Annotated in this window: 213 protein-coding genes and 8 pseudogenes (2 of these 221 running past the window's edge); 130 read left to right on the plus strand and 91 right to left on the minus strand. The window is 60.9% G+C overall.

Going from position 1 to position 227493, the window contains the following annotated elements; genetic code table 11:
- The 7 genes from pstA to CKW35_RS02110 form a co-directional block, all read left to right on the plus strand.
- A protein-coding gene (gene pstA / locus CKW35_RS02080) for a phosphate ABC transporter permease PstA (RefSeq protein WP_016486166.1) crosses the window boundary here: on the plus strand, positions 1-86 show its final stretch. Its footprint begins 808 nt before the window's first position; the window shows 86 of its 894 coding nt (coding positions 809-894); its start codon lies off the left edge, out of view; it ends in the stop codon at positions 84-86.
- Positions 87-136: 50 nt separating this feature from the next.
- Positions 137-925, plus strand: a complete 789-nt coding sequence (gene pstB, locus CKW35_RS02085) for a phosphate ABC transporter ATP-binding protein PstB (protein WP_016486167.1) — start codon at positions 137-139, stop codon at positions 923-925.
- Positions 926-1018: 93 nt separating this feature from the next.
- Positions 1019-1717 carry a hypothetical protein gene (locus tag CKW35_RS02090; protein ID WP_016486168.1) on the plus strand — a complete coding sequence of 233 codons (699 nt, stop codon included), beginning with the start codon at positions 1019-1021 and terminating at the stop codon, positions 1715-1717.
- Positions 1717-2316 (plus strand): hypothetical protein, encoded by a 600-nt coding sequence (locus tag CKW35_RS02095; RefSeq protein ID WP_016486169.1) that lies wholly within the window; start codon positions 1717-1719, stop codon positions 2314-2316. The genes CKW35_RS02090 and CKW35_RS02095 overlap by 1 nt, the downstream gene beginning before the upstream one ends.
- Positions 2317-2564: 248 nt before the next feature.
- Positions 2565-3752: a porin gene (locus tag CKW35_RS02100; protein WP_095114903.1), complete on the plus strand. Its 1188-nt coding sequence runs from the start codon at positions 2565-2567 to the stop codon at positions 3750-3752.
- A 140-nt stretch (positions 3753-3892) separates the two neighbouring features.
- The gene (gene nosP, locus CKW35_RS02105; protein WP_016486171.1) at positions 3893-5056 is read left to right on the plus strand and encodes a nitric oxide-sensing protein NosP; all 1164 of its coding nucleotides are present in this window, start codon (positions 3893-3895) and stop codon (positions 5054-5056) included.
- Positions 5025-6923: a NahK/ErcS family hybrid sensor histidine kinase/response regulator gene (locus tag CKW35_RS02110; protein ID WP_095114904.1), complete on the plus strand. Its 1899-nt coding sequence runs from the start codon at positions 5025-5027 to the stop codon at positions 6921-6923. The genes nosP and CKW35_RS02110 overlap by 32 nt, the downstream gene beginning before the upstream one ends.
- A gap of 61 nt (positions 6924-6984) precedes the next feature.
- Here CKW35_RS02110 and CKW35_RS02115 read toward each other — a convergent pair whose 3' ends face one another.
- The 6 genes from CKW35_RS02115 to CKW35_RS02140 all read right to left on the minus strand — a co-directional run bounded on the left by CKW35_RS02115 (position 6985) and on the right by CKW35_RS02140 (position 12145).
- Positions 6985-7650 (minus strand): response regulator transcription factor, encoded by a 666-nt coding sequence (locus tag CKW35_RS02115; protein WP_060516772.1) that lies wholly within the window; start codon positions 7648-7650, stop codon positions 6985-6987.
- A 52-nt stretch (positions 7651-7702) separates the two neighbouring features.
- Entirely contained in the window at positions 7703-8251 is a 549-nt protein-coding gene (locus CKW35_RS02120) for a PQQ-dependent catabolism-associated CXXCW motif protein (protein WP_016486174.1), read from the minus strand.
- 161 nt (positions 8252-8412) lie between these two features.
- Positions 8413-9204, minus strand: coding sequence for an ABC transporter permease (locus CKW35_RS02125; protein WP_016486175.1), 792 nt, complete (start codon positions 9202-9204; stop codon positions 8413-8415).
- Positions 9201-9941 (minus strand): ABC transporter ATP-binding protein, encoded by a 741-nt coding sequence (locus CKW35_RS02130; RefSeq protein ID WP_016486176.1) that lies wholly within the window; start codon positions 9939-9941, stop codon positions 9201-9203. Before CKW35_RS02130 ends, CKW35_RS02125 begins: the two co-directional genes overlap by 4 nt.
- On the minus strand, positions 9938-10927 hold the full coding sequence (locus CKW35_RS02135; protein ID WP_095114905.1) for a YVTN family beta-propeller repeat protein: 990 nt from the start codon (positions 10925-10927) through the stop codon (positions 9938-9940). The genes CKW35_RS02130 and CKW35_RS02135 overlap by 4 nt, the downstream gene beginning before the upstream one ends.
- 30 nt (positions 10928-10957) lie before the next feature.
- Positions 10958-12145 (minus strand): ABC transporter substrate-binding protein, encoded by a 1188-nt coding sequence (locus tag CKW35_RS02140; RefSeq protein ID WP_016486178.1) that lies wholly within the window; start codon positions 12143-12145, stop codon positions 10958-10960.
- A 150-nt stretch (positions 12146-12295) separates the two neighbouring features.
- Between CKW35_RS02140 and CKW35_RS02145 the strand changes: the two genes are divergently transcribed.
- Complete coding sequence (locus CKW35_RS02145) at positions 12296-13570, plus strand: sensor histidine kinase (RefSeq protein WP_095114906.1); 1275 nt, start codon at positions 12296-12298, stop codon at positions 13568-13570.
- Positions 13570-14208, plus strand: coding sequence for a response regulator transcription factor (locus CKW35_RS02150; protein WP_023046938.1), 639 nt, complete (start codon positions 13570-13572; stop codon positions 14206-14208). Before CKW35_RS02145 ends, CKW35_RS02150 begins: the two co-directional genes overlap by 1 nt.
- Before the next feature lie 159 nt (positions 14209-14367).
- On the opposite strand, the gene CKW35_RS02155 is transcribed toward CKW35_RS02150, so the two are convergent.
- Both CKW35_RS02155 and exaA read right to left on the minus strand, forming a co-directional pair.
- Positions 14368-15027: a pentapeptide repeat-containing protein gene (locus CKW35_RS02155; protein WP_016486181.1), complete on the minus strand. Its 660-nt coding sequence runs from the start codon at positions 15025-15027 to the stop codon at positions 14368-14370.
- A gap of 109 nt (positions 15028-15136) precedes the next feature.
- The gene (exaA, locus tag CKW35_RS02160) at positions 15137-17032 is read right to left on the minus strand and encodes a quinoprotein ethanol dehydrogenase (protein WP_070086344.1); all 1896 of its coding nucleotides are present in this window, start codon (positions 17030-17032) and stop codon (positions 15137-15139) included.
- Between the two features lie 254 nt (positions 17033-17286).
- Here exaA and pedF point away from each other — a divergent pair, with 254 nt between their 5' ends.
- The 9 genes from pedF to CKW35_RS02210 all read left to right on the plus strand — a co-directional run bounded on the left by pedF (position 17287) and on the right by CKW35_RS02210 (position 27320).
- A complete protein-coding gene (pedF, locus tag CKW35_RS02165) occupies positions 17287-17748 on the plus strand; it encodes a cytochrome c-550 PedF (protein ID WP_016486183.1) in 462 nt (153 codons plus the stop codon).
- Positions 17749-17753: 5 nt separating this feature from the next.
- On the plus strand, positions 17754-18629 hold the full coding sequence (locus CKW35_RS02170; protein WP_095114907.1) for an ABC transporter substrate-binding protein: 876 nt from the start codon (positions 17754-17756) through the stop codon (positions 18627-18629).
- Positions 18630-18781: 152 nt separating this feature from the next.
- Complete coding sequence (locus CKW35_RS02180; RefSeq protein WP_095114908.1) at positions 18782-19543, plus strand: quinoprotein dehydrogenase-associated SoxYZ-like carrier; 762 nt, start codon at positions 18782-18784, stop codon at positions 19541-19543.
- 40 nt (positions 19544-19583) lie between these two features.
- Positions 19584-20516, plus strand: coding sequence for a quinoprotein relay system zinc metallohydrolase 1 (locus CKW35_RS02185; protein WP_016486186.1), 933 nt, complete (start codon positions 19584-19586; stop codon positions 20514-20516).
- Between the two features lie 163 nt (positions 20517-20679).
- Positions 20680-22467 (plus strand): PQQ-dependent alcohol dehydrogenase PedH, encoded by a 1788-nt coding sequence (gene pedH / locus CKW35_RS02190; protein WP_016486187.1) that lies wholly within the window; start codon positions 20680-20682, stop codon positions 22465-22467.
- Positions 22468-22607: 140 nt separating this feature from the next.
- Entirely contained in the window at positions 22608-24128 is a 1521-nt protein-coding gene (locus tag CKW35_RS02195; protein ID WP_016486188.1) for an aldehyde dehydrogenase family protein, read from the plus strand.
- Positions 24129-24296: 168 nt separating this feature from the next.
- Complete coding sequence (pqqA, locus tag CKW35_RS02200) at positions 24297-24368, plus strand: pyrroloquinoline quinone precursor peptide PqqA (RefSeq protein WP_010455123.1); 72 nt, start codon at positions 24297-24299, stop codon at positions 24366-24368.
- 140 nt (positions 24369-24508) lie between these two features.
- Complete coding sequence (gene ercA / locus CKW35_RS02205; protein ID WP_016486189.1) at positions 24509-25672, plus strand: alcohol dehydrogenase-like regulatory protein ErcA; 1164 nt, start codon at positions 24509-24511, stop codon at positions 25670-25672.
- Positions 25656-27320: a NahK/ErcS family hybrid sensor histidine kinase/response regulator gene (locus tag CKW35_RS02210; protein ID WP_016486190.1), complete on the plus strand. Its 1665-nt coding sequence runs from the start codon at positions 25656-25658 to the stop codon at positions 27318-27320. The genes ercA and CKW35_RS02210 overlap by 17 nt, the downstream gene beginning before the upstream one ends.
- Positions 27321-27390: 70 nt before the next feature.
- Here the strand turns inward: CKW35_RS02210 and dsdC are convergent, their stop codons facing one another.
- The 14 genes from dsdC to CKW35_RS02280 all read right to left on the minus strand — a co-directional run bounded on the left by dsdC (position 27391) and on the right by CKW35_RS02280 (position 43832).
- Complete coding sequence (gene dsdC / locus CKW35_RS02215) at positions 27391-28329, minus strand: DNA-binding transcriptional regulator DsdC (protein ID WP_016486191.1); 939 nt, start codon at positions 28327-28329, stop codon at positions 27391-27393.
- A gap of 35 nt (positions 28330-28364) precedes the next feature.
- Positions 28365-29714, minus strand: coding sequence for a D-serine ammonia-lyase (locus tag CKW35_RS02220; protein ID WP_060516754.1), 1350 nt, complete (start codon positions 29712-29714; stop codon positions 28365-28367).
- Between the two features lie 34 nt (positions 29715-29748).
- Entirely contained in the window at positions 29749-31092 is a 1344-nt protein-coding gene (locus CKW35_RS02225) for a gluconate:H+ symporter (protein WP_095114909.1), read from the minus strand.
- A 139-nt stretch (positions 31093-31231) separates the two neighbouring features.
- Positions 31232-32368, minus strand: coding sequence for an MFS transporter (locus CKW35_RS02230; protein WP_070086342.1), 1137 nt, complete (start codon positions 32366-32368; stop codon positions 31232-31234).
- A 219-nt stretch (positions 32369-32587) separates the two neighbouring features.
- Positions 32588-33310 carry a peptidase gene (locus tag CKW35_RS02235; protein ID WP_016486195.1) on the minus strand — a complete coding sequence of 241 codons (723 nt, stop codon included), beginning with the start codon at positions 33308-33310 and terminating at the stop codon, positions 32588-32590.
- 73 nt (positions 33311-33383) lie between these two features.
- The gene (locus CKW35_RS02240) at positions 33384-34163 is read right to left on the minus strand and encodes a transglutaminase family protein (RefSeq protein WP_095114910.1); all 780 of its coding nucleotides are present in this window, start codon (positions 34161-34163) and stop codon (positions 33384-33386) included.
- The gene (locus tag CKW35_RS02245) at positions 34160-35110 is read right to left on the minus strand and encodes an alpha-E domain-containing protein (RefSeq protein WP_016486197.1); all 951 of its coding nucleotides are present in this window, start codon (positions 35108-35110) and stop codon (positions 34160-34162) included. Before CKW35_RS02245 ends, CKW35_RS02240 begins: the two co-directional genes overlap by 4 nt.
- 3 nt (positions 35111-35113) lie before the next feature.
- Entirely contained in the window at positions 35114-36523 is a 1410-nt protein-coding gene (locus tag CKW35_RS02250; RefSeq protein WP_016486198.1) for a circularly permuted type 2 ATP-grasp protein, read from the minus strand.
- Positions 36524-36964: 441 nt separating this feature from the next.
- On the minus strand, positions 36965-37336 hold the full coding sequence (locus CKW35_RS02255; RefSeq protein ID WP_095114911.1) for a RidA family protein: 372 nt from the start codon (positions 37334-37336) through the stop codon (positions 36965-36967).
- A 28-nt stretch (positions 37337-37364) separates the two neighbouring features.
- A complete protein-coding gene (locus CKW35_RS02260; RefSeq protein WP_095114912.1) occupies positions 37365-38060 on the minus strand; it encodes a DUF3726 domain-containing protein in 696 nt (231 codons plus the stop codon).
- A 2-nt stretch (positions 38061-38062) separates the two neighbouring features.
- Positions 38063-39757, minus strand: coding sequence for a hypothetical protein (locus CKW35_RS02265; RefSeq protein ID WP_095114913.1), 1695 nt, complete (start codon positions 39755-39757; stop codon positions 38063-38065).
- Positions 39758-39783: 26 nt separating this feature from the next.
- Positions 39784-41334 carry a BCCT family transporter gene (locus CKW35_RS02270; protein ID WP_016486202.1) on the minus strand — a complete coding sequence of 517 codons (1551 nt, stop codon included), beginning with the start codon at positions 41332-41334 and terminating at the stop codon, positions 39784-39786.
- A gap of 55 nt (positions 41335-41389) precedes the next feature.
- The gene (locus CKW35_RS02275) at positions 41390-42376 is read right to left on the minus strand and encodes a dipeptidase (RefSeq protein ID WP_016486203.1); all 987 of its coding nucleotides are present in this window, start codon (positions 42374-42376) and stop codon (positions 41390-41392) included.
- A 13-nt stretch (positions 42377-42389) separates the two neighbouring features.
- Complete coding sequence (locus CKW35_RS02280) at positions 42390-43832, minus strand: aldehyde dehydrogenase family protein (protein WP_016486204.1); 1443 nt, start codon at positions 43830-43832, stop codon at positions 42390-42392.
- A 95-nt stretch (positions 43833-43927) separates the two neighbouring features.
- On the opposite strand from CKW35_RS02280, the gene CKW35_RS02285 reads away from it, so the two are divergent.
- On the plus strand, positions 43928-44815 hold the full coding sequence (locus CKW35_RS02285) for a LysR family transcriptional regulator (protein ID WP_095114914.1): 888 nt from the start codon (positions 43928-43930) through the stop codon (positions 44813-44815).
- Between the two features lie 9 nt (positions 44816-44824).
- Here CKW35_RS02285 and CKW35_RS02290 read toward each other — a convergent pair whose 3' ends face one another.
- Positions 44825-45739, minus strand: coding sequence for a LysR family transcriptional regulator (locus CKW35_RS02290; RefSeq protein ID WP_095114916.1), 915 nt, complete (start codon positions 45737-45739; stop codon positions 44825-44827).
- Between the two features lie 267 nt (positions 45740-46006).
- Here CKW35_RS02290 and speB point away from each other — a divergent pair, with 267 nt between their 5' ends.
- The 14 genes from speB to CKW35_RS02355 all read left to right on the plus strand — a co-directional run bounded on the left by speB (position 46007) and on the right by CKW35_RS02355 (position 63323).
- Positions 46007-46978, plus strand: a complete 972-nt coding sequence (speB, locus tag CKW35_RS02295) for an agmatinase (protein ID WP_016486208.1) — start codon at positions 46007-46009, stop codon at positions 46976-46978.
- A 15-nt stretch (positions 46979-46993) separates the two neighbouring features.
- On the plus strand, positions 46994-48502 hold the full coding sequence (locus CKW35_RS02300) for an aldehyde dehydrogenase (RefSeq protein ID WP_016486209.1): 1509 nt from the start codon (positions 46994-46996) through the stop codon (positions 48500-48502).
- Positions 48503-48598: 96 nt separating this feature from the next.
- Positions 48599-48778, plus strand: coding sequence for a hypothetical protein (locus tag CKW35_RS02305; protein WP_016500197.1), 180 nt, complete (start codon positions 48599-48601; stop codon positions 48776-48778).
- Positions 48775-50244: a cytosine permease gene (locus CKW35_RS02310; RefSeq protein ID WP_095114918.1), complete on the plus strand. Its 1470-nt coding sequence runs from the start codon at positions 48775-48777 to the stop codon at positions 50242-50244. Before CKW35_RS02305 ends, CKW35_RS02310 begins: the two co-directional genes overlap by 4 nt.
- Before the next feature lie 4 nt (positions 50245-50248).
- Entirely contained in the window at positions 50249-51937 is a 1689-nt protein-coding gene (betA, locus tag CKW35_RS02315; protein ID WP_070086341.1) for a choline dehydrogenase, read from the plus strand.
- 448 nt (positions 51938-52385) lie between these two features.
- Positions 52386-53810 (plus strand): D-serine/D-alanine/glycine transporter, encoded by a 1425-nt coding sequence (gene cycA / locus CKW35_RS02320; RefSeq protein ID WP_095114920.1) that lies wholly within the window; start codon positions 52386-52388, stop codon positions 53808-53810.
- 93 nt (positions 53811-53903) lie between these two features.
- A complete protein-coding gene (locus CKW35_RS02325; RefSeq protein ID WP_016486214.1) occupies positions 53904-55436 on the plus strand; it encodes a sigma-54-dependent transcriptional regulator in 1533 nt (510 codons plus the stop codon).
- A gap of 261 nt (positions 55437-55697) precedes the next feature.
- The gene (gcvH, locus tag CKW35_RS02330; protein ID WP_023047041.1) at positions 55698-56075 is read left to right on the plus strand and encodes a glycine cleavage system protein GcvH; all 378 of its coding nucleotides are present in this window, start codon (positions 55698-55700) and stop codon (positions 56073-56075) included.
- Positions 56076-56090: 15 nt separating this feature from the next.
- Positions 56091-58961 carry an aminomethyl-transferring glycine dehydrogenase gene (gene gcvP, locus CKW35_RS02335; protein WP_095115103.1) on the plus strand — a complete coding sequence of 957 codons (2871 nt, stop codon included), beginning with the start codon at positions 56091-56093 and terminating at the stop codon, positions 58959-58961.
- Between the two features lie 63 nt (positions 58962-59024).
- Complete coding sequence (gene glyA, locus CKW35_RS02340; RefSeq protein WP_095114922.1) at positions 59025-60278, plus strand: serine hydroxymethyltransferase; 1254 nt, start codon at positions 59025-59027, stop codon at positions 60276-60278.
- Between the two features lie 68 nt (positions 60279-60346).
- Entirely contained in the window at positions 60347-61315 is a 969-nt protein-coding gene (gene lipA, locus CKW35_RS02345) for a lipoyl synthase (protein ID WP_095114924.1), read from the plus strand.
- A gap of 251 nt (positions 61316-61566) precedes the next feature.
- Entirely contained in the window at positions 61567-61707 is a 141-nt protein-coding gene (locus CKW35_RS28315; RefSeq protein ID WP_016486219.1) for a hypothetical protein, read from the plus strand.
- Positions 61708-61795: 88 nt separating this feature from the next.
- Positions 61796-62302 (plus strand): peroxiredoxin, encoded by a 507-nt coding sequence (locus CKW35_RS02350; RefSeq protein WP_016486220.1) that lies wholly within the window; start codon positions 61796-61798, stop codon positions 62300-62302.
- Between the two features lie 82 nt (positions 62303-62384).
- Positions 62385-63323 carry a LysR family transcriptional regulator gene (locus CKW35_RS02355; protein ID WP_016486221.1) on the plus strand — a complete coding sequence of 313 codons (939 nt, stop codon included), beginning with the start codon at positions 62385-62387 and terminating at the stop codon, positions 63321-63323.
- Here the strand turns inward: CKW35_RS02355 and CKW35_RS02360 are convergent.
- Positions 63300-64430 carry a porin gene (locus tag CKW35_RS02360; protein WP_095114926.1) on the minus strand — a complete coding sequence of 377 codons (1131 nt, stop codon included), beginning with the start codon at positions 64428-64430 and terminating at the stop codon, positions 63300-63302. The genes CKW35_RS02355 and CKW35_RS02360 overlap by 24 nt on opposite strands.
- 372 nt (positions 64431-64802) lie before the next feature.
- Between CKW35_RS02360 and CKW35_RS02365 the strand changes: the two genes are divergently transcribed.
- The 4 genes from CKW35_RS02365 to xth all read left to right on the plus strand — a co-directional run bounded on the left by CKW35_RS02365 (position 64803) and on the right by xth (position 68671).
- Positions 64803-66104, plus strand: a complete 1302-nt coding sequence (locus tag CKW35_RS02365; protein WP_095114928.1) for an MFS transporter — start codon at positions 64803-64805, stop codon at positions 66102-66104.
- 1 nt (position 66105) lies between these two features.
- Entirely contained in the window at positions 66106-67305 is a 1200-nt protein-coding gene (locus tag CKW35_RS02370; protein WP_023047035.1) for an amidohydrolase, read from the plus strand.
- Between the two features lie 320 nt (positions 67306-67625).
- Positions 67626-67868 carry a hypothetical protein gene (locus CKW35_RS02375; protein WP_060516735.1) on the plus strand — a complete coding sequence of 81 codons (243 nt, stop codon included), beginning with the start codon at positions 67626-67628 and terminating at the stop codon, positions 67866-67868.
- Positions 67865-68671: an exodeoxyribonuclease III gene (gene xth, locus CKW35_RS02380; RefSeq protein ID WP_023047034.1), complete on the plus strand. Its 807-nt coding sequence runs from the start codon at positions 67865-67867 to the stop codon at positions 68669-68671. Before CKW35_RS02375 ends, xth begins: the two co-directional genes overlap by 4 nt.
- A 41-nt stretch (positions 68672-68712) precedes the next feature.
- Here the strand turns inward: xth and CKW35_RS02385 are convergent, their stop codons facing one another.
- The 3 genes from CKW35_RS02385 to CKW35_RS02395 form a co-directional block, all read right to left on the minus strand.
- Positions 68713-70500, minus strand: coding sequence for a thiamine pyrophosphate-requiring protein (locus CKW35_RS02385; protein WP_095114930.1), 1788 nt, complete (start codon positions 70498-70500; stop codon positions 68713-68715).
- Between the two features lie 159 nt (positions 70501-70659).
- Positions 70660-71124, minus strand: coding sequence for a hemerythrin domain-containing protein (locus tag CKW35_RS02390; protein ID WP_023047032.1), 465 nt, complete (start codon positions 71122-71124; stop codon positions 70660-70662).
- A 147-nt stretch (positions 71125-71271) separates the two neighbouring features.
- Positions 71272-72129: an SDR family oxidoreductase gene (locus tag CKW35_RS02395; protein ID WP_070086340.1), complete on the minus strand. Its 858-nt coding sequence runs from the start codon at positions 72127-72129 to the stop codon at positions 71272-71274.
- A 196-nt stretch (positions 72130-72325) separates the two neighbouring features.
- Between CKW35_RS02395 and CKW35_RS02400 the strand changes: the two genes are divergently transcribed.
- On the plus strand, positions 72326-72850 hold the full coding sequence (locus tag CKW35_RS02400) for a hypothetical protein (RefSeq protein ID WP_016486230.1): 525 nt from the start codon (positions 72326-72328) through the stop codon (positions 72848-72850).
- Positions 72851-72908: 58 nt separating this feature from the next.
- Here CKW35_RS02400 and CKW35_RS02405 read toward each other — a convergent pair whose 3' ends face one another.
- A complete protein-coding gene (locus tag CKW35_RS02405) occupies positions 72909-73448 on the minus strand; it encodes a type 1 glutamine amidotransferase domain-containing protein (protein ID WP_024717794.1) in 540 nt (179 codons plus the stop codon).
- 272 nt (positions 73449-73720) lie between these two features.
- Here CKW35_RS02405 and CKW35_RS02410 point away from each other — a divergent pair, with 272 nt between their 5' ends.
- The 7 genes from CKW35_RS02410 (at position 73721) to CKW35_RS02440 (ending at position 80795) form a co-directional block, all read left to right on the plus strand.
- Positions 73721-74572, plus strand: a complete 852-nt coding sequence (locus CKW35_RS02410) for an STAS domain-containing protein (protein ID WP_016486232.1) — start codon at positions 73721-73723, stop codon at positions 74570-74572.
- Positions 74573-74576: 4 nt separating this feature from the next.
- A complete protein-coding gene (locus CKW35_RS02415; RefSeq protein ID WP_016486233.1) occupies positions 74577-74939 on the plus strand; it encodes an STAS domain-containing protein in 363 nt (120 codons plus the stop codon).
- Entirely contained in the window at positions 74936-75340 is a 405-nt protein-coding gene (locus tag CKW35_RS02420; protein WP_016486234.1) for an anti-sigma regulatory factor, read from the plus strand. Before CKW35_RS02415 ends, CKW35_RS02420 begins: the two co-directional genes overlap by 4 nt.
- The gene (locus CKW35_RS02425; RefSeq protein ID WP_016486235.1) at positions 75331-76347 is read left to right on the plus strand and encodes an ATP-binding protein; all 1017 of its coding nucleotides are present in this window, start codon (positions 75331-75333) and stop codon (positions 76345-76347) included. Before CKW35_RS02420 ends, CKW35_RS02425 begins: the two co-directional genes overlap by 10 nt.
- Positions 76340-77215 (plus strand): sensor histidine kinase KdpD, encoded by an 876-nt coding sequence (locus CKW35_RS02430; RefSeq protein ID WP_016486236.1) that lies wholly within the window; start codon positions 76340-76342, stop codon positions 77213-77215. The genes CKW35_RS02425 and CKW35_RS02430 overlap by 8 nt, the downstream gene beginning before the upstream one ends.
- The gene (locus CKW35_RS02435; protein WP_016486237.1) at positions 77205-79151 is read left to right on the plus strand and encodes a response regulator; all 1947 of its coding nucleotides are present in this window, start codon (positions 77205-77207) and stop codon (positions 79149-79151) included. Before CKW35_RS02430 ends, CKW35_RS02435 begins: the two co-directional genes overlap by 11 nt.
- 300 nt (positions 79152-79451) lie before the next feature.
- Complete coding sequence (locus CKW35_RS02440) at positions 79452-80795, plus strand: sodium:proton antiporter (RefSeq protein WP_095114932.1); 1344 nt, start codon at positions 79452-79454, stop codon at positions 80793-80795.
- A gap of 29 nt (positions 80796-80824) precedes the next feature.
- Here CKW35_RS02440 and CKW35_RS02445 read toward each other — a convergent pair whose 3' ends face one another.
- The 6 genes and pseudogenes from CKW35_RS02445 to CKW35_RS02470 form a co-directional block, all read right to left on the minus strand.
- The gene (locus tag CKW35_RS02445) at positions 80825-82174 is read right to left on the minus strand and encodes an SDR family oxidoreductase (protein WP_095114934.1); all 1350 of its coding nucleotides are present in this window, start codon (positions 82172-82174) and stop codon (positions 80825-80827) included.
- Between the two features lie 213 nt (positions 82175-82387).
- A pseudogene (locus CKW35_RS02450) lies at positions 82388-82624 on the minus strand (DUF72 domain-containing protein); the annotation flags it as partial.
- A 64-nt stretch (positions 82625-82688) separates the two neighbouring features.
- Positions 82689-84887: a xanthine dehydrogenase family protein molybdopterin-binding subunit gene (locus CKW35_RS02455; protein ID WP_095114936.1), complete on the minus strand. Its 2199-nt coding sequence runs from the start codon at positions 84885-84887 to the stop codon at positions 82689-82691.
- Positions 84884-85885, minus strand: coding sequence for a xanthine dehydrogenase family protein subunit M (locus CKW35_RS02460; protein WP_016486242.1), 1002 nt, complete (start codon positions 85883-85885; stop codon positions 84884-84886). Before CKW35_RS02460 ends, CKW35_RS02455 begins: the two co-directional genes overlap by 4 nt.
- Complete coding sequence (locus tag CKW35_RS02465; RefSeq protein ID WP_060516717.1) at positions 85882-86409, minus strand: (2Fe-2S)-binding protein; 528 nt, start codon at positions 86407-86409, stop codon at positions 85882-85884. Before CKW35_RS02465 ends, CKW35_RS02460 begins: the two co-directional genes overlap by 4 nt.
- A 404-nt stretch (positions 86410-86813) precedes the next feature.
- Entirely contained in the window at positions 86814-87185 is a 372-nt protein-coding gene (locus CKW35_RS02470) for a hypothetical protein (RefSeq protein WP_016486244.1), read from the minus strand.
- Between the two features lie 361 nt (positions 87186-87546).
- On the opposite strand from CKW35_RS02470, the gene CKW35_RS02475 reads away from it, so the two are divergent.
- On the plus strand, positions 87547-87819 hold the full coding sequence (locus tag CKW35_RS02475; protein ID WP_016486245.1) for a PepSY domain-containing protein: 273 nt from the start codon (positions 87547-87549) through the stop codon (positions 87817-87819).
- Between the two features lie 79 nt (positions 87820-87898).
- On the opposite strand, the gene CKW35_RS02480 is transcribed toward CKW35_RS02475, so the two are convergent.
- Positions 87899-89032, minus strand: a complete 1134-nt coding sequence (locus tag CKW35_RS02480; RefSeq protein WP_095114938.1) for an aminotransferase class V-fold PLP-dependent enzyme — start codon at positions 89030-89032, stop codon at positions 87899-87901.
- 200 nt (positions 89033-89232) lie between these two features.
- Positions 89233-89742: a ProQ/FinO family protein gene (locus tag CKW35_RS02485; protein ID WP_016486247.1), complete on the minus strand. Its 510-nt coding sequence runs from the start codon at positions 89740-89742 to the stop codon at positions 89233-89235.
- Between the two features lie 295 nt (positions 89743-90037).
- Between CKW35_RS02485 and CKW35_RS02490 the strand changes: the two genes are divergently transcribed.
- Positions 90038-90346, plus strand: a complete 309-nt coding sequence (locus CKW35_RS02490) for a hypothetical protein (RefSeq protein ID WP_095114940.1) — start codon at positions 90038-90040, stop codon at positions 90344-90346.
- Positions 90347-90408: 62 nt separating this feature from the next.
- Here the strand turns inward: CKW35_RS02490 and arsH are convergent, their stop codons facing one another.
- The 3 genes from arsH to CKW35_RS02505 form a co-directional block, all read right to left on the minus strand.
- Positions 90409-91110 carry an arsenical resistance protein ArsH gene (gene arsH / locus CKW35_RS02495; RefSeq protein ID WP_060516711.1) on the minus strand — a complete coding sequence of 234 codons (702 nt, stop codon included), beginning with the start codon at positions 91108-91110 and terminating at the stop codon, positions 90409-90411.
- Between the two features lie 13 nt (positions 91111-91123).
- On the minus strand, positions 91124-91594 hold the full coding sequence (locus CKW35_RS02500) for an arsenate reductase ArsC (protein ID WP_095114943.1): 471 nt from the start codon (positions 91592-91594) through the stop codon (positions 91124-91126).
- Positions 91595-91662: 68 nt separating this feature from the next.
- Positions 91663-92010, minus strand: a complete 348-nt coding sequence (locus CKW35_RS02505; RefSeq protein WP_016486251.1) for a metalloregulator ArsR/SmtB family transcription factor — start codon at positions 92008-92010, stop codon at positions 91663-91665.
- A 275-nt stretch (positions 92011-92285) separates the two neighbouring features.
- Here CKW35_RS02505 and CKW35_RS02510 point away from each other — a divergent pair, with 275 nt between their 5' ends.
- The 3 genes from CKW35_RS02510 to CKW35_RS02520 are packed head-to-tail and all read left to right on the plus strand — an operon-like array spanning position 92286 to position 95321.
- Complete coding sequence (locus CKW35_RS02510) at positions 92286-93272, plus strand: DUF1852 domain-containing protein (protein WP_023049282.1); 987 nt, start codon at positions 92286-92288, stop codon at positions 93270-93272.
- A 27-nt stretch (positions 93273-93299) separates the two neighbouring features.
- Positions 93300-94349, plus strand: a complete 1050-nt coding sequence (locus CKW35_RS02515; RefSeq protein WP_031312561.1) for a methionine synthase — start codon at positions 93300-93302, stop codon at positions 94347-94349.
- A gap of 27 nt (positions 94350-94376) precedes the next feature.
- Positions 94377-95321, plus strand: coding sequence for a LysR family transcriptional regulator (locus tag CKW35_RS02520; protein ID WP_095114945.1), 945 nt, complete (start codon positions 94377-94379; stop codon positions 95319-95321).
- 7 nt (positions 95322-95328) lie between these two features.
- Here the strand turns inward: CKW35_RS02520 and CKW35_RS02525 are convergent, their stop codons facing one another.
- Positions 95329-96336: a zinc-binding alcohol dehydrogenase family protein gene (locus CKW35_RS02525; protein WP_095114947.1), complete on the minus strand. Its 1008-nt coding sequence runs from the start codon at positions 96334-96336 to the stop codon at positions 95329-95331.
- Between the two features lie 288 nt (positions 96337-96624).
- Between CKW35_RS02525 and CKW35_RS28755 the strand changes: the two genes are divergently transcribed.
- Positions 96625-96762 carry a PSPA7_2676 family Cys-rich small protein gene (locus CKW35_RS28755; protein ID WP_305728981.1) on the plus strand — a complete coding sequence of 46 codons (138 nt, stop codon included), beginning with the start codon at positions 96625-96627 and terminating at the stop codon, positions 96760-96762.
- Positions 96763-96771: 9 nt separating this feature from the next.
- Positions 96772-97608, plus strand: coding sequence for a Ku protein (locus tag CKW35_RS02530; protein WP_016486256.1), 837 nt, complete (start codon positions 96772-96774; stop codon positions 97606-97608).
- A 32-nt stretch (positions 97609-97640) separates the two neighbouring features.
- Here the strand turns inward: CKW35_RS02530 and CKW35_RS02535 are convergent, their stop codons facing one another.
- The 4 genes from CKW35_RS02535 to CKW35_RS02550 are packed head-to-tail and all read right to left on the minus strand — an operon-like array spanning position 97641 to position 100008.
- Positions 97641-98108, minus strand: coding sequence for a DoxX family protein (locus CKW35_RS02535; RefSeq protein WP_016486257.1), 468 nt, complete (start codon positions 98106-98108; stop codon positions 97641-97643).
- A 10-nt stretch (positions 98109-98118) separates the two neighbouring features.
- A complete protein-coding gene (locus CKW35_RS02540) occupies positions 98119-98874 on the minus strand; it encodes a DNA-binding domain-containing protein (RefSeq protein WP_095114949.1) in 756 nt (251 codons plus the stop codon).
- On the minus strand, positions 98871-99704 hold the full coding sequence (locus CKW35_RS02545) for a DUF692 domain-containing protein (protein ID WP_016486259.1): 834 nt from the start codon (positions 99702-99704) through the stop codon (positions 98871-98873). Before CKW35_RS02545 ends, CKW35_RS02540 begins: the two co-directional genes overlap by 4 nt.
- A 16-nt stretch (positions 99705-99720) precedes the next feature.
- Positions 99721-100008 (minus strand): DUF2282 domain-containing protein, encoded by a 288-nt coding sequence (locus tag CKW35_RS02550; RefSeq protein ID WP_016486260.1) that lies wholly within the window; start codon positions 100006-100008, stop codon positions 99721-99723.
- Between the two features lie 184 nt (positions 100009-100192).
- On the opposite strand from CKW35_RS02550, the gene CKW35_RS02555 reads away from it, so the two are divergent.
- Together CKW35_RS02555 and CKW35_RS02560 are read left to right on the plus strand one after the other, a co-directional pair.
- On the plus strand, positions 100193-100777 hold the full coding sequence (locus tag CKW35_RS02555; RefSeq protein ID WP_095114951.1) for a sigma-70 family RNA polymerase sigma factor: 585 nt from the start codon (positions 100193-100195) through the stop codon (positions 100775-100777).
- The gene (locus tag CKW35_RS02560; RefSeq protein WP_016486262.1) at positions 100767-101408 is read left to right on the plus strand and encodes a DUF1109 domain-containing protein; all 642 of its coding nucleotides are present in this window, start codon (positions 100767-100769) and stop codon (positions 101406-101408) included. Before CKW35_RS02555 ends, CKW35_RS02560 begins: the two co-directional genes overlap by 11 nt.
- 67 nt (positions 101409-101475) lie before the next feature.
- Here the strand turns inward: CKW35_RS02560 and CKW35_RS02565 are convergent, their stop codons facing one another.
- Together CKW35_RS02565 and CKW35_RS02570 are read right to left on the minus strand one after the other, a co-directional pair.
- Positions 101476-102294, minus strand: coding sequence for a helix-turn-helix domain-containing protein (locus CKW35_RS02565; RefSeq protein WP_023048292.1), 819 nt, complete (start codon positions 102292-102294; stop codon positions 101476-101478).
- Positions 102295-102450: 156 nt separating this feature from the next.
- Positions 102451-103302 (minus strand): annotated as a pseudogene (locus CKW35_RS02570) (zinc-binding dehydrogenase); the annotation flags it as partial.
- A gap of 199 nt (positions 103303-103501) precedes the next feature.
- Between CKW35_RS02570 and CKW35_RS02575 the strand changes: the two are divergent.
- Entirely contained in the window at positions 103502-104428 is a 927-nt protein-coding gene (locus tag CKW35_RS02575; RefSeq protein ID WP_060516701.1) for a universal stress protein, read from the plus strand.
- A 26-nt stretch (positions 104429-104454) separates the two neighbouring features.
- Here CKW35_RS02575 and CKW35_RS02580 read toward each other — a convergent pair whose 3' ends face one another.
- Both CKW35_RS02580 and CKW35_RS02585 read right to left on the minus strand, forming a co-directional pair.
- A complete protein-coding gene (locus CKW35_RS02580) occupies positions 104455-105003 on the minus strand; it encodes a GNAT family N-acetyltransferase (protein ID WP_095114953.1) in 549 nt (182 codons plus the stop codon).
- A 483-nt stretch (positions 105004-105486) separates the two neighbouring features.
- Complete coding sequence (locus CKW35_RS02585; RefSeq protein ID WP_016486268.1) at positions 105487-106056, minus strand: GNAT family N-acetyltransferase; 570 nt, start codon at positions 106054-106056, stop codon at positions 105487-105489.
- A 349-nt stretch (positions 106057-106405) separates the two neighbouring features.
- On the opposite strand from CKW35_RS02585, the gene CKW35_RS02590 reads away from it, so the two are divergent.
- The 8 genes from CKW35_RS02590 (at position 106406) to CKW35_RS02625 (ending at position 113387) form a co-directional block, all read left to right on the plus strand.
- Complete coding sequence (locus CKW35_RS02590; RefSeq protein WP_016486269.1) at positions 106406-107083, plus strand: thermostable hemolysin; 678 nt, start codon at positions 106406-106408, stop codon at positions 107081-107083.
- On the plus strand, positions 107073-108536 hold the full coding sequence (locus CKW35_RS02595; RefSeq protein ID WP_095114955.1) for an AMP-binding protein: 1464 nt from the start codon (positions 107073-107075) through the stop codon (positions 108534-108536). The genes CKW35_RS02590 and CKW35_RS02595 overlap by 11 nt, the downstream gene beginning before the upstream one ends.
- 8 nt (positions 108537-108544) lie before the next feature.
- Complete coding sequence (locus CKW35_RS02600; protein ID WP_095114957.1) at positions 108545-109225, plus strand: TenA family transcriptional regulator; 681 nt, start codon at positions 108545-108547, stop codon at positions 109223-109225.
- Positions 109212-110018, plus strand: a complete 807-nt coding sequence (locus CKW35_RS02605; RefSeq protein ID WP_016486272.1) for an SDR family oxidoreductase — start codon at positions 109212-109214, stop codon at positions 110016-110018. The genes CKW35_RS02600 and CKW35_RS02605 overlap by 14 nt, the downstream gene beginning before the upstream one ends.
- A complete protein-coding gene (locus CKW35_RS02610) occupies positions 110015-110656 on the plus strand; it encodes a hypothetical protein (protein ID WP_095114959.1) in 642 nt (213 codons plus the stop codon). Before CKW35_RS02605 ends, CKW35_RS02610 begins: the two co-directional genes overlap by 4 nt.
- A 2-nt stretch (positions 110657-110658) precedes the next feature.
- The gene (locus tag CKW35_RS02615; RefSeq protein ID WP_016486274.1) at positions 110659-111321 is read left to right on the plus strand and encodes a response regulator; all 663 of its coding nucleotides are present in this window, start codon (positions 110659-110661) and stop codon (positions 111319-111321) included.
- Positions 111318-112682 (plus strand): ATP-binding protein, encoded by a 1365-nt coding sequence (locus CKW35_RS02620; RefSeq protein WP_095114961.1) that lies wholly within the window; start codon positions 111318-111320, stop codon positions 112680-112682. The genes CKW35_RS02615 and CKW35_RS02620 overlap by 4 nt, the downstream gene beginning before the upstream one ends.
- Positions 112683-112844: 162 nt before the next feature.
- Positions 112845-113387 (plus strand): cytochrome b, encoded by a 543-nt coding sequence (locus CKW35_RS02625; RefSeq protein WP_016486276.1) that lies wholly within the window; start codon positions 112845-112847, stop codon positions 113385-113387.
- Positions 113388-113453: 66 nt separating this feature from the next.
- Here the strand turns inward: CKW35_RS02625 and chrA are convergent, their stop codons facing one another.
- A complete protein-coding gene (chrA, locus tag CKW35_RS02630; RefSeq protein WP_095114963.1) occupies positions 113454-114671 on the minus strand; it encodes a chromate efflux transporter in 1218 nt (405 codons plus the stop codon).
- Positions 114672-114883: 212 nt separating this feature from the next.
- Between chrA and CKW35_RS02635 the strand changes: the two genes are divergently transcribed.
- The 6 genes from CKW35_RS02635 (at position 114884) to CKW35_RS02660 (ending at position 118632) form a co-directional block, all read left to right on the plus strand.
- Positions 114884-115444, plus strand: a complete 561-nt coding sequence (locus CKW35_RS02635; protein ID WP_016486278.1) for a hypothetical protein — start codon at positions 114884-114886, stop codon at positions 115442-115444.
- 99 nt (positions 115445-115543) lie between these two features.
- On the plus strand, positions 115544-116071 hold the full coding sequence (locus CKW35_RS02640) for a chalcone isomerase family protein (RefSeq protein ID WP_095114965.1): 528 nt from the start codon (positions 115544-115546) through the stop codon (positions 116069-116071).
- Positions 116072-116082: 11 nt separating this feature from the next.
- Positions 116083-116619, plus strand: a complete 537-nt coding sequence (locus CKW35_RS02645) for a DUF3833 domain-containing protein (protein WP_024717789.1) — start codon at positions 116083-116085, stop codon at positions 116617-116619.
- Entirely contained in the window at positions 116616-116921 is a 306-nt protein-coding gene (locus tag CKW35_RS02650) for a DUF6482 family protein (protein WP_016486281.1), read from the plus strand. Before CKW35_RS02645 ends, CKW35_RS02650 begins: the two co-directional genes overlap by 4 nt.
- An 8-nt stretch (positions 116922-116929) precedes the next feature.
- Positions 116930-118453, plus strand: a complete 1524-nt coding sequence (locus tag CKW35_RS02655) for a cryptochrome/photolyase family protein (protein WP_095114967.1) — start codon at positions 116930-116932, stop codon at positions 118451-118453.
- Positions 118450-118632 carry a DUF2256 domain-containing protein gene (locus tag CKW35_RS02660; RefSeq protein ID WP_080641014.1) on the plus strand — a complete coding sequence of 61 codons (183 nt, stop codon included), beginning with the start codon at positions 118450-118452 and terminating at the stop codon, positions 118630-118632. The genes CKW35_RS02655 and CKW35_RS02660 overlap by 4 nt, the downstream gene beginning before the upstream one ends.
- Here the strand turns inward: CKW35_RS02660 and CKW35_RS02665 are convergent.
- The 7 genes from CKW35_RS02665 to CKW35_RS02695 all read right to left on the minus strand — a co-directional run bounded on the left by CKW35_RS02665 (position 118570) and on the right by CKW35_RS02695 (position 124075).
- Positions 118570-119058: a DUF2878 domain-containing protein gene (locus CKW35_RS02665; protein ID WP_016486283.1), complete on the minus strand. Its 489-nt coding sequence runs from the start codon at positions 119056-119058 to the stop codon at positions 118570-118572. The genes CKW35_RS02660 and CKW35_RS02665 overlap by 63 nt on opposite strands.
- Complete coding sequence (locus CKW35_RS02670; RefSeq protein ID WP_024717788.1) at positions 119058-120320, minus strand: cyclopropane-fatty-acyl-phospholipid synthase family protein; 1263 nt, start codon at positions 120318-120320, stop codon at positions 119058-119060. The genes CKW35_RS02665 and CKW35_RS02670 overlap by 1 nt, the downstream gene beginning before the upstream one ends.
- Complete coding sequence (locus tag CKW35_RS02675) at positions 120295-121104, minus strand: DUF1365 domain-containing protein (RefSeq protein ID WP_016486284.1); 810 nt, start codon at positions 121102-121104, stop codon at positions 120295-120297. Before CKW35_RS02675 ends, CKW35_RS02670 begins: the two co-directional genes overlap by 26 nt.
- On the minus strand, positions 121101-122348 hold the full coding sequence (locus CKW35_RS02680; RefSeq protein ID WP_095114969.1) for an NAD(P)/FAD-dependent oxidoreductase: 1248 nt from the start codon (positions 122346-122348) through the stop codon (positions 121101-121103). The genes CKW35_RS02675 and CKW35_RS02680 overlap by 4 nt, the downstream gene beginning before the upstream one ends.
- Before the next feature lie 6 nt (positions 122349-122354).
- Positions 122355-123107 carry an SDR family oxidoreductase gene (locus tag CKW35_RS02685; RefSeq protein WP_016486286.1) on the minus strand — a complete coding sequence of 251 codons (753 nt, stop codon included), beginning with the start codon at positions 123105-123107 and terminating at the stop codon, positions 122355-122357.
- Positions 123104-123526 (minus strand): nuclear transport factor 2 family protein, encoded by a 423-nt coding sequence (locus CKW35_RS02690; RefSeq protein WP_095114970.1) that lies wholly within the window; start codon positions 123524-123526, stop codon positions 123104-123106. The genes CKW35_RS02685 and CKW35_RS02690 overlap by 4 nt, the downstream gene beginning before the upstream one ends.
- 102 nt (positions 123527-123628) lie before the next feature.
- Positions 123629-124075, minus strand: coding sequence for a PAS domain S-box protein (locus CKW35_RS02695; protein ID WP_016486288.1), 447 nt, complete (start codon positions 124073-124075; stop codon positions 123629-123631).
- A 154-nt stretch (positions 124076-124229) separates the two neighbouring features.
- Here CKW35_RS02695 and CKW35_RS02700 point away from each other — a divergent pair, with 154 nt between their 5' ends.
- Positions 124230-125117: a MerR family transcriptional regulator gene (locus tag CKW35_RS02700; RefSeq protein ID WP_095114972.1), complete on the plus strand. Its 888-nt coding sequence runs from the start codon at positions 124230-124232 to the stop codon at positions 125115-125117.
- A 70-nt stretch (positions 125118-125187) separates the two neighbouring features.
- Here the strand turns inward: CKW35_RS02700 and CKW35_RS02705 are convergent, their stop codons facing one another.
- The 5 genes and pseudogenes from CKW35_RS02705 to CKW35_RS02725 all read right to left on the minus strand — a co-directional run bounded on the left by CKW35_RS02705 (position 125188) and on the right by CKW35_RS02725 (position 130004).
- Entirely contained in the window at positions 125188-127029 is a 1842-nt protein-coding gene (locus tag CKW35_RS02705; RefSeq protein ID WP_049870375.1) for a potassium transporter Kup, read from the minus strand.
- Between the two features lie 227 nt (positions 127030-127256).
- Complete coding sequence (locus CKW35_RS02710) at positions 127257-127748, minus strand: DUF1543 domain-containing protein (protein WP_016486291.1); 492 nt, start codon at positions 127746-127748, stop codon at positions 127257-127259.
- A gap of 89 nt (positions 127749-127837) precedes the next feature.
- A pseudogene (locus CKW35_RS02715) lies at positions 127838-128159 on the minus strand (type II toxin-antitoxin system YhaV family toxin); the annotation flags it as partial.
- On the minus strand, positions 128159-128476 hold the full coding sequence (locus CKW35_RS02720) for a type II toxin-antitoxin system PrlF family antitoxin (protein ID WP_095114974.1): 318 nt from the start codon (positions 128474-128476) through the stop codon (positions 128159-128161). The gene CKW35_RS02720 and the pseudogene CKW35_RS02715, both read right to left, overlap by 1 nt.
- Before the next feature lie 184 nt (positions 128477-128660).
- Positions 128661-130004 carry an MFS transporter gene (locus CKW35_RS02725; RefSeq protein WP_232248835.1) on the minus strand — a complete coding sequence of 448 codons (1344 nt, stop codon included), beginning with the start codon at positions 130002-130004 and terminating at the stop codon, positions 128661-128663.
- Positions 130005-130243: 239 nt separating this feature from the next.
- Here CKW35_RS02725 and CKW35_RS02730 point away from each other — a divergent pair, with 239 nt between their 5' ends.
- From CKW35_RS02730 to CKW35_RS02745, 4 genes are all read left to right on the plus strand, one after another.
- Entirely contained in the window at positions 130244-131011 is a 768-nt protein-coding gene (locus tag CKW35_RS02730) for a 2-dehydro-3,6-dideoxy-6-sulfogluconate aldolase (protein WP_033731983.1), read from the plus strand.
- Positions 131012-131117: 106 nt separating this feature from the next.
- Entirely contained in the window at positions 131118-132515 is a 1398-nt protein-coding gene (locus CKW35_RS02735) for an MFS transporter (RefSeq protein ID WP_095114978.1), read from the plus strand.
- Positions 132508-133467, plus strand: coding sequence for a 2-hydroxyacid dehydrogenase (locus tag CKW35_RS02740; protein WP_016486297.1), 960 nt, complete (start codon positions 132508-132510; stop codon positions 133465-133467). The genes CKW35_RS02735 and CKW35_RS02740 overlap by 8 nt, the downstream gene beginning before the upstream one ends.
- Positions 133467-134219, plus strand: coding sequence for a TSUP family transporter (locus CKW35_RS02745; RefSeq protein ID WP_016486298.1), 753 nt, complete (start codon positions 133467-133469; stop codon positions 134217-134219). The genes CKW35_RS02740 and CKW35_RS02745 overlap by 1 nt, the downstream gene beginning before the upstream one ends.
- Before the next feature lie 27 nt (positions 134220-134246).
- Here CKW35_RS02745 and CKW35_RS02750 read toward each other — a convergent pair whose 3' ends face one another.
- A complete protein-coding gene (locus CKW35_RS02750; RefSeq protein WP_016486299.1) occupies positions 134247-135308 on the minus strand; it encodes a LacI family DNA-binding transcriptional regulator in 1062 nt (353 codons plus the stop codon).
- Between the two features lie 228 nt (positions 135309-135536).
- On the opposite strand from CKW35_RS02750, the gene CKW35_RS02755 reads away from it, so the two are divergent.
- The 11 genes from CKW35_RS02755 to CKW35_RS02805 all read left to right on the plus strand — a co-directional run bounded on the left by CKW35_RS02755 (position 135537) and on the right by CKW35_RS02805 (position 150371).
- Positions 135537-137291 (plus strand): solute:sodium symporter family transporter, encoded by a 1755-nt coding sequence (locus CKW35_RS02755; protein WP_016486300.1) that lies wholly within the window; start codon positions 135537-135539, stop codon positions 137289-137291.
- Positions 137288-139327, plus strand: coding sequence for an alpha-glucosidase (locus CKW35_RS02760; RefSeq protein ID WP_095114980.1), 2040 nt, complete (start codon positions 137288-137290; stop codon positions 139325-139327). Before CKW35_RS02755 ends, CKW35_RS02760 begins: the two co-directional genes overlap by 4 nt.
- 88 nt (positions 139328-139415) lie before the next feature.
- Complete coding sequence (locus CKW35_RS02765) at positions 139416-140516, plus strand: porin (protein ID WP_016486302.1); 1101 nt, start codon at positions 139416-139418, stop codon at positions 140514-140516.
- 12 nt (positions 140517-140528) lie between these two features.
- On the plus strand, positions 140529-141443 hold the full coding sequence (locus CKW35_RS02770) for an aldose 1-epimerase (protein WP_095114982.1): 915 nt from the start codon (positions 140529-140531) through the stop codon (positions 141441-141443).
- Positions 141440-142315, plus strand: coding sequence for a 6-deoxy-6-sulfogluconolactonase (locus CKW35_RS02775; RefSeq protein WP_016486304.1), 876 nt, complete (start codon positions 141440-141442; stop codon positions 142313-142315). Before CKW35_RS02770 ends, CKW35_RS02775 begins: the two co-directional genes overlap by 4 nt.
- A 31-nt stretch (positions 142316-142346) precedes the next feature.
- A complete protein-coding gene (locus tag CKW35_RS02780) occupies positions 142347-143129 on the plus strand; it encodes a sulfoquinovose 1-dehydrogenase (RefSeq protein ID WP_095114984.1) in 783 nt (260 codons plus the stop codon).
- A gap of 136 nt (positions 143130-143265) precedes the next feature.
- Entirely contained in the window at positions 143266-145005 is a 1740-nt protein-coding gene (locus CKW35_RS02785; protein ID WP_060516670.1) for a 6-deoxy-6-sulfo-D-gluconate dehydratase, read from the plus strand.
- A 22-nt stretch (positions 145006-145027) separates the two neighbouring features.
- Positions 145028-146488, plus strand: a complete 1461-nt coding sequence (locus CKW35_RS02790; protein ID WP_016486307.1) for a 3-sulfolactaldehyde dehydrogenase — start codon at positions 145028-145030, stop codon at positions 146486-146488.
- A 78-nt stretch (positions 146489-146566) separates the two neighbouring features.
- Complete coding sequence (locus tag CKW35_RS02795) at positions 146567-147289, plus strand: gluconate 2-dehydrogenase subunit 3 family protein (RefSeq protein ID WP_016486308.1); 723 nt, start codon at positions 146567-146569, stop codon at positions 147287-147289.
- Positions 147290-147291: 2 nt separating this feature from the next.
- Entirely contained in the window at positions 147292-149064 is a 1773-nt protein-coding gene (locus CKW35_RS02800) for a GMC family oxidoreductase (protein WP_016486309.1), read from the plus strand.
- Between the two features lie 11 nt (positions 149065-149075).
- On the plus strand, positions 149076-150371 hold the full coding sequence (locus tag CKW35_RS02805; protein ID WP_023047970.1) for a cytochrome c: 1296 nt from the start codon (positions 149076-149078) through the stop codon (positions 150369-150371).
- 40 nt (positions 150372-150411) lie between these two features.
- Here the strand turns inward: CKW35_RS02805 and CKW35_RS28795 are convergent.
- Positions 150412-150540 (minus strand): annotated as a pseudogene (locus CKW35_RS28795) (hypothetical protein); the annotation flags it as partial.
- On the opposite strand from CKW35_RS28795, the pseudogene CKW35_RS28800 reads away from it, so the two are divergent.
- Positions 150539-151066: pseudogene (locus CKW35_RS28800) on the plus strand (NAD-dependent epimerase/dehydratase family protein); the annotation flags it as partial. The pseudogenes CKW35_RS28795 and CKW35_RS28800 sit on opposite strands and share 2 nt — an antisense overlap.
- A pseudogene (locus CKW35_RS28805) lies at positions 151062-151250 on the plus strand (cyclase family protein); the annotation flags it as partial. The pseudogenes CKW35_RS28800 and CKW35_RS28805, both read left to right, overlap by 5 nt.
- A gap of 64 nt (positions 151251-151314) precedes the next feature.
- On the opposite strand, the gene CKW35_RS02820 reads toward CKW35_RS28805, so the two are convergent.
- A complete protein-coding gene (locus CKW35_RS02820; RefSeq protein WP_016486424.1) occupies positions 151315-152229 on the minus strand; it encodes a LysR family transcriptional regulator in 915 nt (304 codons plus the stop codon).
- Between the two features lie 206 nt (positions 152230-152435).
- Between CKW35_RS02820 and CKW35_RS02825 the strand changes: the two genes are divergently transcribed.
- From CKW35_RS02825 to CKW35_RS02840, 3 genes are all read left to right on the plus strand, one after another.
- Positions 152436-153458, plus strand: coding sequence for a zinc-dependent alcohol dehydrogenase family protein (locus CKW35_RS02825; RefSeq protein ID WP_016486425.1), 1023 nt, complete (start codon positions 152436-152438; stop codon positions 153456-153458).
- A gap of 516 nt (positions 153459-153974) precedes the next feature.
- The gene (locus CKW35_RS02835; protein ID WP_023047967.1) at positions 153975-155360 is read left to right on the plus strand and encodes a hypothetical protein; all 1386 of its coding nucleotides are present in this window, start codon (positions 153975-153977) and stop codon (positions 155358-155360) included.
- Positions 155357-156715, plus strand: coding sequence for an aminotransferase class I/II-fold pyridoxal phosphate-dependent enzyme (locus CKW35_RS02840; RefSeq protein ID WP_016486428.1), 1359 nt, complete (start codon positions 155357-155359; stop codon positions 156713-156715). The genes CKW35_RS02835 and CKW35_RS02840 overlap by 4 nt, the downstream gene beginning before the upstream one ends.
- Here the strand turns inward: CKW35_RS02840 and CKW35_RS02845 are convergent.
- Positions 156707-158017 (minus strand): MFS transporter, encoded by a 1311-nt coding sequence (locus tag CKW35_RS02845; protein WP_095114986.1) that lies wholly within the window; start codon positions 158015-158017, stop codon positions 156707-156709. The genes CKW35_RS02840 and CKW35_RS02845 overlap by 9 nt on opposite strands.
- A gap of 62 nt (positions 158018-158079) precedes the next feature.
- Positions 158080-159393 carry an L-fuconate dehydratase gene (locus tag CKW35_RS02850; RefSeq protein ID WP_023047965.1) on the minus strand — a complete coding sequence of 438 codons (1314 nt, stop codon included), beginning with the start codon at positions 159391-159393 and terminating at the stop codon, positions 158080-158082.
- A 101-nt stretch (positions 159394-159494) separates the two neighbouring features.
- Between CKW35_RS02850 and CKW35_RS02855 the strand changes: the two genes are divergently transcribed.
- From CKW35_RS02855 to ureG, 17 genes and pseudogenes are all read left to right on the plus strand, one after another.
- On the plus strand, positions 159495-160442 hold the full coding sequence (locus tag CKW35_RS02855; RefSeq protein WP_023047964.1) for a LysR substrate-binding domain-containing protein: 948 nt from the start codon (positions 159495-159497) through the stop codon (positions 160440-160442).
- Between the two features lie 34 nt (positions 160443-160476).
- Complete coding sequence (locus tag CKW35_RS02860; RefSeq protein ID WP_023047963.1) at positions 160477-161454, plus strand: LysR family transcriptional regulator; 978 nt, start codon at positions 160477-160479, stop codon at positions 161452-161454.
- Positions 161455-161658: 204 nt separating this feature from the next.
- A complete protein-coding gene (locus CKW35_RS02865; RefSeq protein WP_016486433.1) occupies positions 161659-163200 on the plus strand; it encodes a UxaA family hydrolase in 1542 nt (513 codons plus the stop codon).
- Positions 163201-163235: 35 nt separating this feature from the next.
- Positions 163236-163649 (plus strand): annotated as a pseudogene (locus CKW35_RS02870) (Ldh family oxidoreductase); the annotation flags it as partial.
- A gap of 109 nt (positions 163650-163758) precedes the next feature.
- Positions 163759-164976, plus strand: coding sequence for a fumarylacetoacetate hydrolase family protein (locus CKW35_RS02875; protein WP_016486435.1), 1218 nt, complete (start codon positions 163759-163761; stop codon positions 164974-164976).
- Positions 164977-165093: 117 nt separating this feature from the next.
- Positions 165094-165237, plus strand: a pseudogene (locus CKW35_RS28485) (MFS transporter); the annotation flags it as partial.
- Between the two features lie 116 nt (positions 165238-165353).
- Positions 165354-167003, plus strand: a complete 1650-nt coding sequence (locus tag CKW35_RS02885) for a VRR-NUC domain-containing protein (RefSeq protein WP_095114988.1) — start codon at positions 165354-165356, stop codon at positions 167001-167003.
- Positions 167000-169303 (plus strand): ATP-dependent DNA helicase, encoded by a 2304-nt coding sequence (locus CKW35_RS02890; protein ID WP_070086624.1) that lies wholly within the window; start codon positions 167000-167002, stop codon positions 169301-169303. Before CKW35_RS02885 ends, CKW35_RS02890 begins: the two co-directional genes overlap by 4 nt.
- Positions 169304-169476: 173 nt before the next feature.
- Positions 169477-170391, plus strand: coding sequence for a tyrosine recombinase XerC (xerC, locus tag CKW35_RS02895; RefSeq protein WP_016486438.1), 915 nt, complete (start codon positions 169477-169479; stop codon positions 170389-170391).
- Positions 170392-170696: 305 nt separating this feature from the next.
- A complete protein-coding gene (locus tag CKW35_RS02900) occupies positions 170697-171530 on the plus strand; it encodes an urease accessory protein UreD (RefSeq protein ID WP_023047955.1) in 834 nt (277 codons plus the stop codon).
- Between the two features lie 9 nt (positions 171531-171539).
- Entirely contained in the window at positions 171540-171842 is a 303-nt protein-coding gene (locus tag CKW35_RS02905; protein WP_016486440.1) for an urease subunit gamma, read from the plus strand.
- Between the two features lie 19 nt (positions 171843-171861).
- Positions 171862-172179: an urease subunit beta gene (locus tag CKW35_RS02910; RefSeq protein ID WP_016486441.1), complete on the plus strand. Its 318-nt coding sequence runs from the start codon at positions 171862-171864 to the stop codon at positions 172177-172179.
- The gene (gene ureC / locus CKW35_RS02915) at positions 172176-173879 is read left to right on the plus strand and encodes an urease subunit alpha (protein WP_070086625.1); all 1704 of its coding nucleotides are present in this window, start codon (positions 172176-172178) and stop codon (positions 173877-173879) included. Before CKW35_RS02910 ends, ureC begins: the two co-directional genes overlap by 4 nt.
- Positions 173880-173889: 10 nt before the next feature.
- Entirely contained in the window at positions 173890-174381 is a 492-nt protein-coding gene (gene ureE / locus CKW35_RS02920) for an urease accessory protein UreE (RefSeq protein ID WP_095114990.1), read from the plus strand.
- An 18-nt stretch (positions 174382-174399) separates the two neighbouring features.
- The gene (locus CKW35_RS02925; protein ID WP_095114992.1) at positions 174400-174945 is read left to right on the plus strand and encodes a HupE/UreJ family protein; all 546 of its coding nucleotides are present in this window, start codon (positions 174400-174402) and stop codon (positions 174943-174945) included.
- Positions 174945-175619, plus strand: a complete 675-nt coding sequence (locus CKW35_RS02930; protein WP_095114994.1) for an urease accessory protein UreF — start codon at positions 174945-174947, stop codon at positions 175617-175619. Before CKW35_RS02925 ends, CKW35_RS02930 begins: the two co-directional genes overlap by 1 nt.
- Positions 175620-175630: 11 nt before the next feature.
- Positions 175631-176254 carry an urease accessory protein UreG gene (ureG, locus tag CKW35_RS02935; protein WP_010953755.1) on the plus strand — a complete coding sequence of 208 codons (624 nt, stop codon included), beginning with the start codon at positions 175631-175633 and terminating at the stop codon, positions 176252-176254.
- A 163-nt stretch (positions 176255-176417) separates the two neighbouring features.
- Here ureG and CKW35_RS02945 read toward each other — a convergent pair whose 3' ends face one another.
- From CKW35_RS02945 to mcpP, 11 genes are all read right to left on the minus strand, one after another.
- Entirely contained in the window at positions 176418-177146 is a 729-nt protein-coding gene (locus tag CKW35_RS02945) for a thioredoxin family protein (RefSeq protein WP_016486446.1), read from the minus strand.
- A gap of 95 nt (positions 177147-177241) precedes the next feature.
- Positions 177242-179443 (minus strand): LTA synthase family protein, encoded by a 2202-nt coding sequence (locus tag CKW35_RS02950; protein ID WP_095114996.1) that lies wholly within the window; start codon positions 179441-179443, stop codon positions 177242-177244.
- Between the two features lie 138 nt (positions 179444-179581).
- Positions 179582-180862 carry a hypothetical protein gene (locus CKW35_RS02955; protein WP_016486448.1) on the minus strand — a complete coding sequence of 427 codons (1281 nt, stop codon included), beginning with the start codon at positions 180860-180862 and terminating at the stop codon, positions 179582-179584.
- A gap of 46 nt (positions 180863-180908) precedes the next feature.
- Positions 180909-181661, minus strand: coding sequence for a hypothetical protein (locus CKW35_RS02960; RefSeq protein WP_095114998.1), 753 nt, complete (start codon positions 181659-181661; stop codon positions 180909-180911).
- 45 nt (positions 181662-181706) lie between these two features.
- A complete protein-coding gene (locus tag CKW35_RS02965) occupies positions 181707-182387 on the minus strand; it encodes a C39 family peptidase (protein WP_016486450.1) in 681 nt (226 codons plus the stop codon).
- 61 nt (positions 182388-182448) lie between these two features.
- Positions 182449-183900: a hypothetical protein gene (locus CKW35_RS02970; RefSeq protein ID WP_016486451.1), complete on the minus strand. Its 1452-nt coding sequence runs from the start codon at positions 183898-183900 to the stop codon at positions 182449-182451.
- Positions 183901-183950: 50 nt separating this feature from the next.
- Positions 183951-184529 carry a hypothetical protein gene (locus CKW35_RS02975; protein WP_016486452.1) on the minus strand — a complete coding sequence of 193 codons (579 nt, stop codon included), beginning with the start codon at positions 184527-184529 and terminating at the stop codon, positions 183951-183953.
- Between the two features lies 1 nt (position 184530).
- A complete protein-coding gene (locus CKW35_RS02980) occupies positions 184531-184971 on the minus strand; it encodes a hypothetical protein (RefSeq protein WP_016486453.1) in 441 nt (146 codons plus the stop codon).
- Between the two features lie 297 nt (positions 184972-185268).
- Positions 185269-185838, minus strand: a complete 570-nt coding sequence (locus CKW35_RS02985) for an AAA family ATPase (RefSeq protein ID WP_016486454.1) — start codon at positions 185836-185838, stop codon at positions 185269-185271.
- On the minus strand, positions 185835-186401 hold the full coding sequence (gene pnuC / locus CKW35_RS02990; protein WP_016486455.1) for a nicotinamide riboside transporter PnuC: 567 nt from the start codon (positions 186399-186401) through the stop codon (positions 185835-185837). The genes CKW35_RS02985 and pnuC overlap by 4 nt, the downstream gene beginning before the upstream one ends.
- A 113-nt stretch (positions 186402-186514) precedes the next feature.
- A complete protein-coding gene (mcpP, locus tag CKW35_RS02995) occupies positions 186515-188149 on the minus strand; it encodes a methyl-accepting chemotaxis protein McpP (RefSeq protein ID WP_016486456.1) in 1635 nt (544 codons plus the stop codon).
- A 300-nt stretch (positions 188150-188449) separates the two neighbouring features.
- Here mcpP and CKW35_RS03000 point away from each other — a divergent pair, with 300 nt between their 5' ends.
- The gene (locus CKW35_RS03000) at positions 188450-189280 is read left to right on the plus strand and encodes an undecaprenyl-diphosphate phosphatase (protein WP_031312576.1); all 831 of its coding nucleotides are present in this window, start codon (positions 188450-188452) and stop codon (positions 189278-189280) included.
- Positions 189273-189686, plus strand: coding sequence for a DUF1294 domain-containing protein (locus CKW35_RS03005; protein ID WP_016486458.1), 414 nt, complete (start codon positions 189273-189275; stop codon positions 189684-189686). Before CKW35_RS03000 ends, CKW35_RS03005 begins: the two co-directional genes overlap by 8 nt.
- Before the next feature lie 58 nt (positions 189687-189744).
- Here CKW35_RS03005 and CKW35_RS03010 read toward each other — a convergent pair whose 3' ends face one another.
- From CKW35_RS03010 to CKW35_RS03020, 4 genes are all read right to left on the minus strand, one after another.
- A complete protein-coding gene (locus tag CKW35_RS03010) occupies positions 189745-190104 on the minus strand; it encodes an MmcQ/YjbR family DNA-binding protein (protein ID WP_016486459.1) in 360 nt (119 codons plus the stop codon).
- Positions 190097-191035, minus strand: coding sequence for a LysR substrate-binding domain-containing protein (locus CKW35_RS03015; RefSeq protein ID WP_095115000.1), 939 nt, complete (start codon positions 191033-191035; stop codon positions 190097-190099). Before CKW35_RS03015 ends, CKW35_RS03010 begins: the two co-directional genes overlap by 8 nt.
- A 160-nt stretch (positions 191036-191195) precedes the next feature.
- Positions 191196-191360 carry a hypothetical protein gene (locus tag CKW35_RS28235; RefSeq protein WP_159971655.1) on the minus strand — a complete coding sequence of 55 codons (165 nt, stop codon included), beginning with the start codon at positions 191358-191360 and terminating at the stop codon, positions 191196-191198.
- Between the two features lie 216 nt (positions 191361-191576).
- Positions 191577-191867, minus strand: coding sequence for a helix-turn-helix domain-containing protein (locus CKW35_RS03020; protein ID WP_095115002.1), 291 nt, complete (start codon positions 191865-191867; stop codon positions 191577-191579).
- A 187-nt stretch (positions 191868-192054) separates the two neighbouring features.
- On the opposite strand from CKW35_RS03020, the gene CKW35_RS03025 reads away from it, so the two are divergent.
- Entirely contained in the window at positions 192055-192459 is a 405-nt protein-coding gene (locus CKW35_RS03025) for a hypothetical protein (protein WP_095115004.1), read from the plus strand.
- Between the two features lie 33 nt (positions 192460-192492).
- Here CKW35_RS03025 and CKW35_RS28490 read toward each other — a convergent pair whose 3' ends face one another.
- Positions 192493-192786 carry a hypothetical protein gene (locus CKW35_RS28490; RefSeq protein ID WP_256583341.1) on the minus strand — a complete coding sequence of 98 codons (294 nt, stop codon included), beginning with the start codon at positions 192784-192786 and terminating at the stop codon, positions 192493-192495.
- 135 nt (positions 192787-192921) lie between these two features.
- On the opposite strand from CKW35_RS28490, the gene CKW35_RS28810 reads away from it, so the two are divergent.
- Together CKW35_RS28810 and CKW35_RS03035 are read left to right on the plus strand one after the other, a co-directional pair.
- Positions 192922-193050 carry an antitoxin Xre/MbcA/ParS toxin-binding domain-containing protein gene (locus tag CKW35_RS28810; RefSeq protein WP_371855217.1) on the plus strand — a complete coding sequence of 43 codons (129 nt, stop codon included), beginning with the start codon at positions 192922-192924 and terminating at the stop codon, positions 193048-193050.
- Positions 193047-193556: a hypothetical protein gene (locus tag CKW35_RS03035; RefSeq protein WP_095115008.1), complete on the plus strand. Its 510-nt coding sequence runs from the start codon at positions 193047-193049 to the stop codon at positions 193554-193556. The genes CKW35_RS28810 and CKW35_RS03035 overlap by 4 nt, the downstream gene beginning before the upstream one ends.
- Positions 193557-193860: 304 nt before the next feature.
- Here the strand turns inward: CKW35_RS03035 and CKW35_RS03040 are convergent, their stop codons facing one another.
- Positions 193861-197493: an SIR2 family protein gene (locus CKW35_RS03040; protein WP_256583342.1), complete on the minus strand. Its 3633-nt coding sequence runs from the start codon at positions 197491-197493 to the stop codon at positions 193861-193863.
- 316 nt (positions 197494-197809) lie between these two features.
- Between CKW35_RS03040 and CKW35_RS03045 the strand changes: the two genes are divergently transcribed.
- The gene (locus CKW35_RS03045; RefSeq protein ID WP_256583343.1) at positions 197810-201082 is read left to right on the plus strand and encodes an SNF2-related protein; all 3273 of its coding nucleotides are present in this window, start codon (positions 197810-197812) and stop codon (positions 201080-201082) included.
- A 163-nt stretch (positions 201083-201245) separates the two neighbouring features.
- Here the strand turns inward: CKW35_RS03045 and CKW35_RS03050 are convergent, their stop codons facing one another.
- Entirely contained in the window at positions 201246-201491 is a 246-nt protein-coding gene (locus CKW35_RS03050) for a helix-turn-helix domain-containing protein (protein ID WP_095115109.1), read from the minus strand.
- A gap of 183 nt (positions 201492-201674) precedes the next feature.
- Between CKW35_RS03050 and CKW35_RS03055 the strand changes: the two genes are divergently transcribed.
- The 4 genes from CKW35_RS03055 to CKW35_RS03065 all read left to right on the plus strand — a co-directional run bounded on the left by CKW35_RS03055 (position 201675) and on the right by CKW35_RS03065 (position 204291).
- On the plus strand, positions 201675-202580 hold the full coding sequence (locus CKW35_RS03055; RefSeq protein ID WP_095115010.1) for a hypothetical protein: 906 nt from the start codon (positions 201675-201677) through the stop codon (positions 202578-202580).
- A gap of 31 nt (positions 202581-202611) precedes the next feature.
- Positions 202612-203073, plus strand: a complete 462-nt coding sequence (locus CKW35_RS27695) for a hypothetical protein (RefSeq protein ID WP_143499719.1) — start codon at positions 202612-202614, stop codon at positions 203071-203073.
- Between the two features lie 278 nt (positions 203074-203351).
- Entirely contained in the window at positions 203352-203675 is a 324-nt protein-coding gene (locus CKW35_RS27700) for a hypothetical protein (RefSeq protein ID WP_143499721.1), read from the plus strand.
- Between the two features lie 250 nt (positions 203676-203925).
- Entirely contained in the window at positions 203926-204291 is a 366-nt protein-coding gene (locus CKW35_RS03065; RefSeq protein WP_095115014.1) for a histone-like nucleoid-structuring protein, MvaT/MvaU family, read from the plus strand.
- 212 nt (positions 204292-204503) lie between these two features.
- Here the strand turns inward: CKW35_RS03065 and CKW35_RS03070 are convergent, their stop codons facing one another.
- Positions 204504-205352 carry a hypothetical protein gene (locus CKW35_RS03070; RefSeq protein WP_177434955.1) on the minus strand — a complete coding sequence of 283 codons (849 nt, stop codon included), beginning with the start codon at positions 205350-205352 and terminating at the stop codon, positions 204504-204506.
- A 129-nt stretch (positions 205353-205481) separates the two neighbouring features.
- Positions 205482-205772, minus strand: coding sequence for a hypothetical protein (locus CKW35_RS03075; RefSeq protein WP_095115016.1), 291 nt, complete (start codon positions 205770-205772; stop codon positions 205482-205484).
- Positions 205773-205990: 218 nt separating this feature from the next.
- On the opposite strand from CKW35_RS03075, the gene dsr1 reads away from it, so the two are divergent.
- Both dsr1 and CKW35_RS27705 read left to right on the plus strand, forming a co-directional pair.
- Positions 205991-209809 (plus strand): anti-phage defense-associated sirtuin Dsr1, encoded by a 3819-nt coding sequence (dsr1, locus tag CKW35_RS03080; protein ID WP_095115018.1) that lies wholly within the window; start codon positions 205991-205993, stop codon positions 209807-209809.
- Positions 209810-210159: 350 nt separating this feature from the next.
- Entirely contained in the window at positions 210160-210969 is an 810-nt protein-coding gene (locus tag CKW35_RS27705) for a hypothetical protein (RefSeq protein WP_143499723.1), read from the plus strand.
- Between the two features lie 113 nt (positions 210970-211082).
- Here CKW35_RS27705 and CKW35_RS27710 read toward each other — a convergent pair whose 3' ends face one another.
- On the minus strand, positions 211083-211469 hold the full coding sequence (locus CKW35_RS27710) for a hypothetical protein (protein WP_143499725.1): 387 nt from the start codon (positions 211467-211469) through the stop codon (positions 211083-211085).
- 677 nt (positions 211470-212146) lie between these two features.
- On the opposite strand from CKW35_RS27710, the gene CKW35_RS03090 reads away from it, so the two are divergent.
- Positions 212147-212932 (plus strand): HNH endonuclease, encoded by a 786-nt coding sequence (locus CKW35_RS03090; protein WP_095115022.1) that lies wholly within the window; start codon positions 212147-212149, stop codon positions 212930-212932.
- A 198-nt stretch (positions 212933-213130) separates the two neighbouring features.
- On the opposite strand, the gene CKW35_RS03095 is transcribed toward CKW35_RS03090, so the two are convergent.
- Positions 213131-213856, minus strand: a complete 726-nt coding sequence (locus tag CKW35_RS03095; RefSeq protein WP_143499727.1) for a hypothetical protein — start codon at positions 213854-213856, stop codon at positions 213131-213133.
- 136 nt (positions 213857-213992) lie between these two features.
- Positions 213993-214196, minus strand: coding sequence for a DUF2513 domain-containing protein (locus tag CKW35_RS28495; protein WP_256583344.1), 204 nt, complete (start codon positions 214194-214196; stop codon positions 213993-213995).
- A gap of 657 nt (positions 214197-214853) precedes the next feature.
- Here CKW35_RS28495 and CKW35_RS03105 point away from each other — a divergent pair.
- Together CKW35_RS03105 and CKW35_RS03110 are read left to right on the plus strand one after the other, a co-directional pair.
- Positions 214854-216167 carry a phospholipase D family protein gene (locus CKW35_RS03105; protein WP_095115026.1) on the plus strand — a complete coding sequence of 438 codons (1314 nt, stop codon included), beginning with the start codon at positions 214854-214856 and terminating at the stop codon, positions 216165-216167.
- Between the two features lie 506 nt (positions 216168-216673).
- Positions 216674-216958, plus strand: coding sequence for a hypothetical protein (locus tag CKW35_RS03110; protein ID WP_095115028.1), 285 nt, complete (start codon positions 216674-216676; stop codon positions 216956-216958).
- Positions 216959-217083: 125 nt separating this feature from the next.
- On the opposite strand, the gene CKW35_RS03115 is transcribed toward CKW35_RS03110, so the two are convergent.
- Positions 217084-218172 carry a hypothetical protein gene (locus tag CKW35_RS03115; protein WP_143499729.1) on the minus strand — a complete coding sequence of 363 codons (1089 nt, stop codon included), beginning with the start codon at positions 218170-218172 and terminating at the stop codon, positions 217084-217086.
- Positions 218173-218553: 381 nt separating this feature from the next.
- A complete protein-coding gene (feaR, locus tag CKW35_RS03120) occupies positions 218554-219534 on the minus strand; it encodes a transcriptional regulator FeaR (protein WP_095115032.1) in 981 nt (326 codons plus the stop codon).
- Positions 219535-219722: 188 nt separating this feature from the next.
- Between feaR and CKW35_RS03125 the strand changes: the two genes are divergently transcribed.
- The 8 genes from CKW35_RS03125 to CKW35_RS03155 form a co-directional block, all read left to right on the plus strand.
- Positions 219723-220427, plus strand: coding sequence for a hypothetical protein (locus CKW35_RS03125; RefSeq protein ID WP_095115034.1), 705 nt, complete (start codon positions 219723-219725; stop codon positions 220425-220427).
- A 302-nt stretch (positions 220428-220729) separates the two neighbouring features.
- Positions 220730-221149 (plus strand): hypothetical protein, encoded by a 420-nt coding sequence (locus CKW35_RS03130; protein WP_095115036.1) that lies wholly within the window; start codon positions 220730-220732, stop codon positions 221147-221149.
- A 263-nt stretch (positions 221150-221412) separates the two neighbouring features.
- Positions 221413-221706: a hypothetical protein gene (locus CKW35_RS03135; RefSeq protein WP_095115038.1), complete on the plus strand. Its 294-nt coding sequence runs from the start codon at positions 221413-221415 to the stop codon at positions 221704-221706.
- Between the two features lie 151 nt (positions 221707-221857).
- On the plus strand, positions 221858-222823 hold the full coding sequence (locus tag CKW35_RS03140; protein WP_095115040.1) for a hypothetical protein: 966 nt from the start codon (positions 221858-221860) through the stop codon (positions 222821-222823).
- 259 nt (positions 222824-223082) lie between these two features.
- Entirely contained in the window at positions 223083-223739 is a 657-nt protein-coding gene (locus tag CKW35_RS03145) for a KilA-N domain-containing protein (protein WP_095115042.1), read from the plus strand.
- Between the two features lie 166 nt (positions 223740-223905).
- Positions 223906-224214, plus strand: a complete 309-nt coding sequence (locus CKW35_RS27715) for a hypothetical protein (protein ID WP_143499731.1) — start codon at positions 223906-223908, stop codon at positions 224212-224214.
- A 355-nt stretch (positions 224215-224569) separates the two neighbouring features.
- The gene (locus CKW35_RS03150; protein WP_218192381.1) at positions 224570-226738 is read left to right on the plus strand and encodes a hypothetical protein; all 2169 of its coding nucleotides are present in this window, start codon (positions 224570-224572) and stop codon (positions 226736-226738) included.
- Between the two features lie 178 nt (positions 226739-226916).
- A protein-coding gene (locus CKW35_RS03155) for a LysR substrate-binding domain-containing protein (RefSeq protein ID WP_095115044.1) crosses the window boundary here: on the plus strand, positions 226917-227493 show its 5' portion. Its footprint extends 368 nt past the window's final position; the window shows 577 of its 945 coding nt (coding positions 1-577); it begins with the start codon at positions 226917-226919; its stop codon lies beyond the right edge, outside the window.

The following is a 227493-nucleotide window of genomic DNA, read 5'->3' on the forward strand; positions in this document are numbered from 1 at the left end:
TCGCCTGGGCGGCCTCGCTGGTGCTGGTCATGATCGTGCTGGTCATCAACATTCTGAGCCGAGTCTTCGGCAAGCCCAAGTATTGAGAAAGGGAGCATCCAACTTGAACGTATCCACTGCGCAAAGAGCCGCTCCCATGGTCAATGAAGCCACCCCGATCGTCATGGACTGCAAGCTGGACAAGATTTTCTACGGCAACTTCATGGCCGTGCGTGACAGCCATGTGCCGATCAGGAAGAACGAGATCACCGGCTTTATCGGGCCGTCGGGCTGCGGCAAGAGTACCGTGCTGCGTAGCCTCAACCGCATGAACGACCTGGTGAAGGGCTTCCGGTTTGAAGGCCATGTGCACTTCCTGGGCCAGGATGTCTACGGCAAGGGTGTTGACCCGGTGGTCGTGCGCCGCTACATCGGCATGGTATTCCAGCAGCCCAACCCGTTCTCGATGAGCATCTTCGACAACGTCGCCTTCGGCCTGCGCCTGAACCGCTACAAGGGCGACCTGGGTGACCGCGTGAAGCACGCCTTGCAAGGCGCCGCGCTGTGGGACGAAGTGAAGGACAAGCTCAAGGTCAGCGGCCTGTCGCTGTCCGGCGGCCAGCAGCAGCGTCTATGCATTGCCCGGGCCATTGCCACCGAACCGGAAGTGCTGCTGCTGGACGAACCCTGCTCGGCACTCGACCCGATTGCCACCCGTCGCGTGGAAGAGCTGATGGTCGAGCTGAAGAAGGACTACACCATCGCCCTGGTCACCCACAACATGCAGCAGGCGATTCGTGTGGCGGACACCACGGCGTTCTTCTCGGTCGATATTTCCCAGGGCAGCCGCACCGGTTACCTGGTCGAGATGGGCCCTACGGCGCAGATTTTCCAGAACCCACGCGAGCAACTGACCAGCGACTACATCAGCGGCAAGTTCAGCTGAGTCAGGCACGCCAAGGTGGCCGGGTGTTGCAGCCAGGGAAGTTGCAGCAACCGGCCGCGTTACCTTCCGTTAAAGTGTTACCCGGGATTTCCAATGCGAGCAACGCGTCGTCTTGATCTTTCAGCGGTAGAGCGCGCACTGCGCGAGGTGCAAGGCCGCTTTGCCGAACTCAGCCGGCATTTCACCGAACCGCGGGATCCGTTTACCGACGAGGTGCTGCTGAACGTACTTGAAGGCTATGCACTGATTGACGACTATGTCGCTCGCGGTATCGACCTGTTCGACCTGCAGCAGCTGAACCTGATGCTGGAAATCAACGCCACTGTGCTGTGCGGCAGCGACCCGGCCCGTCGCCTGGAATATGCCCCGCACCTCGCCGCAACCGAGGCGCACTTTTTCAACAACGTCGAAGGTGGCATCAAGGACTTGTACAACTGGTACTGCTCGTACCGCAGCGATTCGATCTGGAAGCGGGCAGCCGGTGTTTATGTACGAATCCTCAGCAAGCCGCAGTTGTTCATCGAAGGCAACAACCGCACAGGTTCGCTCATTGTCAGCTACCTGCTGATGCGTGCCGGCTTGCCGCCTTTCGTGCTGTCGCTGGACAACGCCGAGGGTTACTTCAACCCGTCCTCGGTCATACGCAACTCCGCTAAACACGGTGTCAAGGCTTTGTACGAACTCCCCAAGATCAAGAAAAAGTACGCCGCTTTCCTCGAAGAGAAGGCGCCTGAGCCCGGCAAGTTCTTCCTGAGCGGCACGCCTGTGCCTGTCTGTGAGGGGCGCCGCTGATGCAACGTTACTCCATGTTCGCACGCGGGCGCCAAGCCCTTGAACGCAAGCTCAAGCGTGGCCAGGTACGCATTTCGTTCGATATCGACGACACGCTCGCCTGCCTGCCCGAACACGCTGCCGCCGAAGACAGCAAGCTGCCGAATTTCGTCCATCGCTGGTTGGGCGAGCCCCTGCGCAGTGGCACCCGCTCGCTGATCCGCGACCTGCGCCGCCAGGGCTGCAGCATCTGGATCTATACCTCGTCGGGGCGCACCCCGGCCTACATCCGGCGCTGGCTGATGCTTTATGGCATCCATGTCGATGGTGTGGTCAACAGTGACCGGCACCAGCATATCCTGGCCCAGAACGGCCTTGAGCATTCGCCTTCGAAGTTGCCATCGGCGTTCGATATCGATCTGCATGTCGATGATTCCGAAGGCGTGCGGCTTGAGGGCGTCGACCATGGTTTTCGCGTAGTGGTGGTGTGCCCGAAAGACGAAAACTGGGCCCAGAAGGTGATGGACGCGGCGGTCGACGTGCAAGCACGGCTGGCCTGGCAGCAACCGCACCGCTATGAGATGCCCGAGCGCCAGCGCTCGCAGGCGCTTGCTTCCTGAGGGCAGTGGTCAGCGCAACAACGGGGCCGCAGGGCGGCCCCAGTTCGTACAGATGTACTGATACCCGCCTGCTATTCATGCGTACACCCTAAGTCTTGCCTCCTGGCCAGACCTGGTACCGCGACCAAATCATCACGCCGCATTCGCCAGCCCAAGGCCGCTACCCGCTCGCCCGAAAGCAGCGTATCTGGCCATTTGGCCACTTCCGATAATCGCCTCCGACATCCTGTCCCCGTTTGGAGCGCGCCATGCACAACAACAATAAGCACCTGCCGCCTCGTTTCCTCGCAGCCGCCATCGCCAGCTTTTCTGCCCTGGGCCTGAGCGGCGTCGCCGAGGCCGAGATCATGCTGTACGACAAGGACCAGACAACGTTTTCCACCGACGGTTACATCAATGCTTTCTACGTCAACAGCAAGGTCGACCGTGAGGGCGAACAGTTCGACCGCCGCCAGTCGCGGGTGAAAATGGGCTTCTTGCCTAACTACCTGGGCTTCAACATGGGCAAGCAGGTGGATGACCTGAAGCTCGGCGCGCGTGCCTCGTTCTGGGTAACCATCAACGACAGTGGAACCAACGGCACCGACACCGCCATCGACGTGCGGCAGTTCTACGGCACCGTGGCCAACCCCGCGTGGGGCGAGGTGTTGATCGGCAAGGACTTCGGGCTGTTTGCCCGCTCCAACATCCTGCTGGACGAGCTGCTGGCAGGGTATGGCCAGGTCAGCGACACGCTGGGGCTGGTGGACGGCGGCGGGGTGTCGTTCGGCAACATCGGCAGTGGTTACCCGTACCCGTTCCCCACCTCGCAGATCACCTACCGCACCCCGGTGATGGACGGCCTGCGAGTAGCAGTGGGCATCATGGACCCGGTAGACACCAACGACAGCAGCCCGACCGGCAAGGCCTACCAGGAAAACCCGCGCACCGAAAGCGAGATCACCTACCAGTTCGACCTGGGCGGGGCGCAGATCTACAGCTGGGTCAACGGCAGCTACCAGACCTCGGACAATACCGATTCGACGGTGAAGTCCGTCACCTCCAAAGGTGTCGGCTATGGCGTGCAGGCCAAGATGGGGGGCTGGTCGCTGACCGGCTCGGGGTTCCAGGCAAAGGGTATCAACCCGTTCTTCACCAACAACGCTGGCGAACCGGTGTTGCGCAATGTCGACAGTGACGGCTACCTGCTGCAGGGCTCGTACACGTTCGGCAAGAACCGCGTGGCGCTGTCCTATGGCAAGACCAAGGACGATGGCAATGGCGCGGTGGGCAGCGGGGCAGACTATGAAACCCGCGGCGTGGCGCTGTTCCATGATGTGAACGACAACCTGAAGCTGGTGGCTGAGTACAACCAGTTTTCCATCGACGGGCATGACACCCGTGCGCAGAACGAAGACACCGATACCTTTGCGGTGGGTGCGGTGTTGACCTGGTGAATCCCTGGGGCCGCAAGGCGGCCCCAAATGATGCGGGCTATTACGCCCATGGAACCGCCCACCCGCTACCCAAGTAGCATTCGTCCCCCTTGCTCACCTTCGTACACTGACCCCTCAGCCACCCCGCGCCGGAGACCACGATGCAGCAGGCTCAAAACGACGGTGTGGTCCGCGCCATGTCCCAGGCTAACGACGCACGGCAGGCCGCCCAGGACCTGGCGCGCCAGTTGCTGCACCCGCACCTGGGTTTCGTGCTGTTCTTCTGTTCCGCCGAGTACGACTTGCAGGCCCTGGGCGAAGCATTGGAGCAGGATTTCGGCGGCATCCGCCTGGTCGGCTGCACCAGCGCTGGCGAAATCACCCCGCTGGGCTACGGCCGCAATTGCGTGACGGCGGTGGGCTTCGATCACCGGCACTTTTCGATTGCCACCGAATTGATCGATGAAATGGAGCACTTCAGCCTGATCGACGCGCAGCAGATGGTCGAGCGCCTGGTCGGCACCTGTCGCAGCAACACCCTGGCACCGATCAAGGGCCACAGCTTTGCCCTGACCCTGCTCGACGGCCTGTCCAGCCGGGAGGAGATGGTGCTGGCCGCCCTCAGCGCAGCCTTGGGGGACATCCCGCATTTTGGTGGTTCGGCAGGCGACGACAACTACCTGACCCGCACCCATGTGTACTTCGGTGGCGTGTTCCACAACGGTGCCGCTGTGGTGGTGCTGGTCAACACCTGGCTGGATTTCGAAGTGTTCACCACGCACCACATCCTCCCACGTGAGGAAAAACTGGTGGTAACCGGCGCCGACAGCGGCCAGCGTCGCGTCTTCGAGCTGAATGCCGAGCCTGCTGCGGAGGAGTACGCCCGCCACATCGGCGTGCCGGTGGCAGCGCTCGACTACCGGGTATTCGCTGCCCATCCGCTGGCCGTGCGCATTCATGATCAGTATTACGTGCGGGCGATCCAGCAGGTGCACCCGGACCTGAGCCTGAGTTTCTACTGCGCGGTGGAAAACGGCATCGTGCTTACCGCCATGACTCCAGGCCCGCTGTTGCCGAACCTGCACCAGCTGTTCGACGGCTTGCAGCAGCGCCTTGGCCCGCCGCTGCTGACCATCGGTTGCGATTGCTTTCTGCGACGCCTGGAGCTGGAAGACCGGCACGGCCTGGAGCCGGTCGGTGCGTTCTTGCGCGAGCAGCGGGTGATCGGCTTCAACACCTACGGAGAACAGTTCAATGGCATGCATATCAACCAGACCTTCACCGGGGTCGCCATTGCCCGCAACCGGCCTCCTGTCGGGCGCTGAACTGCAGGCCGAGGTCATCCGGCTGCAGCACGAAAACCACAAGTTGCAGCGAATCAACGGCGCGTTGATTGAACGCATCGAGTCGGGGGTAACGCGGGGTAACGACCCCTATGCGGCGTTCCAGCATTCGGTGGTGCTGGCCGAGCAGGTACGTGAACGCACTGACGCCCTGAACCAGGCCATGGCTGAGCTCAAGGCCGTCAACCGCCTGCTCAGCGAGGCCCGACAGCGGGCCGAGACCGCCCACCAGCACCAGATTCGCCTGATCACCGATAATGTCCCGGCGCTGATCGCTTACCTGAATGCCGATCTGGTCTACGAATTCACCAACAAGGTTTATGAAGAATGGTATTGCTGGCCGCACGGCGTGATGCTCGGCCAGAGCCTGCGAGAAGCCCACAGCGAGCAGCATTACCAGCGGCTGGAAGCCTACGTGGCGCGGGCGCTGGCGGGTGAAAGCGTCACCTTCGAATTTGCCGAAACCAACATCAATGGCCAGGAGCGCTACATGCTGCGCTCCTACGTACCGAACCGCCTGGCCAATGGCGAGGTGGTGGGCATTTTCGTGTTGATCCGCGACATTACCGAGCGCCGCAATACCGCTCAGGCGCTGCACCAGGCCTATCAGCACCTGGAGCAACGTGTGCGCGAACGCACCGCGGAACTGACCAGCCTCAACGACCAGCTACTGCGTGAGATCGAGGAGCGCAGCCGGGCCGAGTCGCGCCTGCGGGAGGCCAAGCGCGAGGCCGAACAGGCCAACCTGTCGAAAACCAAATTCCTCGCTGCGGTCAGCCACGACCTGCTGCAACCGCTGAACGCGGCGCGGCTGTTCACCAGCGCGTTGCTCGAGCGCCGCGAGCTGCAAGACAGTGCCCACCTGGTTCGAAATGTCAGCAACTCGCTGGAAGATGTAGAAAACCTGCTAGGCACCCTGGTGGACATTTCCAAGCTCGATGCCGGGGTGATCAAGGCCGATGTGGCCCCGTTCGCCCTCAGCGAGCTGATGGACAACCTTGCCGCCGAATACGCCCAAGTGGCGCGCAGCGAAGGGCTTGAACTGCATTTTGTAGGTTGTTCGGCGGTGGTGCGCAGTGACACCCAGCTGCTGGCGCGGATCCTGCGCAACCTGCTCAGCAATGCCATCCGCTACACCCGCAGCGGGCGCGTGGTGCTGGGCTGTCGGCGCCAACGTGGCGGCCTGCGGATCGAAGTGTGGGACAGCGGTATCGGCATTGCCGAAGAACACCTGGAAGACATGTTCCAGGAGTTCAAGCGCGGCGACGTCCAGCGGCCGGACCAGGACCGTGGCTTAGGCCTGGGCCTGGCGATCGTGGATAAGATCGCCGGCATCCTCGGCCACCGGATCCGGGTGCGCTCATGGCTCGGCAAGGGCTCGGTGTTCGCCGTCGAAGTGCCGCTGAGCGCCACCGCGCCCAAGCCCCAGCCAAGCCAGGTGATCTGCGAGCCGATGCTTGACCGCCTGGGTGGGGCGCGGGTGTGGGTGCTGGATAACGATGCGGCGATCTGCGCAGGCATGCGCACCTTGCTGGAGGGCTGGGGCTGCCAGGTGGTCACTGCGCTGTCGGAGGAAGACCTGGCGCGGCAGGTGGACAATTACCACGCCGAGGCCGACCTGCTGATCGCCGACTATCACCTGGACAACGACTGCAACGGTGTCGACGCCGTGGCGCGGATCAATGCCCGCCGCGCCCAGCCGCTACCGGCGCTGATGATCACCGCCAACTACAGCAACGACCTCAAGCAGCAGATCCGCGAGCTGGGGCACACCCTGATGCATAAACCGGTGCGGCCGATGAAGCTCAAGACGGCGATGAGCCACTTATTGGCCAGCAGCCTGACATAGCCGCTGGCCTTTTCGCAGGCTTCTGTGGGAGCGGGTTCACCCGCGAAGAGGCCGTTACAGGTCAACGCCTCAAGTAATCGGCAAAATCGATATCGCCGGCACTCAGGATCGCCTGCACCCGATTATGCACGTTCAACTTGCGCAAGATCGCCGAGACGTGCGCCTTGACCGTGGTTTCGGCGATATCCAGCGTGTAGGCGATCTGCTTGTTCGATTCGCCCTTGGTCATGCGCTCGAGCACCAGCAGCTGCTTGCGGGTCAGGGCCTGGAGCATTTCCGGCGGGAAGCTCGGGGTATCGTTGTGGCGCCGGCTGGTACTGCTTTTTTGCGCGCGGATGATGTCGGGTGGCAGGTAGACATTGCCATTGAGGATCTGCTCGATCGCTTCGATCATCTGCGAGCGCGGCGAAGACTTGGTGATGAAACCCACGGCACCGTAGGTGATGGCCTGCAGCACGATCTGCTTTTCCTGCTCGGCTGAAACGATCACGACCGGCGTGGTCGGCGCCTCGTTGCGCAGGGTGATCAGGCCGTTGAGGCCGTGCATGCCGGGCATGTTCAGGTCGAGCAGGATCAGGTCGAGGTCGTCGTGCGCCTGGGTCAATGCCAGGGCGCTGTCCAGGTCGGCCGTCTCCATGACCTCGCTGCCTTCAAAACCATCGCTGATGACGTTGTGGATGGCTTCGCGAAACAGCGGGTGATCGTCGGCAATCAGAATTTTGTACATGGCCTTTTCACCTTGTTTTTATTGGATGGGCACGCGTTCGCAGGCAAGTGATTCAGGGAAAGGGCACGGGTTGCGCCGGCTGCAGCGGCAAGTTGGCCTGTTGCCAGGCGTCCAGGCCGTCGCGGTACCAGTACAGGTTGTTATAGCCCAGGGCCTTGGCGCGTTTTACCGCGTTCCAGCTTAACCAGCAATCGGAGCGGCAGTAGAAGACCAGCGGTTGCTCTGGCTGCCCGGCGGTGGCTTTTTGCAGGTTACGCATGAAGTAGTCCTGCCAGGCCGGGCTCAGTTCACCGTCGCCGGTGTTGGCCAACCACAGGCTGCCGGGGAGGTTGCTGTGCGGCTCGTCTTCGATGAAGCGGCCTTGCAGCCATTGGCGGCGATAGACGTCCACCAGCACCGGCCTGGGGGCCTGGCCTAGCAGGCGTTGCAGCGTGGCGGTGTCGATGACCTGGCCACCTTCGACCTGTTGCGGGGTGGGGCTGCGGTAGAGCGTGGTGCGATAGCCTTCGGCGGAGAACAGTGGGGTGGTGTCGGCCTGGGCAATACCCAATGACAGACACAGCGAAAGGGCAGCCAGCAAGGGGCGCAGGGCACGTGGCATGGGGATTTTCCTTTTTGTTATAGGCCCATTACATGCCAGTGGCGGTGCTTTGTGAATGCGACGATTAGACAGCAAAGGCAGTACTAAAGTAGTAGCTTGCGGTTAAAAAGAGAGATGCCACTTCAGCCCTGACGCTCCTGCACAGAGCAAGCAACAGAAGCTCAGCGGGGCTTGCGCAGCGCCGCATGCTGGGGGTTGAAGGTGAGTACCGCCAGCAGGGTAAACAAGGCGGTCAACCCCAGGCACACCGCCAGCGCCAGCAGGTTCAACCGCTCATAAAGCGCAAACCTCACCAGTTCCACGGCATGGGTAAACGGGTTAACAGCACACAGCCAGTACAACCACTGGCTGGCCTCGCGCATCTTCCACAGCGGGTACAACGCCGACGACAGGAAAAACAGTGGAAAGATCACGAAATTCATCACCCCGGCAAAGTTCTCCAGCTGGCGGATCGCGTTCGACAGCAACAGGCCCAGGGCGCTGAGCATGAACGCCACCAGCAGCAATGCCGGCAGCGCCAGCAGCAAGCCCGCGGCAGGTGGCTGCACGCCGTAGAGCCAGGCGATGGCGAGAAAGGCATACACTTGCAGCAGGGAAATCAACGAGGTCGCCAACAGCTTGCTGCCCAGCAGGAACGGCCGCGGCAATGGGCTGGTCAGTAACACGCGCATGCTGCCCATCTCCCGGTCATAGACCATCGACAGCGAGCCCTGCATGCCGTTGAACAGCAGAATCATGCAGGCCAGTCCCGGAATGATGTACACCTCGTAAGGAATATAGGTGTCGTAAGGCTCGATGATGGCAATGCCCAGCGCCGCGCGAAACCCGGCGGCGAACACCAGCAACCACAGCAGCGGGCGCACCAGGGCACTGAGCAAGCGCGTGCGCTGCAACACGAAGCGCAGCCATTCGCGCAGCATGATGCCGTTGAAACATTGCCAGTAAGCGTTCATCGGGCGTCGGCTCCTGAGTGGGCGCTGGTCAGGCGGACAAAGGCGTTGTCGAGGTCGCCGCCGTGCTCCAGGCTCAGCGCATCGGCGGTACCACGGGCTACCAGGCGCCCGTGATGCAGAATCAGCAGGTCATCGGTGGGCTGCACTTCGTCCAGCAGGTGGGTGGTCCACAGCACACTGAGCTGTTGCTCGCGGCATAACCGGCGCAGGTGCTGGTTGAGCGCCAGGCGGCTGGCCGGATCGAGGCCGACGCTGGCTTCGTCGAGCAGCAGCACGCGGGGTTCATGCAGCAGTGCGCGGGCAATTTCCACCCGGCGGCGATGGCCGATGTTCAGCTCGCGCACACGATCGCGACGGCGTTCGCCAAGGCCCTGGCGGGCCAGTTCGGCTTCGACCCGTAGGTTGCTCTGGCGCCGCGACAGGCCATGCAGCGCGGCGTGGTAGCGCAGGTTCTGTTCAACGCTCAGGTCCAGGTCCAGGGTGCTTTGCTGAAACACCACGCCCAGCTGACGCAAAGCCGGGCGTGCAGCGTTGCGCAGCGAGCAGCCGCACACGCGGATGTCGCCGTGTTGCAGGTCGTACAGCCGGGTAAGCAGGGCGATCAAGGTGGACTTGCCGGCGCCATTGGGGCCCAGCAGCGCGGCGAAGCGCCCGGGCGCCAGGCTGAAAGCCACCTGTTTGAGCGCTTCGCGCTGGCCGTAGGCGAAGCTCACATCAATGACGTCGAGGGCATTCATGGTGTTACCACCACGCCCCAGGGGTAGCGCCCGACCTTCACCGACTTGAGTACCTTGAGGTTCTTCGCGTCGATCACCGAAACGTCGCCACTGACCCCGTTGGTGGCCAGCAACTGGCTCTGGTCCGGGGTGAACGCCAGCTGCCAGACCCGCCGCCCGACCAGCAGGTAATCGAGCACATCAAAGGTCGTGGCATCGACCACCGCCACATGGTTGGCCGGCCCCAGGGCGACGAACGCGTACTTGCCGTCGGCGCTGAGCTTGATGCCCACTGGTTGCACCTTGTCCGGGTGAACACCCTTGATCTGGAAATTCAGGGTTTTCAGCACCTGGCGCGTGGCCACGTCGAGAATGGTCACCGTGCCACCAATTTCCGCCGAGGCCCACAACCGCGAACCGTCCTTGTTGAACTCGACGAAACGCGGCCGCTGATCGACCAGGGTGCTGTCGGCCAAGGTCTGGGTGCTGGTGTCGATCCAGTGCAGCATGTTGGTGGTCTCACTGGTATTGACTGCCCACTTGCCGTCGGGGCTCACCGCCATGCCTTCGGGTTCGATACCGACGTCGATCTGCCCCAGCACCTTGTCGGTGACGGTGTCGATCACCGTCACCAGTGCGTCGTCCTCGTTGGACACATACAGCCAGCGGTCGTTGGGGTGCAGGGCAAACTGCTCGGGGTCCTTGCCGGAGGGCAGCTCCTTGATGATCTTGCGGGTGGCCACGTCCATCACCTGTACGCGGTCCGAGTCGCTGGCGCAGATGTACAGCAGCTTGTTGTCGTGTGACAGCAGCAGGCCGCGCGGGCGCTGGGCCACCGGCAGGGTCTCGGTGACTTCAAGGGTTTGCATGTCGATCAGGCTGAGGCTGTTGTCCTTCTCGTTGGACACCCAGGCAGTGGCGGCCATGGCCTGCCCGCTGGCCAGCGCCAGGGCGCCCGACAGCAGGCTGGGGTAAAGCAGGGCCCGGTGGAAGAGGGGGCGGCGCATGGCGAATTCCTTATTGTTGTGGTTATCGGGTCAGGGGTAGCTGCAGGTCACTTCGGGTTTGTCGTAGCCCAGGCTGTCCATTTCGTTGAAAGGGTGCAGGAAGCCCTCCTGCGGCGACGTGCTGACCAGGGCGCGCGGCTGCACCAGCGCGATTGGCTGGCGCAGTTCGCCGTTCCACGGGCGGTAGCTGAGCTTGCGGCCCTTGAAACCATCCAGTGGCAACTGTTCGCTGAGCAGCAGTTGTTGTAGCGCGCGGGGTTCGGCCTGGCGCAGCTTGCTGGCCGCGCTGGCAATGCTGCGCACGGCCATCCAGGCAGCAAAGTCACGGTCATTCATCCAGCGCCCGGCCTGGGCTTCGAAGCGTTTTTGCAGCTGCGCGGCGCCAAAGGTTTCCACGGTCTTGTGCCAGCCGGTGGGGGTGAGACCCTGGGTGCCGGCCACGGGGCGGGGGTACCAGGTCTGGTAGGGCAGGTACTCGCCAAAGTCGCCGCGCTCGTCGGCCACCAGTACAACGTCGTATTCGGCGGTTTGGGTGAACAGCGGCATGTCGGCCTGGGCGCTGCGGCGCTGGTCGTTGTCGAAAGTCCAGGTCTTTTCCGCGACCAGTTGCAGGCCAAAGCGTTTCATTGAGCGGCGCAGGGCTGCGGCGTAGGCCTGGTCGTCTTCGGTCTGGCCGGCCACCAGCAGCGCCCGCTGCCACTTGCGCAGCACCAGGAATTGCACCAGCGCATCGGCCAGCATGGCGCGCCCCGGCAAGCTGTGCAGCACATTGCCCAGGCACTGGCTGCTGCGCAGGCCGTCGTCGGGGCTGCCGGCGTTGAACAACAGGCTGTCGGGGAGGGCGGCAGACAACGCGCGCAGGCTGGCGGCCGGGGCATTCACCACGAACAGCCGCAGGCCTTGGTCGTGCTGCGCCCTGGCTGCCTGCAACAAGGCCTCCGGGCTGTCGACTGTGGCGGGGGTCAGCTGGAATTGCTGCTTCAGGAAGCGCCCGGTGCTGTTGCTGTCGACAACCGCCAGCTCGGCGCCCTGGCGCCCGGCATCGGCAGGCTCAGGAATGATGTTGGACAGCAGCGGGCCGGGATCGGGGCGATAGCCCAGGTAGCCGATGCGTACGTTTAGCGCGTCTGTGGGCTGAGCGGCGGGCGCCAGGGGCGCAGCCAAGGTCGCGGCCAGGGCCAGCAGGCAGGTCAGGGCAAGGTGGGCAGGCTGGCGCATAACACACTCCACGGCAGATGGCGCCAGCATAGGAAGCCCGCCGTGAGGGGGAAATATGCAGAAAGTAGCGCCAGGCCGGTACCAAGGTAGTAATTCGGCGCGGCTGTTGCGGTTTTACGATGGGCCACAACGCCCCGAGGAGAATCGCCTGTGCGCCTTGTCAACCTGTCGGCCCTGTGGCGGATCAACCTGTGGGTCACGTGCTGTTTCGCCCTGGTGACGCTGGCCTGTGCCGGCGCGCTGTTGCACCAGGCGGTGGCGGATGTCGAGCGTGAATTGCAGTCTGCCGAAGCGGTGGTGGCGTACCTCGGTGACACTGTCGAACGCGACCCGGCAAGCCTGCAACCCCGGCTGACCCAGAGCCTGCGCCATGTGCGGGTGCACTGGCTAGCGGCGGGTGAAGCGCTGCGGCTACCGGCGCGGAGTGGCCTGGATGCCTGGTTGGGCCGCCAGCTGTTTGACGAGCGCCACAGCAGCCGCCGGCTGCTGGACCTGAATGACGGGCGCCGGGTGTTGATTGCTGTCGATCCACGGGATGAGATCGATGAAGTCTGGGACTCCCTGCAGCAACTGCTGGGTTTGTGTGGCGTGGCCTGGCTGTTGAGCCTGCTGACCATCCGCTGGGCGGTACGGCGGGCCATGGGCCTGCTGGATGAACTGCTGTGCGCCTTGCGTCAGATTTCGGGCGGGCAGTTGACTGCGCGCTTGCGCGAGGCTGGCCTGCCGGAGGCACGCCAGCTGGCTACCTACTTCAACCACATGACCGCGACGCTGGAGCAGGCTCGGGCCGACAACGCCCGACTGACCCAGGCCCTGCTGGCGGCGCAGGAGCAAGAGCGCACCCAGCTGGCGCAGACCCTGCACGACGACCTTGGGCAATACCTGGCCGGTATTCGTGCCCAGCTCTGTCTGTTGCGTATGGTGGCTGAGCAGCCTGCGGTGGTGACACAGACGGCGCACGACCTCGAACTCAATTGCGAGCGCCTCCAGCAAGGCTTTCGCGCGCTGGTGCACAACCTGTACCCGGTGGCGCTGCACTACATGCCGCTGGCCGAGGCTTTCGGCCTGCTGGTGAGCCAGTGGCAGGCCAGCCAGGGTATCGAATGCCGGCTACGGGTTGGCGAGCACTTGCCGGCGCTCCCCGGGGCGAGCAGAACGCACTTGTACCGCTTGCTGCAAGAGGCACTGACCAACGTCGCTCGGCATGCCGGCGCGAGCCAGGTGCGGGTGCGCCTGCAGCGCAGTGCCAAGGGTTTGCGCCTGTTCATTCGCGACAATGGCCGCGGGGCGCACCCGCCCCAGCGCCCAGGGGTAGGCCTGCACTCGATGGCCGAACGCGCCCGTAGCCTTGGCGGGGAGCTGCGCATCTTGAGCCGGCCGGGTAGCGGCTGGGCATTGGCCCTGAACATTCCCAAGGAGGTGTGATGAATATCCTGTTGGTCGATGACCATGCCGTGGTCCGCCAGGGCTATGCCAGCCTGCTGCGGACGGTGTTGCCGGCGATGCAGGTACGAGAGGCGGCCAGTGGAGAAGAGGCCTTGACCCGTGTGCAGGAGCAAGTGCCGAACCTGGTGGTCATGGACTTCGGCCTGCCCGGTATCAGCGGCCTGGAAACCACCCGCCGCCTGCGCCAGCGCCTGCCTCAGCTGCGGGTGCTGTTTTTCAGCATGCACGACGAGCTGCCGCTGGTGCGCCAGGCGCTGGAGGCGGGGGCTTCGGGCTACCTGACCAAGAACTCGGCGCCCCAGGTGTTGATCGAGGCGGTGCAGCGGGTGTTGGCCGGGCATGCCTACATCGAACAGCCCTTGGCTACGCAGTTGGCGTGCACGTCACAGCAAGGCAGCAGTGACCCCCGCTTGCAGCGCATGACCCAGCGTGAACTGGAGATTTTCACGATGCTGGCCAAAGGTACGCCGATGCGGGTGATTGCCGAGCAGCTGTGCATCAGCGCCAAGACTGTGTCCAATCATTTGACCTTGCTCAAGAGCAAGTTGCAGGTCAGTTCGCATGCCGAGCTGGTGCACCTGGGCATCAACCTGGGGGTGGTGCGGGTGGCGGGGTGAGGTGTGTCAGCTGCGCTTGCTGGGGCTGCTTCGCAGCCCATCGCGACACAAGGCCGCTCCCACAATGACCGCGTACACACAGCAGTTGGTATATACGCGGTCATTGTGGGAGCGGCCTTGTGTCGCGATGGGCCGCAAAGCGGCCCCTGCTAACTGAACTCATTTGTCCCATGTATCCGGGCATCCCTTGCACCCCTCCATGTTGGCCTCCTGGAAGTTCCCGTAATGCTGCCGCGCCCCGCGCAAATCCGCACGCGCCAGGTTGCTCTGGCCAAACTTGGCCTCCTGCAGGTTGGCATCGCTGAGGTTGGCCCCTTGCAGATCAGCCTTGCTCAGCCAGGCCATCTCCAGGTCCGCCGCCTGCAAGTTGGCCTGCTGCAGCTTCGCCCCGGACAACCTGGCGAACTGCAAGAAGGCAGCACTGAGGTCGGCCTTTTCAAACTGTGCCCCTTGGGCGAACAAGCCCCAGCCCTGAATGGCCACCAGCTTGCTGTTGCTCAGGTCCGCCACACGCAGGTTGCTCTGTTGCAGGCTGGCACGGGTCAGGTTGGCGCCCTGCAGGCGGGCTTTTTCCAGGTTGGCCAGGTCGAGCCGGGCATGGCGCAGGTCGGCATCACGCAGGTCGGCGCCGGCCAGGTTCATCTTGCGCAGGTCCTGGTTGGCCAGGTTGGCACCGCGCAGGTTGGCCCCCGGGCATTGGCTGGCTTCGGCAATGACGCAGCCGTTGATGGTCAACGGGGCATCGTTGCCATCGTCGTCGGCGCTCACGGCCAAGGCAGGGGACAGTACCAACAGCAAGGCAAATGGCAGGTAGTTCATGGTGAAAGGCTCTCAGTTGGAACAGGGCAGTTGTGGGGCGGACCTGAATGCATTCGGGATAAGCGTTATGGGGCCGCAACGCGGCCCCATAACGCTTTACCTCAGGCAGTCAACGCTGCGCAGTCTTGTTGTCCCAGCTCGGGATCTTGAACACCCAGAACGAGCCGCCCTGAGCCACCGGCTTGGTCAGCTCGGCCATGTCGCCGCCCCACAGCGGCACCGCGCCGCCGTAGCCCACGGTCACGCCGATGTACTGCTCGCCGTCCTGCTCCCAGGTGATGGGCGGCGAGACGATGCCGCTGCCGGTCTGGAACTTCCACAGCTCCTTGCCCGTCTTGGCGTCGAAGGCCTTGAAGAAGCCGTCGCCAGTGCCGGTGAACACCAGGTTGCCCTTGGTTGCCAGTACGCCCGCCCACAGCGGCAGGTGCTCCTTGTGCTCCCACACCAGCTTGCCGGTGGTGGGGTCCATTGCCCGCAGGGTGCCGACATGGTCGTCGTACATGCGCTTGATACGGAAGCCCATGCCCAGATAAGCCGAGCCCTTCTTGTAGTTCACTTCCTCGGTCCAGTATTCCTCTTTCCACTGGTTGCCCGGGATGTAGAACAGGCCGGTGTCCTGGCTGTAGGCCATGGGGTTCCAGTTTTTGCCACCCAGGAACGGCGGCGAGACTTCCACCGGCTTGCCCTTGGTTTCACCGGGCAGCGGTTTGGCCGGGCGTTGGCCGGGGTTTTCCACCGGGCGCCCGGACTTCAGGTCGATATGGCTGGCCCAGGTGATGTTGTCGACGAAGGGGAAGGCGTTCTGTAGTTTGCCGTTGTTGCGGTCCACCACGTAGAAGAAGCCGTTGCGGTCGGCGTGCCCGGTGGCCTTGACCACCTTGCCGTCCTTGTCCTTGTAGTCGAACAGCACCAGCTCGTTGTTGCCGGAGAAGTCCCAGGCATCGTTTGGCGTGTGCTGGTAGAACCACTTCACCTCGCCGGTGCTGGGGTCGACACCGACCTGGCCTGAGGTGTAGAGGCTGTCGTAGTCGTGGGGGTTGCCATCCTTGGAGGTGCGCGCCCAGGTGTTCCAGGGGCCGGGGTTGCCAGCACCAACGATGATGGTGTTGGTCTCGGCATCAAAACTGGCGCTTTGCCAAGGGGCGCCGCCGCCGTGGCTCCAGGCTTCGACCTTGCCGGTTTCGGTGGTCGGGTCGTCTGGCCAGGACGGCGCCTTGACGTCGCCGGTCGGGGTGCTGTCCTTGCCGTTCAGGCGGCCCATGTGGCCTTCGACGAAGGGCCGCATCCATACCTCTTCGCCAGTGTCCGGGTCGCGGGCGAACAGCTGGCCGACCACGCCGAACTCATCGCCGGAGCTGCCGTGAATCAACAGCACCTTGCCGCTGGTCTTGTCTTTGATCAGCACCGGGGCGCCGGTCATGGTGTAGCCGGCGCTGTGGTCGCCGAACTTCTTGTTCCACACCACCTTGCCGGTATTTTTGTCGAGGGCGATGAGCCGCGCGTCCAGGGTGCCGAAGTAGATCTTGTCGCCGTAGATTGCCGCCCCGCGGTTGACCACGTCGCAGCACGGGCGAATGTTGTCGGGCAGGCGGTGGTTGTAGGTCCACAGGCGTTTGCCGGTCTTGGCATCGAGGGCAAATACCCGCGAGTACGAGCCCGTGACGTAGACCACGCCGTCGCTGACGATGGCCTGGGATTCCTGGCCGCGCTGCTTTTCGTCGCCGAAGGAATAAGACCAGGCCGGGGTCAGCTTGAACACGTTCTGGTCATTGACCTGGGCCAGCGGGCTCCAGCGCTGGGCATTGGTGCCCATGCCGTACTGCAGCACGTCCTGGGTGGTCAGGTGGTCGTTGGCGATGTCTTCCCAGGTGACGCTTTTGCCGGCAGGTGCAGCAGGTGCGGTGGCCGCTGTTGCCACATTGCCCAGGGCCAGGCTACCGGCCAGTAGCAGGACGCGCACGCTCAGGGCCAGGGGGGAAAGGGCGGGTAGCGATCTTATTGTCATGGTTGCAGTTCCCAGTGGAGGTTTTGGCCTGCACAGGGTGGGGCGGGGGCGCTGTCGCGGGATACGGAAAAAGTCCCGCCCTTGCCGGGAAGACTTCCCGAACGGCACCTCAATTGGCCCTTCGCCACAAGCCCTACTACCAAGGGAGTAAGGCCCGGCCACCAAAGCAGCATTCGAGCGTCCGCAGGCTGTTTCTAAGATGGCGGCACGGCCTCTGTGGTTGAGGCTTTGCGTGCAATGGTGAGGGCATAACAATGACAACAAAACGCAATGTGTTGCTTGCTGCAGGGCTGCTGGCCGCAGCGGTGCTGACCGGTACGGCCTGGGCTCATGGCAACGTGGTGCCACAGGCGGTGGAGACCAAAGGCCTGACCCCGATCAAGGACGCCGGCGTAAGCCTGGACGGCGACGGGTGGGCTGCAGTAAACCCTTACCGCAGCTCGCCCGAGCACGACAAGGCCGTGGAAATCGGCGCCTCGGCCTACAACCAGAACTGCGCTGCCTGCCATGGCCTGGAGGCCAAGTCCGGCGGTATTGCCCCAGACCTGCGCATGCTCGATGCCGGTGACGCCGGGGATGAATGGTTTGTCGAACGGGTACGCCATGGCGCGGTTCGCGATGGCCGTGTGTACATGCCGAAGATGGCCGACTACCTCAGCCAGGAAGCCCTGTGGGCGGTGCGCACCTACCTGGACAGCGTGCACGTCGAGGAGTGACGGCCATGCGTCTGTTTGCCGTGCTGTTTTGTAGCCTGCTGCTGTGGTGCGCGACGGCCCAGGCGCAGGTGCGCAACTACGACGCGATCATCGCCGCCGGTGAGCTGAAAGTGGCGGTGTACAAGGATTTCCCACCTTACAGTTTCGAAGACCACGGCAAGCCCCGCGGCGTCGATGTTGAACTGGCGCAGGCGTTGGCCTCGGCCTTGGGGGTACGTTTGCAACTGATCTGGGCACCGCCCGGGGAAAAGCTCGATGACGACCTGCGTGACTACATCTGGCGCGGCAGCCCGCTGCGCCACCAACAGCTGGCCGACCTGATGATGCGTGTGCCTTACGACCAGGCCTACGCGCAAAAGCGCAACGATCTGGGCGAGCTGGAAAACGCTCAGGTGGTGATGTTCGGCCCTTATCAGCAAGAGCGCTGGCAAGTTGCCTACGACCAGCGCCGCCTGACGGCGGTGGCCAGTGTGGCGGTGTTTCAGCAGCACCCGATCGGGGTCGAGGTGGACAGCGTGCCGTCGTTCTACCTCACTTCGGTGTTCAACGGCATGCTCAGTGCCAAAACCCACCACTACCCCGGCGTGCAGCAGGCGTTCAGCGCCATGCAGGCCGGCCAGGTGGACGCGGTGATGGCGATGCGCGGCGAAGTTGACTGGCAGTTGCACCAGGCCGCAGACCCGCAACTGGCCCTCGCGGAAAACGCCTACCCCAACCTGGGCAAGCAGGCCTGGGAAATCGGCATGGCCGTGCACGAAAGCAACCGGCAGTTGGCCTATGCCGTGGAGGAAGCCCTGGAGGCGATGATCCGCGATGGCCGGCTCAAGGCCATGTATGCCGCTTACGGCCTGCGCTACGAGGTCCCGGAGATGTATCAATAGCGGGGCACACACCTTCCCTGTGGGAGCGGGCATGCCCGCGAAGAATGCAACGCGGTGTCTGGCACCGGCTTCGCCGGTGTTCGCGGGCTTGCCCGCTCCCACAGGGCCTCGCTGAATCAGTGGCTTATGTGTTGTTCAATCAGGAGCAGGCCATGAACTGGCGAGCGACTTTCCTGCTGGCCTGCTGGATGCCTTGTGCAGCCCAAGCTGCCACCCCAGCCCCCCAGACGGACCCGGTGCCCTCGGTGATGTGGGACTTCTACCACAAGCAGCTGCTGGGCCAGGCCGCGTTCGTCTTCGATGAGCGCGTAAAGCTGCTGGCGCCGCCCTTTGCCGAGGACGCAAGGCAGGTGCCGCTGGAGATCGACGCCCGGGCATTCGCTGGCGAGGTGGTGCGGATAATTGCCTGGGCCGAACTCAACCCGCTGCCGCGCATTGTCGACTTTCAGCCCGGCGAGCGCGTGTTGCCCTGGTTGTCGATCCGTATCCGTATCGAACAGGCCACCCCGCTGCGCGCCGCCGTGCTGACACGCGATGGCCTGTGGCACGTCGGCTCAACCCTGATCGATGCCGCCGGTGGCGGATGTACCGCGCCCAGCGTGGTGCGCACCCAACCCGGTTGGGAAGACCACCTCGGAGAGGTGCTGGGCGGGCGCTACCCGCGTGGCGACAGCAGCCGCTTGCGCCTGCAGGTGGCCCACCCGATGGACAATGGCCTGGTCAGCGGTATTCCCGAGTTCTTCCTCAACCATGCCGAGTTGCTGGACGCGAACGGCCAGCGCCTGGCCAGCCTCGAGCTGTACCCGGCGGTCAGCGAAAACCCCAACCTGGGCTTCGATATCCAGGGTGCCGGGCCGACCCGGCTGCTGTTGCAGGACAACAGCGGCAACCAGTTCGAGGCGGCGGTGCCCTGACCGCGCTGCCGCACTTTACCCCTGACCAGAGGCGCCCTTCATGCGTTGGATGATGCTGTTGCTGCTATGCCTGGGGCTACCGGCCTGGGCAGACCTGGACTACCGTCTCACGCCTCGGCAGATCGCCGAGGGCACCTGGTTGCTGGAGGGCAGCACCGACAACTTCGCCAAGGCCAATGGCGGCAATATCGTCAATACCGCGTTCATCGTCACCGACAGCGGCGTGGTGGTGATCGACAGCGGGCCGTCCAAACGCTACGGCGAAGCGTTGCGCCAGGCCATTGCAGCCACCACCGATAAGCCGGTGCTTGAAGTGCTGCTGACTCATCATCACCCTGACCATGTACTGGGTAACCAGGCGTTTGCCGATGTACCTGTCGGCGCTTTGGCCGGTACCGGCGACTTGCTGCGTCAGCAGGGCGAGGCCATGGCCGAGAACATGTACCGGCTGGTCGGCGACTGGATGCGCGGCACCGAAGTGGTGCTGCCGACCCGGGTCCTGCAGCCTGGTATCCACGAGGTGGGCGGGCACCGCCTGCGGTTGCTGGAGTTGAGCGGGCATACCGGCGCCGACCTGGCCATTCTGGATGAGAAGACCGGCGTGCTGTTCGCGGGCGATCTGGTGTTCTACGAGCGTGCCCTGACCACCCCCAACAGCCCGGGGCTTCAGGTGTGGCAAAAGGACTTGGACACCCTGCAAGCCTTGCCCTGGAAGCAGCTCGTGCCCGGCCACGGGCCGCTGGCCAGCGATGCCCGGCCGTTTGCACAGATGCGTGATTACCTGGGCTGGCTGGATGGGTTGATGCGCGACGGCGCGGCGCGTGGCGACGACATGGCCGAGATGATCCGCAGCCCCATCCCCGAACGCTTTGCCGGGATCAACCTGACCCGTTATGAGCTGATCCGCAGTGTCAGCCATCTGTATCCCCGCTACGAACGCCAACAACTGCAGCGCGTCGACGCCAACCCCTGACGCATTCCCCTGCAGGAGCGCAAGTCGAGGGGATGCGGCCCCGTACCAAGGAACTAGAAAACTCCGCACTGCGGGTAATTGTTGGCAACCGGGTCGGGACCAAGAATTCCCGGCACACCGGGAAATTTTCCCGGGCACAACAAAAAAACCAAAGGTAGCCGTCATGACCCGATCCCCGCGTCGCCCCTTGTTTGCCGTGAGCCTGGTGCTCAGCGCCATGCTGCTTGCCGGCGCGGCTCACGCCGCTGTCAGCAATGAAGAAATCCTCCAGGACCCGAAGAACCCGCAGCAGATCGTGACCAATGGCCTGGGCGTCCAGGGCCAGCGCTACAGCCCGCTGGACATGCTCAATGCCAACAACGTCAAGGAGCTGCGGCCGGTCTGGGCATTCTCCTTCGGCGGTGAGAAGCAGCGCGGCCAGCAGGCACAGCCGCTGATCAAGGACGGGGTGATGTACCTGACCGGTTCCTACTCGCGGGTGTTCGCCGTGGATGCCCGCACTGGCAAAAAACTGTGGCAATACGATGCACGCCTGCCGGATGACATCCGCCCTTGCTGCGATGTGATCAACCGCGGCGTGGCGCTGTACGGTGACCTGGTGTTCTTCGGCACCCTGGACGCCAAACTGGTCGCCCTGAACAAGGACACCGGCAAGGTGGTGTGGAGCAAGAAGGTGGCCGACCACAAGGAAGGCTATTCCATCAGCGCCGCGCCCATGATCGTCAACGGCAAGCTGATCACCGGCGTTGCCGGTGGCGAGTTCGGCGTGGTGGGCAAGATCCAGGCCTACAACCCCGAGAACGGCGAGCTGCTGTGGATGCGCCCGACCGTCGAAGGGCACATGGGCTATGTGTACAAGGACGGCAAGGCAATCGAAAACGGTATTTCCGGCGGCGAGGCGGGCAAGACCTGGCCCGGCGATTTGTGGAAAACCGGCGGCGCTGCGCCCTGGCTGGGCGGTTACTACGACCCGGAAACCAACCTGATCCTGTTCGGCACCGGCAACCCGGCACCGTGGAACTCGCACCTGCGCCCCGGTGACAACCTGTATTCCTCGTCGCGCCTGGCGCTGAACCCTGACGACGGCACCATCAAGTGGCACTTCCAGAGCACGCCGCATGACGGCTGGGACTTCGACGGCGTCAACGAACTGATTTCGTTCAACTACAAGGACGGCGGCAAGGAGGTCAAGGCTGCCGCCACGGCCGACCGCAACGGTTTCTTCTACGTGCTGGACCGCACCAACGGCAAGTTCATTCGCGGCTTCCCCTTCGTCGACAAGATCACCTGGGCCACCGGCCTGGACAAGGATGGCCGGCCGATCTACAACGACGCCAGCCGCCCAGGCGCACCCGGCAGCGAAGCCAAGGGCAGTTCGGTGTTCGTCGCCCCGGCCTTCCTCGGCGCCAAGAACTGGATGCCGATGGCCTACAACAAGGACACCGGGCTGTTCTACGTGCCTTCCAACGAGTGGGGCATGGACATCTGGAACGAAGGCATTGCCTACAAGAAAGGCGCAGCGTTCCTCGGCGCCGGCTTCACCATCAAGCCGCTCAACGAAGACTATATCGGCGTACTGCGTGCCATCGACCCGATCAGTGGCAAGGAAGTGTGGCGGCACAAGAACTACGCGCCGCTGTGGGGCGGGGTGCTGACCACCAAGGGCAACCTGGTGTTCACCGGCACGCCGGAAGGCTTCCTGCAGGCCTTCAACGCCAAGACCGGCGACAAGGTCTGGGAATTCCAGACCGGCTCCGGCGTGCTCGGTTCGCCCGTGACCTGGGAAATGGACGGCGAGCAATACGTGTCGGTGGTCTCTGGCTGGGGGGGCGCGGTACCGCTGTGGGGGGGCGAAGTGGCCAAGCGGGTCAAGGACTTCAACCAAGGCGGCATGCTCTGGACCTTCAAGCTGCCCAGGCAGCTGCAGCAAACGGCAAGCGCCAAGCCGTAAAGCAGTGGCCTGAGGCAAGCGGCCCTACTACCAAATGACGAGAGCCCCGCTGCCAACGATGCATTCGCCTGGCACGCGGGGCTTTTTACCATCGGTCCATCGCCTGTCGTGGGACAGGCATCGACCCGCAGAGGCTCAGCATGATCTACGCACAACCCGGAACCCCAGGCGCCGTCGTGTCCTTCAAGCCACGTTATGGCAACTTCATCAATGGCGAGTTCGTGCAGCCGTTGGCTGGCCAGTACTTCACCAACAGCTCGCCGGTCAATGGCCAGCCGATTGCCGAGTTCCCGCGTTCCACTGCCCAGGACGTCGACCGCGCCCTGGACGCCGCGCACGCAGCCGCCGAAGCCTGGGGCAAGACCTCGGTGCAAGACCGCGCCCTGGTGCTGCTGAAGATTGCCGACCGTATCGAACAGAACCTGGAAGTGCTGGCCGTCACCGAAAGCTGGGACAACGGCAAGGCGGTGCGCGAAACGCTCAATGCCGACGTGCCGCTGGCAGCGGACCACTTCCGCTATTTTGCCGGTTGCATCCGAGCCCAGGAGGGCGGCGCGGCCGAAATCAACGAGGGCACCGTGGCTTATCACATCCATGAGCCGCTGGGCGTGGTCGGGCAGATCATCCCCTGGAACTTCCCGCTGCTGATGGCTGCCTGGAAGCTTGCCCCGGCCCTGGCCGCCGGCAACTGTGTGGTGCTCAAGCCGGCCGAGCAGACGCCTCTGTCGATCACCATTTTTGCCGAGCTGGTCGCCGACCTGCTGCCGGCGGGCGTGTTGAACATCGTCCAGGGCTTCGGCCGTGAGGCCGGCGAAGCGCTGGCCACCAGCAAGCGCATCGCCAAGATCGCCTTTACCGGCTCTACGCCTGTGGGGTCGCACATCATGAAGTGCGCGGCCGAGAACATCATCCCGTCCACCGTCGAACTGGGCGGCAAGTCGCCGAACATCTTCTTCGAAGACATCATGCAGGCCGAGCCCGCGTTCATCGAGAAGGCCGCCGAGGGCCTGGTGCTGGCGTTCTTCAACCAGGGCGAAGTATGCACCTGCCCGTCCCGGGCGCTGATCCAGGAATCGATCTACCAGCCATTCATGGCCGAGGTGATGAAGAAGATCGCCAAGATAACGCGGGGCAACCCGCTGGACACCGAAACCATGGTGGGTGCCCAGGCCTCGGAGCAGCAATACGACAAGATTCTGTCCTATCTGCAGATTGCCAAGGAGGAGGGCGCGCAGCTGCTCACCGGCGGCGGTGCCGAGCAGCTGCAGGGCGACCTGGGCAGCGGTTACTACATCCAGCCGACCCTGCTCAAAGGCAACAACAAGATGCGTGTGTTCCAGGAAGAAATCTTCGGCCCGGTGGTGGGCGTGACCACCTTCAAGGACGAAGCCGAAGCGCTGGCAATTGCCAACGACACCGAGTTTGGCCTGGGCGCCGGCCTGTGGACCCGCGACATCAACCGCGCCTACCGCATGGGGCGCGGCATCAAGGCCGGCCGCGTGTGGACCAACTGCTACCACCTGTACCCGGCGCATGCAGCGTTTGGCGGCTACAAGAAGTCTGGCGTGGGCCGTGAAACCCACAAGATGATGCTCGATCACTACCAGCAGACCAAGAACCTGTTGGTAAGCTACGACATCAACCCGCTGGGCTTTTTCTAGACCGCGTCGCGGCCTCTTCGCGGGGATGCCCGCGAAGAGGCCGGCACAGGAGACAAACTCCCCTACCAACGCACCCCGCAAGCTCCTTCCAAAGTAGCATTCGGCCCTGGCGCCCCCCGTGCATTAATGCATCTACCGGACTCCCCCGGCACAACAAGAGGACTGCCCATGTGGAATAAACCCGCCTTTACCGACCTGCGCATCGGCTTTGAAGTGACGATGTACTTCGCCAATCGCTGATGTGCCACCCGGCCACTACGGTGGCCGGTTCCTCTGACTGCCCGTGGCTGAGCCAGTGCTGCTCATTGGTCTGGTTGCTTTCGCTGCGGGATGCTTTACGCTGGCGGTTACCTTCCAGAACAATAAGAACAGGCTTGCCAATGAGCCAGAGTTTCAGCCCGCTTCGCAAGTTCGTATCGCCTGAAATCATCTTTGGTGCCGGCTGCCGGCATAACGTCGCCAATTACGCGAAAACCTTCGGTGCCCGCAAGGTGCTGGTGGTCAGTGACCCGGGCGTTATCGCCGCCGGCTGGGTGGCGGACGTGGAGGCCAGCTTGCAGGCCCAGGGCATTGATTACTGCCTGTATACCGCCGTGTCGCCCAACCCGCGGGTCGAAGAGGTGATGCTCGGCGCCGAGATCTACCGGCAGAACCACTGTGACGTGATCGTCGCCGTCGGCGGCGGCAGCCCGATGGATTGCGGCAAGGCCATCGGCATCGTGGTTGCCCACGGGCGCAGCATCCTCGAATTCGAAGGCGTGGACATGATTCGCGTGCCCAGCCCGCCGCTGATCCTGATCCCGACCACGGCCGGCACCTCGGCGGATGTGTCGCAGTTCGTGATCATCTCCAACCAGCAGGAGCGCATGAAGTTCTCCATCGTCAGCAAGGCGGTGGTGCCGGACGTCTCACTGATTGACCCGCAAACCACCCTGAGCATGGACCCGTTCCTGTCGGCCTGCACCGGTATCGATGCGCTGGTGCATGCCATCGAAGCCTTTGTTTCCACCGGCCACGGCCCGCTGACCGACCCCCACGCGCTGGAAGCCATGCGCCTGATCAATGGCAACCTGGTAGAGATGATCGCCAACCCGGCCGATATCGGCCTGCGCGAGAAGATCATGCTGGGCAGCATGCAGGCGGGGCTGGCGTTTTCCAACGCGATTCTGGGTGCGGTTCACGCCATGTCCCACAGCCTGGGCGGCTTCCTCGACTTGCCTCATGGCTTGTGCAACGCGGTGCTGGTGGAGCACGTGGTGGCGTTCAACTACAGCTCGGCGCCGGAGCGCTTCAAAGTGATTGCCGAGGTATTCGGCATTGATTGCCGCGGCCTTAACCACCGGCAGATCTGCGGGCGCCTGGTGGAGCACCTGATTGCGCTGAAACACGCCATCGGTTTCCATGAAACCCTGGGGCTGCACGGCGTGCGCACGGCGGACATTCCGTTCCTGTCGCAACATGCGATGGGCGACCCGTGCATCCTGACCAACCCCCGTGCGTCGAGCCAGCGTGATGTCGAGGTGGTTTATGGCGAGGCCCTCTGAAGAACAGCAGCGCGCGCTGGCCGGGCTGTTGGGGCTGGGTGACCATTCGGCACGCAAAAGCCATTACCCGGAGCTGGCGGCCCGCCTTGACGAACTGGAAGCCGAACGCAACCGTTACAAATGGCTGTTCGAAAACGCCGTGCACGGGATTTTCCAGGCCAGCCTGCAGGACGGTATGCGTGCCGCCAACCCGGCGCTGGCGCGTATGCTCGGTTACGACGACCCGCAAGCGGTGCTGTTTTCCCTGACCGACCTGGCCGCCAACCTGTTTGACGGCGGTGCCGAAGAGTTGCAGGCGATTACTGCGGTTCTCGCCCGTGAGCGCAGCCTGCACGGTTACGAAACACGCTTGCGGCGCAAGGACGGCAGCCACCTTGATGTGCTGATGAACCTGCTGCTCAAGCCTGGGCAGGAGGGCCTGGTGGAGGGTTTTGTCGCCGACATCACCGAACGCAAGCTGGCGCAGCAACGCCTGCAACAGCTCAATGACGAGCTGGAGCAACGGGTTGCTGCGCGTACCGATGAATTGCTGGAGGCCCGCGATGCTGCAGAAGCTGCCAACCGCAGCAAGGACAAATACCTCGCTGCCGCCAGCCATGACCTGCTGCAACCGCTGAACGCCGCCCGCCTGCTGATCTCCACGTTGCGCGAGCGGCCATTGCCAGAGGCCGAGCATGTGCTGGTGGAGCGTACCCACCAGGCTCTTGAGGGCGCCGAAGACTTGCTGACCGACCTGCTGGACATTTCCCGGCTCGACCAGGCAGCGGTGAAGCCGGACGTGGCCGTGTACCGCCTCGACGAGTTGTTCGCACCCCTGGTCTCGGAGTTCCGCTCGGTGGCCGATGCGCAAGGCCTCAAGCTGCATGCGCGCATCCCGGACTGCGCCATCAGCACTGACCTGCGGCTGATGACACGTATCCTGCGCAACTTCCTCAGTAACGCCTGCCGCTACACCGACGAAGGCCGGATCTTGCTGGGGGCAAGGCGCCGGGGTGGCCATTTGCGGCTGGAAGTGTGGGATACCGGGCGGGGTATTGCCGAAGACCGGTTACAGGCGATCTTCCTTGAGTTCAACCAACTGGACGTCGGCCGCGCAGCGGATCGCAAGGGCGTGGGGCTGGGGTTGGCCATCGTCGAGCGGATTGCCAAGATTCTCGGCTACCGGATTGAGGTACGTTCGTGGCCGGGGCGTGGCTCGGTGTTCAGCATCGAGGTCCCGCTGGGTAAAGAGGTGCCGCTGGCCGCTCACCAGGCTGTGCCGCTGCCAAGCGTCGGCAACCCGTTACCGGGCCGCCGCCTGTTGGTACTGGACAACGAAGTGAGCATCCTCGAGAGCATGGGCGCGCTGCTTGGGCAGTGGGGCTGCGAAGTGGTGACCGCGACCGACCAGGCCGGTGCCTTGCTGGCCTTGCAGGGGCAGGCCCCGGAACTGATCCTGGCCGACTACCACCTGGACCATGGCGTGGTGGGTTGCGAGGTGGTCAGGTATTTGCGTGAGCATTTTGCCACCGCCATACCTGCGGTGATCATCACCGCCGACCGCAGCGATCAATGCCGGCGGGGCTTGCAGAAACTGGGCGCGCCGCTTTTGAACAAACCGGTCAAGCCTGGGAAATTGCGCGCGGTATTGAGCCAGTTGCTGGGGTAAACCCATGCGGCATGGCACAGGCCTGCTTGGTGCTTTGCGGGAGCGGCCTTTTATTGCGACAGGGCCACGCCTAAAGTTCAGTGCATGCCTCTTTCACCAGCCAGTCGATCAATACCTGCAGGCGTCTGGGCATCGGGTCATGATGCGGGTAGACCAGGTAATAGCCATAGTGGGGGGTGTCGACGAACCCCCCGAACGGCAAGACCAGCTCACCTCGTGCAATGCGATCCTTGACCAGTTGTTCCCGGCCGATGGCGATGCCTACGTGATTCAGGGCGGCGAGCGTGCAGAGGTCGGAGCGATCGAATGTGAGGAACCGGCGCGCAAGGCTGACGCCAGCGCCTGTGGTGTTCGCCCAGAGTTGCCATTCTGCATCGAATGCAGCGTTGTCCCAGGCTGCTACGTCATGCAGGGTGGTGCAGTGATCCAGCGGTTGCAGGTCGCCGTTCAATGCATGGGTTTCTGCGTAACGGGGGGAGCACACCGGGGCGATCCGCTCGTTCATCAAGTGAATGCTCTGCAGGCCGGGATGATGGCCATCCGAATAACACAGGACCAGGTCGATCTTGCGTGTGCGGTAATCGATGCTCTCGTTGCCCACCCTGATATCCAGCTGAATATCAGGGTAGCGGGCGGTGAACTGCGCCAGCCGCGGCACCAGCCAGCACTGTGCTACTGAGGGGCGAACGTAAAACGTCAGCTGGCCGGCGATCTCGGCGTGAGCGCGTTCCTGCACGGCCTCGCTGAGCTCATCCATGGTCCGCTGCATGACCGCGAACAGGCGCTCGCCGTCTTCGCTAAGGCGGACCTTGCGCGGCATGCGGTGGAACAGCTTGAGCGCCAGCTCATCTTCCAGGCGATTGATGCGATGGCTGACGGCACTGGCCGTCAGGCATAGCTCATCGGCGGCGCGTGAGAAGCTCAAGTGCCGTGCGGCCACCAGAAAGACATGCAGGCTGCCCAGGTGCGAGCCATTGAGTTTCACGGCGCCGCCGCCGGGCTTTTTCATTGTTCAATCCTTCCTGCGCAGTTCACTGATTGCGGTTACAGGCTAGCCTGCGTGCTGCGCCCTTTCGCCAGATAAGCGTTGAATTCCTCCTCCGGCACCATGCTGCCACCCGTCCCCCAGACGAGGTGGGTAGCCTGCTGCAGCTGGGCTGGCGTGAAGCCCTGGCGAGCCAGGTACTCGCCTGCTTGCAGCACCCGTAGCATACCGGGTACGCCTGCCAGGGCAGAGGGTTCGAGTTTGACCTTGTCCTGCTCATGGGCAATTACCATCAAGCGGTACAGGGCTTCGTCAGTCACGGTGTAGTAACCATCGATAAGCCGCTGCATGGCTTTGCCGACAAACCCTGATGGGCGTCCGACCGCCAGGCCGTCGGCGGCGGTGATGTTGTCGATGCCGAAGTCCTGCACGCTGGTTTCATCATGCAGGCCGGTGTACACCCCCAGCAGCATGCAAGGGGAGTGGGTGGGTTCGGCAAAGACGCAGTGCACCGCATCGCCGAACACCAGCTTCAGGCCGAATGCGACACCGCCTGGGCCGCCCCCTACGCCGCACGGCAGGTACACGAACAACGGGTGATCTGCGTTCACCTGGATACCCGCCTGCTCGAATTGCCGTGCCAACCGTTCGGCGGCCACGGCATAGCCGAGAAACAGCTGCGGGGAGTTTTCGTCGTCGACAAAGTAACAGCTGGGGTCTGATGCCGCCTGCTGGCGGCCTTGCTCGACCGCCACGCTGTAGTCGCAGGCGTGTTCGACCACCGTGACGCCGTTGGCACGCAGCTTGTCCTTTTTCCATTGCCTGGCGTCAGACGACATGTGCACGCTCACCTGGAAGCCCAGTTTGGCGCTCATGATGCCAATCGATAGCCCCAGGTTGCCGGTCGATCCTACGGCGATCTTGTACTGGCTGAAGAATGCGCGGGCCTGGTCGCTTGCCAGTTTCGTGTAGTCATCCGCTGGCGTGATCAGGCCGGCAGCCAGGGCCAGGTCCTCGGCGTGCTTGAGCACTTCATGGATGCCGCCCCGGGCTTTGATCGAACCGGAGATCGGCAAGTCGCTGTCCGCCTTGAGCCACAGGCTGCCTGCGTTCTGCAGCGATCCTTCCTCGACAAGCAGCTGGCGCAGCTGTGGCAGCGGGGTAATGTGCGACTCGATGACCCCGCCGGCTGCTGCCGTCTCGGGGAACACGGTGGCCAGGTAAGGCGCGAACCGTTGCAGCCGCGCGCTGGTGGCTTGCACGTCGGCCGCTGTAAGGCCCACATCGTGCAGGGCTTCTGCTGCCTTGGCGATGCCAGGGTTGAACCAGCTGGTTTGTTTCAGGGCAACCAGCTCGGCGATGATCGGGTGGCTTTGTTGCCAGGCTTCCAGGGTTTTTCCGTGAATCATGATTTCACCTGTAGTGCGGTATGTGCAGAGTAGATCAGACAATCTTTGAAAGGAGCAGGGTCAGGCACAAGGCGACTACCGAGGCCAGCACTGTCGCGGCAGTGAATTTTTTCAATGCATCACTCAGGGAAAGGCCCAGGTATTCCTTCACCACCCAGAACGCCGAGTCGGTGATGTGGGTCCAGCCTATGGCGCCGGCACCGATGGCGATCACCAGGATTTCCCGGTTGTATTCCGGGTGCTGGCCAAGGATCGGCATGACCATGCCAGCCGCGCTGATCATCGCGACGGTGGCCGAGCCAACGGCAAAGTGCATGATCCCGGCGATCAACCAGGCGAGGATGATCGGGTTGAGCTGCGTCTGGTTGAGCACATCGGCCAGTGCCTTGCCGATGCCGCTGCCCACGAGCATGTCATTGAAGGCACCGCCTGCACCGATGATCAGCAGAATGCCGGCCAGGGGAGGGAAACAGCGCTGGGTCAGGCTCAGCAGGTCTGCCATATCAAGGCCGCGACGCAAGCCCAGGGCCCAGTAGGCAAACACCACTGACAACGTCAGGGCAATCAGTGGGCTGCCCAAAAAGGCCACCCACTCGTACAGTGCATCGCCCTTGTCCAGGACCGTGACGGCCAATGTTTTGCCCACCATCAACACCAGCGGCAGCAGTACGGTGGTGAGTGTGATGCCGAACGCGGGCATTGCCTGTTCTTCTGCTGGGGTCACCGTGCGTGCAGACAAAAAGGCCTGCTGGGAGTCGCTGGCTTCGCGTCTACAGGTAAAGCGAACCCACACCGGGCCCGCGATGATAGCGGTTGGAAGGCCAACGATCAGGCCGTACAGGATGACAGTACCGATATCCGCATTGAGCATGCCGGTGATGGCCGTGGCGGCCGGGTGTGGCGGGAGAATGCAGTGCACCACCATCAGCGAGGTGGCCAGCGGCACGCCGAGGTACAGCATGCTGATGCGGGTTTGCCGTGCGACCACGTAGATCAACGGAATCAGCAGGACAAAGCCAATCTCGAAGAACACCGGGATGCCGGCGATGAAGCCGACGAGCATCATTGCCCATGAAGCATTGCGTTCACCCAGCCTGTTCAATAGCGTGGTGGCGATGCGCCTGGCGCCTCCGGATTCCTCCAGCAATTTGCCGAGGATACTGCCCAGGCCGATGATGCCGGCAAGAAAACCCAGCGTGCTGCCCATGCCTTTCTCGAAGGCGGCCACGATTGCCGTGGGTGCCATGCCGGTGCCGACACCCACTACCAGGCTGGCGGCCATCAAGGCCAGAAAGGGGTGTACTTTAAGCTTGCTGATCATGACCACGATCAGGAGTATCGCAGTGCCCAGGACGAGTAATGAGAACGTTGGAGTCATCGTGTGGTTATCTCTATCGCTGATCGCTTCCGTGCGAGCTTCTTGTTGGTTTGCACCCATTAGATTTCAGCGATTTGATCGACTCAAACGATCACTCCTCACCCCATAGGTGAGCCCATGTCATGCATGGCGCAGGCACTCAATGCCGTGCCGACAAGCCACAATTCAACGCTGCCACCGCAACCGCCAGTGCCGCCCCGGCATAGGCCCAGATCGCCGGTACCTGGGGCAGCAATACCCCCGCAAGCATCGGCCCGAGCCCGGCGCCGATGTCGCGCCATATGGCATTGCCGGCCAAGGCCTGGATGCGTTGTTGCGGGTTGCGCAGGGCGACCAGTGTCATCACCAGCGGCAGTTGCAGGGCACGCAGCACCAGTACGAAGAAGGCGCCGATGAACAGCCAGTGGCTGCCAAACAGCAGCAGCGCCATCGACGTGGCCAGTGACAGCACTACCAGCATGCGCAGCGGCCCGAAGCGGTCGGCCAGGCGCCCACCGAAGGGGCTGAAGAGCATTTCGCTCAGGTAGCGCACCGCCATCAGCACACCCGCTGCCAGCACGCCGGACTCACCCAGATGGGTTTGTGCGTACAGCGAAAGGCCAAAAATGAACAGGCCGTCCAGGGTCACCCCTTCGATGAAGGACCAGGTGGCAATGCTGTCTGGCAGGCGCAGGCGTCGGCCACCCCGGCTGGCAACCGGGTGGCCGGTGCTGGGCAGGGCACGCGCACGCCACAGCCCGAACAGGGCACTGATGCAGAGCACGAAGAACACACTGCGCGGGCCATAGGCCTGAGCCATCAGTGCGCCTAGCGGCAAGGCCAGCATTGGCCCGATGGAAATGCTCGCCCGTGAACGCCCGGCACGCCGCGCCGCGCCTTGTGCTTCAGCGGTGGCGAGGGTCTGGGTGCTGAGGTTGAAGGTGGCAAAGCACAGGCCCCAGACCAGGCGCAGCACCAGCAGCGCGGCGAAACCGGTCAGCACCGCATTGCCCAATGCACACACGGCGGCGGCGAAGGCGGCAAGGCTGCACGCCGCGCGGTCACCATGGCGAGCGTAGAAGCGCACAACCCAGCCGTAGCCGATGATGCGCACCAGGCGGTTGGCCGCCAGCAGAATGCCAGCCTCGGCCAGGGTCACGCCGAAATCGGCTGCGTACATCGGCAGCAGCAGGTAGAGCAGAACGTCACTGGGCAGGCACAGGCTGAGCACCTGGGCGGCATTGCGGGAGTCTTGGTCGGCGCGGTGGGTTTGCACCGGTGTGGCAGCGGACGACATGACAGCCTCGTGACAGGGGTGAGGGGGGCAGGATAACCCACAGCGTCTCGAATATTGCACATTGGCTTCACTGACGTGTTGCCTGTAATGGCCTCTTCGCGGGCTTGCCCGCTCCCACAGGTACTGTGCAAATATTCAAGATTGTGATGATCCTGTGGGGGCGGGCGAGCCCGCGAAGAGGCCGGTACAGGCACCAGAGGATCTGAACAGTTTGCTCATTCAGCCATAAGGCGGCGCTGGCAGTTCGGCCAGCAGGTTTTTCAGACCGTCACTCCACTGCCTGCGAATCTGCTGGTAATAGGCATCGTCGCTGGTAATGCGCTTGGGCGTCATGCTTTCCAGGCTGTTAGTGCGGTACACCAGCAAGTCCAGCGGCATGCCCACCGACAGGTTGCTGCGGATGGTGGAGTCGAACGAAATCAGGCCGCAGCGCAGCGCTTCATCAAGCGGCGTGCGGTAATCCAGGTTACGGTCCAGTATTGGCCTGCCGTACTTGCTTTCACCCAGCTGCAGGAACGGCGTATCCGGCGTGGCCTGGAAGAAGTTGCCTTGCGCGTAGACGTTGTAGATGGCCATGGGCCCACCGGCTATCTGGCCGCCGACAATGAATGAGCTGCTCAGGTCGATGTCGGCCGTCAGCTTGCTGCGGTCTCGGCTGACCACTTCACGCAGGGTGTCGGCAACCAGCACCGTTGCATCGTACAGCGTGGCAACGTTCTGCAGGTGGGGGCCGCTGCCTTGGGTGCGCTGGCGCAGCAGGTTCACCACCGATTGCGAGGTTGCCAGGTTGCCGGCGGTCTGCAGCACGATCAGCCGCTCGCCCGGTACGCTGAAGATGAACAATTTGGCAAAGGTGGAGATCTGGTCGATGCCGGCATTGGTGCGTGAGTCGCTGATGAAGACAAGCCCGTCCTCCAGGTGCATGGCGACACAGTAAGTCATGGGGTTTCCCTTGTGTTGCGTGTGGGGTGATCTTGCCGCAAACGCGCGGCAAGATCGGCCTGCAGCAAACCCGTCACTGGCGGTGCACGTGGACGCTGGCCTGCATCGCTTCGGCGCCACCGCCGCGGCGTACGCCCCTGACCGGGCAGGCGTCCAGGTAGTCCAGGCCCACTGCCAGTTTCAGGTGACGTTCTGGGCGTGTCAGGCGGTTGGTGATGTCGAAGCTGTACCAGGCCTGGTCAACCCAGGCTTCGGCCCAGGCATGGCTGGCCAGGTGCTGTTCGTCCTCGGTGCACAGGTAACCAGACACATAGCGTGCCGGTACCCCAAGGCTGCGGGCGCAGGCCAGGAAGGCGTGGGTGTGATCCTGGCACACGCCGGCGCCACCGCTGAATGCTTCGATGGCCGTGGTGCCCACCGAAGTCGCCCCAGGGCTGTAGGGCATGTGCTCGGCCAGGCCTTGCATCAGCCCGATCAGCGCTGCCCGGTCGCGGTGGCTGCCGCATTGCCTGGCGGCAAATGCGATGAGCGCGCCATCGGCCTGGGTCAGGTGGCTGCCGCGCAGGAAGGGCAGGGGGGACTGCTCTTCGGCTTCGTGTTCGCAGTCCGGGTCGATCTCGACCTGGCCGCGGGCAGTCAGCGCCAGGTGGCCATGGGGTTTGTCCAGGGTCAGTACATGCAGGATGTTGCCATAGGGGTCGATCTGGCTCCTGACCTTGCAAGGCAGGTCCAGTTGCCAATCATTGATGCGCTGGCGTTCACTGCTACGCGGGGTCAGGCGCAGAAACTGAATGCTGTTGCTCACATCGCTGGCGTAGCTGTAGGTGGTGTCGTGGCGGATGGACAGTTTCATACGACCTCCAGGTAGGAGTGATGGACGGCCTGGCCCAACTGGTTGATGCGGCCGATGAAGTCGCTCAGCCAAGGGTGGAGGCCTGCGTCGAGTATTTCGTCGATGGCGGTGTAGCGCAGGCGCGCGTTCAGCTCGGCGGCCATGCGTTGGGCGGCGCGGCCGCTGCTGCCCGGCAGGCCGGCCAGGATCAGGTCCAGCTCCTCGATGCAGGCATGCAGTGAACGCGGCACGTCCACCCTCAGCAACAGCAGCTCGGACACCGGCCGGGCACTGGGCGCGGCGCGGTAGAGCTCGTTGAAGGCTTCGTACGAGGTCAGCGCGCGCAGCAAGGCGCTCCACTGGTAGTAGCCGCGGGCGGAGCTGTCGCTGACCTCTTCGGAGGCCTCGCCGAACATTTCGTAGCGCGCATCGAGCAGGCGCAGGGTGTTGTCCGCGCGCTCCAGGAAGGTGCCCAGGCGAATGAAGCTGTAGGCGTCGTTGCGCATGATGGTGCCGGATGTCGCGCCGCGGAACAGGTGCGAGCGTTCCTTGACCCAGTCGCAGAACTGGCTGATGCCGTAGCGGCCAAGCCCATTGCTGGCGATGTTGCGCATTTCGATCCAGGTGGCGTTGATGTTCTCCCACATGTCGGCGGTGATCCGGCCACGCACCGCATGGGCGTTGGTCCTGGCGGCCTGCAGGCAGCAATAGATGCTGCTGGGGTTGGTCGCATCCAGGGCGAAGAAGTGCAGCATGCGCTCGGTGTCGAGCTCGGTGTGGCGGCGGATGTAGTCGTCCAGCGTGCCAGAAGCCAGCAGCGACATCGCCAGCTCGGCATGGCCGTCGCTACGCCCGGCCTGGGGCATCAGTGACAGCGAATAACTGACCTCAAGCATGCGCGCGAGGTTTTCTGCACGTTCCAGGTAGCGGGACATCCAGTACAGGTCGGAAGCGGTTCGCGAAAGCATGGTTCAGTCCTCCACCACCCAGGTGTCCTTGGTGCCGCCGCCCTGCGACGAGTTGACCACCAGCGAGCCTTCCTGCAAGGCCACGCGGGTCAGCCCGCCGGGCACCAGGCGGGTTTCGCTGCCCGACAGCACGAACGGGCGCAGGTCGATGTGGCGCGGCGCGATGCCGCTGTCGACGAAGGTGGGGCAGGTCGACAGGCACAAGGTGGGTTGCGCGATATAGGCGTGCGGGCGGGCTTTGATCCGCGCGCGGAAATCCTCGATCTGGGCGCTGGTCGATGCTGGCCCCACCAACATGCCATAGCCGCCGGAGCCCTGGGTTTCCTTGACCACCAGCTCGGGCAGGTGGGCCAGCACATGGGACAGGTCTGCGGGTTTGCGGCACTGCCAGGTCGGCACGTTGTTGAGGATCGGCTCTTCGCTCAGGTAGAAACGGATCATGTCGTCCACATACGGGTAGATCGACTTGTCGTCGGCCACGCCCGTGCCGACGGCGTTGGCCAGCACCACATTGCCGGCGCGGTAAACCGAGATAAGGCCCGGTACGCCCAGCGTCGAGTCAGGGTTGAAGGACAGCGGGTCGAGGTAGTCGTCGTCCAGCCGGCGGTAGATCACGTCCACCTGCTGGGGGCCGGCCGTGGTGCGCATGTAGACATGCTCGTCACGCACGAACAGGTCTGCACCTTCGACCAGCTCGATGCCCATTTCCCGGGCCAGGAACGCATGCTCGAAGTAGGCGCTGTTGAAACGGCCGGGGGTGAGCAGTACGGCAGTGGGGTTGTCCAGCGGGCTGGCGCTCTTGAGCGTGTCCAGCAGCAGGTTGGGGTAGTGGTCGATGGGCGCGATACGCTGGGCGGCAAACAGTTCGGGGAACAGGCGCATCATCATCTTGCGGTCTTCGAGCATGTAGCTGACGCCGCTGGGGGTCCGCAGGTTGTCTTCCAGCACGAAATAGCTGCCATCGCCGTCACGCACCAGGTCGACACCGGCGATATGGGCATACAGCCCACGGTGCAGGTCCAGGCCCTGCATGGCGATCTGGTAGCCCTCGTTGGCCAGTACCTGCTCAGGCGGGATGATGCCGGCCTTGAGGATGCGCTGGTCGTGGTAGATGTCCTGCAGGAACAGGTTAAGGGCCTGCACTCGCTGGATACAGCCACGCTCGACCGTGCGCCACTCGCTGGCGCGGATGCTGCGCGGGATGATATCGAAGGGGATCAGGCGCTCGGTGTCCTGGCTATCGCCGTACAAAGTGAAGGTGATACCTGCACGGTGAAACAGCAGGTCGGCCTCGCGCCGGCGCTGTTCCAGCAGCTCCAGCGGGGTGTTGGCCAGCCAGCGGGCGAACTCCTGGTAATGCGGGCGGCAACTGCCGTTCGCTTCGTACATTTCATTGAAAAAAGCCCGGGACATACCCACTCCTTGCCGCCGTCGCCGGCAGCTCATTGCGTTTCTCTAGCGGTCTTCTGGGTGTGGCCTTGCTGGTTGATGGGCGCTGTGTCTCGTGTGAGCCTCTGTTGCGTTTGATTGCCTGTGCCTTGCGCACAAACAGCCTTTGCAATGACAGTGCCGAAAACGCTTGGCAGTGCCGGGAATGCGGGAAATGCGAGGGGCATTGCGGACCGGCGCTGTCGGGGGGCTCTGGCCGATGCATCAAAAAAGGGCGGTTTTGATCAGGGAGAGGGTTTTGAACCGAGATGGGGCACGGGCCGGTGCCTGGCGGGGAAAAAAGGAAGTGTTCCGGGTGCATGTCTTGGGGTTTATGTGATGCGTATATCGAGCGCCGCGCGGGCGGCGCTCGATCGCACAGGCGCTGAAAACCCCCAGGCGAGCGCCTCAAGGCCCTCAACGCCCTCAAAGGCAGGCGTAAACCACCAGTTCCACCAGCATTTCTTCGCGGGCCAACCCTGCCACCACGATCGCCGCGCGGTTAGGGTAGGGGGCCTGGAAATAGTCGGTATACAGGCTGTTGACGGTAGCCAGGTATTTACGGTCGGTCACGTAGATCAGCACCTGGGTCACGGCATCCAGCGAGCTACCGGCGGCTTCCAGGGTATGGCGCAGGTTGTCCAGTGTCTGGCGGGCCTGCGCCTCGATGCCGCCTTCCACGACTTGCCCCTGTGCATCGATGGGTATCTGGGCGGTGTAGAGCGTGCCATTGCCCACCACTGCCCATTCCAGAGGGGCTCTGGAGGCGAACAGCTCGGTCTTGATTGCATGTTTCATGGGGTGATTTCCTGAGTGTTTAACCGCTTCAGTCAGCATCGCTGCCGCCGCCTGCGCCATGGCGGCGCGAGGTATCGGTGCTTTCGACGAGGATGTTTTCGGCCAGCTGCTTGAGCCGTTGCCAGGTGTGTTCGTTGACTGTAAAGCCTTGCTGCAAGGTGCTCTGCGCAGGGGCGCACGCCGGTGCGGTCTGGCCAGGCCGGCTGAACAGCACCGTGACGCTTTGCTCGGCCGCATCCATGGCGCCGGGCCGGCCTTCGCTGCGCAGGTCCGGGCGCTGGACGCCGGCGGTAAAGTCGGCCATGTGGCACTGACGGGCGTCTTCCCAGCGGGCTTGCACGTGCAGCCCCAGCACCGCTGCCCGGCTCAGGTACCCCAGCAGCAGCAAGCGGTTGTGGCAGTGCCGGATGCGCAGTTCGGCCTGACCACAGCGCATGGCCTTGGCTGCCGCCAGCTCCACCACTGTCGCAGCGCAGCGCAGCACGCTCTGGCCTTTGGCGTCGATTACCAGCAGGGCGCTATCCTCATGGCACAGGGTGTACGGCTGGGCAGCTTCGGCTTGCAGGTAGAGCAGGGCTTTTTCCAGCGCACCAACGCCATCCAGACCCTGCAGTTGCAGCCAGCCCACCAGCTCGGCGGCATCCTCGCAGTCGCCAGCGGCAAAGCCCATGCCTTCGAATGCCTTGCGGCACATCACCTGTATTTCGTTCAGCGATACGCGCATGGTCAAAGCTCCCCTTGCGGCATGACCGCAAAATTCCAGTCGTCTGCGAACGGCTGGCCGATGTCACTCACCAACGGTGCGCCTTGGAACAGGGTAATACGTACCCAGCGGCTGGACTTGGGGTCGAACTTGCCCGCGCCGAAAAACGCCAGTTTGCAGCGCAACAGGTGAATCGGCAGCATGTCGCGGGCCAACAGGTTGGCGCGGATTTCACCGTAGGCAGTCTGTGCCATGCCTTGCAGGCGGCGCACTGTGCCTTTGAACGCCGGTTGCGCGATCAGGAAGTGCGCGGTCAACGCCTGAGGCTCTAGCAGCAGGTGTTGCAGCAGCGCGGCATGGCACTGCTGGAGATTGCGGGCAATGCCCAGCTGCATTTCTTTGTCGGCCCCCGGTTCCTCGGCGCGCATGCCCAGGCGCGGCTCCTCTTTTTCGGCCGAGCGGTACCAGAAGAAGTGCTCGGCATCCACCGCACCGAAGTCGTAGCCCAGCGCCCAGCCGTACTGCTGCTCTATCAGCTGGCGCAGTTGCTCAAGGGGCATTTGGGCATCCAGCTGCCAGCTTTCGTTGACACCCATGTGCTCGGCCAGGGGCGTGACCTGCGCCGGGTACAGCTCCAGCAGCAAGCTTGCCAGCAGCTCCTGGCAGCCCACCCCGGTGTGCGCCTGCGCCCAGGCCTGCAAACGCGGCCAAAGGCCCTCGCCGGCGGCTTGCGCGTCTAGCCAGGTGGCCACCAACGCAAGCTCGGTCACGGTTTGCCGGTTTTGCTCCTGCTGGCGCTGGTCTTCGGTCTGAGTCTGGATCACGTGCACGCGGGCCCGCGCCAGCAAGCCCTGCAGGCGCGCCAGCTGGTCAGGTTCGGCCGCCTGCGCCAACACCACGGCCAGTGCCGTTTCCCGCGTGTGGATCCAGCGTTCCACCAGTTGCGGGTGGTTGATCAGGAACGGTGCCATGCCCAGCCCGGTCGCGTTGCCGACCCCCAGGTAGCGTTGCAGGGCCGGCGCCAGTTGCACTGCCCGTTGTGGGTCGAGTGCCTGGGCCATGTGGTTGATCTGCTCGATGCTGAAGTGGCGCAGCAGGTAGACCGTGAACATCTGCGCGCTGAACGGCTGGTTGAAGTCCGGGTTGTCTTGCAGGCAGCCAAAGTCGGCGATGCCGAACTTGCCGTTGCCGTAAACCGCAGTGGTGCGATACAGGTAGCCGACTTCAGCCAGTTGCTGTGGGTCGGGCTGGCGGCCTTGCGCCAGCGCCGTCAGAAACCGGTCGAAATTGCGCAAGCTACGGTTGGCCCGTGACAGCACCAGCACGCGGGCATCGAAGCGGCCAGCCTCCTGCAGCGGCACGTTGCGCTGCAGGTCGGCCAGTTGCGCCGCATCGACATCGCCATTGACCAGCACGAAGGTGACGTCCCACTGGTCGGCGATCACCCGGTCGCTGCGCTTTTCTGGCGGCAGGTAGGCCGAGAAGATCACGCAGTGGTAATGGCCATTCGGCGTGTCGATGCGGTAGATCGCGGTGCCGAAGCCTTGGCCGTCAAGGTCGAAGCAACAGCGCTGGATGCGCCAGTGCTGCTGCATCATCCGGCGCATGCTGCTGCGCACGAAGCTCAGCGGGCTCTGGAAGTGGCTGCCCAGCCGGGCCAGATCCATGACCTGGCTGGCAGGGCGCAACACCGGTATTGCAGGCACGTTGGCGGACATTGTTGTTGTACCTGGATGGATCATGTTCAGACGCCTTGTTCGCGGGCCATGTGCCGGGCGATGCGCACTGCATCCCACAACGCTGGCAGGATCACCAGCGACACCGGCACTGCGGTAATGACAATGAAGGACTGCAGGGCCGTCACACCGCCTGCGCCGATGGTGATCAGTACCACCGCCGCCAGGCCCATGCCGATGGCCCAGAAACCGCACAGCCATTTCTTGGGTTTATCGTTGCTGGACATCGCCAGCGCCACGGTGAAGGCCATGGCGTCGCCATTGGTGGCCACCGAGATGAAGCTCAGGAACAGGAACAACGCGCTGATCAGGCCTCCCAGTGGCAGGTTCTGCGTCACCCCCAGCAGCAGGTCTTCGGGCTGGGCGCCATGGGCGGTGACGATGCCTGGCGTTTGCAGCTCCAGGCCGATACCGGTGCCGCCGACCACGGTGAACCAGAACATGGTCACCAGCGGCGCGATGATCGACAGTGTCATGATGATCTCGCGAATGGTGCGGCCGCGCGAGATACGCGCGACGTACAGTGCCACCATAGGTGCGTAGCCGATGAACCAGCCCCAGTAGAACACCGTCCACCAGTCCAGCCACTTGGGGTCGGCGCGGAACATTGCCATCGGCAGGAAGTGTTCCACATGCAGGGCAAAGGCCGCCGGGAAACCGCCGAGGATGAACAGCGTCGGCCCGAACACCACCATGAACAGCGCCAGGCCGATCATCAGCCAGACGTTGATCTCGCTGACAAAGCGGATGCCTTTGAGGCCCACCAGGCATGAGACGGTGTACATGGCCGTGACCAGCACAATGGTCAGCGACTGGGTGACGATATCGTTAGGCAAGCCCCACACCGCATGCATGGCGCTGCTGATCTGCAGGCCGAGAAAGCCGATCGGGCCGATGGTGCCGGCCACCACGGCGATGATCGAGCTGGCGTCGGCCAGGGTGCCGATCGGGCCTTTGAGCGCCCGCTCGCCGAACAGCGGGTAAAGCAGGGTGCGCGGCGCCAGCGGCAGGCCTTTGTCGTAGTGCAGGTGCATCAGCACGATCGCCAGCAGGCTGCCCAGCACGGCCCAGGCCAGAAAGCCCCAGTGCACGAACGATTGCGCCAGTGCCGCGGTCGCTGCAGCTTCGCTGTGCGGTTGCAGGCCGGCGAAGAAGGGCGGCGGGCTGGCAAAGTGCATCAAGGGTTCGGCAGCGGCCCAGAAGGCGCCGCCACCTGCCAGCAGGGCGCACATGATGACGGCGATCCAGTTGAAGGTGCTGATGTCGGGGCGTTGGGTAACGCCGCCCAGGCGTACGCGCCCGCTTCTGGAAAAGCCGATGAACAGGCTGACGGCGAAGGTTGCCAGCATCAGCACTTGCCAGTAGAGGCCAAAGAACCTGGTCGACCAGGCGAACAGCGTGTTGACCAGCGCCGACACGCTGTCGATGTCGATCAGCGCCGCCAGCAGGAAGGCGCCGAGGAAGCCGCCGCTGATCAGGAACAATGGCCAGTCGATGTCGCGTGCCATTGGCAGGCCCATGGCCTGGCCTTCAGCCTGCAGGGTGGTTGGGTTTTTCATGAAGCCTCCGGAACCTGCGATTGTTGTTATTGTTGATGCTGTCCGTGCAAGGGGCTCAGGCCTGTGCCGTGGTGGCGGTTTCCAGCAGGCGCAACCAGTTCAGCCCCATGATGTTGGCCACGTCCTGTTCGGCAAAGCCACGGGCGCGCAGGCCCTGGGCGATGTTGCCGAAATCGCGGCTGTCGCGGAACCACTGCAAGGGCGCAGGCCAGTTGGCGTTGTCCTTGGAGCCTTCGCCGTAGTCCTTGTCCTTGCTCCAGCGGCCGTTGCGCATCCATTCCAGCACGGCCAGCGGTTGCGCCTGGCACAAGTCGGTGCCGATGCCGATATGCGCCACGCCCATCAGGTCGGCGGTGCGCGCGACCATGTCGCAGAAGCTTTCCAGGCTGCACTGCGAAGCACCCTTGAGGTGGAACGGGTAGGTGCTGAAGCCCAGCAGCCCACCTGATGCTGCGATCCCGCGCAGCACCGCATCGGACTTGTTGCGTTTGGCGGCGTGGAAGCTGGCCGGGTTGGCGTGGGAGATGATCACCGGTCGGCTGGACAGCTCGATCGCCTCCAGGGTGCTGCGCTCGGCGCTGTGGGACATGTCGATGAGCATGCCGACCCGGTTCATTTCGGCGATCACCTGGCGGCCAAAGCGGCTGATGCCGTTGTCTTCGCGCTCATAGCAGCCGCTGGCCAGCAGGCTCTGGTTGTTGTAGGTCAGTTGCATGACAAACACCCCGAGCTGGCGGAAGACCTCCACCAGGGCGATGTCGTCCTCGATCGGCGAGCAGTTCTGGAAACCGAAGAAAATCCCCACCCGGCCTTCCTCGTGCGCCAGGCGGATGTCGCTGGCCGTGCGCACCGGGCGGATCAGCTCGGGCCAGGTCTCGAAGCGGCGGTTCCATTCACCCAGGCGTGACAGGGTTTCGCGGGCGTTTTCGTGGTAGGCGATGGTGGCGTGTACCGCACTCAGGCCACCGGCCTGCATCTGCTGGAAAATTTCCGGGCTCCAGTTGGAGTACTGCAGGCCGTCGATCATCAAAAGGTCATGCATGGCGTGTACTCCTTCAGGGCCGCAGGTAGGTGGTCTTGACCACGGTGTAGAAGTCACGGGCGTACTGGCCCTGCTCCCGTGGGCCGAAACTCGAAGCTTTGCGGCCGCCGAACGGCACGTGGTAGTCGGTACCGGCGGTCGGGAGATTGACCATCACGCAGCCGGTCTGGGCACGGCGCTTGAAGTGGCTGGCGTGGCGCAGCGACTGGGTGATGATGCCGGCGGTAAGGCCGTATTCGGTGTCGTTGAGCGTGGCCAGCGCCTCTTCGAAGTCACGTACGCGGATCACGCACGCGATGGGGCCGAACACCTCCTCGCGGTTGATGCGCATGTCGTTGCGGCTGTCGATGAACAGCGCCGGGCGCATGTAGTAGCCGTCGCTCTCCAGTTGCAGGCGTTCGCCACCTTCGATCAGGGTGGCGCCTTCGGCCTGCGCCAGCTGCAGATAGGCCAGGTTCTGTTCCAGCTGGCGCGCGTCGGCAACCGGGCCGATCTGCACGCCGGCCTCCAGGGCATGGCCGACCTTGAGCTGGCGCATGCGCTGGCGCAGGGCCTCGACGAAACGGTCGTGGATGGCGTCGCACACGATCAGCCGTGAAGACGCGGTGCACTTCTGCCCGGTGCCGAAGAAGGCGCCGTTGAGGGCGCATTCCACGGCCAGTTCGAGGTCGGCGTCATCCATGACCACCAAGGCATTCTTGCTGCCCATTTCCAGCTGGCAGCGCACCAGGTTACCTGCGGTGGCGACCGCCACGCGCCGGCCAGTCTGCAGCGAACCGGTGAACGTCAGGGCATCGATGTCAGCGGACTGCACCAGCGCCTCGCCGACGTCGGCGCCGCTGCCCATCACCAGGTTGAAGGTGCCGCTGGGCAGGCTCTGGCGGCTGATGATCTCGGTGAGTGCCCAGGCGCTGGCCGGCACCAGGTTGGCCGGCTTGAACACCACGGCGTTGCCGAAGGCCAGGGCCGGGGCGATTTTCCAGGCGGCGGTGGCCATGGGGAAGTTCCACGGGGTAATGATGCCCACCACACCCACCGGTTCGCGATGCACTTCGATGTCGATCCCGGCGCGCACCGAGGCGGCGGTCTCGCCCATCTGGCGCAGTACTTCGGCGGCGTAGTAATGGAAGAACTGGCCGCTGCGGTTGACCTCGCCGATGCCTTCGGCCAGGGGCTTGCCTTCTTCTCGCGAGAGCAGCTCGCCGAGCTCCTGCTTGCGCGCAATCAGTTCATCGCCGATGGCCATCAGCACTTGCTGGCGGGCTTCCAGGCCGCTGGCGGCCCACAGGGGCTGTGCGGCACGGGCGGCCTGGATGGCCTGGCGGACCTGTTCGGCGCTGGCCTGCTGGTACTGGCCGATCAGGTCGCCGGTGTCCGAGGGGCTGTAGTTTCCCAGGGTGGTGTGGCCTTCGCACCACTGGCCATCAATGTAGTTGTTGTAGGGCTTGTGTGACATGGATGAACGCCTCTGTTTGCATGGCATTCATGATGCGAGCAATATGCAGCAAATAAAAATTAATAAAAAAAATGCTTTGATAAGGAATGCTAACCATGTTGCCCGAGCTGAAGATCGCCCAGTTGCGCTACTTCGTACTGGTCGCTGAACTCAAGAGCTTCCATGCGGCCGCCCGACAGGCCTTTCGCACCCAGCCGGCGATATCCCTGGCCGTGCGTGAGCTGGAGCAAAAGCTGGGGCAGGCACTGGTCGAGAAGGGTGGGGGGCGGGTAGAGCTGACGCCATTCGGCGAGCATTGCCTGCCGTTGTTTCGCGGCTTGATCGAGCACCATGACCGCATTGCCCGTGAAGCCACGCTGCTTGCCCGGCATGAAATCGGCCAGGTCAGCATCGCCACCGTGCCTTCAGTGGCCAGCCGCATGCTGCCAGGGCCGCTGGCCCGCTTCGTGGCCGCGCACCCGAACGTACAGGTCAGCATCCAGGATGGCACGGCCGAACGTGTGCAGCAGTTGCTGGCCCAAGGGCAGGTGGATTTCGGCATCAGCAGCCTGTGGGTGGACGATGAGCAGCTCGAATTCGCCCCGATCGTGAATGATCAGGTGGGCGTCGTGTGCCGCAGTGACCACCCGTTGGCGCAGGCGGGTGATGCCCTGCACTGGGCGCAGTTGCAGGGCGAGCCGATGATTCGCAATGGCACCTCGCAACTGCTGGCCGGCACCGAGGCCGAGGGGTTGCTGACGCACAGCCGGCTGTTCATTTCCAACATGATTTCGTTGATCGCCATGCTGGAGGAGGGGGTGGGCATCAGCACGCTGCCATACCTCGCCTTTCCGCAGGAGAACGAAAAGCTGGCGTTCGTACCGCTTGTGGAGCCCAAGGTCGAGCGGTATATCGGCATGCTCACCCGCAAGGGGCGCAGCTTGTCACCTGCGGCAGGGGCATTGATGGCGTTTCTGCAGGTGCAGCTGGCCCAAGCCGGCTGAGCCTGCGGCTCATGGCACCCCAGGCTGGCTGGTGCAGGCCGCCAGGTCCTCCAGAAAGGCCTGCAGGATGGGCGGGCGCGACACTCCGCGCCGGGTCACCACTTCGAAGGGTGAGCTGAGGTTCAGCGTGCTGGCCCCCAGGCGACGCATTTCGCCCGTCTTGACCCACTGCTCGGCAAAGTGCTCGGGCAAAAAACCGATGTAGGCCCCGGAAATGATCAGGATCGCCGCTGCCTCGATGTTCTCCACCGTTGCGTCGGCCTTGGCGATGCCCAGTTGCTCCAGGTCGTACTGCTGCATGTAGCCACGCACCACGATTCGGCTCTGGCGCACGTCTTCCATCAGCCGGCCGTTGGCTGCATTGCTGGCGAACAACGGGTGGCGCCGGCCACAGTAAAGCCCCAGGGCCTCGTCATACAGCGGCAGGTAGGACAAGCCAGCCACCCGTAGCGGGAAATGGCCGATGGCCAGGTGCAGCCTGCCATCCAGCACGCGCTCTTCGAGTTCTGCCGGGGCACCGATGTAGATGTGCAGGTGGGCATCGTGCCCGCGTGAAACAAAGCGCTGGGTGGTGCGCGGTAGCGGCGAGACGGGGTCGGTCAGGGTGGAGTCGATGATGCCCAGGTTGAGCTTGCCGCTGATGTGCTGCTTGAGCACGTCGGCGTCCAGGCAAAAGCTCTCCACGGCACTGAGCAAGCGCAAGGTTGCCTCATGGATCGCCACCCCTTGCTCGGTCAGGCGAAAGCCGCTGCGCCCGCGTTGGCACAGCTTGACCCCCAGGCGGGTTTCCAGGTGCGTCATCTGTTCGCTGATGGTCGACTGGCCGGCATTGAGTGCCGCCTGCGCGGCAGAAAAGCCGCCGCACCGGACGATAGTGGTGAATACCCTGAGCAGCTTCAGGTCGACATCGTGGAGCTGGATCACCGTAGCCTCCCGGCCGGGCCTCACATCGCCCGTGCTGATATGAGCGCCCGTGCATTGTTCTTGTTGCGCAAGCTAACCATGAGTGCCAGGCCGCTGCAATGCCTGGCGTTGCCCGCCCGCATTGCCTTCGGTTACATCGGAAGGGGCGATGTATGTATCTGCACTTGCGCATTTTTCCCTGCCCCGGTGGTTGCCATAGTGGCTGCAACGGTGGTCGAGCAGTCGCCCCGTCTCCTGACATACAACAAGAAGTGGAGAAACCAGAACATGGCAAAACACGGTTATGAGTCCGGCCGCCTGAACCTGCCCTTCGTGGGCCATTGCACGTTCGCCAAGGCGCCGGTATGCACCGACTGGGAGGCTATCGACGCCGACGTGGCGATTTTGGGCGCGCCCAACGACATGGGCACCCAGTGGCGTTCAGGGGCGCGTTTCGGGCCGCGTGGCATTCGCGAGGCATCCACCCTGTTTTCCTTCGGCCATGCCGGTGCCTACGACTTCGAGGATGACGCCACCTACCTGACCGAAGACCAGGTGCGCATGGTCGATGTGGGCGATGCCGACATCGTGCACACCGACATGGTCAGCAGCAACGCCAACATCGAGGCGGCCGTCAGGCAGATCCTCGCAGCCGGCGCCATGCCGGTGGTACTGGGCGGTGACCATTCGGTGCATGCCCCGGTGATCAAGGCGTTCGAAGGCCACGGGCCGATCCACATCGTGCATTTCGATGCCCACCTGGACTTCGTCGACGAGCGCCATGGCGTGCGCTATGGCCACGGCAGCCCACTGCGCCGCGCCTCGGAGCTGGATCACATCGTCGGCATGACCCAGATGGGTATCCGCAACGTGTCGTCATCCAACCGCGACGACTACGACGCCGCTCGCGAGGCCGGCTCGCAGATTCTTTCGGTACGTGACGTACGCCGCCTGGGCTGCGAGGGGGTGCTGGCGAAAATCCCGGAAGGGCGCAACTACTACATCACCATCGACATCGACGGCTTCGACCCCTCCATTGCCCCTGGCACCGGCACGCCGAGCCATGGCGGGTTCCTTTACTACGAAGTACTGGAAATCATCCAGGCGCTGGCCAAGCGCAGCCACGGCCGCATTGTCGGTATGGACCTGGTCGAAGTGGCCCCGGCCTACGACCCCACCGGCATGACCTCGATCCTTGCCGCGCAACTGCTGATGAACAGCATCGGCTTCATTTTCCACGCGCGCGCCAAAGCCCGCTGACCCGGAGACTGTACTGTGGACAACAAGGTAAAAGCCTATTTGCAGGCCTTTGGTGTTAGCGAGGCGACCCAACGCTTTCTCAGCAAGCCGCAGCGCATGTTCATTGGGGGTGCCTGGCTGGAAGCCAGCGACGGTGGCAGCGCCGAGGTGGTCGAGCCCTCTACCGAAGGGGTACTGACGCGCATCCCCATGGGTACCGCAGATGACCTTGACCGTGCGGTGCGCGCCGCGCGTGCGCAGTTCGACGGTGGCGCCTGGAGCCAGCTGAAACCGCTGGAGCGCGAACGCCTGATCCATCGCCTGGCCGACCTGATCGAAACCCACGGCGACGAACTGGCGCAGATCGAAGCCATCGACATGGGCAAGTCGGTGGTGCAGGCGCGTGCTGTCGACATTCAGGGCACGGTCGACACCCTGCGCTATTTCGCCGGTTGGGCCAGCAAGATTCATGGCCGCACCGTCGAGCCTTCGCTACCAGGCAATTACCTGGCATACACCCGCAAGGAAGCGGTAGGGGTGGTCGGCGCCATCGTGCCGTGGAATTTCCCGCTGCAAACCATGGCCTGGAAACTGGGCGCAGCGCTGGCCACCGGCTGCACCGTGGTGGTCAAGCCGGCGGAGCTGACCTCGCTGTCGGCATTGCGCTTTGCCGAACTGGTACAGGCGGCAGGCCTTCCCGACGGGGTGGTGAACATCGTGACCGGGCGCGGCAGCGTGGTCGGCCAGGCGATGTCCAGCCACCCGGGCATCGACAAGCTGAGCTTTACCGGCTCTACCCCGGTGGGTTGTACAGTGGGCAAGACGGCGATGGACCAGATGAAGCGCCTCACCCTCGAACTGGGCGGCAAGTCGCCAGTGATCGTGTTTGCCGACGCGGACATCGAGGCGGCGGCGCAAGCCGTGGCCAACGGCGTATTCTTCAATTCCGGGCAAGTGTGCGACGCCGGTACCCGTGCTTACATCGAGCGCAGTGTCTACCCGGCATTTCTCGAAGCGCTGGCGCGCTACACCGCGACGTTGAAGATCGCCCCGGGGCTCGACCCTGAGTGTTTCATCAGCCCCATGGTGTCGCAGCAACAGCAGCAGCGGGTGCTGGATTACATTGCTCTGGGCAAGGCTGAAGGCGCGCAGGTGCACTATGGCGGCGAGCCGCTGGACGGCCCGGGCTTTTACGTGCAGCCGACAATCTTCGCCCACTGCCGCAACGACATGCGCATCGTCAGCGAGGAAATCTTTGGCCCGGTGCTGGTCACCCAGCCGTTCGATACCCAGGAGCAGGCCCTGGCCCTGGCCAACGACTCGCTGTTCGGCCTGGCCGCGGCGATCTACTCCAACGACCTGGGCAGGGTGCACGGGCTGATCCCGCAGTTGCGGGCCGGTACCGTGTACGTCAACGCCCACAGCACCCTCGACCCGGCCATGCCGTTCGGTGGCTACAAGCAGTCGGGCTATGGCAAGGACCTGGGCGCGGAACAACTGGAGTTTCTGCTGGAGACCAAGGCGGTCTGGATCACCTTGCCCTGAGGTTCAGGGCCTGTCTGCGTCGCTGAGGTTTGGCGAGCGACGCAGGTTCAATCAAGCATCGAATTTCAAGAACAAGAACCTGTCGAGGTGATGCCGATGAACAGCCAAGTGGATGTGGAACGTGCGCAGGACCTGGAAAGGCGCCTGTGCGCCTACGAGGAATTGGAGAAGCGTGTGCAGTGGCCGGGCGCCTTGACGGCGGCTGACGTGGTTGCACTTACCCTGCTGGTGCTGGTGATGATTGCTGGCGCGTACTACCTGGGAGGCCAGCCATGAGCGCCTCCCGCGAGCAGGAGTTTCGCCTGGGTGCGGAACGTGGCGACACCCCCTTGCTACCCGGTGAGCGGGTCTGGGGGTTCTGGGGCTTTGCCTACGCCAACTCGGCGCTGGCGGTGGCCACCTGGGTGTTCCTGATCGGCGGCGCCACGGCGCTGTTCGTCGGGCCCTTGCAAGGGATTGCGGCGATCATCATCGGCAACATTATCGGCGTGGTGCTGGCTGCCTCGTCCACCTGCCTGCCCTGTGGCAAGTACGGCGTCGAGCAGTTCACCTTCCTGCGCAGCATGTTCGGCCTCAATGGCAGCCGCCTGGTCTACTTCCTCTCGGTGGTGGTGCTGACCATGGGGTGGCTGGCGGTGCTTGGGCTGATGTGCGGGCGGGCGCTGGACAACCTCGAGACCCTGGTGCAACAGCGCCAGCCCGGCGCAGACGGTTGGCTGGTAACCGCCGGGGCTTTGCTGGCCATTGTGCTGGCGGCCCTGGTTGCCATGCGCGGGCCGGACATGATCCGCCGCCTGAGTGCGGTGATCGCACCCAGCCTGATCCTGATCATGCTGGCACTGATGTACTTCATTTCCCGGCGCTACAGCCTCGACGAACTGCTGGCCATGCCGCCCTTGCAGCCACCCTTCGAGAACCCGCACGTCAACTTCATGGTCGCGGTGGAAATCAACATTGCTGCGGGCTTTTCGTGGTGGCCCTACATCGGCAACCTGTCGCGCCTGTGCAGCAACCAGCGTACGGCCTTCTGGCCCAACCTGGTGGGCATCTTCGGCGCCGCTTCGCTGGGTGAGTCGGTCAGCCTGTTCGCGGCCACCACCCTGGGCAGCAGCGACCCCACGGCGTGGATGCGCCTGGCCGGTGGCATGGGCTTCGGTATCATCGCCTTGAGTTTCCTGGCGCTGGCGAACCTGACCGGCATGGTCAACATCCTCTACACCGCAGTGATCGGCTTGCGCCAGCTGGCAGGCGAACGCCTGCGCAGTGTGGGTTGGGGGGTGTTGATCGCGCTGTTCTGCATCATCCCGGTGGTTATCGTGGTGTTGCTGCCGGGGATCTACGATGGCTTCTTCATCTTCCTGGTATGGACCTCCGCCCTTAACAGCGCTCTGGCCGGTATCGGCATCGCCGATTACTTCTTCCTGCGCAAGCAACGCCTGAACCTGCGGCACATCTACGCCGAACAGAGCGTGTCGCCCTTGCGCTACTGCAAAGGCTTCAACCCCGTCGCGCTGGTGGCGCTGGCGGCGGGCTTTGCGGTCTACGTGGTGGTGTTCAACCCGCAAACCCTGGCCCATACCGACTTCTTCACCTTCGCCACGGCCTCGCTACCGTCCTGCCTGCTGGCCGGGCTGGTGCACTACGGCCTGACCCGACTGCTGGCAGCACGCCTGGGTTGGGGCGGCTACCCAAAGCGTAATGCATGCAATATCGAGGCCGTAGGCCTTCGCGCACAGGACTAGAACAATGACCAAGCGATACGACTACATCATCATCGGTGCGGGCTCGGCCGGCTGCGTGTTGGCCAACCGCCTCAGCGAAGACGCCGGTACTTCGGTACTGGTACTGGAGTTCGGCGGCAGCGACCGCAGCGTGCTGATCCAGATGCCCAGTGCGTTCTCCTTGCCGATGAACACCAAAAAATACAACTGGCACTACGAGACCGTGGCCGAGCCGCACCTCGACAACCGGCGCCTGCACTGCCCACGGGGCAAGGTGCTGGGCGGTTCGTCGTCGATCAATGGCCTGGTGTACATCCGTGGCCATGCCTGTGACTTCGATGAGTGGGAAAGCCTGGGCGCGAAAAACTGGAGCTACCGCAATTGCCTGCCGTATTTCAAACGTGCCGAGCAATACAAATTCGGTGGTGACGACTACCGGGGCGGGGCGGGGCCGCTGTCGACCAACAACGGCAACAACATGAGAAACCCGCTGTACGGTGCCTGGATCGAAGCCGGTGCCGAGGCCGGCTACATCAAGACCGACGACTGCAACGGCTACATGCAGGAAGGCTTTGGTGCCATGCACATGACGGTGAAGGATGGCGTGCGCTGGTCCACCGCCAATGCCTACCTGCGCCCGGCCATGAGCCGGCCGAACCTGACCGTGATCACCCATGCCATGACCCGGCGCATCTTGCTGGAGGGCAAGCGGGCGGTGGGCGTGGAGTACGACCAGGGCGGGCAGACGCACAAAGTCATGTGCAACCGCGAGGTGCTCGTGGCGTCTGGCCCGATCGGTTCGCCGCACTTGCTGCAGCGCTCCGGCATCGGCCCGGCTGCGGTGCTGAAAAACGCCGGTATCGAGGTGCGCCACGACTTGCCTGGGGTGGGCGAGAACCTGCAGGACCACTCGGAAATCTACATCCAGTATGCGTGCAAGGAGCCGGTAACCCTCAACGGCAAGATGAACCTGTTGGGCAAGGCCCTGATCGGCTTGCGCTGGTTGCTGTTCAAGGACGGCCTGGGGGCCAGCAACCACTTCGAGGCGGGCGGCTTCATCCGTTCGTCCAAGGGCCTGCGCTGGCCGGACATCCAGTTTCACTTCCTGCCAGCGGCCATGCGCTACGACGGCGACAAGCCCTTCAAGGGGCATGGTTTCATGGTGCTGACCGGGCCCAACAAGCCCAAGAGCCGGGGCCATGTGCGGGCGTTGTCGGCCGACCCTTACCAGCACCCGCAAATCCGCTTCAACTACCTGGCGAGCGAAGAGGACCGCGAGGGCTTCCGCCGCTGTGTGCGGCTGACCCGCGAGATCATCGCCCAGCCGGCCATGGACCGCTACCGCGGCGAAGAGCTGGCGCCGGGGCCGCAGGTGCAGACCGACGAAGAAATCGACGCCTTCGTGCGCGCCAACATGGAAAGCACCATGCACCCGTGCGGCTCGTGCCGCATGGGCGAGGATGACATGGCAGTGGTGGACTCTGCGTTGCGTGTACACGGCTTGCAGGGGCTGCGGGTGATCGACTCCTCGGTGTTCCCGAGCGAGCCCAATGGCAACCTCAACGCCCCGACCATCATGCTGGCCGAGCGCGCCGCCGACCTGGTGCGCGGGCGCCAGCCGCTGGCACCGGCTGATGTGCCGGTTGGGCTGGTGGGGGGCTGGGAAGAAGAGCAGCGTAGCCGCAAGCCGGTGCGCGAGATGCCTGTCCGTTAAACTACCGGTTGACGCGGTCAATGTGGGAGCGGCCTTGTGTCGCGAAAGGGCTGCAAAGCAGCCCCAGGATTTCAGCGCAGAAGCACAAATTGCTGGGGCTGCTTTGCAGCCCTTTCGCGACACAAGGCCGCTCCCACAGAGGCCAGTCCAGGCCATGAGATTGGACTGAATGCGCTCCATTGGAATGATTTCGATACAGGGGGTGCAAGTACAGCGCTGGCGATGCCTGGGGCAGCACAACGGCCTGATTGACGCAAATAGATGGAGTGACTTCTTTACAGCCGGTCCAGCCCTTTTCGCCAGAACCCCTCTAACTCGCAGTATTTGCGCTTGGCACAGACCTTGCTCCCCCACCTTGCACTCGCTCGGCACTGAACGTTGTTCATCCGGTCCCGAGGGTTGAACTTGTGACGTTATAAAAACAATTAAACCAGCAAGGTACATAACAATGACTAACTTGCCGCACGGTCACTGCCCGCCTGAAGGTGACGCACACGCACTCAAACGCAACCTGTCCAACCGCCATATCCAGCTGATCGCCATCGGCGGTGCCATCGGCACCGGCCTGTTCATGGGCTCTGGCAAGACCATCAGCCTGGCTGGGCCTTCCATCATCTTTGTCTACATGATCATCGGCTTCATGCTGTTCTTCGTCATGCGCGCAATGGGCGAGCTGTTGCTGTCCAACTTGCAATACAAATCGTTCATCGACTTTGCTGCTGACCTGCTAGGGCCGTGGGCGGGGTTCTTTACCGGCTGGACCTACTGGTTCTGCTGGATTGTCACCGGCATTGCCGATGTGATTGCCATTTCTGCCTATACACAATTCTGGTTCCCCGACATGCCATTGTGGATACCGGCGCTGACCTGCGTGGGGCTGTTGCTGACGTTGAACCTGATGAGCGTCAAGATGTTCGGGGAAATGGAGTTCTGGTTCGCCATGATCAAGATCGTGGCCATTTGCGCGCTGGTCTGCACCGGCTTCTACATGGTGGCGGCGGCCTATCAGTCGCCGGCCGGGCATGCCGCAGCGCTGGCCAACCTGTGGAACGACGGCGGGATGTTCCCCCACGGCGCCATGGGCTTTTTCGCGGGCTTTCAGATAGCGGTGTTTGCCTTCGTCGGCATCGAGCTGGTGGGTACGACTGCGGCCGAAACCAAGAACCCGGAGCGCAACCTGCCGCGGGCGATCAACTCGATTCCGGTGCGCATCATCGTGTTCTATGTGCTGGCGCTGATCGCCATCATGGCCGTTACCCCGTGGCGTGAAGTGGTGGCCAACAAGAGCCCCTTCGTCGAGTTGTTCGTGCTGGCCGGCCTGCCGGCAGCCGCAGGCATCATCAACTTCGTGGTACTGACCTCGGCCATGTCGTCGGCCAACAGCGGCGTGTTCTCGACCAGCCGCATGCTTTACGGCCTGGCGATGGACGGTGATGCGCCTGGCAAGTTCGGCGCACTGTCCCGCCGTGCCGTGCCCTCCAATGGCCTGATCTTCTCGTGTATGTGCCTGACCGGCGGGGCGCTGGTGATCTACCTGGTGCCGAACATGCTCGATGCCTTCACCCTGATTACCACGGTATCGGCACTCCTGTTCATGTTTGTCTGGTCGATCATCCTGCTGTCGTACCTGGCGTACCGCAAGCAGCGCGACCCGTTGCACCAGGCGTCGAAGTACAAGATGCCGGGCGGCACCGTGATGTGCCGGGTATGCCTGGCGTTCTTCGCCTGCATCCTGGCATTGCTGGCATTGGAGGCCGACACCCGCATGGCGTTGTACCTGGTGCCGGTGTGGTTTGCCGTGCTGGGCCTGGCGTACCGGTCCATCCGCCAGAAAAAACAGGCGACGGCGCAGTTGTCGTTTGACGCTGATTGACCGGCCCATTCATGTGTTGCCCAAGGGGACGGCGCGCTGCGCTGTCCCCTTGTTGTCTTGTTGCCAAACACGGATTTTGGCTGAGGAGCTTAGATGAGAATCCACGTCAATTTTGTCGACCGTGTCGGCATCACCCAGGAAATCCTGTCGCTGCTCGGGGCGCGCAACCTCAACCTGGACGCGGTGGAAATGATTCCGCCGAATGTCTACATCGATGCCCCGACGCTGTCCCCGGTCGTGCTGGATGAACTGTATGCCGCCTTGTTGGGGGTGGACGGTGTGCAGGAGGTGTCGCTGGTCGACTTCCTGCCCGGCCACCGCCGGCGCTTGCAGCTGGAGGCCTTGCTGGCCGCCATGAGCGACCCGGTGCTGGCAGTGGACCCCACTGGCCATGTGCTGCTGGCCAACCCGACGCTGGTCAGCCTGGTGGGCCACGAGCCGGCGGGTGAGCCGTTGAGCAAGCTGTTTGCCGAGCCGAACCTGGCGCAGAACCTGATCGACAAGGGTTTTCGCCTGCCCATGTGCGAGGTGAGCTTTCAGGACCAGTCCCTGCTGCTGGAGGCCACGCCCATCAGCGGCGGCGCCGAAGGCCTGGTGGGGGGCTTGCTGACCCTGTACCCACCCAGCCGCATCGGCGAGCGCCTGGCCTCGCTGCTGCATGACAACGGTGAAGGGCTTGGGGCGTTGCTGGGGGAATCGGCCGCGCTGCAGGCGCTCAAGGCGCGCTTGCACAAAGTGGCGAGCCTGGAGGCGCCGTTGCTGATCCAGGGCGAGACCGGTACGGGCAAGGAGCTGGTGGCCCGTGCCTGCCATGCGCTCAGTGCCCGGCGCGATACGTCATTCCTGGCGCTGAACTGCGCAGCGCTGCCCGAAAGCCTGGCCGAAAGCGAGCTGTTCGGCTACGCCGCCGGCGCCTTCACCGGCGCCCAGCGCGGTGGCAAGCCGGGCCTGTTGGAGCTGGCCGATGGCGGTACGGTGTTTCTCGATGAAGTGGGCGAGATGTCGCCCTACCTGCAGGCCAAGCTGCTGCGCTTTCTCAACGACGGCAGTTTTCGCCGGGTGGGGGGTGGCAACGAGGTGCGGGTGAATGTGCGGGTGGTCTGTGCCACCCACCGTAACCTGGAAAACATGGTGATGGAGGGCAGTTTTCGCGAAGACCTGTACTACCGGCTGAACGTGCTCAACCTGAAGGTGCCGCCCCTGCGCGAGCGCGGCAAGGACATTCTGCTGCTGGCCGAACATTTCCTGCGCCAGGCCTGTGCGCAGATACAGCGCTCACCCTGCCGCCTGGCGTTGGCCACCCATCCGCTGCTGTTGGGCAATCGCTGGTCAGGCAATGTGCGCCAGTTGCAGAACGTGATTTTCCGCGCAGCAGCCATCAGCGAAGGCGAGGTGATCGACTGCGACGACCTGGAACTGGCCGGCACCGCATTGAGCAGTCAGCAGGCCGAGGGGGCGGAAATCGTCAGCCTGGAGGCCGCCGTGCAGGCCTTTGAAAAGGCCTTGCTGGAGAACTTGTACCAGAGCTACCCCTCGACCCGGCAACTGGCCGTGCGGCTGCAGACTTCCCACACGGCCATCGGTCAGCGCCTGCGCAAGTACGGCATCGCCAGCCGGGTCTCGTAGCTGACCCGGTTCGAATGCGCTCCACTGGAGTGATTGCGCTCCGTTTTGCTGTGGAGCCCGCATCCAGTGGCGGCCCCCACAATCGATGATTGCCGGGCGCTGGCGGTGGAGCGAATACGCTCCGCTGCAGGTCCTTCGAAACGTTCGATCGCATGCTCCAAGCTACTGATAAATATAGAAAATACTGAGTTGGCATCGCCCTTGCTCTTGTATCTGGCAGTCCCGCACAGGGACCCACCCGATAACAAGAGAGGAACGTCCATGAGCACTCTGCGTTTTACGCCCGAACACGAATGGCTGCGTCTGGAAGCGACCGGCGAGCTGACCGTCGGCATCACCAGCTATGCCCAGCAGGCGCTGGGTGACGTGGTGTTCGTGCAACTGCCGGAGCCTGGCGAGTACGGGGAAGGCAATGAAGTCGCGGTGCTCGAGTCGGTAAAGGCCGCCAGCAACATCACCATGCCGGTGAAAGGCACGGTGGTGGCGGTTAACCAGGCACTGGCCGACGACCCTGAGCTGATCAACGCCTCGCCCATGCAGGACGGCTGGTTCTTCCGTATCCAGGCCAGCAACCCTGCTGACCTCGATAGCCTGATGGACCAGGACGGCTACGACCGCTTCCTGGCCGACAACGCCTGAACCGGGGTGGCCGCCATGAACAACCCGTGTATCCCGCTGGGCACGCTTGATGAATTTGTTGCCCGTCACATTGGCCCGCGCGAAGGCGATATCGCGGCCATGCTGGCGCTGACCGGCCATGATTCGCTCGACGCGCTGGTCGACAGCGTCATCCCCGCCAGCATAAAAGGCAGCAGTGTGCTCACGCTGACCCCGGGGCAGGGCGAGGCAGAGGCGCTGGCCGCACTCAAGGCGATTGCCGCGAACAACCAGCTGTATCGCAACCACATCGGCCAGGGCTATTACCCTTGCCATACCCCGGCTCCGATTCTGCGCAACCTGCTGGAGAACCCGGCCTGGTACACCGCGTATACCCCGTACCAGCCGGAAATTTCCCAAGGCCGCCTGGAAGCACTGCTGAACTTCCAGACCCTGATCAGCGACCTGACCGGTATGGAAATCGCCAACGCCTCGTTGCTCGATGAAGCCACCGCTGCCGCCGAGGCCATGACCTTCTGCAAGCGCCTGGCGAAGAACAAAGCCCCGGCGTTCTTCGCCTCCCGCCATTGCCACCCGCAAACCCTCGATGTGTTGCTTACCCGTGCGCGGCCACTGGGTATCGAGGTGGTCATCGGTGATGAGGCGGCGCTGGAGGGCCAACCCCTGGACGGCTATTTCGGCCTGCTGTTGCAGTACCCGGCCAGTACCGGTGCAATTGTCGATCACCGCGCCCTGGTGCAACGCGCCCATGCAGCGGGCGCGCTGGTTTCGGTATCCGCAGACCTGCTGGCCCTGACGTTGCTGGCGCCCCCGGGGGAGTGGGGCGCAGACGTGGTCATCGGCAGTGCCCAGCGCTTTGGTGTGCCACTGGGTTTCGGCGGCCCGCATGCGGCGTACTTTGCCACCCGCGATGCGTTCAAGCGCGACATGCCCGGCCGCCTGGTCGGCGTGTCCATCGACCGCTTCGGCAAACCGGCACTGCGCCTGGCCATGCAGACGCGCGAGCAACATATCCGCCGCGAGAAAGCCACCAGCAACATCTGCACCGCACAAGTGCTGCTGGCCAACATCGCCAGCATGTATGCGGTTTACCACGGCCCCCGAGGCCTGGCACAGATCGCCCGGCGGGTGCATCGCCTGACGGCGATCCTGGTGCAGGGGTTGCGCCAGCTTGGGCATCATGTCGAACAGGCGCACTTCTTCGACACCGTCAGCGTGGTAACCGCCAGGCCGTTGGCCGATGTGCTGGCGGCGGCCAACGCTGCCCGGCTGAACCTGCGCCTGATCGACGACGTTCGGGTTGGCGTCGCGCTGGATGAAACCTGCGAGCAGGAGAGCGTCGAGGCCCTGTGGCAGGTGTTCGCGGGCGCCGGGCAGGCGCTTCCGGAGTTCGCCGCTTTGGCTGCCGACGGTGCCGATTGCCTGCCGTCGGTGCTGCTGCGTGACACGCATTACCTGCAGCACCCGGTGTTCAACCGTTATCACTCTGAAACCGGGCTGATGCGCTACCTGCGTCGCCTGGGCGACAAGGACCTGGCCCTGGACCGCAGCATGATCGCCCTGGGCTCATGCACCATGAAGCTCAACGCTGCCAGCGAGATGATCCCGATTACCTGGCCCGAGTTCGGCGCCCTGCACCCGTTCGCCCCGGCCAGCCAATCGCTGGGCTACCGTCAACTGACCGATGAGCTGGAGGCCATGCTGTGTGCGGCCACCGGGTATGACGCCATGTCGTTGCAGCCCAATGCCGGGTCCCAGGGCGAGTACGCCGGTCTGCTGGCCATACGCGCCTACCACGCCAGCCGTGGCGAGGCCGGGCGTGATGTGTGCCTGATCCCGTCGTCGGCCCATGGCACCAACCCGGCCACGGCGCAGATGGCCGGCATGCAGGTGGTGGTGGTCAACTGCGATGAGCGCGGCAATGTCGATGTGACCGACCTGCAGCACAAGGCCGAGCAACACAAGGCCAAGCTGGCGGCCCTGATGATTACCTACCCCTCGACCCATGGTGTGTTCGAAGACGGCATCACGCGAATCTGCGACATCATTCATGCGTGTGGCGGCCAGGTGTACCTGGACGGCGCGAACATGAACGCCATGGTCGGGCTGTGTGCGCCCGGCAAGTTCGGTGGCGATGTGTCGCACCTGAACCTGCACAAGACCTTCTGCATTCCCCACGGTGGCGGCGGCCCCGGCGTCGGTCCGATCGGCGTCAAGGCACACCTGGCGCCGTTTCTGCCGGGGCACGGCCACCTGCCCAAGCAGCAGGGTGCGGTCAGCGCGGCGCCGTATGGCAGTGCTAGTATCTTGCCGATCACCTGGATGTACATCCGCATGATGGGCGGGGCAGGGCTCAAGCGTGCCTCGCAGCTGGCGATCCTCAGTGCCAACTACATTGCCTGGCGCCTGGAAGAGCACTACCCGGTGCTGTACACCGGCGAGAACGGCCTGGTGGCCCACGAGTGCATTCTTGACCTGCGCCCGCTCAAGGACAGCAGCGGCATTGGCGTCGAGGATGTGGCCAAACGGCTGATCGACTTTGGCTTCCATGCCCCGACCATGTCCTTCCCGGTGGCCGGCACGCTGATGGTCGAGCCGACCGAGAGCGAGTCCAAGGAGGAACTTGACCGCTTCTGCGCCGCGATGATCTGCATCCGAGAAGAAATTCGCGCGGTGGAAAACGGCACCCTGGACGCGCTCGACAACCCGTTGAAGAACGCCCCGCACACTGCCAGCGAACTGGTCGGTGAATGGGCCCACAGCTATAGCCGGGAACTGGCGGTGTACCCGCTTGCCGACCTGCGCGAGAGCAAGTATTGGCCGCCGGTGGGGCGCGTGGACAACGTTTACGGCGACCGCAACCTGGCCTGCGCCTGCCCGCCGCTGTCGAGCTATCAAGACGCCTGACCCTGCTGACCCGGAGCCGCTCCGGGCCATATTTGCCGACCAGACAATCAAGGAATCACACCCATGTTCCATAAAAGCCTGACCCTGTCCGATTTCGACCCTGCGCTGTCCGGGGCCATCCGCCGCGAAGTGCAACGCCAGGAAGACCACATCGAGCTGATCGCTTCGGAAAACTACACCAGCCCGCAGGTGATGCAGGCCCAAGGGACCGAACTGACCAACAAGTACGCCGAAGGCTACCCCGGCAAGCGTTATTACGGTGGCTGCGAGCACGTCGACGTGGTCGAGCAGTTGGCCATCGACCGCGCAAAACAACTGTTCGGTGCGGGTTATGCCAACGTCCAGCCGCATTCTGGCTCCCAGGCCAACGCTGCGGTCTACCTGGCCTTGCTGCAAGCCGGCGACACCCTGTTGGGCATGAGCCTGGCGCATGGCGGCCACCTGACCCACGGTGCCAAGGTGTCGTCCTCGGGCAAGCTGTACAACGCTGTGCAATATGGCATCGATGCCAACGGCCTGATCGACTACGACGACGTCGAGCGCCTGGCCGTCGAGCACCAGCCGAAGATGATTGTGGCGGGCTTCTCGGCCTATTCGAAAACCCTCGACTTCCCGCGTTTTCGGCAGATCGCCGACAAGGTCGGGGCCTACCTGTTCGTCGACATGGCCCACGTCGCCGGGCTGGTAGCGGCGGGGTTGTACCCCAACCCGCTGCCGTATGCCGACGTGGTCACCACCACCACCCACAAGACCCTGCGCGGGCCACGTGGTGGCCTGATTCTGGCCAAGGCGGACCCGGAGCTTGAGAAAAAGCTCAATTCGGCGGTGTTCCCGGGCGGGCAGGGCGGGCCGCTGATGCACGTGATCGCGGCCAAGGCGGTGTGCTTCAAGGAAGCTTTGGAGCCTGGCTTCAGGGACTACCAGCACCAGGTCATCAGCAACGCCCAGGCCATGGCACAGGTGTTCATGCAGCGGGGCTTCGACGTGGTTTCAGGCGGCACCGACAACCACCTGTTCCTGGTCAGCCTGACCCGCCAGGGCATTACCGGCAAGGACGCCGATGCTGCGCTGGGGCGTGCGCACATCACGGTGAACAAGAACGCCGTGCCCAACGACCCGCAGTCGCCGTTCGTGACCTCGGGCCTGCGCATCGGCACCCCGGCGGTGACGACCCGTGGCTTTAAGGAAGCGGAGTGCCGTGCCCTGGCGAGCTGGATCTGCGACATCCTCGAACACCTCGGTGATGCTGACGTCGAGGCCCATGTGGCGGGCCAGGTCTCTGAATTGTGCAAGCTGTTCCCGGTATATCCGGCCTAGCAAATGGGGCTGCAAAGCAGCCCCTGTGATGCTGTCGGTCAATATCAGCCCAGAGCCAGGAGCCAGCCATGCCAACCGAACAACTGCAACACACATCACCGCGCCCGCAGCCGTTGCAGGCCGGGGTAAAACTGCGCGGCGCCGAAAAGGTGGCGCGTATCCCGGTGAAAATCCTCCCCACCGAGGATGTGCCACGCAAGCCCGACTGGATCCGCGTGGCCATCCCTACCACGCCTGAGGTAGCGCGGGTCAAGGCCCTGCTGCGCAAGCACAAGCTGCACAGCGTGTGCGAGGAAGCCGCCTGCCCGAACCTGGGCGAGTGCTTCTCTGGCGGCACGGCGACATTCATGATCATGGGCGACATCTGCACCCGGCGGTGCCCGTTCTGCGACGTCGGCCATGGTCGGCCCAGGCCGCTGGACGTCGACGAGCCGAAGAACCTGGCCATCGCCATCGCCGACCTGGGCCTGAAGTACGTGGTGATCACTTCGGTGGACCGTGACGACCTGCGCGATGGCGGCGCCGGGCATTTTGCCGATTGCCTGCGCGAGATCCGCAGGCTGTCGCCGGGCATTCAGCTGGAAACCCTGGTGCCCGATTACCGCGGGCGCATGGAGGTGGCCCTGGCCATCACCGGGCAGGAACCGCCAGACGTGTTCAACCACAACCTCGAAACCGTGCCGCGCCTGTACAAGGCGGCCCGGCCGGGCTCGGATTTCGAGTGGTCGCTGGACCTGCTGGAGCGCTTCAAGCAACAGGTACCGAGGGTGCCGACCAAGTCCGGGCTGATGCTCGGCCTGGGCGAAACTGATGAAGAAGTGATCGAAGTGATGCAGCGCATGCGTGAGCATCAGGTCGACATGCTGACGTTGGGGCAGTACTTGCAGCCGTCACGCAGCCACCTGCCGGTGCAGCGCTTTGTGCACCCGGACACCTTTGCCTGGTTTGCCGAGCAGGGCTTGGCAATGGGGTTCAGAAACGTGGCGTCCGGGCCACTGGTGCGTTCGTCCTACCATGCTGACCAGCAGGTGCAGTGAGCGGAACGGGTCGTTGCCGGTTGAGCGTTGTGCGCTGATCGGGGTAAAAAAAGGGAGGGAATTCAAAGTTGGCATGAAAATCTCATGTACAGCGCTTGGCATGCGATTTTCGTAACCTTGCGTTCACCCTCCATGGACAAAAACAACAGGGGGCTTACATGAGTTGTCTGATTTGCGCAGGGCAGGCGCAATCCGTTGAATGCACCCATGGATGGGAAGAGCGGCATTGCTCCCAGTGTGGATGTTACCGAATGTCACAAGCGCTCATCCTGGTGATGATGGAAGAGGGGCAGATTTTCGATACCGCGCGCATGCGGGAATGGCTGGCGGCTCGGCGCGTGCTGGTGCCTGTTCCTTCCATCGATCATACCCAGGCAATATTGGCGCGTTGAACGCATGTAGCCGCGGGCATGTTGTACCTGGCTTGGTGGACTGCGGCATCATAGCGTGCCCGGCCATCAACGCACCCAGGAGACCACGATGATCAACACTGGCGATCTATTGCCCGACGTTACGCTGTACGCGTACAACAATGACGAAGGCGCCTGCGCGATCGGGCCGAATGCCTTTTCCGTTCACGAGCGCTGCAAGCATAAAAAAGTGGTTGTTTTCGGTTTGCCCGGCGCGTTCACGCCTACCTGTTCCGAACGCCACGTCCCAGGTTATGTGGCTGAGGCACAAGCGTTGTTCGCCGCGGGCGTTGACGAAATCCTCTGCGTGTCCGTGAACGATGCGTTTGTCATGAATGCCTGGGGCAACAGCCTGCAGGTGGGCGAAAAGGTAAGGATGATTGGCGATGGCAACGGCGAATTCAGCGACGCACTGGGCTTGATCCAGGACCTGTCCGCGCGTGGATTGGGGCGCCGTTCCCTGCGTTATGCCATGGTGGTCGACAACCTGGTGGTCAAGCATGTTGCTGTCGAAGCGCCTGGCCAGTTCGAGGTCAGTGATGCAGCGAGCGTGCTGGCGGCGTTGCGTCAGTTGTAAGCGCCAGGCCTTTCAGTCAAGGACTGTCAGGGGCGCCGAAGAATATGTTCAATCCGACCCGATAACAACAAGGTATACCCGGTTGAAACTTCACCAACTCAAGGCGTTGGTCGCCATCCACAACGCAGGCAGCATCCTTGAGGCTTCCAAGCTCATGCACATTACCCAGCCTGCGCTGAGCCGTTCGATCAAGGAGCTGGAACGGGAAGTCGGCTTCAGCCTGTTGCAGCGGTCGCACAAAGGCATGGCCCTTACCGAGGAAGGCAAGCGCGTCATCCGCCACGCCAACCTCGTGGTGGAGAGCATCCGTCGCCTGCAGATCGAAGCGGCGAGCATTCAGGATGCCGCGCTGGGCGCGGTGTCGATCGGGGTGACCTCGCTGACGGCGATGCTCGATGGTGTCGATGAAAGCATCCTGGCCTTCCGGCGCAAGTACCCGCGGGTGAAGATCACCATCACCGACTTGCGTCCCAGCCAGATCCTGCAACGCCTGCGCGACGGCAGCCTGGACTTTGCCATTACCTCGCAGCAACCCCTGAGCCGGCTGAGCCTGGACTGGGAGGCGCTCGGCAGCATCAAGGGCAGGGTGATTTGCCACGCGTCCAATGCACAAAAGTTTTCCAAGTCTTTGCGCACCTTGCAGTACGGCCACTGGATCAGCCTGGATGAGCTGTCGGACCAGGCTTCGCAGTTTCACCAGCTGTTCGAGGTCAACGGCCTCCAGGTGCCGCAGAACACCGTTGAATGCACCTCGGTGATGATGGCGCTCAAGCTGCTGAAGAATACCGAATCGTTGATGACCATCAGCGAGCTGGCGGTGGACCAAGGGTTTACCTTTAGTGTGGATGGCGAGTACGTGGTCATGGCCGTGCAGGAGTTGATTCCGGACTACCCCATCAACCTGGTCTGTATCGACCGCCACAGCCTTACAGCGCCTGCCCAGGAGCTGTTTCACAGCTTGCGCGGGCAGGTGCTCAGGCAAACCCGTCCCGTGGCCTCAGAAGTGGTAGTACATGCCTAGCGAGACATTGCTGGGGTTGTCGCCAACCTGATCCACCGGGGTGCCAGCGTAGGTGACCGACGACGCACGCTGGTTGGCAATCAGGCCCAGCCGGCCATAGATGGCCCAGCGTGGGTTGATGAAATGGTCATAGCCAATCATCACGCCTGCTGCGTCCTTGTCGCGGGCGGTAACCTGGCGCTGCATCAGGGCCAGGCGCAGCACGTCCCGCTCGCCGACCGGCGCCATCACCCCGAAGGTGTACAGCGTGGTACTGGGCGTGCCGGCCTGGTCTACGTCCTGGCGTTGCCAGGTCAGGCTGGTGGCCAGTGGGCCGAAATCGTAGAACGCCGATAGGCTCTTGTAGTAGTTGGCGGTCTGACGCGAGGTGCCAGCGTCGTCCCAGGGGTCGCTGTAGTACAGGTTGTAGGAGGCCAGCAGCATCACCCGGCTGTTACGATACTGCAGCCGGGCGCCACCACCACGCACGGTGCGCCCCTGGCTGGCGGCATCGTCGAAGCCGAAGCTTAGCGCGGTGCCGATGCTGAAACCGTTCAGGTTCGGGCTGGTGTAGGCCAGGGTGTGCTTGGGGCGCAGGTCCAGGTAATAGGCGCCCTTGCCGGCGGCAGGCAGGGCCAGGTAGGTGTAGGGCGAGCCATATGTGGCCAGGAACGGGTCGGCGTAGGTGGGCGTGCCCATGCTGTAGGTCTTGCCGAACTCAAGCTTGCCCAGGGTGCGCGAGCGCAGGGCTAGCGTTGCCAGGCGCAGGGTGCCAATGGTGTCCCAGGTGCCCTCCAGGGCTTTGCCATTGACGTTGAAGCCTTCCTCGACGTCCAGTTCCAGTACGGTGTCAGGAGTAAGCCCCTTGCGGGCATACAGCCCGACCTTGTTGGTCCAGGCGCCGCCGCCGGCCAGGCGAAAGCCCGAGTGGTGCTGCGAGTCGTGATAGCTGGCGAATGCATCCACGGTGCCGTAGACCTTGAGCTTGTCATCGAAACCGTAATCCACCCCGTAATAGCCAAAACCCGGTGCAATCCGGCCGAGCGTCGGAAAGCCCTCGGCCTGTGCCTGCACGGCAAGGCATGCCCCTTGGATCATCAACAACAACGACGTAGTGCGAGTGTTCATTCACGACTCCAGGCCAGCACAGTGATGTGGTGGCTGTAGCGTCGGTGAACAGCACGTTGCAGCGTGATTGCTTATTCGGCCATGTCATGCCGTTTGGTTAATCAAGGCCCTGCGGGGCGTTACGGTTGGCGAGAACGTCTGCGCTAGACAGGCTTCGAACACGCGCGAGGCCGCGCTTGCTGCCCGGTTGAGTGAGCACTGATGGGGCAGCGCGCAGAGGCAGGGCAATCTGCGCGCCAGTTTAGGGCAAATTGGTCAATGACCGGGTCGGTCAATTAACCATCGGTTAGCCGCATGCCGAATCTGCAAGTGTGTTGGGTGCCCGATTGGCCGATATTCGCTGCACGCCGCGAATTGCCATCGGAGATAACAATGACCAGACCGCTACCCGCACCGCCCCTTATGCAGACGGGCGCGCATTCAGCCGCGCAGGCATCTTCCTCACGTAAAACCTTGATTGCCTGCTCGCTGGGCAATGCACTGGAAATGTACGACTTCACGATCTACAGCTTCTTCGCTGTGCTGATCGGCAGGCATTTCTTCCCCTCCGAGTCGGCAATGGCATCGTTGTTGATGTCGCTGGCCACCTTCGGCGTCGGTTTCCTGATGCGCCCGGTGGGGGCGATGGTCATCGGTCGCTATGCCGACCGGCGCGGGCGCAAGGCGGCGCTTAGCCTTACCATCGGGCTGATGACCTTGGGCACAGCGCTGATCGCGTTTGCGCCCACCTACTCGCAGATCGGTATTTTTGCCACGGTGCTGCTGGTGGTCGGCCGGCTCATCCAGGGTATGTCGGCAGGCGGGGAGGTGGGTACTGCGTCAGTGTTCCTGATGGAGTCCAGCGCGGTTGGCAAGCGTTGCCAGAACGTCAGCTGGCAGGCCGCCAGCCAGGGCTACGCCGCCCTGTTGGGCGCCGGCTTCGGCTTTGCGCTCAGCCAGTTGCTCGACCCCGCTGCCCTGGAAAGCTGGGGCTGGCGCATACCGTTCATCTTTGGCCTGCTGATCGGCCCGGTCGGTTGGTACATACGCACGCGCTTGCCGGAAACCCACGAGGCCGCCGCAGCGCACAAGGCCGAGCCGGCGCTGGACGCCGAGGTGCTCAAACGTATCGCCCAGGGCATCGGCCTGATGGCCAGCTCGACCATCGGCATGTACCTGTTCGTGTTCTACATGCCCACCTACCTGACCACGGCCTTGCACTACCCGCCAGGCAGCGCAATGGCCATTGCCTGTATCAGCAGCGGCTGCATGGCGATCATCTGCCCGCTGGCGGGCAAGTTCGCTGACAGGTACCAGCTGCGCAAACGCCTGCTGGCGTGGACGGTAGCCACGCCAGTGGTGCTGACCCTGCCGGTGTTCTACCTGCTGGGGCTGGTGCAACACATGGGCCTGGCCATGATGTGCGTAGCGGTGCTGATCTTGCCTACCTGCATCGGTGCCGGTGCGTTCTTTGCGCTGATGATGGAGGGCTTCCCGAAAGCGCAGCGCTCCTTCGGTACCTCGGTCAGCTACAGCCTGGGGGTGACCATCTTCGGCGGGTTTTCGCCGCTGGTGGCGACCTGGCTGATTGCGGCGCTCGGCACCCCGTTGGCGCCGGCCTACTTCCTGCTGGCTGGCGGCGTTCTCAGCCTGGCCTGCCTCAAATACTTCCCCGAAAACACAGGATGCGAATGACATGGGCACTTTGAACATGACTGTCTTCCAGAATGATCAACCTCAGGCCTCGGCAGCAGAGCCGGATGAGTTCGTCGTGATCCGCCGGCAGATTCACGCCGCGCCGGAGCTTGGTGGCGACACGCCTGACACGGCGGCGCTGGTAGCCGACAAGTTGCAGGCCTGGGGTTATGAGGTGCATCGCAACGTGGGCGGGCATGGGGTTGTCGGGGTGTTGCAGGTAGGGGAAAGCCCCCGCAGCATTGGCCTGCGAGCTGACATGGACGCACTGCCCATGAGTGAGAAGAACCCCTTTGCGCATGCCAGCAAAATCCCCGGCCGCATGCATGCCTGTGGGCATGACGGGCACACCGCGATCCTGTTGGCAGCTGCAGCACAGTTGGCGGCAACACGCAATTTCAACGGCACGTTGAACGTGATCTTTCAGCCGGACGAAGAGGGCCTGGCCGGGGCCAGGGCGATGATCGACGACGGCCTGTTCGAGCGCTTCCCGTGTGACTCGGTGTACGCGCTGCACAACATGCCCGGCATGCCGGTGGGCACCTGCGTGGTGCAAACCGGCCCAACCATGGCGTCCTCCGAGCGCGTCAGCATTCGTATCACGGGCAAAGGTGGCCACGGGGCGATGCCGGAACTGTCGGTGGACCCGGTAATGGCGTTGAACAGCCTGATCAGTGGCATCCAGACCATCAAGTCGCGCAACCTGAGCGTCGAGGACTATGCCGTCATCAGCATCGGCATGATCCAGGCCGGTACCGTCTACAACATCATTCCTGACGAGGCCAGCATGCTGCTGAGCGTGCGCACCGACACGGCCGAGACCCAGCAAAAGATCAACAGCCGCATTGACGCCCTGGCCAGGGGGCATGCCGAAAGCTTTGGCGTGGAGATCGATGTGCAATTCACTCAACTGGCGCCCGCGTTGTGCAACAGTGATCACGAAAGTGCGTTGCTGCGTGAAAGCCTGAGGCCATTGTTCGCCGACGGCTCGTTACTGGACAAGATGCCGAAGAAGGTCATGGGCACCGAAGACTTTGCCTACATGTTGCAGGCGCGACCTGGCTGTTACTTCATGCTGGGGAATGGTACAGGCGAGTTCCATGGGTGCTCGGTGCATAACCCGCACTACGATTTCAATGATGCGTTGGTGAAGATCGGCGCCGATTGTTGGGTAAAGTGGGTGCAGGACTACCTGCGTTGATGCCGTTGTCGGGGGGCCACGGCCCCCACAGCCCCTGCGAGCGCTGCTTCACCCTGTGGTAGCAGCTGTTTTGCACAGCGCCTGAAAGCCTGCGCGATCACGGTGGGAGCAACTGTCTTGCTCAACTTCTAAAAGCTGGCGCGATCACTGTGGGAGCGGGCTTGCCCCGCGAACACGGGCGAAGCCCGTGCCATCCAGCGCGCAGCCTGCTTCGCGGGCACGCCGCTCCCACAGCAGCCAACCCTGCCACGTGCTACAGCAATTGAACGTCCCGCCACGCCAGGGCTCTCACAAGCAAAGGGTACAGCGAGGCCACCTTCATGAGCATCGAGCGCAGCATTCCCGAACTGAAAGCCTGGTACGCCCAGTACGATGACATCAGTTACCGGCGCGAGTCACCGGATGCCTACCACCATGAACTGGTTCGTACCGCAGAAGCCCTGCGCGACGATGGCGCCATCGACTGGGATGACTGGCTGGCGCTCAAGGCGCTGGCCGATGAGGCGCATATCCGCGCCCTGGAAGATGCCGTGCAGGCCCATGTCAGCGACCCTGACGCATGAAAGCGCTGAAAATTGCCACCTTCAATATCAATGGCATCCGCAGCCGCTTGCCTGCGCTGCTGGCCTGGCTGGAGCGCGAGCAGCCCGATATCGCCTGCCTGCAGGAGCTGAAGGCGACCGACCAGCAGTTCCCTCGCGCGCAGTTGGAGGCGGCAGGTTATGGCTGCCTTTACCAAGGGCAACCCTCCTGGAACGGGGTGGCTATCCTGGCGCGGGGCAGCGATCCGCTGGAAGTTCGGCGCGGCGTGCCAGGCATGGAGGATGACAGCCAGAGCCGCTATCTGGAAGCGGCGGTACACGGGGTGCTGGTAGCGTGCCTCTACTTGCCGAACGGCAACCCGCAGCCAGGGCCCAAGTTCGATTACAAGCTGCGCTGGTTCGAATGCCTGATCAAGCATGCGCATAGCCTGTATCAAAGCGGCCACCCCACGCTGCTGGCCGGTGATTTCAATGTCGTGCCCACCGACATGGATATCTACAACCCCCGGTCCTGGCTGAAGGACGCCTTGCTCCAGCCTGAGTCGCGCGCGTGTTACCAGCAACTGCTGGACCAGGGCTGGGTCGATGCCATACGCCATCTGTACCCGGACGAGCGTGTCTACACCTTTTGGGACTATTTCCGAAACCACTGGCCGCGCAATGCCGGGTTACGCATCGACCACCTGTTGCTGAACGCCGAACTGGCCCCCTACCTGAAGCAGGCGGGGGTGGATGCCTGGGTGCGCAACGAGGTCAAGGCCAGCGATCATGCACCCGCCTGGATAGCGCTGGGTGCACGTCGCGCCCGATCAAAGAACGTGTGAAAACGCCTGGCCCGCGCAGCTGCGCGGGCTCTGTTCGGGCGTCATTTTTTGCCGGGCAGCACTGAGCTGAGCACTTGCTTGGCCGTCTGCACAATGACCCCGGCCTGGTTCGGGTCACCCTTGAGCAAGGTGCTGGCGAACTTCTTTGCCTGCTCCAGCTTGATATGAGGTGGCAGAGGTGGCACGTTCGGGTCGGTCTTGAACTCGATCAGTACCGGCCGATCAGCGGCCAGTGCGCGCTCCCACGCTTCGGCGACGTCCTCTTCGCGGTCTACGTAGATCCCTTGCAGGCCAATGGAAATGGCGAATAAATGGTAGGGAACGTCAGGGATGGATTGCGAAGCCTCGAACTTGGGGTCGCCCTCCATCACCCGTTGCTCCCAAGTGACCTGGTTGAGGTCTTCGTTGTTGAACACTGCGCAGATCCACTGCGGGTTGTCCCACTGCTGCCAGTACTTGGCCACCGTGATCAATTCAGCCAGGTTGTTCATCTGCATGGCCCCATCACCTACCAGGGCAACCACCGCGCGCTGCGGGTGGGCGAACTTTGCCGCGATCGCATAGGGCACGGCCGCGCCCATGCAGGCCAGGCCACCGGACAGCGAGCACTGCATGCCCTGGCGGATCAGCAGGTCGCGGGCAAACCAGTTGGCGCAGGAGCCAGAATCGCTGGTGATGATGGCGTGCTCGGGCAGGCGCGGGGACAGTTCATGGACCACGCGTTGTGGGTTGATCGGGTCAGCCTTGACCAGGGCACGTTTGGCCACCGTCTTGTCCCACTGCGCACGCCAGGTCTCGACCTTGTCCCGCCAGCGCCGTTCGGTCTTGTGTTCGAGCAGTGGCAGCAGTGCGCGCAAAGTTTCACTGGCATCGCCGACCAGGTTGACCTCCATCGGGTAGCGCAGGCTGAGCATGTCGGGCTGCAGGTCGATCTGCACACCGCGCGCCTGGCCTTCCTTGGGTAAAAACTCGGAATAGGGGAAGCCGGAGCCGATCATCAGCAACGTGTCGCATTCGGTCATCAGCTGATAACTGGGTTCGGTGCCCAGCAGGCCGATCGACCCGGTAACCCACGGCAGGTCGTCTGGTAGAACAGCCTTGCCCAGCAGTGCCTTGGCCACGCCAGCGCCGAGTGTTTCGGCCACCGCAATAACCTCATCAGTCGCCTGCAGGGCGCCAGCGCCCACCAGGATTGCCACCTTGCGCCCGGCATTGAGCACATCGGCGGCGCGCTGCAGGTCTTCATCGAACGGCAACACCCGGGGCTTGCTGTAGCCGATGCCGGAATGCACGGTACCGTGAGCCCTCGGTGGTTCGTGGTAGGGCAGGTCCTGCAGGTCGTTGGGCAGGATCACGGCAGTGACGCGGCGTTCGCCGACGGCCGTACGCACCGCGCGGTCGAGCAGGTGGCGCACCTGCTCCGGGGTCGAAGCCTGTTGCACGAACGCGCCAGCGACGTCCTTGAACATGGACACCAGGTCAAGTTCCTGCTGGTAATGCCCGCCCAGGGCCGCACGGGCCTGTTGGCCGACGATGGCCAGCACCGGCTGATGGTCCATACGCGCATCGTACAGGCCAGTAAGCAGGTGCGAAGCGCCCGGGCCGGAGGTGGCCATGCAAACACCGAGCTCGCCGGTGAACTTGGCATGGGCGCTGGCCATGAAGGCGGCCATTTCCTCGTGGCGGGCCTGGATGAATTCAATCTTGCCGTTGGCCCGGCTCAGCGCGCCGAACACGCCGTTGATGCCGTCGCCGGGGTAACCGAAGATGCGCCGCACGCCCCATTGATACAAACGCTCCACCAGAAAGTCGCCTACCGTGCCGGTCATTGCCTGCTCCCGTTCCGTGATTGATAGGTGTCTGGACTTGGCACGCGTCGATAAAGTTTCAACGGTGTGCACACTGCAGTGAGCGGTCTGCAAGACGTGGCATCAGCGCCACCCTGTGCCTTTCTCCGGTCGCGCCCGATCTGGCGAGGCGCCTTCTCCTCATGCAGCCCGCTGCTCACCCTTGAGCAGTTTTTTCTGGGCTTCCATGGCAGCCCCCAGTTCGTCCAGTTGGTCTTTCCCAAGAAGCTTTTTCGCCGTGGGGAAAAGCGCCTCTTCCTCTTCCTCGATGTGATGTTCGAGCAGCTCCTTCATCACCTTCACCCGACCGGCGAATTCAAGGGTGCCGGTGTCCGTATGGAGCAGATCAGGGAGCACCAGGGCATCGACAGTCCGGTGTTCTTCCTTGGCTTCGTAATACATCTTGGCTTCCTCCTTGCCACCGGCCTGCTTGATGGCGGGGTAGAGGATGTCTTCCTCAAGAGCCGTGTGAACCTGCAATTCCTGCTCGATGCGGTGGAGCAGATCGGCGCGCTTCTTTACGGCACGCTCAGTGGTCGAGGAGAGCTCTTCCAACAGCTTCTTGACCAGTTTGTGGTCTTGAATCAGCAGATCGATAGCATTCATGGTGTCACCTCGTTGCGGGCGAATGGATAATGGCTTCCTTGGTGTTGAGTGGCAGTGGCGGGCAGGGTTCAACGATGTTGATGTCTGGTAGCACAGGCGCGATGCGTTATCACCTGTGCTCTTGAGCGACTGGGGCCGTCGTGCGGTTCAAAGGATAGGTTTGCCCCCTGTAACGCCGTAGCGCGAACCCGAGATGTAGCTGGCTTCATCCGAGCCCAGCAAGACGTAGATCGGCGCCACCTCGACCGGTTGCCCCGGCCGCCCCATGGGGTAACCTGAACCGAAGTTCTTCACCGCTTCATCAGGCATGGTGGCCGGGATCAGTGGTGTCCAGATAGGGCCTGGGGCCACGCTGTTCACTCGAATCCCTTGCTTGCCCAGCAACTGGGCGAGGCCAGCGGTGAAATTGGCAATAGCCCCTTTGGTGGCGGCATAGGCCAACAGGCTGGGTGACGGGTCGTCGGAGTTGACCGAGCTGGTGTTGATGATCGAACCGCCCTTGGGCATGGAGGGCAGAGCGCGCTGGCAAATGCGGAAAATGGCAGTGATGTTGGTGTCGAACGTCATCACCCATTCTTCGTCGTCAATGTCGGCCAGGCTCTCGTGGGCCATCTGGAACGCGGCGTTGTTGACCAGGATATCGATGCGCCCGAACTGTGCCACGGTCTTGTCGACAATGTCGTAGCACTGCTGTTTCTGTGCCAGGTCGCCGGGTAGCAGCAAGCATTGGCGGCCAGCGGCCTCGACCCAGCGCGCCGTTTCCTGCGCATCTTCGTGTTCATTCAGATAGGCAATGGCCACGTCAGCACCCTCACGCGCATAGGCGATTGCCACCGCGCGCCCGATGCCGCTGTCGGCTCCGGTAATCAGGGCGATCTTGCCTTCGAGCCGGTTGTTGCCGGTGTAGGTCTGCTCGCCACAGTCCGGATACGGCTCCATCTTGCGTTGTGAACCGGGAACGCTTTGCGGTTGGGATGGGAAGGGAGGGGTAGGGTAGTCGCTCATGGTGGTCACTCCAGCAGTCGGAAACGTTCGTTACCGTTCGAGGGGGCAGCGCTGCCGGTGTTGAAGTGGATACTGGCTTTGTGCGACGGGCGGTTGTCCCATGCATTGCCAATGAATTTTCGTTGCCTGGACAGCTCTACCGCTGACCGGTCTTGCGCTGTCACGGGCAAGGCTCACGCATTCAAGGAGTACCGCAGTGCCTCGAATCATCACGCCCAGCACACCTGAACATGAGATCGATCAGCAAAATGCAAGGATGTTCGGTACGCCGAAAGAGCGGCTGGACTTCTATCGACGCGAAATTCAGTACGAGACCAGCATCCTGGCCAACCGCACTGATGCCTATCTCACGGCGCAGTCGTTTCTGGTCATCGCGTACGTCTCGGCGATGAATAACCTGAACCAGGGCTGGGGCGAGATGTTCACCTTGATGGTGCCGGCTTTTCTGGCACTGCTCGGTGTGCTCAGTACACTGAACGCCTGGCCAGGCATTCGCGCGGCGTTCCGCATCATCGAGCACTGGCAGTTGAAGCAAAGCCACTTGCTGCGCAGCGAGCCAATGATGGGGTTGGCTTATGATGAATCGCCGCTGTTCTGCGAGGCTGAAACTTCTCAGGCGGGCCACCGCAAGTCGTTGCTGTTTTCCTTGCGTACGCCCTGGATTTTTCTCGGGTTCTGGATCTTGCTGGGCAGCTATTCGGTTTTCATTCAGCTGGCGTGACCAGCGCCTCCTGGTCGGCAACCGGTGCGACCAGGAGACGGGCTGACGATGATCAGACTCAGCCTGCCAGCGCCTTGATCAATTGTTCATTGAAGGCAGGAATATCATCCGGCTGGCGGCTGGTGATCAGGTTGCCATCCACGACCACCTGTTCGTCCACCCACGTGCCGCCGGCATTGCGAATATCGTCCTGCAAGGTCTTGTAGCTGGTCATTCGCTTGCCTTTGGCCAACCCGCTCGACACCAACAGCCACGCGCCGTGACAGATGACGGCCAGCGGCTTGCCCGCCGCATCATGGCTTTTTACCAGCTTTTGCGCGCCGGGGATCAGGCGAATCGTGTCGGAGTTCTGCACGCCGCCGGGCAGCACCAGGGCGTCGTAGAGGTCAAGCTGCGCGCTGTCGAAGGTAGCATCCACGTTGAATTCGTCGGCGGGTTTGTCATGGTTCCAGCCCCGTACGGTGCCTTCCTTTTCGCCCAGGATATCCACCACCGCGCCACTGTTTTGCAGCGCCTCACGCGGGCCGGTCAGTTCTACCTGCTCGAAGCCATCGGTGACCAGAAAGGCCACGCGCTTGCCGTTAAGTTGTGCACTCATCATATGTTTCCTCGTACTGATAGGCCTTCCATAAGGGCCCACAAACAGCGAGCAAAGTTCCTGCTAGATGCTCGGCGGGTCATCCAGCCATGACGAGCAAGCTGCATGAGGTAGCAACGCCCCCTGCTAAATTGGCTACAGTTAGCGTCACAAAAGATGGCGCAATGAAATTATTGACCGGCCGCACAACTATTTTCACCGGTAGATGTCATTTTCAACGCCGGTACGAACGTCGTTCAGCCGGCCAGGCATTTTTCAGGAGCGAAGCGCATATGGCAGCACTGCAGAACAGCACGTTGGAAGCAATTGTCGGTGGTCAGGGGCAGTTGTTGGCGGAGTGGCTCAGCGCCCTGGAGGCCAACGGCGCGACGCGCAACATTCGTGAACATGACTTGCGCCAGGAAACCCGTGACTTCCTGCAGTTGGTGATCGACGGGCTGCGCAAAGAGGCGGGTACGCACATTGGCGCAGAAGGTTGGGAGGAGGCCCGACGTTTCCTCGAAAAACTCTCTGCCAGCCGTGCCCAGGTGGGGCAGGAGTCGCACCAAACGGCCTATTTCATTTTCGCCCTCAAGGGGCCGCTATTCAGACTGTTGCAAGCCCATTACGCAGAGCACCCTGCGCTGTTGGCCGAACAACTGTGGGAAATCTCCCAGCTGTTCGATGCATTTGGCCTGCACACCATCCGCACCTATCAGAAAAACCGCGAAGGCGTCATCAAGCGCCAGCAGGAAGAGTTGCTCGAGCTTTCCACGCCGGTGGTCAAACTCTGGGAGGGTGTACTGGCACTGCCGTTGATCGGCACACTGGATTCGCAACGCAGCCAGACAGTGATGGAGTCGCTGCTGCAACGCATTGTTGATACCGGCTCCGAGATTGCCATCATCGACATTACCGGGGTGCCTACAGTCGACACCTTGGTCGCGCAACACCTGCTCAAGACGGTAACGGCTATCCGCCTGATGGGCGCCGATTGCATCATCAGCGGTATTCGTCCGCAGATTGCCCAGACTATCGTGCACCTGGGCCTCGATCTGGGCACGCTGACTACCAAGTCCAACCTTGCTGACGCCTTGAAGCTGGCGCTTTCGCGTCTGGGTACCAGTACTGGCGAGAAGGTGTGAGGCGATGGAGCGCATTCCCATTCTGCAAATGGGTGAATTCCTGCTGGTAACCATCCAGGTCGACATGCACGACCAACTGGCGCTGCGCCTGCAGGACGATCTTACTGAGCGTTTAGACCATACTTCGGCCCGCGGCGTGCTGATCGATATTTCCGCGCTGGATATGGTCGATTCGTTCATTGGCCGCATGATCGCCAGTATTTCTGGCCTTTCGCGGATAATGGATGCCGAGACCGTGCTGGTCGGCATGCAACCTGCGGTGGCCATCACCCTCGTGGAGCTTGGCCTGACCTTGCCCGGGGTAAGCACGGCATTGAATGTCGACCGCGGCATGCATCTGTTGCGGCAGCGGGTAGGCCACTCATGAGCATCCGCCAGAGTGGCAGCCAGCCGGTGCGCGTGGAGCAGGACGTGGTACTGGCCCGGCAACTGACCCGCAAGCTCGCCACCGACTGCGGCATGCGGCTGGTCGACCTGACCAAACTGGTCACGGCTGTCAGTGAGCTGGCACGCAACACCGTGGTATACGGGGGGGGCGGGGATATGGACTGGGCGGTCATCGAAGAAGCCGGGCGCGTAGGCCTGCGCCTGTTGTTTCGTGACGAGGGGCCGGGCATCGCCGATGTCAAACTGGCCCTCACCGATGGCTGGACGTCGGGTGGCGGGCTTGGCCTGGGCTTGACCGGCGCTCGCCGGCTGGTAGACGAATTTGATCTGGACACCACTCCCGGGCAAGGCACCCGGGTAACGATCACCCGATGGGCCTGAACCTGGCAGCGAGTTTGACGCAGGTGCTGCACATTGATGAGGCCAGCCAGGTCGGCCATGCCCGGCGTGTGGTCCAGAAGCTGGCCGAGCAGCTGGGTTTCTCTGCCGCCGACGCTGGCCGGGCAGCTATTGTTGCCACCGAGCTTGCCAGCAATGTGCTCAAGCACGCCGAGCGTGGCGAATTGCACCTTCGCGTGCTTGCGCATGGCGCCCACCCGGGTATGGAGCTGGTGGCGGTGGACCGTGCCCAGGGGTTCGACCTGGCCAGTTGCCTGGCTGATGGTTATTCCACCGGCGGTACCCAGGGCATCGGGCTAGGGGCGGTCAGCCGGCTGGCACAAGTGTTTGACGTGCACGCCGACGCGAAAGGCGCTGTGGTACTCGCGCGTATTTACCGGCAAGAGCATACGGCCGGGGATATACGCATCGGCGTGTCCCAGCATTCGCTGCACGATGACCCCGCCTGCGGAGACAGTTGGCACGTGACGCTTGCCGAGCAGCGTTTCAGCGCCGTGATGATCGATGGCCTCGGCCATGGCGAAGAGGCCGAGCGTGCGGCCAAGGCGGGTATCCAGGCTTTTGCTTTGGCGCCATTCAGCGCGCCGGAGCACGTGCTTGGCGAAATGCACCATGCCATGGCCGGAACCCGTGGCGGTGCGGCTGCCATTGCCCAGTACGACGGCGCGGGTGACCGTCTGTCGTTTATCGGTATTGGCAATATCGGCGCAACCCTGGTCGGTACAGACCGGCCTCGCGGCCTTGCCTCACACCCGGGCATCGTCGGCGGGCAATACCGCAAGGGCCAGGTGTTCGACTACGCTCACGTGAAAGGAAATCTGTTGATCATGTTCAGTGACGGCCTGCAGTCCCGTTGGAATCTGCAAACCTACCCCGGGCTTGTTCACCGCCACCCGGCGGTCATCGCTGCCATATTGCATCGCGATTTCTGCCGTGGGCGGGATGATGTGACGGTGTTGGTCATCGACCTGGAGACTGTGCATGGCTGAACCCTCATCGAACAACAGCGTCGAGCAGGCCGACCTGATCGCCCGCTTGCAGGCCGAAAACCAGGCGTTGTGCGCTGAACTGGAGGACACCAACCAAGGGGTGCTGGCACTGTATGCCGAGCTGGACAGCCAGGCTGAGCAGCTGCGCCAGGCGTCGGACCTGAAAAGCCGCTTTCTGTCCTACATGAGCCACGAGTTCCGCACGCCGCTGGGCTCGATCCTGAGCATCACCAGCCTGCTCGCCGACGAGGTGGACGGGCCGTTGAGCAAGGAGCAGCAGTTGCAGGTGGCGTTTATCAATACCGCAACGCGTGAGCTGGGCGACATGGTCGACGACCTGCTGGACCTTGCCAAGATCGAGGCCGGCCGCATCACCATATCGCCGGCCTGGTTCGATATGCTCGACCTGTTCGCGGCCTTGCGCGGCATGTTCCGCCCGATCGTCGACACCGGCGCGGTGGATTTGATCTTCGAAGAGCCCCAGGGCCTGCCGAAGATGTACACGGATGACAAGAAGCTGGCGCAGATCCTTCGCAACTTCATCTCCAACGCCTTGAAGTTCACCACCCGCGGCGAAGTACGCGTGTCGGCGCAACTTCTGGGTACTGACCAGGTCCGTTTTGCCGTGAGCGATACAGGTATCGGTATCGCCCCTGAGCTGCTCGGCAGCTTGTTCGAAGACTTTGCCCAGGTCGATTCGCCGCTGCAGAAGCGCTTGCGCGGCACTGGGCTGGGGCTGTCGCTGTGCAAGCGTTTTGCCGCGCTGCTGGGCGGCAAGGTAGGGGTGGAAAGCACGCCTGGCAGCGGGTCGTGTTTTTTTGTCATCCTGCCGATGGCGCTGGCCCCGGAGAGCGCTGATGAACGCTGACATCCGCCTGCTGATCGTCGACGACAACGTTACCACACGCTATGCGCTGCGCCGCCGCCTGGCACTGCATGGGTACACGGTGACGGAGGCAGGCACCGGTGGCGAGGGGCTGGCGTTGATCGGCAGCGGGCAGTTCGACGCGCTGATCCTGGATGTCAACCTGCCGGACATGAGCGGCTTCGACATCGTCCGGCTGCTGCGTGCCAGGCCGGAAACGGCCTTGCTGCCGGTGATCCATGTATCGGCAGCGTCGATCCAGACGGGTGACATCATTACCGGGCTCGATGCAGGCGCGGACGCTTATCTGGTCCACCCTGTGGACGCTGATGTGCTGGTGGCCACCCTCGGCACCCTGCTACGGGTGAGGGACACCGAACGGGCCTTGCGGGAAAGCGAGGCCCGTTTTCGGGAAATCTTCACCAATGTGTCAGCCCCGATCGCCGTGGTTGATGCAGGGCTGAAGGTGCATGAATGCAACCATGCCTTCGAGCAGTTGATCCAGGATAATCGCAACCCCGATGCGTTGCAGGAATGCTTCGCCGATGACCAGCAGACCGCCATCGCCGATTTGCGTCAGCACCTGCTTGCGGGGCAGCGCTGGCGTGGCACGTTAGCCATGCACGTGGGCGGCATGCCCCGGGATACCGAATGGCAGCTATCGCCCTACCGGAAGCCGGGATTGTGCCTGGTGTTTGTCGAGGACGTCACCGAGCATCGCCACCGCGAGCGCTCGCATCTGGCGCGACTGGAGGACGCCAACACCCAGTTGGCGCGGGAGACGGCCCAGCGTGAGCAGACCGAGGCGCAACTGTTGCAGCTGCAGAAGATGGATGCGCTGGGCAGCCTGACAGGCGGTATTGCCCATGACTTCAACAACCTGTTGACCGGCATCATCACCAGCCTGGAGCTGATCCGCAAACGGGTAGCAGAGAACCGGACCGAAAAGGTCCCTGCCTACGCCGACGCGGCCTTGACCTCTGCCATGAGCGCCGCCTCGCTGACTCACCGTCTGCTCGCCTTCGCACGGCAGCAACCTCTGGACACGCGGCCAGTGGACATCAACGAGCGGGTTCGTTCACTGGAGGAACTGATCAATCGCACCATTGGTGAGCGAATCGTGCTGCAACTGCAGCTGTCACGCGAGCCCACCACCGCGCTGGTCGACCCGATCCAGCTGGAGAGCGCGGTACTCAACCTGGTGATCAACGCCCGCGACGCCTTGGCCAAGGGCGGGCATATCTGGGTGAATACGGCGGCGACCTTCTCACTCGGCGACCCCAACCTGCGCGATGGCCCTTATGTGGCGGTGACGGTGCGCGATGATGGCTGTGGTATCGCGCCGGAGCTGCTGGAAAAGGTCTTCGATCCATTTTTTACTACCAAGCCGGTAGGACAAGGTACCGGTCTTGGGCTATCGACCATCTACGGTTTTGCCCGCCAGTCGGGCGGGCACGTGTCGATCCACAGCGCGCCGGGGGTGGGCACCGAAGTCACCCTGATGTTGCCTGCCAGCGACGAGCAGGAGGCTTGCGAGGCGCACAGGCCGCAAGTCGACCAGCAAGGTGCCGGTGAATATGTGCTGGTGGTCGAGGACATGGCGTCGGTGCGCCTGTCAGTGGCAGAAGTACTGACCGATGCAGGATATCGTTGCATCCTGGCCCAAACCATCGAGCAGGCACTCGATCATCTGCGTGGAGATAGCGGCATTCAGTTGTTGCTGACCGACGTTGGCCTGCCAGGCATAAGCGGCCGCGAGCTGGCCGATATGGCGCGGATCTACCGGCCAGGGCTGCCGGTACTGTTCATGACGGGCTACGCGGAAACCGCTCTGGACCGCCAGGCGTTCCTGGGCAGCGGGATGGACCTGCTGATCAAGCCGTTCCAGATCAGCGAGCTGCTCGTCAAGATACGCCGGGCACTGGGTCATGCGACATGAGGTGCACTTTGCAGCAACTGCCTGCATAAGGCCGGTCAATATGGCCCCGGCTGCGCCGGGGTTCGCGGGGCAAGCCCGCTCCCACAGGTACGGCGCATGAGTTGCACGCAATGCGGTCCATGTGGGAGCGGGCTTGCCCCGCGAACACGGGCGTAGCCCGTGCCAACCACCGCGCAGCCTGCTTCGGGTGCAAGCCCGCTTCCACAGGTTGTTTACAGGGAATCGGTTATCGCAGCTGAACGACCCGTCGCCATTGAACGTCAAACCATCATCGAGCACTTTACCAAGGCTGCTGCGCAGATGACCTTCATCGTCTGGTTCGCCATGCTGGGCGCAGTCTTGCTGCTGCTGGCGCTCTCTTCCTCCTATTTACGCTGGATTCCGGTGACTTCCTCGGTGGTTTGTCTGGTCTTGGGCATCGGCCTGGGAGCGTCCGGGTTGGGTCTTCTCCACCTGGATGTCAGCGGTTCCAAGGGATGGATGGAGCACCTGACCGAGGTGGCGGTGTTGTTTTCGCTGTTCTTCAGCGGCTTGAAACTGCGCTTGCCCTTGCACGACCGCCGATGGGGGAGCGCGTTTTACCTGGCGGGGCCTGTGATGATGCTCTGCATCGGTGGCGTCACGCTGCTATTGCACTACGGCCTGGACCTTGAATGGGGTATTGCAGTACTGATCGGGGCAATTCTTGCACCCACAGATCCCGTGCTTGCAACACTGGTGCAGGTGGCTGATGCCCAGGACGATGATCCTGTGCGCTTCAGCTTGTCCGGTGAGGCTGGCCTGAACGACGGAGTGGCCTTTCCCTTCGTCATCCTTGGGCTGTTGTTGCAACAGAACAGCGGGCATGCCTGGCTCGGCGACTGGTTGATCAAGGACATGCTCTGGGCAGTGAGTGCGGGTCTGCTGCTTGGCTACTGGATGGGGCGCGGGCTGGGCAAACTCACTCTGTTCCTGCGCCTGCGCAACGACGACAGCACTGTATCGCCCAACGATTACCTGGCCTTGGCACTGATCGCGCTGGCCTATGTGTTTGCCGAAACGATCCAGGCCTATGGGTTTCTCGCGGTATTCGCCGCTGGGCTGGGCTTGCGCCAGGCGGAGGCCAGTACCTCCAGCAGCCCTGGGCAGCCGGCTGCCGAACATCTGGTGCAGCCGGTAGTGGGCCACCAGCATGTGGCGCCGGAACAGGCCGTCAAAGGTGATGTTCGCGGGCTGGACGATTCCCAGGTTGCAGCAGGGATCATGCTCGGGGACATGCTGGCCTTCGGCAGCTTGATCGAGCGGGCAATGGAGGTTTTTCTCGTGACCTTGCTCGGGGTGGTGTTGATAGAGCATTGGGACTGGCGGGCATTGCTGGTCGGCGGAGCACTGTTTCTGGTGATTCGTCCCTTGAGCATTTTGCTGTTTCCGATTCGGGGGATGCTGGGTATTCGAGAACGTGGGCTGCTTGGATGGTTTGGCATCCGGGGTATCGGGAGTTTTTACTACCTCTTCTACGCCCTTAACCACGGGCTGCCTCCTGGTTATGCGGCCCAGAGCACCAACCTGGTGTTGTCAGTGGTGGCGTTGAGCATACTGCTGCATGGGTTGAGCGTTCAGCCGCTGCTTGCCCGATACGAAGCGTGGAAGCAGCGGACGTCATGAGGGCGCTTCAAGCCCTTTGTCTTCGATGCTCAGCGGTCAACGCTTCGGCGGCGCTGGCGCTGCAAGTGAGTGATCGCAAACCCGGCAATGGCGCCGAGCACGGCGGCGCTCACCAACACCAGTGTCTTGTCTTTTCGGGCTCTCCAGCCACCGTCCACACTGCGCCGGTCACTCGGGGGTTCAAACAGGTTCCCCGGTGATGTTGCGGCGCTTGGGCTACGGCTCAAGCCCCAACGGGTCAGCCATCCTGAAAGCAGCGGTAGCCCCGGGACGAGGTAGCTGGCCAAGTGTGCAAGGCGAGCGGTTGCCCCGACCGTGGTGCGCGCGCGCGGGGAGATGGCGCAAGCCACCATGGCCTTGGCCACCCACTCCGGGTCATAGACTGGCCCGGGGGGCGTCAGCGTGTGGCCAGTGTAGTTGCCACCATCCCTGAAACCAGGGGTGTCCATGACCGCAGGATAGATATCGCAGACATGAATGTCGGGGAACGCCGTCAGTTCTCCGCGCAGGGCGTCGGTCAGGCCACGCAGGCCGAATTTGCTCGCCGAATAGGCCGCTGCATAGGGTTGCGCGATCCAGCTTCCGAGTGACAACGTGTTGATCAGGATGCCGCTGCGCTGCGCCTTGAAATAGGGAAGGGCGACGTAGGCGCCACGAAGGTAACCGATCAGGTCGGTTTGGATGACTTGCTCGTGCGCCTCCAGTGGCGTGTCCTCAAAATTGCCGACCGCGCCGACGCCAGCGTTATTGACCCAGATATCGATTCGCCCATGGCCAAATTCGGCAGCCTGCGCGGCCAGCGCCTGCACCTGATCGCTGCGGCTGACATCGGTAGCGATTGCTACCGCGTCCGTACCGCATTCAGTGCACTCGTCCAGCACGTCGAACAACGCTTCCTCATCTCGGGCAGCAAGCACCAGCCGAGCGCCTTTGCACGCAAAGGCATGCGCAGCGGCCCTGCCTATGCCACTTGAAGCGCCAGTGATGACCACGACCTTGCCGCGCAACGGGCCTTGTGTTGATACAGCGGCGGCCGGTGGGGCAGGCTCGGCAGCCTGGGCTGGCGTGAGGTCCTCAGGCGCAGGCGCAAGGGTGGCGCTGGCTTCTATCATCGAGAGCTCAAGGGCGGTGCCGTCGACCAGCACCAGTTTCAGGCCCTCGACAGTGCCCGCTACCCTGTCCGCGTACACGGGCTCGCCCTCTGCATCCAGGCTGTCATAGATGAATCTGGTCCCTTCGAGCCAGCCGACTGCAGTCAGCAGTTCCGGGCCCAGGTAATATTTGCCGTCCTGAAAGAAACCGGGAAATTGATGGGCGCGTTCGATGTTCTCCACGCAGTAGCGTTCGCCTGGTTTCATGCCTGTCGCTTGATCAATCATGGTGCAGAACCCCTTTCGAAGTGTGTCAGCTAGCGTTCAACCTTCGTTGTGGACAAAGGCATCGAGTAAGCAGGGGAATGCGTGGGGCGCTGTAAAGTTCAGGTCGAGGGCTTCAGTGGCGTGCTGAATGACAAGGTGACCGCCGGTGTGCTGCGCGTGAACCTGTCGCGATACCCGAGCCTCGACCAAGAGAGTGAGGACCAAGCGATGCCCGCACTCATCGAGAAACGGCTCGAGCAGGCCCGCACAGCCTTGCAAGCGGTGCTCATGGGTGATGGCCTTGGGCAACTTGACGGAAAAACGAAAGTGCTCAGGCACCGACGCGGCCCACCGGGCATAAGTTTGCGATCGATGAGCACGGTAAAACGAGGAGTTGATTTCTACCGCGTTCAAGCGCGCCGCGTAACGCTGCAAATGAGCCCCCTGCCGGGGAAAATGAAACACCGCAATCGCAGCGGCCCCGGGCGACGCGCTGGTTACCGAGGCCTGCTTGCAAAGGCGCTGAGCTGCCCGTTTACAGCACCTTGTCGAGGGTGATCGGAAACGCTCTCACACGCTTGCCAGTGGCATGGTAGACAGCGTTCGCCACTGCTGCTGCCACCCCGACCACGCCGATCTCGCCCACCCCCTTGGAGCCCAGCTCGTTGACGATGTCATCGTTCTCTTCAACGAAAATCACCTCGATATCGCCGCTGTCGGCGTTCACCGGAATGTGATACTCCGCCAGGTTGTGGTTCACGATGCGGCCCAACTGGTGATCGGTCAATGCTTCTTCGTGCAGGGCCATGCCCACGCCCCACACCACGCCCCCCAGAATCTGGCTACGCGCGGTTTTCGGGTTGACTACCCGTCCTGCTGCCACGGCGCTGACCACACGGGTGACCTTGATCGTGCCAAGGTCTTCGTCAACATGCACCTCCACAAAAACCGCCGAATGTGTGGCGGTGGAGAAGGGTTGGCGTTTGGCACCTGGCTCGGCTTCTATCTGCGCTTCAACATTTCGCCCCGGGGTGCTGGCGACGATCTCGGCCAGGGCCAGGCGATGGTTGCCCGCATGCAGGTAGCCATCGGCGAAGACAATCTGCTCTGTCGGGGTGCTGGCCACTTCAGGGTACGACTTGCGCGCATGTTCCAGCAGCTTGCTGCGCAGCACCAGGCAGGCCTGGCGCACGGCCGAGCCCACCGACGACACGGTGAAAGAGCCACCCTGTAGCGGTGCTGTCGGCAGGGAGGAGTCCCCCAGCAGGAAGGTGACATCCTGAACCCTGGCGCCCACCGCATCCGCTGCTATCTGGGTCATGACGGTGTAGGTGCCGGTACCGATATCGGTGGTGGCGCTGCTGACGGTCAGGCGCCCTTGGGCATCGATGTGCGCCTTGGCGCTGGCCTTCATTTGCAGGGCCTCCCAGACGCCGCCAGCCATTCCCCAGCCGATCAGCTGGTGGCCATTGCGCATGCTGCGCGGTTGCGGGTCGCGGTTATGCCAGCCGAAACGCTCGGCACCTTGCTGGTAGCACGCCAGCAGCTCCTTGCTGGAGTAGGGCTTGCCCTCGTTGCCATTGTTAGCGGCGAAGTTGCGCCGGCGCAGGTCGAGCGGGTCGATCTGCGCTGCACAGGCGAGCTCATCCATGGCGCATTCGAGGGCGATCATGCCTGACGCGGCCCCGGGGGCGCGCATGTCCAGTGGGGTAAAGACATCGAGCGGCGCCAAGTGATAGCTGAGTGCAACGTTGTCACACTGGTAGAGCATGCCGCTCCATTCGACCAGGTGTTCGGTAAAGTCCTCGAAGCGTGATGTCTGGCCAAGCGCATCGTGGGCGATCGCCAGCAACCGCCCGCCTGCGTCCGCACCCAGGCGCAGGCGCTGCTCGGTACGGGGCCGGTAGCCGAAGGTGAACATCTGCTGGCGGGTCAGTGTGACGCGCACCGAACGTTGTAAATGCAGCGCCGCCATCACGGCCAGCGGTAACTGGTACTGCGGGCGCAAGCCCGAGCCGAAGGCGCCACCCACGAACGACGCGTGCACGCGTATGTTGGCCTTGGGCAGGCCAAACACTTTGTGCAGGTAGTCCTGGCAATTTTGCGTGCCTTGGGTCTTGTCGTGGATTTCGAGGCTGCCGTCGGCCTTGTAGTGCACGGTGGAAGCATGCGGCTCCATCGGGTTGTGATGCTCGTTGGCCGTCAGGTAGGTGGCATCTACCCGCACCGGGGCGGCGGCAAACTGCCCGGCAAAATCGCCTCGTGGTGCCGGTGTTTCGGCGGGGGCCTCATGCGACTGCCGGGTTGCACCCAGGTCTGTCTGGTGGGCCTGCTCGGCATAGTCGATTCTGATCAGCGAGCCTGCGTACCGCGCCAGTTCGAGGGTGTGGGCGACCACCAGGGCCAACGGTTGGCCGCTATAGAGCACGCGGTCGTTGAACAAGGGGCGAAACGGCGACCCCTCGGCCGAATCGGCGTCACTGTAATCGTCGTCATAACTGGAAATGTGCGGCCGATGGCCATGGTCGAGCACAGCGATGACCCCGGGCACGCGCATTGCCTGTGTACTGTCGATGGCGAGCACTCGACCACGGGCGATAGTACTGCACACGACGCTGCCGTGTAGCAGCCCGGCTTGAGGGTATTCACCTGCGTAGCGCGCCTGCCCGGTGACCTTGGCGACGCCGTCCACGCGGTCCAGGGGCGTGCCGACAATGGGTGTGGTGTCGATCATGGTCTTGCCCCTCTGGCTGAGGCACCGAGCACTGCCTCGCTCAATGCCCGAACGATTGCACGCTGCGCGAGTGCTACCTTGAAACCGTTGTGGCTCAGGGGTTGGGCCCCTTGCAGCACGGTGTGCGCGGCCTGGGTGAAAAGCGCTTGCGAAGGCGCCTGGCCGGCCAGCATCCCTTCTACAGCCGTGTCCCGCCAAGGCTTGTGGGCAACGCCACCCAGCGCCAGTCGAGCCTGCTGGATCACGCCGCCATCAAGGTTCAAGGCCGCGGCGACGGACACCAGCGCGAACGCATAGGAGGCGCGGTCGCGGATCTTCAGATAACGGTAATGCTGTTCGAATGCAGGGGGCGGCAACTCGATGGCGACCACCAGTTCATCAGTTGCCAGTTGATTGTCGCGCTCCGGGGCATCGCCGGGCAGGCGGTGGAAGGCCGCGAAGGGTATCTGGCGTTCAGCGGCAGGCCCCTGTACATGTACTACCGCTTCGAGCGCCGCCAACGCCACGCACATGTCCGAGGGGTGGGTGGCGACGCAGGCATCGCTGGCGCCGAGAATCGCATGGATACGGTTCAAGCCCGTACGCGCGGGGCAGCCGCTGCCCGGTTCGCGCTTGTTGCAGGGTGTGCCGGTGTCATAGAAGTAGTAACAACGGGTGCGTTGCAGCAGGTTGCCGCCGGTGCTGGCCATGTTCCGCAACTGAGGCGATGCCCCGGCCAGAATGGCTTCGGACAGCAGCGGATAATGCTGTTGGATGATCGGGTCCCAGGCGAGGTCGGCATTGCTCACCAACGCACCGATCAGCACGCCGCCGTCGGAGGTGGCCCGAATGCCGTTCAGCCCAAGGCCGGAGATGTCGATCAGGCGGTTGGGGCGGACCACGTTTTCCTTCATCAGGTCGACGAGGTTGGTACCGCCGGCAATGAAGCGCGAGCTGGCATCTGCCAGGTTGATGGCTTCGCTGACTGATGCGGGCTTGTGGTAACTGAATGGCGTCATGGGGTCGTCCTGCCTTGCTGCCGGGGCACGTCCTTCATCAACGGCATGGCTTCCTCTACTGCGGCGACAATGTTGCCGTAGGCACCACAGCGGCAGAGGTTACCGCTCATCTGCTCGCGAATGGCCTCACGGGAGTCGGCATGCCCTTCGTGTACAAGACCGACTGCGGAGCAGATCTGCCCTGGTGTGCAATAGCCGCATTGGAACGCATCATGGCGAATGAAGGCGCGCTGCAGTGGGTGAAGTTCACCGTCGCTGGCCAGCCCTTCGATGGTCACCAGTTCGGCCCCGTCGCACATGATGGCCAGCGTGAGGCAGGCGTTGATACGTTTGCCGTCGCGCAACACGGTGCAGGCCCCGCACTGGCCATGGTCGCAGCCCTTTTTGGTGCCTATCAGGTCTAGCTGCTCACGCAGCAGGTCGAGCAATGTGGTCCAGGGCTGCACCTGCAGTGATCGAGGCTGACCATTCAGGGTCAGGTGGATGGGGTGTTCTACGACACCCTCGGGGGCTGTTGCGCTCATGGGAGGTCCTCACGGTCGGTCTTGCACTTGACTGCATCTCTGTGGTGCGACCGGGCCGGCTGTGCAAACGTTCAGCGGAACTGGCCAAAAACCGCCCGTGCCTTGTCTCGAAGCTTGTACAGTCCCTGTGGCAGGCTACTCATCCCCTGTGGGAGGCTACTCATCCCCTGTGGGCTGCGCTGTCACGCAGAGAACAATGGCTGGTGTGGGAGCGGGCTTGTCCCGCGAAGCAGGCAACGCGGTGTATGGCACCGGCTTTGCCGGTGTTCGCGGGGCAAGCCCGCTCCCACAAGTTGAAGCCAACTCAATACGTTGTTCTATGAGGGCGGGCATGCCCGCACCCACAGGGCGCTCGCTAGCTTTCGGAGTTTGAGCTGCTCGCACGCAGACTTGGATGGGTTGGGTCAACCGCCTGAACCACCGCCACTACCGCCAGCGCCAGCGCCGGAACCGCCCGAGCCTCCGCTGCCGGCGCCCGGGCCAGTGCCGCTCCCTGCGGCGCCACCCGTACCGTTACCGGCGCCTGTGCCCGTGCCCGAGCCGTTGTCGGTGCCGTCACCCCCGGTATTGTCGGTGCCATTGGTACCCGTACCGCCAGACCCGGTTCCCATGCCATCCCCAGGCGTGCCGGAGCCAGTGCCATCCAACGGGCCGTTGTCCTGTGTCTGCGCCCCAGGGGCGCGTTGGTCGTTCATGTCGGTGGCTGCCAACACCAACGGTGTGCTGGCACCGAGGCACAGGGCGAGCAGCAATGAATGGGGCTTGATGATGTTCATGCGCAATCACCTCTTTGCGTTGGTCACTTCTTCTTCGTCCTGCGCGTGCAGCCAATTGTGCGTCGGTACTGACGAACGGAATGCCCTTACTGGCGCTGATTACCACCACGACCAAAGCTTTTGGGGAGGAGCCCGCTAGCGGTTACGGGCGTTGACCGATGCAGGTGGCCACACCGTGTGACCGCAGCGCGTACAGCGAATTGCTTCGACCCATCCTTCCGTCATTTTCAGGTCTTTGGTTGATCGTTTTCGCGCATGCCTTCTTCACCGATTGATGAGCGCGGCTGCAATCGAAAAAAACTGAACGGTGGCATTGGCGCGCCAGTCAGAGCGTTTAACCTCATGAAAAAGGATGTTAGCGATGAAAGCGATGACTCGACTGTTCACCGGCCTGGCCATGGCTGGCGCATTGGCAAGCACTACCGCATGGGCAGATCAGCCGGGCGCTGACTGGAAGGTGAACAAGGATCAGGCCGAAGCCACCCTCAAAGGTGCCGGCTACACGCAGATCACCAAGATCGAGGCCGATGATGGGCATTGGGAAGGTGAGGGGATGAAAGCTGACGGCAAACAGTACGAATTCCAGGTCGATCCCCATGACGGCAAGATCATCAAGGATCAACTGGATAACTGATGAGTTGTCCACCCGTGGCATCAGCGCGCTGCCCGTTTCACGGGTAACGCGCCTGACCTTGCTGTAATGGGATGACGGCTCAGCCCGTCATCACTTCATCGATTGCCTGCTCCAGGGTGTTGACCGTACGCTCGATATTGTGCAGTTTTTCGAGCCCGAACAGACCGATGCGGAAGGTCTGGAAGTCGGCTGGCTCGTCGCATTGCAACGGTACGCCGGCCGCAATCTGCAGGCCGTGATCGGCAAATTTCTTGCCGGTCTTGATGTCGGCATCATCGGTGTAGCTCACCACGACGCCTGGGGCCTGAAAGCCGGCTGCGGCCACGCTCTTGATACCTTTGGCGGTCAACATGGCGCGCACCCGATCACCCAGCGCCTGTTGTTCGCTGCGCACCTTGTCGAAACCGTAGGCTTGCATCTCGTTCAACACGTCGTTGAACCGGGCCAGCGAATCGCTGGGCATGGTCGCATGGTAGGCATGTCCGCCCTGTTCGTAGGCCTGCATGATCTGCAGCCACTTCTTCAGGTCGCAGGCAAAGCTGCTGCTCTGCGTGTGCTCGATGCGCTCCAGGGCCAAGGCGCTGAGCATCACCAAGGCGCAGCAAGGGGAAGCGCTCCAGCCTTTTTGCGGTGCACTGATCAGCAGGTCGACTGCGCACTTTTCCATATCAACCCACAGCGTGCCAGAGGCGATGCAGTCCAGCACGAACAGGCCACCCACCGCATGCACGGCGTCACCGATGGCCCGCAGGTAATCGTCGGGCAGGATGATCCCGGATGAGGTTTCAACGTGGGGGGCGAAGACGATCTGAGGCTTGTGCGCCTGGATGCTTGCCAGCACTTCCTCCAGCGGCGGGGGCGCGTAGGCAGCCTGGTGCCCTGTGTCGACCGGGCGGGCTTTGAGTACCGTGGTGGCCGCCGGGATGTTGCCCATATCAAGGATCTGGCTCCAGCGATAACTGAACCAGCCGTTGCGTATCACCAGGCATTGCTGAGCGGTGGCAAACTGTCGCGCTACCGATTCCATGCCGAATGTACCGCTGCCCGGCACTACCGCAACAGCCTGGGCGCCATAGACCTGTTTCAGCGTGCTGGAAATGTTCCGCATCACGCCTTGAAAGGTTTGTGACATGTGATTGAGCGAGCGGTCGGTGTAGACCACCGAGTACTCGATCAGCCCCTCAGGATCATTACTGGGATAAAGCGTAGACATGGGCGACTCCTAGGCAGAGATGTCAGTGGTATCGACCCTGCCCGAAGCCTTGGCAAATGACAAGACAGATTGGGGCTGATTGCGCTGAAGCCCTTCCGCCGTGTGTCCGAAGCAGGCACCCGGAACCGGCGAGCCCGGCTCCCACAGGTATAGCGCAGGCCTCGGTGGCTGATGACCTTCCTGTGGGAGCGCGATTGAATTCAGTCCGGAGTCTGCGCCGCCGTGATCTCGGCGGCGGGGGCCGCAACAGGCGCTTTTGCCTTGGCACGATTGCGACGTTCCTGGCTGCGATGCCGCGCAGCTTGTTGCTTGGCATGGATCGCCTGAGTCGCTGTCACTGTGCCAGCGACTTGACCATTCAAGTCCAGGCGCGGCGCATTCTCCACCATGCTTGCCCAGTACCGGGTACCCCGGCACCAGGTAGAAATGCCCAGCTTGAGCTGTTCACGGGTGATGCCGAGCAGCTCAAGGTGCTGCTCGGCATCCTTGAAAATGCCCTCTTTGAGCGGAACCTTGGGGGCCGGATTGACAGGGAAGGCCAATGGAAAGTGCTTTTGCAATGGCCAGATCGCTGCCACCGCCGGGTCCTGCTCACGAGGCTTTGCCTGTGGCGGGGACTTGCGCTTGGGTTGTTTCGGGCTATCGGCCTTTTCCTGCACTTTTTCCGCCCGCAGACGGTCACGTAGCTCAGCTAGTTGTTCAAAACCCATTGTTCAATTCACTGCTTCGAAGTTGATTGCGAGGCATAAGGATATGCCATGCAGCGCCACAGATCAGCTTAAACAGATGAATTGTGCCAATTTTCCTGGCCGAGGCATCCCCATTCATCAGGATGCCGGCTCATTCCGGATGCTGTGGCATATCGGTATTTAGCGCAGCTCAGTATCAGGCCCCTGCATTTGGTATCGCTCATCCGAAAGGCTGTGAATAAATACATCCACGTCAGGCAAGCCGCAGTCGTACGAACACACAGGCCTTTCTGTGTCTGACTTGAGGTAAGCGATCATGGCTAATAACCAAGACAAGGGCGCCAACCAGGGCAATCCCAAAGCAGGCGCCGGGAACAACACGGCGGGTACCGGCCAGCAGGGTGGTCAAGGCTCGGGTGGTGGCATGCCCAACCACCCGCAACAAGGTCAGAACCAGCCGGGGCAGAAGCCCGAGGACAAAATGAACAAAGACTGGGGCCGCGATACCGGAAGCAAGGGCGGTCGGCAGGAAGACAGCATGACTGACAAGGAGAACCCGGCGGATAAAGACCGCATGGGTCAGCAATCGCAACGCGATAACCCGCAGGGCGAACAGGACCGCTGATCATTGCTGATGCGCACCAGGGTGGGCAAGCCATCCTGGTGCAAGCGGGCCGCATGGCGGCTTCAGATTGAGCGCTGATTGACGCGTGCAGATAGCTGTTCGGCGGTTTCCTTGCGCTCTGAATAGCGATCCACCAGGTAATCCTGACGATCACGCAGCAGCACGGTGAATTTCACCAGTTCCTCCATCACATCAACAACGCGGTCATAGTACGGCGAAGGCTTCATCCGGCCGGCATCATCGAACTCAAGGTAAGCCTTGGGTACCGAGGACTGGTTCGGCACCGTGAACATCCTCATCCAGCGGCCAAGCACACGCAACTGGTTGACCACGTTGAACGACTGCGAGCCGCCACACACCTGCATCACCGCCAAGGTCTTGCCTTGGGTGGGGCGCACGGCGCCCAGCGCCAGGGGAACCCAGTCGATCTGCGCCTTGAACACTGCAGACATCGCCCCATGGCGCTCTGGCGAGCACCAGACCTGGCCTTCCGACCATTGCACAAGTTCACGCAATTCCTGCACCTTGGGGTGCTCAACCGGCGCATCGTCAGGCAGCGGCAGGCCCGAAGGGTCGAAGGTTCGTGCTTCGGCGCCGAAGTGTTCCAGCAGACGCGCGGCTTCCTCCACCAGCAAGCGGCTGAAAGAGCGTTCGCGGGTAGACCCATACAACAGCAGGATGCGTGGTTTGTGCTCGCTTGCCACGGTTGCCGTTGGGGGCAGCTCGAACAATGCGAGGTCGAGGTTAGGGAGATGCTCGGACATTTTTGACTCCTGCTTATTGCGTGCCGATGCGATCCAGCTCGTGCTTGAGCTGATCACGGTCGAGGCGATCGAAGGGAAGGGCGAAGAAAGCGCGGCAGCGCGATGCGATGTGGGCCAGCGTGGCGTGGAAAGCAGCGTCGACTTGCGCCTCGTCACCCACGACATCGGACGGGTCCTGCAACCCCCAATGCGATTTCAGCGCGGGGCCGAAATAGACCGGGCAGGCTTCGCCGGCGGCCTTGTCGCAGACCGTAATAACGACGTCCGGCGGGCTGCTCTCGAATGCGTCGTTGCCCTTGCTGCTCAGGCCAGCAGCCGAAATACCGGCCTGCTCCAGCGTGCTCAGGCTACGGGGCAAAACCTGCCCCTTGGGGACGCTCCCGGAGCTGACTGCCTCGAAACCGGCAGGGGCCAAGTGGTTGAAAAGTGCTTCGCACAGGATGCTTCGGCAACTGTTGGCCGTGCACATGAACAGGACTCGCATGGAGGGCTCCTCCGCCTTGTGGCGGACGTCAGAGGCGCCGGCGCTTGGGCCAGAGCCGAAAGGGTGATTCAGCAGCAGGCGGCATCGCGCACGGGGCGGTCGTCCATGCACGTGAGCCGACGTGTGTTGTCGGCCAGCCAGTGCGAATTGGCCTGCAAGGTGACCTGCAGCATCTCGTGAACCCAGGCCGGTAGCGCCGGGTTAAGGCGGTAATACACCCACTGACCCTGGCGCCGGTCCAGCAACATGCCATTGCTGCGCAGTTGCGCCAGATGGCGACTGATCTTCGGCTGGCTTTCGCCCAGCGCGCACATCAGCTCGCAAACACAGAGTTCTCCCAGGCTGGCGATGAGCAGGGTGGCGCGAGCGCGGGTTTCGTCAGAGAGGCTCTTGAAGACATCGGGCGGGGTAATCATGGTTGCACCAAAACATATGGATAATCGAATATACGCATTACCATATGTTCAGGGCAAGCCCCATGACACGCGCGTGCTGCCTGGATCGACAGCTATCGTTCACAGAGGGCTGCAATGGGCGGATAGCGAAGCGTGTACAGCCCGTTCAAGGTGGGTGCCTTGTCATGAGCGTGGCTAAAGGTTCTGTGAAATCAATTCAGTTCCATCGCCCAGTACCCCAACTTAAACTACGGGCCAATTATAGAAAATATGGATATTTAAGTGGGCGCCCCGCCATGACCAGTAACGACTTCAATTTTTTCATCAAGAGCATCCGCTTTGACGAGCATTATCAACCCTCCGAAAAGACGCGCCTCACTACCAACTTCGCCAACCTGGCGAGGGGTGTGAGCCGGCAAGAGAACTTGCGCAGCACCTTGCAGATGATCGATAACCGCTTCAATGCATTGGCGCATTGGGATAACCCCAAGGGCGACCGTTACACTGTTGAGCTTGATATTATTTCTGTCGAGATGGGTATTGAGGCTGAAGGCGGCAATCAGGCGCTACCCCTGATTGAAATGTTGAAAACAAGCATTATTGACCGACCCACCGGCGAGCGCTTTGCGGGCATGGTGGGGAATAACTTTTCTTCCTACGTGCGGGATTACGATTTTAGTGTGCTGTTGCGTGAGCATAATGCAAACCAGGCTGTATTCAGTACGCCAGACCATTTTGGTGAGCTGCATGGCAAGCTGTTCAAGTGCTTCATCAATTCAAGCACGTACAAGGCGCACTTCGACAAGCCGCCCGTCATCTGTCTGAGTGTTTCGAGCAGCAAGACTTACTCTCGAACGGATAATCACCACCCTGTGTTGGGCTTTGAATACCAGCAGGATGCGTATTCCTTGACGGATACGTATTTCGAGAAGATGGGATTGCACGTGCGTTACTTTATGCCGCCCAACAGTGTGGCGCCGTTGGCGTTCTATTTTTCCGGCGATTTGCTCAGTGATTACACCCACCTGGAGCTGATCAGTACCATCAGTACCATGGACACGTTCCAGAAAATCTATCGACCTGAAATCTACAACGCCAACTCTGCCGCCGGGAAATGCTACCAACCCAGCCTGCAGCATCAGGATTACTCCCTGACGCGCATCGTGTATGACCGAGAAGAACGAAGCCGGCTGGCCATTGAGCAGGGGCGCTTTGTCGAGGAGCACTTTATCAAACCGCACCACGCGCTACTTGAGCAGTGGTCCAACCACTACGCCTGCTGATCAACTGAATAGATAAGGTCTTCCTTCGTGAACAAATTGTTACCCACTTCGACTGCCGGCAGTTTGCCCAAACCCGCCTGGCTCGCACAACCCGAAACGCTCTGGTCACCCTGGAAACTGCAAGATGAGGCATTGATCGAAGGCAAGCAGGATGCCCTGCGCTTGTCATTGCAGGAACAGCAAGACGCCGGCATTGATATCGTCAGTGATGGTGAACAAACGCGCCAACACTTTGTGACGACTTTTATCGAGCACCTGAGCGGTGTTGACTTCGAGAAACGCGAGACCGTCAGGATCCGTGATCGCTATGATGCAAGCGTACCCACCGTAGTAGGCGCTGTTGCTCGGCAAAAGCCGGTATTTGTCGACGATGCCAGGTTCTTGCGTCAGCAGACCCGCCAGCCCATAAAATGGGCGCTGCCAGGCCCCATGACGATGATCGATACGCTGTATGACAGCCATTACAAAAGCCGCGAAAAACTGGCCTGGGAATTTGCCAGGATCCTCAATCAGGAAGCCCGGGAGCTGGAGGCTGCCGGGGTTGACATCATTCAGTTTGATGAGCCCGCCTTCAATGTGTTTTTTGACGAGGTCAATGACTGGGGGGTTGCCACCCTGGAGCGGGCCATCGAAGGCCTCAAGTGTGAAACTGCCGTGCATATCTGCTATGGCTATGGCATCAAAGCCAACACCGACTGGAAAAAAACCTTGGGGTCAGAGTGGCGGCAATATGAAGAGGCCTTCCCCAAACTGCAAAAGTCCAGTATCGATATCATCTCGCTGGAATGCCATAACGCTCATGTGCCCATGGAGCTGCTTGAGTTGATTCGCGGTAAAAAGGTGATGGTAGGCGCAATTGATGTGGCGACCCACACCATTGAAACACCCGAGGAGGTTGCCGATACCTTACGCAAGGCACTGCAATTTGTAGAGGCTGACAAGCTCTACCCTTGCACCAACTGTGGCATGGCTCCCTTGCCGCGTCGGGTGGCCAGCGGCAAGCTCAGGGCTTTGAGTGCCGGTGCAGAAATGGTTCGCAGCGAGCTCTCGGGCAATGACCATCGGGCATCATGGTGACCCGATCACTCGCGTTGTGTGCTGCTCATGATTGACTTGAGACACTTGCGCACACTCCATGCCTTGCGTGAAACGGACAGCCTGCCCGAGGCGGCCGAACGCCTGCACCTGACCCAGTCGGCGCTGTCGCACCAGTTCCGTGAGCTGGAAAGCCGCGTTGGCATGCCTGTGTTTGTGCGCAAGTCCAAGCCGGTGCGCTTCACCACTGCGGGCCTCAAGCTGCTGCAGCTGGCCGACCAGGTGCTGCCGCTGATCCGCACAACGGAGCGCAACCTGAGCAAGCTGGCAGGCGGCACGGCCGACCGGCTGCACATCGCGATCGAGTGCCACAGCTGCTATCAATGGCTGATGCCCTCACTGGACGAGTTTCGCTGCGCCTGGCCGGAAGTTGAACTGGACCTGGCGTCGGGGTTGTCGTTCGCCCCACTGCCGGCCCTGCAGCGTGGTGACCTCGACCTTGTGGTGACCTCCGACCCGATGACCCTGCCGGGTATCACGTACGTGCCGTTATTCGGGTACGAGGCAATGCTGGCCATCGACAAGCATCATCCGCTGCGCGATAAGCCCTACCTGGAGCCTGCCGACATCGCCAGCCAGACCTTGATCACGTACCCGATCGAACGAAACCGCCTGGACATCTTCACCCGTTTCTTCGACCCCGCCGACACCGAACCTGCGCAGATACGTACGGCAGAAATGACTGTGATGATGATGCAACTGGTGGCCAGCGGCCGTGGTGTTTGCTGCCTGCCGAACTGGGCGGTGCATGAGTACACCTCCCGCGGCTACGTGTTGGCCAAGCGCCTCGGCGAAGCAGGGTTGCAGGCCACCCTGTTCGCAGCGGTACGCAGCGACATGCTCGAAGTGCCCTACATGCGTGATTTCCTGCTCACGGCGAAAGACATTTCGTTTGCGACGCTGGAAGGCGTCAATGCGGTGTCAGGGCGAGCGGCGTGGGCGTCGGGCGCCTGACAGGGCGTCAGAAACCTTCCAGGACGATTTTGCCGCGTGCTTTTCCACTCTCGATCATGGCGTGGGCGCGCTTGAGGTGCTCGGCATTGATCGTACCGTAGTGCTCGCCGAGGGTGGTTTTAAGCACGCCATCATCGACCAGCTGCGAAACGCGATCGAGCAGTTGATGCTGTTTGATCATGTCTTCGGTCTTGTACAGCGAACGCGTGAACATGAGCTCCCAGTGCACTGACAGTGACTTGCGCTTGAGCGGCATGACATCCAGTTGCGCCGGGTCGTCGATTAACGCGAGCTTGCCTTGTGGGCGAAGCACCTCCACCAGTTGCGGGAGGTAAGTGTCAGTGTGCGTCAGGCTGATGACGTAATCGACCGGGCCCAGCTTGAGTGCTTCCAGCTGGGGCGCAAGCGATTCGCGGTGGTCGATCACGTGATGGGCTCCCGCTTCCTGAACCCAGGCCTGAGTCTCGGGCCTGGAGGCGGTGCCAATCACCGTGAGCTGTGTGAGCTTGCGGGCAAGTTGAACCAGAATCGAACCAACCCCGCCGGCAGCACCGATCACCAGAAGGCTCTGGTTCTTGCCACCGTTTTCTTCAACGCCCAGGCGGTCGAACAGCAGTTCCCAGGCGGTAATGGAGGTCAGCGGCAAAGCGGCGGCGCTTGCGTTGTCCAGGCTGCGAGGCTTGTGCCCGACAATGCGTTCGTCCACCACATGCAGTTCGCTGTAGCTGCCAGGACGGTCAATGGCACCGGCGTAGAAAACCTCATCGCCCGGTTGGAACAACGTGACCTGCGGCCCTACCTCGCGGACCACGCCAACTGCGTCCCAACCGAGCACTTGTGGTTGCTCGCCACCACGGCTTGCTCGGATCTTGGTATCAACCGGGTTGACGGCAATTGCCCTGACTTCGACCAGCAGATCACGGGCACCTGGCTGTGGCGTGGGCAGTTGCGCGTCATACAGCGATTGTGGGGCCTGGATCGGCAAACCGGGCTGGGTATAAACGACTGCCTTCATTGGCGCTGCCTCTTGGGGATGCGAAAAGTGGGTTCAGACTATCCGTTTCGATTCACACAAAAAACCGCCTGAATGGAGTAAGACTTTCTCGCTTGCAATGAAAATGGTGCGCAGCACCCGAGACGGGGGTTGGCCGCTGCTCTCCATCCTCGAGCACGTCTGCTTCAATTGCCGATCCCTGCGTTCTTCACCCTGTGCTGCAAAGGGCGCATCCAGACTAAACCTTCGCCCGTGCCGTCAGTCAGTTCCAGTAAGGGGTCCGTCCACTGAGACCTTGGGAGGTGGCTGATGAAACTGCTGTGCTTGTTGCAGGGTTGCCAGTGGCACTGCGTGCCGAACCATGAACCGGGCGAGCTCCAATGCCAGTGTTGCCGGCGCTGCGGCGCCGTGCGCCATCGGCGGGCCGTCACACTGTCAAAGGCATAGGAGGTCGACATGGCGCGGGCCATCTGGAAAGGTGCAATCAGTTTCGGGCTGGTGCATATCCCCGTTTCGCTCAACGTTGCGGTGAGCTCCGAGCGGGTGGATTTTGACTGGCTCGACAAGCGCAGCATGGAGCCTGTGGGCTACAAACGGGTGAACAAGGTCACCGGCAAGGAAATCGACAAGGACAACATCGTAAAGGGCGTGGAGTACGAGAAGGGCCGCTACGTGGTGATCAGTGAGCAAGAGATCCGCGACGCCCGACCGGAAGCGACCCAGACCATCGATATATTCTCGTTCGTGCAGGCGGGCGAAATTCCGCTGCAGCACTTCGACACCCCCTATTACCTGAGCCCCGACCGCCGCGGCGGCAAAGTCTATGCACTGCTGCGCGACACGCTGGAGAGCACCGGCAAGGTTGCACTGGCCACCGTCGTGCTGCATACGCGCCAGCACCTGGCGCTGCTGCGGCCACTGGAAGATGCCTTGGTGCTGATTACCCTGCGCTGGCCCGAGGAGGTACGCGGGGTGGAAACCCTTGAGCTGGACAAGAGTGTGACCGACGCCAAGGTCGACAAGCGCGAACTGAGCATGGCCAAACGCTTGGTCGAAGACATGAGTGGGTCATGGGCGCCGGATGAGTACCATGATGCGTTTCGCCAGACCATTCTCGACCTGGTGGAAGAAAAGGCCAGCAAAGGCAAGATCGAGACGGTGGATAAAGGGGAGGGCAAGGGCGTGGAAAAAGGCGCGGATATCCTCGACCTCACCGAACTGCTCAAACGCAGCCTCGGCGGCAAGCCAAAGGGCGGCAAGCCTGCCGCCAAACGGCCCCGCAAGGCTTCATGAAGGTGGATCCCCCTGGCATCCGACAGAGGAGCTCAACGCAGTCCTATTGCCCGATCTAGTGACAACGCACCGGCTCCTCGTGCGATCAACAGTAGCAACAAGGCTGCCCACGTGAGATGTGTCGGCCAGGCGTCCGGGTAGACGAACACTTCGATCACCGTGGTCATGCCCAGCAGGGCCAGGGCCGACAGCCGGGTGAACAGGCCAAGCACCAGCAACAACGGGAACAGGTGTTCCGCATAGGTTGCCAAGTGGGCCGCCAGCCACGGTGACACCAGCGGCAGGGCATATTCGCTCTGGAACAGGTCATAGGTACTGGGTGTGATGCTGAGAAACCCTTCGACCTTGGTGCGGCCGGACAGAAAGAAGGTCGAGGCGATGGCCATGCGCGCCACCAGGCACAGCACGTTGTCGCTGAGCAGTTGCTGTGCACGGTCGGTGAGGTGGTTCCAGCGTTGGCGCAGGCTCTTGTCGGGGCGGGTGACGTGGATGATGTCCATGGTGCTTCCTTCAGGCGAATGCAAGTGGACGAAAGGCCTGGGCTGCCAGCAGCCGGCCGAGCAGGTCGGTGAAGTCCAGGTCGGGTTGACTCGCTTGTGCAATCAGTGAGGCCTGCGCCAAAGGCAAACCTTGGGCGCATGTATCGAGAAAGGCGCAGCCGCCGACCTCCAGTGCCTGCAGGGCAACACCTTCGTCGGTGCCGCTTAATACCGCACCCTCGGCCACCCACGGGTGGTCATTCGGCCATGGCTGGCCTTCGCGGCTGTACCGCCACAGGCTGAAGGCCGGGTGCTGCGCGAACCAGCGCCAGCGCACGCTGCTGCGCGGCGCCAGGTAACTGTTGGCCAGGTCGGCAGCTGTCATGCCGGCCAAGTCTGCAAGTGCAAGGCAGGGCTCGCGGGGGGCGCTGAACACCTCGCACCAGGCGAAATCCAGGCGTGCCACGTCGGCCAGGTACGGCAGGCCGTGCTGGGCCTGGATCTGTTCAAGAAAGTCGGCGAACGCCGCGCCATAGTGGATCAGCCTTGGGTCGTCGGGGGGCGTGGTTTTCGCATAGGCCGCAGCGGCATCCTGCATCCAGGCCGGGCCTGTCAGCGCTTCGACACTGGGGAAGTTTGCACGCAGGGCATCGGTGCAACCCGCCAGCACAGTATTGCGATACACCGCGAATGCAGCATGCTGGGTCAGCGCGGCCAATTGCGGGGCCGGGCGGTGATACAGCGCTTCGACGAAGGCGGCCTGAAACTGGCCAAGGGAAAGCGTCATGGGCGTACTCCTGCCTGATCGAGCAGTGCCTGAGCGGTACCGCGTTCGGCCAGCAACTCGGTGAACGCCGGCAGGTTGCCGTCACGCTCGATCAACGTCGGGCGCGGGCCGATGCGGGTGATCAACTGCTGGTACAAGGCCCAGACCGGTGCGGCGATGGCGGCGTCATGGGAGTCGATCAGCAGGCTGGCCCGGGCGTCGTGGCTGTGGCCAGCCAGGTGTATTTCAGTGATGGCCTGGGCCGGGAACCTCGCCAGGTAGGCTGAAGCGTCGAACCCGAGGTTGTGGGCGCTGACGTGCACGTTGTTGACGTCCAGCAACAGGCCACAGCCCGTGCGCCGCGTCAGTTCGGCCAGAAAGTCGATTTCGTCCCAGTCGTGCCCTTCCATGGGCAGGTAGTGGCTGGGGTTTTCCAGCGAGATGCTGCGCCCCAGCGCATCCTGTGTGCGCTGTACATTGTCGCTGATACGGACCAAGGCCTCGTCGCTGCGGGGGAAGGGCAGCAGGTCGGGGAGGTATTGCCCGTTCCAGCTTGACCATGCCAGGTGCTCCGAGACCAGCGCCGGCTGCACCTGGTCGACAAGTGCCCGCAGGCGGCGCAGGTGTGTGTCATCCGGCGCGGCGTCCGCCGCGAGCGACAGCGCAACACCGTGCAGCGACAGCGGATGGTGTTCGGCTATGCGCTGTAGCCAGGCCATGCGTGGGCCGCCGAGCATGTAGTTTTCCGGGTGTACTTCGAACCACAGCCCATGGGCCCGGCACGCCCAGGCCTCGGCATAGTGGTCAGCCTTCAGCCCAAGCCCGGCACCTGAAAGGTAAGTCCCGTTCATGATCGGCGGCCTGTGCTCAGGACTTGAGCGGGGTCAGTGAGCCCATGCCGTTGGGCGTCTTGATGGAGGTGCAGGTACCTGCGGGAACGTTCTTCCAGTGCATGCCGTCGTAGTCCATCTTGGCACTGCCAGCGCAGCTGGTGCCGGCGCCGGCCTTGCAGTCGTTCTTGCCAGCCATGGCGACGCCGTAGCATTTTTCCATGGCGGCACCGGTGGTGGCTGGTTTGGTCGCATCGGCAGCCTGGGAAATACCGGCCAGCGAAGCCAGGGCGAGCGCGGCAGTGGCGAGGGCGAGGGTTTTCATGATGTATCTCCGGGAAGTGGGGCCGTGGTGGTTTACCGGCGGCTCATGGAGTAGTTCGCAGCCTGGGTTGAACGGGTTACAGCAGCGGCAAAATTTTTTTCCGGCGGTGCGTCAGTCGCCTACCGTATGAAGGCGACACGGGTTGAATGGAAAACTTTCACGCTCGATGTAACCGGGGAGGCTGATGGCACGAACTAATACTCAGCAGGCGCTCAGCGCGCGCGACGCCCAGTTGCAGGCTTTGCTGCTACAGGGGCTGGCGGGGGACGCGGCGGCCTATCGGGCGTTCCTGGCGGCGCTGGCGACGCATGTGCGTGGCTTTCTGCTGCGGCGGCTGTGGCAACGCCCCGCTGATGTCGAAGATTTGCTGCAAGAGGTGTTGCTGGCGGTGCACAACGCCCGCCATACCTACGAGGCACAGCAACCGTTGACCGCCTGGGTGCAGGCCATTGCCCGCTACAAGCTGGCGGACCACTATCGCAGCTACGCTCGCCACGGTGCGTTGCACGAGGAGCTGAACGATGAAAGTGATCTGTTCGCGCCCGGCGAGGAGGAAGTGGCCCAGGCGACACGTGACCTGGGCAAGCTCCTGGAGCGATTGCCAGCGCGCCAGCGGCTGCCCATCGTCCATGTCAAACTGGAGGGGATGTCGGTGGAAGAGACCGCGCGCATGACCGGTCTTTCCAGTTCGGCGGTGAAAGTGGGCATCCACCGGGGCCTCAAGGCACTGGCCAAACTGATTGGAGGCAAGGGCAAAAATGAAGACTGATGACTTGATTGCCCTGCTGGCGGCCGGGGAAGGGCCGGTGAGCCGTCACGCACCGGCGCGGCGCTTGGTGCTGGCGCTGGTGGGCGGCGGATTGGGCGCGGTACTGCTGACGGTGGCCATTTTCGGCGTGCGCGGTGACCTGGCGCAGGTGGCGCACACCCCGCTGTTCTGGGCCAAGCTGGCCTTGCCCGGCAGCCTGGCGCTGCTGGCACTGTTGCTGACTCAGCGGCTGGTCAGGCCGGGGGTGAACGGGGGGCGGCTGTGGGGCCTTATGGGGCTGCCGCTGCTGCTGGTCTGGCTGGGTGCGGCGGTGAGCCTGCTGGGCGCGCCGGTGGATGCCCGGGCGGACCTGCTGCTCGGGCGCACCTGGCGCACCTGCCCGCTGAACATTACCTTGCTTTCGGTACCCACCTTCATCACCGTGTTCTGGGCAATGCGCGGCCTGGCACCCACCCGCCTGCGACTGGCGGGTGCTGCAGGAGGCTTGCTTGCGGGTGCCACCGCAACGTTGGCTTATTGCCTGCATTGCCCGGAGATGGCTGTGCCGTTCTGGGGGCTCTGGTACGTACTGGGTTTGCTGGTGCCGACGGCCTTGGGGGCGGCGCTAGGGCCACGTTTTCTGCGCTGGTGATACCGGTTTTTCGACGCTGGGCCTGCTGGGGTACCGCGTACAGACGTGCTTGCGCCATGGTGGTTTCTCAGTCAGCCTTGACTGGTTTGAGTTCAGCGATGGCATAGCTGCCCGCGGACCCCAGTTCGAGCGCACTCAGTGCTGGCATGTCGAGGATCTCCACCAGCCGCCCCCGCAGGTTGACGATACCCAGCCCGCGCAAGTGAGCGACCGAGCGGCATATGGTTTCCAGGCGTAGCCCGAGGTAGGAGGCGATGTCTTCGCGAGACATGCACAACATGAAACCGTTGGATGAATACCCGCGGCTGACGAAGCGGCGGGAAAGACCGAGCAGGAAACTGGCAAGCCGCTGTTCGGCAGAGAGGTTGCAGAGCATCAGCACGCGCTCATGCTCGCGGATGATTTCCCTGCTCATCAGGCGGTTCAAGCTCTGTTGCAGCGGGGGAAACTCACGCGCCACGGCTTGCAGACGATGATAGGGCACCGGGCACACTTCGCTGTCTTCCAGGGCGATGGCATCACAGACATGAAGCTCGGTGGCGATGGCATCGAGCCCGAGGACGTCCCCCGGCATCCAGAAATTGATGATCACACCCTGGCCTTCGGCGTTGTTGAGGTTCGTCTTGAAGCTGCCTGAGTACACCGAGTACAGGTGACTCAAGGGCACATTTGCGTTGAACAGCGCAGCCCCCTTTCTCACCCGGATGCGAGAGCCGATCAGGGTGCCGAGGTAACGGTTGTCGTGCAGGGGCAGACCCGTGGGCAAGCACAAGTCGTTGACCCGGCACTCATTGCATCGGTATGCCAGGCGTTTCAAATGAAGGGGCAGCGGTTCGCGCGCTGGCACAGGCTGCTCGAGCAGTGGAAAGTCGGTCAGGCCCGACATTTCATGCCTCCTTCGAAGGGCGGAGTGCTGCGGTGGTAATCGTGTTCAGCAAATGAGGCGCGTTCAGCCGGGCGCTCAGCACGCTCACGAACTGCTTGGCTTCAGACGGGGTTCGGAAACTCACTCGCCAGTCGTCCATGTGTACCCACCAGCGGTGGGAATTCGCAGGTCGGTGCTGTATACGCCCAGGCTGGACAACGTACCCCCGGGGCGCAGCACGCGCAGCGCCGATTCGAACGTGGTCTGGGTGCCCAGGGCTTCGATGGCCACATCCACGCCACGGCCATCGGTCAGCGCCATGATGCGTTCCACCACATTGCCTTGCTTGAAGTCGACCACGTGCGACGCACCCATTTCGCGTGCCACACGCATGCGGGCCGGCACGCTGTCCACGCCGATGAGGGTGGTGGCGCCCAGCATTTTGGCACCGGCGACTGCGCACAGGCCAATCGGGCCCAAGGCGAATACGGCGACGGTATCGCCGATCGTCACTGCGCCACGTTCTGCACCGGAAAAACCGGTGGACATGATATCGGGACACATCAGCACGTGTTCGTCACTGAGCCCGTCAGGAATGGGGGAGAGGTTGGCCATTGCGTCCGGTACCCGAACGTATTCCGCCTGGCAACCGTCGATGACATTGCCGAGCTTCCAGCCACCGATGGCCTTGAAGCCATGCACGGTATCGGCGCCGTCCTGGGCGCCGCAGCCGCACAGGCAGGCATTGCTGTGGCCGCTGGGGGTGATGGCGCCGGCGATGACGCGTTGCCCTTCATGAAAGCCCCGAACCTCTGAACCCAGTCTTTCGATGACACCCACTGGCTCATGGCCGACGGTGAGCCCTTTTGCCACTGGATACTCGCCACGCAGGATATGCACATCAGTGCCACAGATTGTCGTGGTGCTGATGCGCACCAGCGCATCCAAAGGGCCGATCTCGGGGATGGGCTTGTCGTCCAGCACGATGCGGTTCTTTTCGACGAAAATAGCCGCTTTCATGAGCGCCATGGCTAGCCTCCGGGGCATCGCTGATTTTTGTTGGCAACTACAGCCTGCGCCCAAAAAGCGCAAAAGTCTTGATTCGCGTCAATGGCGCGGCACGCGGCGATAGCCGTTGGTCAGTGCCCTGGGCTTTTGATAAACATCAAACCGGGCAAACGCACCTGGCAGATCATCGAGGTACTCATCGAGCCCGCAGAGGTGTGCCATGACCAACCCGCAAAGACTTCTTCTCATTGCTTCGCCCTTGATGCGCCGCACACCGGTCTATGACCGTGCAGCTGCGCTGGCCAAAGCCAAGGGCATGCCATTGCACATCGTCGCCTTCGACTACCTGGAGGGTCTTGCCACGGCCGGCCTGGTCAACGAACAGGCCTTGGCGGTCATGCGGGAGGGCTATGTGCAGCAACACCGTGAATGGCTGGAAACCCAGGCATTGTCGATGCGCCGCAACGGCGTGACGGTGACCATCGAGGTGTTGTGGGTGCAGCGCCCGCTGGACGAGATCCAGGTGCACCTGCGTGAGCAGCCGTTCGCCATGCTGATCAAGGGGCTTGAGCATGAGCCATGGTGGATGCGGGCAATGTTCACCTCGCTCGACGTCCAGTTGTTGCGCGACACCCGTTTTCCGTTGCACCTGGTCCACAACGCCAGCAATGCCCTGCCGCGTCGGATATTGGCAGCAGTTGACCTGTCGCGCCCGGAGGATCAGTTCGAAGGCTTCAACGACCACATCATCAGTGAAGCGCTCAAGCTGGCCTTGCAATGCAACGCCCAGATCGAGCTGCTGTATGCCTATGACATGGGCGCCATGTACCTGAATGCCGAAGACAACCGGGAACATTCGTTCCTGTTTGATTCCAACCTGTCACGCACACTGCACGAGGCCCAGGCCGACGCCTTCCAGGCATTGGCCGAACGTAACGGGATCCCCGCCGAGCACCGCCACATGCGGGTGGGGGACCCGACCAAGGTGCTCGCGCTGTTCATGGACAGCAATGACATCGATGTGCTGGTGATGGGGAGCTACCACCATCACGGCATCGGCTGGTTCATCGGCAGTACGGCCGAGCGGATCCTGCATCGGCTCAGCAGCAGTGTGCTGGTGATCTCGCCCGAGCATTCGCAAGGTTGAAGTACGAGGCCCGCAAGGGCCTTGTTTCAGGCACGCAGGTCAAGCTCATGGAGGATTTCGCTGACATCGCCGCCCAGGTAGCGCGCGGTGAACCCCAGGGCCTTGGTCAGCCGGTGCATGGCGTAATTGCCAGACAGGTCCCTGGACACCATGCACTGGTAACCATTGCGCCGAGCCGCTGCTATCAGGTGCTGCAGCAACAGCTTGGCCAGCCCTTTGCGCTGCCATTGCTCGCCAACAGCGACGGCGCATTCGCAATTGTGGCTACCCGGGATCGCCGCATAGCGGCTTACGCCAAGCTGATGCAGCTGGCCGTTTTCATGGGCCAGCGCGACATACGCCATGCGCTGGTGGCTGTCGATCGGCATCAACTGCGTATCCAGGCTGGGCAAGCCACCGCTGAGCCCGGCGATAAAGCGAAAGCGCCGGGCCTCGTAGGTAATTGTGCTCACAAAGCGTCTGTCCCGTTCATGATCGTCAGCGCGCAATGGGCGAATCAGCACAGCTGTGCCGTCAGCAAGGGTGTCTATCCAGTACTCGCTATTGCCTGGGTCTTGGAACAGCTGCTTGTTCATGGGGCCTCCAGAGGGCGTGATCAACGTGGCTGTACTGGTTGTACCGTGAGGCGTCGGTCCGGTTCTGACATTGATCAAGTTGGTGGGCGGCTGATGACTTTCTGATCTGCAACAAACCCGACATCGACCCACACTCGGCGGCCTTGCGCAGGCACATGCCAGCGGCGCGGCGGTGCATATCCTTGGGCTGTTCGAACCCCGCGCAGAGCATGTGTTACGCGAGGCAAGGCTGAATGAAGCCGAGGCACAGCGCCAATTTGAGCACTATCGTGAGTAGCTCGAGGGGTTGGCAGCACGGCACCGGGCCAGCGGTACGTGTCTGACTGTGCGCTAGCACCGCACCGGAGTTTTTCAAGGACCTGCAAGCAAGGGCAAGGCTCAACGGCTGGGCAAAAAGGCCCGGGGAGGGGCGACCGTAGCCGATGGGCGGCAGTGTCAGAGGCACCTCGGCCTGCTGCCGGAGGCCACTGCCGCGGCATTGCCTCAGGCCAGCGAAAGCTGGTGAATCAGCTGGCTTGGGTCATCCGGATCTCTGGCGCTGGTAAACCCCGCTGCCTGAGCCAGCTCGCGCATTGCCACATTGGCCGCAGCGTCCATGGAATACATGTGTCGCAGGCCCTGGGCGCGTGCGTGATCGATCAGGTGCTGGAGCAGCAATGTGCCCAAACCGTGGCGCTGCCAGCTATCGAGCACGGTGACAGCACACTCGCAATCTTCACCACCGGGGCTGGTGGCATAACGGGCAATACCGACTTCCTGCAGTTCGCCGTCGACATGGGCGAGGGCGACATAGGCCATGTGCTGGTCCTGGTCAACGACCATCAATTGATCCAGCATGGCTTCGCCAGGCTCCTTGAGCTGGCACAGGAAGCGGAAGTGGCGCGACTGTGGCGACAGGCGTTCAATGAAGTTCCTTTCGCGCTGACGGTCTTTGGGCTGCAAAGGCCTGATCAGCACATGGGTGCCGTTGTCGAGCGCTTCGATCCAGTGTTCGCCGGCCGTGGCAGGAAATGACGCTGCGGCATGGGGGCGGGGTGTTTCGGCGGATGCCATGGCAAGCCTCCTTACGTGATGGGGTGTACACAGGAGGTTCAGTTTCGACGCGTCGCCTTGTGCGCGCTTGACAGTTGTCAATTACCGGGCTGGTAGGGTCACGCTTCGCTACTTGGTCTTCCCGTACTTTTGCATTTCCAGAAAGGCCGGTAATGGCCATCGCGTCGGTTCTACGCTTGAACAGCACCGGGTCATTGATAAAGGTCAGTCGGTGGCCGCTCTTGTCGCGCTGGCTTCTGTCTCCAACGATCAGCACGCGCCCTGCGACCAAGGTCGAAGCCCTGACTTCAGATTCCCTTCAGATTGACCACTGATACTCACCCCATCAAGCCCAAACGGGGGGAGTTTCATGACCCAGTCTCAGTGGAGCAGCCTGCTCCCACTGCCTATCGGCAGCCACGTCGACCATCACGCCCACTTGTCGCTTCATCTGCACAAGGACCCTGGCCGCGATGAGCTGGAGCACTTCATTCATCAGTGTTTTGCCAACGTACACCACGCTGATGTGCACCATTACCTGCCCGAACTGCTGGCGCTGCACGACAGTCATGGCCGGCTGATTGCCGCCGCAGGCTTGCGCCCGGCCAGCAGCGGGCCGCTGTTCCTCGAACATTATCTGGATGAGCCGCTGGAAGCCGCAGTTTCGCGGGTAGCGGGCTGCCCCCTTGAGCGTGAGTGCATGGTCGAAGTGGGCAACCTGGCCTCGCTCAGTGCCGGTAGCGCGCGAATCATGATCATAGCGGTGACCTGGTTGCTGGCCACACGGGGCCTGAAGTGGGTGGCGTTCACCGGCGCGACGACACTGATCAACAGTTTCCAGCGCCTGGGGTTGGTGCCGTCGGTGCTGGCGTCGGCCGACCCGGCCCGGCTGAATGGGAAGTTGGACCACTGGGGTACCTATTACGCTCAACACCCACAAGTCTATGCCGGCAGCATCGGCCATGGCTTCGATGCCTTGAGCAAGGCTGGGGTGTTCCAGCGCCTGGGGTTGCCAACCGCCTTCCAGGAGACTGGCCATGCCGCATGAACTGGAGCGCTTTCATCAACTGCTGGTCACGTTTGCCCGCGATCACGGTGACGCCGTGGCCGTGCAAGGGGCGACCGAGCGCTTCACCTACAGGCAGTTGCTGGCCGAAGTGGGGTTGCGCACTCACAGCTTGCGCACGTGTTCGCCAGGCCCGCTGGTACTGGCCCTGGATAATGGCCCGCAGTTGCTGTTCTGGGATTTGGCGGCGCTGTTTGCCGAACGCCCCTGTGTAATCGTGCCGTCGTTTTTCAGTAGTGCCCAGTTCAGCCATTGCATCGAGCAGAGTGGTGCCAGCCATGTGCTGTGCGACCCGCAATGGCATGGGACGCTCGGCGAGCTGGGGTTCGCTCAGCAGGACGTGTTCTGGGTTCGCGAGGCTCAGCCTGCTGCCGCGCTGCCTGCCGGTACCGCCAAGATCACCTACACCTCTGGCAGCACGGGCAAGCCCAAAGGCGTGTGCCTGTCTGTAGAGGCTCTGTTGCGTGTCGCCCGGGAACTGGAGGTGGCCAGCCGGCCCAGTGAACCTCAGCGTTACCTGGCGGTGCTGCCGCTGGGTGTGCTGTTGGAAAACCTGGGTGTCTACGCCGCCTTGATGGCCGGGGCAAGTGTGTTGCTGTACCCCCAGGCGCAACTGGGCATGGGCGGTGCAAGCCAGGTCGATTTCAAGCGCTTGCTGGGGGCCATCGCCCTGAGCGGTGCGCAGAGCCTGATTCTGGTGCCGCAGCTGTTGATGGGGCTGATCACTGCTATCGAGCGCGGGCTGATGCGGGTGGGGGCGTTACGGTTCGTTGCGGTTGGCGGTGCCCGGGTGGCGCCCAGCTTGCTGGCCCGCGCTGAAGCGATCGGCCTGCCGGTGTTCGAGGGCTATGGTTTGTCCGAGTGTGCTTCGGTGGTGGCCTTGAACCGGCCAGGCGCAACCCGCCGCGGCAGTGTCGGCAAACCGCTGCCCCATGTGCAGGTGCGTATCGCCGAGGACGGGGAGGTACTGGTGGCGGGCTCGGTGCTGCTCGGCTATCTGGAGGAACCACCCGTCTGCGATAGCTGGTGGGCCACCGGCGACCTAGGCCATTTCGACGAGGAGGGCTACCTGTACCTCGATGGCCGCAAGAAACACCAGTTCATCACCAGCTTCGGGCGCAACGTCAACCCGGAATGGGTGGAGGCCGAACTGACCCAGAGCGGCGTGATCGCCCAGGCGTTCGTGCATGGCGAGGCCCTGCCAAAGAACCTGGCATTGCTCTGGCCGCTGGACCCCGCTACCCCCGATACCCTCATCGACCAGGCCGTGCAGCAGTGCAATGCCTTGCTGCCGGACTACGCCAGGGTCCATGCCTGGCGTCGCCTGCCGTGCCCCTTGTCCAGTACCGACGACACACTGACCGCCAATGGCCGCCCGCGCCGCGAGGCCATCCTGCGGCGTTACCACTCCCTGTTATCCGACATCCCGTTGTGAGGTCTGCCATGTCCTTTTTCGATACCCTGCAAATGCAAACTACCCAGGAGCGTCAGGCCCTGTTTGCCGTACCGGTCATACGCGATGCGCTGGCTGGGCACGTCAGCCTCGACAGCTATGTGGCGTTTCTGACCCAGGCATACCACCATGTACGCCACACCGTGCCACTGATGATGGCGTGCGGGGCGCGGCTGCCATCGCGTTTGGAATGGCTGCGCGGCGCCGTGTGCGAATACATCGAGGAGGAGTACGGCCACGAGCAGTGGGTCCTCAACGACATCAATGCCTGTGGTGCCGATTGGGAGGCGGTGCGTGACGGTCGCCCGGCGCTGCCGATCGAGCTGATGGTCGCCTACCTTTACGACTTGATTGCCCGTGGCAACCCGGTCGGGCTGTTTGGCATGGTCAACGTGCTCGAAGGCACCAGCATTGCCCTGGCCACCCAGGCCGCCGGCACAATCCAGAGCACGCTGGCGTTGCCCGACAGGGCCTTCAGCTACCTCAGCTCCCATGGCGCGCTGGACCAGGACCACATGGTCACCTACCGGCAGCTGATGGACCGCCTTGATGATGCTGACGACCAGCGGGCTGTGATTCATGCGGCCAAGGTGGTTTACCGCCTGTACACCGACATGTTCCACGGGCTGCCGCGTGCGGGCCTGCAAGAGGTGCGTCATGCGCTTGCCTGAGTGTGTAGTGATACTCACTGGCGCCAGCGGAGGCATCGGCCTGGAGTTGGCCGAGCAGCTGTGTGCAGCCGGTGCCCGGGTACTGGCGGTGAGCCGGCAGATGGGCAAGCTCGCCAGTTTGATGAACCGTTATCACGACAGGCTGCTGTGGCAATCGGCCGACCTGCGCAGCCATGGCGGGCGTGAGCAGGTGCTCGCCCGTGCCCGGGAGATGGGCGGGGTCAATGTCCTGATCAATGCCGCAGGCGTGAACCGTTTTGCCCTGTTCGACCAGATCGACGAACAGGCGCTGGACGAGTTGCTGGACATCAACCTCAAAGCCGCCTTGCAACTGACGCGTGTGTGCCTGCCGCTGCTGCGCGCACAACCCAGGGCACTGGTGGTCAACGTCGGATCCACCTACGGCTCGATCGGCTACCCCGGCTATGCCACCTACTGCGCCAGCAAGTTTGCCCTGCGCGGCTTCTCTGAGGCGCTGCGCCGCGAGCTGGCGGATACCTCGGTGAATGTCATGTACGCCGCCCCCCGGGCAACCCGCACAGCGATGAACAGCACCGCCGCCACGGCGCTCAACCAGGCGCTGAAGGTCGGCATGGACGACCCGGCAGATGTGGCCCGCGCTGTGCTCAAGGCCGTGCAGTCAGAACGCAGCGAGCTTTACCTGGGGTGGCCAGAAAAGCTTTTTGTACGCATCAACGGCATGTTGCCCGGCGTGGTCGACCGCGCACTGCGCAAGCAATTGCCGGTGATCCGCCGCTACCTTGCTAGCCATTCCAAGGAGTCGATCAAATGAAACGTCTGTTCATCGCTGGCCTGCTGGCGTTTGCACCGTTCACCTGGGCGCTGGACCAGGCCGGCAGCCAACAATTGGCTAACTTGCAGCAGCGCTGGGCGCAGATCCAGTACCAGACGCCTAAAGACAAACGCGCCGAGGCGTTCGAGAAACTGGCAGCCGACGCTTCTACGCTGGTCCACCAGCACCCGGGCTCGGCCGAACCCTTGATCTGGGAGGGCATCATCAACAGCAGTTGGGCGGGAGCCACCGGCGGCCTGGGGGCGCTGGGCAAGGTCAAGTCGGCCAAGGCCAGCCTCGAAGAGGCGATGAAACTCGACCCCAATGCCCTGCAGGGCTCGGCGTATACCAGCCTGGGCACCTTGTACGACCAGGTGCCAGGCTGGCCTATCGGTTTCGGTGACAGCGACAAGGCAGATACCTTGTTGCGCAAGGCGCTGCAAGTAAACCCCAATGGTATCGACAGCAATTACTTCTGGGCCGATCATCTGTTCCGGCAAAAACGCTACGCTGAAGCCACCGCTGCCCTGGAAAAAGCACGCCAGGCGCCGCCACGGCCAGGCCGCGAACTGGCCGATCAGGGCCGGCGTGGCGATATCGATGCTTTACTCAAGGCCATCAAGGACAAACAGGACTGAACATGCGGCTGCTGCTGGTTGAGGATGATACCGCCCTGGGCGAGGGGATCTGCGACGGGTTGCGCCAAGAGGGCTACACCCTCGACTGGCTGCGCGATGGCCTGAGCGGGCTGCATGCCCTGCAACATGAAGTGTTCGACCTGGTGATCCTCGACCTCGGGCTGCCGCGGTTGGGCGGCATCGAGCTGCTGCGACGGGTGAGGGCAGGGGGCAATAGCTTGCCGGTACTGATCCTCACCGCGCGCGATGCGACCGAGGACCGTATCTCTGGCCTGGATGCCGGTGCCGACGACTACCTGGTCAAACCTTTCGACCTCAATGAGCTCAAGGCCCGCCTGCGCGCCTTGCTCAGGCGCAGCGCCGGGCGGGCCAAGGTGCTGATCGAGCACGCAGGCGTAAGCCTGGACCCTGCCACCCAGCAGGTGCACTACAACGGCGTGCTTGTGATACTGACGCCCAAAGAGTATCGCCTGCTGCACGAGTTGCTGGCGCAACCGGGCAAGGTGTTCACGCGTGAGCGGTTGACCCAGCTGCTGTATGGCTGGGACGAGGAGCCTGAGAGCAACACGCTGGAGGTGAACATCTATCACCTGCGCAAGAAACTGTTCAACGGCCTGATCCGCACGGTGCGCGGTATCGGTTATCTGGTCGAGGCCAAGCTGTGAACTCGTTGCGCCAGCGCACATTGTGGCGGGTGATGGCGCTGATGCTGCTCGGCACCGGCTTGTTGGCGTTGTACAACTATCACGACAGCCGCCGCGAGATCAACGAAGTCTACGATGCTCACATGGCTCAGAATGCCCGGCTGTTGCAGGGGGTGATGAACCTGCCGGTGCAGGATGGCAACCGCGAAAAGCTGTATCAGGCATTTAACGAGGCGCTGGGCAAGGCCGGGCGCCACCGTGTGGGCCACCCCTATGAGAGCAAGCTGGCGTTCCAGGTGTGGGGTGAGGGAGCACGGTTGCTGGTGCACACCCCCAGTGCGCCGACGCTCGACGCACCGCCTACGGCGGCGGGCTTCTACGATTTTGCCAGTGGTGGCGAACAGTGGCGCGGCTTTGTATTACCGGTGCCCGAAAAACAGTGGGTAATCTGGGTGGGTGAGCGCGACGATGTGCGTTACGACCTGATCGACCGCATCGTACGCCATACCCTGTTCCCGTTCCTGCTTGGCAGCCTGGGCCTGGCACTGTTGGTCTGGGCGGCCATCGGCTGGGGCTTGCGCCCGTTGCAGAACATGGCCGATGTGATTCGTGGGCGCCATGCCGACTCCCTCGAACCCCTGCAACTGGTGCCGTTGCCGACCGAGCTTGAGCCTATGCAAGCCGCCATCAACCGCCTGCTGGCGCAGATCGATGACCTGCTGCGGCGTGAGCATCGCTTCATTGCCGACGCCGCCCATGAGATGCGCACGCCGCTGGCGATCCTGCGCCTGCATGCGCAGAACGCACAGGCCGCCAGTACCGATGCCGAGCGCCAGAAAGCCCTGGGCTTTCTGATTGGCGGCGTGGACCGGCTGACCCGGGTGGTCAACCAGTTGCTGACCCTCGCCCGGGTCGAGCCGCGCCTTGGTCAGCGCGCCACCACCCGTGTCGACCTGGGCGAAGTGGTCACCGATGTGCTGGCGGATCTCACCCCCTGGATCCTGGATCGCGGCCTGGAGCCCTCGCTGGATCTCAGCGAAGGTGACCATGGCCTGATGATCGATGCCGGCGCGTTGGGCATCGCCTTGCAGAACCTGGTTTCCAATGCGGTGGAGCATTCACCGCCTGGCGGGCGCATCACGGTATCACTCAGGCGCCTGGCCACTCGCTTCGAACTGGTGGTCGAAGATGAAGGCCAGGGCATAGACGACGCGGATCTTGCGCGCGTATTCGAGCGCTTCTATAGCCGCAATAGCCCCAATGGCGCAGGGCTGGGGTTATCCATCGTGGCCACCATTGTCGAGCGGCTGGGGGGGCAGGTGCGCCTGGAAAACAGGGCCACTGGCGGGCTGGCTGCCATCGTGTCGCTTCCCTTGCAGTGAGCTGCTCAAGCCAATCGCTGCACGGCCTCACCTGTTTCAAATAACGTATCGGCACTTCAGACTTCTTTAAGCTTGGGCTGACAACGTGGTGGTGTACGTTGCCCGGTTTGCCTTCAGCGCCGATGGGCAGCGAATACTTCCCTGTCACAAGAGGCCCTGGATATGGCACGCACGTCGAACCCCGCCCGTTACGGGCAACTTTCGATAATCATGCATTGGAGCATGCTCGTTTTATTCATGGGCGTTTATGCCTGTGTCCAATTGCGCGAGGTATTGCCCAAAGGGCACTTTCTCAAGGGCCCCCTGTTAGGCGTGCATGCCTTGATGGGGATTGGCATCTTCACTCTGGTGTGGCTGCGCCTCCTTGGTCGGCTCAGCCCACGGCCTGCAATCGTGCCGACGCCGCCTGCCTGGCAGGGCTTGATGGCCAGCGTGCTGCATATTGCATTGTACGTCCTGATGATCCTTACACCTCTGCTGGCCTGGCTGATGCTCGCGGCCGCTGGCAAGCCGTTGCCCTATTGGGGTGTGGCCATACCTGCACCCGTGGCGGTGGACCCGACGCTGGCCAGGGCGCTCAGGGGGTGGCATGAGTGGCTGGGGAATGCCGGTTACTGGCTGATCGGGCTGCATGCCTGTGCAGGCCTGTTGCATCATTACTGGCTAAAGGACAATACCCTCAAGCGCATGTTGCCGGGGCGGTGAGGCCGCAACGCTGGTTTCAAGGCTGAAGGCGAATGAGCCCTCAGCCTGGTTGTTTTCGTTGCGCGGCTATAAGGTGCCGCTCAGCAGCCAACCGAACACGCCGCAGCCCAGGACAACCAACCCTGCAGGCCACTTCCAGAACATCAGGGCCATCAAGGCGATCAGCGCCCATGCCAAGTCTGCTGGCTTGGCGATGGCGCTCGTCCACACCGGTTGGTACAAGGCAGCCAGCAGAAGCCCGACCACGCCGGCGTTTACACCGGCAAGCGCTGACTGGCTGCGGGCGCTGCGCCGCAGTGTTTCCCAGAAGGGAACGACACCGATCACCAACAGGAAGGAGGGGGTAAAAATGGCGAGAATGCCAACCGTCGCGCCCACCCAGCCGGACGGCTGCACGCTCATGGCTGCACCCAGGAAGGCTGCAAACGTGAAGAGTGGGCCCGGTATGGCCTGCGCCAGGCCATAACCTGCGAGAAAGGTGTCATTTGTGACCCAGCCGTTGGCCACTGTGGCCGACTCAAGCAACGGTAGCACCACATGCCCGCCGCCGAATACCAGCGAGCCTGCGCTATAAAACGCGTTGACCATTGCCAGTGCTTGCGAGGGCCAGATGCGAGTCAATAGCGGCAAGCCTACCAACAAGGCAAAGAACAGGACCAGCGCAGCCAGCCCGGCCCTTCGGCTGACTGAAAACGGCAGCTCTTCCCCTGCCGGGGAGCCCGGAGGCTTGAGCAGGATCAAGCCTGTGATGGCCGAGCCTGAGATCACGGCTATCTGCCCGATCGCGTTGGGCCACAGCAGCGCGGTACAGGCAGCGAACAGGGCGATGGTTACCCGCGCAACATCGGTGCAAAGGCTACGTGCCATGCCCCACACCGCCTGGGCCACCACGGCGACTGCGACGATTTTCAGCCCGTGCAACAGGCCACTTGGGGCGCCACCTCCCCATGCCCCCAGGCCCTGAGCACACAGCGTCAGCAGGAGGGCCGATGGCAATGTGAACCCTGCCCACGCAGCGACAGCGCCTGCGAAACCCGCCCGTGACAGGCCCAGCGCGATGCCGACCTGGCTGCTGGCGGGGCCGGGAAGCAGTTGGCACACCGCGACCAGCTCGGCATAACTGCGCTCGCTGAGCCATTGGCGGCGCGCTACAAATGCTTCACGAAAGTAACCCAGGTGCGCAATGGGGCCACCGAAAGACGTCAGCCCCAGGCGCAAGAACAGCAGAAACACCGACCAGGCAGAGTCGCTGGGCTTCACGCCGCAGTGGGTGCGTTCTGACAAGGCAGGCTCCTTGGGTGAGTGACGCTGCAGGTTTTGGTGAGGAACAGCCAGCCTCGAGGCTTGTTTTGGGGAGTAGACCCGCGCCGCCCGCGCGGCGCTCGGTTTCACAGGCACTGAAAATCCTGCGACACGCCCCAGAACCGGTATTCATTTGTGCAAAGTTTGCTGTTCGCCGCCTACGCTGTCCAGAGTCTTGGTCCGCAGGAGGCACCATGAGCAATTTCCCTATCGTTGCTACCGTCCTGTCTATGGTCTTGGGCCTTTCTGTCACACGCCTGCTTCTGGGGGCGCTGACCGTCTTCCGAATCCGGCGCAACGCTGCTCCAGACTGGGTGGCTCTGGTCTGGGCGGTCATGCTCTTCACCACCCAGATGGATTTCTGGTGGGCGGTCAATTCGCTGCCGCAAGTCAGGGCCACCTTCTCGTTCCAGGAGTTTTTGCTCTTGGTGTTGCTGGCACTTGCGCTGTTCGTTTCCTCGGCGCTGATCTTGCCCAGCCGCAGCGAGGACGAGCGCGAAGGGCTTCGCGTGTACTTCGAGCAGGATGGCCGCTTCGCGCTGTTATTTCTGTCGGGCTATTACCTGCTTGGGTTCATCGTCAACATTCTGTTGTTCGGCGTTTCGCCCATGGCGCTGTGGGGCGCCTTTGACGTGGTCATGATCATGATGCCGCTGTGTGTGTTTGCAGCCAGCTCGCGCAAGGCCTATGCGCTGCTGACCGTGGCATTCGTGCCTCTCAATATTGCGGACCTGGTGATATCACTGGTGACGTGACCGAGGTCTGGCGCTGCGCATTAAAATCTATGCAGCTGGAACACAATATCTGTACAAGATGCTATTGTTGTACAGTATTTATGCGTGCTCGAGGTCAGTATGGCGCACCGTGCTCGTTGGGCTTGCCTTTGTCTGCTACTGGCTACCTTTTCGGCGGTGGCGGGCTGGAGGGCGGAGCTGCCTGGGGCGCAACGGCTTGGGAGTGGTGAGTTCACCTGGTTTGGTCTGCGTCTGTATACAGCCCAATTATGGACTTCAGGGCCAGTTCATGACTGGAACCAGCCCTTCGCCTTTGAGCTCCTCTACCACCGTTCGTTGTCCAGGGACACCTTGGTACAGGCCAGCCTCGAGGAAATGCGCCGCCTCAACGGTGGCAGCATAACGCCGCAACAACGTACGGCCTGGACCCGTGGGATTGAAGAGGCATTCGTGGACGTGCGCCCCGGCATGCGCATTACCGGCTTGTACCTGCCGGGGCAGGGCTGCCGCTTTTACGTCGACGATAAATTCAGCCGTGAAATCGCCGACCCGGTCTTTGCCAGGGCGTTTTTTGCCATCTGGCTCGACCCCGGAGCCCGGGATACACAACTGCGCCAGCGCCTGCTTGGGCAGGCTGGCAACGACTGAGGGACATGAACATGTACAAAGTGCTGTTGCTGGTCTCCTGCCTGCTTCTGGGCAGCTGTGGCAATGTTGGTGTCGAGCACTATGCCCAGGAGCAACCGAAACTGGACCTGGCTGCATTCTTCTCGCGACCAGTGCAGGCCTGGGGCATGTTCCAGAAGCGTTCCGGGGAAGTGGTCAAGCGCTTCCACGTGCGTATCGACAGCCGCCGCGAAGGTGAGCGGCTGATCCTCGACGAACATTTTCTCTACAGCGATGGCACTCGCCAGCAGCGTACCTGGACACTGGTGCCAGACGGCCCTGGCCGCTGGCGCGGTACCGCAGGGGACGTGATCGGCGAGGCGCGCGGCGAAGTGGCGGGTAACGCGCTGCGCTGGCGGTACCAGCTGGACTTGCCAGTTGACGGGCGGCATTGGCAGGTAGACCTGGACGACTGGATGTACCTCATGGATGACGACACCCTGATCAACCGTTCAAGCATGAGCAAGCTGGGCGTTGAAATCGGCCAGATCACCCTGTTCTTCCGCCGCCTGCCAGAGGGCACACCATGAACCTGATCGCGCTTACCCAGCTGGTTTCGACCGGCGAAGCAAAGGAACTTGAACTGCTGTCGCTGGAAGGTGGCTTCTACCTCCTGCGCGCCTTGACCGACGCCGGCCCCGTGACATTGAGCGATGCCCATGGGCAGCCCGTTCGCGTGCGCTCCACTACCGAGCTGCGGCAGCTGTTGGCCGACCTGCCACCCGTGCCTTGCATGTTGGTACAGCAGGTGGTGCATGATGAGATGTGCGGGCAACGTGACGGCCCCATTGCGCCGCTGCGCGTACCGGTAACGCTCACCAGCCAGTGGTAGCCTGAACGATGCGCCTGGGCCTTGTGCTGGGTGACCAGCTGTCGTTCGACCTGGCCAGCCTGGCTGCCCTTGATCCCGCCCGCGATGCTGTTCTGATGGCGGAAGTGGAGGGTGAGGCCCGCTACGTGCCGCATCATCCGCTCAAGATCGTGCTCATCTTCAGCGCCATGCGGCACTTTGCCCAGGCCCTGCGTGAACGGGGTTGGCAGGTGCATTATGTCGAGCTCGATGCTGACGGCAACAGCGGCAGCATCGTGGGCGAATTGCAGCGCTGGCAACAGGCACTGGGCGCCACGCACGTTCACCTGACCGAGTGCGGGGAGTGGCGCCTGGAGCAGGCTTTGCGTGATGCCGCATTGCCCCTCGTGTGGCATCGCGACACGCGTTTTCTGTGCTCCCGCGAAGCCTTTGCGCGCTGGGCCCATGAGCGTCGTCAGCTGCGTATGGAGCACTTCTACCGTGGCATGCGCAAGCGAACCGGCCTGCTGATGGAGGCCGACGGCCCTGCAGGTGGGGCCTGGAATTTTGACGGTGACAACCGCAAGCCATTACCTCGCCAGTTGCGTGGGCCGTTCGCTGCGCATTTTGCGCAGGACGGGATCACGGCAGCGGTGGTCGCCCTGGTACGTCGGCGCTTCAGTGACCACTACGGGGACATCGACGGCTTTGACTACCCCGTGACCCATGCCGAGGCACAGCAGCTATGGCAGCACTTTCTGGATTTTGGCCTGGCGGCTTTCGGCGACTACCAGGATGCAATGGCCGAGGGCGAGCCGTACCTGTTCCATGCGCGCATCAGTGCGGCGCTCAACATTGGGCTTCTGGATGTGCGATGTCTGTGTGAGGAGGTCGACAAGGCCTGGCGCGAGGGGCGGGTGCCGCTTAATGCAGCTGAAGGCTTCATTCGCCAGTTGATCGGCTGGCGCGAGTATGTGCACGGTATCTACTGGCTGCGCATGCCGGAGTATGCCGGGCTCAATCACCTGGGCAACGACCGAGCGTTACCTGAATTCTATTGGACCGGGCGCACCCGCATGCGCTGCATGGAGCAAGCCATCGGGCAGACCCTGCGGTTGGGCTACGCGCACCATATCCAGCGGCTGATGGTGACCGGCAACTTCGCCTTGCTGGCCGGTATCTTACCCACCGCGATTTGCGAGTGGTACCTGGCGGTTTACATGGATGCCTTCGACTGGGTCGAGCTGCCCAACACGCTTGGCATGGTGATGCACGCCGACGGCGGCTACCTGGGGTCCAAGCCGTACTGCGCCAGTGGTCGTTACATTCAGCGCATGTCCGATCATTGCAAGGCTTGCAGTTACAAGGTCGATCATGTCAGTGAGGACGATGCCTGCCCGTTCAATGCCCTGTACTGGCATTTTCTCATCCGCCATCGTCCGCTGCTGTCGACGAACCCGCGTTTGACCCTGGTCTATCGCAGCCTTGATGGTATGACGGCTAGCCGGCGCGACGCCGTGTGGCAGCGTGGCCAGGCGCTGTTGGCGCGGCTCGATGCGCAGCAGCCGCTATGAAAAAGAGCCTTTTGCCCAGCAAGGTCTGCGTGGTGTGTGGTCGGCCGTTCAACTGGCGCAAGCGCTGGGCTCGCTGTTGGGAGCAGGTGCGCTATTGCTCCGAGCGATGCCGCAGGTCAGCGCCGCGCCGCGAGGCGCGCGAGCAGCGGCAGGGCCAAGGCCCAGATCGGCATCAGTAGCAGGCCGGTTTGCAGCGCGCCAAATGGCAGGGCGACATCCGCAAATCTTGCACCGCCTACATAGGCCAGCGGGCCACCCACTGCGCCCAGCAGCGCACCGAGCTGCCAGCGCCTGCCGGCCCATGCCAGGCTGTGGCGCATGCCGCTGGCCAGCACCAGCCACAGCAGCGCCAGCCACAGTGGCAGCGGCCAGGCGTCGAAACCGAACACGCCCAGCGCCCCCAGTGCGCTGTCGAGTACACACCCGGCCAAGGAGACGCGCAACAGCGCCTTGACCTCGGCGTTAACGTCCGGGCAGAGGCGCAGGTGCACCACCACACCTGCAATCACCAGCAGCAATAGCCAGGGGCGTTCGGCGCCCAGCACGCAGATCCACCAGCCAGCCTGTAACCAGACGGCATTGGCGACCAGCCAGCGCCCGGGCATCAGGCACCGTCAGGCAAGGGGGCGCGCCGAGCCAGTGGCGCTGCCCACAGCAGGTGCGCAACGCCGATAGTGCGCTCCTCGAAACCGCCCTGGCAGTAACACAGGTAGAACTCCCACAGGCGCTGGAACATGTCGTCGTAGCCCAGGTCCATCAGTGCTGTGCGCGCCTGGCGCAGGTTTTCACGCCAGTGCTGCAGGGTGAGGGCATAGTCCTGGCCGAAATCCTCCATGTGCACCAGGTTGAGTGCGGTGTGGCGGCTGGCGGTGTCCAGCAACACGCTGAGCGAAGGCAGGGCGCCACCTGGGAAAATATAGCGTTGGATGAAGTCGACCGAGCGCCGTGCCTGGGCGTAGCGCTGGTCGCGGATGGTGATCGCCTGCAGCAGCATCAGGCCGTCGGGCTTGAGGAGCGAGGCACACTGGCGGAAATACACAGGCAGGTAACGATGGCCGACTGCCTCGATCATTTCGATCGAAACCAGTTTGTCGAAGGTGCCTTGCAGGTCGCGGTAGTCTTCGCGCAGCACCTTCACGCGCTGCTCCAGCCCCAGGGCCTGAACGCGCGCCAGGGTATGGCTGTACTGTGCCTCGGAGATCGTTGTGGTGGTGACCCTGCAGCCGTAACGGGTGGCCGCGTGGATTGCCAGGCTGCCCCAGCCGCTGCCGATTTCCAGCAGGTGATCGTCGGGGTGCAGTTCAAGCTTCTGGCAGATGCGCTCCAGCTTGTGCAACTGGGCTTGCTCCAGTGTTTGCCCAGCATGTTGGAATTGGGCCGCCGAATACATCATGGTGGGGTCCAGCAGCCGCTCGAACAGGGCATTGCCCAAATCGTAATGGGCGAGGATATTGCGCCGGGCGCCGCGTTTGTTGTTGCGGTTGAGCCGGTGCAGAAGCCGCAGGGCTGGGCGGCCGAAACGGGCCAGGCCACCCTCGAGCGCGTCGAGCACCTCAAGGTTGGCGACGAACAGGCGGGTCACCAGCGCCAGGTCGGGGCTTCGCCAATAGCCGTGAATGTAGGCCTCGCCAGCACCGATCGAACCATTGCCGGCGATCAGGCTCCAGGAGGCGTCATCGAGGATCTCCACCTCGGCCTGCAACGGGCTGTCGACATCACCGAAACTCCACTGCTGCCCGTGGCTGAGCAGGCGCAGGTGGCCGTGGCGCAGCTTGCCCAGCTGGGCGAGCACGGCGCTTCGTGCCAGCCCGCCGAGCAAGGGGGCAAGGCCTGCGAACTTGCTAACGCTCAGTGTGGGATTTGACATCTTCAGGGTCCTCGCAAGGTTGGCCGAGCGCCAGGTCATTCTGGCGGGTGGTGTGGTCATGCACGGGGGTGCGTTTGAGTAACAGGCGTAGCGCTTGCCAGTAGATGGCCGAGACAGTGCGCAGGCTCATCCATGGGAAGGTCATGACATACCGGCGTAGCGCGGTTCCATCCAGTGGCTGACGGTGCAGGGCGAGGTCGGCCTCGAACACCTTGCGGCCGTCTTGCCAGTTCTGCATGTGGATGCGTACATGGTCCGCGCTCAGGAAAAAGCGCAGGTGATAGTCCATGTCCAACGGCATGAACGGTGAAACATGGAAGGCCTTGGCCACGGTGAACCGCTTGGCAAGGTCTTCTTGCACCGGCAGGACGTAATGAAAACGCTCACGCCACGGGGTGTTGCGCACCTCCATCAGGATTGCCGTCAGGCAGCCGTCGCGGTCGTGGCAGAAATAGAAACTCACCGGGTTGAACGACAGCCCCCAGCAACGCAGTTGCGTGAGCAGCCGTACCGGGCCTTCGGGCATATGCCCAGTGGCCTGACACACCAGCAAGCGTGCGGCCTGTGCCAGGGTTTCACCGTGGCGGGTCTGCGCTGGCAGGTAGTCGGTCTCGCGCCAGCACAGCGGCGCGAGGCGCCAGCGCCCAAGCCAGCGTGACAGGCCCATCAACCAGGCTTGTTCGTCCAGGTCCAGGTAGAACATGCCAATCCGGTAGCGGAAAGCATGCAGCCGCGGCGTCAGCCGACGGTGGCTGATCCAGCCCAGGCAAAGGCTGCTGTTCACAATTGCTCTCCGAAATGCGCAGCCACTTTCAGCGCGCTGACCACCCCGTCCTCATGAAAGCCGTTGCCCCAATAGGCACCACAGAAGTAACTGTGCTGCTGGCCCTGTAGTTGTGCCTGGCATGCCTGTGCGGCGGATGCGGCAATGCTGTACTGCGGATGGGCATACTGGAAGCGCGCGATCACCTGCGCCGGGTCTATCAATGCGGTCTGGTTGAGGCTTACGCAGAAGGTGGTCGGTGCCTGGATACCTTGCAGGATGTTCATGTTGTAGGTCAGCGCGGCGGGCGCTTGCTCTGGGCCGCCCAGGCGGTAGTTCCAGCTGGCCCAGGCGCTCTTGCGGCGTGGCAGCAGGCGGGTATCGGTGTGCAGCACCACATCGTTGCTGGCGTAGCCGATGGCGCCGAGTACCGCACGCTCCTGCATGGTTGGGGCTTCCAACAGGGCCAGAGCCTGGTTGCTGTGGCAGGCGAACACCACATTGTCGAAGCGTTCGCTGCCGGCAGCGCTCACCAGCGTCACGCCTCCCTCATCGCGGCTGACCCGGGATACCTTGCAGCTGAGCCGTATGCGTTCAGCAAACGGTCGGCACAGCGGCGCGACATAGCTGCGTGAACCGCCTTCAATTACCCGCCACTGTGGACGTTGGTTGACCGACAGCAAGCCGTGGTTGCGACAGAAGCGCACGAAGAACTCAAGCGGGAAGTACAGCATGTCTGCCCGCGACATCGACCAGATCGCCGACCCCATCGGCACGATGTAGTGGTCGATGAAGCGTTGCCCGTAGCGCTGTGTCTGAAGGTAGGCGCCCAGGGTGGTGTCTGCATCGATGCGCTGGTTGTCCAGGTCGGCCAGCGCCTGGCGGTTGAAGCGCAGAATATCCCGTATCATGCCCCAGAAACCTGGGGAAACCAGGTTACGGCGTTGGGCAAACAGTGTGTTCAGATCGTGACCGTTGTATTCCAGCCCAGTGATCGGGTCGTGCACGGAAAAACTCATTTCGGTCGGCTGCGAGGTGACCTTGAGCCGGTCAAGCAAGCGTATGAAGTTGGGGTAGGTCCAGTCGTTGAACACGATGAAGCCGGTATCTATTGCATGGCGCTGGCCCTTCCAGACCACATCGAGGGTATGCGTGTGCCCTCCGATCCATTGCTCGGCTTCGAAAACCGTTACTTCATGCTTGCGTGACAGCAGATGGGCGCAGGTCAGCCCCGCGATGCCACTGCCGATGATTGCGATACGCATGGATCATCATTCCTGTTCATGACGGGCGAGGCGTTGGCCGAGTGCCAAGCGCAGGCGCGCGGGTAACGCCCCTGCCAGGCGCAATACCAGGGTGAAAAGACCGGGGAAGTTGATTTCCAGAGGCTGCCGGGGCAGGCGCGTGGCGATATGCCGCGCGGCGCGCTGTGCAGTCCACAGCTGCGGCATGGGGAAATCGTTGCGACGGGTCAGTGGCGTGTCGACGAAGCCAGGGCTGACCAGGGTGACCGCGATCCCCTCGCGAGCCAGGTCGATTCGCTGTGACTCCACCAGGTAGCGCACCGCAGCCTTGGACGCACCGTAGGCGCCGGCGCGGGGCAGGGCCAGCCAGGTCACCGAACTGCCCATTACCACCAGGTGGGGGCGCTGGCCGGTGCGAAGCAAGGGCACGGCCGCCGCCAGGCAGTAGCTGACACCCAGCAGGTTTGTGCGCATTACACGCTCAACCAACGCAGGATCGAAGTGGCCCGGCTCCAGGTATTCGCACGTACCGGCATTGAGAATGGCCATGTCCAGCCCACCCCAGGCTTGCTCGATCCGCTCGGCGATCGCGGCGACCTGCTCCGGGTTGTCAAGATCGCCGATGGCCAGTAATACCTGCCCGGGAAACTGTTCGGCCAGAGGGGCAAGGCGATCGGCATGACGCCCGCCCAAGGCAACCTGGTGGCCTTGCTCCAGCAGGATGTGGGCGAGTGCGGCACCGATACCGCTGCTTGCGCCGGTCAACCAGCAGCGGCTCATGCCAGCCTGCCTTTGAGCCAGCGGATTGCACCACCCATGAGGGGGAGGTGTTCATAAAGCAGGGCACCGGCGTCGAAATAGTCCTGGTGAAAATGCACGCGGTCGCGCCAATGCAGGCAGCTACAGCCTTGCAACGTGATCGGCTGACCCCGGGCCAGGCGTGGGTGGCAAAACTGCAGTGTCCAGCGCAGGTAGCCCTGCCCGGGCCTTACCTCGTCGGCGCTGGTGATGGCATAGCGGATATCCCTGGCGTTGGCATACAACTGCTCGAAATAGGCGCGCAGGGCCTGCAGCCCCTGTATGTGATGCAGTGGGTCACGAAAGGTGACATCTTCGCTGTACAGTTCTTGCAGCGTGTCGAGGTTAGCCCCATCGAGGCTGGCGAAGCGCTCGGCGAATTGCTGTAGGTATGCTGACATGCTGGGCTCCAGGCAATCCTGTACAAAATGGGTTTGTTGTACAGGTATAGCTGAAACTCAAGCATTAATCTATACAGCTAGAAGATCTTGTATAGGTTTTTGTCAGCCCTCGGTCTGGCCCAGTTGCCCGCGTAGTTCAGCCACTTCAGCCTCCAGCTCGCGTACCTTTTCTTCGGCGAATATCTGCGCTGTGACGTCACGCTGAATGCCGATGTAGTACGTCAGCTGGTCCGCTTCGTTGTACACGGGCGTGATGGACAACTCATTCCAGAACAGGCTCCCGTCCTTGCGGTAGTTGCGCAGCACCTGGCAGCAGGGGCGGCCTTCACGGATCGCCTCGCGGATGTTTGCCAGTCCTTCCTGGTCATGGTCCTCGCCCTGAAGAAAACGGCAGTCCTGATAGAGGATATCGTCGGCGCGATAGCCCGTGAGGCGCTCGAAAGCGGGGTTGACGTAAATCAGGATGCTTTCAGTGCCTTCCTGCTCGGCGACGACGATGCCATCGTTGGAATGCTCGACCATCAGTTGCAGGAGTTTCGCGGTGATCATAGGGCCCACCTACTGGCGTTTCGTATGCGATATGCGCAGCGTAGCTTCTGTGCAGAAGGTATCGGCGCTGTTTGTTGCATGATGAACCAAGGCGGCTCGCCGCAGAAGGTGCATATGGGTTTAGAATGGCCTACCACTCGGATATCCCCTCGTTATGACTGACGCTACCCCACCCGATTTGCTACCTATGCGCGATGTTGTCAGCTTGACCGGCATCAATCCGGTGACCCTGCGTGCCTGGGAGCGGCGCCACGGGTTGATACGCCCGCAGCGTACCGAGGGTGGCCACCGCCTGTACACGGCGCGGGACGTTCAGCGCATACGCGACATCTTGCGCTGGACGGCAAACGGCCTGTCCGTCAGCAAGGTCGGTGATCTGCTCGCCGCCCAGCCTGAGGCGTCTGTGCAGCAGCATTCGGCCTTTGACGATTGGCGCGCGGCCGTTGCGCGTGCAACCAAGGCATTCGATCGGCCGGCACTGGAGGGGATCCATGGTCAGTTGTTCACACTCCTGCCCAAGGCCACCGTGCTGCGTGACGTGCTGATGCCAGTGTGGCATGACCTGGCTTCAGGCTCAGCGCCAGGCCAGCGTAGCCAATGGTTGTTTCTCGACACATTCTTGCGCGCCCGCTTGTTGCTGCGTCTGCAAATGAACCAGGTCGACGCGCCGCAGGTTTTGCTGGCCGGTAGCGAGGGGCAAGCCGAACTCAGTGTGTTGTGCGCCGGGCTCCTGTTGAGCAGCGAGCTACAGCGCATCGACGTGCTCGGTTGCGGGCAGCCACTTGAAGAGCTCCCCATCGTGTGTGCGGCCATGCAGCCTGCGGCACTGGTGATAAAAGTCCAGGCGCCGGTGAACCCCGCCTTGGCCAAGCGCTTGCGCTCGTTGCAGATGGAAATCGCATGCCCGCTGGCCTTGATAGGCGAGGGGCTGGCCGATTCGCAACCCGTCCTGGGCGGAATCCCGCTATGCCTGCTGGACGAGGGAGGCGCTGACGCCGCGCGCATGCTGAACGCCTTGCATCGCGGTGCCCTTGACGTTTGACCCGGGGGGTTGCCCCGTTGCCTTCGCTTTGTCGTAGGGTACGTATGGCGTCATGGCTGAGGCAGGCATCTCACATCTCGACCTGAGTGCCAAGCTCGATCACTCGGTTAAGCGGCAGCTGGAAGTACTTGAGATTGCTGTTGGCATTCTTGAGCAGGAATGCGAACAGGTGCTCTCGCCAGCGCGCCATGCCCATCTGCTTGCCTGCGATGACGGTCTCACGGCTCAGGAAATAAGTCGTTTGCATAGGGCCGAACTGGAGTTCAGCTTGCTGGCATCGGCTCAACGCCAACGGCACGTTGGGCTCCTCCATGAAGCCAAAGTGCAGGTTCATGCGGAAGAATCCCCCACCAAATGCCTCGACCTCACAGCGCTGGCCAGCGCTGACCCGTGGCTCATCCTCAAAGACCACGGTCAACAAGACCACCTGCTCATGCAGCACCTGGTTGTGCAGCAGGTTATGCAGCAGCGCGTGGGGGACAGCTTCGGGCCGGGCAGAAAGGAAAACTGCCGTACCGCTCACCCGGTGCGGCGGCTGAGCCTGCAGGCTGGCGATGAACAGATCCAGAGGCAGTGAACTCTCGTCCAGCCGCTCGACGATCATCCGGCGCCCCCGCTTCCAGGTGGTCATCAATATGAAAAGTGCCACGCCCGCGATCACCGGGAATGCACCGCCCTGGAGGATCTTCGGGGCGTTGGCGGCAAAATACAGGCTGTCCACCAGCAGGAACATGAGCAATGCAGGAATCGCCAGCCAGCGTGGCGTCTTCCACAGCAGCAGGACCACCGCCGAGGCCAGCAAGGTGGTAATCAGCATGGTGCCGGTTACCGCAACGCCGTAGGCCGCCGCCAGCGCGCCGGATGACTCGAAGCCGATTACCAGCAGCACTACGCCGACCATCAGCGCCCAGTTCACCATGCCGATGTAAATCTGCCCTTGCTCCTCGCTGGACGTGTGCTGAATGAACATACGCGGCACATAGCCCAGCTGAATGGCCTGGCGCGTCAGGGAGAACGCGCCGGAAATGACCGCCTGGGAGGCGATGATGGTGGCCAGGGTGGCCAGCCCTACCATGGGTAGCAGTGCCCACTCAGGTGCCAGCAGGTAGAACGGGTTGCGGACGGCTTGCGGATTGCCAAGGATAAGCGCGCCTTGGCCGAAGTAGTTGAGCACCAGCCCGGGCAGTACCAGCATGAACCAGGCGCGTGCGATGGGTTTGCGGCCAAAGTGCCCCATGTCTGCATACAACGCCTCAGCACCCGTGAGCGCCAGTACCACCGCGCCAAGGATGGCGACGCCCATACCTGGATGAAGCAAGAAAAACTTCACCGCCCAAATCGGGTTCAGCGCTTGCAGCACCTCGGGCCGCTGCACGATGCCATAGATGCCCAACGCACCGAGAACCACAAACCAAAGCACCATCACCGGCCCGAACAGGATGCCTATCCGTGCGGTGCCGTGCTTCTGGATCAGGAACAGCGCCACCAGCACCACCACTGACAGCGGCACGACCCAGTGCTCGATGCCGTCAAAGGCGAGCTGTAACCCCTCTACAGCCGACAACACCGAGATTGCCGGTGTGATCATGCTGTCGCCATAGAACAGCGCGGCGCCGAACAGACCGAGCAGCACCAGTATCTGGCCAAGCCGCTTGTAGGGCGCCGCAGCACGGTGCGCCAGCGCGGTCAGGGCCATGATCCCCCCCTCACCCTGGTTGTCGGCCCGCAGGATGAACAGCACGTACTTGAGTGAAACCACCCAGATCAACGACCAGAACACCAGCGACAGCACGCCAAGCACCCCGGCGGTGTTGGCCTGTACGCCGTAATGGCCTGCGAATACTTCTTTGAGGGTGTACAGCGGACTGGTGCCGATGTCGCCGTAGACCACACCGACGGCGGCGACGAGCATGCCGATGCCGGTAGTTTTGCTGGGATGGGGGTGGTTTGCTGCGATGGCGGTCTGGGTCACGAACTGTTTCTCTGCACGGTCGAATAGATGCGCATGCCATCCCTGAGCATCGCGCGATCAGTATCCATTCAGGTAAACCGTCTGGTCGTAAAAAAGGCGTAAAAAAATGATCCTCTCAGTTCAGTACCGCTCCACGAGCTGGCAGCCGTTAGCGCGGTGTGCGAACCTCAGAGCAGGATATAGTCGCTGTATTGACGCGACCCGCCATGTTCACCTTCGATCAAGTGCACATAGCGCCCGCCCACCAGGTCGACTGGCAGGCAATCGTCAACTTCCAGTACTGCATCGGTATGCGGCTTGCGCCAGCCTGCCTGCATGCGTTGCTTGCCCAGTTGCTTGGCCTGGGCCTTGTCCCTCGCCACTATCAGCAGGTAGCGGTGCGCCTCGCCAAATACCTGCGGCTCGTAGCCGCCCAGGTTGATGAAGAACAGCCGCGGGTCATCCGGGCCTGGGGCCAGCTGGCTGAACGTGACACGGTAGTGATCGATACCGTCAACTTCCAGCCACGAGTCGATGTGCAGGCCTGCACGGCTGCCGAACCAGCCTTCGCGCAATTGCGGGTACGCTTGCTGCAGGGAATCTGCCTGCGCGAACAGCACATCGTGTACCTCGATACTGGCCCGTGGGTGGCGGCCACCGAGCATGACTACATACAGCATGAGCAATTCCTTGAGGTGGCAGAAGACGCGTTATTCTGCGGGTTGTACAGGGTTTCCCATTTGCGCCACACCCGGGCCTTGGTTGTACCTAAGGTATTTTCGTCGTTGACCCATGCATAGACGATGACCTTGGACCTTGAGTCGTAGCGAAAGAACAGCCGAAAGCGCCTGCCGATTTTTGCGCGGCGCCAATGTCTGTAGGCGGTGCCCGGCGTGTTGCCTTGGCGGAACTCATCACGGCCCGGGTCGGCAGGCACAGCCTCCATGATCAGATGGCTCAATGCCCGCGTTGGCGTTGCTCTCAAAACCTTGCAGGTCGTTCTGCTCGGCCCGGGCGGCGGCATCTTGCAATTTGCGTAGCTGTAGAGTCACACCTTCATGGAACAACAGTGTCCAGTCATGTCGCAGCATCAGATCGCGACCTCACCATCGATATCTTCATCGAGGTTTACGCAGTGATTTGCGTTGGCGAGCATGGTTTGCGCCAAGCCTTTCGGCAAAGTGGTGAGGTTGCGGCCTCCTCGGATATCAGCCTCCAGCAAACCCAGGAGCGCTCCGATGGCAGGATCTTCGTGGGTGGTTTCTACGCGGCTGACCACGATTTCACCCCCACGTACGTCGAATGCAATCTTGCCACCAGCGTCAATGCCCAAAAGCTGGCGAACGGATTTGGGCAGTGTGACCTGCCCCTTTGAGCTCAACGTGGCGATTTCGTGGATGGCAGGCATGAGCGTTCTCCCGGATATACAGATTGAACGGTAAGGAATAATCCTTACATGGTCAGTCTTGGTTTTATGCTGATCAGGCACAAGTAGGGTTAAGGCTCAGAAATTTAACAGAATGAGTTTCACCGCTTCCCGGGCCGCGACGGCCCAGATGATCGATGCATTTTCGCTGACAGGCATGGGGTGTTCAGTGTCCAGCAGGCTTGGGCTTAGGCGTAGACGAGGGCGACGGCGAAGCGCCTGGGAGGGTTTCCGGAAGCGCTACCAGCACCAGTATGAAGGCGGCCCCGGCAATGGCCGCCAGGGTCAGGAATGCCGTATCGTAGCCAGCGTTCTGGACTACCAGCCCGGCAATCCCAGGGCTCAACGCAGCACCCACCCCGAATACCGCCGTCAGCGCGCCGAGGCTGACATTGAATCGTCCGGTACCTTCGGTCAAGTCCTTGACCACGATCGGGAACAACGCACCGAAAATGCCCGCGCCGATGCCGTCGAGCAGTTGCACACCCACCAGCCAGAACGGGTTGTCGGAAACCATGTAAAGCACACCTCGCAGCGGCAGGATGAGAAAGCCGGCCAGCAGGAACGGCTTGCGTCCCCAATGCTCGGCCTTGGCCCCTACCAGCAACGCCATCGGCACCATCACCAACTGCGCCGCGACGATGCAGGCAGAGGTGAGCGGCGTGGCGAGGCGCAGATCAATCTGCGACAGCTTCTGGCTTACCAGCGGTAGCATCGCCGCGTTGGCCAGATGGAACAGCGCGCAACACACGGCGAATACCAGCAGGGTGCGGTTGTGCAGCAGCAGCTTCAACCCGGCAGGGTGGTCATCACCCCCGGGGCCGTGGTCGAGGCCACGTGCCAACTGGTGGTCGATGGCTGCGGCGTCTAACTGGGCCACGGCCACGATGCTGGCCACGGTCATGAAGGCCATCAGGTAGAACACCACCACCGGGCCGAACAGGTAGGCCAACCCTCCTGCCAGCAAGGCCGAGCAGGCATTGCCGGCGTGGTTGAACGTTTCGTTGCGGCCCACTCGGCGTGTGAATGCCTTGGGGCCGCTGATGCCCAGCGAGATGGCGGCGATTGCCGGCGCGAATACCGAACCCGCCAGGGCACCGACCGCCTGCGTAATGGCCACTGCAGCGAATGACGATAGCCACGGCAGTAGCAGGCAACTACCGGTCACCAGCAGGGCGGCGGCGACCACCACTGCGCGCTTGGCCTTGGTGCTGTCGATCAGCGCTCCGGCTGGCGTTTGCGCCAGCAATGCCGTGATGCCCGCCAGGCTCATCACCAGGCCGATTTCGGCCGGTTGCCAATGGTGCACGGCAAGCAGGTAGATGGCCAGGTAAGGGCCGAGCCCGTCGCGCACGTCGGCCAAGAAGAAGTTCAGCCAGTCCAGAGCGCGCCGTTGTGAGGGGAGGGGCTTTGTGTTCAAGCACGATACCTCGGACAAGCCAAATGCGTGATTGGCAATGGCAAGCCCCGCTATCAGGCAAAGCCGATGCTCACCGTTATCTGTGAACATTGACTGTGAAGGCGAGTGACAGGTTCCGGCTGGCTCGTACTGACCTCTGGCCCTCCAAATTTCGGGCGTCTGACACGGGTTCAGAGGAGCCAAGCGGATAAAATCGTAGCGCTGCGATTAATAATCCAGTAGGCTCTCTGGAAAAATCGTAGCGCTACGATTTTGCTTCGTAGCGCTGGTTGATCAACCCTCAGGAGGTCGCCATGTCCACTGCTGTCACGCCCCCCACCTTCACCCCTCTGCTGAAACGGCAATCTGCACCGCTCGGTACGTGGCTCATGTCTGCATCGCCCAGCACGGCAGAAGCGCTGGGTTACGCAGGCTTCGACTGGCTGCTCGTGGACATGGAGCACGTACCGATCGAGTTCCGCGACCTCTGGCACATTCTGCAGGCCATCCAATACACCGGTGCGCAGCCGATCGTGCGAGTGGCCGCCAATGATCCGGTGCTGCTCAAGCGCGCACTGGACCTGGGGTCGACCAATGTGATGGTGCCGTTCGTGGAGAATGCCGAGCAGGCCAGAGCAGCAGTCAGCGCGGTCAAGTATCCACCGATGGGCACTCGCGGCTTCGCAGCCGTGCACCGCGCCAGCCGCTACGGCACCTGGAAGGGCTATGGCCAGCAGGCCAATGATTCGGTGTGCTGCATCCTGCAGATCGAGACCGCCACCGCGTTGGCCAACCTCGAGGAAATCGCAGCCGTGCCGGGTGTCGATGCGCTGTTCCTCGGCCCAGGTGATCTGTCCAGTGTCTGTGGCCATATCGGCAATCCGGCGCACCCTGATATCCAGGCCATGATCAGCGATGCGATCGTGCGCTGCAAAGCCATCGGCATGCCCATCGGCATCGTCGGCGGCACGCCGGAGCTGGTCGGCAGCTACCTGGAGCAGGGCTACGCCTTCGCCGCCGTGGCCTCGGATATGGCGATGATGATGAGCAAGGCCAATGAACTGCTGGTCGCCCTGAAAGGCCGCCAGGCGCCCGAAGCGGTAGCGACAGCCTACTGACCGCTACCGTTGCACCCAGCGCAGGCTACCTCCGTGTTGCGGTAGCCGATTGAGCATCCCTACAAGAACAACAAACCGGCGCCATCGCGCGCCGGAAGGACTCTCGATGAATCAGGCACCCATTTCCGGCCACGTCGCGGCCAGCACCGCGGCAACAGCGACGCCTTCACGCACGCGCTACTGGATCATTCTCATCCTGTTCCTCGTGTCGACGCTGAACTACGGCGACCGCGGCATCCTGTCGATCACCGGCTCCGCCATCCAGGGGGAGTTCGCGCTCAGCCCGGTGCAGATGGGCTGGATATTCTCGGCGTTCGCCTGGGCCTATGTGCTGGGCCAGTTACCCGGTGGCTGGCTGCTGGACCGCTACGGTTCCAAGCGCACCTATGCCGTCAGCATTTTCTGCTGGTCGCTGCTGACGTTGGTCCAGGCGTTCAACGGCGGCTCGAACGTCAGCCTGGTGGTGACGGCATTCTTTGCCCTGCGCTTTCTAGTGGGCCTGGCCGAAGCGCCTGCGGCACCGGGCAACAGCCGGATGGTCGCCTCATGGTTTCCGGCCAGTGAGCGGGGCACGGCTTCGTCGATCTTCAACTCCGGCCAGTATTTCGCGATCGTGCTGTTCGCGCCGATCAGCGGCTGGCTGATCCACGCCTATGGCTGGCGTTCGGTGTACCTGATGATGGGCGTGCTGGGGTTCATCATGGCCTGGGTCTGGGTACGCAAGGTGCATTCGCCCCTGGAACACCCGCGTATCAATCAGGCCGAGCTGGACTACCTGCGTGAAGGCGGTGCGGTGGTCGACATGGATGCCCACCTCGGCAAGCAGCGCAAAGCCGACGGCGCACTGAAACTGCCTGCGATCCTCAAGGGGTTGCTGACCAGCCGGATGATGGTGGGGATCTACATCGGCCACTACTGCTTCTCCACCATTACCTACTTCTTCACCACCTGGTTCCCGATCTACCTGGTGCAGGAGCGCGGCATGTCGATCCTGCAGGCCGGCTTCCTGGCCTCGATCCCGGCGATCTGCGGTTTCGTCGGCAACCTGCTTGGCGGCCTCTGTTCCGACGGCATCATGCGCAAGACCGGCTCATTGAGCCTGGCGCGCAAGGTGCCGATCATCGTCGGGCTGCTGGCCTCCACCAGCATGATCATCTGCAACTACGTGTCCTTGCCCTGGATGGTCATTGCGATCATGGCGTTCGCCTTCTTCGGCAAAGGCTTCGCCTCACTGGGCTGGGCGGTCATGGCCGACGCCGCGCCACGGCAGGCCGGAGGGGTGACGGCCGGGCTGTTCAACACCTTCGGCAACATCGGTGGCATCACCACCCCCATCATCATTGGCTTCATCGTGCAGGCCACCGGTTCGTTCAACATGGCACTGGTGTTCGTTGCGGCCAATGCGCTGCTGGCGATGTTCAGTTACCTGGTGGTGGTCGGCCCGCTGCGTCGCCTTGAACTGACCGCAGCTATACCTGGCAAGAGAGAGAATCGTGATGTCTGATGCAAGACCGTGGGTGCTGACCGTTGGCCCACTGCTGCCTGCCTTGCAGTCACAGCTTGAGCAGCACTATCGGCTACTGGATCTGTGGCGCTGCGATTCGCCTGCCGCGCTGCTGGCCGAGCAGGGCGCACACGTGCAGGCAGTGGTGACCACGGGAGTGCACGGTGCCAGCGCGAACCTGATCGAGCAGTTACCGGCCTTGCGCGCCATCGTCTGCTTCGGTGTGGGTACCGACGCCGTCGACCTGAAAGCAGCCAGCGCCCGGGGTATCCAGGTCAGTAACACACCGGATGTGCTCAACGATTGCGTGGCCGACGCCGCCATGGCCCTGCTGCTGGCCGTCGCCCGGCAAGTGGTGGTGGCTGACCGCTTCGTCAGAGCCGGGCGTTGGGGTGCAGAGCGCTTTGGTCTGACCACCGCGCTGGGCGGCAAAAGGTGCGGCATCCTTGGCATGGGGCCGATCGGCCAGGCCATTGCCCGGCGTGCCAGCGCCTTTGGCATGCAGGTGAGCTATTCGAGCCGTAGGCCAAAGCCGCAGCTGGCATACGCCTACCACGAGTCGTTGCTGGCACTGGCCGAGCGCAGTGATTTCCTGGTGCTGGCTGTGCCCGGTGGCACTGCCACCGACGGGCTGGTCAACCAGCAGGTGCTGGAGGCACTGGGCGCCAATGGGATGCTGGTCAACGTGGCGCGGGGCTCGGTAGTGGATCAGCCTGCCCTGATCGAGGCGCTGAGCAACGGCCGGATTGCCGGGGCGGCACTGGACGTGTTTGCGGATGAGCCGCACGTGCCTGCCGCCTTGCGTGAACTGGATACGGTTGTGCTGTCGCCGCATGTGGCCAGTGGCACCCAGGAAACACGTCAGGCCATGGCCGACAGGGTGCTTGCCAACCTGGCAGCGCTGTTTGCCACCGGCCGGGTGCTGCACCCGGTGCGTGAGGGCGCGCAGTGATGGAGCTGTGGCAGCATTTTGGTTTCATGTTGTGTGTCGTGGTCGCCACCTTTGCCCAGAACGCCACCGGCTTTGCTTTCGGCCTGTTGTTGCTGGGGCTGACGGGCATGTTAGGCCTGGCGCCCATGGAAACCGTGGCGAACGTGAGCTCGATTCTGACACTGGCCAACGCGCTGGTCATGGTGCGCAAGTGGCCGGAGCTGCCGCGCCGCCTCGTACTGCTGGTGCTGGCCTGCAGCCTGGTGGGCGTCGTGGGAGGCGTGCAGTTGCTGTCATTGCTGGGTACGCATGAGCGAGACCTGCTGGAGATCATCCTCGGCATCACCATCATCGTCTGCAGCTTCATGCTGGTGCTGCAGTCCCAAGGTCGCCAGCAGATGTCGGGGCGGGTTGGTTTCGCCTTTTATGCCAGTGTTTCCGGGGTGATGGGCGGGCTGTTTTCCAGCGCCGGGCCGCCGTTGGTCTACCAGCTCTATCGCCAGCCACTGGCCGTGCAGGTCATCCGCGACACGCTGATCGTGGTGTTCGCGGTCAATGCCTTGATGCGCCTGAGCGTGGTGGTGGCGACACACCGGTTCGAGCTGCAGGCGGGCTACCTCGCACTGGAGGCATTGCCGATCGTGTTCCTGCTGACCTGGTGGATGCGCCGCCACCCGTTGGCCATTTCACCGCGGGTGCTGCGCCTGGCGGTGTTCGGCCTGTTGCTGCTGGCAGGCGCGAGCCTGATCGGCAAGGTGCTGGTGGCCGCTTAGCCTGGCTGGTGGTACTGCGTGCGCCTGTTACTGGCGCACACTGCTCTCGCGCACGACCAACTCGAAGCCCAGGTCAACGACCTGGGGTTGATCGGGGAGGGTGCCCGCTTCAATCCAGGTCAACAGCTGGCTGGCCACGGTCCGCCCGATCTCGGCAGGGTAGGGGCGTACGGTGGTCAGGCGCGGCGCGCTGAGCTTGCTCAGTGGCAGGTCGCCAAAGCCGGCGATCGCCAGTTGTTCCGGCACGGCAATGCCGCGGCGCTGGGCTTCGAACAGTGCCGCGATGGCCAGCACATCGTTCGAGCAGCACAGCCCTTGTGGCCCGTCGCCGTGGCGGGCGATTTCATCGAACACTTCGCTGAGCTCGGCCTGCGAGGTGTTCTGTTCCAGCGCGATCACTTGCGCGGTCTGCCCCTTGTCGGCCAGCCACGCAGTGAACCCTTCGGCACGCTGACGGGCGCGGTGGTCGAGGTGCATGCGCGTGCCGACATAGACGAAACGCTCCAACCCCTGGGCATACAAGTGCTCGGCCAGGGCCGCGCCGACGGCCTCGTGGTAGAAGCCGACTTGCAGGTGGAACGGGTCGTTGCCCAGCTCCCACATCTGTGCCACCGGAATGCCGGTGGCTTCGAGCAGCGGGCGGGCGGCAGTGTGGTCACTGCCGGTGACGACAAGGGCCGACGGCGACCAGGACAAGTGGGCGCGCAGCAGTTCCAGCTCACGTTCCGGGTCGTAGTCGCTGTTGCCGATCAGCAGCTGGTAGCCACGGCTCTCGAACACTTCCTGCATGGCGCTGAGGGTTTCCGAGAAGAACGCGTTGACCATCGAGGGCACGATCACGGCGACTGTCCGGCTGTGGTTGCCTGCCAGTGCGCCGGCCAGACGGTTGATGGTGTAGCCGGTGTCGGCGATGGCCTGGCGGATTCGCTCTGCACGTTTGCTGGAGACCGCTTCGGGATCACGCAGAAACAGCGAAACCGTGCTGGGGGACACCTTGGCCTGTTCAGCAACCACACCCATGGTCACCCGGCTGGCTCGGGGGCGGCGTGCTTCGCCGATGCTGATTTCGCTGTCTGATCTGTCGCTCATCGCCACCTCATTTTTCGAAGGCAAAAGCATGCGAGCGCGGCGATGCCAAGTCAATCGCAAAAGCGCCTCGTTGACCCACAGGTGTTCGTTTTCGAAAATCAGTGTGTCATTTCGAATAAAATCGTAGCGCTACGATTTTGCCTGCGATAAGCTCATCGGGTAATTTTGCAGCGCTGCGATTTTGCCGTTGCAACGCTGCCCAACCCGCGTTGGAGAACAAATATAAAAATGAGCACTTCCCTTTTTACCTTCCTGAGCATGCTGTTTTTCACTGTGCTGGTTGCAGTGATCTCCTATCGGTTCACCCGCCAGGCCAAGGACGTCGGCGCCCATGGTTACTTCATGGCGAGCGGCGGCCTCAATGGCTGGTTCATTGCCGGCTCGATGATGCTGACCAACCTGTCGATCGACCAACTGGTCGGCCTCAATGGTGACTCTTACGCCCACAACCTAAGTTCCATGGCTTGGGAAGCGACTGCTGCCGTTTCGACGATCGCCCTGGCCCTGTTCTTCCTGCCACGCTACCTGCGCGGCGGCTTTTCGACCCTGCCGGAGTTCATCGAGAAGCGTTACGACCGCACCACGCGCCGGGTGGTCAGCGCGCTGATGGTTGCCACCTACACCTTGGTGCTCAACCCGGCCTCGCTGTACCTGGGGGCGATCACCTTCAACCAGATCTTCGACCTGCAGGGCATTCTCGGCTGGTCCTACCCGGCCACCATCAGCCTGCTGATCGTCGCTACCGGGGTGATCGGCGCCGCCTATGCGGTGCTGGGCGGGCTGCGGGCGGTGGCGGTGTCAGACACCATCAACGGCATCGGCTTGCTGGTGGTGGTGATACTGATTCCGATCATCGGCCTGTGGACGCTGGGGCAGGGTGACGTGTTGTCCGGTGCTCAGACCCTGTTGCACGACAACCCACAGAAGCTCAACGCCATTGGCGGCAGTGAAGACAAGGTGCCGTTCGGCGCGGTGTTCACCGGGATGATCTTCGCCAACCTGTTCTACTGGTGCACCAACCAGGCCATCGTGCAGAAGAGCATGGCCGCCCGAAACCTGGCCGAGGGCCAGAAGGGCGTGCTGCTGTCGGGTTGCCTGAAGCTGCTGGTGCCGCTGGCCATGCTGATGCCTGGGGTGATCGCCTGGCACCTGTTCCGCGACCAGCCACTGGCCAACTCGGACCTGGCCTATCCGGCACTGGTCGCGGCGCTGATGCCCTGGTGGATGAAAGGGTTCTTCGTGGCGGTGATCTTCGGCACCGTGATGAGCCATTTCAACGCGATCATCAATGGCACGGCCACGCTGCTGACCTATGACTTCTACAAGTCGATCCGGCCCATGGCCTCGGACGAGGCGCTGGTGCGCTTCGGCAAACGCGTCAGTGTGATTGCGGCACTGGTGTCGCTGGTGGTGGCACCGATGCTGATGTACACCCCGGAAGGCATCTATGCGGTACTGCGCCGCTTCACCGGCTTCTTCAACATGCCGATCATTGCCATCATGCTGTTCGGTTTCTTCAGCGCCCGTGGCGGTGCGACACCGGCGAAACTGGTGCTTGGCCTGCATGCGGTGTGCTACGCGGTGCTGGTGCTGGGGCTGAAGATCGACACACGCCTGGGCATCAGCTTCATCCATGTCATGGGCATCATGTTCGCCATCGAGATGGCCTTGCTGGTGCTGCTGCGCAAGCACTTCGACCGCGCTACCCCGTATGTCTCGCCGACCCCTGCGCGCACCGTGGACCTTACCCCATGGCGACATGCCGGCAGTTTCAGTGTGGTGCTGTTCGCAGCCCTGGTTTCCATCTACCTGACCTTCTCACCGCTGGGGGTCGCCCGTGTCGGCGGACCTTCCGGCCTTTACCTGCCGCTGCTGGCGCTGACCTGGCTGCTGGCCTTTGCCGGCGTTGCCCTGTGCCGCCGCCGTTTTCGACACCTGACTGTCACCCATGCCCTGCCTGACTATGAGACCAACCCACGATGAATAGCGTATCCATCCCCCAGAAGGTGAACCTGCACCAGGCAGGTGAGCAGATCCGCCTGGAAGTGGACGGGCGCCTGCTGTGGTGCCACAGCCCGCTGCAGCCGGCGGTGTTTGCCGGCTTCGGCGAGGCCGATATTGAAATGCAGCGCGGCAATTTCCGCATCCGTGACTACGTGCAGGAGCGGGTTGCCCTGCGCCACGCCCGGCTCGATGCGCAGGCGGGTCTGATCGAGCTGCGCGCCTGGGCCGAGGGGCCGCTGCTGCTGACCCTGCGCCTGGACTGCCAGGGCGAGCGCGTGCGCCTGCTCATGCAGGCGCCGCAGCCAGGTTGCAACCGCCTGTGGCTGCGTCTGCCGGCCGAAGCGGATGAGCAGGTCTGGGGCTGCGGCGAGCAGATGTCCTATCTGAACCTGCGCGGACGCAACTTCCCGCTGTGGACTTCCGAGCCGGGCGTAGGCCGGGACAAATCGACCTGGCTGACCTTGCAGGCCGACAACGAAGCCAATGCCGGTGGTGACTACTACCACACCAATTACCCGCAACCGACATTCATGTCCTCGCGCCGCTATTGCGCGCACCTGGTCACCTGCGCCTATGCCGATTTCGACTTCCGCCAGGGCGATTTCCACGAGCTGCAGGTGTGGGCGATACCGGAGGCGCTGGAATTCTTCGTCGGCGACAGCTACATCGATCTGGTCGGTGCGTTGAGCCGCTATTTCGGCCGCCAGCCACGGCTGCCGGAGTGGGTGCTCGACGGGGCGATCCTCGGCCTGAAGAACGGCCGAGAGCATGCGGAGCAGCACCTGAAGACCGCGCTCGAAGAGGGTGCGAAAGTCAGCGCACTGTGGTGCGAAGACTGGGAAGGGTTGCGCATCACCTCGTTCGGCAAGCGCTTGTTCTGGGACTGGCAGTGGAACGCCGAGCGCTACCCGGACCACCAGGCCTGGGTCGGCAGCCTGCATCAGCGCGGATTGCGTTTCCTCGGCTACGTGAACCCTTATCTGTGCAATGACGGCCCACTGTTTGCCGAAGCCCAGGCAGCTGGCTACCTGGCCACCACTGCCGAGGGCGCTACCTACCTGGTCGACTTCGGCGAGTTCCTCTGTGGGGTGGTCGATTTCACCCTGCCGGCGGCGGCGCAGTGGTTCGAAACCCGGATCATCGGTCAGGAAATGCTCGACAAGGGGCTGTCAGGCTGGATGGCGGACTTTGGCGAGTACCTGCCGATCGATGTCAAGCTGGCCGGCGGTGCTGACCCCATGCTCGAACACAATGCCTGGCCGGTGCGCTGGGCCGAGGTCAATGCCCGCGCCATTGCCGCGGCTGGGCGCACGGGGGATGCGCTGTTCTTCATGCGCGCCGGGTACAGCGGGGTGCAGGCGCACTGCCCGTTGCTCTGGGCGGGTGACCAGTCGGTCGATTTCAGCCGCCACGATGGCCTGCAGACAGTGATCTGTGGCGCATTGTCTTCAGGCCTGCTGGGCAATGCCTATCACCACAGTGATATCGGTGGCTACACCAGCCTTTATGGCAACTGCCGTACCGCCGAGCTGTTCCAGCGCTGGGCGGAAATGGCGGCGTTCACCCCGGTGATGCGCACGCACGAAGGCAACCGCCCGGACCAGAACCTGCAGTTCTGGCAAGACCCGGCCACCCTGGCGCACTTTGCCCGCATGACTCGGCTGTTCGCCGGCATGAAACCCTATGTCGAAAGCCTGATGGATGAAGCCCAGGCCAGCGGCCTGCCATTGCAGCGGCCACTGTTCCTGCATCACGAACAGGACACCGGCTGCTATGGCGTCCAGGACCAGTACCTGTATGGGCGCGATCTGTTGGTGGCCCCCGTGCATGCCGAGGGTAAAACGTACTGGAGCGTCTACCTGCCGGCTGGCGAGACCTGGCAGCACTGGTGGAGCAGCGAGCGCTTCGAGGGCGGCCAGCGTGTCGAGGTGGCGGCGCCACTGGGGCAACCGCCGGTGTTCAGCCGGGTGGGCAGCCGCTGGCAAGCCTTGTTCGAGAGCCTGACCGTGCTCTGATCCGGCACGGCTACCTGGATTTGTCCCAATGCGCGCCTGCCTTGGCAGGCGCGTCGGCCCACTGCGGCCATGAAAGAGCGCTGCTGACATGAATAACAAGAATCAACGTGTCCTTGGCTTCACCCTGCTGGCCAGCGTCTGCGCGCTGCCCAGTCATGCCGAGCCGATCGTGTGGAAGGCCGGCAACCTCAGCATCAACCCCTACGGTATTCTCGATCTGAACGTGCAGACGGGCTCGTTCAGCAAGACCGCCCCCGACCACACCATGGTCTCGGACGGCAACCTGCAGGCCTCGCGCTTCGGGGTAAAGCTTGACTATGCCCTGGGCGACAGCGGTTACGCCCTGCAGGCGTTTGGCGAGCGCGGGCTGGTACTGCGCAGGATCTGGAAGGGCGGGCAGGTCTCGACCAACCGTGGCTATGGTGCGGGCGTGAGTGGCCCGTTCGGCTCGGTGGCCATGGGGAGCCTGTACATGCCAATCTACTGGGTGTTCCTGGATTCGGACGTGGCCTTGTACGGGTTGTCGAACATGGCGGCGATCATGAGCCTGGAGCACACCGCGGTATTGGGCAAAAGCGGCACCGGCGGTTTCTACGACACCACGGTGCGTTACCGCTCGCCTGAAGTGAACGGGTTTTCCACCGAGCTGGGTTACTCCTACGGCAATTCCAGCATCGAAAACGGCCCCAATCAGAATCGCACCAGTGGCTTCAACGTGCGCTATCGCAATGGCTTCACCAAGCTGGGTTATGGCTTCAACCGCCATGAGTCGGCCCCCACCGAAACCAGCAGCGAGCTGTATACCCAGACGACCCACGTGGTGTCGGGCAACTACCAGTGGGGCGGTGTGATCTGGGGCGCCAACTACATGTATACCGAGCGTGATACCGACGCACGCTGGTTCGCCTCGGCGAAGATGGTCAATGCCAGGATCGTCCTCGACGAGCACAATGACCTGACCTTCGGCGTTTCTCAGCGTATCGGCGCAGCCGGCGCCCGGGCCTGGGCGGCTCATGCCGGCTACATCTACTCGTTCAACCCTAATACCCAGCTGTATACCTATGTGTCCCACATCAACAACAACAGCCACTCCACCCAGGGTTTCTCGCTGCTCAGCGAAGACTACCCGAGCGTGGCGGCCGGCTATGACCCTTGGGCAGGCACCTTGGGTATTCGCTGGAGCTTCTGAGTCTTGATACCGATGAGTCACACCGTGCACCCGCTGCTGAAACTCACCTGCGGTGCCTTGAGTGCCGGGGTGTTGCCAAGCCTTGGCGGCGCGCTGGGTTACCTGCGCCTGGGCCGCTTCGAGCTGTTGCGCCCTTGGGACGGTAGCGACAGCGTGCGGCGCAGCGCCTGCTATCCGCTGGTGCCGTACTCCAACCGGATCGCCCACGGGCGCTTTAGCGCCAACGGCCAAGCGCAGCAACTGCGCGGCAACTTCGGCGACCATCCGCACCCGCTGCACGGCCTTGGCTGGCAGCGGGCATGGCAGGTCGATGGCCACTCGCCGCAAAGCTGCAGGCTGAGCTTGCGTCACACCGCCTGCGGCATCGATGCCGAGGATTGGCCGTGGGATTTCGTTGCCTGGCAGAGCCTCGTCCTGAGCGAGGAGGGGCTGTACCTGCACCTGGGGCTCACCAACCTGGGTGAGCAGCCGATGCCGGCAGGGCTTGGCTGGCACCCGTACTTTGAGCGCCAGGGTGAGCTGCAGCTGGGCTTTAGCGCCGCGCAGGTCTGGCAGGCCGGGCCGGATGGCCTGCCGCTCAAGCGCACGGCGCTGCCCGAGGCCTGGGACTTCAGCCAGCCCCGCGCGGCAGGTGCAGTGGGCCTGGATAACTGCTTCGAGGGCTGGGATGCTCGCGCCAGCCTGTATTGGCCCGACGCTCAGGTCGGCCTGCGCCTGCAGGCCGGCCCAGGGCTTGGGCACCTGGTGGTGTTCACGCCGCCAGCGCCTGCGGATTTCATCGCGGTCGAGCCGGTCAGCCACCTGAACAATGCCATCAACTTCCCTGAGCCCACGGCGCACGGCCTGGTCTGGCTGGCGCCGGGGGCGTCGATCGAACGTGAGTTGCGCTTGCTGCCTGCCAGCGGCAACCTGGAGAACCTTGCATGAATGAAACGTTGAACTGTGTGGTCCGGCAGCCGTCGGAGCTGGGCGAGTGCCCGGTCTGGTCGGTCCGTGAACAGGTCCTGTACTGGGCCGATATCCTGGCCGGGCGGCTGCATCGCCTTGACCCTCGCGATGGCAGCGTGAGCACACTGCAATTGCCCGAGGAACTCGGCTGTTTCGGCCTGCGCGAGCAAGGCGGCTTCATTGTCGCGCTGCGCAGTGGTATCTACCTGCTCGATGCCCAGGGGCAGCTGGGCGAGCGCCTGGCCGAGAACCCGACGGGCGCCGAGTACAGCCGTTTCAACGATGGCCGCGTCGACCCCTGGGGGCGCTTCTGGGCCGGCACGTTGTGGCAGCCGCGTGACCGTAATGGCGGGCAACTGCTGCGGGTCGATGCCGAGCATCGCGCCCAGGTCATGGCGGGCGATGTGATGGTGTCCAACGGCCTGGCCTTCAGCCCGGACCGCGCGTGGGCCTACCACAGCGACACGCCGAACCATGTGCTTTACCGCTACCCACTGGATGAGGATGGCCAGCCCGGCCCACGGCAACTGCTGCGCGAGTTTGCGCGGGGCAGCGGCGGGCGTCCTGATGGCGCGGCTTTTGACAGCGCCGGTTGTTACTGGAGCGCGCAGTTCGACGGCGGCCGGGTGTTGCGCCTGAGCCCTGACGGGCAGGTGCTGGACGAAATCCAGCTGCCGACGCGTTGGCCGACGATGGTCGCCTTCGGCGGTGAGGACCTGCGCACGCTGTACATCACCAGTTCCCGCGAAAACCGCAGTGCCGAAGAACTCGCCGACTGGCCGTTGTCCGGCTGTGTGTTCGCCACCCGGGTCAATGTGCCCGGCTGCGCGGAACCGCTGTTCGCAGGCTGAACCTTTCCCACGCATTCACGAGCTTCCTATCATGAACCGTCATACCGATACGCAATATCCAAGCCTCGCCGACAAGGTGGTCCTCATCAGCGGAGGTGCTTCAGGCATTGGCCGCGCCTTTGTCGAAGCCTTCGTTGCTCAGGGCAGCCGCGTGGCCTTTCTCGATCTCGATGCCGAAGCGGGGCAAGGGCTGGCGCAGGCGCTGGGGGCCAACTCGCTGTTCCTGCCTTGCGATGTACGCGACATCCAGCGGTTGCAGGCCTGCGTGGCAGAAGTGGAGCGTACCTGGGGCGCCGTCGATGTGCTGATCAACAACGCCGCCCGCGATGACCGTCATGCCTTGGCCGATATCAGCGTCGAGTACTGGGACGAGCGCATGCAGACCAACCTGCGCCACGCCTTCTTCGCGGCCCAGGCGGTTGCGCCCGGCATGGCGCGTCGCGGCAGCGGGGCAATCATCAACATGGGGTCGATCTCCTGGATGCGCGGGCGCCCCGGGATGGTCTGCTACACCACCGCCAAAGCGGCGCTGAACGGCATGACCCGTACCCTGGCACGTGAACTGGGCGGGCAGGGCATCCGGGTCAACAGCCTGGTACCGGGCGCCATCCGCACCGAGCGCCAGGATGCCATGTGGGCCGCCGACCCCGCTGGCCTGGAGGCGGCCAGCCAGGCTTTCATCGACCAGCAGATGCTCAAGTTCCGCCTGGATGCCAGCGACTGCGCGCGCCTGGCGCTGTTCCTGGCCAGCGACGACAGCCGTGGCTGCACCGGCCAGAACTTCGTTGTCGATGCAGGGTTGTCGATTCAGTAATCCACCCTGATTGGCGTCAGGGCACTTCTTCAGGGAAAAAAATCGTAGCGCTACGAAATCGATCTGAGTATGCTCCTGAAAGAGAATTTCGCAGCGCTACGATTCTTCGTCGCGCCCTTGTTCAAAGGCTTAGCTCATGTCCGAAAAACACAAGAAAATCGAAGAACTGCGCAGCCAGCGGTGGTTTGCTCCAGACACCATCCGTGCGTTCGCCCACCGTCAGCGTCTGCAGCAGATCGGCCTGCGCCGTGAAGAGTTCATGGGCAAGCCGGTGATTGCCATCCTCAATACCTGGAGCGAGATGTCGCCCTGCCATTCGCACCTGCGTGAACGTGCCGAAGCGGTCAAGCGCGGTGTCTGGGCAGCGGGCGGCTTTCCGGTGGAGTTGCCGGTGCAGTCGGTGGGCGAGGTGATGGTCAAGCCGACCACCATGCTCTATCGCAACCTGCTGGCGATGGAGGCCGAAGAGTTGCTGCGCTCGTTGCCGATCGACGGCGCCGTGCTGCTGGGTGGCTGCGACAAGTCCACCCCGGGTTTGCTGATGGGGGCACTGAGCATGGACCTGCCGGTGATCTACTGTCCGGCCGGGCCGATGTCCAACGGCCAATGGCGCGGCGTCAAGACCGGCGCTGGCACCCACACCAAGAAGTACTGGGATGAACGCCGCCTGGGGCTGATCGACACGGTCGCCTGGGAAGAGCTCGAAGGCGCCATGACCCGCTCGATCGGCACCTGCAACACCGTCGGTACGGCCTCGACCATGACCAGCATCGCCGACGCAATGGGCTTTACCTTGCCTGGTGCATCGAGCATTCCCGCCGCTGACGGTGCGCACCCGCGGATGGCCTCGCAGTGTGGTTCGGTCATCGTCGACCTGGTCTGGCGCGACCGCCGTCCCTCGACCTGGTTGACCGACAAGCATGTCGCCAACGGCGTGGCGGTGTACATGGCCATGGGCGGCTCGACCAACGCGGCGATCCACCTGATCGCCATTGCCCGGCGCGCCGGCATCGACCTGACCCTCGACCAGCTGGCAGCGGCGGCCGCGAAGATCCCGGTGCTGCTCAACCTGTTCCCGTCCGGCACGGCGCTGATGGAGGACTACCATTTCGCCGGCGGCCTGCGCGCACTGATGCGCAAGATCGAACCGCACCTGCACCTGGAATGCGAAGGTGCCACCGGCCAGAGCTGGGACAGCCTGGTGGCCGATGCACCGTGCTATGACGATGACATCATTCGCCCCCTCGACAACCCGGTGGTCAGCCTCGAGCAAGGCGCGACCCTGGCGCTGCTGCGCGGCAACCTGTGCCCCGATGGCGCGGTCATGAAGTCCTCCGCGGCCGACCCGCGCCTGCGCCGCCACAGCGGCCCGGCACTGGTCTTCGATGACCATGAAACCCTCAGCCGGATGATCGACGACCCGGCCCTGGAGGTCACTGCGGACACCGTGCTGATCCTGCGTAACGCCGGTCCCGTAGGCGCGCCAGGCATGCCCGAGTGGGGCAACCTGCCGATCCCCAAACGCCTGCTGGAGGCCGGGGTGCGTGACCTGCTGCGCATCTCCGACTCGCGCATGAGCGGCACCCACTATGGCAGTTGCGTCCTGCACGTGGCGCCCGAAGCCGCCGTTGGCGGGCCGCTGGCACTGGTGCGCACAGGCGACATCATCGACCTGGACGTCGCCGCCGGCACGCTGAACATGCGCGTCAGTGACGACGAGCTGGCCCGCCGCCGTGCTGGGCATGTGCCGCAGCACAAGACCTACGGTCGCTCCTTCGCTGCGCTCTACCAGCAGCACGTGACCCAGGCCAATGAAGGCTGCGACTTCGATTTCCTGCAGGCCGGCGAAGCCGTGCCCGAGCCACCCATCCACTGAACCTGCCCAGGACAACTGACCGATGCTCGAACTCAAAGACCCTTCTTTGCTCAAACAACAGGCGTTCATCGACGGCCTCTGGGTGAGTGCCGATTCCGGCGAAACCTTTGCTGTCACCAACCCTGCCACCGGCGAAGAACTGGCGCGCATTCCGCAAATGGGCGCCGCCGAAGCCGAACGCGCGGTGCTGGCTGCGCACCGTGCCTTCAAACCGTGGAAGCGCAAGACCGCCAAGGAGCGCGCCGAGCTGCTGCAGCGCTGGTACGCGCTCATGCTCGAAAATCAGGAGGACCTCGCCCGCCTGCTGACCGCCGAACAAGGCAAGCCACTGGCCGAAGCCCGTGGCGAATTGGGCAACGGCATGTCCTTCGTGCAGTGGTTTGCCGAGGAAGCCAAGCGCGTCTACGGCGACACCATCCCGCAGCCCTCGGCAGACAAGCGCATCATCGTCACCAAGGAGCCGATCGGCGTCACGGCGGCCATCACGCCGTGGAACTTCCCCCACGCGATGATTACCCGCAAGGTGGCCCCGGCCCTGGCCGCCGGTTGCCCGATGGTGCTGCGCCCGGCCAGCCAGACACCACTGTCGGCCCTGGCCCTGGCGGCCCTGGCCGAACGCGCCGGTATCCCCGCTGGCGTGTTCAGTGTGGTCACCGGCAGCGCGACCCAGATCGGCAGCGTGCTGACCGGCCACCCGCTGGTGCGCAAGTTCAGCTTCACCGGCTCCACGCCGGTGGGCAAGCGGCTGATTGGGCAATGCGCCGAGACCGTGAAGAAGGTGTCCATGGAGCTGGGCGGCAACGCGCCGTTCATTGTCTTCGATGACGCCGACCTCGACCTGGCCGTGGAAGGCGCGATGCTGTCGAAGTTCCGCAATGCCGGGCAGACCTGCGTCTGCGCCAACCGTATCTATGTGCAGGACGGTATCTACGAACGGTTTGCCGAGAAGCTCGCCGCTGCTGCCTCGGGCCTGCGCCTGGGTAATGGTGTAGAGGCCGGTGTGACCCAAGGCCCGATGATCGATGAGAACGCCGTGCGCAAGGTCGAAGAGCACATCAGTGATGCCCTTGAGAAAGGCGCACGGCTGATCGCAGGTGGCCAACGCCACGCGCTGGGTGGCAGCTTCTTCGAGCCGACCGTGCTCACTGAAGTTACGGCGCAGATGAAAGTGGCCCACGAGGAAACGTTCGGGCCACTGGCGCCACTGTTCCGCTTCTCCAGCGAGGACGAGGTGGTCGAGCTGGCCAACGCCACGGAGTTCGGCCTGGCCAGCTACTTCTACAGCCGCGATATCGGCCGCGTGCTGCGCGTCAGCGAAGACCTCGAATACGGCATGGTCGGCGTCAACACTGCGGCAATCGCCAACGAGATGGCGCCGTTCGGAGGCGTCAAGCAATCGGGCCTTGGCCGCGAGGGTTCGCGCTACGGCATCGAAGACTATCTGGAAATCAAGTACGTGTGCCTCGGCGGCGTCGACCGCTAAAGCCTGTCACAGGGGGCAGGCGCTGCCCCCTGCGACTGAGCACCCATAAGAACAACAAGCCCCGCATGGAGTAGCCCCATGTCCGATACCCCCAATGCGCGCCGCCGCTTCCTGCAAGGCGGCCTGGCGCTAATCCCGCTGGTGACGCTAGCCAGCCACGGCGTTCCGACCGCTTTCGGCGATACACCTCGTCAGCCAGCCACCCCGCAACTGCAGCCGGACGACTATCGACCACGGTTCTTCACAGACGTTGAATGGGCGTTCGTGCAGGCGGCCTGTGAACGACTGATCCCCACCGATGAACTTGGGCCAGGCGCCATCGCCTGTGGCATCCCCGGGTTCATCGATCGTCAGATGGACACGCCCTACGGCCACGGCGCGTTGTTCTACAGCCAAGGTCCGTTCATTACCGATCAGCTGCCGGAGCTCGGCTATCAAGGCCGCCTTGCGCCCCGGGACATTCTGCGGCTGGGCATTGCCGGCTGCGATCAGTGGTGCCGGCAAACCCACGGCCAACCTTTTGCCGGGCTCGCCAGCCTGATGCAGGCGCAGGTGTTGCACCTGCTGGAAGAGGGTAAGGTGCCGCTGGAAGCGTTGCCCAGTTCGCAGTTCTTCAATCAGCTGCTGCGCAACACCCGCGAAGGTTACTTCGCCGACCCTGTCTACGGCGGCAATCGTGATATGGCGGGGTGGAAGATGATCGGTTTCCCCGGTGCCCGTGCCGACTTCATGGACTGGATCGACCACCCCGGCGAGCGCTATCCGCTGGGGCCGGTGTCGATCAGTGGGCAAAGGGGGTAGACATGGCGATCAAACATCCCCCGGTGGACGTGGTGCTGGTCGGCCTGGGCTGGACTGGCTCGATCATGGGCATGGAAATGACCGACGCGGGCCTGCAGGTACTGGCCCTTGAGCGCGGCGAGATGCAGGACACGCCCACCACGGCGAACTACCCCAACGTTATCGACGAACTGGCGTACACCGTGCGCGGCAAGCTTTACCAGGACCTGGCCCGCGAGACGGTCACGTTCCGGCACAACATCAGCGGTGTCGCGGTACCGTACCGCCAGCATGGATCGATCCTGCTCGGCACCGGTGTCGGTGGCTCGGGCTTTCACTGGAACGGCCTGACCTGGCGCGCCCAGGCGAGTGACCTGCGCCTGCGCAGCCATTACGAAGAGCGTTATGGCAAGCACTTCATCCCCCAGGGCATGACGATCCAGGACTTCGGCGTCAGCTACGAAGAGCTCGAGCCGTACTTTGCCCGTTTTGAAGCGGTTGCAGGGATCGCTGGCAAGGCCGGTAACCTCAACGGCACCGTGGTCAAGGGTGGCAACCGTTTTGAAGCACCACGCAGCAGCGAGTTTCCACTGCCAGCGCTGAAAGATGTGTATGGCGCGCAGTTGTTCGCCAAGGCCGCACGCGAACTGGGCTACGAGCCGTTCCCGATTCCTGCCGCCAACGCCTCCGAGCCTTACACCAACCCCTACGGTGTGCGCATGGGGCCGTGCAACTTCTGCGGGTTCTGCGAGAACTACGGGTGCTACATGTATTCCAAAGGCTCGCCGCAGACCACGATCCTGCCGGTGCTGCTCAAACGTCCGAATTTCAAGGTCAAAACCCAGGCGCAGGTGATCAAGGTCAACCTCGACAGCAGCGGCAAACTGGCCACTGGAGTGACCTACATCGATGCCCAGGGCCGCGAGGTCGAGCAACCCGCGCAACTGGTGATCCTCACGGCCTTCCAGCTGCACAACGTGCGCCTGTTGCTGCTGTCGGGGATCGGCAAGCCCTATGACCCGGTCATCGGGGATGGGGTGGTGGGCAAGAACTATGCGTACCAGATGAATGGCGGTGTCAGCGTGATGCTGCCCAAGGGCACGCAACTCAATCCGTTCATTGGCGCCGGTGCCGGCGGCCAGGCCATCGACGACTTCAACGGTGACAACTTCGACCACGCGCCGCTGGGCTTCCTTGGCGGGGCGAACATTCGTCACAACCGCACCGGTGGGCGCCCCATCGGCCAGGCGACCACACCCAAGGCTGCGCCCAAGTGGGGCAAGGGCTGGAAAGCCGCGACCCAGGACAGTTATCAACGCCTGATGGGCATCAACGCTCAAGGTTCGGTCATGGCCTATCGCGACAGCTACCTGAGCCTGGACCCGACCTACCGCGATGCCTACGGCCAGCCGCTGCTGCGCATCACCTTCGACTGGCACGACAACGAGTTCAAGATGACCCAGTACACCGTGGACAAGGCGCAGCGTATCGCCGAGGTGCTCGGTGGCAGCGTCGAGAACAATGCCAAGAAGCCCGGCAGTCATTACGACACCCGGGTCTATCAGAGTACCCACACCACGGGTGGCGCGATAATGGGCAGCGACCCCGCCTCCAGTGTCGTCAACCGATTCCTGCAATGCTGGGACGTACATAACGTGTTCGTCACGGGCGCGTCGGCATTCCCGCAGAACTTCGGCTATAACCCGACCGGTCTGGTGGGGGCCTTGACCTATTGGGCCGCGCACCACATCCGTGAGCACTACCTGCCCAACCCCGGGCCGATGGTGCAAGCATGAGGTACGCAAATATGAAATACCTCGCCTCATTGCTGGCCTATGCGGGTTTGTTGGCTACACCTGCGCACGCTGGCGAAGACCCCTTGGTTGCCAAGGGCCGTTATCTGGCACGAGCGGGGGACTGCGTCGCTTGCCACACTGCCAAGGATGGCAAGCCGTTTGCCGGCGGCCTGCCGATGGCAACGCCGATTGGCGTGGTGTACTCCACCAACATCACCCCGGACCGTCAAACCGGTATCGGGACATACCGTTTCGAGGACTTTGACAAGGCTGTTCGCCATGGCGTCGCCAAGGCCGGTTACAGCCTTTATCCGGCGATGCCTTATCCGTCGTATGCGCGGGTGTCCGATGAAGACATGCAGGCGCTGTACGCGTACTTCATGCACGGTGTCACGCCGGTGACCCAAGCTACTCAGGCCCCGAACATTCCCTGGCCGCTATCGATGCGTTGGCCACTGCATGTGTGGCGCAACCTGTTCGCACCAAGCGTCGACACGGCTGCTGCTGACACGCCGATGCAAGACCCTGTGCTTGCGCGGGGCGCGTACTTGGTAGAAGGGCTCGGCCATTGCGGCGCCTGCCATACGCCGCGTGCGTTCAGCCTGCAGGAAAAAGCGCTCGGCGCTAGCGAAGGCGAAGCATTTCTCGCAGGTGGTGACGCGCAGGAAGGGTGGGTCGGAAAAAACCTCAGGGGGGATCATCGACACGGCCTGGGAAGCTGGAGCGAGGCTGAGCTGGTCGACTTTTTCAAGACCGGGCGAACGGACAAAGCGGCAGTCTTCGGCAGTATGAGTGAAGTGGTGGTGCACAGCCTGCAGTATCTGACCGATGAAGACCGGTTGGCGATCGCCCGATACCTCAAGCAGTTGCCAGCGCTCGATCCGGACGATCGCCCTCACGTTGCGGACCCTGCCACCTATCAGGCACTGCATGACGGCCTGACTCCGACCCTGGGCGCAAGGCTCTACGCGGATAACTGCATGGCTTGCCACCGCAGTGACGGCAAGGGCTACGCGCAGGTCTTTCCTGCATTGGCCGCTAACCCTGTGCTGAATGTCGACGATCCGCAATCGTTGATTCGCATGGTGCTTGAAGGCGGGACATTGCCTTCGACCCACGCCGCACCGACGTCGTTCAGCATGCCGCCGCTGGGGTGGCGCCTGAGCGACAATGAGGTGGCCCAGGTGTTGAACTTTGTCCGAGGTGCCTGGGGCAACTCCGGAGTGCCGATCACTGCAAGCTCCGTTGCTCGAATACGCGACGCGTTGTCAGCTGACGCATTGCGAGTACCTGGAATGCAGAAATAGAGTGCGGTTTCAGATGCCCTGAGAGTTCAAATGGAGCTGATCAATCTGCCACGCTTGAGCGGCGCATTTCACCGTCTACTAATCGCAATAATCCCAGCGGATTGGTATTTTGCAGCGCCGGGGGCAGTAACTCGTCCGGGTAATTCTGGAAGCAGACCGGACGTAGGAAAGCGTTCTATCGCGACCGCCTGGGCTTCGTCACCACCGACAGCTTCATGGGCGTCGGCCCGTTCATGCGCACAGCCGGCATGGGCGACCACCACTGCCTGTTCATGATTCAGACGCCGCCGCACATGCAGGGCTGCGAGCACTTCACCTTCCACATGGGCAGCGGCACCGAGGTGCTGCTGGCTGGCACGCGCTTCCAGCAGAACGGCTGGACCAGCTTTTGGGGCCCAGGCCGGCACCTGCTGGGCTCCAACTGGTTCTGGTACTTCAACAGCCCGCTGGGGGGTTACCCGGTGAACCTGCAAGCCAGCCTCGAGCTGCTCAACCAGTTGCGCAACCCCAATTGGCCACCGGTGCTGGTGTATGCCAGCAGCGTCGCGGTGTACGGCGGTGAGTTGCCGGCTCGCATGGACGAAGGCCAGCCGGCGTCACCTCAACTATCTTATGCAGCGCACAAGCGCATGGTGGAAATCGCCTTGCTGGACCTGTCACGCACATGGATGCGCCCTGGCACTATGCGTCAGTGAAACGGGAGATGCTTCAATCATCTGGGAAGGGCACAAGGCCGGGCGGGATATCGGTTATGGGCAGATGGAAAAGCTGGCCAACCTGGAGCAGTTACCTGATTTCGGTTTTCTGGTGAGTTGTTTTCCTTACAAGATCCGCCATGCCTCGGCCGGGTTTGTTCGAGCTGTCGCAATAATGGAGTAAATGAGCGCTGGTACAACCATTCCCCCATCAGGCGCAGCATGACCCCGGAAGGCTTCTTGGCCGCCTACAGACTGTCAGGGTCGCCAAAGAACATCTGAATTCGCGACCGCAACCACCGCTCCGCCGGGTCGTTGTCTTGCGCCCCGCGCCAGGCCATGTGCAGTTCGAAACTGCGCACCGATATTGGCAGGTCCTCGGCCCGCAATCCGCCCGCCGCGGTCAGCACATCGGCCGTATAGTCCGGCACAGTGGCCACGATGTCTGTCCCCGCCAGCAAACTCCCCAGCCCGTTGAACTGCGGCACCGCCAGCACCACGTGGCGCTTGCGGCCAATCTCTTCCAGGGCTTCGTCGATGAACCCGGACAGGTCACCGGCAAAGGACACCAGCGCATGCGGCCGCGCGCAGAAGTCGTCCAGGGTGATGCTGCCGGGCACACTGTCGGCACGCAGCAGCTTCGGCATGCTGCGGCGCAGTACCTTGCGCTTGGCGTTGGCCGGTAGTTCGCTGGTGTAGCTGACCCCCACCGAAATCTCGCCCGAGGCCAGCAACGTCGGCATCAGCAGGTAGTTGACCCGCCGCACCACCAGCACGATGCCCGGCGCTTCGGCGCGGATGCGCTTGAGCAGCTGTGGTAGCAGGGCGAACTCGGCATCGTCCGACAGGCCGATGCGGAACACTGCGTTGCTGGTGGCGGGGTCGAACTCGGCAGCGCGGCTGACTGCAGTGGAAATCGAATCCAGCGCCGGGGACAGCAGGGCGAATATCTCGTGGGCCCGCGCCGAGGGTTCCATGCTGCGGCCGGTGCGCACAAACAGCGGGTCGTCGAACAGGTTGCGCAGGCGCGACAAGGCCGCGCTGATGGCCGGCTGGCCGAGGAACAGTTTTTCCGCAGCGCGGGTCACGCTGCGCTCATGCATCAGCGTTTCGAACACGATCAGCAGGTTGAGGTCTACGCGACGCAGGTCGTTTCGATTCATCGGTGCGCTTCGCCTAAAGTGGGGCAGGGGTGAATCTTACGGCCAAAGGCTGTTACCCTGCACGGGTTTAGGGGGACCCATTGCAGGGAAAGTCAGGTGCCCAATCGATGACAAGCATGTCGACTATTAATGACCACTGATGGTCTAACCGTCAAAGCCCGGATAAAGTCAGTGGTAATTAGAGGTTCACAAAGGCGAGGTATGCGATGTCCCGCATGATCCGTTTCCACAAGTTCGGCGCTGCCGATGTGCTCCGTTGCGAGGAGCAGGCCGAACCGTCACCCGCTGCCGACGAGGTACAGATCCGCGTCCAGGCGATTGGCGTCAGCTGGTATGACGTGCTCTGGCGCCAGAACCTGGCGCCGTCCCAGGCACGCCTGCCGGCGGGCATCGGCCACGAAATGGCCGGGGTGGTGACTGCGGTCGGTGAAGGGGTCGAGGACATTGCGGTGGGCGACCGGGTCGCCAGCTTCCCGGCCACCAGTGCCAACGATCACCCCGTGTATGGCGATGTCATCGTGCTGCCGCGTACGGCCATTACCCGTTACCCGGATGTGCTCACGCCGATCGAGGCGAGCGTGCACTACACGCCGTTGCTGATCGCCTATTTCGCCTACGTTGACCTGGCCCGGGCCAAGGCCGGGCAGACCGCGCTGGTAACCGATGCCAGCCATTGTGCCGGCCCCGCTTTCGTCCAGTTGGGCAAGGCCCTGGGGCTGAAGGTGTTTGCTGCTACCAAAGAAGCGGAGCAGCGGGATTACCTGTTGGGCCTGGGGGCCGACAAGGTGATTGTCACTGAGGAACAGGACTTGTTGCTGCAGGTTGGCAAGTACACCGATGGCCGCGGCGTGGACATGGTCCTGGATGGTATGGGCGGGCCGCAGATGTCGCTGCTGGGCGATGTGCTGGCGCCACGTGGCAGCCTGGTCCTGTATGGCCTGCAAGGCGGTAACCAGACGCCGTTCCCGGCCTGTGCAGCCTTCCAGAAGAACATCCAGTTCTACGTGCATTGCATCGGTAACTTCACCGGCAAGCCGGAGCTTGGCATCAGCCAGGACCAGGTCGCGCTGCAGCGTGCCTTGCGCGATATCAACCAGTTCACCGCCGACCAGTTGCTGACACCGCAAATCATCAAGGTGTATCCGTTCGAGCAGGTGGTGGAGGCGCATCGTTACATGGACCAATGCCCTTGTGGTGGGCGGGTGGTACTGGACATGGCGCAACACTGACAGCTGTTTGCATTGCTGATGAACCCGGGCTGAGTCCCGGGTTTTTTGTGCGCGAAACAGAATGATTTAAATGCCAACTATAAGAATATTCCTACATTAAAATCAGTCGCGGACTACATATAAGGCGATGGCCTGGCGTTTTGTGGAAATATTCCGCCAACAATTCGGTCTTGAACGATTTCGGCTCGGCGTTCAGTGTATATCCGCCGTCGTGCTGAATGGTTTTTTTACCCCGATCTGTATCTTATATTCGCTCTGCATCCCCCGATAATGGCACGATGATAGTTTGCGCAAGGAGCGTGGAATGAGCATGGCTATGCCTGAGGATGAGCTGTGTTTGGTAGCGGCGGGCTGTCGCGGTGGCGAGTATTTTTCGATGGTCTGGCGACAGTGATGCGTTACGTAATTACTTCAATTTGATTGTAGGAAATTTCTTCCGGGTAAGCGCAGGGCGTGTTGAATCTTGAATACAGGATTCGGCACGCGTTGGCTGCATGAAGTTGATGAGGTGATTTCGTGACGGCTATTCACGATCAGGCAATGCATTATATCTACCAACAAGTGCTCGAGCGTTTGTTGAGCCAAATGTCACAGGCGCAACGCGCGTCCCTTCAATTGCTGATACAACGTTTGCTGGTCGCTGCAGGTGGGCCAGAGTATATCGGTACGTTCCGCGTGCTGGTACTGCAAGGTTGCGATCGCCACAGTGCCAGGTTGCTGGCCATGCTGCGTGCGGCACAACTGAGCATTGCCCTGCGTGCGCCGGTAACCTTTCAGTTGCGGGTACTCGTGGTCAGCCTGCCGGTGGCTGCCAGCGATACGTTGGAATTCCACGAGGGCAGTTTCAGTGCCCTGTTCATGCAGGATGACCCGCGGGTTCAGTTACAGATGATCGAAGGGCGCGAAGTGGTGCCCTTCAGCCGTCGGTCTTCGGCAGCGCCCGACCGCTGGCTGCTGGCGAGAAACGCCCTGCTGATGTTCGGGCACATGGTCGATGCCAGGCCCGAAGCCCTGCTGGGTAGCCGGCTGCACCTGGAGCTGGCGGATGCCGCGTGTTCTGCGCTGCAGGCCGCGACACCGGCCGATGTCTTGATCACTGCCATTCCCGTACGCCAGCGGCGCCGCTACCTGGCGTGGGCCCGGCGTAGTCTGCGCCTGGCAGGGGAGCGCGGCCCCCATGTGTTGCATCACTGCCTGGCGGCGCTGGCCCACGGGCTGAGCCGGTTGCACGGCGCAGCCGATGCCTCGCCGGGCAGCCTGGCGAAGCCCACACAGGGCGATGCCGCGCAGGAGGCATCGTTGCGGCTACTTGCCATAGATGACCTGCTGCCGCATCTGCTTGAAGGGCAGCAACTGGATGCCATGTTGGGTGCTGGTCTCGAAAAGGCCGATGATGCCTGGCCATTGGCGGCGTTCGTCGATCCGTACGCCCGGGCCCAGTTGCACCAACTGCGCGCCCGCAGCCTGGAGCTGCAGGCCGCTCGCCCGGCGCTTTCGCTGGCGAACCCGTCGGGTGATAGCAAGACTCGCGATGGGCACACCCTGGCGCTGGGCAAAGCCTACGGTATCAACCAGACTCAACTGGTGTGCCTGCTGTTCAGTCCCTTCGCCAGGCAGGGAAAGAAGCTCGAGCATTTTCTGCAGTGCCGGCATGCAGACATGCTGGTAGCGCTGCCGTACCTGCACCGGGCCCTGCAAGGCAAACCCTGCCCCGATGCGGTGCGGGACTGGCTGGTGAATACCAGTGGCCTGCCGCTGGTGCAGTTACGGGCAATCTATGAGGGGCGCATGCCGCTGACTGCCTGGCGCTTACAGAGCAACCTGGCCCGCCGCGATGTGCACCTCAGGTTGCTGCCACGGCCTTCGTCGGGGCGCCGCCGTAGCCCAGTGGCGTTGCCTTGAAAGGGCCAGCGGTTCCCGGCGAGTTCGCCTATCGCAAGGTGTACCGCTACCTGGAGGCGTTGATCGAGCAGGGCTCAGGCGTTGGCCCCTGCAAGTTACCGTCGTTACGTGCACTGTCCCGACGGTTGCGGGTGTCATTGGCGACTGTGCAGAGTGCCTACAACCTGCTGGAGGAAGAAGGCCGGGTCCAGTGTCTGCCGAGGTCCGGCTACTACGCTCAGGTCGCTGCAAAGGCGCAGGCAGCGCCCATGTACCCGCAGTCTCCCTTGCCGGTACAGCCACTGCTGGAGCGTGCGCTGCTAGGCCACGAGCGGCGCATGGCCCGTCAGCGCGCCAGCAGCGTTGCACCCAGGGAGATGCTCGGCGACTCCCGTCTGCGCAATGCCTTGGCTGAGCGTTATACCCGTTCCTCCAGCCAGTACTGGCGTGCCGAGGACGTTCAATTGGCCCCTGACGTGCAAGCGTTGCTGGAGACGGTGCTCGCAGGGCTTGCCTTGCAGGGCGGGACGGTACTGGTGCAGTCGCCCTGTTGCTGGCAGGTGTTGCGCGCTTTGGCGCGTGCTGGCATGCGGGTGCTGGAAGTGCCTGCGGATAGCCGCGGCAACCCGGACCTGCGTGCCTTGGCCCGGTTGCTGGGCGGCGAGCCGGTGTGCATGCTGGTCATGCCGTCTTGCCTGGGCATGCCACAAGGGCGGCTGGTGTCGCCGCACTATCAGCAGCAGCTTGGTCAGCTACTGGACCAGCATGCTGTCTGGTTGCTGGAAAACGACCTGGACAGTGAGCACTGTTACAGCGGGCCGCCACACACGCGCCTGCGCGACTGGGTCGACCCCCGCTGGCTGTTGGTGCTGGGGGCATTCGAGGCGGCAGTGGGTGCCGAGGCACCTTACGCCTATGTGCTGGGCCATGACGCGGCACTGGCCAAAGCGTTTGCCGAACGGGCATTTCGGCTTGCGCCGCTGCGCCTGCAAGCGCTTGCCCTGATGCTGGGCAAAAGGCAGATCGAGATGCAGCTTGTCCAGCTGCGTACCGACCTGCACAGGCGTACACAGTACCTGGTACGCGCGCTGGAGTTGCAGTTCGGTCAGCGGGTGGCGTTGCAGATGCCCCAGGGCGGACGAATGCTGTGGGTGCGTTTTCGCCAACCGCTGGAGTGGGATTGCATTGTTGCGGCGTTGGCAGGTTCCGCCTTGCATGCACTGCCGGGCTGGCAGTTCAGCCTGCAGGGGCGATACCAGCAGTACCTGGCACTGGTGTGGCTGGGTGACCAGCCGGGTGACCTGCAACAGGCGGTGGAGCGCCTGGCGCAGGCGCTGGAGCCGCGTTGTGGGCGGCCCGCCGGCGTGTCACGCTGACTGCGCATGCTCTTGCCCCTGGCGCAAGCGGGTACTGAGCAACGCTGCCAGCACCAGCAATGCGGCAATGATCCACAAACCGTTGCGGGTGCTGCCGGTGGTCTGCTCGATCAGGCCCATCACCGACGGGCCGACGAAACCACCAAACAGGCCGCAGGTGGTAACGAACGCCAGGCCCGCCGCCAGGGCGCTGCCACTCAGCCTGCTGGACGGGAAGACAAACAGGATCGACTGCACCACGAACAGCATCAGCGCGGTCAGGGAAAACCCGATCAGGCCGATGAACGAGTTGGCCAGCGACGCCAGCAGCAACCCTGTCGCCATGGTCAGCAGGCCGCCAAACAGCAGGGTGCGGCAACGGCGTGGCGAGGTGGCCAGGCGTGGGAAGGTGGCAGCACCGATGGCAGCAGCAACCCATGGCACGGCAGTCAGCAGGCCTATCTGGAAGGGGGATAGCGCAGCGTAAGTGCCGATAATGCCGGGCAGGAAGAAAATCACGGTGTAAATGGTGATCTGGTGCACGAAGTACACCGAGATCGCCAGCCAGATCTGCCGGTCGCGGAACATCTGCCCCAGCTTGCTCTGCTGGGGCGCGGCAGCCCGTTCGGCCGCCAGGCGGCGTTCGATGTCCTGGGCGTCGGCCGCCGACAGCCAGGGCGCCGAGGCTGGGCCATCGGGCAGCTTTTTCCACACCACAACGGCCAGGGCCACGGCGGGCAAGCCTTCGAGTACGAACAGCCACTGCCAGCCATGCCAGCCCAGTACGCCGTCCATTTCCAGCAGGGCACCGCCCAGTGGGCCGCTGAGGATGTTGGCCAGGCACACGCCCAGCAGGAAGTAACCCGTGGCGCGGGCGCGCTGCTCACGGTCAAACCAGTAGGTCAGGTACAGCATCACCCCAGGAAACAGGCCTGCTTCGGCCACCCCTAGCAGCAGGCGCATGATATAGAACGACGTTTCTCCCTGGACGAAGGCCATGCCCGCCGAGAGCAGGCCCCAGGTGATCATGATGCGGGTAATCCAGAAGCGTGCGCCCACCCGGTGCATGATCAGGTTGCTCGGCACTTCGGCCAATGCATAGGTAAGGAAGAACAGGCCCGCCCCCAGGCCATGGGCCGCTGCTGACAGGCCCAGGTCGATGCCCATGCTGGCTTTTGCCAGGGCGATGTTGGTGCGGTCGAGAAAGCTCATCACGTAGACGACGATGAGCAGTGGCATCAATTTGCGTAACAGCAGGCCATTCAGGCGCTGCTCGGTGGTGGCGGCAGGGGCCGAAGCCGCTGCACGGGTGAGGGTTGTCATTGTTTTTTTCCCCGTGAAAAGTGCTGGTGGTGTGCCCGTAGCGGGCACACCAGGCGTGTTGTTCAGGAACGGTTGATATCGAGCCACACCGCGCCGTTGGGGTACTGGTAGCGCTCCAGGGTGTCGGCATGCATTTCGATGCTGTAGCCCGGGCGTTGCGGTGGCATGTAGCGCCCACGGCGGATCACCACCGGGTCGATGAAGTGCTCATGCAGGTGATCGACGTACTCCAGCACCCGATTGTGCAGCGAAGCAGACACTGCGATGTAGTCGAACAGGGCGATGTTCTGCACATATTCGCACAGCCCGACACCGCCGCCGTGCGGGCACACCGGCACGTCGTACTTGGCCGCCATCAGCAGCACGATCAGCACTTCGTTCAGGCCACCCAGTCGGGCGGCATCCAGCTGGCAGAAATCCAGCGCACCGGCCTGGAACATCTGCTTGAACATGACCCGGTTATGGCAATGCTCACCGGTGGCCACACCGATCGGCGCGATGCGCTGGCGAATGGTGGCGTGGCCGAGAATGTCGTCCGGGCTGGTCGGCTCTTCGATCCACAGCGGTTCGAAGGCGGCCAGGCGGCGCATGTTGGCGACTGACTCCTCCACGCCCCACACCTGGTTGGCATCCATCATCAGGGTGCGTTCCCAACCGATTTCGTCGCGCAGGATGCTGGCGCGGCGGATGTCTTCTTCCAGGTCGGCGCCGATCTTCTGCTTGATGTGGGTCCAGCCATCCTCCACGGCCTCACGGGCCAGTTTGCGCATTTTTTCTTCGCTGTAACCCAACCACCCTGGCGCGGTGGTATAGCCGGGGTAGCCTTCGCGCAGCATCTGCGCCTCTCGTTGGGCCTTACCCGGTGCCTGGCGGCGCAGCAGGGCAATGGCTTCCTCGGGGGTGAGCACGTCTGTGACGTAGCTGAAGTCCAGGCAGCCCACCAACTGTTCAGGCGTCATGTCCGCCAGCAGTTTCCATACCGGTTTACCTTCGTGCTTGGCCCACAGGTCCCACACCGCGTTGATGATGGCCGCAGTGGCCAGGTGGATCACACCTTTCTCAGGGCCTAGCCAGCGCAGTTGGCTGTCGCTGACGGTAAAACGGTGCCAGAAACCGCCCATGTCGGCGGTGATTTCTTCGAGGCTGAGGCCGACGATCAGGGGTGCCAGCGACTGCACCGCTGCTGCGCAGATCTCGTTGCCGCGGCCGATGGTGAACGTCAGGCCGTGGCCCTCAAGGGCCTCGGCGTCGGTGTGCAGCACCACGTAGGCTGCCGAATAGTCGGGGGCGCTGTTCATGGCGTCGGAGCCGTCCAGCGACAGCGAGGTCGGAAAACGGATGTCGCGAACGCTCAGGTGGGTAATACGTATGCTCATGGTCGACTCTTGTTCTGCTCAAGCGCTGGGAGACCTGACTGTAGGTTGTCGAGCGATACAGGCATAATCGCCAATTCTTAATCAGCGATACCGGATTCGATATGTCTCGCTTGCCACTCGACCCCATCCAGGCGCCACCCAGCCTCGGCGCCTTGAAGGTCTCCAGCCGCCAGATCACGCTGCTCAATGCCCTGGGCGAGTTCGGCAACCTGCGCCGTGCCGCCGCCGCGATGCACACCACGCAACCGGCGGCGAGCCTGTTGCTGCAGCAGCTTGAGGAGCGCCTTGGCGTGCGTTTGTTCGAGCGCTTGCCGCGGGGCATGCAAGCAACGCTTTATGGCGAGGTGATGATCCGCTATGCGCAGAACGCGTTACATGAGTTCGAGCATGCCCAGGCACAAATCGCCGAACTGGCGCGCGGGGCCTCGGGCCTGGTGCGGGTGGGCAGCGTCATGGGCCCGGTGCCCGGCGTTCTGACCAAGGCGGTACTGGCCTACAAGCGCGACCATCCCAAGGTGCGCATTTCACTGGAAGTGGGCACCAGCGATACCTTGCTGCCGGCGTTGTTGCGCGGCGACTTCGACATGGTGGTAGGCCGCCTGCCAGACCAGAGCGACAGCCAGGACCTGAACATCGAACTGTTTGAAGGCGGTGAGCAGATGCGCGTGATTGCCCGCGCCGGGCACCCTCTGGCGGCGGCGGCCGGGTTGCAATTGGCTGACCTGGTGGCCCTGACCTGGATACTGCATCCTATCGGCAGCCCGATGCGCCGCCGTGTTGAAAGTGCCCTGCAGGCCGGGGGCATGGTGCAGTCACTGGACATTGTTGAAACCGCCTCGATTCTGGCCACCACTGCCATGCTCGAAGCGTCCGAGATGATTGCGGTGGTGCCCAATGACGTAGCCGAGCATTATGCCCGCTATGGCATGGTGGCCATTTTGCCGGTAGAGCTGCCGCTGGCCATGGCCAACCTGGGCGTGCTGACCCTGCGCTCGCGGCCCAACTCGGTTGCCCTGGATACCTTGCTGCGCTACCTGCGGGCGCAATAACCCTGCCTTTTCACCTGCCTGAGGCCTGCCGCCGATGTCGCCGGACCTGACCCATTCCAGCTTTTGCAACTGGATCCGCTACAAGCACCTGGTGCTGATCGACACCCTGGCGCGCACCCGCAACATGCACGCAACCGCCACGCGCATGAACCTCAGCCAGCCGGCCCTGAGCAAGATGCTGCGCGATCTCGAAGAGCAGTTCGGCTTTGCCCTGTTCGAGCGCCTGCCACGCAGCATGCCGCCCACCGAGCTGGGTGAATATGTGGTGCGTTATGCCCAGGGTGCGTTAGCCGAGTCGCAGCAATTCGTCGACCAGGTCAACCGCCTGCGCAACGGCGGGCACGGTTTTATCCGCGTCGGCGGCATCTTTGCCGCCACTGCACTGGTCCTGCCGCAGGCCATCGCTGCGATCAAGGCGCGCAGCCCGCTGTTGTCGATTGAAGTGGTAGAGCATTCCAGTGATCACCTGCTGACCATGCTCGAGCAGAACAAGCTCGACATCATGATTGGCCGCTTTACCGAAGAGCGCTTCAGCCAGTTGTTCGACTTCCAGCCTCTGGAGCCCGAACCGTTCAGCCTGGTGGTCAACAGCGAGCACCCGCTTAACCAGCTGGAAAGCCCGCCCCTGGCGGCGTTGGGCGACTGGCCGTGGGTGTTGTACCCGGTGGGCACGCCGATTCGCAACCGCCTGGAGCAGGCCTTCCGGGTGGCGGGTATCGCCACGCCGGCTGACAGCGTCGAGACCATCTCCATGCCGATGTTCCTGCAGTTACTGCAGTCGGCTCCGATGATTGCCATGTTGCCGCGCTCGATGGTTGTCGCGCAGCTGGCCAGCGGGCAGTTCAGGGAGTTGCGCAGCCCCTTGCACGTACCCGCCCTGGAGTATGGCGTGGTTACCCGCAAGGATGAACCGCTGAGCGCTTCGGCCCGGGCGTTTGTCGAGATTTTGCTGGAGGGCGCCAGGCAGCGACAAAAGGAAGGTACGGCTGCAACCGCCTCGGGCAAGGCCTGATGGTTCAGGCGCTCCCACAGGGTGTGTGCAGGCCTGAGTAATTGAAGACAGGCTTTTAGACGATCAGGGATCACCGCCCGATTACAACTTCCGATAACCATTGGTTATCGCTTGATCGGATCATCTCATTGGGAATGCTGCCCAAGGCTTCTTACAGTGGCAACAGCCATAACAAGAAGCTCGCTGCACTACCTGAGAGGTCCCATGCAACTGATTGCCAAGTCCGGTGACCTTGCCGTCATCCGCCTCAACCCGCTGGACAATGTGCTCATCGCCCGCCAGGCCTTGCCGCAAGGCCTGCATCTGGATGCCGAGGCGATTACCGTGCGTCAGCCGATTCCTTCGGGCCACAAACTCGCGACCGAACGCGTGGAGCAGGGCCAGCCGCTACGCCGCTACGGGCAGATTATCGGTTTTGCTTCGCAGGCCATTGATGCCGGCGACCACGTGCATGTGCACAACGTACAGATGGGTGATTTTGCTCGCGACTATGCCTTTGGTGTCGACACGCGCAGCTTGCCGGGTAGCGAAGCAGTGTTCCAGGGCATCGTGCGCGCCGATGGGCGTGTTGCCACCCGTAATTACATCGGCATTCTCACCTCGGTGAACTGCTCGGCGACCGTGGCCCGGGCTGTGGCCGACCACTTCCGCCGTGACATTCACCCCGAGGTGCTGGCCGACTACCCGAACATCGACGGCGTGGTCGCCTTGACCCACGGTGCCGGTTGCGCAGTGGACCCCAGCGGGGAAGCCCTTGGCCTGCTGCGCCGTACCCTGGGCGGGTACGCCGTGCACCCCAACTTTGCTGCGGTACTGATCATTGGCCTGGGCTGCGAAACCAACCAGATCGAAAGCCTGCTGGAAACCCAGGGGCTGCAAGCCAGTGCGCAGCTGCGTGCCTTCACCATCCAGGGCATCGGCGGCACGTCGAAAACCATCGCTGCCGGCATCGAGCAGGTCCGCAGCCTGCTGGCCGAGGCCAACCATGTCCAGCGCCAACCGGTCAGCGCACGGCACCTGGTGGTCGGCCTGCAATGTGGCGGCTCCGATGGCTACTCCGGCATTACCGCCAACCCGGCACTGGGCAACGCGGTCGACCGTCTGGTGGCGGCCGGTGGTACGGCGATCCTGTCCGAAACCCCGGAAATCTACGGCGCCGAGCACTTGCTGACCCGCCGCGCGGTCACCCGTGAGGTCGGCGAAAAGCTGGTGGCGCGCATCCGCTGGTGGGAAGACTACTGCCAGCGCATGAACGCCGAGCTGAACAACAACCCTTCAGCCGGCAACAAGGCCGGGGGCCTGACCACCATCCTCGAAAAGTCGCTGGGCGCAGTGGCCAAGGCGGGCTCCAGCAACCTGGTCGATGTGTACCAGTACGCCGAAGCTGTGCGTGCCCAAGGCCTGGTGTTCATGGATACCCCCGGTTACGACCCGGTCTCGGCCACCGGCCAGGTGGCCGGGGGGGCTAACCTGATCGCCTTCACCACCGGGCGCGGCTCGGCTTACGGCTGTGCTCCGGCACCGTCGATCAAGCTGGCAACCAACAACCGGGTGTTCGAACACCAGCAAGAGGACATGGACGTCAACTGCGGCGGCATTGCCGACGGCTCCACCACTATCGAGGAGCGTGGTGCGTACATTTTCGAACAGATGTTGCGCATTGCTTCCGGGGAACGCAGCAAGAGCGAACAGCACGGGTATGGGCAGAACGAGTTTGTGCCCTGGCAGATCGGTGCAGTGACCTGATTGACCGCTTCTGTTCCGCCTACGAGATGACACCCATGACTCAAGCCACACATTTCAACGTGCAAGCGCTCACCACCTTTGTCGAGCAACTGTTCGAAAAGGCCGGCGCCGATGCCGAAGTCGCCCAGGTGGTGACCCAGGTACTGCTCGAGGGTGAACTGCTCGGGCACCGCACCCACGGCCTGAACCTGGTCAGCCGCTACATCGGCGGCATGCTGGAAGGAACGGTCAAGGCCCGTGCGCAGGCACTGGAACAGGTGTCGCACAGTGACGTCTCCAGCGTGTTCGATGGCCACTACCTGCTGGGGCCTTACTGCGTCAGCCGTGCGCTGGATTGTGCGGCAAAGGGGGCGACTGCGCAGGGCATCGGTATTGCGGTGGTGCGCCGTGCTTCGCACATCGGCTGCCTGGCCGCCTATCTCAAGCCCTATACCGACCGGGGCCTGGTGGGGAACAGGGCATGACCCTCTCGCCTGAACTGCTGGCGGACCTCGACCGCCTGGCCGGCCAACTGCAACTGCCGGCACTTTCCCAATAATGCACACCAAGGGTACACAGATGACTGATCGATCGAACGCCAATCAACCGCTGTCGCTGAACCAGAACGCCAGTGTTTTCGAGAGTGGGAGCTGGGTAGGGCGGGTCTGGCTGGCGGACCAGGGCCCCGCGGTGGTGCTGGTGAAAGCTGGCGCCGTCTACGATATCAGCAGCCACGTGGCGACTGTTTCGGCCCTGCTGGAAGTGACCGACCCGGTGGCCTATCTGCGCGCCTTGCCGCTGGCCGAGCCACTGGTTGCGCTATCGGTGTTGCTGGACAACAGCGATCCGAGCCAGCGCGACCCCAGTCAGCCATGGCTGCTGGCACCCATCGACCTGCAGGCGGTGAAGGCCGCAGGCGTGACCTTTGCGACCAGCTTGCTGGAACGTGTGGTCGAAGAGCAGGCCAAGGGCGACCCGGCCAAGGCCGATGCAATCCGTGACACCTTGGTCAGCCGCATCGGCGCCGACCTGTCGCAGATCGTGCCCGGCTCCGCCCAGGCCGAAGCGCTACGCAAAGTGCTGGTGGAGCAGGGCCTGTGGTCGCAATACCTGGAGGTGGGCATCGGCCCGGATGCCGAAGTGTTCACCAAGGCCCAGCCGCTGTCGGCGGTTGGCCACGGTGCCGCTATCGGCATCCACCCCAAGTCCAGCTGGAACAACCCAGAGCCGGAAGTGGTGCTGGCGGTGTCCAGTGATGGCCGCATCAAGGGCGCGATGCTTGGCAACGACGTCAACCTGCGCGACTTCGAAGGGCGTAGCGCCTTGCTGCTGTCCAAGGCTAAGGACAACAACGCCTCTACCGCCCTGGGCCCGCTGCTGCGCCTGTTTGACGAAAGCTTCGGCCTTGACGATGTGCGCAACGCCGAAGTGGACCTGCGTGTTGAAGGCGAAGACGGCTTCATCCTGTCTGGCCGCAGTTCCATGCGCCAGATCAGCCGCGACCCGCAAGACCTGGTGCAGCAAACCCTCAACGAAAACCATCAGTACCCCGACGGCATGGTGCTGTTCCTGGGCACCCTGTTCGCCCCCAAGCAGGACCGCGACCAGCCAGGCAATGGCTTTACTCACAAGCCGGGCGACGTGGTGACCATCAGCAACCCGCAACTGGGCACCCTGTGCAACCGGGTGACCACCAGCGACCAGGCACCGCAGTGGGCGTTTGGCCTGCGCGCGTTGATCGACAACCTTGGCCGGCGTGGCCTGCTGGAGGTCGCAGCCACCGCCCGCCAGCCCTGAACAACACGCTGCGCCAGGGAGGGGCGCAGCACGCTCGATGGATCGCCAAGGCGCTGACAGCGCGGCAACAATAATAATAAAAGGTCGACACATGAACCCTATGAAGAAGTACCAGCGCAGTACTCGGGTTCGTTCACCACGGCGTTCATGATCAGCGCGGGGGTGGCACTGTGCTCGGCGGTGGCGTACTTCCTGCTGCTGCAGGCGCCGATTGGCAGTGCCAAGGACGCGGCAGGGGAGAGGGTCCCGGCAACCAAGTAACCCGGAAACGTCACGTAATCCCTGTAGGAGCGTCAATGGACTGACCCACGGCTCTTGTCAGGCACGTTTATCTGTATGTATAAACAGTGCCTGATACCGCAATCTGACTTCAGCCCGTGATCGCCCATTCTGTCGACGACCCTTTCTATTACCTGCACAACTTCCGCCAGGTAGTGCTGTGGGTCGAACAACGCTACCAGGACCTGCTCGATGAGCAGGAACTGGCTTTCATCCGTGCCTTCAGCCAACTGCAGGCGCCAGCCCAGGCCTTGATGGTGCGCATGGTCATGCGCAAAGGCGAGTTGTTTCGCAGCGACCGGCTCGACTACGCCGAAATCGGCGACAGCGCGCTGGCGCTGCAGCCGTTGCAGGTTCTTGGCTGGGTGCGGGAACCCGAGCAACTGGAACTGGAGCAGCTGTTTGCCTTGCTGCGCAAGGAGGAGCTGGCCCGCTGCTTCGCCCGGCAACTGAGCCGCCCGCGGGCCGCCAAGCATGAGTTGTTGGCACAGCTGCAGCCTTTGGAGCTGGCGGCCCGATCACTGCTCGAGTGGTTCCCGGACAGCGAGGTGCGCATTCTCCAGTGGTGCTTGCAGCCCCTGTGCGACCGTATCCGGTTGTTGTTCTTTGGCAACCTTTACCAGGACTGGTCAGATTTCGTCCTGGCCGACCTTGGCCTGTTGCGCTACGAGCAAGTACCGTTCAGCACAGATTCCCGCGCCTTGCAGCAACGTGACGATATCGACCTGGCCATGGCTTTGCATCAGTGCGCCGAGCGCCTGGAGCAGGGCGGCGATCCAGTGCCGATCCTGGCGACTCTACAAGGCCTGCACAGCGACAACCCTTGGTTGGCCAGGCGCCATGCGCGCCTGCAATTCGCCTTGGGCCAACAATGCGAGCGTCTGGGGGAGTGGGACCTGGCCATGGCCGTGTATGCGCAGTGCAACCATGCCCAGGCGCGCATTCGCCAGGTGCGTGTACTTGAGCGCACCGAACAGTGGCCCCATGCCCACGCGCTGGCACTGCGAATTGCTGCGGCACCAGCCAATGCACTGGAGGTGCAAGCACTCGAGCGCATGCTGCCACGCTTGGCGCGCAAGCTCGGCGGCCCGCCACAGCGGCGCCAGCGGGCCACGCCGCTGGAGCTGATCGAGCTCGAACTGCCCCGCGAGCACGCTGCGCTGGGTGTGGAGGAAGCCGTGCGACAACACCTGGCACAAGAAGGCGGCCAGGTGCATTACGTGGAGAACACGTTGCTCAACAGCCTGTTTGGCCTGTTGTGTTGGGAGGCTATCTTTGCGCCGGTGCCCGGCGCGTTCTTCAACCCGTTCCAGGCCGCGCCACAGGACCTGCATGACAGTGACTTCCAGCAACGGCGCAGTGCGCTGTTCGATTTTTGTCTGGGCCGGCTGGACGATGGCAGCCATCGCCAGGCGATACTCGACTGCTACAGGGGCAAGCAGGGCCTGCAGTCGCCGTTCGTGTTCTGGTCCATGCTCAGCGAGCCACTGCTGGAGCAGGCCCTGGCTTGCCTTCCGGCAGCCCAGCTGAAACAGTGCTTTCTGCGCCTGTTGCAGGATATTCGCAGCAACCGCGCGGGCATGCCCGACCTGATTCAGTTCTGGCCAGAGCAGTGTCGTTACCGCATGGTCGAGGTCAAGGGGCCCGGTGACCGCCTGCAGGACAACCAGTTGCGCTGGCTGGAATTCTGCAGGCAACACGGTCTGCCCGTTGCGGTGTGCCATGTGCGTTGGCGCGAAGCGCCATGAGCTACAGCATTGCGGTGCGTGCTCTGTGCGAGTTCAGCGCCAAGGTTGGTGACCTGGACCTGCGTTTCACGCCGTCGCCCAGCGCTCAGGAAGGCATCGAAGGGCATCAGCGGGTAGTGGCACGGAGGGCTGCGGGCTACGAGTCGGAAATCACCCTTGAAGGCCAATTCGAAACCCTCAAGGTGCGGGGCCGCGCCGACGGTTACGACCCTGGCAGCAACCGCCTGGAAGAGATCAAGACGCACCGTGGCGACTTGGCGCGTCAACCCGCCAATCACCGTCAGTTGCACTGGGCACAGGCCAAGGTCTATGGCTGGTTGATGTGCCAGGCACGACAACTGTCCGCCATTGAGGTGGCGCTGGTGTACCTGGACGTGGACAGCGATGAGCAGACACTGTTCAGTGAGCACTATGAGTCCGCTGAATTGCGGGCCTTCTTCGAAACCCAGTGCCAGCGCTTTCTAGGCTGGGCCCAATTCCAGCAACGACGCCTGGCCGAACGTGACCAAGGCCTTCAGGCGCTGCGCTTCCCCTACCCACAGTTTCGCCAGGGCCAGCGGCAGCTGGCCGAAACCTTGTACAAGGCGGTAAGCACCGGGCGTTGCCTGATGGCCCAGGCCAGCACCGGCATTGGCAAGACCCTTGGTACGTTGTTCCCGCTGCTGAAAGCCATGGTGCCGCAGCAGCTGGACAAGCTGTTCTTTCTCACCGCCAAGACGCCGGGCCGGGCGCTGGCCCTTGATGCCATGCGTCAGATCACTGATGCTGCGCCACAACCTGCTTTGCGCACACTGGAGTTGATTGCCCGCGACAAGGCCTGCGAGTACTTGGACAAAGCCTGTCATGGCGAGTCCTGCCCATTGGCCGCTGGCTTCTACGACCGCTTGCCGGCAGCGCGTGAGGCCGCCGCAACACTGCCGTTGCTCGACCGTGCCAACCTGCGCGAAGTGGCCTTGGCGCACCAGGTTTGCCCGTATTACCTGGGGCAGGAGATGGCGCGCTGGGTCGACGTGCTGGTCGCCGACTACAACTACTACTTTGATGCGCATGCCTTGCTGTTTGGCCTGACCCAGCTCAACCAGTGGCGCGTTGCGGTGCTGGTTGACGAAGCGCATAACCTGGTTGAGCGTGGTCGTGGCATGTACAGCGCCAGCCTTGACCAAGGGCAGCTGCTGGCCCTGCGTCAGCGCAAACCGCCCGGGCTGGTCAGCGCCCTTGACCGCCTGAACCGGCAGTGGAATGCGCTGTACAAAGAACAGCGTGCGCCGTACCAGGCCAGCGAGTCGCTGCCCGACGGGCTGTTGCGCGCCTTGCAGCAGTGCATCGGCCTGATTCAGGAGCAGATGAATCAGATGCCCGCGCACATGGACCCGCAGGTATTGCAGTTCTTCTATCAGGCCTTGCAGTTCAGCCGGGTTGCCGAGCTGTTCGATGAACACTTCCTGTTCGACATCAGCCAGCGCCAGGGCCCGCGCAAGCGCCGGCTGGCTACCCTGTGCCTGCGCAATGTCACCCCGGCGCGCCTGTTGGCCCCACGCATGCTGGCGGCGCGCAGTGTGACGCTGTTTTCCGCCACGTTGAGCCCGCGGCATTTCTACAGCGACTTGCTGGGTATGCCGGCCGATACCGCCTGGCTGGAAGTGGCTGCGCCGTTTCGCGCAGAGCAGCTGGAGGTACGGATTGCCAGCCAGGTGTCCACCCGCTACCAGCAGCGGCAAGCCTCTCTGGTACCGATCGTGGAGCTGATTGCCCAGCAGTATGAGCACATGCCGGGTAACTACCTGGCATTCTTCAGCAGCTTCGAATACCTGCAGCAGGTGGCCGACCTGTTGGCCGAGCGGCATGGGCAGATTCCCCTGTGGGCCCAGGCCCCGGGGATGGACGAGGCCGCCCGCCAGGCGTTTCTTGATCGATTTGTTGCCGACGGCCGGGGCGTTGGCTTTGCCGTATTGGGGGGGGCTTTCGGCGAAGGCGTGGATTTACCAGGTACGCGGCTGATCGGGGCGTTTGTCGCCACCTTGGGGTTGCCGCAGGTCAACCCGGTCAACGAGCAGTTCAAGCAACGCCTGGGTCGGCAATTTGGTGCGGGTTTTGACTACACCTATCTTTACCCGGGTGTGCGCAAAGTGATCCAGGCGGCTGGCCGGGTTATCCGTGGAGACCAGGACCGGGGCGTGCTGGTGCTGATAGATGAACGCTTCGCCGAGCCCCGGGTGCAGCAGATGTTTCCGGCATGGTGGCCCAAGGCTGCGCCGGCCAGCACGCCGGCTGATGACAAAAGCACGCTCCGATTGCGGTAAGATCACGAACCATGCCAGTTGCAAAGCCTTGTATATCAAGGTGATGGCACTTCACAGGGGCTTGATGGAATGCGTGCTTGGCATTCGTCAGGACTTGTTTTTATGTCGTTTCGACTTGCTTCAGGGTTTGCCAGTTTCACGACCGGCCGCCGCTTCGCTACAGGGTTCACGTTTTGTCCGATCTCCCCAAAAATCCGCTGCTGCAGTACATGGACCGCCTGGCCCCCTCCAGCCAGCAAACCATGCGCTACATCCTTCAGGACGCTGCCGACCGGCTTGGCTTTGTCGACTGCAATGTCGTTGACGTGCCTTGGCATCGGCTAGAGCCGGGCCATGTGATTGCCTTGGTGTCGGCCCTGCGTGCCGACGGTTATGCGCCAAACAGTTCGTCTTTGTATGTCAACGCCATTCGTGGGGTGATGAACGAGGCCTGGCGTCAGGGCCTGATCGACCATGAGCAGTTGCTGCGCATTCGTGAGGTCAAACCGGCCACCGGCAGCCGCCTGCCGCCAGGGCGCAACCTGCGCCGCAGCCTGATTCGCGAACTGATGGAGGTGTGCGCATCCGACCCTCGGCCGCAAGGCGTGCGCGACGCGGCGATCATCGCCTTGCTCTATGGCACCGGCATGCGCAAGTCAGAGTCGGTGGACATCGACCTGGCCCAGGTCGATTTCCAGGCGCGCAGCCTGCAGGTGGTGGGCAAGGGCAACCACCAACTGATCAAGTACGCCCCGCCATGGGCGTTCGAGAAGCTGCAGGCGTGGCTGGACTTGCGCCGTCAGGACCTGCCAGCAGGGGCAGAGGACGACCCGTTCCTGTTCAACCGCATCCGGCGCGGTAGCCACATCACCCGGGCGCGTATCACCAAGCATGCGATCTACTACATTGCCCGTCAGCGCGGTGCGCAAGTGGGGGTGAAAATCATGCCGCACGACTTCCGCCGGGCGTTCATCACCCGGGTGATCGAAGAGCATGACCTGTCGATTGCCCAGAAGCTGGCGCACCATGCCAATATCCAGACCACCGCCATTTATGACCGGCGTGACGACAACGAACGCCGGCGAGCCGTCGACCGCTTCGACTACTGAGTCCTTGTGTTTGCGGTCCATTCGCGGGACAAGCCCGCGAAGGGCTGCAAAGCAGCCCTATTTGCACGGGTGTCGGCACTGAAACGGGGCCGACACGCGCCCCCGCTTTGTGCGCCATCTGCGCGCATGCCCGATGCCAGAGCGGCCACAGCTGAAGTTTCATCTGCCTTCACCTGCGGAGTTGGCCCGCAACCTGCTATATCCAGCCTGCGAATTTGATCGAGTGGTCAGGCCGCGCGCGCTAGCCATTGCCCGCGCCGGACCCTCTAAACGGCCAGCAGGCCACGGATTTCAGGGGCCGCAGGATGTCGCTCGCGGAGCAGATCGAACAACAACAAGACGATGCAGGCTGGAGTGCCCACCTGCAGTTGCGCTTTGTCAGGCGTGACGATGTGACCCGCCTTGGTGCGCGTCGGCATTTCGGACCTCTTTTGGTGCAGCGGCCCTTCTACCCGGAAGGTGCACCGTGCCATGTCTATGTGCTGCACCCGCCGGGTGGCATCGTCGCCGGCGACCGCCTTGATCTGGATATCCACCTGGAGCCCGACAGCCACGCGCTGCTGACCATGCCCGGTGCCAGCAAGTTCTACCGCAGCATCGGCCCGACCGCGCGGCTGACCCAGCGTTTTCAGCTGGCTGCAGGCAGCACACTGGAATGGTTGCCGCAGGACAGTATCTTCTTTTCTGGTGCCCGCGCCAGCCTCCACAGCCGCTTCACCCTCGAACCCGGGGCGCGCCTGCTGGCCTGGGAAACCCTGTGCCTGGGGCGCCCTGTCATGAACGAGCGTTTCGAGCAGGGCGCCCTGGACAGCTGTTTGCATATTGAACTACCCGACGACGTTGGCCTGCATGAACGCCTGCGTATCGAAGGCGGCCGCCTGGACAAGCTCGGTGGCCACCCGCTGCTGGCTACGTTCTGTGCAGCACCCGCCGACCAGGCGGTGCTGGAGCAGGTTCGCCCATTGCTCGATGAACTGGCCAACCCGGCCGGCGCGACCCTGTTGGGGTCGTTGCTGGTTATCCGTGTGCTTGACCATGACAACCAACACCTGCAACGCACCCTGCAACGCCTGTGGCATGTGCTGCGCCCGGCCGTCCTTGGCCTGCCAGCCTGCCCACCGCGTATCTGGGCTACCTGAGAGAGCGCCATGGAGCTTACCCCGAGAGAGAAAGACAAATTGCTGCTGTTCACCGCCGCATTGCTGGCAGAACGGCGCCTGGCCCGCGGCCTGAAGCTCAACTACCCGGAGGCCGTGGCGCTGATAAGTGCTGCCGTGCTCGAAGGCGCCCGCGATGGCCGCACCGTTGCCGAGCTGATGAGCCAAGGGCGCGAAGTGCTGACCCGCGAGCAGGTGATGCCCGGCATTGCCGAAATGCTCCACGACGTGCAGGTCGAAGCGACCTTCCCGGATGGCACCAAACTTGTGACCGTGCATGACCCCATCGTCTGAAACTGCCCAGGAGCCCCGCATGATCCCAGGTGAAATCCAGGTCGCCGCTGGCGACATCGAACTGAACAGCGGCCGGGAAACGGTCAGTGTCAGTGTGGCCAACCACGGCGACCGGCCGGTGCAGGTCGGCTCGCACTACCACTTCTACGAAGTCAACGAGGCGCTGGTGTTCGATCGTGCGCCAACCTTGGGCTTTCGCCTGGATATCCCGGCCGGCACCGCCGTGCGCTTCGAGCCTGGCCAGGCGCGCACCGTGCAACTGGTGGCCTACGCCGGCAAGCGTGAAGTCTATGGCTTCCAGGGCAAGGTGATGGGCCCGCTGGAGGGCAGGGTATGAGCCGTATTTCCCGCCAGGCCTATGCCGACATGTTCGGGCCCACCGTGGGCGACCGCGTGCGGCTGGCCGACACGGCATTGTGGGTAGAGGTGGAGAAGGACTACACAATCTACGGCGAAGAGGTGAAGTTTGGCGGCGGCAAGGTCATCCGCGACGGCATGGGGCAGGGCCAGATGCTGGCCGCCGAGGCCATGGACCTGGTGCTGACCAACGCGCTGATCATCGACCACTGGGGGATCGTCAAGGCCGACATCGGCATCAAGCACGGGCGTATCGCGGTGATCGGCAAGGCCGGCAACCCGGATGTGCAGCCGGGCGTCAACGTCCCGGTGGGCCCCGGTACCGAAGTGATCGCGGCCGAGGGAAAGATCGTGACGGCGGGTGGTGTCGATTCGCATATCCATTTCATCTGCCCGCAGCAGGTAGACGAGGCACTGAACAGCGGCGTCACGACCTTTATCGGCGGCGGCACCGGCCCGGCCACCGGCACCAATGCAACCACCTGCACGCCTGGCCCTTGGTACCTGGCGCGTATGCTACAGGCCGCCGACAGTCTGCCCATCAACATCGGTTTGCTGGGCAAGGGCAATGCCTCGCGGCCAGAAGCGCTGCGTGAGCAGATCGCGGCCGGTGCGGTGGGCCTCAAGCTGCATGAAGACTGGGGCTCGACCCCGGCGGCTATCGACTGCTGCCTGGGCGTTGCAGAGGAAATGGACGTCCAGGTGGCGATCCATACCGACACCCTCAACGAGTCCGGTTGCATCGAAGACACCCTGGCGGCCATCGGCGACCGGACCATCCACACCTTCCACACCGAAGGTGCCGGCGGTGGCCACGCGCCGGACATCATTCGCGCTGCGGGGCAGGCCAACGTGCTGCCATCCTCGACCAATCCGACCCTGCCGTACACGGTCAACACCGTGGACGAGCACCTGGACATGCTCATGGTCTGCCATCACCTGGACCCGAGCATTGCAGAGGACGTGGCCTTTGCCGAATCGCGCATCCGCCGCGAAACCATCGCTGCCGAGGACATCCTTCACGACATGGGTGCATTTGCCATGACCTCGTCCGACTCTCAGGCCATGGGCCGGGTCGGTGAAGTGGTGCTGCGCACCTGGCAGGTTGCCCACCAGATGAAACTGCGTCGTGGGCCTTTGGCGCCAGACACGGCCTACAGCGACAACTTCCGGGTCAAGCGCTACATCGCCAAGTACACCATCAACCCCGCGTTAACCCACGGCATCGGCCACGAAGTGGGTTCGGTGGAGGCGGGCAAGCTGGCCGACCTGGTGCTGTGGTCGCCGGCGTTCTTCGCGGTCAAGCCGGCCCTGGTGATCAAAGGCGGGATGATCGTCACCGCGCCCATGGGCGACATCAACGGCTCCATTCCCACACCGCAGCCGGTGCACTACCGGCCGATGTTCGGCGCCCTCGGCGCCGCACGGCATGCCACGCGCATGACCTTCCTGCCCCAGGCGGCAATGGACCGCGGCCTGGCCGAGGAGCTGAACCTGCGCAGCCTGATTGGGGTGGTCAACGGCTGCCGCCGCGTGCGCAAGCCGGACATGGTCCACAACACCTTGCAGCCGCTGATCGAAGTCGATGCGCAGACCTACCAGGTGCGTGCCGACGGCGAATTGCTGGTCTGCGAGCCCGCCAGCGAACTGCCGCTGGCACAGCGTTATTTCCTGTTTTGAAGGAGCACCGATGATTGTCTTGACCCGCCGTATCACCGACCCCGGCACGCTTGCTGTAAGCGGCACCGTCACCCTGGACGTGGACAGCCGCATCAAGAGCCGCCTGCGGGTAACCCTGGACGATGGGCGCGAAGCCGGGCTCATGCTGGAGCGCGGCCACCTGTTGCGCGGGGGAGAGCTGCTTGCCGATGCTGACGGCAGCCAGTTGATCCGCGTATTGGCGGCGCCCGAAGCAGTGTCGACGGTGCGCTGCGCCGATCCACACCTGCTGGCTCGCGCGGCCTATCACTTGGGTAACCGCCACGTGCCCCTGCAGATCGAGCCTGGTCTGTTGCGCTTCCAGCACGACCATGTGCTGGGCGACATGCTGCGTGGCCTGGGCCTGACGGTAGAGGCCGAACAGGCACCGTTCGAACCCGAAGCGGGGGCCTACCAGAGCGCCCCGCACAGCCATGCACACGGCAACGATCACCCGTTCGTACGCCTGCCTGCCCATTCCTGAACTGCCTTGGAGCAACCAATGAAAAAGACGCTCGCATTGTTTCTGCTGATGCTGGCCCTGCCAGCCTTCGCCCACCCTGGCCATGACAGCAACCCGCTGCAGGACGGCCTGTTGCACCCGCTGACCGGCCTTGACCACCTGCTGATGCTGCTGGGCACCGGGGTTCTCGCTGCATTGACCGGGCGCAGCCTGACGTTGCCCCTGGCAACGCTGGGGGCGATGTTTGGCGGCGCGGTGTGTGGCCACCTGTTTGGCGACATGCTGGGCATGGAAACCTTGATCGCCCTGTCGCTGCTGGTGGCTGCCGGGGCAGTGCTGCTGCCGAGCCGCCAGTTGCTGCTGGCCATGGCCATGCCCGTGTTTGCCTTGTTCCACGGCTGGGCTCATGGGGTGGAAGCCACGCCAAGCGCGTTCTGGCAATTCAGCGCAGGGTTTGTCGCGGTCAGCGGCTTGCTGCTGGCGGCGGGCTTTGCGGTCGGTTGCCTGTTGCGCCGGCACAGTGGCCTGCAGAAGGCCTTTGGCGGTGGCTTGCTGGCCGGCGCCGCGCTGGTGCTGGCCGGTTGATGGACAGCGACCTGGCATTGCTGCGCCTGCTGCAGCTGGCCAGCCCCGGCTTGCCGGTGGGGGGGTTCACCTACTCGCAAGGTCTGGAGTGGGCAGTCGAGGCGGGCTGGGTAAGGGGCGCGGACGGTTTTGCGGCCTGGCAGCGGGAGCAGGTCGACGACACCTTGGCCTGCCTCGACTGGCCGGTGCTGGCGCGTCTGTACCACGCTTGCCAGGCCGAGGATGCCGCGGCGTTCGCCCACTGGAGCCGTTTTCTGCTGGCCAACCGCGAGACCGCCGAGTTGCGCCTGGAAGAACAGCAGCGCGGCGCGGCACTGGCCCGGCTGCTTGATGGCTGGCAACTGGGCCAGGCCCCGGCCTGGCGTGCCAGCCTTGAATTGACTCAACTGGGCGGCATGGCCTGGCTGGCTGCGCACTGGGCAATCCCGCTGCGCCCGCTGGCCCTCGGCTATGGCTTTGCCTGGCTGGAGGGCGCGGTAATGGCCGGAGTCAAGCTGGTGCCTTTCGGCCAGCAGGCTGCCCAGACCTTGCTGCGCGACCTGGGCACCGGCTTGCCGGCAGCCCTCGACCGGGCATTGGCCCTGGGCGATGACCAGCTCGGTGGCGGCCTGCCATTGCTGGCCATTGCGTCATCGCGTCACGAAACTCAATACACCCGTTTGTTCCGTTCCTGAGGACTGCCTTCATGCAAAGCTATCAACAACCCCTGCGCGTCGGTGTCGGCGGCCCGGTCGGTTCCGGCAAGACTGCACTGCTGGAAGCGTTGTGCAAGGCCATGCGCGACCATTACCAGATCGCCGTGGTCACCAACGACATCTACACCAAGGAAGACCAGCGCATCCTGACCGAGGCTGGCGCCCTGGAGCCGGAGCGCATTGTGGGCGTGGAAACGGGCGGCTGCCCGCACACGGCGATCCGCGAAGACGCCTCGATGAACCTGGCTGCCGTCGAGGCGCTAGCGCGCAAGTTTGGCAACCTTGAAGTGATTTTCGTCGAAAGCGGCGGTGACAACCTCAGCGCCACGTTCAGCCCGGAGCTCGCTGACCTGACCATTTACGTGATCGACGTGGCCGAAGGCGAGAAGATTCCGCGCAAGGGTGGGCCAGGCATTACCAAGTCGGACTTCCTGGTGATCAACAAGACCGACCTGGCGCCTTATGTAGGGGCTTCATTGGAAGTGATGGAGCGCGACACCCAGCGCATGCGCCCGCAGCGGCCGTGGACCTTCAGCAACCTGAAGAAGGGTGAGGGGTTGCAGGCAGTGATTGATTTCATTGTCGAGCGCGGGATGCTGGGTGTGCGTGGCTAATAGCGATATCCGTACTGCGCGGGCTCTTGCAGGAGCGGCCTTGTGTCGCGAAAGGGCCGCGAAGCGGCCCCGGCAGTATTCGCGTCCGCGCTGAAATCCGGGGGCTGCTTTGCAGCCCTTTCGCGACACAAGGCCGCTCCAGCAACGATTGCGTCTGGTTTGGTCAGTTGTGGCAGCAGTGTGGCTTGTCTGGCTGCCCTTCATAGCGGTCATGGTGCCGCACCCAGTCCATAGTCCCGCTTTCGTTGCGCCCCAGTGGCGCAATGTCCAGGAAGTTGTACGTGTTGACCAGAATGTCCAACCCGCGGGCGTAGGTGGAGTAGGTGTGGTACACGCTGCCGTCCGGTTCGCGGTAAAACGCACTCAAGCCGGGCAGTTCGCTTTCACTGCCGTCATACGGCGCATAGTTGTACTGCCGTTCACCCTCGCTGCCGACACTGACGCCAAAGTCCTCGTTGAAACCACTGCCCTGTGACGAGTACCAGGGAAACTGCCAGCCCATGCGCCGACGGAACGCCTGAAACTCGGCATACGGCGCTCGCGATACCGCCACCAGCGACACATCGTGGTGAGCAAGGTGCAGATTGGCACCGTCAAAATGGTCGGCCAGGAACGAGCAGCCGGGGCAGCCTTCGCTCCAGCCCTCGGCGAACATGAAGTGGTAAAGCAACAGCTGGCTGCGCCCCGCAAACAGGTCGGCCAGGCTCAGTTCGCCGTCCGGCCCCTGGAACTGATAGTCGTGCTCGACCCTGACCCAGGGCAGGGCGCGACGGGCTGCTGCCAATGCGTCGCGGTGATGGGTAAAGGCTTTTTCGTGCAGCCACAGTTGCTGGCGGGCCGCCAGCCACTGGCTACGGGAAGCCACCGGATGCCTGCTTTCGCTTGTGCTCATGGTGCTGTCTCCACGCTGGGGGATTCACACACTAGACGAGCACGCTCTGTTCTATTCGACAGGCACCGGTGGCCATGCGATGAGCGGTACGTCGCTCAGCCCGAATGGGCGATATGCCCCTCGGCCAGTTCATCTTCTGCGTCATCTTCGCCGGGCAGCGCGGTGATCACGCTGAAGTCGCTGACTTCAACCTTGCCGCCGCCGTAGCCTAGCAAGTGAAAGGAAAACGCTTTGCGCTCGGTCGGGTTGTCAAAGCTGAACTCCATTTCCAGGGGTTCGTCGGCGGTGACCCTCAGTTCAGCAGGCAAGCCCAGCGGTACGTCCTGTTCCAGTTGCTTGGCCTTGAGCTGGATGTAGGCCACACGCTTGGGGTCCAGCGAGCGCACCTTGACCCGCACGCGGGTATGAGAGCCTCCCGGCATTTCCAGGTACTGGGCGCCGATCAGGTTATCGGCCCAGTCATCGTGAATGCGCTTGCGCAACTTGATCGGCGAAGGGCCGCCGAACTGGTAACGCAGGTTGAGCGGGGTTTGCAGCAGTGACTGGTCGAGCACCCCGGCCAGGGCGCCGATCTGCTGGCCCAGCAAGCTGTCACCCTGGCCCAGGTAGCGGGCCTGGTCGGCAATGAAACCCTCGCTGGCGTAACGCCGGCAGCGTTGCTGGAAGTCACACTCGGTGAAGACGCCCTGCCCGTCGTGGTAGCGCAGCATGCCGTTGGTGTAGGAAATCATCTCGCGGCCTGTGTCGTAGTCGCGGTACAGCGAACGGCCGCCAAGCGCCATGGGGATAGGCAGCGCAAAGTAGTCGAGCAGGGAAGTGGCCATATCGATATGGCCATAGGTGCCGCGTTTGACAGGCGGCAACTGCGCCTGCTCTGGCGCCAGGGTGAGGTTGAAGCCCCAGGACGACGCCAGGCGCACGCCGTCGATGCCATGGGACTCGTCGGAGGTCACTACCACCAGGGTGTCTTTTAGCACGCCTTGGCGTTCGAGGTTGTCGAGGAAAGCCCCCAGCGCGTCGTCCAGGTAGGCAACCGCTGCCTGTTTTGGCGTGGCATAGCGCTCAAGGTACTCGGCTGGGGCGGAGTAAGGCTGGTGGGTACCCACCGTGAGCAGGGTCAGCATCCATGGCTTGTCCTGTTTCTGCAATTGGCCGACATAGTCCAGCGCCCCTTCGAAAAACGCCCGGTCATCCTTGCCCCACGGGAAGTCCAGGTAGTTCTTGTTGCGGAACCACTCCAGGCCATGCACCGAGTCGAAACCGATATGCGGCATGATGCGGTCCTTGGCCATGAAGCGCAGGCCGGCACCTTGCAGGTAGTGGGTGGTGAAGCCAGCCTGGCGCAGTTGCGCTGGCAGGCAGGCCTGGTTGCGTTCGTTCTGGGTCAGCAGCTCTACGCCTTTGGGCGTGCCATTGGCCAGCTTGTCGTAATCACCACACAGCATCGCGTACAGGCCGCGGATGGTCTGGTGGGTATGCAGCACGTAGTCCGGGGTGTTCATGCCGCGCTCGGCCCATTGGCTGAGCTTGGGCATCGGGTCTTCATCGAAGCGGCTGTGCAGGGCCTGGCGGTTGGGCCGCAGGTAGGCGCCGGGGATACCTTCCACCGTGATGACCAGCAGGTTGCGAGCGCTGCCTGGCCCGGCCAGTAGCCGCTGCCCGTTCAGGTCGGATTGGGTCAGGCCACTGCTGGCCAGCGGTGTGAAGGTTTGCGTGTGGCCCATCCAGCCTTCGACCGTGCGCTCCAGGCTGCCGACACCGGCTGACATCAGTTGGTGAGTGAGGTTGTACTGCCGCCACTGGTCGGCGTCGGTGGGTGCCAACTGCTGGCTGCCCCAGTGAGCACCGAACAGCAGCACTGGAATGGCCCATGCCTTGCGGGGCAGCGGCATGCTGCGTTGGGTACGGCCGCGCCAGACGGTGACCAGCCAGCCCAGAAGGCCGGCAGTAAGGGTCAGGGGCAGCCAGGGGTGCGCCAGGCCGCCACCTGTCGAATTTTCCATGAATTGCGGGTCGACCAGGTAGGTCAGGTCGGCGCTGGTTGGCAGCCGGCCTACCGCGCTAACCAGTTCGGCCGAGGCCACCCACAGCGCTGCCCAGGCCAGCAGCACCGGCAGGGCCAGCCACCATGGCCGACGGTGCAGCAGCAATACCAGCAGGCTGCCGAGGGCGAGGTCGGACAGGTAGCCGAGCGGGTTGGACCAGCCCAGCATGGCGCGCGTACCCAGTGGGATCACCAGTACCAAGGCTGCCAACGCGGCAAGCCGGGTACGCGGGTGGTCTGACAGGTTCTTCACAAAAAAACTTCCCTTTTGCCATTAAATCGTCATGCATCTGTGCTGGATGATAACAGGCCGGGGAAGGGAAAGCGGTTTGCTACAAGGCTGGTAACCAAAAGCCGGGCCCGCTAGCGCGGGCCTGGCCGAGGGCAAGCCTCAGAAGTAGTAAGGGAATTTCAGGCTGAAGGAAAAGTCGGGGGCATCGTCGGTCAGACCAATGGACAGGTTGGGTACGATGGTCAGGTTGTTGGTGGCGGCGAAGGTCAGGCCGATGTTGAAGTTGGCGGCGTTGTAGTCACTGTTGGAGATCGACTGCCAGTCGCCACCGTCCGGCTTGATCTTGCTCTTGCGGGCAAACTGGTCAGACACCGAGAACGACATGCTCATCTTCTCGTTCAGGGCAAAAGCGATACCGCCGCCAATTTGCCAGGAGTCGCCCAGCTTCACGTCACCCGGCACCTTGCTGTTGACCTGCGGGCTGATGTCGCTGAACGAGTCCTGCATGTTGTAGGTGTACGAGAGGCTGCCGAACAGCACCGCCGGGTCGAAGGTCTTGACCAGCGAGATGCCTGGCGTGATCGACCACACGCCGTTGCCGGTCGGCAGGCTGTCCGGGACGGACAGGTTGCTGTTGCCGTCCACTTCGCGCAGCTTGATGCCATAGGGGTCCTTGCCGGTCGGCGCCTTGACCCTCAGGGTGGCAACGGCGTCAGGCCAGGTTTCGTCCTCGTCGAGGAACTTATAGGCCACGCCAACGTTGATGTCGCCGATTTCCGGGTCGCGCGTGACGGTTGCATCGGAGGTACTGGCCCCGGCGCCTCCCGCACCGCCGGAAGAGTAAGTTGATTCGCGGTACACCACGGGGACGTTTATGTCGAACTGCCAGCGCTGCGCCAGGTTGTAGCGCGCGGTCATGTCCAGGGTCCAGTTGTCGGCCTTGATCCGGTCAAGGTTGATGCTGCCGAGGAAGATCGAATCCAGCGCCAGGAAGCCATTGAGCGTCAGCGCACGGGTATCGTAATGGGTATAGGTAACACCCGTTTCGAAGCTGAACTTGCCTCCGCCAAAGAATCCGCTGGCTTCGTCATACAGGTTGGAAACGCTTTGCGCCGGTTCGGAATCGGCCGTCAGCGCCTGACCGTAGGAGCTGCCTGTGGCCCCCGGTGTGCCTGACGCGACGGTCTGCGCGCCTTTGACCCCTTCGGCGGGGGACTTGACCAGGCGCTTGGGCGGCGCCGCTGCCGGGGCCTCCTCGACCTGGCGCACCCGCTGTTCAAGTACCATCAGTGCCTGTTGCTGGGCCTCGTAGCGGCGTTTGAGCTCGATCAGTTCCTGTTTCAGCGCTTCCACTTGTGGATCGGCGGCTGCGTAGAGTGCGGTGGCGGGGGCCAGGGTAGTCAAACACACAAAAGCTCTGAGCGTTAAAGATCGGTACATGGAGTTGCCGTCCCTTCCAACTACTTTTGATGAGACTGAGCGTAGATCAGTATCCGAAAGTGCGAAGACCTTTGAGCTGGTCAAGGCTGCCATTGAGCGAAGCCGCTGTCGGCACGTTCTCGCGCATGACGACATTCAACGATGTCATGTTGTTGACCCGGTTGCCGTTGCCGAGCAAAGTCGAATTCTGCATCAGCCCCCCCTGGGCCAGGCGCTGCACGCTGCTGCCCTGGTTGTTGCTGGCATTGATGTTGAGCTGCACACCTACGCCGCTTGAAGACACGCTGAGCGAGCCGGCGCCGTTTTCCCCGAGCAGGGTCTGGCCGGCGGCCAGCACCTGGCCTTGCTGTTTCACGGCGGGGGCCTGGTTGGCCTTGGTAACGTTGATATCGACGTTGTTGTAGGCCGTGTTGTTGTCGCCGGCCGCACGTACCACCTGGGTCACACCCTCGGTAGTGGCAAGGCCATTGCCGCCGGTGACCACGCCAGTCCCGGCAGAGGGCGCACTGGTCGAGGCAGTACCTGTACCTTTTTCATCAATCATCGATACATAGAACTGGGGCTTGATGGTCGATTGCTGAACTTGAAGCGTGGAGGTCGCCCCGATCACATCGCCCTTGGCGTTTTGCCAGGTGCTGCTCATGACGATGCCGAAGCTGACGATCCGCCCCGGCATCACATAGCGGCCACGCAGGTTTGCCAACTCCTGGTCCTTCAGTTCAATGGGTTTCAACGCCTCGGCGTGGCTTGGCAAGCTGGCAGCCAGGCAGGCCATGGCCAGCCACAATGAAGTCTTCATGAAATGCTCCCTGGAGCATCATGCTCCTTGTCATTAGAACAGTCGTTAGAAGAAGTCGCTTTTGATGAAGCCGAAGTCCAGCAGCTCGTTGTCCTTCACCGGGGTGAAGGTGTCCACCCGGCCCTTGGCGGTCAGGGGCAGGGGCGGGTCGAGCAGGATGTTGTTCTTGTCGTAACCCTGACCGATCACGGCGAAGATGATGCCGTTCCAGCCCTTGAGGAAGTCTTCGACTTTGTAGCGTTTGTGGCCCAGTACCGGGTCACCGATGTAGACCCAGCCTTTGTCGACCTTCTGCATGACCACGAAGTGCTTGTAGCCACGCACATCCATCAGCACCACGACCGGGATGCGCACGCTGTGCAGGGTGTCGGGTGCCACGCGGTAACCGCGGGCACGCATGCCCAGGCTTTCGACGTAGCGTTTCATGTCGAGCATCGAGAAGCCTTGCGTGCGCACCAGGTTCTGGTCGGCGTGGGCCAGCATGCCTTCGATGATCTGATGTTCGTCCACATCCAGCCAGTAGGCCTGGCGCAGAATGGTGGCCAGCGCGGCGGCGCCGCAGCTGAAGTCGGTTTTTTGTTGCACCAGGTCGGCGAATTTGCGTTCGCGCACGCTCTGGAGAGGCTTGAACACCACGGCGCCGCCCGGCAGGACGGACAGCGGCATTTGTGCAGCTTCGCTCACGCTGGCCAGGCACAGCAAAAACGCCAAGGCGAAAATACGCATGATCGGGTGCCTTACGGTGTGTTGGAGAAAGGCCCCCCGGAGGGGGCCTCAAGCGCAGCGTTTAGAACGAGGTGTTGGAGATGGCCAGCGAGTTGCTCTGCTGGTTGCCCACACCGGCCGCCACGTTCACGCCCAGGTTGCCGCTGCCACCGTTCACCGAACCGCTAAGGGTTGCAGTATTGGTAACAGGGTTGGCCCAGCCGGTCGGGGTCAGCACTTGGAAGGACACGGTATTGCTCAAGTCGTAAGCACTGCTTTCGCTGTAGCTCTTCGAAACGTCGTTCGAGGATTGTTTCGATTTTTCGCCAGACTTCGAGAAGTCAGACGCCGAAGCATTCTCGTACGAAGAGTCGTGCGACTTGGTGTACGAAGAGTCCTTGGACTTGTCGTACGACGATTGATGCGACTTGTCGTAGTTGGAGTCGAATGCTTTCTCGAACGACGAGTCGTATGCACTTTCGTGCGACTTGTCGACCGATACGTCCAGCGACGCATTCAGCGAACCATCGAAGCTGCTGGAGCGGGTGCGCTCGCGACGGCCATCATCGGTGGTAAGGGTACGCGTAGCGTTGGCTGCTGCATCCAGCGAAGCGTTCAGGTTGGCGCTGCTCGACGAGCTGTTGCTACCGCTGGCAGAGCCGCTGGCACCCCAGCTGTTAGAGCCGCTTGCGGTCGAACTGTTGGACCCGCTGGCATTGCTGGATGCCGAGCCGCTGGAGTTCCAGCCACTGGAGCCGCTGGAGCTGGCGCTTTGCGAGCCGGCCACGCTGAAGCTCGACGACGAGCTGCGGTCGTCGGTCGAGTTGAACGTGCCATCGCGCGAGCTCGAACCGCTTGCCGAGGTGGTGATGGTAATCGTATCAACCCGGTAGGTGCGGTCTGCGCTGTTGTTCACAGTCAGGCCTGGGCCGTCCTGGTTGGCGGAAGCAGTGGCAGTGGCGTTACCCAGTGGGGCACCCGTGTTGGCGATGGCCATGGTGTTTTTCTGTTGGTTGAGGTCGCCACCGGCAATGTTGATGCCGATGTTGCCCTCAGCCCCGCTGGCCGAGCCGCTCATCACAGCCGAAGACTGGGTCGAATAGTTGTCGACCCGGTTGTTTCTGCTGGTTTGCTCAACGTCGGCAGTGGCATTGGCCATGCCGAACACGAAGCTGTTGTCCAGGCTCGACTCGGAGCCGGCATTGGCGATGGCAGCGGCGTTGTCTTGCTGGTTGCCGTTACCGGCGGCGACGTTGATACCAACGTTGCCGCTGGAGCCTGTGCCCGAGTCACTCATCTCGGCTTCGTTGATGGTGCCTTGATTGCTGATGCGATTGTTGGTGCTGCTTTGGGTATCCCAGGCATTGGCCGTTGCATACACAGGGATCTTGGTGGGTGGAGGCGTGTGCTGACCATTGTTATTGTGGCCGTTGTGGTGGTCGTTGCGCCGATCGTTTTGTCCAGCTTGTACAGCAACAGCCATGACCGCAGCAATTGCGAACACCAGAGGCTTGATTGCCATCGAGGGTTTCATGGTGATTCTCCGTACTTTATTAGGTTAAGTGTTGTTCTTAACTGATTGGGTCAATCCGCGACCCGGATGCTCAAGGTGTTGGCCATTCGGTTTCCCACCCCGGCACTCTGATTCAGCTGGATCACCCCACGGCTACCGGTGAATGCCTGGTCACTGGTGGTGACCTGGCGATGGCCGAGTGCGGTGTCAGCTGGATCGGAGTTGTTGAGCAGCGCCACGTTCTGCTGCATGAGGACGCTGTCGTCGATGCTTTGCGGTTGAGCGCTGAGGCTGATGCTCAGGGCATTGGCTTGCTGGGTATTGGCACCGGCGCTCTGGTTGACACCCAGTGCGCCACTGCCGTTGCTGAATGCGTTGCCTTGAATGGTTGAGCGGGCATCCATCGCAGGGTCAGCCGGCGTGTTGAGCCGTTGCCGGATCTGTGTGCTGGCGTTCGCTTGCGGCCCGACGGCGATGGCGCGGGCATTGACCTGTTGCTGCTTGTCACCCGCGGCCTGGTTGACAGAGAGGTTGCCCTGATAGCGGCTGCCGGAATCGTCGATGTCGGCGTTGTTGATGACGGGCACCAGGGACTGGGCGAGGGCTGGCGCACTGCACAGGGTGGCCAGAATCAGCAGCATGTGCTTCATCTCACTTGCCCCCGCCTGTCAGGATCTGCAACGGAGCGAGCCCGCGCTGAACACTTGAGTTGACCATGTTCGCGATCCCGTTGCCCGATCCCCCGGTGCCGCGCCCACCCGACAGGTTGGGCAGTTGGTTCTGATTGCCGAGGTGGCCACCCAGGTTGTTGGTTTGCTGGGTGATCATGTTGCTGATGCCTGCGCCACTGCTGATGCTGGCGAAATCGCCATCACTCAGCTCGTTGGTCTGCTTGAGCACGTAGGCAGAAGGGTTGGCATTGACTGTAGTAGGGCTCGGGTCAGGGATCAGGGGCGGTATCGTCGCATTGCGCACCTGCACATCGCGCTTGATGATGATGATCCCGTTGTCCGCCTGGGCCGTCAGGCTCAGTGACCCGAATACACAACCCAGCAGTACCAGGTGATAGAGGCGTTTGTCACTCTTCCTCACGACGGCAACTCCTTCTTTGTGCGCTGGCCCTGTTCAGCGATGCGAACAACAGAGCAGAAGGTGTGCCGCTTTTGAGAAGCGTTTGCAGATCAATGGGTTAAAGCAAAGGGCTGAGAATCTGCGGCGTATTCTGTCTCAGGGTTGATACAGATAGCCCGGGGGATTGCTGGCCAAGCCAGCAGTGGCTTTGACTGGAAGGGTTTTTGCAGGGGTGTTTCACTGGCTTGACAGTGACCCCGATGCGGGGGCAGGCCCCGCATTTTCGGGGGCTTTGCCCCACCGGTGTGTCTCAGAGGCTTAACACTCGGTCGGGCATGCTGGCGTATCGCTATTAAGCAGTGTAGCAACCGCTTGCAGGGCCAGCAATTGGCGCTGTGGCCAATTGCCTTCAAGTATCTGGTGTGGCTGGTGGTGCCGCTTGAGCCAAGCCAGGCTGTCGTTGAAAAAGCGTTGGCGGTCGTTGAGATCGGGCTGGCTACGCTGGCCATCAGCAACCCAGTCCACGCCTTGTGGGCTCAGCAGCAGGTGCAGGTCGTAACGCCGGGCAAGCAGTGCCTGTTCCAGCCAGGGCGGGCAGTCATCGAACAAGGCGTGGCTCCAGAGCATGTTGCTGAGCAGGTGAGTGTCAAGGATCAGCAGTGGCGGGGCCTGCTCGCGGGCCCGGTCCTCCCAGGCCAGCTGGCCCCGGGCGATGGTGGGGATATCGGCGTAGCAGGTATCGCGGCACTCTTGGTCGATGAAGTGGCGCACGTACTCGGGCACCACCACGCCGCCGAAATGCGCCTGAATCACACCACTGAGCCAGCTCTTGCCACTGGATTCGGGGCCGCACAGTACCAGGACCTTCATGGGCTGCTCTGCGTTCATGCCTGTACCAACGCCGGATCCCGACGCCATTCCAGCCAGCCGCGCACGGCGATCAGGGTAAGCACGGCGAAGAAGCCCGCAGTGAAATACAGCTGCTGGTGCAGGTACTGGCCCACATAGACGATGTCCACCACCACCCACAGCGGCCAGCATTGCAGGCGCTTCTGGGCCATCCACAGTTGCGCTACCAGGCTGAAGCCGGTGAGGGTGGCGTCGAGCCAGGGCAGGGCGGCATCAGTCCAGTTGGCCATGGCTGCACCCAGGGCTGCGCTCAACAGCAGCCCGGCAGCCAGGCCACTGAGCAGTGCAGGGCGTTGCAGGCGGGAGACCTGGCGGGCATCTTCAGCATGGCCGGGGCGCTTCCATTGCCACCAACCGTACAGTTGCAGGATGGCGTAGGCCAGTTGCAGGAGCATGCCCGAATACAGCTTGACTTCGAAGAACAGCCAGCCATAGATCAGCACCATGACCAGCCCGATCGGCCAGCACCAGGCGTTCTGCTTGACGGTTAGCCAGACAGCGGTAACGCCGAGGACGGCGGCGATGAGTTCAAGGCCGGACATCGGCGATCCTTGGAGAGTCTATCGAGGGAAGGGCGCGATTGTAGCGGTTCGGCTGGGGAAGGTGTAGGGCGTCAGGTGGCCGGGGCCGCAAAGCGCCCCCGGCAATCTGAAGGTCAGACCCGGAACTGGCGCAGCAATTGTTCCAGTTCCTCGCTCAACTGCCCCAACGCCACTCCGGCATCACTGGACTGCCGCGCCGCATCGGCAGTCTGCTGGGACAAACCGGCGGTATCCAGCACGTTGCGGTTGATCTCCTCGACCACATGCGCCTGCTGCAAGGTGGCGCTGGCAATGGACGCATTCAAGGCGGTGAGGTTGTTCAGCGCCTGGTTGATGGCATCCAGGCTGGCGCCGGCCTCGCGGGCTTGCTCCACGGTCTGGCGCGAGGCTTCGCTGCTGGTGTCGATCGCCTTGACCGCCGCGTCCGACTGGCTTTGCAGGTGCGCGATCATGGTATGGATCTCGGCCGTCGACTGCGCGGTGCGCTGGGCCAGCAGGCGCACCTCGTCGGCGACCACGGCAAAGCCGCGGCCTTGCTCGCCGGCCCGCGCGGCCTCGATGGCCGCGTTCAGCGCCAGCAGGTTGGTTTGTTCGGCGATGGAACGGATGACATCCAGCACGCCGCCAATGCGCGTGCTGTGCCCGGCCAGGTCGCGGATTACCTGAACGGCCTGATCAATGGTCAGCGACAGTCGATCGATCTGTGCCAGGCTGCCGTGGATGGCCTGTTGGCCGTGCGTCACCTGCTGCTGGGCAGTGCGCATTTCGCCGGCGGCCTGTTCGGCGGTCTTGGCCACGTCTTGCACCGCGTAAGTCACCTCGTTCACGGCGGTGGCCACCTGGTCCATCTGTAGCGATTGCTGGGCACTGCGCTGTTGTGCGGCCCCCGCATTGTCACCGACGTGCCCGGCGGACTGGGCCAATGCATGGGCTGCACCCTGCAACTGGCCGACCACCCCTTGGAGCTTGCCGTTGAAACGGTTGAAGTGCTCACCCAAATGGGTGATTTCGTCACGGCCATGCGTATCCAGGCGACGGGTCAGGTCGCTCTCGCCGCTGGCGATGTTGCCCATGGCCTGCACGGCCTCCTGCAAGGGGCGGGCGATGCTGCGGGCAATCAGCAAGACCACCAGCGCCATCAGCAGGGCAATGCCCACGCCGACCAGCGAGGCGTCGCGCAGCTGGCGGGCGAACTCGGCCTGCACGTCATCGACGTATACGCCCGACCCGATGATCCAGCCCCACGGCTTGAACAGCTGTATATAGGAAGTCTTGGCCACCGGCTCGCTGGCGCCCGGCTTGGGCCAGCGGTAGTTCACCGGCCCGGCGCCCTGCTGGCGGGCCAGTGCGACCATCTCGTTGAACACGGCAAAACCGTCGGGGTCGCGAATGGCCGAAAGGTCCTGGCCGTCAAGCTTGGGGTTGGCCGGATGCATGATCATCTTCGGCCCCAGGTCGTTGATCCAGAAATAGTCGTCGTGGTCGTAGCGCAGCGCTCGCACCACTTGCAGCGCCTGTTGCTGGGCGGCTTCGCGGCTGAGTGCACCGGCCGCCTCCAGCCCCTGGTAATAGGCCAGCACACCGGCTGCTGTCTGCACCACGTGGCGGGTCTTCTCCGCCTTGGCCTGGTACAGGTCACCGTGGATCTGGCGCAGCATCAGCAGGCCCAGCACCACCAGCATGGCCACTGCCACTACAAGGATCAGCCACAAGCGACGGCTGATCGACATTGATCTCAAGGTCTTCATCCACGAGCTCCCGCATTGTTCTTTTTATAGAGGTGCATCCAAGCATGCTTTGCGGCAAGGCCCCACTCGACTAATGGCTAGGTGCTATCTTTGTCAGAGTCTGTAGCAGGTCGCGTAAAGCGATTGCAAAGGGGCTCTGTCAGGATTTCGGCCGCGCAAGATGAAACCTTTAGCAGCCGTGAACTTTTCTACTGGCGTTGCGACCAACAGTCGCTGTAAAACAGCCGGGCCGCGTGCGGCAACTTCAAGCAAATCAAGAACAAGGGGCGTGCAACAGGCAGCGCTCCATCCGGGGGAATGATGGATTTTTGGACTGCCTTTCAGGCAATCATCTTAGGCGTGGTCGAAGGGCTGACGGAGTTTCTGCCGATCTCCAGCACCGGGCACCAGATTATCGTCGCCGACTTGATAGGGTTTGGCGGTGAACGGGCCATGGCTTTCAACATCATCATTCAGCTGGCGGCGATCCTGGCAGTGGTGTGGGCGTTTCGCGGCAAGATTCTCGATGTGGTATCTGGTCTGACCAGCCAGCCCAAGGCACGGCGTTTCACCGGTAACCTGCTGTTGGCGTTCTTGCCGGCGGTGGTACTGGGCGTATTGTTCGCCGACCTGATTCATGAGTACCTGTTCAACCCGGTCACCGTGGCGACGGCACTGGTGGTAGGCGGCATCATCATGCTCTGGGCTGAGCGTCGCGAGCACCGCGTGCAGGTCGACCATGTAGACGACATGCGCTGGAGCGATGCGCTGAAGATCGGTTTCGTCCAGTGTCTGGCGATGATCCCGGGCACTTCGCGCTCCGGCTCGACCATTATCGGTGGCCTGCTGTTCGGCCTGTCGCGCAAGGCGGCGACCGAGTTCTCGTTCTTTCTGGCGATGCCGACGATGGTGGGTGCGGCGGTGTACTCGGGCTATAAGTACCGCGACCTGTTCCAGCCAAGTGACTTGCCGGTGTTTGCCATCGGGTTCGTGACTTCGTTCATTTTCGCCATGATCGCGGTGCGTGCGCTGCTCAAGTTCATTGCCAACCACAGCTATGCGGCATTTGCCTGGTACCGCATCGTTTTCGGGCTGTTGATTCTGGCGACCTGGCAGTTCGGCTGGGTTGACTGGTCTACAGCACATGGCTGAGGCGCTGCGCGGGCAAAGGGCTGACGGCGTGCGCAACGTGCGCTTGAAATTGCTGCTGTTGGGCTTGCTTTGCCTGTTGCCCGGCTTGGGAGCGGTACGCATGGGGTGGAGCCATCAGGCCTGGTGGCCGTTGGCGCTGTACCCGGCAATGAGCCTCATCAGCCTGTTGCTGTACTGGCAGGATAAACAGCAGGCGCGTACGCAGGCCTGGCGCACCCCAGAAAAGGTGCTGCACGCCAGCGAATTGCTGGGTGGGTGGCCGGGTGCGCTATTGGCCCAGCAGTTGTTCCGGCATAAAACCCGTAAGGTTTCGTACCAGTTGGTGTTCTGGGGGATTGTGCTGATGCATCAGGTGTTCTGGGCCCACTGGCTGTTTTTTGAGGGGCGTTATCTGCCTTTCAATTGATTTTTGCCTGTATCGGCCTCTTCGCCGGCTTGCCCGCGAAGAGGCCGATACAGGCTGACTAGATCAACAACCCTGCCTGCAACCGCTTGGGCAATCGCCGCACCACCAGTTGATGCGAACGCTGCAACACATCACACAGCTCATCACGCCCCATGGGGTAGGGCAGCGCCATGCTGATCCACCGCGCCCGCGCCAGATAAGGCGCAGGCCGCACCCCTGGGCGATCGCAGTAGCCCAGAAACAGCTCATCGGCCACTTTGAACGACAGCCCCGCACCCGCCAGGTCGAGCACCGCGAACATCTTGTTGCCCGCCACCGAGAACACCCGGATGCCGCCCCACTTGTAGTCTTCCCGTGCACCCGGAAGGCTCAGGCAAAACGCGGCCACCTGGGCTTCGCTCATCTTCCTTTCAGACATACCGCTCTCCACAGGCCTCGAATGATGCCGCCAGGTGATCAATCCACACCCGCACCGCAGGCAGTACGCCGCGCCGGTGCGGGTACACCGCCTGCAGGTAGCCGCCTGGCAGTGACCAGTCTGGCAGCAGGCGCACCAGTTCGCCGCGCTCAAGCTCTTCTTCGCAGAACATGCTGGGCAGCGCGGTGAACCCCAAGCCGGCCCGTACAGCGGCGTTACGTACTACGAAATCATCTATGGCCAAGCGCGGCTCCAAGGCAATTTCATGCTGTTTGCCATGCGGGCCGAGCAGGCGCAAGTGCACCAGCCGGTCTGCTTCGGCGGCGCCCAGTACCGGCAGTGACGCCAGCTCACCCGGTTCGCGGATGTGGTCGGCGAAACCGGGCGCGGCCACCAGTTGCATCTGCGCCTGGCGCAGGCGACGAGTCACCAGGGCCGGGTCTTCGTCGCCCAGGTCGCGTACGCGCAGGGCGACGTCGATGCCTTCGGAAATCAGGTCGACGCGGCGGTTGAGCAGCACCATGTCCAGCTGCACCAGCGGGTACTGGGCAAGAAAGCGGCTGATCACATCTGGCAGAAAGGCATGCGCCAACGCCACCGGGCATGACACCCGCAAGCGCCCGCGCGGCTCGCTGCTCATGCTGGCCACGGCTTCATCGGCGGCTTCGGCCTCTAGCAGCATGGCCTGGCAGTGGTGCAGGTAGCGTTCGCCCACCGCAGTGAGCTTCAGCTGCCGTGTGGTGCGTTGCAGCAGGCGGGTGCCCAGGCGCTCTTCCAGCTCGGCAATCCGCCGCGACAGGCGCGATTTGGGGATGCCCAATTGACGCCCGGCGGCGGCAAAACCGCCGGCTTCGACCACGCGGGCAAAGTAGAAAAGGTAGCTGTTTTTGTGGGCATCACCACGTTCAAATCCAGCGTAACTGACTGACATAAAACAGAAAAACACCCAAATCCATTTTGACTATAGGCAAAATGAGGCTCCTCGGCTTCAGCCTGCCTACCCTCTGACCAAGACCCGTCAGATCTCAGCATAGCCACCTCGCTGTGGCGGGAGGAACACCATGAGTACGTACACTTTTAGAGCAGAATGCCTAGACGACGTTTTCGGCTTTCTCGGGGCATTGGCGCTCAGGCACCGCATCGATTTCTGCACCCTTCAACTTGATCAGCTCTTCCCGGATGTCGAGGTCCTGCTCCGCATCGATGGAACGTTCAAGCAACTGCTTGCCGTGGTTGAATTGGTGGATGATGCTCATATCATTGCTGAATCGCTTGAACGACTATCGTAGGAAATCGATATCTTATTTCCCCTTATTATAGGGTGCGCCTAGCGGATTTTTTGTTCGTTGGCCTCGATCGGCAGCTGATTGTTGTGTGCGCACAAGTCTTCTAAGACTGGCTGGTTACGGCCAGAGGTGGCTAGCAATTTTCCGATGTAGTGGGCGCGATTCTTTTCAAACTGTATAAAAATGTCATGTTGAATTTTTCTTATTTATATCGCGGATTTCTGTGGTAGCGATTTTTATCAAATCTTCTGGGTTTCGTTCTGCATATTTTGCTTCAGCCATAGCCATCAATGCGATAGGGCTAATTCCCAACTTAGCGCACAGATCACGCACCAACGCGATCGACGCTGAGTATTCCCCTTTCTCAATGTTACGGATGTAGCGTTCAGTAGCGGCGGGCTGAAACGCCTCCTGAGTGAGGCCTCGATGCAGACGAACGGAGCGAAAAACGCTCCCAAAAGCTTCGTTGTAGTCCATGCGCAGCGCTCAAAAGCGAGTATTCAACACGTTGCGCACGCAAAGGAACAGGAAGTATACTTCCGGTTCTGTGGTTTTTTGTGCGTTTTCTCGGGCTCGGCCCCTCTCTACGTTTATTGCAATGATGGCAAGACGGCAGCAGCCGTCTCTGGCGAATCGGCTCCTTCCTTGAAGATGGATAAATAATATGTTCGAAACCAACGATCAGGCACGTCTGCAACCCAGCATCTATTTTGTCCCGGAGGAGGGCACTCACCGGTGGGCGTACATCTCTCAGACGGCCAACAATGAATGGTTCTACGTAACCTATGAGACAGTCGATGAAGAAGTGGTGTGTCGCCAGCAGATGATGATTCCGATAGCACCCTACGTACTCGCCCTGGCAACCCGGGATACTCCGGAGGCATTCATTAGAAGTGTCCAATTGGTTTCGCCGCCATGGCTGAACGAGCGCGATACCTGGCTAATGGAGGAGATAAAGGAAATCAGGCAGGTTGGACCAAAGTTTGTGTATGAGCTGAGTGACGGCAGGGTTTATCCGGCTGAGCTTGCTGCCCTAGAGGCTAAGACCATGTGGTCCAAGGGTGACTGATAAATGTATCGCCCTCTAGAAATTGGACTGGTATCACGGTTCTCCAGCCTCTTCGCTGGGCAGGGAAGTGCGGAGGACGGTCTTGCATTCGAGTGCATGAATGGGTGGTTCGATCTTATTGCGGCAAATCTCCAGCTTGTCGAGCGTTATGCAGAGCTGGAGCGATTGAGGGTCGAAATCACACAGGTCAAGCAAAAATTTGGGCAGTTGCGTGTGTACCATCGAGGTGGTGATAGGGTGGTTGATCGACTTCTCGACATTGCAGAATTGGTCTCCGCGAGTACTTGCGAGGTTTGTGGGGCTGAAGCGAATGTGGTTGAGCAGCAAGGGTGGCTCCGGGCCTGTTGTCATCTGCACCGAGACGTAACGGAGCCTGACTCAGTGCTCACTAGTAAAGCCGGCCACATAGACGCCTACGTGAAATGTGTGGCGCTCTTGCTTTGGTTTTTCAAAGATAACTCTGTGAGGTGGGTAAACCAGGAGTGTCTTGGACTCGGTGGCCGGCGCCCGTCTGAGCTTTTGGCCTCAAGCGAAGGGTGTGAACAGGTCTACACGCTGATTCGACGGTTGGAAAGCGGGGTGGGGGTGTGAAACTCAAGGCCGTCTATCACTTCCACACTGTGATGGCCAACCGTCCTGGCCTTGAAAGCTACCTCCGTCAGAGGTTGGACTGGGAATTTCAGCAAGGCACAGTGGATTTCGGCCACGTGCGCAGCGTCGTGTCATCACCAAGACTGGAGTCTCACTCTGTACGTTGCTTCAGTCATCCTCGGCTCGCGGTGGCGGGGGATTCTTACCTTAGCCTCCACACGATGCTTGCAGACGGGTATCGTAAGACCTATGCATTATCGATGGCCGATTGGCTTGAGATACAAGATGCTGTGGAGAAGGTGGAGTGGTGTGAGCCATTTGAAACGGCGGTAATGAATATCCAGATCTGGCCGTTCGCCCCCTGCGAGCTGGACACTTTCGCGAAGGCGATTGCTGTATCGCTGAGTTTTACTCCAGCAGAGCTGATGGCGGAATCAAGGATATCGTTAGCTCTGGATGAACTCCTGAAGGACTGGGGCTATAGCGTGGATGAATTGTGTGACTGACTTACTGCGTGGCCAAGCAGTGGAGGGCGGGCGTCTTCTGATTAATACTGAGGAGTAGTTGGTCATCTCATCATCGCATGCAGATATAGTAGTTATTGGCATGGGGCAGGGTGTCATGAGCCGACCCGCCGTTCCGGCAGAAAGGTACCAGAAATGACGATGAGAAGCTGTATAGTCTTCTATATTTTTGAAAGTAACTACACATTGTCAAATTTTGAAATGTTGCCATCAAAGAAGTCAGTTAAGGGAGTGAGAGGAGTTAGACTGGCATCCATTCCTCTCACACCTGATTTTAGTGTTTTGCTCAGTTATCGTTATAAAACCTAACTTCTGGAAGCGGGTCGTTTATTGCGTTATCCAAGAGAGACTTCAACTCTGGGTGATGCGTGTTTGTGTTGGATGTTATAATGGCTTGCGCCAGTTTAACGCAGCCAGTCCTGATCGCTGAAATAAAAACTATTTCTTTCGTGATAGAGTGCTGGGTAGCGTAAGAGGTGCTTTCGAATAGGTCAGGCAAGCATTCTGCCAAAGTTGCGATGTCTTCATTGCCCAGCCAGGACTGGCGAACTAGGTCACAAGCTACCGTCAACAAAGGGGGTATTACAGCAGGTCTGCCAGATTCGATTAGATAAATAACCCTAGGGATATACTTGTCTGCTATTTCATCTAAACCCAACTCTTTTGCCTTCGCTACAGCACGGGCAGCGAACATGACCTTGGTCGCGTCTTTATCTTGGAGTCCCTGTCTAATTGTTCTGGCCAGCTCGGTACTCAATTCTGGAATATGTTGAGTAAGATAGCAGTATGTCAGAGTTGTGGCGGGGAAGTTTTCTTGCGAAGAAAACTCTTTAAATCGCAAGATTAGATCTGTGGTAACCTGCTCTTTGACAAGATATGGCACGATGCTGCTTGCGAGAGCCTCCGCAATCATTGGTCCTAGTGGTACTCGATTGGAGAAAATTTGGGAAGGACTATCGTCATTTGATCGCCTCCATACCGCCAGCTGATTGAAGCACGCGAGAGCTTGATCCGGAGTAGGCGCTAACCTGTTGTCAGTGATTCGTGACGCCCATGTCAGCTTATCTAGATCACTCGACTCAAAGGGTGTTGGGATTTGATACAGGCGTTCTCTAATGAGTTGATCCGTTTTTTTCCGGTCAGACGATGGCAGCAAGCTAAATATGTGAGGGTACAAGTTTGTGTTTGGGAGAGTATCAAATTTATAGTCGGGTCCATATATCGCAGTAGCTAGATGAATGTTCTCTGTCTCGGTGGTGAATCCCTTTGTCACCAATGGCAGAAGGCGCGCGATGGTAGAAGTGCTAATGCCCGGTAGAGAACTCGATTGATTGAGCTTTTCCACCAAATCACTGGGGATACCTTCTACTGGATTGGTTATTAAGGGGCGAGGTGCGATCGTAGATTTCGCGATTGACTCAATCATCTCCAGGATTCTCAGTGATATTTTTGGATTGGTTCCCCTTGATCCTGGGTTATTTATGATTAGCTCGGGCCATTCATAGCTATTTTTTTCGCTTGGCAGCGGGAAGCTCAGAACTGCCTCAGCTAATTCGTTCTGCTGGCTAGCGGGAATGGACGCAAGGCTATAGTTAAGTAAGTTGCCGTACGCCTTACGTGTCCATAAATGTCGAATAATTGCGCTGTCTTTCAGGCTGATCGCGAACTGAAAGGCTTCTTTTGCTTCATTAGGCGTAGACCTCACGATTAGCCTAGCGTACACCTCAAGCATCACTCGAATTCTTGAAGCTGCAAAGCTTTTGCTAATTCCACTTGAGATATATTTTTCTGAATAGTAGGTAATTGCATTTCGGCACAGCTGCTTGGTTTCTTGAATCGTCTCTTCAGTGGCTGCTGCGACATTGACTCGTGAGAATACGCGATTTAGGTTGTCCGATGTGTCAAGAGTAGAAAATCGCAACGAGAGCCCCATGCGGTCGCGCTCTGAAAGCTCATCCAAGAAAGCAATTTGTTCGAACTGGGCCGAAAATACATTTACACCATGGTAGGTTGGCAACAAGCCTGTCGACCGCATAAGGCCGTCAGCAATTAAAAGTACATGAACCTCATTGTTGAAGCGTATGGTTTTCGAATTGTCTTTGTATCGACCAACTTGAAAATATGGTTCGACTGATGATTTTTTGTCATTTTCATCAAGGCGCGTTCTTACTTTGCCTTTGAGGTGCTCAATCTCGTCCCAAGGATCACACTTCCATTTAGATAAGATAGCCTTGGGTAGAGCGTTAGATCTGGTGTCATCTTTGAAATCGACAACTCTCATCAAAAGCTCTGCCCATGCAAGCCTTGATAAAATTTGTACTGAATTCGGGCTTTTCCTATGCTGCTCGATGAGTTGTGCATGGCCGTCTTGAATCAGCTTCGTCGCTTTTTCAATTTCCCCAAGCTCAGCTAGCACCCCAGATTTTCTCAGCTTCCATTCCGGAGAGTGTTCAGGGAGCAGAAGAACACTGCTTTCCACCTCTGCATAATTAAGATTGAGCCTAGCGCGGTTGATTTTGAAGTAAGCAACTTCTGTGGCGGCATCAGGCCAATGCTGTGTTAAAGCATCTATATGTGCAATTACTGTATCTTCAAATTTGCTTAGCTTATCTAGTTCGCCGATGGACCAACGAGCAGAATTTAGCAGGGTCAAGGCGATTTCAATTTGTTGTCTTCTAGGTAGAGTCACTGGTTCCTTAATGACGCTAACTAAGGCATCAAGCAGCCAGGTTGGCAGCGCGTCAAAGGTGATGCCGTAACGCCAGGATACCTCATATAAAATCCGCTCGCGCAGTTCCGGCGTGCATGCATCTAAAGTAGTGGGGTTTATACTCCTGAACCCATATTGTCCTTGCAGCATAAACCGCAATCCATAAGGACAGACCATCCAGTGCGGATAGCTTTTACGGTCAGCTTCCATTGCTGATACTGCATTTTCGAGAGAAAGATTCTCGATCGACTGCGGTCTCCACTCGGAGGCATGCTTAGGCTTGAGATTATTGAGCGCGCTGATAAACAGTTCTGTAGCTTGTAGGTGCTGAAGGCCTGGGTCGTCCAGATGTTTCACTGCATCCCATAGATCGATGGGCGCCACGTTAATAGATTCGAGATATTTTCTTTTAGCACTTGAAAGATTCAGGGCACCTACCAAGTACACTCTACGCGATTGACTTTGCAGATGATCGCGGACCCAACCGGTCCACTGTAAAAAATTAGGATCATCGCCAGAGAAGCCCAGTAAACATAGCTCGTTCTCGATAAATACTTGGCGAGAAAAATTTACAAACGCTGCGTGAGTTTCAGGGTAGCGGCGGTAGTCTTCCTGAGTGAATATCAACTCTTCGGTAATATTGACCGTGCCATGAAGCTTGGTGATGCGGGGTGAAGTAACGGCAGCCAAGTCGGTTTGCTTAGTCACAGTGCTGTAAATTGGGTCATGAACACGCTGGCTGGCACGTTCAAGAAGAGTGTCCCAATTAGTTGTCAGAACATCGGACCAAGGGAGCTGCAACAGCTTGGTATGCAAGACACCGGGCGACCATGCTGAATCATCGATCTCCGCTCGGATCAAGTCATTGAGTGTTTGCTGTCCGAATTGAGCCTTGTATAATTCAGCCAAACGCAGGGGGTCTTGATACGCTAAATTTGGATCTTTAGGATCCAGTTCATTCGCGAGTTTCCGTGAGAAATCCATCCACAGCGGCATCTGTCGTGAACTTTCGCCACTTTGTGCAGCACACCGGCTAAAACCTGCCCCGACCATTACAGCGGCCCCTCGATACGAGGCATCCTGGCGCCAGAGTACGCCTGCTAGCTTCTTGAGCGCAGGGTAATCTTGGAGAGATGTTACTTTCTGATCAGCAAAGTCCATATATGACGTCCGTCCGAGGTAAATTTCAGCGCGATAGCGTATGGCCATCGTACTTGACCCTCCCGCGGTTCTCCAGGCTGTGGGCGTGGCGATTGGTCCAGCACGTCGAAGATTGACGATCGGGAATCGCCTTTGGAGAGGCTTGAGCAGCGTTTTTGTATTCGCCAGGCCTTGGCGCAAGTACCTTTCGAACAGCCAGCAGGTAGGGACCGCTCGTGTTATGGGATAGCGCAATGTCTCGCTCGGCCCAACGTCACTATCCCGCCTCGTTAGAGGGCCAAATGCCCTCAGTCGGCTCGCGAACCGTGGCGGCGAAATCGCCGTAACCTACTCCACTCATCCACGTTCGCGTCGAGGTGTGGTTATGCAAGGCTCACTTTTTGATTCTGAGCAGAACGGTTTCGATGGAAACCTGCCCGATCAGTCCCGAATGCCCCTGAACCTTGGCAAGCGCACTGTCCACTCAGTTGTTGACCGTGATCTCTGCAATGAACGGGGCGGGATGGTTGTGACTGGCTTCGGGGGACTGGAGCAACTGATTCAGCTGATCACGGGACGAGGGGTAGGGAAGGACCCGCTGCGCATCATTCTTGGCTCAGATCCCATCACCACACAGAACCCCAAAATCAATCTGAGGAGTTATGACTTTTCTGCGGAAATGCGCGCCTATTGGCTTGAGCGCGGAATTTCTTTGTCCTTGTGCGGCCAGGTCTTGCATTGCATCGAGCTGATTCATGCCGGTCATGTGCAGATCCGCTATCCAACAGGCTACAGGCGACTGCACGCAAAAATGTACTGCTCAGCGGGCGCTGTGACTGTTGGATCAAGCAATTACACGGCGCCGGGGTTTCATAGCCAGCATGAAGCCAACGTGCGTTTCACCTGTGGGGAAAAGGCACGATTTGATGAGACAAGCAGTTTGGCTGAATACTTTTGGTGCTTGGGGAAAAACGCAGAAGACGCCTTCATAGAACTGTTGGAGGACCTTCTCAAATTCGTCACGTGGCAAGAGGCTTTGGCTAGGGCCTGCGGCGAGCTGCTGGAAAGCGACTGGGCTCAGTCGTATCTGGACTCACTATTTCAGGCTGATCCTGTCGAACTCTGGCCATCGCAGCGCCAGGGCATTGCGCAGGCGCTATACCTGCTGGACACCGTGGGCGCGGTCCTCATCGCAGACGCCACTGGATCCGGAAAGACACGTCTGGGCGCGCACTTGATTCGATCAATACTTGATCGGAATTGGTCCTTAGCCAGGGGGCGTAAGGGCTCAATGCTGCTGATTTGCCCTCCATTGGTAAAGAAAAACTGGGAGCGAGAGTCAGCCAAGTGCGGTTACAACATCGCCGTAGCCTCTCATGGGTTGCTGAGCAGGCTGAAAGCTGAGGACGTGTCTAGCTTGGCGACTCACCTGTCTTCAGCTCAGACCCTGGGCGTTGATGAGGCACATAATTTTCTGAATCAAGGATCAAAGCGCACGAGGTTTCTCAAATCGAATTTGGCCGACCAGGTAGTGCTTTTCACTGCTACCCCGATCAATCGTTCCAGGACTGACTTACTGCGCTTGATCGATATCCTCGGGGCGGATAATTTTGATGACGACACTTTGGCGGTGTTTGAGCGTTTGACGAGTTTTGGGCAGGGGCATGCTGACATTCATGATAATGATCTCCCGCCGCTCCAGACCGGGGTCGCTAGTTTTACTGTTCGCCGGACAAAACCACAGTTCAACGCGATGGTTGACCTTGATCCGGAAGCGTATCGGCTGCCAGGAGGTCGAGTCTGCCGGTATCCAAAGCAACTTTCTGAATGTTACACGCTTGGAGAGCCAGAGCAGGATAGGGAGCTTGCGAGAGAAATTCGCGAATTGGCGCTAAATTTCAAAGGTGTTTCTCATTTTCAGAAAACTATAGTGCTCCCGGACAGCTATAGGGAACACGGCGTTACGCCAGAACTCTATCTGCGCATAAGGCTGAAGGCAGCCCGTACCTTGGCCTTGTATCACGTGATGTCGGGACTTCGCTCTTCGCGGTTGGCTTTGTACCGCCACATCGAGGGAGAACATGCGGCTTGGACGCGTATGGGATTGAGTGCTCATGATCTGAAAGGTGATGACAAAGCCGGCAATATGTTAGAGCGCACGGGGAAGCTTGCAGGCAATATCCCCGAAAACCGCCTTGGTATCGAGTTGCCGCTTTGGCTCACTGACCCTGTAGAACATAAACGGGCTTGTGAGGAAGAGTGGGCAATCTATTCCGCAATTCGGGAGCGCCTCAAGCAAATGAGTGGCTATCGTGAGAAACGGAAGGTTGAATTTCTGACCGAGCTTCTTAAACGGCATGATCATATTCTGGCGTTCGACCACTACCCAATCACGTTGCGCTACTTCCTGCACCTTTTGAATGAATCTAAAGCGGGCCACGAGGATTTCGACGTGCTTTTGGGGGTTGGGGGTAATCGCCGTAGTCACGAACATATTCAGTCATTGCTTAACCCCGAATCGCAGTATGAGGGAAAACTGATAGTGCTGTGCAGCGAAGCCCTGTCTGAGTCTGTCAATCTACAGCGGGCTTCCACGCTGATGCACCTGGACATGCCAAGCGTTGTTCGGATTGCCGAGCAACGGGTCGGACGAATTGACAGGATGGACTCCTGTCACACCCAGATTGAAGTCTGGTGGCCTAAAGACAGTCCGGAGTTCGCCTTGAGGTCTGATGAAACGTTTTATTACCGGATGCGTGAAGTAGACACCTTAATTGGCGGAAATCTGCTGCTTCCCGAAGACATGCGTGGACAGCATGACGATCAGATCATCACTCGGGAGTATTTCGAAGATCTCATGCGCTCCCGTGAGTCACGGTACTGGGATGGGATAGAAGATGCATTCTCGCCAGTCCGTGGGCTGACGTCCGGTCCTGAGGCGCTGATCAATCCTGATGTTTATGAGCTTTATAAAAACGAAACGAATAAAGTCTTGTCGCGCGTGAGCGTCGTCCAATCAGCTGAGCCATGGGTGTTCCTCTGCTTAGCTGGGGAGCACGCGCGTGCACCCAGGTGGATTTTTCTGTCCGACTCGTCTGACAAACCGACTACAGACCTGCGCGAGACCGTGAATCAGCTGAGAGCACGGCTGTCGGATGAGTTGCAGAGCCTCAACCCTACGAGGGCGGCAATGGGGATGTTGCAATCGTTCCTGGGCAGGCTGGGTGAGATGGAGAAGATGCTTCTGCCTAAGCGGAAGCAGCGTGCGATAGCGCAATTTGAATGGGCGGTGGCCTTGTGGTCAAGCTACCCCGACTGGATTACTTCAGATGATCAGGCTCAGCAGGTTCAGCATTTGCTAGACCTGTTTGACAAGGGCGTCGAGGAAAAGGACCTAACTCCGGATTGGGCGCAGTTGGCCGATGTCTGGCTGGAGTTGGTCCACCCGCGTAGCGCGGAACTCATGCTGAAAAAAGGAAAACGGGCGTCCATGACACGTTTGCGTGATTTGGAGCCAAGCCTCAGAGCGGTCCCTATCGCCCTAGAGGTCTTGCTGAAAAGAATCCAAGGTGTAGACCTGCGCAGACGCTGGGAAGAGCGGATTGTCGCTTGCATCCTAGGGTATGGCGAAACCGACAGGGATGTTGGAGATAGATGAGATAACTCTCGCTGCTGAGGTCACCTAGAAAGCTTGATCTCAAGCTTGTGTGAAGCATAGAGGTGACGGAGATGCCGCATGAACCAGGTCAACGTGACCATCGGCGGCACGCGCTTTCTGATGCTTTGCGAATCTAGTCTGCCTTGGTAGGTCAGGGAGGTGATCAGAGCCCGGCATCATCCAGCAATTGTGACGGTTTCCACCCCACAGCAGCTGCAATTCTGGCGATATTCAGGAACGTCACGTTCCTTTCCCCACGTTCGATCTTGCCCATGTGCGCGCGATCTACCCCTGCGGCGTCAGCAAGCGCCTCTTGGGAAAAACCGAGCGCGGTTCGCCGCGCGCGAATGGACCCACCCAGCTTAACTAGGTCGCCGTCCTTGTCGGATGCTGCTGAAATTCTTGCCATGCGCAAAATTTGCAACGTATGATGCTTTAACGGCCACGGCATTTACGACCCATAAGCATTTTTCTCTGGGCGTCATGGGCGTGCACAGCCGCTGTGGCGAGGGTCTAGCCGCTACATAGGTACAAGCTTTTGGTTAGGCCCGAGGCCGTTTTACCTGCACCATTTTTGTTAAAAGGATGTTTGATGAATCACCGGCAACCCAGAATCCCGCGCTCGTTCACGTATGCAATTACTTTTGTGGCCATGGCAGCTCTTTCCGCATGTAACGATGAAGAAAAAGCGTCAAAACAACCTGAGTCATCCTCGGTCGCCGTTCATGTAGAGAGCAATGAAGAGAATTATGATGACTTGAATTCAACCTTGATCGCGAAATTTCCAAGCCCAGGACAAGGCGACGAATCGTCATCCTTGGACATCCTTCGGCCTGAGACCCCGTTTAGGTTATATAATAATCTACGAACCTGGGATGAAGACGGAAGAGATATCGCATCACTTCTCGAAACCTCATTGGGTGAGGGTAGCGATGATGTTCTTGTGTTTAAGCTTGGGAGGGAATATGGCAATACCAGCGATGCTTTCAAGAAGCGTGATTTAGAGCAGAAAATAATTGCTGAAACTCAGCGTGAGGCTGGTAAGGTCGAAGGCGTTAGGTCCGTAAAGTTCTTAAGCGAGCCGGGTAAGATCGTAAGCTTAGAAATAGGGCATTATAATTTCGATGAAATGTCTTTCAAAATTGACCACTGCTTGTTCTCGGACAAGCTTGAGTATTCTAAAGAAGAGATGCGGCTTGCCCAAAATCTGAAAGGTAGCGATCAGAAGCGCTGCTATTTCAGAACTACAAATACTGAGCTGAGGATTGGGTTTTCTGGCGGTTCAGGGGTGCGCTTCAAAGTAGAAAACCCTGAGCTTGCTAGAAAGATCGAGGCTCAGAGAAGCCAATTGAAGATTGCGGTTTATGGATATGTCGAATCTGTTCAGCGTGAAAAAGTTGGCGGAAATCTCGTCAAAGAAAGACTTGTGCTGATCGCTCCCCAGCGAGTGCTACTGATGGACGCCTCTGGTCAGGTTTTGTCTGAAGCAATGCTGTGACCTGACATCAAAGTCACTAAGGTATATTTTCGTGGAAAAGATCAAAAAGGGTCTAGTTAGACTCGTTGGCAAGGTCAGCATTATTCATACTAGTGTTCATACTACTGGTCACGTGAAGACTGGGGCTTTCACAGGCAAGGTGACGGGCTCGATCTCAAGTAGTGATCAATTTTCTTTCCGGTTAAATAATGTTTCGACAACATTTAAACACGAGAAAGGTGTGAGTCTTCATGATGGTGATGAAGTCGTAGTGGTTGGTCGTTTCAAGAAGGGCCATTTAGAAGGATATGCGTTAAAAAATCTCTCCACAGGAGCGTCTTATGATCACTCCAATCAATTCGCTTATTGGTGTCTATGGGGCCTTCTCCCAGTTTCGATGGGGCTAATTGTGATGGTTTTTGGTCTGATTTTGACGCCTGTCACTCTGTTTCTTCTCAATACGTTTCATACAATGAAATATGCATCGTTGATGGTTGAGTCGTTTGAGAAATGAGATTTCGGTTAATGCTAAAAATTAGGGCGATTGGTTTTCTGATCGCATGGGCAGTAGGGCCTGTGACTGCTTATGCAGATTTTTGCGATACGCTTGCGAGCGGAGCGCCAGAGCAATGCCGCTCAAAGGTTAGGGCGAATGGCTCGGTTATCATCGGAAATTGGCTCCGACTGAAGCCCGAGCAAGCCACCCAGCCTGGCACTGGCACGAGGGGTTACTTCGTGTCCGGGACGACCCCAGCGATTAGCATCCTGGGCACCTCTGCCAGCAGACGGCTGATGCTGACCTTAGACTGCTTCGCTGGCAAGCGTTCAGTACGGCTAGACGCAATGCCTTACATGCTTGGGCTCGCTAATGGCAGTAACAAAACATTCGATTTGAGCTTCATTATTGATGCTAAGCCAGCGTTTCGGGAGAAATGGCCGTTGGATTGGCAGCACGCCGAACTGAAGGCGCCGCAGGGAAGCCGTTTGGCCACGGAGCTTCAGCGTTCTGCTAAATTGACGGTTAAAACCGAAGGTATCATTGGGCGAGAATCGCCGGTGGGATACGTATTCGACACTCGTGGATTTGACCAGATGAATTCCGGATTATGTCGATAACTCTGAAGTAGTTCGATTAGCCACGTCCTGGTCTTGATGATCCTTGTAGGCTCCGCAACGAGCACTTTCGGCGCTACAAAATTAGGTTTGGCCTCTGGGGCTTTACGCAACGCTCGCTCTCGTCGTGCCACTACTGCCTTAGTAGTGGAACCCGTGAGCCGATCAGTACGTCGAACTTGTATGTACACAGTAGAGCTGTAAAATTCCTGCGTGCTGGTTGCAGCACCTCACATACAAAAGGAATAGCACGATGTCGAGACTGGCCGAATATCGGAAGCTTGAGCAAACGCTGGCTGCCCAGCTGGCTGAGCTTGAATCCATGAAGAATGATGAGTCGTTGAAGCGCGAGATCGAGTTCGAGAAGAAGCTTCGAGACCTGCTGGAGAAGTACGGGTTCAGCCTCCGCGATGTCATTAATATCCTGGACCCACAAGCTGCGCGCCGTGCGCCCACGGCGGCGCCGGCAAAGACCTCCCGTAAGGCTCGGGAGGTGAAGGTGTACCGTAATCCGCACAACGGCGAGCTGATCGAGACGAAAGGTGGAAATCACAAGCTACTCAAGCAGTGGAAGCAGGAATACGGAGCGCAAGAAGTGGAGTCGTGGATCGGTAAGTGATTTTGCGCAGATCCTAAGAAGGGCAGGGGCCAGAGCCCCGGCCCCGGGCTCGATTCAATCGCCGAAAGAGGTAGTTCTGAGTGGTAATCGGGAGAGGGGAAGATTTTCCGACCTCCCGGTAGCCTGACACTCAGGCCCGAACTGCCCAAGGCTGATCGACTGCGAGCTTCCATGGAATCTGTTCGGCCCCGGCTTGACCCTCCTTGAGGCGATCATTGCGGCCATGCTCTTGAGGGCGCTGGGTTGGTTTGCTGATCGTGTTCTTCCAGTAAGAAGGTAAGATAGCTGCGCGCGAGGTTGCAGTAGAGGCGCGCCTCGTGCGGCTGAATCGCAATGCCTTCTTTCAGATCGGTTCCATGGCGTACCCCGCCTCCCGTTGGCGAAGAAAGGTAACCGTGCAATGTTGTCATCCAGGTTAGGATGCTTTCCTGCGCCTTCCCCCGCTGCCGCTTTTTCATCTCATTGATGATTGGCCCGAAGTACTTTCCTTGAATGCTCAAATTGTCTTCGCTCGTACCCCGGAACGCGGTCGCGATTGACTCAAGAAGGAACAAAATTTCTTGGACCGCACGCCGGCCCTGGTTTGCATCCAGCAGCCTTTCCGATACCGCTAGGCACTCATCAATAAGGGCGCGTGCCTGTTCATCTAGTGACGGCGCGGACCGAGGTACAGGGATTGGTGTATAAGCGCGCGTAGCGATCAAATCAGGCAGCTGTATTGCATAGCCTGCATCATGTTTTGCCAGGACAGCGTTGATATATTCGACCCCTGGCACGCCAAGGCCGGAACGTTCGAGATCTACACAGCACTTCCAAAAAGCTTCGATAAATAGAGGCGCGTTCTCAGCCGATCTATCCATGAGTCGAGACAAATCGCTCCACGCCCAATCGGGACTGCTACTGCGACCTGTACCGCCGAAACTGCTTTTGCATTGTTCAACCGACTTCCACACGTCCCCCTGCGCCACAATTTTTTCGATCAGATCATAAAACTCCCTGATAACGCCTTGCGGGGCTGGTCCCGGTGAACTGAAACGCCACGAATTATCGAACTTCAGCAATTTATCCTTCCTCGCATTCACTCAAAGATCTGTGTTGAACCACCGCCCTTAATACTCCAACGGACATCCCCAGTGCTGCGTGCCCTGCTGGTGGCTCAGGCCATTTGTAGCCTTTTGCCAGATTGAAAATCAATCAGGCTCTGGAACGACGGATGAGGGAATCGCCAACTCCTTGAACAGCCACATTTTAAACTGTGCAACGGCCTCTTGTTGACGCAGGCGTCGAGGGTGCACCAAGTGGTGAGCCACGTAGCGAACTGACTGGCTGATACCTTTGAGCGGAGCGACGAGCTTTCCAGTAGCCATCTCTCGCTCCGCAAGCAGAGTGGACTCCAGCACCACTCCAAGCCCGTCGACCGCAGCAGAAATCCCCATGGAGCTTCGATCAAATGCCAACCCGAAATTTTTAGGTATGGGCATGCTATTGGCGCCAAACCAACCTTTCCACTGAACGGATTCCCGTCGCTCTTCAGGTGATCATGGAGGGCGACGTTGAAACACCTAAGCCTTTGACTCATCTTCTAAATGTTCCGGATGTAAACCTTCTCTAGCTACCTTCGATGGTAAAAACATGCCACCCGTGCTAAATAGGCCATCGATAGATGGCTTGTCGCCATCAAGCACAGGGTGGCGCAGGGATGCAATTTGTAACGAACGGTCCGGATATCCCAGACGAGCTGCTTCAGGCCCATGAAGAGGGAAGGGTAGTTTTCTTTTGCGGAGCAGGCATCTCTTACCCAGCTGGGCTGCTGGATTTCAAAGGCTTAGTTCAGCTGATCTACAAAGAGGCGCTAACCACTTTCGACAGTGCTGAGCAGAAGGCTTTCGAAAACTATCAGTTCGACGCCACCCTGGATCTACTTGAGCGGCGTTTGCCGAACGGGCGGGCCGCCGTTAGAGAAGCGCTGGCTCGGGCACTAAAGCCCAATCTTCGGCGCAAAGGGGCAACAGACACCCACGCAGCGTTACTAAGTTTGGGGAGGAGTCGGACCGGTGCGCTGCGTCTTGTCACAACAAATTTCGATCGAGTCTTCGATGCCGCAGCCCGGCGCACAAAGCAGCCCTTCAGTTCCTACTCTGCCCCGATGCTTCCGCTTCCTAAAAAAAGTCGCTGGGATGGGGTGGTTTACCTGCACGGCTTGCTGCCGAGTAAACCTAGCCTGCACGAACTCAACCGACTCGTTATCACAAGCGGTGACTTCGGGCTTGCGTACCTGACTGAGCGTTGGGCAGCCCGATTCGTCAGTGAGCTATTCCGCAACTACGTGGTTTGCTTCGTCGGATACAGTGTCAGTGATCCAGTTTTGCGCTACATGATGGATGCGTTGGCGGCTGATCGTATGCTTGGCGAAATCACTCCACAAGCATGGGCATTCGGCTCCTGTAGCCCTGGGGATGAAAGCCAGAAGACTGCCGAATGGAAGGCCAAAGGGGTAGCTCCCATTCTGTATCACACCCAATCTGGGGCTAACTCACATAGAGGGCTGCATCAGACTCTGAAGGCTTGGGCTGAGACGTACAAAGATGGGACGACTGGGAAAGAGCGGATCGTAACCACCCACGCTCTATCCAAGCCCTCAGCTAGCACTCGGCAGGATGATTTTGTCGGACGTATGATGTGGGCGCTCTCCGATAGGTCAGGAATACCGGCGCGTAGGTTTGCAGATTTCAGCCCCGCCCCGTCTTTAGAGTGGCTGTTGGAAGCGTTCAGTGATCCACGTTACAGCCACTCAGATCTCGGGCGCTTTGGGATTCCTGCCCACTCGGAGCCTGACTCTAAGCTCAATTTCAGTCTGGTTCAAAGGCCAACTCCGTATCATTTGGCAGCGCCGATGACGCTCTTGGAAGGGCGTTCGGGTTACTGGGATGATGTGATGTTCCATATAGCTCGATGGCTTGTGAGGCATCTCGATGATCCAGATCTCTTACTTTGGCTCTCTGCCCGAGGGGCCTGCGCCCATGAGCGTCTTGCATTTCTAATCCAGGATAAATTGGGGCAGCTAGCCAAGCTGGAGAACCAAGGGAACACCTCTGAATTAAACACGATCCGGAAAAGCTCCCCGAGGGCGGTGCCAAGGCCTCTCATGCGCAAACTGTGGGGGCTGTTCCTAGCTGAGCGGATCAAGTCGCCTTGGCGAGAGCTGGATCTTTACGGCTGGGCCGAGCGATTAAAACGGGATGGATTGACTGCGAGCCTTCGACTACAACTGCGGATGTTGCTTTCGCCCGTGGTCGCCATATCCAAGCCTTTTCGATTGTCGGACGATGTGGACGTATCACCAATGAACCTGCGCCATCTAGTGAATTGGGAGTTGGTATTAAGCTCTGATCATGTGAGATCCACGCTCTCCGAATCTTCCCATGAAGAGTGGTCGTCGGCCTTGCCGTTGCTTCTTGAAGACTTCCAGGCATTGCTTCGTGACGCCTTGGACCTTTTGCAGGAATTAGAGAGTGCTGACTCCTCTGAGGATCGTTCATTCTGGGATCTCCCGTCTGTTAGCCATCATTGGCAGAACCGTGGCTTCCGTGAATGGGTGGTCCTCATTGAGCTGGTCCGCGATTCGTGGTTGGCTAATTTCGGACAGCATCCTGAATCTGCCGCGAAGATCGCGCGCGGTTGGTTTGAGATTCCGTACCCCACTTTTAAGCGTTTGGCGTTCTTTGCAGCGAGTCAGGATGGCGCTATTCCCTCAGATGAGTGGGCTGAATGGCTACTGATAGAGAATGGGCGGTGGTTGTGGTCAATCTCTACGAAACGAGAGGTATATCGCCTGCTTGTGTTGCAAGGGCAGAGGCTACCTCTGGCGGCTCAAGAAATGCTGGAGGCGGTGGTTTTGCTCGGGCCTCCAAGAGAAAATTTCGTAGAGGACATTACTGATGAACGCTTCCAACAGCGTGCAGATCATGCGGTTTGGAGGACCTTGGCGAAGCTCCAATCGGGTGGAGTTATCCTCGGTAATCGTGCTCAGCAACGGTTTGATGAGTTATCTGCGGCTTACCCCCATCTGCGCTTGGCGGAAAACGAGAGCGATGAGTTTTCTCATTGGATGAGCGGCACCGGAGACCCAGATTTCGAGGAGCAGCGAGTTATCAGGCTTGCGCCTTATAAGCGTGAAGCGCTCGTTCAATGGCTGCGAAATCCCCCGGGCGAGAATGAATTTTTTGACCAGGACACCTGGAGGGAAGTCTGTAAAAAGCATCTTCTCAACAGCCTCTATGCTCTGGTGGAACTAGCGAAGGAGGGACAGTGGCTTGCGAAGCGTTGGCGGGAGGCTCTACAAGCATGGAGTGAGCCAGGTGTTGCTCGAAAATCGTGGCGTCACGTCGCGCCATGGATTGAAGCAATGCCGGATGAGGTTCTTAGCGAAGCCACCTACGATGTCACACGTTGGCTTGATGAGGTGTCCAAATCCAGTTTTGAAGGCCTCGCAGTATTCTTGAGGATTTGCCGCAGAGTCATGGGGCTGCCCCTCGATGCTGACACGGGCATGACCAGTAATGGTGAACCGATCAACCAGCCGGTTACCGAAGCCATCAACCATCCGATTGGCCACGTAACTCAAGCACTGCTGAATATATGGCAGAAACCTGAGCTTAGCGATGACGATAGACTCCCAGAGGAGATCAGTCTGTTATTCACGGAGCTATGTGACGCACGAGTGGAGAGATACCGTCATGGCAGGGTTTTGCTCGCGTCCAGACTCATCTCCCTGTTCAGAGTTGATGAGGCCTGGACAAGAGCTAATCTACTTCCACTTTTCAGCTGGATTAACAATCCAGCTGAAGCTAGAAGGGCGTGGGAGGGGTTCCTTTGGTCGCCGCGTCTATATCGCCCGCTTCTTTTGGCATTCAAGGCTGATTTCCTCGATACCGCTGGCCATTACGAGGATTTAGGGGAGCACGATGAGCAGTTCGCTGCGATTTTCACCTATGCAGCCCTAGGCCCCCTTGAAGGATATAGCCCTGAGGAGTTCCGTCTGGCTTTTGCTGCTTTTCCTTTGAAGGCGTTACAAGATTCTGCTCAATCCCTTTCGCAAGCGCTGGAAGGGGCAGGGGAGCAGCGGGAGGAGTACTGGCAGAATCGGATTTTGCCTTTTTGGCAACACGTTTGGCCAAAATCTCAGGAGCTAGTGACACCTATCATCGCTGAGTCATTGATCCGAATGTCCATTGCCGCTGGTAACGAATTCCCTGCCGCTTTGGAGGCCGTCTACGATTGGCTGGTCCCCACAGAGCATATGCATTATGCCGTGCATAGGCTACGCGAGTCAGGATTATGCACAGCGTTCCCGGCGGATGCATTGCGTCTGCTGGCGGCGGTGGTGGATGATCAAGCTTGGCTATCTCCTGATCTTCTTCCATGTTTGGAAGAGATTATTCAGGCGCAGGCGCGCTTAACTGACAGTGCAGAGTACCGCAGGCTGGCTGAGTATGCGCGTCGTCATGGAGTGCTTTGACCGAGAAACGTCTCTGACCGGCGGGCTGTGTGAATTGATAATGTGAGAGCGCTGAATTGCCTGTAGCTTGGTGGACAGGTGGAACGAGCGCTTGTGGCCGAAAGCTGACTGCCGTGACTGGCCGCAGTGGGTCGAAAGCAGCCGATCACGACTTACCGCTATCGACCCAAAGCTGCCCTTCGTTCGGGGCAGCAATCGGCCAAAAGCCGACCTACATACCAGCCTAAGAAACCAGGAGCGATCTGCGAAGCATTTGCCTTGAAAGTAGACCAAAATTTATAAAATGGTATCCTTTGCTAGGATAAACATAAATGACGTTACTTCTATTCTGGCTTCACTGAGGAAAACCGTTGATCAACGAATCAATTAATAACGAGATAAACCAGCTGAGGTTTCAAGGAAAAAGCGATAAAGAGCTGAAAGGCTTATATATAAAAAGAAACTCACTTAATATCGATCCAGAATCTTTCATATACAGAATTTGTCGGGCGGACTTTTTACTTGAGGATATAAAAAACTCAGAGATAACTCTTGTTAAAGTCGGTCCGGACTCTTTCGCGGATCCTTTAGAAAACCCACTGTTAAATAAACGATTTACAGAGGGGAATGAGAGCTTTACCCTCGGCTTTCTAGAAAATTATTATGCCTCATGTTGGACAAACGACCCCGTTAATAAAAAGTGGCGATGGACAGAGTTCCTTAAGGGGCGAACAGGAGTGCGCATAAAAGTATCTCTTCAGAAATTCATGAACCGGCTGATGGACACAAGAGACAATTATTTCATGCTGCATTATTTTGCAGTCAAAGTAATTTATGAAGACGACCAGGTATTGGATGATCTAATGGCGAGCAACGATTACACCACGTTTCTCGATTCGTTAGGGCAAAAAGGCGCGCTATTAGCTTCCACCCTAAGTGACAGCTTGGAGCATGAAAGAGAGATAAGAATTATATATTCCCATATGCCGGAAAATCAATTCGTAGTAAATAGAGTAAAAGTTAAAAACAGCCTCTGCAAACTGCCATTCAACTGGTCAGACCTAATAGAGGAAGTCCTGATAGCAGAATATTTACCCTTTGAAAAACATGCTATTTTGGAGTCTGAACTTAGAAGTCTTGGCATCTGCTGTAGTATAGAGAGTGGCAAATCTGAAAACTAACAACCTATATCTAACTGCCAGATTAAATCGACGCCTGTCAGCCACGATCAGAAAAATCACACAGCTAATGGAGACGGATCTATTTTTCAGAAAATAGATCCGTCTCCTTTGAGTCAAGCCCCCTCTTTACCCCATTCACGGACGAGTAATGTGAGGCCCGAAAAATTTCTTACCTGGTGTTCCCGAGACGTCGTCAGATGGAAATGCTTCCAGCATTGGGCCAAGCACTCCCCCCAACTCATTTTCGAATCGTCTAAATAGGCGTCGAAGCCTTCTGAGGGCATACAGGTAGTAGTATTTATAACGAGTGAGTTTAATAATGGCCAGTCATTATCGTGACAAAAGTCCCCAACAATTCCTGCGTAATAACCAGCCATATTATGGCTAAGGCCAAAAGCATTCTCTAGTTCGTTATAAGGAACTACTCGTTTGGCTTGAGCCGCGAGAATTAGATAGCGCAGAATATTGGAAAATACTTCGATCTTAAAGTAGGCGGGCATAAACGATCTCCAAGGAGAGGGTATACGAGAGTCAAGAAGGCACTTCGTGCAACTTCAAAAAGACTCAACCGAAAGTAGATAGGTTTGTCAGCTTCTCGATGTGATCGAGAAGGACGGGTAGAAGGTAATTTTGACGAGCGCCAGAGTCAAGCGTTTCGTAGGATGATTTTTCGCTAAAGCTAGACTATGAATCGTCCATGATTTTTAGACGTATCCGAAGGTGTGCTCCTGACCGGTTTCTACCTCTTGCTACCGTCAGCTATGGGCTGATAGCGGTCATCCTCGGCCGGCAGCTATCGACCCAGGCTGTGTGAAAACCTCTCGACCGATGTGGCTAAAAATTGCGCGTCTACGCAAAATCTGGGTCTGCTGAGCCGCCATCTCTTTTCAGATTTCACGTACGAGCGCGATCATCGAAAAGCAGCGGGGGGTTCGCACAGCCTGGACCCAAAGCAGCCTGATGCGAGGGGCAGCAATCGGCCAAAGCGAACGGTTGGGTAGCGCTTAGCAGGCCTCACTTGTGGCTTGGAGCACACTACAAAACTAGGATTGATTCACCAGTTTTTTGTAGGAGAGCTTGACCAAGCCAAAATATGGCTGATTGATAGCGTAGACATGTTGCAAATTAGGAACTATTGTAGGTGCAAAATAAGGATCTACTATAAAATGGTAAGGTTATGAGTGTTCATATAGCAGCCTGTCATGTTTTTAATTTTTCCGAGTCGTACGGATATGCTGACAAGGTGCGAAAAGCAATATTTGAAAATGACTTTCCGGTTGATCCGTTAGATGTTGCAAGTGATCTGGAAGTGCAGGCCGCGAAGCCTCAGCAGAAAACAATTTTACACGATTACATTGATTATGTAATTCGTGAAGACTTGAGTTTTTACTTTGGTGGTGGCGGATGGGAATATGAAGATGTCACTCCTGTTTTTGCAATGCTGGATTCGCATGGTATTCAATATATTACCTTAGAGGAATATGTGGCGGAACAATATCGCGACGATGAGACGGGAGAAACGGTAGAAATCACAAACGATATTATCGACAACTTGAAATTTCAGTACCTTAGTGAGTATTTAGAAGATATCGCTATGGACGGCCTTTCATCTCTGTTGGTGACAGAGGTTTTTACATTGCTTTTTGCTGATCGTGAAGCAATGAAAGCTTTTAATCTCAGGATAGCTGATAGCCTGGAAGAACGAACGCCACGATGCACGTACTGGCCGAAATGGCTAGAGCGGGCGTTGTTTTGTAGAGAAAAAGGTCTATGTGCAATTTGTAAGACGGACTTAACATCTTTGTTCCATACCTATGGAAAACTGGCTATTGACCATATAGTTCCTATCGCCCTTAAAGGGGTTAATGACCCTACCAACTTGCAAGTTCTTTGCGGAAAGTGCAATGGTGAAAAAAGTGGAACAACGGTGGTTACGTCAAACTCTATGCCAGTATTTTGGTAGTAAGTTTCAAAAGCCTTAGGCTCTGTAGTTCCATGCGATCTACCGCGAAGGATCACTATGGGTGAAAACTGCGATTCATATGGCTGCTCTTGGTCAGCTATTGCCCATAATACAGGGCCGCTTTCGGCCAAAAGCAGCCGTCGCTCATGGCAGCAGTGGAGTAGCAGACTGCTCCATGCTAGAAATATTGAATGCATGTTAACGCATAATATTATATCCGTGAAGTTTTACAGATCGAATCCTCTCTTTAAGATCGTGAATCAGATAAACCACAGAGGATTTGTCGTTCCCGTTATAGATTTTCAAAAAGAAATCGTTTACGTCGCCGTCTAGATTAAGCTGGGCTGGGTCTTTCTCAATAAACGTTGAAAAAATTTTCTTTATCGATTCTATACCATCCTTGTAATGAAGCGCAAAGCTATTCCCTCGCTCCTTGACGAGCGCGTGTGCAATGTAAGTGCTTCGATATTTGTATAGCCCGCTCTTTTCAATTAATAATTTTAGTTTACTGATTTTTGCATATAGATCAGGATCGTTCAGATCTAACCTGTCTTTTCCGTAAGAGTCAATTATTTCCACGAGCTTGGCATAATTGATGACCGCAAGGATAAGGTGAATTCTCAAATGGGATTGTCTATCCAATTTCCTTCCTGCGTCGTCAGGGCGCATTGTCAATTCAAGGTTTAAAAAATAAAGCTGGCTCGTGGTTTTGAAATCTTGCATCAGATCCGTGAGAAGCCAGTAGTGATCAATGTGCTTCTGGTACGTAAGAGTTTGCTCCGCCAAAAATTTATTGATGTCGTCATCAGATGTAGGGAGGTTCTCCTTTTCCATAATTTCTTTTAGGCTGGCAAAGGCGTCCGCGTCATTTTTTAGATAATTAGGCGAACCCCACTCTAGGACTGCTTTAATTACTTTATCCACTTCTTAAATTTCTCTCGAATTAATGGGGCGATGTCGGCGGTAAAAGACTTCAAAAAACGCACTCCGGCGCGCTCACCGGTATGACTGACCAGTGCCGGGACTGGCGCTGTGACCAAGCCCATCAGGAGAAGTCCGATCATGGCAGATCGATACCCAGACGATCCTTGAGCACTTGCTTGCCGTAGGCTTTGCCTAATGCCAGCATCACCGCTAGGCTCACCCCGCCAGCTTTTTCTGCGCCGGCATTGGTCAGACGCCAAACCTCAGGATCTCGAATGGTGTCGAGGAACTCGTGGCCTCTAATGGTCAGCCGTTTTGGCCGCCAATCAAAGTCACTCATCGAACACAGGTCTTGCGCCACAATGAGCCCGGCCTCGTGCAGCAGCCGACGTGATAGGAGACCTCAGCGTTGCCGTGGTTATCAATGGGGATGACAATCCAGGAGTCAGGGGGGCGTCGTTGGCTCCGATGGCCAGCAGAATTTCGCGCCCCAAATCTTTGTCGAGCTTCATCGAGGATCCCACGTCCTTTGTGTGACAAAGGACATTATCAAATATAGATACGCGGGCAAGGACATTTCACCAGTTAGTCGAATCAAGGCCCACGTTCAATGGCACAGGAACGGTACACATCGGCCTGCCGACCATCGCCGAATTGGGGGGCGCACGCCTAGTGCTCGGCGCCGTTGTAGTTTCGGAATACCAACGCTTTGAGGCCCTCCTGCGCTAGCATTGCCCTCCCTTTAAGGGAACTCCATCACTCGCACGTCAGAGCACGGTGGTGAGGGTACGGGAGAGCGAACACCACAGGCGACACCAACGCCCCATCGGCGGACTATCGCCCGCTCACTGTCTGTTGGTCATTTCTAGGGTGGTCCGCTATTAGCCTTTCTCTGCCGATCGAGGCTGCATCTTGTGATTGTCAGCTGCGCCGGCGTTATACTGGAGGTATTCCAATATACCCTGCACCTCGTGCGCAGGCAGACAGGGACGGTTGAATGATCCGCATCAGAACTAATTTGGCTCCTCGATGGAATCGGCAGATCCGAGAAGCCACCACGCCTCTGACAGTACTGTCCCCCTACATCACAACAAACAGCACGCTTAAGCTCTTGGCCAAGAAGCAAGCAACGTTTTACACACGCTTCGAGGTGAGGGATTTCGTCTGTAAGGCGTCATCAATCACTGCCTTCAAGCTGCTGCTCATGAACAAGTGCACGATTTACGAGGTAAAGGACCTTCATGCGAAAGTCATCATGGACGAGGCTGACTTCGTCACACTCGGCAGCCAAAATCTTACCTTCAGGGGGGCCTCGAAAAATAAGGAGTTAAGTGTTTGTTTCGATAATAGTAAAGCTAATTCTTGTGACCGAGTTCGGAGCGTGGTCAATGATTGGATTGACGACCCGGATCTGGAATTGATCGACTGGGTTAGGGTGTTGCGGATGGAGAAGGATGTTCGCGTAGCCAAAAAGGCTTTCGAAGAATTCAACGAAGCGATGTCCAAGATTCAGGGTGAAGCTGATACCTACCAAGCCAACCGTGTCCAGGTTGCTCGGGACCAGCAGGAACAAGAGAGAGCTGCACGAAAGGCTAAGAACCTAGCTGCAATTGGTGCTGCCGTGCGGTCTGGCGCACCTTCCGGCACGAAATACACCGGAATAGTAAAGCCATCTGAGGGATCTGCACGACTGAAATTCGATGCGAAGGTTGATCTGCTCCAGTGGACCAGGAAGGATGGCATCGAACTCCCCCGGATGATTAAGTCGAGCCGTTGCCTATGCGTGCTCAATCAGCAGAAGGTCGGCTGGGCAAGGCTTGCGAGCCAACAAATCACGAAATTCGCTCAAAGCATGACCATTGGTGGGATTCTGCCTAAGCCTTTCGATCGGGTGGATGTGACACTCTCCGTCACCCCAAAAGATCTTGCTCGGGCGCCTTCCGACACTACTCTTATTGCCATCTTGAAGAACGAGAACGGGACCGAATTGTGTATGGTCCCGGTTCTCTACTCAATCGACGAGATCAGCGTCCTCGACACGCTAGGACCCAAGCGAAAGCCCACGGGTAAAAAGCTCAAGCCAATCGATCAGCTCAGAACCGATCTGAAGAACTGGATTGATAGCAATACGGCTGACTTTGAAAGCCTATTGAGCCGCCACATCACCAGCACTACCCCTCTGAAGAAACGGCTCGACGGGGTCAACGCGGACGTGTTTTTTGAGGGAATGGATACGGTAGTCGATGTAACAATGGTCTTTAAAGGGCGGAACGGTACAAAGCCCATTCTTGTTGCGACCACCAGAAACTGAAATCCCACACTGGACTGCCCCGTAACCTGCGCAGTTGCGGATGGCTCATCAGAACTGTCCATTTATCAGCGCCGTGTTAACCGAGAGCTGGCCCTCCAGCAAGGGCAGCTTAGGGTCGATAGCGGACGGCCGCAAGTGGCCGCTGACGACCCATGCGGTCGTTGAAAAGACACCACTATGCACGGCAACTGCGCGGCACCAATTCGCTTGAGCGGTTCAACCCTCATATCAAGTGTCGCACCGATGTTATGGGGGGTGTTTCTTAAGAATTCCGCCGTAGCTCGCTTCGGGAGGCGATCGTAATGGAGCAGAACGAGATGTGGTGTCCGCAAGGGGGGGCTTACGGGAAAAGCTTTCACGCGGTCAGCGTTAGACCAGGCCAAATAGACGGCCAAGAACCAAGGATTTCTGACAAAGTGTAGTGGGTGGTGGAATAGGTTCCCGGGTTGAAGGGAACCTATTACTACAACCAAGGACTAGTGTGATGCGGGAGCGGCCTTGAGTGCTTGGCTTCAATCGCGGTGATTCGCTACTTCCGCATAAACCCGATGGGCGTCAGCATCTGGCAGCGACTGATTGCTCCCGCACTTAGTGCACTCGCCCTTGCATTTGGTGTGGTTCTGATCATCAACAACATGTCGCTATTGACTGGCGGCGAATCAGTGTTCAACTCGCTGATACCGCTCAGCATGCTGTTCGTAGCAGCCGCCGGCATGTGCCTGGCTGGCTGGCACAAATGGCGAAATCCGCAAATTTACGCAAACCTGGGGCGCGTCCTGAACGAGGTTTAAGGTCATATCTTCTGAGGACGCTCACCTTTGGTACCTCAGCTTGGCCGGCACTCGAAAGAATGCCGGCCTTTTTTAATTGGTTCTGAGCCTACGCAAATTTATAGGGTAATCGTAAAAGTTCCTAGTTAAGTTGCGTCTTGATTCTCTTCGAAGTAAAGGTAATTGTAATCTAGCTCGCCAACCAAGATTTTTCGTATCTCGGAGAAGTCTGATAGTTCTTTGTTTTCTTTGTATCTGGTTTCGCTTTTAAGGATTTGAGCTAATTTCTGACCTTGGGCTCTCAGGAAAGAAGCCTGAAGCATATTAATGAATTTGTCCCCGAAATATATTTGTTCGATCTCGCTTTTTAGGGTGGGAATGCTGTCAAGCTGCTGTGTCAGTTGATGGAGTTTCGATATTCCTCGCACTCCATTAGTTCCTTCGTCGAGTCTAAATGCACCAGCTTCTTGGGCTGGCAAAATCTTCACAAGCTCTCGCACCGGATCATGCCAGTTCGCCAGTTTTCCAAATGATGGCGTGCGCTCATCACCACTGAAAAATAATAGCTCATCAAAAACATTTTGGAGTGCACGGGCTTGTACTTCTAGTCTGTCAAGAAATATGCCGGTTTGACGACCTTGAAATGTAGATTTCCCATTCCCAGCAAAGTGTTGGTCGAAATTCAGAAGGAGTGATTCCTTCATGCGGAGTAAGCAAATGACGATGTTTTCTGTGGCTGTCTGTGTTTTTGGGTTTCGCAAGAAAATATCGAGATCAGCTATTGTGGATTTTAATGCGTCTGCAACGTTATGGCCATGTTGATCAGTCTGATTGTAGAAGCTGCATGAGGTAGGTCTGTTGTAAGGAAATATAATTTGGTACAGCCTGTCCAAGTCTGCGAATTCAATCCTGTTCCGCTTTCCGACTGGGTTCATGAAGTTCTTAAAATGCTCGACGTGTTGCGTATACTGTTCGAAAGTTAGCGAGGCCATCTGCTTTTCTATTACCTGCAAGTTTCGTCGTTGTTGACCGTAGAGAAATAGCAGTGTAAAACATGTTGCCAGTCCACCCACTAGTGTGAATGCTCCTCCTAACACTGACCCAAAAACTGCCCAGTGTGCAGGGTCGTTTGATATTTCACCTGTCATGTGCATGCGATATAGTATAAGGATTATTGCTGGGCTTGCTATGCTCGTAACTAAAAGTATGTAAAGTGTGAGTTTGTGAATTTTCATGAGGTCTCTATAGCGTTAAATATAGTTGGTGTTAGTGAGGGTTTGTAAATGACCTCGCGATAGCTAGAGGCAGGCATTTGTGCCAGCAAAATAGCGAGTATGCTAGCTAGTGTTGCTACGTTAAACTATAGTCAAAATACACAAAGCCAGTGCCGTATGTCTACACTGACAGTGAACAGGGGGCGACCTGGAGTTCGAGAAGGCACTAGTATGCAGCGTATTTCCTGGCATCTAGTAGATGACAATTGGCTGAGCGGCTAAATGTGGGGGTGTTTAGGAAAGTTTCACGTGGGGGCAATACGACTCTTTACGATAGAGAGACCTCGTCAGGCTTTTCCCTGCGAGATTGCTGCGCAGGTTTAGTCCTGCACAGCTTAATGGTCAGTTAAAAATATCTTGAGGCAAGGATCCTTTGCGTCTGAACCCCCGGGGCGATACTCCAAATCGCGTCTTAAAAGCTCTGGAGAAGTGACTGACATCGTTAAAGCCCCAGGCAAATGCAACGGCAGATATCTTTTGTATGTCTGCGTCAGATTCAAATTCTGAAGCGCACTTGTCGAGCCTTCGATCTAAAATGTAGCGACCAATTGATAGGCCATGCTGTGCAAAAATGCGATGCAGGGTCCGCTTGGAGGTACCAAGTTCACTGGCGATCATCTCTGGCGTAAGTTCGAAATCAGAAAGCTTGGCCTCGATGCAGCGCTGCGCTTTCTCAAAATATGATTTCTGCACCTTCTCGTTGTAAGAGGATGATGAGTTATCAGCGGAGGTAAAAGCAGGGCGAATGAGGCAGATGAGTGAGTCCATCACTGCCTCCAGCTCATCACTATCACTGGGATCAGTAAAAAATTGATTCGTAATGAATCCTGCAACTGAACCAATTCGAGAGGTCGAGCATATCTTCTGGTTCAGCATTAGCTTTGCGTTCTGAAGGCTGCTGACCAGCTTATGCCGGGGGATTATCAGGGAAATCTGTTCAGACATTCCAGAAAAGTAGAAATCGCTGGGGCGGGAGCTATCCAAGAGTACCAGATCACCCGGGTTGAGCACGCTTTGGGTGCCGCAGTGATCCATGACCGCGTTCCCGCTTACCTGATGCACGACGTAGAAGAAGTCATGCCCGTCATGCTTGATGTCCTTCACATTGCGAAGAATGTGAGGGCAGTTGGCGCCAATTCTCGCTCCAGCGTAGCCAGGCACAGCCATGTGAGCCGGTAGTATAACGCCTTCAAAGCTCTCTATCCCGTGGTTTCGAGGTGGTTCCGAATGAAACGCGCCACATTGCTCAGCAAGCGTGGACTCCCAAAGCTGATAGCCGGCTGACCCGTGTAAGCGATCGGTGGGAGTCGATGGATGATTCATGGTGCACTAGCCGAGCAGGGTTCGATTGCACCTTGAATTGACACATGTAAGAGTGTCTGCTCATTTGGGGTGGCATGCTTACTGGATTTTCAGGAGGGATAATGATCTGTGCATAGGGGGCTGTCGAAGCTGCCTTCATGGAGCAATCGCTTCGCATGGATAATTAGAAGGTTCTAAAAGGATAGGAAATGAGCGAAATTAATGTCCCTGCCCAACAGCGAGAGGCTATCGCTGCTCTGGATGTCGAACTGCTGTACAGGCTTGTTGACCAGAGCTTGCGTGAAGAGCGCCTATCTGGGCTCAGCGATCTTCGCCTTTACGCTTGTGGTGACTACATCGCCGAACGACTGCGGATATTTGACCGAGCTGTACAAGCGCATGCGGCGGCCAAGGCCCCTAAAAAGCGCGTACAGACAGAGATGGATGTCCGTCGAGCTGGCAGTGCGTTGATTTCGGCTGTGGGACAGATGCAGGACAGGGTCGAACGAGAGCAAAAAGAAGAAGAGCTTTTTGTTGTTGATGACTATGTGGGCCAGCCATACCTGTTCAGCAATCAGCTTTCAGTTTCTGTGAATTACCGCTGGCGTCGCGGTGCTAGTGATCCATGGGAGCACGGCAGCATCGAATTCACTCATACACATCATTTCGCACCAGCTTACCTATCTCCTCAACCCAAACGGAAGCCTAGTGCGGCAGTCAGAGCAAGAGAAGAGGAGGCTGAGTTGTATAGGGTTTGGGAGCACCTTGCAGGCTTGGCATTGCATGATCTCAAACGATATTTCCAGGAGGGAGGTGATGGCAGCCTGCTCCCGAAAACCTTCCAGGCCAAAAGGGATCAATACACTGGCAGATTGAACAACTTCAGCGCAACGTTTTGGGGCGATCAGGGCTGACCGATCCCTTGCTAGGGTGCACTAAGCCCGGGGCCCCAGCACACGATCGTTAGTGTCCGGGCATTTCTCCGCAAAATTGCTTCAGAAGACTTATCAACGTGCAGAAACGTAGAGCTACCAGGAGGTCTCAGCGAGAGTCCGCTAGCAAGAGCAAAGATTTTGGTCTGCTAAAAAAGGCCCGCTTATCACTCCTGTCCGCGACCGGCGGCGTGTTCCTCGGCGCCTATACCAGTCTCGCGACCGGGTACGTTGGGCCTTTCCTAACGTCGGTAGTTGAGTGGACTCAGGATCACGTTTTCCCAATGCCAGCGGACCAACAGATCGTTGCCCAAGCTTACTTTTTCATCTCGAAGAAGCACGGAACCAGCCACTCAGGTGAGATCATGGGTGTGTCGTTGAAAGGGAGCGATTGCCTCAAACCAGGAGGTGCCAGTGGTTACGACCTCTATGATCTTGGAGATGAGGCAGGCTACACCGATGCTTTGATTAGAGCCACATGCCGACCGTCTGGCAAGACAAGGGTAACCATTACCCCTCGCAACGGGAGCCCTGTAGTGCTATTCGATGGTTTTGTTGATGGCAAGACAGAGGTGGAAATCGGTGGTGTCGCGGGGAGCTACGATTACGGGATGCTTACACTCTCTTATGTCGGCACGAAGCAGCCGACTGGGCCACTGGTGCCAATCAATGAGGCACCACCATTTGCAGAGGACCTCAACTAGGGATGGACGAGACGTGCCGGAGATCTATACCGTGCCTATAGGCTTTCTCCCGTGTTGGCGGTGAGGCGGTCCTATGGCAGGGTGGCCAATCAGGGCATATTATGCCTGCCAGGAGGCGCGCTGGCACAGCCGACCAAGCTTTGAAAAGCACTTTTACCGCATTCTATATATTATTCGGCTTATATTCTCTATCGAAACAGTCTAAATTGAGCGCCCCTCCAGATATTTTTATCTGTGGCCCAGGGCAGTTAAGTGAGAAAAAAATGAGTATTGAATCAATCGAAGAAGAAATGCGGCGTGCGCTTTTTGGCATTAGTGCCGAGTCGCAAATAAAGCGGGAAAAACCAACCGCTAAAGAGCCGACGAAAGCTGAAAATAAAAAAACGGCTTCGAAAATTAGGGTTGTTTTGAGCGTTACTAACGAGTTCGAAGGCGTTTGCCAGACCGTAGTTTACGATAGTGACAACCTGAGCCGTCTTGTAGCCGAAATGGACGCAAGGAAGAAGTACAAGAAAAAATTCAGGTACATTGAGGTCGTTTCAATCGAACGCATTTAATGCGCTTCTGAGATACAGATTTTTCTTGGCAGCAAGCTCTGGGCTTGGAGCCTAGATTGGGCGATGCTAGGATGATGGCTAATGGATATGCATACAGTTGGGGCCAATCCCTCGACTTTGACCATTCACGCTACGCAGGCGGGGCGAGCGGATGCCTTCATCAGATGATTTTATCCCACTGGATGCTGCGATCGGCGCCTTAAGAAGGACGGCACCTGAGGTGCTGACTGCAATCACCAAAGCAGTCGGCGATTACCGACCGTCGGACTGGATCTCAGCCGATCTCGTTCAAGGAGCCATCTGCAACAAGCCTATCCTGGATTTTTACCTCACCTACGCTCAGTTGGCCGCTTACCTTGATTTGGCGGTGAGCAAGCATGCGTCGGTGATCATTGAAACAGGGGCAGGAGTCATCGAATCGCGCTATGTCAGCGTCAGTCGCAGCTGGCTGCTTGCTCAAAGTGAACAACTGGCCATGCTCTCAACTGCGGCCAAGGCGATTTCTCTGCGGTTGTCTGGCACTACGAAAGCGAGCGTTACGCCCCTTTACCCAGATCTAGACGACCAAACACCTGAAACTGCGCGTGAGGAATTGCGTCGACTCAAGATCCAGATTGGTAAAAGTTTGATTTTGCCGGGCCTTGATCAAAGAGATCGTGAAATAGAGCAACTGCGAATGCAACTGACGTCGCTCACAGAGGAGAAAGGTCAGGTTGACGACCTGGCAGCAGCGCTTGCGAAAACTCTCCGAATGCTGACTATTGAAAATGACCAGTTACGTAAGGGCCGAGCGATGGATGCGGCGCTAAAGCAGCATTTATCAACTCCTGCTTCGCCCAAGCAGCGCAAGCCTACCAACGTAGAGAAGCGTAACGACAGGACCCGGTGGATCAGAGATGTCGTTGCGACGTACGCTAAAGGTATGTGGGCAAGCCCAGACCTCGCGGATGCACGTACAGGAGAAATGGTCCGATTGGTACGAGCCACTATAGATCCAACCATCGCGGCGCTTCTTCCTAAGACTGACATCACTCTCGGCCGGTGGCTGACGAAGGACGCCGCACCCGCTTCGGCAAAACGCAAAGGTCGGCCTTTGGGTACTCGCCAGAAAAAATAAATGGCACAACCGGCCAGATATTCAGTTTTCCGGCTCCGTCGGGCGATTTTACGCACTGGATAACCCTGCCAGCATTTCCGTCATCGACCACATTCATACGACCCCGGAGGGCGTAGACGATGACTGATTCGTGCTTAGCTTGGACTGATTTCCTGGGTGGAAAAGCTGCTCAGGCAGTCTGTAATTTACTCCTCGGCCCACGGTTAAACGGTGTCCTTGCTGGAGTTGCTTTGAGCCTTAGCTGCCGGGGTGAGAAGTGATGGCCAAGAAAGTCTTCTCGCATGACTACCAAGGGCAAGCTATCAGTATCGATCAAGAGGGCTGGATCAATGCTTCGGTTGCAGGCTTTAGCTTCGAAAAGGAGCCGTCAGAGTGGCTCAACCTTGAACTGACCCAAGAGTATATTTCGGGCTTCGCGAGAAGAGCAGGGCTGGCCTTCGATTCACTTGTGGAGCTTCGTCGTGGAAACGATAGAACACGAGGCACTTGGCTCCACCCTAAGCTGGCCATCAAATTTGCACGCTGGCTGTCGATCGATTTTGAGATCTGGCTTGAGAGCGAGCTGGAGATATTGGTTTCAAGCGGGGCTTTCGCCAGATCGGTCGTGCGGCGCCAGGCCTCGATGGGGTACCGCGGCGTTTGTGAGGCCCTTGATATCACGAATCAGGCGAAGGGGAAACAAAGCAAGCCTCACCACTACATGAATGAGGCCAGGCTACTAAATGAGGTCCTGACCGGAGCCTTTAAGGGGCGAAATCGTGATCAGCTTTCTCTTCCCGAGCTTGAATTGGTAGTACTGATGGAGACGCGTGACGTTTTGCTCCTCGGCCAGGGTAAGGACTACGCAGCCCGCAAGGTTGCCTTGATGCAGTACCTGTCACAGTTGTGCGAGAGTCGCTTAGAGAGGGCATCTTGATTGCAGTAGCTCGGCCCTGGAGTCTAGCGGCAGTCCTTCTTCGATAGCTTAACCATGCTCAGTCGGAGTGCGATGCCTAGGAGGTGCTCTGATGTTGGCGCGCCCAACGGTCGCAGGGTTTGGGGCCGCCGGGTATGTCTAGGAATTACCAGTGAATGGAGATTCAATGGAAAACCAAATTGTTGCACGTCATGTGAGTGATATCGGGGTCAGCGCTTATGAATCCGGCGCCAAGCGCCTCGTACGATTGCATCACACCCTGGGCTACGCCGCAGCGATGATGGATGTGAATGGTATGGGACATTTAGCAAGCCGCGTTGAGGAAGTGCACGATCACAAAGGTACTCTTCAGGTGCACTGGGTCAGTATCCCGACTGATGTTGAAAAACATGTCTTCAAACTCGCCTGGAATGGTCAGGTCGGTGACGGCACCGATATGGTGGAGCATTTCCTACACGATGCTCTCCTCCCGTAAGTCTTGCTGCGGTAAGGAACTGGACGTGACCAACATTTTCATATCAGTCCCACACCGGAAAGCCGCTCTTCAAAGAGTCGATCCAGTGGCTTCAGACCTAGGCCAAGGCAGGAGAAATTATGCAATCTGAGCAATTCGGCAATGACGAGCGCCTTAAAGCGGCACAGGCGCCTTGCGTTGCTATCGTCCTCAGCTGCGTTGCCATTTCATGAAGACCCAATCCGTGCTCAGAGGGACTCAGGCGTCACCGCGTCAAGCATGTGGCCCGTGGAGTGATTTAGCACTTCATACCATCGGATGGCGAGCATTTCAGGATCTATGCTCCCAGGTATCTGAAGTCGTACTCGGTCGCCCAGTGGAAATTTTCCGTGAAGCGCAAGATGGTGGCCAGGACGCGGTATTTCTCATTCCTGCTGAAAAGGACCCATCACAGGTCGGCACAATCCAGTGCAAACACACCTCCGATGCTTCAAAAGCGCTGAAGCTTAGTGACCTGAACGCCGAGATTTCTCATGTCGTTGAGTTGGTCAGCGCGGGACAGGCCGACACTTACGTTTTTATGACCAACATGAGCGTCGATGCTCCCGTCGCGGCTGCGATGCGCTCGAAACTTCGAACGCTTGGTGTCCGTAAGCCTCACATTCTTGGTCGACAGTACATTGTGCGCGTGATCAAGGGCAGTGCCCGCTTACGAGCCCTTGTCCCTCAGGTCTACGGCTTAGGGGACCTCACCTCAATCGTCGATGAGCGACTCAGTGAGCAGAGCCGAGCCTTGCTGGACAGCTGGATTCCAAAGCTCCGGACTTATGTGCCCACCCAAGCGCACCGTGCGGCAGTCAATGCGATCGCGGATCACGGTGTAGTACTGCTGCTAGGGAATCCCTCTAGTGGCAAGTCGGCGATTGGCGCCATCGTTTCGACTATAGCCTCAGAGAACCCGGACACCACAGTACTGGCCTTAACCAGCCCGCGCGATTTCGAAACAGGTTGGAATCCCAATGACCCAGGTCGCTTTTTCTGGATAGATGATGCCTTTGGGTCGAATGTGCTCCGCGACGACTATGTGCAAGACTGGGCCTCGGCCTTCTCGAAGCTCCGTGCCGCAATCAAACATGGCAATCGCTTTCTCCTGACATCTAGGAAGCATATATATGAAGCGGCACGGCGTCGGCTTGGGCAGCGCAACCTTCCAGAATTCGCAGATGGTAGTGCTGTGGTTGACGTCGGCGAGCTGTCGTCAGAGGAGAAGGCTCAGATCCTTTATAACCATGTCAACTTTGGTGGGCAGAGCCAGAGCTGGAAGACGAGCGTAAAACCTCACCTGGAGGCTGTCGCCGCCGTTGAGGATTTCCTTCCCGGAATCGCGGAACGACTCGGCGACCCGAATTTCACCAAGAGTTTAGCGCCTCGCGAAAGCTCTCTCGTGCGCTTTATGAAGGAGCCTACAGAGCATCTGATCGATACAATAAACGCTCTGGATGAGCCATTGCAGGCTGCGCTTATCCTTGTTTATGTCCACCAAGCCGGTTTTGATCCCAATGGTCATGATAGTGCTGCGGCCCATGCGGTAGCGGAGTTGACCGGGCATTCGCTGACGAAAATCCAGGACCGTTTCGTTGAGTTGAAGGGCTCGTTTTTGAAGCTGTCCGGGCCAAGGTGGACCTTCGCTCACCCGACGATCTCAGATGCCCTAACGGAAATTTTGCGCCAGAAGCCGCACATGATTTCGGCGCTTATACGGGGTGCAACAATCGACATCATTCTCAGCAGCTGTACCTGCGAGGGATCATCACTCATCCGTGATGCACTCGTGATTCCTACAGGGCTCGATGACGCAATGGTCGCGCGTCTTGGTAGCACCCCAGACGAAATACAACGTAATTGGCTGCTATTTCATTTCCTGTCATACCGCGCAGGTGACGGTTTGTTCAAAAAGGTAGTCGAGCAATATCCTGATTTGCTGCGCCGGAGCTGCTGGGGGTCGGATCTCATCAGCAGCGATCCCAAAGTCGCTAGCTACGCTCGTGCTCATCACTTGGGTGTCTTGGCTGAAGACCTGCGATTGGATATTGCCGACAAACTGGAATCGGCTGTGCTTGAAGGACTTGATACCTCCTTCTTCGATAAGCCGCGAGTACTATCAATCATCGAACCGCTCAAGCTTATAGGCTTAGGCCTAGCTCTGCGAACAACTCTACTGCCGACGCTTGAAGAGCGGATCGATGAGATCTGCGCCGACGCCGATTTGGACCAAGAGCCTGAAAGTCATTTCAAAAAACTTCTCGGGATGCTAGATCGCATTGAGGCGATGGGTGTTGAGATTGACGACGCGGGGCTGATCGACGAAGCGCGTGATCTAGTTAAAAGCTCCATTGTGACGCTTGAGGAACGCAAGCGGGAGCAAGATGAAAATTCCGGTGATGAGGCCGATTGGACTCACCTCGTATCCCAGAAGAGGGACGAAGCCTCACCACTCGTTGCTTCTGTATCGATGCGATCAGTGTTTGACGATGTCGACAAATAGGCCTCTTGTCAGAGAGCATGGTTTTTAGAAGCCAGCATGCCGTTATTGCATCCAATGAACATCATTTGCCAGTGCGGGGCAGCGATCACAGTCAGCAGAGGACGCATCGGCCATTCAAATCAAGGCCCGAGCCGTCTGTGGCATACTGGACCCTGGTAACGGCGTTTGGATCGCACCAATGTTTGATTACAACGAGCTGTACTTCTTCGCCCAAGTGGTCGAGCACAAAGGCTTTGCCGCGGCCGCTAGGAAGATTGGAATTCCTAAATCTAAGCTAAGCCGCCGAGTTCTAGCCCTTGAGGAGCGGCTGGGTGTACGTCTCATCCAGCGGTCCACCCGCAAATTCACCGTGACTGAGATTGGCCAGGACTACTATCGCCACTGCGTCGCCATGCTCGTTGAGGCAGATGCTGCCGAGAAGGTCATCGAGGAGTCGCGGTCCGAGCCTCATGGTTTGATACGCGTCAGCTGTCCGCCTGCGTTAGCAGCTATGGGCGTGAGCGATGCCATGGCGAAATTCATGGTTGCCCATCCGAAGGTGCAGATCCAAGTAGAGAGCACGAACCGGAGAGTAGACGTTCTGGGGGAGGGCTTCGACATTGCCTTGCGAGTGCGCTTTCCACCACTCCAAGACGAAAACCTATTCCTTAAAGTCTTCGGCGAAAGCTACCAGAAGCTTGTGGCGAAGCCTTCACTGGTTGAAGGCATTGAATTGGAAGCGCCAGGCGATCTGATTGGTCTACCGAGCATGGACC

Origin of the sequence: Pseudomonas sp. Irchel 3F3, assembly GCF_900187545.1 — a bacterium.
Classification (GTDB): domain Bacteria; phylum Pseudomonadota; class Gammaproteobacteria; order Pseudomonadales; family Pseudomonadaceae; genus Aquipseudomonas; species Aquipseudomonas fortuita.

Coding starts and splice junctions, on each gene's coding strand:
- CKW35_RS02560 (WP_016486262.1), top strand. CDS start 100,767: ATGAAGACTGATGACTTGATTGCCCTGCTGGCGGCCGGGGAAGGGCCG.
- CKW35_RS02475 (WP_016486245.1), top strand. CDS start 87,547: ATGAAAGCGATGACTCGACTGTTCACCGGCCTGGCCATGGCTGGCGCA.
- CKW35_RS02540 (WP_095114949.1), bottom strand. CDS start 98,874: ATGACGCTTTCCCTTGGCCAGTTTCAGGCCGCCTTCGTCGAAGCGCTG.
- CKW35_RS02780 (WP_095114984.1), top strand. CDS start 142,347: ATGAACCGTCATACCGATACGCAATATCCAAGCCTCGCCGACAAGGTG.
- CKW35_RS02740 (WP_016486297.1), top strand. CDS start 132,508: ATGTCTGATGCAAGACCGTGGGTGCTGACCGTTGGCCCACTGCTGCCT.
- CKW35_RS02460 (WP_016486242.1), bottom strand. CDS start 85,885: ATGACGCCATTCAGTTACCACAAGCCCGCATCAGTCAGCGAAGCCATC.
- CKW35_RS02425 (WP_016486235.1), top strand. CDS start 75,331: ATGGGCCTGAACCTGGCAGCGAGTTTGACGCAGGTGCTGCACATTGAT.
- nosP (WP_016486171.1), top strand. CDS start 3,893: ATGCAGCAGGCTCAAAACGACGGTGTGGTCCGCGCCATGTCCCAGGCT.
- CKW35_RS02955 (WP_016486448.1), bottom strand. CDS start 180,862: ATGTACCGATCTTTAACGCTCAGAGCTTTTGTGTGTTTGACTACCCTG.
- CKW35_RS02520 (WP_095114945.1), top strand. CDS start 94,377: ATGATTGACTTGAGACACTTGCGCACACTCCATGCCTTGCGTGAAACG.
- CKW35_RS02435 (WP_016486237.1), top strand. CDS start 77,205: ATGAACGCTGACATCCGCCTGCTGATCGTCGACGACAACGTTACCACA.
- dsdC (WP_016486191.1), bottom strand. CDS start 28,329: ATGAAAAAGCCCGGCGGCGGCGCCGTGAAACTCAATGGCTCGCACCTG.
- CKW35_RS02645 (WP_024717789.1), top strand. CDS start 116,083: ATGTACAAAGTGCTGTTGCTGGTCTCCTGCCTGCTTCTGGGCAGCTGT.
- CKW35_RS02775 (WP_016486304.1), top strand. CDS start 141,440: ATGAATGAAACGTTGAACTGTGTGGTCCGGCAGCCGTCGGAGCTGGGC.
- CKW35_RS03130 (WP_095115036.1), top strand. CDS start 220,730: ATGCCAGCGGACCAACAGATCGTTGCCCAAGCTTACTTTTTCATCTCG.
- CKW35_RS02240 (WP_095114910.1), bottom strand. CDS start 34,163: ATGAAACTGTCCATCCGCCACGACACCACCTACAGCTACGCCAGCGAT.
- CKW35_RS02505 (WP_016486251.1), bottom strand. CDS start 92,010: ATGATTACCCCGCCCGATGTCTTCAAGAGCCTCTCTGACGAAACCCGC.
- ureG (WP_010953755.1), top strand. CDS start 175,631: ATGCAAAGCTATCAACAACCCCTGCGCGTCGGTGTCGGCGGCCCGGTC.
- CKW35_RS02735 (WP_095114978.1), top strand. CDS start 131,118: ATGAATCAGGCACCCATTTCCGGCCACGTCGCGGCCAGCACCGCGGCA.
- CKW35_RS02155 (WP_016486181.1), bottom strand. CDS start 15,027: ATGAACTACCTGCCATTTGCCTTGCTGTTGGTACTGTCCCCTGCCTTG.
- exaA (WP_070086344.1), bottom strand. CDS start 17,032: ATGACAATAAGATCGCTACCCGCCCTTTCCCCCCTGGCCCTGAGCGTG.
- CKW35_RS03020 (WP_095115002.1), bottom strand. CDS start 191,867: ATGGACTACAACGAAGCTTTTGGGAGCGTTTTTCGCTCCGTTCGTCTG.
- CKW35_RS02655 (WP_095114967.1), top strand. CDS start 116,930: ATGCGCCTGGGCCTTGTGCTGGGTGACCAGCTGTCGTTCGACCTGGCC.
- CKW35_RS03075 (WP_095115016.1), bottom strand. CDS start 205,772: ATGCCCATACCTAAAAATTTCGGGTTGGCATTTGATCGAAGCTCCATG.
- CKW35_RS02530 (WP_016486256.1), top strand. CDS start 96,772: ATGGCGCGGGCCATCTGGAAAGGTGCAATCAGTTTCGGGCTGGTGCAT.
- CKW35_RS28755 (WP_305728981.1), top strand. CDS start 96,625: ATGAAACTGCTGTGCTTGTTGCAGGGTTGCCAGTGGCACTGCGTGCCG.
- CKW35_RS03105 (WP_095115026.1), top strand. CDS start 214,854: ATGATCCGCATCAGAACTAATTTGGCTCCTCGATGGAATCGGCAGATC.
- CKW35_RS02375 (WP_060516735.1), top strand. CDS start 67,626: ATGAGCATCGAGCGCAGCATTCCCGAACTGAAAGCCTGGTACGCCCAG.
- CKW35_RS02860 (WP_023047963.1), top strand. CDS start 160,477: ATGTCGCCGGACCTGACCCATTCCAGCTTTTGCAACTGGATCCGCTAC.
- CKW35_RS28495 (WP_256583344.1), bottom strand. CDS start 214,196: ATGAGTGACTTTGATTGGCGGCCAAAACGGCTGACCATTAGAGGCCAC.
- pstB (WP_016486167.1), top strand. CDS start 137: ATGGTCAATGAAGCCACCCCGATCGTCATGGACTGCAAGCTGGACAAG.
- CKW35_RS02210 (WP_016486190.1), top strand. CDS start 25,656: ATGGCGAGGCCCTCTGAAGAACAGCAGCGCGCGCTGGCCGGGCTGTTG.
- ureE (WP_095114990.1), top strand. CDS start 173,890: ATGATTGTCTTGACCCGCCGTATCACCGACCCCGGCACGCTTGCTGTA.
- CKW35_RS02945 (WP_016486446.1), bottom strand. CDS start 177,146: ATGAGCACAAGCGAAAGCAGGCATCCGGTGGCTTCCCGTAGCCAGTGG.
- feaR (WP_095115032.1), bottom strand. CDS start 219,534: ATGAATCATCCATCGACTCCCACCGATCGCTTACACGGGTCAGCCGGC.
- CKW35_RS02545 (WP_016486259.1), bottom strand. CDS start 99,704: ATGAACGGGACTTACCTTTCAGGTGCCGGGCTTGGGCTGAAGGCTGAC.
- CKW35_RS02255 (WP_095114911.1), bottom strand. CDS start 37,336: ATGAAACATGCAATCAAGACCGAGCTGTTCGCCTCCAGAGCCCCTCTG.
- CKW35_RS02910 (WP_016486441.1), top strand. CDS start 171,862: ATGATCCCAGGTGAAATCCAGGTCGCCGCTGGCGACATCGAACTGAAC.
- CKW35_RS03140 (WP_095115040.1), top strand. CDS start 221,858: ATGCCTTCATCAGATGATTTTATCCCACTGGATGCTGCGATCGGCGCC.
- pedF (WP_016486183.1), top strand. CDS start 17,287: ATGACAACAAAACGCAATGTGTTGCTTGCTGCAGGGCTGCTGGCCGCA.
- CKW35_RS02445 (WP_095114934.1), bottom strand. CDS start 82,174: ATGATTGATCAAGCGACAGGCATGAAACCAGGCGAACGCTACTGCGTG.
- CKW35_RS02185 (WP_016486186.1), top strand. CDS start 19,584: ATGCGTTGGATGATGCTGTTGCTGCTATGCCTGGGGCTACCGGCCTGG.
- CKW35_RS03135 (WP_095115038.1), top strand. CDS start 221,413: ATGAGTATTGAATCAATCGAAGAAGAAATGCGGCGTGCGCTTTTTGGC.
- CKW35_RS02640 (WP_095114965.1), top strand. CDS start 115,544: ATGGCGCACCGTGCTCGTTGGGCTTGCCTTTGTCTGCTACTGGCTACC.
- CKW35_RS02090 (WP_016486168.1), top strand. CDS start 1,019: ATGCGAGCAACGCGTCGTCTTGATCTTTCAGCGGTAGAGCGCGCACTG.
- CKW35_RS02930 (WP_095114994.1), top strand. CDS start 174,945: ATGGACAGCGACCTGGCATTGCTGCGCCTGCTGCAGCTGGCCAGCCCC.
- CKW35_RS02535 (WP_016486257.1), bottom strand. CDS start 98,108: ATGGACATCATCCACGTCACCCGCCCCGACAAGAGCCTGCGCCAACGC.
- CKW35_RS02755 (WP_016486300.1), top strand. CDS start 135,537: ATGAGCACTTCCCTTTTTACCTTCCTGAGCATGCTGTTTTTCACTGTG.
- CKW35_RS28235 (WP_159971655.1), bottom strand. CDS start 191,360: ATGAGCATCATCCACCAATTCAACCACGGCAAGCAGTTGCTTGAACGT.
- CKW35_RS02230 (WP_070086342.1), bottom strand. CDS start 32,368: ATGTCGTCCGCTGCCACACCGGTGCAAACCCACCGCGCCGACCAAGAC.
- CKW35_RS02725 (WP_232248835.1), bottom strand. CDS start 130,004: ATGTTCACAGATAACGGTGAGCATCGGCTTTGCCTGATAGCGGGGCTT.
- CKW35_RS02370 (WP_023047035.1), top strand. CDS start 66,106: ATGGGCACTTTGAACATGACTGTCTTCCAGAATGATCAACCTCAGGCC.
- CKW35_RS02765 (WP_016486302.1), top strand. CDS start 139,416: ATGAATAACAAGAATCAACGTGTCCTTGGCTTCACCCTGCTGGCCAGC.
- CKW35_RS02800 (WP_016486309.1), top strand. CDS start 147,292: ATGGCGATCAAACATCCCCCGGTGGACGTGGTGCTGGTCGGCCTGGGC.
- CKW35_RS02850 (WP_023047965.1), bottom strand. CDS start 159,393: ATGAGCATACGTATTACCCACCTGAGCGTTCGCGACATCCGTTTTCCG.
- pedH (WP_016486187.1), top strand. CDS start 20,680: ATGACCCGATCCCCGCGTCGCCCCTTGTTTGCCGTGAGCCTGGTGCTC.
- CKW35_RS02770 (WP_095114982.1), top strand. CDS start 140,529: ATGAGTCACACCGTGCACCCGCTGCTGAAACTCACCTGCGGTGCCTTG.
- ureC (WP_070086625.1), top strand. CDS start 172,176: ATGAGCCGTATTTCCCGCCAGGCCTATGCCGACATGTTCGGGCCCACC.
- CKW35_RS02270 (WP_016486202.1), bottom strand. CDS start 41,334: ATGAAAAACCCAACCACCCTGCAGGCTGAAGGCCAGGCCATGGGCCTG.
- CKW35_RS02150 (WP_023046938.1), top strand. CDS start 13,570: ATGAATATCCTGTTGGTCGATGACCATGCCGTGGTCCGCCAGGGCTAT.
- CKW35_RS02970 (WP_016486451.1), bottom strand. CDS start 183,900: ATGAAACCCTCGATGGCAATCAAGCCTCTGGTGTTCGCAATTGCTGCG.
- CKW35_RS02275 (WP_016486203.1), bottom strand. CDS start 42,376: ATGCATGACCTTTTGATGATCGACGGCCTGCAGTACTCCAACTGGAGC.
- CKW35_RS02510 (WP_023049282.1), top strand. CDS start 92,286: ATGACCAGTAACGACTTCAATTTTTTCATCAAGAGCATCCGCTTTGAC.
- CKW35_RS02405 (WP_024717794.1), bottom strand. CDS start 73,448: ATGAGTGCACAACTTAACGGCAAGCGCGTGGCCTTTCTGGTCACCGAT.
- mcpP (WP_016486456.1), bottom strand. CDS start 188,149: ATGAAGACCTTGAGATCAATGTCGATCAGCCGTCGCTTGTGGCTGATC.
- CKW35_RS02865 (WP_016486433.1), top strand. CDS start 161,659: ATGCAACTGATTGCCAAGTCCGGTGACCTTGCCGTCATCCGCCTCAAC.
- CKW35_RS02985 (WP_016486454.1), bottom strand. CDS start 185,838: ATGAACGCAGAGCAGCCCATGAAGGTCCTGGTACTGTGCGGCCCCGAA.
- CKW35_RS27710 (WP_143499725.1), bottom strand. CDS start 211,469: ATGCCCGCCTACTTTAAGATCGAAGTATTTTCCAATATTCTGCGCTAT.
- CKW35_RS02385 (WP_095114930.1), bottom strand. CDS start 70,500: ATGACCGGCACGGTAGGCGACTTTCTGGTGGAGCGTTTGTATCAATGG.
- CKW35_RS02350 (WP_016486220.1), top strand. CDS start 61,796: ATGATCAACACTGGCGATCTATTGCCCGACGTTACGCTGTACGCGTAC.
- CKW35_RS02785 (WP_060516670.1), top strand. CDS start 143,266: ATGTCCGAAAAACACAAGAAAATCGAAGAACTGCGCAGCCAGCGGTGG.
- CKW35_RS02280 (WP_016486204.1), bottom strand. CDS start 43,832: ATGTCACACAAGCCCTACAACAACTACATTGATGGCCAGTGGTGCGAA.
- CKW35_RS02845 (WP_095114986.1), bottom strand. CDS start 158,017: ATGACAACCCTCACCCGTGCAGCGGCTTCGGCCCCTGCCGCCACCACC.
- CKW35_RS03015 (WP_095115000.1), bottom strand. CDS start 191,035: ATGTCAGTCAGTTACGCTGGATTTGAACGTGGTGATGCCCACAAAAAC.
- CKW35_RS02245 (WP_016486197.1), bottom strand. CDS start 35,110: ATGCTTTCGCGAACCGCTTCCGACCTGTACTGGATGTCCCGCTACCTG.
- CKW35_RS02705 (WP_049870375.1), bottom strand. CDS start 127,029: ATGCTCGTCGCCGCCGTCGGTGTGGTCTACGGCGACATCGGCACCAGT.
- CKW35_RS02465 (WP_060516717.1), bottom strand. CDS start 86,409: ATGAGCGCAACAGCCCCCGAGGGTGTCGTAGAACACCCCATCCACCTG.
- CKW35_RS02115 (WP_060516772.1), bottom strand. CDS start 7,650: ATGTACAAAATTCTGATTGCCGACGATCACCCGCTGTTTCGCGAAGCC.
- CKW35_RS02660 (WP_080641014.1), top strand. CDS start 118,450: ATGAAAAAGAGCCTTTTGCCCAGCAAGGTCTGCGTGGTGTGTGGTCGG.
- CKW35_RS03055 (WP_095115010.1), top strand. CDS start 201,675: ATGAATCACCGGCAACCCAGAATCCCGCGCTCGTTCACGTATGCAATT.
- CKW35_RS02430 (WP_016486236.1), top strand. CDS start 76,340: ATGGCTGAACCCTCATCGAACAACAGCGTCGAGCAGGCCGACCTGATC.
- CKW35_RS02120 (WP_016486174.1), bottom strand. CDS start 8,251: ATGCCACGTGCCCTGCGCCCCTTGCTGGCTGCCCTTTCGCTGTGTCTG.
- CKW35_RS02900 (WP_023047955.1), top strand. CDS start 170,697: ATGTCGCTCGCGGAGCAGATCGAACAACAACAAGACGATGCAGGCTGG.
- CKW35_RS02590 (WP_016486269.1), top strand. CDS start 106,406: ATGACCCAGTCTCAGTGGAGCAGCCTGCTCCCACTGCCTATCGGCAGC.
- arsH (WP_060516711.1), bottom strand. CDS start 91,110: ATGTCCGAGCATCTCCCTAACCTCGACCTCGCATTGTTCGAGCTGCCC.
- CKW35_RS02905 (WP_016486440.1), top strand. CDS start 171,540: ATGGAGCTTACCCCGAGAGAGAAAGACAAATTGCTGCTGTTCACCGCC.
- CKW35_RS02700 (WP_095114972.1), top strand. CDS start 124,230: ATGACTGACGCTACCCCACCCGATTTGCTACCTATGCGCGATGTTGTC.
- dsr1 (WP_095115018.1), top strand. CDS start 205,991: ATGCAATTTGTAACGAACGGTCCGGATATCCCAGACGAGCTGCTTCAG.
- speB (WP_016486208.1), top strand. CDS start 46,007: ATGGCAAAACACGGTTATGAGTCCGGCCGCCTGAACCTGCCCTTCGTG.
- CKW35_RS02485 (WP_016486247.1), bottom strand. CDS start 89,742: ATGGGTTTTGAACAACTAGCTGAGCTACGTGACCGTCTGCGGGCGGAA.
- CKW35_RS03025 (WP_095115004.1), top strand. CDS start 192,055: ATGTTCGAAACCAACGATCAGGCACGTCTGCAACCCAGCATCTATTTT.
- CKW35_RS02555 (WP_095114951.1), top strand. CDS start 100,193: ATGGCACGAACTAATACTCAGCAGGCGCTCAGCGCGCGCGACGCCCAG.
- CKW35_RS03000 (WP_031312576.1), top strand. CDS start 188,450: ATGGATTTTTGGACTGCCTTTCAGGCAATCATCTTAGGCGTGGTCGAA.
- CKW35_RS02395 (WP_070086340.1), bottom strand. CDS start 72,129: ATGAGCGACTACCCTACCCCTCCCTTCCCATCCCAACCGCAAAGCGTT.
- CKW35_RS02650 (WP_016486281.1), top strand. CDS start 116,616: ATGAACCTGATCGCGCTTACCCAGCTGGTTTCGACCGGCGAAGCAAAG.
- CKW35_RS02805 (WP_023047970.1), top strand. CDS start 149,076: ATGAAATACCTCGCCTCATTGCTGGCCTATGCGGGTTTGTTGGCTACA.
- gcvP (WP_095115103.1), top strand. CDS start 56,091: ATGAACAACCCGTGTATCCCGCTGGGCACGCTTGATGAATTTGTTGCC.
- CKW35_RS02615 (WP_016486274.1), top strand. CDS start 110,659: ATGCGGCTGCTGCTGGTTGAGGATGATACCGCCCTGGGCGAGGGGATC.
- CKW35_RS02595 (WP_095114955.1), top strand. CDS start 107,073: ATGCCGCATGAACTGGAGCGCTTTCATCAACTGCTGGTCACGTTTGCC.
- CKW35_RS03045 (WP_256583343.1), top strand. CDS start 197,810: ATGCAAGGCTCACTTTTTGATTCTGAGCAGAACGGTTTCGATGGAAAC.
- CKW35_RS02440 (WP_095114932.1), top strand. CDS start 79,452: ATGACCTTCATCGTCTGGTTCGCCATGCTGGGCGCAGTCTTGCTGCTG.
- CKW35_RS02825 (WP_016486425.1), top strand. CDS start 152,436: ATGTCCCGCATGATCCGTTTCCACAAGTTCGGCGCTGCCGATGTGCTC.
- CKW35_RS02260 (WP_095114912.1), bottom strand. CDS start 38,060: ATGCGCGTATCGCTGAACGAAATACAGGTGATGTGCCGCAAGGCATTC.
- CKW35_RS02325 (WP_016486214.1), top strand. CDS start 53,904: ATGAGAATCCACGTCAATTTTGTCGACCGTGTCGGCATCACCCAGGAA.
- CKW35_RS02665 (WP_016486283.1), bottom strand. CDS start 119,058: ATGCCCGGGCGCTGGCTGGTCGCCAATGCCGTCTGGTTACAGGCTGGC.
- gcvH (WP_023047041.1), top strand. CDS start 55,698: ATGAGCACTCTGCGTTTTACGCCCGAACACGAATGGCTGCGTCTGGAA.
- CKW35_RS02250 (WP_016486198.1), bottom strand. CDS start 36,523: ATGTCCCGGGCTTTTTTCAATGAAATGTACGAAGCGAACGGCAGTTGC.
- CKW35_RS02220 (WP_060516754.1), bottom strand. CDS start 29,714: ATGATTCACGGAAAAACCCTGGAAGCCTGGCAACAAAGCCACCCGATC.
- CKW35_RS02365 (WP_095114928.1), top strand. CDS start 64,803: ATGACCAGACCGCTACCCGCACCGCCCCTTATGCAGACGGGCGCGCAT.
- CKW35_RS02455 (WP_095114936.1), bottom strand. CDS start 84,887: ATGATCGACACCACACCCATTGTCGGCACGCCCCTGGACCGCGTGGAC.
- CKW35_RS02875 (WP_016486435.1), top strand. CDS start 163,759: ATGACTGATCGATCGAACGCCAATCAACCGCTGTCGCTGAACCAGAAC.
- CKW35_RS02680 (WP_095114969.1), bottom strand. CDS start 122,348: ATGCGTATCGCAATCATCGGCAGTGGCATCGCGGGGCTGACCTGCGCC.
- CKW35_RS02670 (WP_024717788.1), bottom strand. CDS start 120,320: ATGTCAAATCCCACACTGAGCGTTAGCAAGTTCGCAGGCCTTGCCCCC.
- CKW35_RS03005 (WP_016486458.1), top strand. CDS start 189,273: ATGGCTGAGGCGCTGCGCGGGCAAAGGGCTGACGGCGTGCGCAACGTG.
- CKW35_RS03040 (WP_256583342.1), bottom strand. CDS start 197,493: ATGGCCATACGCTATCGCGCTGAAATTTACCTCGGACGGACGTCATAT.
- CKW35_RS02820 (WP_016486424.1), bottom strand. CDS start 152,229: ATGAATCGAAACGACCTGCGTCGCGTAGACCTCAACCTGCTGATCGTG.
- CKW35_RS02925 (WP_095114992.1), top strand. CDS start 174,400: ATGAAAAAGACGCTCGCATTGTTTCTGCTGATGCTGGCCCTGCCAGCC.
- CKW35_RS03115 (WP_143499729.1), bottom strand. CDS start 218,172: ATGAAAATTCACAAACTCACACTTTACATACTTTTAGTTACGAGCATA.
- CKW35_RS03145 (WP_095115042.1), top strand. CDS start 223,083: ATGGCCAAGAAAGTCTTCTCGCATGACTACCAAGGGCAAGCTATCAGT.
- CKW35_RS27715 (WP_143499731.1), top strand. CDS start 223,906: ATGGAAAACCAAATTGTTGCACGTCATGTGAGTGATATCGGGGTCAGC.
- CKW35_RS02100 (WP_095114903.1), top strand. CDS start 2,565: ATGCACAACAACAATAAGCACCTGCCGCCTCGTTTCCTCGCAGCCGCC.
- CKW35_RS02695 (WP_016486288.1), bottom strand. CDS start 124,075: ATGATCACCGCGAAACTCCTGCAACTGATGGTCGAGCATTCCAACGAT.
- CKW35_RS02225 (WP_095114909.1), bottom strand. CDS start 31,092: ATGACTCCAACGTTCTCATTACTCGTCCTGGGCACTGCGATACTCCTG.
- CKW35_RS02975 (WP_016486452.1), bottom strand. CDS start 184,529: ATGAAGCACATGCTGCTGATTCTGGCCACCCTGTGCAGTGCGCCAGCC.
- CKW35_RS02130 (WP_016486176.1), bottom strand. CDS start 9,941: ATGAATGCCCTCGACGTCATTGATGTGAGCTTCGCCTACGGCCAGCGC.
- CKW35_RS02470 (WP_016486244.1), bottom strand. CDS start 87,185: ATGAACATCATCAAGCCCCATTCATTGCTGCTCGCCCTGTGCCTCGGT.
- CKW35_RS02625 (WP_016486276.1), top strand. CDS start 112,845: ATGGCACGCACGTCGAACCCCGCCCGTTACGGGCAACTTTCGATAATC.
- CKW35_RS02360 (WP_095114926.1), bottom strand. CDS start 64,430: ATGAACACTCGCACTACGTCGTTGTTGTTGATGATCCAAGGGGCATGC.
- CKW35_RS02550 (WP_016486260.1), bottom strand. CDS start 100,008: ATGAAAACCCTCGCCCTCGCCACTGCCGCGCTCGCCCTGGCTTCGCTG.
- CKW35_RS02390 (WP_023047032.1), bottom strand. CDS start 71,124: ATGAATGCTATCGATCTGCTGATTCAAGACCACAAACTGGTCAAGAAG.
- CKW35_RS02195 (WP_016486188.1), top strand. CDS start 22,608: ATGATCTACGCACAACCCGGAACCCCAGGCGCCGTCGTGTCCTTCAAG.
- CKW35_RS03010 (WP_016486459.1), bottom strand. CDS start 190,104: ATGTCTGAAAGGAAGATGAGCGAAGCCCAGGTGGCCGCGTTTTGCCTG.
- CKW35_RS02585 (WP_016486268.1), bottom strand. CDS start 106,056: ATGGCATCCGCCGAAACACCCCGCCCCCATGCCGCAGCGTCATTTCCT.
- CKW35_RS02490 (WP_095114940.1), top strand. CDS start 90,038: ATGGCTAATAACCAAGACAAGGGCGCCAACCAGGGCAATCCCAAAGCA.
- CKW35_RS02600 (WP_095114957.1), top strand. CDS start 108,545: ATGTCCTTTTTCGATACCCTGCAAATGCAAACTACCCAGGAGCGTCAG.
- CKW35_RS02685 (WP_016486286.1), bottom strand. CDS start 123,107: ATGAGCCGCTGCTGGTTGACCGGCGCAAGCAGCGGTATCGGTGCCGCA.
- CKW35_RS02965 (WP_016486450.1), bottom strand. CDS start 182,387: ATGCGTATTTTCGCCTTGGCGTTTTTGCTGTGCCTGGCCAGCGTGAGC.
- CKW35_RS03125 (WP_095115034.1), top strand. CDS start 219,723: ATGAGCGAAATTAATGTCCCTGCCCAACAGCGAGAGGCTATCGCTGCT.
- CKW35_RS02565 (WP_023048292.1), bottom strand. CDS start 102,294: ATGTCGGGCCTGACCGACTTTCCACTGCTCGAGCAGCCTGTGCCAGCG.
- xth (WP_023047034.1), top strand. CDS start 67,865: ATGAAAGCGCTGAAAATTGCCACCTTCAATATCAATGGCATCCGCAGC.
- CKW35_RS02285 (WP_095114914.1), top strand. CDS start 43,928: ATGTTGCCCGAGCTGAAGATCGCCCAGTTGCGCTACTTCGTACTGGTC.
- CKW35_RS02525 (WP_095114947.1), bottom strand. CDS start 96,336: ATGAAGGCAGTCGTTTATACCCAGCCCGGTTTGCCGATCCAGGCCCCA.
- CKW35_RS02795 (WP_016486308.1), top strand. CDS start 146,567: ATGTCCGATACCCCCAATGCGCGCCGCCGCTTCCTGCAAGGCGGCCTG.
- CKW35_RS02265 (WP_095114913.1), bottom strand. CDS start 39,757: ATGTCCGCCAACGTGCCTGCAATACCGGTGTTGCGCCCTGCCAGCCAG.
- CKW35_RS02710 (WP_016486291.1), bottom strand. CDS start 127,748: ATGCTGTATGTAGTCATGCTCGGTGGCCGCCACCCACGGGCCAGTATC.
- CKW35_RS02580 (WP_095114953.1), bottom strand. CDS start 105,003: ATGAACAAGCAGCTGTTCCAAGACCCAGGCAATAGCGAGTACTGGATA.
- CKW35_RS02745 (WP_016486298.1), top strand. CDS start 133,467: ATGGAGCTGTGGCAGCATTTTGGTTTCATGTTGTGTGTCGTGGTCGCC.
- CKW35_RS02500 (WP_095114943.1), bottom strand. CDS start 91,594: ATGCGAGTCCTGTTCATGTGCACGGCCAACAGTTGCCGAAGCATCCTG.
- CKW35_RS02140 (WP_016486178.1), bottom strand. CDS start 12,145: ATGCGCCAGCCTGCCCACCTTGCCCTGACCTGCCTGCTGGCCCTGGCC.
- CKW35_RS02170 (WP_095114907.1), top strand. CDS start 17,754: ATGCGTCTGTTTGCCGTGCTGTTTTGTAGCCTGCTGCTGTGGTGCGCG.
- CKW35_RS02790 (WP_016486307.1), top strand. CDS start 145,028: ATGCTCGAACTCAAAGACCCTTCTTTGCTCAAACAACAGGCGTTCATC.
- CKW35_RS02420 (WP_016486234.1), top strand. CDS start 74,936: ATGAGCATCCGCCAGAGTGGCAGCCAGCCGGTGCGCGTGGAGCAGGAC.
- glyA (WP_095114922.1), top strand. CDS start 59,025: ATGTTCCATAAAAGCCTGACCCTGTCCGATTTCGACCCTGCGCTGTCC.
- betA (WP_070086341.1), top strand. CDS start 50,249: ATGACCAAGCGATACGACTACATCATCATCGGTGCGGGCTCGGCCGGC.
- CKW35_RS02635 (WP_016486278.1), top strand. CDS start 114,884: ATGAGCAATTTCCCTATCGTTGCTACCGTCCTGTCTATGGTCTTGGGC.
- CKW35_RS02890 (WP_070086624.1), top strand. CDS start 167,000: ATGAGCTACAGCATTGCGGTGCGTGCTCTGTGCGAGTTCAGCGCCAAG.
- CKW35_RS02410 (WP_016486232.1), top strand. CDS start 73,721: ATGGCAGCACTGCAGAACAGCACGTTGGAAGCAATTGTCGGTGGTCAG.
- CKW35_RS03090 (WP_095115022.1), top strand. CDS start 212,147: ATGAGTGTTCATATAGCAGCCTGTCATGTTTTTAATTTTTCCGAGTCG.
- CKW35_RS02960 (WP_095114998.1), bottom strand. CDS start 181,661: ATGAAGACTTCATTGTGGCTGGCCATGGCCTGCCTGGCTGCCAGCTTG.
- CKW35_RS02415 (WP_016486233.1), top strand. CDS start 74,577: ATGGAGCGCATTCCCATTCTGCAAATGGGTGAATTCCTGCTGGTAACC.
- ercA (WP_016486189.1), top strand. CDS start 24,509: ATGAGCCAGAGTTTCAGCCCGCTTCGCAAGTTCGTATCGCCTGAAATC.
- CKW35_RS02235 (WP_016486195.1), bottom strand. CDS start 33,310: ATGACTTACTGTGTCGCCATGCACCTGGAGGACGGGCTTGTCTTCATC.
- pnuC (WP_016486455.1), bottom strand. CDS start 186,401: ATGTCCGGCCTTGAACTCATCGCCGCCGTCCTCGGCGTTACCGCTGTC.
- CKW35_RS02575 (WP_060516701.1), top strand. CDS start 103,502: ATGACCAACCCGCAAAGACTTCTTCTCATTGCTTCGCCCTTGATGCGC.
- CKW35_RS03065 (WP_095115014.1), top strand. CDS start 203,926: ATGTCGAGACTGGCCGAATATCGGAAGCTTGAGCAAACGCTGGCTGCC.
- CKW35_RS27700 (WP_143499721.1), top strand. CDS start 203,352: ATGCTGACCTTAGACTGCTTCGCTGGCAAGCGTTCAGTACGGCTAGAC.
- CKW35_RS02605 (WP_016486272.1), top strand. CDS start 109,212: ATGCGCTTGCCTGAGTGTGTAGTGATACTCACTGGCGCCAGCGGAGGC.
- CKW35_RS02855 (WP_023047964.1), top strand. CDS start 159,495: ATGTCTCGCTTGCCACTCGACCCCATCCAGGCGCCACCCAGCCTCGGC.
- CKW35_RS02180 (WP_095114908.1), top strand. CDS start 18,782: ATGAACTGGCGAGCGACTTTCCTGCTGGCCTGCTGGATGCCTTGTGCA.
- CKW35_RS02135 (WP_095114905.1), bottom strand. CDS start 10,927: ATGCGCCGCCCCCTCTTCCACCGGGCCCTGCTTTACCCCAGCCTGCTG.
- CKW35_RS02305 (WP_016500197.1), top strand. CDS start 48,599: ATGAACAGCCAAGTGGATGTGGAACGTGCGCAGGACCTGGAAAGGCGC.
- CKW35_RS02760 (WP_095114980.1), top strand. CDS start 137,288: ATGAATAGCGTATCCATCCCCCAGAAGGTGAACCTGCACCAGGCAGGT.
- CKW35_RS03050 (WP_095115109.1), bottom strand. CDS start 201,491: ATGGCAAGAATTTCAGCAGCATCCGACAAGGACGGCGACCTAGTTAAG.
- CKW35_RS02750 (WP_016486299.1), bottom strand. CDS start 135,308: ATGAGCGACAGATCAGACAGCGAAATCAGCATCGGCGAAGCACGCCGC.
- CKW35_RS02480 (WP_095114938.1), bottom strand. CDS start 89,032: ATGTCTACGCTTTATCCCAGTAATGATCCTGAGGGGCTGATCGAGTAC.
- cycA (WP_095114920.1), top strand. CDS start 52,386: ATGACTAACTTGCCGCACGGTCACTGCCCGCCTGAAGGTGACGCACAC.
- CKW35_RS02720 (WP_095114974.1), bottom strand. CDS start 128,476: ATGCCTGCCATCCACGAAATCGCCACGTTGAGCTCAAAGGGGCAGGTC.
- CKW35_RS02095 (WP_016486169.1), top strand. CDS start 1,717: ATGCAACGTTACTCCATGTTCGCACGCGGGCGCCAAGCCCTTGAACGC.
- lipA (WP_095114924.1), top strand. CDS start 60,347: ATGCCAACCGAACAACTGCAACACACATCACCGCGCCCGCAGCCGTTG.
- CKW35_RS28315 (WP_016486219.1), top strand. CDS start 61,567: ATGTCACAAGCGCTCATCCTGGTGATGATGGAAGAGGGGCAGATTTTC.
- CKW35_RS02125 (WP_016486175.1), bottom strand. CDS start 9,204: ATGAACGCTTACTGGCAATGTTTCAACGGCATCATGCTGCGCGAATGG.
- CKW35_RS02610 (WP_095114959.1), top strand. CDS start 110,015: ATGAAACGTCTGTTCATCGCTGGCCTGCTGGCGTTTGCACCGTTCACC.
- CKW35_RS02690 (WP_095114970.1), bottom strand. CDS start 123,526: ATGTCAGCATACCTACAGCAATTCGCCGAGCGCTTCGCCAGCCTCGAT.
- CKW35_RS02310 (WP_095114918.1), top strand. CDS start 48,775: ATGAGCGCCTCCCGCGAGCAGGAGTTTCGCCTGGGTGCGGAACGTGGC.